Genomic DNA, 230,686 nt, shown 5'->3' with positions numbered 1-230,686 from the left:
GCACGCGAACTTACCGAACGCGGCCTGCGCCAGGCGCGGCAAATGGCGGACTGGCTGGAGGTGCGCCGCCCCAAGCGCCTGCGCGTGCTCGTCAGTCCCACGGTACGCACGCGCCAGACTGCCGCGGCCTTCACCGACCGATTCGAGATCGTCCCCACGCTGGGCCCCGAAGGCGGCGTCGCCGACCTGCTCGCCGCCACCGGCTGGCCCGACTCGGCCGGCCCCTGCCTGGTCATCGGCCATCAGCCCGCACTCGGCCGCATGGCCGCCCTGCTTCTCGCGGGCGAAGAAGCAGACTGGACGGTCAAAAAAGGCGCATTATGGTGGTTCAGCAACCGCGTGCGCGACGGCGAAACCCAGACCGTGCTGCGCGCCGTCGTCCCGCCCGATCTCGCCTGAAGGCAGCCGGGGCGGGGCCGCGGCGGCGCGTAAATATTTGTACGCGGCGCAGCTTCGCGCCAGCACGCTTGCCGTAAGATTCGCCCTGCGACAACGGCGCAGCCCGCCCGCGCCTTCCGCTCAACTCGTCCGGGCATCCACTGATGAATACTACCGTTACCGCCAACGGCACCAAGCGCGTCATCGACGGCGTGGAACGCGTGTTCTACGACGGCTACTGGATCAAGGCCTACGATCCTCCGGCCGATTCGCTGCGCATGAAGCGGCAGCTGATCGAGGGGCTCACGCGACGCCTCTTCAACCACGTCGAACACGGCATCAACATTCCCGGCAAGCGCCTCGCCGAAGCGCGCGCGTCCTACAACACCGAGCTGGACCCGGAACGCAAGCGCGTCAAGGGTGCGATGCTCGCCGGCGCGCTGTTCAACCGCGCCACCGACATCTTCACCAAGCTGATGGAGATGCAGGAGCTCGGCATCGAGATCCAGACCGACAACGCGCTGATGCGCGAATGCGGGTTCTGCCTGCAGGAGGCGCTCAACCTCGGCAAGCTCGTGCGCCACCGCAGCGGCGAGGAAGGCATCGACGAACTGTGGGGCGAACCCTTCCGCGCATTCTCGATCCCCATCGAAGCCTTCTACGACAGCCGCTACATCAAGATCTCGCAGACGTTGCGCGACATCGACCGCATCGGCGGAGTGATGGTGGAGACCTTCGCCGGCTCGCGCTTCTTCGAAGGCATCGAGGATCCCACGCTGCGCTTCACCGACGCCGCAAAGGTCAAGTGCGAGACCCTGCGTACCGACCCGGCGATCTTCGACGTGTGGTCCGACTTCGCCGTGGCGGCGGAAAGGCTTGCCACTGTCTCGCCGCGCCTGGCCGGCGCGACCGCCCCCGAAGACCTGCAGCTTGCCATCGACGGCGTGGCCCTCATCGTGCAGGGCCGCGACCTGGTCAGCTACATCACCCGCGCGCGCGTGCCCATGCCCAAGAGCACGCTCGAATACGTGGAACGCTGCGAACACTGGCGCCGCGGCCTCTGTCTGCGCCTGCACCCCTCGCTGGTCGCCCCCTGAGCGCGTCGGCCACGACCGCCCTCCACAACGCGCCGCACTGCGGCCGGAATCCGCATCCGATGAAAAAGACCGACCTCGAAAAACTCAACGGCCTCAAGATCCGCAGCCGCATGAAGAATACCGACACTCCCGACCGCTTTGCTAAAGCGTCGGGCGGGGCCAATGCAGGCGCCGGCGTCAATCCCCTCGTCGCAAAGTTGCTCAAGAAAGGCCTCGACGACAAAGGCGACGCGTAAACGGCGACGCCCGGACGGCGATCGGCACCGTCCGGGCGTCCGCGAACTGCCACCGGGCGTCGGCTCAGACGATCACGCCACCGCCCAGGCACACCTTCGATTCATACACGACGACGCTCTGCCCCGGCGTGAGCGCCCACTGGGGCTGGGCGAACACGATCTGCGCACGGCCGTCGCCCAGAGCGTCGATCTCGCACGGCATGTCCGGAGTGCGATAGCGCGGCTTGGCCGTATACACCCAGTGGGTGTGCGGGTCGCCCCCCGAGATCCAGTTGAGCTCCGTCGCCGTCAGGCTGTTCCGCAGCAGCGCCGGATGTTCGTGTCCCTGCACCACGTAGAGCACGTTCGCCTTCACGTCCTTCGCGGCCACGTACCAGGCGTCGTGCTCGCCCGCCTCGTCCTGTTTGCCCTTGATGCCGCCGATGTGCAGTCCCTTCCGCTGGCCGATGGTGTGGTACATCAGCCCCTGGTGCTCGCCGAGCACACGCCCGTCGTCCAGGTTGCGGATCTCGCCCGGCTTCGTCGGCAGATAGCGCATCAGGAACTCGCGGAACGGCCGCTCGCCGATGAAGCAGATGCCCGTCGAGTCCTTCTTCTCGGCGACATGCAGGCCCGCATCGGCCGCGATTCGCCGCACCTCGCGCTTGTACAGGCCACCCAGCGGGAACAGCGTCTTCGCGAGCTGCTCCTGCGTCAGGCGATAGAGGAAATAGCTCTGGTCCTTGGTACCATCCTCGGCCTTCAGGAGCTGGTATTCGGTGCGCCCGTCATTGACCCACTCGCGCACGCCCGCATAGTGCCCCGTCGCGATCTTGTCCGCGCCAAGCTGCATCGCGTGGTCGAGGAAGCAGCGGAACTTGATCTCCGAGTTGCACAGGATGTCCGGATTGGGCGTACGCCCCGCCTCGTATTCGCGCAGGAAATCGGCAAACACGCGGTCCTTGTACTCTGCCGAGAAGTTCACGACCTCGAGGTCGATGCCGATCACGTCGCACACCGACGCGACATCCACGAGATCCTGACGCGTCGAGCAGTACTCGTCGTCGTCATCGTCTTCCCAGTTCTTCATGAACAGGCCGGTCACCTGATAGCCCTGCTGCTTGAGCAGCAGGGCGGTCACCGAGGAATCCACGCCGCCGGACATGCCGACGACCACCCTCATCCCGTTCGGGTCCTTCTTATTGGACATTCGGTCCTTCTCCATTCAGCCATTCCGCCAGCGGCAGCACCACCGCCGGCTCGCCATGATCCACAAACCAGCTGTCGACCGCAAAGCGTGCGCCCGGATTGTGCCCCGGCACGGGTGCCGGCTCCAGCCCCGCGGGGGCGGCGACAGCCGGCGCGATGTCGGCCAGCACTTCCCCGCACTCGCACAGCGCCAGCATCGGCGCGACATAGTCGGGAACGACCGTTCGCTCAGCCGGGACGGCAGCCACCGCCACCGGACCATCTACCTCCTCGATGGCCGCGGAAAAGTGCTGCAGCACCAGCCAGGGCGCACGCCGCTCGATCGGCAGTACGCGATGAAAACGCAGCCAGCCGCGCCCGGCCATCAGCTCGAGAAAATGCGTCGTCGTGGTCGAGTGGTCAATGCAGTCCATGCGCCCCGTGACGCCCTCATCGAGAAAATTGCCCCCGCGGTCCGCTGCGATCGGCGTCTGCCCTGCGGCAAGCTGCTGCATCATGCCGACCGCCCGGGCAATCGCGGCACGTTCCGAGTCCGCATCCAGGGCCTGCGCCAGCACGGCCGCCACCTCGGCGAGCCCGTCCTCCTCCAGCACCACCTCGACCCGCGTCGCGCAACCGTAGTTGAAACACACTTCGAGCGCGGCTGCCCCGCGTGCCGGCGACAGCCAGCCGACGAGGCAGGCGGACAGGCAGGTGAGAAGCGCGGCACGCATCGCGTCGGCGTTCAGCCCGGATAATGCCGGATCAGCTCGAGCGTGTAGCGCCGTCCCGCGATCCAGTCATCCACGCACTGCAGCACCAGCGGATTGCGGTGTCGCGCACGGCAGTCGAGCAACTCGTCGCGCGTCATCCACAACGCCCGCACGATGCCGGCATCGAGCGCGCGCCCAGCCTCCTCCTCGCCTACCGTGCCGCCAAACGCAAAACGCAGGTAGGTGATGCCGCCCTGCGGCACCGGCCACTGATAGATCCCCACCACATACTCGGGAACGAAGCGATGCGCCGTTTCCTCCAGCGTCTCACGCGCCGCGGCCGCCACCAGCGACTCTCCCGCCTCGAGGTGGCCGGCAGGTTGATTGAAGCGCAGCCCGTCCGCGGTTTCCTCCTCGACCACCAGGAAACGCCCCTCGCGCTCGATCACCGATGCCACGGTGACATTCGGCTTCCACACTCTTTCCATTGCAGCCATCGCAGGCAAAAAGACGATATTAACGCGCCCGGCGGGCACGACGCTCGAAAGTGCAAGCGGAAGCATCCCGTGGAACGTGCACACAAGAGGCTGGGAAGCATTATTATTCAGGGCTCTCCGCATCAAACCAAGAAGAAGATCGTGCGAAGGAGACAGCTCGTCCGAACAAGACCAACTCAAACGATCATGACACCCACACTCGCTGGCATTCCCGTCGATTTCATCCTGTTCGCGCTCACCCTGCTCGGCGTGGCGCTGTTCCACCACTACACCCTGTACGTCGCGCTGACCGGCTTCGCCGTCATCAGCCTCTACAAGATCGTCTTCACCGGTTTCGCAACGGGCGCCGGCGTGGCCGGCTGGCTGGGTCACCTCGGCCATGAATGGGTCACCTTCGCCAACCTGTTCTGCCTGCTGATGGGTTTCGCGATCCTCGCGCGGCACTTCGAAAAGAGCCACGTGCCGGTGATCCTGCCGAAGTTCCTGCCGCACGACTGGAAGGGCCCCTTCGCCCTGCTGGTAATGATCTTCTTCATTTCCGCGATCCTTGACAACATCGCCGCGGCCCTCATCGGCGGCGCGATGGCACATCAGCTCTTCCGTGCCAAGGTGCACATCGGCTACCTTGCGGCCATCGTCGCGGCCTCCAACGCGGGCGGCGCCGGCTCCGTGGTCGGCGACACCACCACGACAATGATGTGGATCGCCGGCATCTCGCCGCTCGCCGTGCTCGAAGCCGCCCTCGGCGCGGGGGTCGCCCTGTGCATCTTCGGCTTCTTCGCCGCGAAGCAGCAGCACGCCTGGTCGCCGATCAACAAGCACGCGCATGACCACACCCGCATCGACTGGGGCCGCATCTTCATCGTCATGACGATGCTGGGCCTCGCGATCGGCACCAACGTCACCATCAACGTCGCCGCCCCGTCCATCGCCAGCAGTTTCCCCTTCATCGGCGTCGCCGTGTGGGTCGCAATCCTGCTGACCGCCGGACTGCGCCGCCACGACTGGGAAATCCTGCCGGAAACGGCCAAGGGTTCGATCTTCCTGCTATCGCTGGTGGGCTGCGCATCGATGATGCCTGTGAACGAGCTGCCGCCCGCCTCGTGGATGAGCGCGCTCGCGCTGGGCTTCGTTTCGGCCGTGTTCGACAATATCCCGCTCACCGCGCTGGCAATCCGCCAGGGCGCCTACGACTGGGGCTTCCTCGCCTATGCGGTCGGCTTCGGCGGCTCAATGATGTGGTTCGGCTCGTCGGCCGGCGTCGCCCTCTCGAACATGTACCCCGAGGCCCGCTCGGCCGTCCTGTGGCTGCGCAAGGGCTGGCACGTGCCGGTCGCCTACGTCGCCGGTTTCGTCGCGATGATGGTCTTCGTCGGCTGGCATCCGCAGTAAGCCGCCGCACCCGCGCATCCCGGCATTCCCGCCGGGATTGCGCTAAAATCGCGAATTCGTTCCGCCCTCCGGGGCGGATCCCCCCTGAATACAATTCCGCTGGAGAATCCCACCATGTCCATGGCTGACCGCGACGGTTTCATCTGGCAGGACGGAAAACTCGTGCCGTGGCGCGAGGCGACCACGCACGTCCTGACCCACTCCCTGCATTACGGCCTGTCCGTATTCGAGGGTGTTCGCGCGTACAACACGGCCAAGGGCACCGCGATCTTCCGCCTCCCCGAGCACACCCAGCGCCTGATCAACTCCGCCAAGATCTACATGATGGACATTCCTTTTTCCAAGGAAGAACTCATGGAAGCCCAGCTGGAAGTCGTGCGCGTCAACAAGCTCGAATCCTGCTACCTGCGCCCGATCGCCTTCTACGGCTCGGAGAAGATGGGCATCTCGACGCGCGGCGCGCGCGTGCACGTCGCCATCGCCGCCTGGCCGTGGGGCGCCTACCTCGGCGAGGAAGGCCTCGAGAAGGGCATCCGCGTGAAGACCTCATCCTTCGCGCGCCAGCACGTCAACGTCACCATGGCGCGCGCCAAGCTCGCCAGCACCTACGCCAACTCCATCCTCGCCAACCTCGAAGTCACGCAGGACGGCTATGACGAAGCGCTGCTGCTCGACACCCAGGGCTTCGTCGCCGAAGGCGCGGGCGAGAACCTCTTCGTCATCAAGGACGGCGTGGTCTATGAACCGGAGATCGCATCGGCGCTGACCGGCATCACGCGCGACTCGGTGATCAACATCGTCCGCGAACTGGGCCTGCGCTTCGAATCCCGCCGCATGACGCGCGACGACATCTACATCGCCGACGAAGCCTTCTTCACTGGCACCGCGGCCGAAGTCACCCCGATCCGCGAGCTCGACAACCGCACGATCGGCGCCGGCAAACGCGGCCCGATCACCGAGAAGATCCAGGCGCGCTTCTTCGACATCGTGAACGGTCGCGCCCCCGAATACGAGCGCTGGCTCTCTTTCATCTGAGGACGCATCCGCCATGGCCGACAACCAGGACAAGACCCAAACCATCGCCGTCACCGCACACGACCTGCCGCTGCACTGTCCGCGCCCCGACGCGCCGCTGTGGGCCCGCCACCCGCGCGTCTTCCTCGACGTGCTGGCCGAAGGCGAAGCGGTCTGCCCGTACTGCAGCACGAAGTACGTGTTCACCGGCGAGCGCCCGAAGGGTCATCACTGATCCTGCGGCACGCATCAAACGAAAATGGGGGCAGCGATGCCCCCATCGCTTTTCCGAACCCGCCCACCGTCAGAGCCGGCAGAACGTGAGCAAACCCGTCTACACCACCGCCCTGGAGGCCGAAGCCGCCTTCTACGACGCACTTGCGCGCTCGGACCTGGACGCGATGATGCAGGTGTGGTCCGAAGACGATGAAGTCGTATGCATCCACCCGGACGGCGCCCGCCTCGTCGGCCTGCGCGCCGTGCACGAGTCATGGCGCCAGCTGTTCGCCGGCGGCACGCGTCTCGCAGTCAGCGTCTCGCAGCGTATCGTCGCCGGCAACTCCCTGCTCGCGACGCACAACGTCATCGAACACGTTGCCCTGCCGGGCGACGAGCGCATGCCCCCGCCGATGATCGCAACCAACATCTACGCGAGCGGCCCGCGCGGGTGGAAGATGATCATGCACCACGCCTCGCCGGCCCTCGAAATGCAGCACGCCGTCACCCATGACGGACCGCGCATCGTGCATTGACGCAATCGATGCGGCGCCGCAACATGCGCTTATGTTTTTTCGGCCGCACCGAAACACCTGATTCACCCATCTGCGCTATCCTGCGCACCTCGGCGGCCCCGACGCACGCAAGCGTCCGACCGCGCCTCGAACCCAATCTCTGCACACGAACAGGGCGAACATGACCTCGACCTCCTACACCGTCCCGGCAGCTGAAATCTTCAAGGCCTACGACATCCGCGGCATCGTCGATCGCACTCTCACTGCCGACGCCGTGCGCGCCATCGGCCACGCCCTCGGCTCCGAAGCCGTGGCCCGCCGCCAGCGCGCGATCGCCGTCGGCCGTGACGGCCGCCTCTCCGGCCCCGAACTGGCCGGCGCACTCTCCGACGGCATCCGCGCCGCGGGCGTCGACGTCGTCGACATCGGCTGCGTGCCCACCCCGCTCACCTACTTCGCCGCCTACCAACTCGGCACCGACTCCTGCGTCAGCGTCACCGGCAGCCACAACCCGCCCGACTACAACGGCCTGAAGATGGTACTCGGCGGCCAGACCCTCTACGGCCCCCTGATCCAGGACCTGCGCCGCCGCATCGCCGACAACGACCTCGTCCACGGCGCCGGCCAGCTGCGCCAGGAAAACGTCATCGGCGCCTACCTGGAGCGCATCGTCTCCGACGTCAAGCTCGCCCGCCCGATGAAGATCGTCGTCGACTGCGGCAACGGCGTCGCCGGCGCGGTCGCGCCCGAACTCTTCCGCCGCCTCGGCTGCGAAATCGTCGAACTCTTCTGCGAAGTCGACGGCACCTTCCCGAACCACCACCCCGATCCGTCCAAGCCGGAAAACCTTCAGGACGTGATCCGCGCCCTGAAGGAAACCGACGCCGAACTCGGCCTCGCCTTCGACGGCGACGGCGACCGCCTCGGCGTCGTCACCAAGGACGGCGAGATTATCTTCCCCGACCGCCAGCTCATGCTGTTCGCGGCCGACGTGCTGTCGCGCGTGCCGGGCGGCGAGATCATCTACGACGTCAAATGCACGCGCAACCTCGCCGGCTGGGTGCGCCAGAACGGCGGCAAGCCGACGATGTGGCAGACGGGCCATGCCCTCGTGAAAGCCAAGCTCAAGGAAACCGGCGCCCCGCTCGCCGGCGAGATGAGCGGCCACGTGTTCTTCAAGGAACGCTGGTTCGGCTTCGACGACGGCCTATACGCCGGCGCCCGCCTGCTCGAGATCCTGTCTCGCCACGCCGACCCCAGCGCCGTGCTGAAAGGCCTGCCCGACGCGGTCAGCACGCCCGAACTCAACATTAAGATGGCCGAGGGCGAGCCCTTCGAACTCGTGCGCCGCCTCAAGGATACGGCCCGCTTCGACGGCGCCACCGAGGTCATCACCCTCGACGGCGTGCGTGTCGAATACGCCGACGGCTTCGGGCTCGCACGTCCGTCGAACACGACGCCCGTCGTCGTGCTACGATTCGAGGCCGACAACGAGGCTGCCATCGCGCGCATCCAGGGCGCCTTCCGCAGCTCGATCGACCAGGTCTGGCCCGGCCTCAAGCTGCCGTTCTAAGAACACTCGATAACAAGAACAACAACAAACACAGGCCCCGATCCGCGAGGATCGGGGCCTTTTCCTTTCCGCAGAGCCGAAACACAAGGCCCGCATCACCGGCACCGCGCCAGGCGTCGTCGCCTTCCCCCGCAGGGCTGTCGAGAGCGCCGCCGGCCGGGTCGTCGCGGGGGAAAAACGGCGGCGCATGTCTGAGGGCGCGCAGCGCCCGAGTTTGCGCCGACGCCCCCGCGACGGCACGGCCGGCGGGAAGCCGAAGGCCGCGAACGCCTGCCCGGAGGGGGAAGGCGACGGCGCCGGCCACGGAGTCCCGCCCACCATCAAACCGCGCCCATGAAAGCACAAGAGCCCCGTCAGCCAAAGACCGACGGGGCTCCCGATTTCAACACCGCGAGAAAACCGGACGCTTACAACTTCCCGGCCACCCAGTCCGAAACCCCCGCCAGCGCCGCCGGCAGCTTAGACGGTTCGGTACCGCCCGCCTGCGCCATGTCCGGCCGGCCACCGCCCTTGCCGCCGACCTGCTGGGCGACGAAGTTCACCAGCTCGCCCGCCTTCACCTTCGCGGTCTGGTCCGCCGTCACGCCCGCGATCAGGCTCACCTTGCCGTCGGCCGTCGACGCCAGCACGATCGCCGCCGACTTCAGCTTGTCCTTCAGCTTGTCCATCGTCTCGCGCAGCGTCGGCACGTCCGCGCCGTCCAGCATCGCCGCCAGCACCTTGATGCCCTTCACATCGGTCGCCTGCGCCACCAGATCGTCGCCCTGGCTCGCCGCCAGCTTCGACTTCAGGCGCGCCAGCTCCTTCTCCAGCGCGCGCACGTTGTCGAGCACCGCCGCGACACGCTCGGCCACCTCGTCGGGCTGCGTCTTCAGCAACGCGGCCACGCCCTGCACACGACGCTCCTGCTCCTGCACGTAGCGTAGCGCGAGTTCGCCCGTCACCGCCTCGACGCGACGCACGCCGGCGGCCACACCGCCTTCCGACACGATCTTGAACAGGCCGATGTCGCCCGTGCGCGCCACGTGCGTACCGCCGCACAGCTCCCGCGTCGAACCGATCGTCATCACGCGCACCTCGTCGCCGTACTTCTCGCCGAAGAGCATCATCGCGCCGGTCTTCTGCGCCGCCTCAATCGGCATCAGCGATGCATCGGTCGCCGCGTTGGCAAGAATCTCTGCATTGACGATCTCCTCGACCTCACGGATTTCCTCAGCCGTCATCGGCGCGGTGTGCGCAAAGTCGAAGCGCGTCTTGTCCGGATCGACCTGCGAACCCTTCTGCAGCACATGCGTGCCCAGCACGTCGCGCAGCGCCTTGTGCATCAGGTGAGTGACCGAATGGTTGCGCTGCGTGCGCGCGCGCGCCGCCGCATCGACCTTCGCCGTTACCCCCTGCCCGACCGACAGCCGCCCCGTCTTCAACACGCCGTGATGGCCGAACACCGTCGCCTGGATCTTCTGCGTGTCCTCGACCGCGAAGATGCCCGCGGCACCGCGCAACTCGCCACGGTCGCCGACCTGGCCGCCCGACTCGGCATAGAAAGGCGTGTTGTCCAACACCACGACACCCATCTCGCCCTCGACCAGCTCGTTGACCGGCGCACCGTCCTTGTAAAGCGCGAGCACGTTGCCGCGCTCCTCGAGCCGCTCGTAGCCGTGGAAAGCCGTCGCCGGACCGTCGTACTCGAGGTTCGCCGTCATCTTGAACTTGCCGGCCGCGCGCGCCTGCTCCTTCTGGCGCGCCATCGCCGTGTCGAAAGCCGCCGCATCGACCGTCACGTCGCGCTCGCGGCACACGTCCGCGGTCAGGTCCAGCGGGAAGCCATAGGTGTCGTGCAGCTTGAACGCCGTCTCGCCGTTGAACACCTTCACGCCGGCCTCGGTCATCGCCGCCAGCTCGGCTTCCAGAATGGCCATGCCATTCTCGATGGTCGCGAAGAAGCGGTCCTCTTCCTGCTTCAGCACCTCCACCACACGCCCCTGGACGGCCTTCAGGTCGGGATAGGCCTCGCCCATCTCGGCGACGAGATCCGCGACCAAGCGGTGGAAGAAGGCCGCCCGTGCACCCAGCTTGTAGCCGTGGCGGATCGCGCGGCGAATGATCCGGCGCAGGACGTAGCCGCGGCCCTCGTTGCCGGGAATCACGCCGTCGGCAATCAGGAAGGAACAGGCACGAATGTGGTCGGCCAGAACCTTCAGGCTCGGGCTGTCGAGGTCCGCGGTCTTCGTCTCGCGCGCCGCCGCCTTGATCAGGCTCTGGAACAGGTCGATCTCGTAGTTGCTATGCACATGCTGCAGCACTGCCGAGATGCGCTCCAGGCCCATCCCGGTGTCCACGCTCGGCTTCGGCAGCGGATGCATCACGCCGGCCTCGTCGCGGTTGAACTGCATGAACACGTTGTTCCAAATCTCGATGTAGCGGTCGCCGTCCTCCTCGGGCGATCCCGGAGGGCCGCCCCAGATTTCGGGGCCGTGGTCGTAGAAGATCTCGGTGCACGGACCGCAGGGACCGGTGTCGCCCATCATCCAGAAATTGTCGGAGGCGTAGCGCGCGCCCTTGTTGTCGCCGATGCGAATCACGCGCTCGGCCGGCACACCCACATCCTTGGTCCAGATGTCGTAGGCCTCGTCGTCCTCGGCGTACACGGTGACCCACAGCTTGTCCTTGGGCAGCTTGAACTCCCCAGTCAGCAGCTCCCACGCATAGGCGATCGCGTCGCGCTTGAAGTAGTCGCCAAAGCTGAAGTTGCCCAGCATCTCGAAGAAGGTGTGATGCCGGGCCGTGTAGCCGACGTTCTCGAGGTCGTTGTGCTTGCCGCCGGCGCGCACGCATTTCTGCGAGGTCGTCGCGCGGGAGTAGGGGCGCTTGTCAAAACCGAGGAACACATCCTTGAACTGGTTCATCCCCGCGTTCGTGAACAGCAGGGTGGGATCCTCGTGTGGCACCAGCGAACTGGATGCGACGATCTGGTGGCCTTTCGACTCGAAGAACTTCAGGAACTTCTCGCGGATTTCAGCGCTTTTCATGGATGGGGTTCGCCTCGGCTGCGTCACTACAGCGGAATTCGTAAAAGACGAATTCTAACTCCAACTGCCGCCCCGCCGCCGTCATGCGCAGCGCGGCTGCACGCGTCGCCAGCCGGACTCCCCCCGACCCGGTACATCAGGTCAGATGCACAGGCAAAGCCGCTGCCGCCACCGCACCCGGCGGCACCGAAAGCGTTGCCGGAATCGCAACAAAGGCACAAGTCATCACGAGCAGCAGGCTGCCTGCAACGACACTTACGAACTGGCCGAAAAATTCCGTTTCCCGTAGCTTCATCATCATCGCCCCCTTGGCTGTGGACGGTTCACAGCATACGGACCACGAATGAACACGGGCTGAACACCGGAGGCAACTCCCGAGGCATCCCTTATAATCGGCCAACCCACGATTACACAGGACCACGAGCACATGGGACACCGGCTTTCCAAGATTTACACCCGCACCGGCGACGCCGGCACCACCGGCCTGGGCGACGGCAAGCGCGTCTCGAAGAACAGCCTGCGAATCCACGCACTCGGGGAAGTCGATGAGCTCAACGCCGCCATCGGCGTTCTGCTGTGCGAGGAGCTGCCCGAAGATGTTCGCGCCCTGCTGACCGACGCACAACACGACCTCTTCGACCTCGGCGGCGAGGTGTGCATCCCCGGCATGAGCATGATCACCGCGAAACAGGTGGAGAAGCTCGAACAGGAACTGGACCGCCACAACGAACCGCTGGAGCCGCTGAAGGACTTCATCCTGCCCGGCGGCACCCGCCCGGCCGCGCTCGCGCACCACGCACGCACCGTATGCAGGCGGGCGGAACGGGCGCTGGTCGCGCTGGCGCTCGAGGAGGCCGTCAACGACGGTCCGCGCCAATATCTGAACCGCCTCTCGGACCTGCTGTTCGTGCTCGGCCGCGTGCTCAACCGTGCCGGCGGCCGCGGCGACGTGCTGTGGCAGAAGCGCAAGAACGCCTGATCGGGCACAGACCGCAGCGGTAACGGTCCCCGCGCCGCAATGCCCCGGCGCGGGGCAACCGACTCACTCCAGATCGGCGCCCTTGCTGACACGCCGCTGGCGCACCGCCTCGGCAAGAATTTCGAGCACGGTCACACTGTCCTCCCAGCCGATGCACGCATCGGTGATGCTCTTGCCGTACTCCAGTTCCTTGCCGGGAACCAGATCCTGACGCCCTTCCTTCAGGTGCGACTCGACCATCACGCCGATGATGCGATCCTCGCCCGCGGCCATCTGCACCCCGACGTCGCGCGCGACGTCGATCTGCAGGCGGTGCTGCTTGCGGCTGTTGGCATGCGAGGCATCGATCATGACCTTGCCCGGAACACCCGAGGCCGCCAACTCCTTGCATGCCGCGTCGACGCTCGCCGCATCGTAGTTAGGCGCCTTGCCACCGCGCAGGATCACGTGGCAATCCTCGTTGCCCATCGTCGACACGATCGCCGAATGACCGGCCTTGGTCACCGACAGGAAATGGTGCGGCGACTGCGCAGCCTTGATCGCATCGACGGCAATCTTGACGTTCCCGTCGGTGCCGTTCTTGAAGCCGACCGGGCACGACAAACCGGATGCGAGCTCGCGGTGCACCTGGCTCTCGGTCGTGCGCGCACCGATCGCCCCCCACGAGATCAGGTCGCCGATGTACTGCGGCGTGATCATGTCGAGGAATTCGGTGCCGGCCGGCAGGCCCATCTCGTTGATTTCCCACAGCAGCTTGCGCGCGAGACGCACGCCCTCGTTGATGCGGAAGCTGTTGTCGAGGAAAGGATCGTTGATCAGTCCCTTCCAGCCGACGGTCGTGCGCGGCTTCTCGAAATACACGCGCATGACGACGAGCAGTTCGTCCTTGAAGCGCGCCGCCTCGGCCTTCAGCTTGCGCGCATATTCGAGCGCCGCATCGATGTCGTGGATCGAACAGGGCCCGATCACGACCAGCAGGCGGTCGTCGGCGCCGAACAGGATGCGATGGGTCGCCTGCCGTGCCTCGAACGCCACTTCCGCCGACTTCGGGGTCGCCGGATACTCGCGCAGCACGTGCGCCGGCGGCACCAGCTCCTTGATTTCCTTGATGCGGACGTCGTCGATGTGGATCTTGACTGAAGCGGACATGGCGAAAACTCTGCAGGATGGCTTTGGCAAGCCTTCGATTCTAGCCCAAGATGAGCATCCGACGCTGAGCCGCAGCGCCACGACAGCCGTGATGCTCATCGGCGCCGGCTTGACGCTTCGCTGCAGATCGACCGGAATAAAGTGCGCACACCGATTGTTTATGGCGTAACGAACCCCTGATGCGAGCAAGCATGAACACCCGGCACCGCGCGAATCGACCCTGCCAAATCCCCGCCGGACGCACGGATCCGAGCTGACACGGTTAGCCGCCCCGCATGTTCTCCGACGACGCCCTCCTCGCCGAAATCCCGCGCCTGCGCCGCTACGCGCGCGGGCTCACGGGCGACGCCGCACGGGCCGACGACCTCGTGCAGGACACGCTGGAACGCGCGCTAGTGAAGGGGCGCCTTTGGCGCCCGGGCAATCTGCGAGCCTGGCTGTTGACAATGATGCACAACGTATTCGTGAACCAGTACCGCGCCTCGGGCGCGATGGACTTCCGGGCCCCCGAAGACCTGCCCGAGGTTGCAGTACGCCCCCAACAACTGGATGGCATCGAGCTGCGCGAACTGGAACGCGCACTGCAACAGCTATCCCCCGAGCAGCGCGAAGTGCTGCTGCTGGTCACCCTGGAAGACATGAGCTACGAGGACACCGCCCGCATCCTCGGCACGCCCATCGGCACCGTCATGTCGCGCCTGTCGCGTGCACGCGAGCGCCTGCGCCAGGTGCTCGCCGGGCAATCCGCCGTGCCCGACTACCTGAAGGTTGTGAAATAGCCATGCCACGCCCGATCTGCGAAGACGATCTGCATGCCTGGGTCGATCGGCGACTCGACGCCCCCCGCCGCGCCGAGGTCGACGCATGGCTGGCCGAGGACCCGGCTCGCGCGGCACGCGTCGAGGGCTGGCGCACGGACAACGAAACACTGCACCGCGCCTATCAACCTCTCCTCGAAGAGCCTGTCCCGGCACGCCTGCGCGCCACGCTCGAACGGCGCCGGCCCGCGCGGACCCTCCGCATCGCCGCCGTTGCCGCCTGGATGACCATCGGCGCGCTTGCGGGCGCGGGTGTCGGCTACCACGTGGGTCAGACCTCCGCCCCGGATGGCGATACCCTTGCATCCCTGCCCCATCGCGCCGCGGTCGCCCATGCGGTGTATTCGCCCGAAGTCCGCCACCCGGTCGAAGTCGGCGCGGATCAGGAACAGCACCTCGTCGCCTGGCTCACGAAACGCCTCGGCGCCCCGGTGAAGCTTCCGGACCTGCGCGAACAAGGATTCGCGCTGCTGGGCGGACGTCTGCTGCCGGCGGCCGACGGCCCCAGCGCCCAGTTCATGTACGAGAACGACGGCGGCCGCCGCCTCACGCTCTATCTCAGCGTTCGCGACGACGACGCCGGCACGACGGCATTCCGCTACGCGCAACAGGGCGACGTGGGCGTGTTCTACTGGGTGGATGGCCGCTTCGCCTACGCCCTGTCCGGCCAGTTCGGCCGCGACGCGCTGCTGCCGCTCGCGAACAGCGTCTATCACCAGATCGCGCCCTGACCGGAGCTCCACGCCGAGCGGGTCAAATTCCCCAATCAGGCGGAACTTCGGCATCATGCGGATGCCGAACGAGCAAGCTTTCACCCCACGACGTCACGCGATGCGAATCCTCAGGCCCAGCGACATCCTTCCATCCGAAATCACTCCGCGAGCCCTGTTCGAGGACCGGCGGCGCTTCCTTCACGGCGCCGGAGCGACCCTCGCCGCCGGGGCCGCGATGTGGGCCGGCCTGCCGACCGACGCGCGCGCCGCAACCGCCAAGCTGGGCCCGCTGGCACGCTCGCCGTTCAGCAGCGACGAGACTCAGACGCCATACAAGTCGGTCACGACCTACAACAACTACTACGAATTCGGCACCGACAAGGAAGATCCGGCCGCGAACGCCGGCAAGCTGCAGGTGCGCCCGTGGACCGTGCGCATCGAGGGCCTCGCCGGCAAGCCCCGCAGCTTCGATATCGACGACCTGCTGCGGCTCGCACCGCTCGAGGAACGCATCTACCGCCTGCGCTGCGTCGAGGCGTGGTCGATGGTGATCCCCTGGGTCGGCTTTCCGCTGTCGGCGCTGCTCAAACAGGTCGACCCGCTGGGCAGCGCGAAGTACGTCGAGTTCGTCACCCACTACGACGCGAACATCATGCTGCGCCGCCCGGTGCTCGACTGGCCCTACACCGAGGGCCTGCGCATGGACGAGGCGATGCATCCCCTGACCTTGCTCACGCTCGGCCTGTACGGGGAGGTCCTGCCGAACCAGAACGGCGCGCCGGTGCGCATCGTGGTGCCGTGGAAGTACGGTTTCAAGAGCGCGAAATCCATCGTCGCGATCCGCCTCGTCGAGAAGGAGCCCCGCACCGCGTGGAACAAGGCCGCACCGAGCGAGTACGGCTTCTATTCGAACGTGAACCCGAACGTCGACCATCCACGCTGGAGCCAGGCCACCGAACGGCGCATCGGCGAATTCCGCAAGCGCCCGACGCTGATGTTCAACGGCTATGCGGAGCAGGTCGCGAGCCTGTACCAGGGCATGGACCTGCGCAAGTCTTTCTGACCCGTCCGATGACCAAGACCCCGTCCGCTGCCCAGCTCGCCGCGATCAAGTCGGCCTTGTTTGCCTTGTGCCTCATCCCGCTCGCGTACTACGCGCAGCGCTGGTTCGACGACGCCCTCGGCGCAAACCCGATCGAGGCGATCACGCGCGCAAGCGGCGAGTGGACGCTGCGCTTCCTGCTCATCACGCTGGCCGTCACGCCGCTGCGCAAGCTCACCGGCCTCAACTGGCTGATTCGCCTGCGCCGCACGCTGGGCCTGTTTGCCTTCTTCTACGCCAGCCTGCACTTCACCACGTATGTCTGGCTCGACCAGTTCTTCGACCTGCAGGCAATGGCGCGCGACATCATGAAGCGCCCCTTCATCACCGTGGGCTTCGCCGCCTTTGTGCTGCTTGTCCCGCTCGCCCTCACGTCGAACAACTACGCGATCCGGCGCCTCGGCGGACGCCGCTGGCAGTCGCTGCACTGCTCAGTGTACGCGATCGGCATCCTCGCGATCGTGCATTACTGGTGGCTGGTGAAGGCCGACATCCTCGAACCGATGATCTACGGCCTGATTCTCGCCGCGCTGCTCGGCGTGCGCGGCTGGTGGCGCGAGCAGGAACGCCGCCGCCAGGTCACCACGAGCATGCCGCCGCCCCGGATGCCGGGCGCGAAGGTCATTCCGCTCGTCGCGAAGTCGCGCTAGGAGCCTGTCTGACTTGAAGAATCGAAGCGAAAATTCGGCTGGGCGAGGACAGATTTTGTCGATTTTGCAGGTCAATAGTTATTCTATTGACCAAAAAAGCGGCGAAATATGGACCGCCCAGGCGGATTTGCAGCCGATTCCCTTTAAGTCCGGCAGGCTCCTATGACTGCGAATCAGCCCTGCTTCGGCCGGATCGCGTGTTTCGGCCGGAAGGCCTTGATCACCGCCTCGTCGGTCTCGACGTAGGGGCCGCCGATGAGGTCGATGCAGTAGGGAATCGCCGCGAAGATGCCGACGTGCGCAACCGAGCCGTCGACCGCACGGAGGCCTTCCAGCGTCTCGCGGATCGACTTCGGCTGCCCCGGCAGGTTCACGATCAGCGACTTGCCGCGGATCACCGCGACCTGGCGCGACAGGATCGCCGTCGGCACGAAATTCAGGCTGATGCGGCGCATCTCCTCGCCGAAGCCGGGCATCTCCTTCTCGCCCACCGCCAGCGTCGCTTCCGGCGTCACGTCGCGCACGGCCGGCCCGGTGCCACCGGTCGTCAGGATCAGCGAGCAGCCCACGGTGTCGACGAGATCGACCAGCGTGCGTTCGATCATCGGGCGTTCGTCCGGAATCAACCGCGTCTCGGCGCGCCACGGCGAGGTCAGCGCCTTCGCGAGCCAGTCCTTCAGCGCAGGAATGCCCTGATCCTCGTAGGTGCCGTCGGAAGCCCGGTCGCTGATCGAGACCAGGCCGATGGTGATTTCGTCGCTCATTGTGTCTCCCTCATTGCATCCCGGTCGTTCATTCGTCGGCGTCGTCGTCGCCCGCAACATCCTCGCCGGCCCCCTCGCCCGCCCCGGCATCGAGGTCGCGCAGGATGCGGAAAATCTCGCGAAAGGCGCGCGGCGGCTTGTTCTGCTCGCGCTCCTTGATTGCGTTGCGGCGCAGCGTGCGCAGCTGCTGGAAATCGGCCTCGGGCCAGTGCTCGCCGATCGCCTGCAGTGTCTTCTCGTCCTCGATCAGATCGGCACGCAGGCGCTCCAGACGATGCTGGCGCGCGATTTCTGCCTTCGAGATGCCATTGAAAACATCCAACTGCGCCTGGATCGGCGCCGGGTCGACGTTGCGCATCAGCTTGCCGACATACTGCATCTGGCGCCGGCGCCCTTCGTGGCTGGTGATGCGCTTGGCCTCGCGCACCGCCTCGGCGAGCGAGTCGGGCATCGGCACCTTCTTCAGCTGGTCCAGCGACAAGGCCACCAGCTGCTCACCCAGATCCTGCAGCGCATGCATGTCGCGTTTGCGCTGGCTCTTGCTCGGCCGCTCCGGAAACCCCGAATCGTCGTCCGGAAGCATTTCGTCGTCGTGGGCGTGGCTCATGAAAAGTACAGTCGGTTGGAACGGGGTAAGATTATAGCCTTTGCTCAACGGTCTCCCGCCCATGTCCGATCAAGGCTTCTCCTTCCCCTCCGACCGCCTGCAGGAAATCGCCAGCGACGTCCTCAAGTTCGCGAAAAAGCGCGGCGCGTCGGCCTGCGAAACCGACGTCTCGGAAGGCTTCGGCCAGTCCGCGACGGTGCGCAAGGGCGAAGTCGATACGATCGAGTACAACCGCGACAAAGGCATCGGCGTCACGGTGTACCTCGGCCAGCAGCGCGGACACGCCAGCACCTCCGATTTCTCCAAAGCAGCCCTCAAGGCGACCGTCGACGCGGCGATCTCGATCGCGCGCTTCACGGCCCCGGATCCCTGCGCCGGGCTCGCCGACGCCGCACTGATGGCGAAGGACTGCCCCGACCTCGATCTCCACCACCCCTGGCGTCCAGGCGTGGAGGACGCGATCGCCGCCGCGCGCCGCTGCGAGGACACCGCCTTCGCGACCAGCCCGAAGATCACGAACTCCGAAGGCGCCACCGTCTCGACCCAGGAATCGCACTTCATCTCTGCCAACAGCAACGGCTTCATGGGCGGCTACGCCAGCTCGCGCCACAGCGTGTCGTGCTCGGTCATCGCCGGCGAGGGCGACGCCATGCAGCGCGAATACTGGTACGACACGCGCCGCGACGCCGCCGAGCTAATGTCGCCCGAATCGGTGGGCCAGCGCGCCGCCGAGCGCGCGCTCGCCCGCCTCGGTGCGAAGAAGATCAAGACCTGCGAAGTCCCCGTGCTGTTCGACGCCACCCTCGCCGTGTCGCTGATCGGCAACTTCGTGTATGCGGTGAGTGGCGGCTCGCTGTACCGCAAATCCTCCTTCCTGCTCGACAGCCTCGGCCAGCCCGTATTCTCGCCGCTCGTGAGCATCTCCGAACGCCCGCACCTGCCCAAGGCCTTCGGCTCCAGCCCCTTCGACAGCGACGGCGTGGCCACGCACGACCGCGAAGTCGTCACCGACGGCGTGCTGCAAGGCTATTTCCTGTCGACCTACTCGGCGCGCAAGCTCGGCCTGCAGACCACCGCCAACGCCGGCGGATCGCACAACCTCATCGTCAAGCCGGGCGACATGGACTTCGCCGCGCTGGTCAAGCACATGGACCGCGGCCTCGTCGTCACCGAACTCCTCGGCCAGGGCGTCAATTACGTCACTGGCGACTACTCGCGCGGCGCCGCCGGTTTCTGGGTCGAGAAGGGCAAGATCAAGCATGCCGTGGAAGAAATCACCATCGCCGGCAACCTGCGCGACATGTTCCGCAGCATCGTCGCGGTCGGCAACGACGCCCTGCCGCGCGGCGCGAAAATCTGCGGCTCGATCCTCATCGAACGCATGAAGATCGCCGGGCGCTGAGCACCCCGGCACATCTGCCCCACCGCGGCGCAGTGGCATTCCCGCCGCGCTGGGCTATGATCTCGGGCACGATCCGGTGCGACGGCGTCGCACCGGATCATCTCATCGTCATTGTCTCGGTTCCAGAACGGATAACAAGGAGAGATCGTGGAACGTCGCAAGTTTCTCAAAGGGGCCGGCCTTGCCGGCGTGCTCGCCAGCGGCACCGCGCCAGCCATCGTCCATGCCCAAGAAAACATCCGCTGGCGCCTCGCGTCGAGCTTCCCGAAGTCGCTCGACACCCTGATCGGCGCCGCTGAAGTCTTCTCGAACCGCGTCTCCGAGCTCACGGGCGGCAAATTCCAGGTCACCGTGCACGCAGCGGGCGAACTGGTCCCCGCCTTCGGCGTGGTCGACGCGATCCAGCAGGGCACGATCGAATGCGCCAACACCGCCCCGTACTATTTCTTCGGCAAGGATGAAGCCTTCGCCTTCGACTGTGCCATCCCCTTCGGCATGAACGAGCGCCAGCTCAATGCCTGGATGTTCGACGGCAACGGCGGGAAGCTGCTGCGCGAGTTCTATGCGCCGTACAACATCATCAGCTTCCCGATGGGTAACACCGGCGCACAGATGGGCGGCTGGTTCCGCAAGGAGATCAAGTCGGTCGCCGACTTCAACGGCCTGAAATTCCGTGTCGGCGGCTTCGGCGGCCGCGTGCTCGCCAAGCTCGGCGTGGTCTCGCAGAACATTCCCGCCGGCGAAATCTATTCGGCGCTGGAAAAGGGCGCGCTCGACGCGACCGAATTCGTCGGCCCGCACGACGACCTCAAGCTCGGCCTGTACCGTGTCGCGCCCTACTACTACTACCCCGCATGGTGGGAAGGCAGCGCGCAGACCACGCTGTACGTCAGCGCCAAGGCCTTCAACGGGCTGTCGAAGGAATATCAGGCAGCCGTGCGCGCCGCCGCCGCCGAGTCGCACGTCATCACCCAGGCGCGCTACGACGCACGCAATCCGCCCGCGCTCAAGCAACTGATCTCCGAAGGCGCCAAGCTCCGCCGCCTGCCCAAGGACGTGATGGACGCCGCGTTCAAGGCCTCGCGCGAGGTCTACACGGAACTCAACGACAAGAACCCGAACTGGAAGAAAATCTACGACGACTACTCCCGCTTCATGAAGGAGCAGTACCAGTGGACGGCGATCGCCGAAAGCAGCTACGACCAGTACATGGCGGCACAGAAGCTCTGATCCGCCCGCTGCACGGGGGCCGAACCGCAGCAGCGGCGCCGCCCCCCGTTTCGCTCGCCGTGAAGGCGCGCAGGCACGCTGCGACACTCCCCCAGAGCGCAGCAGCGCCCGTCATTAGGGTTTTCCGCGGCTTTTTCGACCTAGTCCGAACGGGGTACTCTCCGCGCCATTACAACCAGCAACACCTCTGAGAGGAGACTTCTTGTGGAACGTCGCAAATTCCTGAAGAACGCCGGTCTTGCCGGAATCATTGCTGCAGGTACGGCTCCGGCGATCGTCGGCGCACAACAGGCCATCCGCTGGCGTCTGGCGTCGAGCTTCCCCAAATCGCTCGAGACCCTCTTCGGCGGCGCCGAAACCTTCGCCAAGAACGTCACCGAAGCGACGGGCGGCAAATTCACCGTCAGCGTGCATGCGGCAGGCGAACTCGTCCCCGCCTTCGGCGTCGTCGACGCGCTGCAGCAGGACACCATCGAGTGTGCGCACACCGCGCCCTACTACTTCTTCGGCAAGGACGAGACCTTCGCGCTCGACTGCGCCATCCCCTTCGGCATGAACGCACGCCAGATGGCCGGGTGGATGAACGAAGGCAACGGCATGAAGCTGCTGCGCGAATTCTATGCCCAGTTCAACATCGTGAATTTCATGATGGGCAACTCCGGCGCGCAGATGGGCGGCTGGTACCGCAAGGAGATCAAGTCGGTCGCCGACATCAACGGCCTCAAGATCCGCATCGGCGGCTTCGCCGGTCGCGTGATCTCGAAGCTGGGCGCCGTGCCGCAGAACATCCCCGCCGGCGAAATCTACCAGGCGCTGGAAAAGGGCACCGTGGATGCCGCCGAATGGATCGGCCCCTACGACGACCTGCGCCTCGGCCTGCACAAGGTCGCGAAGAACTACTACTACCCGGCATGGTGGGAAGGCAGCACGCAGTTCTCGCTGCTCGTCAATGCCAAGGCGTTCAACGGCCTGTCGAAGGAATACCAGTCCATCGTGCGCCAAGCCGCCGCCGACGCCCACATCGAGGTGCTGGCGCGCTACGACGCCCACAACCCGACCGCGCTCAAGCAGCTCATCGCGGAAGGCGCCAAGCTGCAGCGCCTGCCCAAGGACGTCATGGACGCAGCCTTCAAGGCCTCGCGTGAAGTCTATGCCGAGCTGAACAGCAAGAACCCGGCGTGGAAGAAGGTCTACGCCGACTACTCGCGCTTCCTCGCCGATGCCTACCAGTGGCAGGGCATTGCCGAAGGCAGCTACGACCAGTACATGGCAGCACAGAAGCTCTAAGCAACGCCCCGGACGGCCCGCTTCGGCGGGCCGTTTCCAATTCCGCCGCCGCCCGCTGCGATGCAGCACGGCGACGGGCAGGGCCTCTCGGGCGCTGCACTTGTGTTTCCCCACGTCTCAGGCACAACCTCCATGGGAACTCTCCTCAAGCTGTCACAAACCATCGATGCCGTCAGCCGTCTGATCGGCCGGACCATCATCTGGTTCATCTTCGCCACAGCGGTGATCAGCGCGTTGAACGCGGTGGCGCGCAAGGCATTCAACGTCGGCTCGAACGCCTTCCTGGAGATCCAGTGGTACCTGTTCGCCGCCGTGTTCATGCTCGGCGCCGGCTATGCCTTCCTGCAGAACGCCCACGTGCGCATCGACGTCATCGCGAATAAGCTCAGCCCGCGTTTGCGCAACATCATCGACGTCATCGGCATCATCGTGTTCCTGCTGCCGCTGTGCTACTTCATGATCACCTTCTCGTGGCCGGTCGTGCACGGCGCCTGGGTGTCCGGCGAAATGTCCTCCAACGCGGGCGGCCTCATCCGCTGGCCGGTCTATGCGCTGGTTCCTGCCGGTTTCGGCCTCCTCGGCCTGCAGGCGATCTCCGAATTCATCAAGCGCATTGCCTTCCTCACCGGCAATGGCCCCGACTGCCTCGCCCGCGATACCCATAACGACGTCGAGGAACACATCCACGCCGCCGTCGGCGACACCACCCCGAACAACGCAGCCGGCGAGTCCCAAAAATGATCGAATTCGTCACCGCCAACATCGCCCCGATCATGTTCGGGGTCATCATCTTCTTCCTGCTGTCCGGCTTTCCCGTCGCCTTCTCCCTATCGGCCTGCGGCCTGTTCTTTGGCTTCGTCGGCCTGGAACTGGGCATCATCCCGTCCACGCTGTTCCAGGCCCTGCCTCTGCGCGTGTTCGGCATCATGCAGAACGACACGCTGCTGGCGATACCCTTCTTCACACTGATGGGACTGGTGCTCGAACGAAGCGGCATGGCCGAAGATCTGCTCGAAACCGTGGGCCAGGTCTTCGGACCGGTGCGTGGTGGCCTCGCCCTCGCGGTCATCTTCGTCGGCGCGCTGCTCGCAGCCACCACCGGCGTCGTTGCCGCCTCGGTGATCTCGATGGGCCTGATCTCGCTGCCCATCATGCTGCGCTACGGCTACAGCCGCCCGATCGCTGCCGGCGTCATCACCGCCTCCGGCACGCTCGCCCAGGCGCTCCCGCCGTCGCTGGTACTGATCGTCATGGCCGACCAGCTCGGCCGCAGCGTCGGCGACATGTACAAGGGCGCAATGATCCCCGCGCTCGCGCTGGTCGGCCTGTACGCACTGTTCATCATCGGGCTTGCGATCTTCAAGCCCAAGATGGTTCCCGCCCTGCCGCCCGAGGCGCTCGCCTACCGCGAGCCCGACGGCAGCGCCGGGCTGCGCTCGCTCGGCATCCTCGCGCTCGTCGTCACCGCCGCATCCGTCATCCTCGGCAAGAACTACGGCGCCGTGCTGACCTGGATGAAGGGCACCGACGTCATCGCTCCGGCACTCGACGAAGTGATCGTCGTCGCGCTGACCTTCGGCACGATCTTCGCGCTCGTGCTCGCCCTCATAAACAAGGGTCTCAAGCTCGGTCTACTCTCGCGCATCGCCGAGCGCGTCACCTTCGTCCTGATCCCGCCGCTGATCCTGATCTTCCTCGTCCTCGGCACGATCTTCCTCGGCGTCGCGACGCCCACGGAAGGCGGCGCGATGGGCGCGGTCGGCGCAATGATCATGGCCGCATCGCGCAAACGCCTCGACTTCAAGACCTTGGTGCAGGCCCTCGAATCGACCTCGCGGCTGTCGATCTTCGTGCTCTTCATCCTCGTGGGCTCGACGATCTTCAGCTTCGTGTTCACCGCGGTAGACGGCCAGATCTGGGTCGAGCACCTGTTCGACAAGCTGCCCGGCGGCCAGATCGGCTTCCTGCTGTTCGTGAACACGGTGATCTTCTTCCTCGGCTGCTTCATCGACTTCTTCGAGATTGCCTTCATCCTGCTGCCGCTGCTCGGGCCGGTCGCCGACAAGATGGGCATCGACCTGATCTGGTTCGGTATCATCATCGCGATGAACCTGCAGACCTCCTTCCTGACCCCGCCGTTCGGCTTCGCGCTGTTCTATCTGCGCAGCGTTGCGCCCGCGAATGCCTACCTCGACCGCGTCACCAACAAGCGCATCGAGGGATTCAAGACCGGCGACATCTACCGCGGCTCGGTGGCCTTCGTGATCATCCAGATCGTCATGGTCGGCCTGATCATCGCCTTCCCCGGACTCGTGACGGGTGGACTGGACGAGAAGACCAAGGTCGACCTCGACACCATCCAGATCCAGCAACCGACTGGCGGCGACGGCGGATGGGGCGAGAGCGGCGGAGGCGCGTGGAAGTGAAGTCCACTCGCCTGTGCCTGGTGCGGCACGGCGAAACCGCCTGGAATGCGGAAATGCGGCTGCAGGGGCACCTCGACGTGCCCCTCAACCGCACCGGCGAAGCCCAGGCGGCGGCCACCGCGGCCGGCCTCGCCACCGTGCATTTCGCCGCCGTCTACTGCAGCGACCTGCAACGCGCGCGGCAGACGGCCGCCGCCATCACCCGCGATCGCGCAGCCGCGGTCGAGTTCCACGACCGCCTGCGCGAGCGCAACTACGGCGCCTTCCAGGGGCTCACCTACGCCGAGGCCGCGGCCCGCTTTCCCGAAGATTATCTCCGCTTCAAGCAGCGCGACCCGCACTTCACCTTTCCGGGCGGCGGCGAAAGCCTGGCCGAATTCGCGGGCCGCATCGAGAGACTGCTCACCGACTTCGCCGCGAGCCATCAAGGCGAGCAGATCCTCGTCGTCACCCACGGCGGCGTGCTCGACATCGTCCATCGGCTCGCCGCCGGCAAGGCGCTCGAAGCTCCGCGCGACTTCGCCATCCCGAACGCCGCGCTCAACTGGATCGAATACGACGGCACGCGCTGGCATCTGGTGAGCTGGGCCGACAAACGCCATCTCGAGAGCGCTCGCGACGAGTTGCCCAATGCCTGAAGCCGGGCATCCCCGCACCCCCGCCGGCGCGCCGCGCTGCCGGGGGATGCGATTCATGCGCACCCTCCGCGCGTGCTAATATCCGCCTTTAATCACCCCTTCGAGACCGTTTCATGTTCTCTGCGCAAGACACCCTCGCCAAGGTCGACCCGGAACTGTGGACTGCCATCCAGGCCGAAAACCGTCGTCAGGAAGACCACATTGAACTCATCGCCTCGGAAAACTACGTTTCCAACGCAGTGATGGAAGCGCAGGGTTCCCAGCTGACCAACAAGTACGCCGAAGGCTATCCGGGCAAGCGCTACTACGGTGGTTGCGAGCACGTGGACGTCGTCGAGCAGGTCGCAATCGACCGCCTCAAGAAGCTCTTCGGCGCTGACGCCGCGAACGTGCAAGCGAACTCCGGCTCGCAGGCCAACCAGGCCGTGCTGATGGCTTTCGCCAAGCCTGGCGACACCATCATGGGCATGAGCCTCGCCGAAGGCGGCCACCTCACCCACGGCATGCCGCTGAACATGTCGGGCAAGTGGTTCAACGTCGTCGCCTACGGCCTGAACGAGAAGGAAGAGATCGACTACGACCAGATGGAGCGCCTCGCCCGCGAGCACAAGCCGCGCATCATCGTCGCCGGCGCCTCCGCCTACTCGCTGCGCATCGACTTCGAGCGCTTCGCCAAGGTCGCCAAGGAAATCGGCGCGATCTTCTGGGTGGACATGGCGCACTACGCCGGCCTCATCGCCGCGGGCTACTACCCGAACCCGGTACCGCACGCCGACGTCGTCACCTCCACCACGCACAAGACGCTGCGCGGCCCGCGCGGCGGCATCATCCTGATGAAGGCCGAGCACGAGAAGGCCATCAACTCCGCGATCTTCCCCGGCCTGCAGGGCGGCCCGCTGATGCACGTCATCGCCGGCAAGGCCGTTGCCTTCAAGGAAGCGCTGACGCCGCAGTTCCGCAACTACCAGGAACAGGTCATCGCCAACGCCCGCGTGATGGCGCGCGTCCTCGGCGAGGAGCGCGGCCTGCGCATCGTCTCCGGCCGCACCGAAAGCCACGTGTTCCTCGTCGACCTGCGCGCGAAGAACATCACCGGCAAGGCTGCCGAGGCCGCACTGGGCGCCGCGCACATCACCGTGAACAAGAACGCGATCCCCAAGGATCCCGAGAAGCCCTTCGTCACTTCCGGCATCCGCATCGGGTCGCCGGCCATGACCACGCGCGGCTTCACCGAGATCGAAGCCGAACAGATCGCACACCTGATCGCCGACGTACTCGACGCCCCCGAGGATGAAGCCGTCCTCACGCGCGTGCGGGACAAGGTCGCCGAGCTGTGCGCCAAGCACCCGGTATATGGAAAGTAATCCGCAGACGACCAGTCCTGCGTGAACAAGCGGGGTGTGCCGTCCTTGCACGGCGCACCCCGTTTTCTTGTGCGAGTTGAGAAAGGCCGACACACACCATGAAGTGTCCGTTCTGCGGCGACCCCAACACCCAGGTTACCGACACGCGCGAGAACGAGGACGGCGAGGTCGTCCGTCGCCGGCGCCGCTGCGCCCATTGCGACAAGCGCTTCACGACCTACGAGCGCATCGACCTCAAGATGCCGCACATCATCAAGCGCAATGGCATGCGCACCGAATTCGACCACGACAAGCTCACGAGCAGCCTGAAGCTCGCGCTGCGCAAGCGCCCCGTAACCCTGGAAGCCCTGGAAGCCTCGGTCGACCGCATCGAGGCAAAGCTCCTGTCCATGGGCGAAACGGAAGTCCCGAGCGAGAAGATCGGCGAACTCGTGATGAAGGAGCTCAAGAAGCTCGACAAGGTCGCCTACATCCGCTTCGCGTCGGTGTATCGGAATTTCGCCGACGTCGACGAATTCTCCGAAGTGATTCGAGAGGTGCAGACGCGGCCGAAGCGCGCGCGCAAGGAAAGCCCCGACCCCGCCGGTACCGAGAATGACCTTTTCGGCAACTGACCACCGCGCGATGGCCCGTGCGCTGCAACTCGCTGCGCGCGGCCTGGAGACCACGACGCCGAACCCGCGGGTCGGCTGCGTGCTGATGCGCGACGGCGAGATCGTCGGCGAGGGCTGGCACCGGCGCGCCGGCGAGGCGCATGCCGAGATCGAGGCCCTCAAACTCGCCGGCGTCGCGGCACGCGGCGCGACCGCCTATGTGACCCTCGAACCCTGCGCCCACCACGGCCGCACGCCACCCTGCGCCGAAGCGCTGATTCGCGCCGGGATCGTGCGCGTCGTCGCGGCGATGGAGGATCCCAACCCCCTCGTCGCCGGCCGCGGCATCGCAATGCTGCACGAAGCCGGCATCGCGGCGAGCAGTGGCCTGATGGCCGACCAGGCGCATGAACTGAACATCGGTTTCATTTCGCGCATGACGCGCGGACGCCCCTGGTTGCGCCTCAAGGCCGCGAGCACCCTGGACGGCAAGACTGCGCTCAACAACGGCACCAGCCAATGGATCACCGGCGAGGCAGCCCGGCGCGACGGCCATCGCTGGCGCGCGCGCGCGTGCGCGGTACTCACGGGTATCGGCACGGTGCGCGGGGACGACCCGCAGCTCAACGTGCGCGCGGTACCCTGCGAACGCCAACCGCAGCGCGTGCTCGTCGACGCGCGGCTGGAGGTGCCGCTCTCGGCCAGGATCCTGCAGGGCGGACAGTGCCTCGTCGCGGCCGCCTTCGCGGACGAAGAGAAGGTCGCCGCGCTCGCCGAGCGCGGCGTCGAGGTCGTCGTGCTGCCGGACGCCACCGGGAAGGTGGATCTGCCGGCCCTGATGCAGGAACTCGGGCGTCGCGGCTGCAACGAAGTCCACGCCGAAGCGGGTTTCAAGCTCAACGGATCCTTGCTGCGCGAAGGCTGCGTCGACGAGATGCTGCTTTACATGGCGCCCATGCTTGTCGGCGACGCGGCACAGGGGCTGTTCAACCTCCCCGAACTTACCGCCCTGGACGAGGCGGTGCGGCTCGATCTTCGCGACGTACGCAGCATCGGCAACGATCTGCGGATCATCGCCCGCCCGCGCGCGGACTGACCGAGGCGGCGTTCAGGCGTCGCCGCGGCCGGCGCACACGGCGCAGCCGGGATCCCGTCCGAGCGTCACGCTGCGCCATTCCATGCCGAGGCCGTCGAGCAGCAGCAGTCGGCCATCCAGCGTCGTACCGCAGCCGACCAGCAGTTTCAGCGCCTCTGCCGCCTGGGTCGCGCCGATGATGCCGGTCAGCGGTGCGAACACCCCCATCACCGCACAGCGGATCTCCTCCACCTCCTGCCCCTCGGGGAACAGGCAGTGGTAGCACGGGCTCTCGCCCTGGCGCAGATCGAAGACCGAGACCTGACCGTCGAAACGGATCGCCGCACCCGACACCAGCGGCTTGCGATGCCGCACGCATGCGCGGTTGATCGCATGACGCGTAGCGAAATTGTCGGAGCAGTCGAGCACCACGTCGGCGGCCGCCACCTGCGCATCGAGGGCATCCCCCTCCAGGCGCGCCGCCACCGTTTCGACGCGGGCAAACGGATTCAGGCGCAGCAGCGTGTCGCGCCCCGATTCGACTTTCAGGCGTCCGACACCCTCCGCGCTGTGCAGGATCTGGCGCTGCAGGTTGGTGAGATCCACGGTGTCGCCGTCGCACAGGACCAGCGTACCGACACCCGCGGCGGCCAGATACATCGCAGCCGGCGAGCCGAGCCCGCCCGCCCCCACCACGAGCACGCGCGCGGCGAGGATCGCCTCCTGGCCCTCGACACCGATTTCCGGCAGCAGGATGTGGCGGCTGTAGCGGAGAAGCTGATCGTCATTCATCGGCACAAATTTCCACACGGTGCCGGACCCAACGCCGGCACATCAACGCCCTGAGTGATCGGGCTTACTTGTATTCGCGGAATTCCGGCGGCGTGTCGTCGTGGTCGCCGTGGAGGTGGTGTTCGTACACCTTCACGTAGACCTCGTTCGACTTCTTGATCAGCCGCTCGGGAGACTCGACATTGTGCCGCTGCGTTTCCTCGCAGAAATACACGACGGCGCGCGTCAGTTTCACATACAGGGAATTGTCGAGGTGGAATCCTGCATCGCTCAGCGCGTCCTCCAGCGCCTCGAGCGAGAACTCGAGCACCGAATAGGAAACGACGATCGAATGCACGCGGTCCCCGTGGGGCGCGGCATGCAGCCCCTTGAGCAGGCGCAGCGAGCGCAGCGCCTGCTCCGCCTGGCGGGGAGGGTACTCGGAGAAGCGGATTTCCCGCTCCTTGAACAGCCCTGCCGCGGCCACGGGATGCTCATGATGGCGGCCGGCCAGTTTGTAGGCGGTTTCTCTGCGCATCCCTGCCCCCGTTCAATCGCCCTTATCGGGTCATTGTTTTTTATTCTGGACGATCTGCAGGCCTTTGAGAAGATTCACCGCCTGCCCGAGCTGATAGTCGTCCTTGCCGGCGAATTCGAAACGGTGCGGCGACGCCGCCTCGTCGTCTCCGCCCGGCGCCTTGCCGCCCTCGCCAGCCGGCTGCTGCGCCTCCTTGAGCTTGCGTTCGGCATCCGGATCCTTGTCGTTGCCGAGGTGCCCGTCGAGGTCGGCCTCGCGCAAACGGCGCGAGGACCCGTTGGCGCTTTCCTCCACGACGATGTCCGGCTCGATGCCCTTGGCCTGGATCGAACGGCCGCTCGGCGTGTAATAGCGCGCGGTGGTCAGCTTGATCGCGGTGCTGGCATTGAGCGGCAGGATGGTCTGCACGGACCCCTTGCCGAAGGTCTGGGTGCCCATCACCACCGCGCGCTTGTGATCCTGCAGCGCACCGGCGACGATCTCCGACGCCGACGCAGAACCGGCATTCACGAGCACCACCATCGGCAGCGTGCGCGCGCCCTGGGGCAAGGACTTGAGGAAATCCTCGCGCGTGCCGCGCAGGTAGTCCTCGGGGCTCGCGCGATATTCGCGCTTCGCGTCCTCGGTACGCCCGTCGGTGGACACCACCAGCGTATTGCTCGGCAGGAAGGCCGCCGCGACGCCAACCGCGCCGTGCAGCAGGCCGCCCGGGTCGTTACGCAGGTCGAGGACCAAGCCCTTCAGCTCCGTGCCCTTCGACAGCTTGCCGAGATGCTCGACCACGGACTGCGCAGTGTTCTCCTGGAACTGCGCGACGCGCAGGTAACCGTAGCCCGGCTCGACGACCTTGGACTTGACGCTCTGCACCTTGATCACCTCGCGGGTGATCTTCAGCACGAGGGGTTTCGGCTCGCCCTTGCGTGCGATCGTCAGCGTGATGTCGGTCTTGGGCTTGCCGCGCATACGCTTGACCGCATCGTTCAGGTTCATGCCCTTGACCGGCGTGTCATCGAGCTTGACGATGAGGTCGCCCGCCTTCACTCCGGCACGATAGGCCGGCGTGTCCTCGATCGGCGAGATGACCTTGACGAAGCCATCTTCCATGCCGACCTCGATGCCCAGGCCGCCGAACTCGCCGTGCGTGCCGACCTGCAGTTCCTTGTAGGCTTCGGCGTCGAGATAGGCGGAATGGGGGTCGAGCCCGCTCAGCATGCCGCTGATGGCGTGATTGATGAGCTTCTTGTCCTCGACCGGCTCGACGTAGCCCTGCTTGATGGCATTGAAGACGTCGGCAAATGCGCGCAACTCCTCCACCGGCAGCGGTGCCTGCGTGGCCTTGTCGGCACTGGCGGAAAAATTGAGGCTGATCAGCACGCCGGCCACCACGCCGGTCATCACCAGTCCCGCTTTTTGAAGCTTGTTGCGCATGAGCACTCCATCGAGGAAACATCGCCCGGCCCACGCCGGAATATCTAATTGACCTGCACCCACTTCAGGGGGTCGAGCGGCTGCCCCCGATGGCGGATTTCAAAGTATAAACCTGATTCGCTGCCGCCTCCGCTGGCGCCCACGCTCGCAATTGCGTCGCCGCCGGCGATGTTGTCGCCCAGTTCCTTGAGCAGCGCATCGTTGTTGCCGTAGATGGTCAGGTAGTCGCCGCCGTGGTCGACGATGATGAGGTTGCCATACCCTCGCAGCCAATCCGAAAAGACCACCTCCCCAGCCGCCACCGCGCGCACCTGCGAGCCCCCCGCCGCACGGATGAACACCCCGCGCCACGTCGTTCCGCCTTCCGCCCTTGGAGCACCGAAGCGCCCCACGAGTTCTCCGCGCACGGGAAATCTCATCTTGCCGCGCAATTGCGCAAAGCTCACGCCGGTGGGGGTCGGCCCGGCCGACTGGCGGATCTCGCCGACAACGGGCTCGGAGCGCGCCGGCGGCGGCCGCGTCTGCCGCTGTTCCAGGGAGGCGTCCCGAGCAGCTCCATTGCCGGCAAGGGCGGGGCCGGCAGACGGTGCAGCCCCGTCGCGGGCGGAGTCGTTCCTCGCGGCCTGCTCCCGGGCGGCCCTTTCGCGCGCAGCGAGCTCACGCGCTGCCTGCTCGCGGGCAGCCTTCGCCGCCGCGGCAGCGCGCGCCGCTTCGCGCTCGGCTGCACGCCGGGCCAGCACTGCGACCAGTCGCCCGAGGCGCTCCTGATCCTGGCGCAGCGTCCGTTCCTCCTTGCGCTGGGTGCGCAACTGCTCGGCAAGGCCGACCACGGCTTCCTTCCGGCGCGCCTGCACGGCCTCGAGTTCCTTGCGCCGCGCCTGCTGCTCGGCCTCGAGCGCGACCAGCCGGTCCCGTCGCGCGACGATTGCCTCGCCCAGCCGGTTCTTTTCCCTCAGGTCATTGCGCAGAGTCTCGATCAGTTCGAGGCGCGCCTTGCCGAGGTGTTCAAGATAGTAGGCATCGCGCGCGAGCTGGTTCGGGTCGCGCGTCGACAGGAAGGGGGCGACACCGCCGGCCGCGCCATGCACGTAATGCCGGCGCAACCAGTCAGCGAGTTCGGACTGTCGCGAGACGATGCGCGCCTCGACCGCCTGCCGCTCCGCCTCCAGCACCGCGAGATTCCGCTCCGCCGCGGCACGGTTCGACGCGACTTGCTGCAGCTCGCGCTGCACCCGCGAGACCGCCCGCTCGGCCTCGGCGAGTTCCTCCGACGCGCTGGAGCGGGATTCCTCGGTATCGGCGATCTCCTTCTGCAGCTCGCGGATGCGCTGGCGCACCTCTTCGAGGTCGGAGCGCTTCTGCGCCACGTCCGGCGCGTCGGCAGCGTGCACGACGGCACCCGCCAGCAGCACGCCCGTGGCCAGCACGAGACGCAGGCCACGCTGCCACAAGAGTCCGTTCATCGGCAATTGCGCTCTCAGCTTCCGATCCTGCCCGGGGCAGCCGCGCCAGCCTGCCCGGCATGCACGAGATCGTCGTCGGCCAGGGCGTAGCTCTTGATCGGACGCAGATTGGCATCCAGCTCATAGACCAGCGGCTGCGCCATCGGGATCTCGAGGCCGGCGACGTCTTCGTCGGCGCGCCTGTCGAGGTGCTTCACGAGGGCGCGCAAGCTGTTGCCGTGCGCGACGATCATGACGCGACGGCCGGCCAGTATCTGCGGAACGATGACGGTCTCCCAGTACGGCACCAACCGAACCACCGTATCCTTCAGCGATTCGGCGCGGGGAAACTGTGCGCGCGGCAAGGACGCGTAGCGCGGATCGTTCATCGTCAGGCGCTCGTCGCCTTCGGCCAGTGCGGGCGGGGTGGCATCGTACGAGCGGCGCCATGCGTGCACCTGCTCCTCGCCAAAGCGGGCGGCGGTTTCGGCCTTGCTCTGGCCCTGCAAGGCGCCGTAACTGCGTTCGTTCAGGCGCCACGAGTGCTCCACCGGCAACCACAAAGCATCGAGCTCCTCGAGCACCAGGTTGAGCGTCTTGTTGGCACGCTTGAGCACCGAGGTGAAGGCGAGGTCGAAGGCGCACCCCGCGCGCCTGAGCAGCCGGCCGGCAGCGCGAGCCTCGTCGACGCCCTTCGCGGTGAGCTCGATATCGGCCCAGCCGGTGAAACGGTTTTCCGTGTTCCAGGTCGATTCGCCGTGACGGAGCAGAACGATTCTGTACATGAGCGCTCAGAGGATGTGTTGGGAGCGAAAAGGACCGACGCCCCCGGCAGTTGCCGCGCGGATGCCCGAGACGGGCAGACTGCGCACCAAGGCACCGATGGCGCGCTTTTACGGGCCGCGGTATTTTATACTAGTCGCCTGATCTGCACTTCCCGCCATCGTGGACACCAAGACCATCATCGACCTCATCGACAAGCACGAGCACATCGAAACCGCTGCGCGCGCGCTCAAGGCCATCGCGCACCCGCTGCGCCTGAAGATCCTGTGCGTGCTGGGCGGAAACGAGGTGTGCGTCCAGGACATCGTCGAGGCGGTCGGCACCTCGCAGAGCAACATCTCCCAGCATCTCGCGATCCTGCGCGACAAGGCCGTGCTGCAGACCCGCAAGGATGCCAACCGCGTCTATTACCGCATCTGCGACCAACGCACGCTTCAGCTCATCGCCCTGATGCGCGAAGTGTTTTGCAACGACCAGCCCGGCCGCAACTGACCGCCGGGCCGGCGGCGCCCCCTGCCACACACGAGCCGCCAGAGCACAAGAAAAGCAAACGGAGTAAATCTACGTGGAATTCCTGCAGCAAAACTGGTACTGGGCCGCACTCGCGGCCGCAAGCGGCGCATGGCTGCTGTTCGACCTCGCGCGCAGCCAGGGCGACAAGTCGCAGCTTTCGCCCGTCGAGGCGACCCTTCTGATCAACCGCGAGGACGCCCAGCTCATCGACGTCCGCGACCAGGGCGAATTCGCCGGCGGACACATCCCCAACGCACGCCATATCCCGCTCGCCGAACTCGAGCGCCGCAGCAGCGAACTGGAAAAGTTCAAGGACCGCCCCATCATCCTGTGCTGCGCCACGGGCAACCGCTCCGCGGCCGCCCTCGCCACCCTGAAGAAGGCCGGTTTCGAGAAGCTGTTCAACCTGCGCGGTGGCGTCGCCGAATGGGAGAAGGCGGGCCAGCCGCTCAGCCGCAAGAGGAAATGACGATGCACGCTAAGATCCGCATGTACGCCACGGCGGTGTGCCCCTACTGCGTACGCGCCGAACAACTGCTGCGGCGCAAGGGGGTGCAGGACATCGAGAAGATCCGGGTCGACCAGGATCCCGTGCGCCGTGACGAAATGATCGAGCTCACCGGTCGCCGCACCGTTCCGCAGATCTTCATCGGCGACACGCACGTCGGCGGCTGCGACGATCTCTACGAACTCGAACACCAGGGCAAGCTCGACGCGCTGCTGCAGGCCTGAGCCCCCTTCCCCTTTCACCCTTTTCAAACCATTCTTCAGGCACCGACATGTCCGAAAACGCTCAAGCCCCCGTCTTCTCCATCGAAAAGCTGTATGTGAAGGATCTCTCGCTGGAAGTGCCCAACGCCCCGCGCATCTTCCTCGAGCGCGAGAATCCCCAGATCAACGTGCAGTTGCGCACCGAGGCGAGCGGCGTCGACGAGGGCGTCTACGAAATCACGCTGACGGTCACCGTCTCGGCCAAGCTCGCCGACGAACGCACGGTGTTCCTCATCGAGGTTGCCCAGGCCGGCATCTTCCAGATCCGCAACATTCCCGAGGGCGACCTCGAACCGGTTACGATGATCGGCTGCCCGAACATCCTCTTCCCGTATGCGCGCGAGGCGATCTCGGACGCGGTCACGCGTGCCGGCTTCCAGCCCGTGGTGCTCGCCCCGGTCAATTTCGAGGCGCTGTACCAGGCGCAGCAGCAGCAATCCGAAGCCCGCGAACCGGGCGAACTGCCGATCCAGTAAACGCCATGCGCACCCTGCTCCACCGCATCGCTCTCGCGGCCGCGCTGGCAGTCCCGGCAGCGGCAGTGCACGCGATCGAATACCGCTCGGTCGCCGAGCCTGCGATCATGTACGACTCACCGTCGGACAAGGGCAAGCGGCTGTTCATCATCGCAGCGGGAACGCCGCTCGAAGTGGTCGTCAGTCTCGACAAGTGGGCCAAGGTGCGCGACGCAGGCGGCTCGATCAACTGGATCGAGCGCCGCGCGCTGTCAGAAAAGCGCACGGTGATGGTCACGAGTGCCCGCGCAGTCGTGCGCCAGCGCCCCGCAGCCGATGCCCCGGTCGCTTTCGAGAGTGCCAAGGACGTGGTACTCGAAGTCACAGGCAGCGCCAACGAAGGCTGGCTCCCCGTCCGCCACAAGGACGGCGCGAACGGTTTCGTCCGGGTGACCGAGGTCTGGGGGCTTTGAGCCCGACCCGCATTGCCGTGTTCGGCTCCGGCGCATGGGGCACCGCGCTGGCGCTGGCCTTCTCGGCACAACACCGGGTGATCCTGTGGGGGCGCGATGCCGACCACATCTCGGCGCTCGCCGCCGAGCGAGTGAACGCCCGCTACCTTCCCGACGTGCCGTTGCCGCAGGCACTCGAACTGAGTTCCGACTTCGACGCCGCGGCCCGCGGCGCAGACCTTCATCTGGTCGTCACTCCGCTCGCGGGTTTGCGCCAGACTGCGCGCCGCCTGCGTGACGTCGCGCCGTGCACACCGCTGCTCTGGGCATGCAAGGGACTGGAGGCCGGCAGCGGACGTCTGCCACACGAGATCGTCGCGGCAGAACTGGGCGAAGGCGCCGCCTGCGGCGTTCTGACCGGCCCCAGCTTCGCGGCGGAAGTCGCCCGCGGCATGCCGACGGCGATCACGCTGGCGGCAGCCGACATCGCGTTTGCCCGCGAGTGGGTGCAGAAGCTCCACCAGCCACGGCTGCGCATCTACGCCAACAGCGACGTCGTCGGCGCCGAAATCGGTGGCGCGATCAAGAACGTGCTCGCGATCGCTGCCGGCGTTTCCGACGGGATGGGCTTCGGCCTCAACGCGCGCGCAGCCCTAATCACGCGCGGGCTCGCGGAGATCGCACGCCTGGCCACGGCGCTGGGTGGCAGAGCCGACACGCTGATGGGTTTGGCTGGCATGGGCGACCTCATCCTGACCTGCACGGGCGATCTGTCGCGCAACCGCCGCGTCGGACTGGCGCTCGCGCAGGGAAAGACCCTCCCCGAAATCCTGCACGAACTGGGCCACGTCGCGGAAGGCGTGTCCACCGCACGCGAAGTAGCGAGCCTCGCCGCCCGTCATGGCATCGACATGCCGCTGTGCGCTGCCGTCGACGAGCTGCTCCACGGCAACCGCCTGGGGCCGCGCGAAGTCGTCGAACAGCTGCTGTCGCGGGAACCGCGCCAGGAATAGCCAGAAACCCGAGGACAAGAATCCATTCGGGCCGAGCCGTCGAAGTTCGGCGCATGCCCTTCGACAGGCTCAGCGCGAACGGTCGTGGCCGCACATAAGGCCCGCCTGCCTACAACATCGCGCCCGCGAATCCCAGCTGCCGCCACGCCTCGAACACGACCACGGCCACCGCGTTCGACAGGTTCACGCTGCGATTCGACGGGCACATCGGAATGCGCAAGGTGCTTCCCTGCGGCAGCTTCGCCATTACGTCCGCAGGCAGCCCGCTGGTTTCCCGCCCGAACAGGAGGACATCCCCTTCACGGTACTCGACCTTGTCGTAACGCTGCTCCCCCTTCGTGCTCAGCGCGAACATGCGCCGCCCCGCGAGGACGCGGCAGCACGCATCGAAGTCGTCGTGCACGCTGACGCTCGCGAGATCGTGGTAATCCAGCCCGGCACGCGCGAGTTGCCGGTCCGAGAGATCGAAACCGAGCGGACGCACCAGGTGCAGATGGGCGCCCGTATTGGCTGCGAGCCGTATGGAGTTGCCCGTGTTGGGCGGAATTTCGGGTTGATAGAGAACGATGTGGAGCATGTCAGGCCGGAGATGGGGTTCGCGCGACGACCCGGTTCACCACACAGGCGGCGCCATGCGATTTTAACGTGCGCGCGAGCTCGTCGAGCGTCGAGCCGGTGGTCATCACGTCATCGACGATCACGACGGTCTTTCCTGCGAAGGAACCGTGGCAACGGAAAGCGCCCCGCATGTTGCGCCGCCGCTCGATCCACGGCAGCGTTGCCTGCGGCACGGTGTCGCGAACACGCTCGACCGCATCGGCTTTGAACGGCAATCCCCACGCGCGGGCGAGCGGGCGAGCGATCTCCGCCGCCTGATTGAAGCCTCGCTCGCGCAGCCGCGCGGGATGCAGCGGCATCGGCACCACCACGACCGACCCCTGCGGCGGCGCAAACGGCTCGAGCAGGCCGGAAAGGAAGCGCGTCAACGCCAGCCGCCGTCCGTATTTCAAGGCCTGGACGAGGCGATCGACCGGGAACGCATAGGGCAAGGCTGCCACCGTCGCATCGAACGCGGGCTGCGCACGCTGGCAACTACCGCAGACCAGATCCTCTCCGGACGGGATCGCGCACACCGGACAGACCGCCGCCAAGCTCGGCAAGTCGGCCCGACACGCCTCGCAAACCAGCGCGGATCCAGCCTCCTGGCCACATACGAAACATTGGTTCGGCATGAGCCGGTCCGCCACAGTCCGTGCGACCCTCTCCATACGGTAAAGTACGTTTGACAAGTTTTCGCCGAATGAACGAATATGGGAAACTTTGCATTACATCCCGGAACAGCTTTCATGACAATGACTTCCGCGTGCCGCGACATCGAAACCCAGCCCGCCGCCAACGCCGCTCCCCGCAGGAAATGGAGCATCGCCGAGGCCGAAGCATTGTTCGAGATACCGTTCATGGATCTCGTCTTCCGCGCCCAGCAGGTGCATCGCGAGACCTTCGACGCCAATGCCGTGCAGCGCTCGACGCTGCTGTCGATCAAGACCGGCGGCTGCTCGGAGGATTGCAGCTACTGCTCCCAGTCGGCCCGCTACAAGACCGGCCTCGACCGCCAGCAACTGATGGCGGTCGCCGACGTCGTCGAGAAGGCAAAGGCCGCGAAGGCCAAGGGTTCCAGCCGCTTTTGCATGGGCGCCGCGTGGAAGGGTCCCAAGGAGCGCGAGATGGAAACCGTCCTCGCGATGGTGCGCGAGGTGAAGGCGCTGGGCATGGAAACCTGCGTCACGCTCGGCATGCTCAAGGGCGACCAGGCGCAGCAACTCAAGGAAGCCGGTCTCGACTATTACAACCATAACGTCGACACCGCCCCCGAGTACTACGACAAGGTGATCACCACGCACACCCTCGCGGATCGCCTCGACACCCTCGACCAGGTGCGCACTGCCGGCATCAACGTGTGCTCGGGCGGCATCATCGGCATGGGCGAGGGGCGCAGCGGCCGCGCCGGCCTGCTCGTGCAGCTCGCGAACATGGATCGTCCGCCGGAGTCGGTGCCGATCAACAACCTCGTTGCGATCCCCGGCACCCCGCTTGCCGATGCGGAGAAGCTCGACCCGTTCGAATTCGTGCGCACCATCGCCGCTGCCCGCATCATGATGCCGTCCAGCTTCGTCCGCCTGTCCGCGGGCCGCGAGCAGATGAGCGATGAGATGCAGGCCCTGTGCTTCATGGCCGGCGCGAACTCGATCTTCTACGGCGAGCGCCTGCTCACCACGGACAACCCCGAAGCCGACCGCGACGAGAAGCTGTTCGCCCGCCTCGGCCTGCACGCGATCTGAGCGGCCCGCAAGGGATGGCCGGCGACGCAGATTTCGCGCTCGACCGCAAACTCCTGATCCGGCGCTTCGGCCGCGCGGCGGCGACCTGCGAAGAGGTTGCCGTGCTCGCGCGCGAGGTCGCGCGGCGCATGGACGAGCGGCTCGACTACATCCGCATCGAACCCCGGCGCATCCTCGACCTCGGCTGCGGCACAGGGGCCGACTTCGACACGCTGGGGCGACGCTTCCCTGCCGCACAACGCGTCGGCGCCGATTTCGCGTTGCCCATGCTCGCCCGTGCGCGCGGCTCGCGCGGCCTGCTCGACCGCCTGCGTGCGCTGGGACGGCCCCAGGGGCCTTCGCTCGCCTGTGCCGATGCGGCGGCCCTGCCCTTCGGCCGCGCCAGCATGTCGCTGGTGTGGTCCAACCTGATGCTCAACTGGCTCGCCGACCCGCTGCCCGCGCTGCGCGAAATGCATCGCGTGCTGGAAGTGGACGGCATGCTGATGTTCTCGACGCTGGGCCCGGACACCTTGCGCGAGTTGCGCGCCGCCCTGCCGTCCACCCACGGCGAGCGGGTGCACCGCTTCATCGACATGCACGACCTGGGCGACGCCCTGGTGCAGGCGGGCTTTTCCGACCCCGTCATGGACATGGAAGTGCTGACGCTGACCTACGCGGACCTCGACGAACTGCTGCGCGACCTGCGGCTGTCGGGCTGTGCCAACGCGAGCGTCGCGCGCCCGCGCGGCCTGTCGGGAAAGGGGGGCTGGGATGTCGCCCGGAGCACCCTCGAGGCGCTGCGCCGGGATGGCCGCCTGCCCGCCACCTTCGAGGTGGTGCAGGGCCACGCATGGAAGGCCCAATCGAAGACGACCGAGGACGGCCGCGCCATCGTCCGCTTCCAGCCGCGCCCGGGCAGGGCCTGAGGCCGACGTGAGCAAGCCCTGCGCGGGGCCGGTGTGGCTCTTCGACCTGGATAACACGCTGCACAACGCCAGCGCCCACATCTTCCCGCACATCAACGTCAGCATGACGGCCTATCTCGCGCGCCATCTCGCCCTCGACGACGAGGAGGCCAACGCCCTGCGGGTGCGCTACTGGCGCCGCTATGGCGCGACACTGACCGGCCTCATGCGCCACCACGGCGTCAATCCGCACCACTTCCTCGCGGAAACCCACCGCTTCGAACGCCTGCACGCGATGATGGTGTTCGACCGCGCCCTCGGCGCACTGCTGCGCCGCCTGCCCGGGCGCAAGATCGTGTTTTCCAACGGACCGCAGCGCTATGCCGGCGCCGTTCTCGAGGCAATGGGGATCCGCCGCCACTTTGCGGCGGTGTATGGCATCGAGCAGATGCGCTTCCATCCGAAACCGCAGATGCACGCCTTCCGCCACCTGCTGCACGACCTGCGGCTGCCGCCGCAATGCTGCATCATGGTCGAGGACACGGCCGAGAACCTGCGCACCGCCCGCCGTCTGGGGATGAAGACGGTGCTGGTCGGCCGAGGCGTGAAAAAGCCGGCCTACGTCGATGTCAGGATCGCATCCATCCTCGACCTGCGCCGCGCGGCCGGCCGCCTTCTGCCGCGGTAGCGCTACCGCGGCAGCACAGCGCTCAGCCCGCGGCCTTCAGCCAGCGCGCCGCATCGAGTGCGAAGTAGGTCAGGATGCCGTCGGCACCGGCGCGCTTGAAGGACAGCAGCGCCTCCATCACGCACGCCTCTTCCGCCAGCCAGCCATTGGCGATCGCCGCCTTGAGCATCGCGTACTCGCCGCTCACCTGATACGCGTAGGTGGGAACCTGCAGTTCGCTCTTCACGCGGCGCACGATGTCGAGATAGGGCATGCCCGGCTTGACCATGAACATGTCGGCGCCCTCGGCGATGTCGAGCGCGACCTCGCGGATGGCCTCGTCGGTGTTCGCCGGGTCCATCTGGTAGGTGTACTTGTTGCCCTTGCCGAGGTTGCCGGCCGAGCCCACCGCATCGCGGAAGGGGCCGTAGAAGCTGGAGGCGTATTTCGCCGAATAGGCGAGGATGCGCGTGTAGATGCGATTGTCGCCGTCGAGTTCGGCGCGGATGCGCGCGATGCGGCCATCCATCATGTCGGACGGAGCGACCACGTCGGCGCCCGCCTGTGCATGGCACAGCGCCTGTTTCGCGAGCGCCTCGAGCGTCTCGTCGTTGAGCACGTAGCCGCGCGGGTCGTCGGGGTCGATCAGTCCGTCCTGGCCGTGGCTGGTGTAGGGGTCGAGCGCGACGTCGGTGATCACGCCGAGTTCCGGGAAGCGCGCCTTGAGCGCCTGCACGACGCGCGGCACGAGGCCGTCCGGATTCCACGCCTCCTCGGCACCTTCCGTCTTTCCGGCTGCATCGATCACGGGGAAGAGCGCCAGCGCGGGCACGCCCAGCGACACCGCCTCCTCGGCAACGTGCAGCAGCTTGTCCAGCGACACGCGCGTGACCCCCGGCATCGACGGCACGGTCTGCGTGACATTGTTGCCTTCGAGGACGAAGACCGGATAGATGAGATCGTCGGCCGACAGACGCGACTCGCGCATCAGGCGACGCGAGAATTCGTCGCGGCGCATCCGCCGCATGCGGGTCGCAGGAAAGGTTCCGGTAGGACGCATGTTCGATCCAGCTCCAGTTCAGTTATTCGACACGAAACATAAGGTAACGAATTCGGATGGGAACTTATTCAAAGTCCATTTACTCTGAAAGTTCGGATGGTGACGAGCCGTCCCCCGCTTCACCTCCCTGAGCGGGTGCCTTAATCCCGTTAAGGCGTTTGACCCCGGGCTTTATCCCCTTTAGCCCGGGGTCTTTTATTTTCCGGCACCACCCAGCCGCGCCGCAGCCGGAATCGGGCGCAACTCTTCCGTCGGAAGATTCAGCCAGCCCGCCACGGTGTGCTCCACCTCTTCGGCCCCGACCTTCTTCAGGCTCGAAAACAGTTGCACCGTGACCTGTGCCCCCATCGGCGCCACTTCGCGACGCACCGCGGCCAGCGTTGCAGCGGCCTCGTTGCGTGTGAGCTTGTCCGCCTTCGTCAGCAGCACGTGAATCGGCCGCCCGCTGGGCAGGAACCAGTCGATCATCTGACGATCGAGCGGCGTCAGCGGATGACGGGAATCCATGATCAGCACCAGCCCGACGAGATTCTCGCGCCGGCGCAGGTAGTTCTCGAGGAGGCTCACCCACTGCCGGCGGATCGCTTCGGGCACTTTCGCGTAGCCGTAGCCTGGCAGGTCGACCAGCACCGCCCCGCAATCGAGACGGAAGAAGTTGATCAGCTGCGTACGTCCGGGCGTCTTCGATACATATGCCAAACGAGTATGATCGGCAAGCGTATTGATGGCACTCGACTTGCCGGCGTTCGAACGGCCGGCGAAGGCAATCTCCGCCCCGTCGGGAACCGGCAGATCGCCCGGTTTTGCAATGGAAATCTCGAATTTTGCGTTGCGGAAGAGCGACATCGGAAAGGAGAGGAAAACGCGGATGGTTATGCCGGTCGGCGTACATTGCATCGCGCAAATCCCGCCAGCTGTTATAGAATACCGCGTTTGCGATAACCACTCACGGCTTTCTGAGGACACCATGATCAAGCGTTCCCTGCTGCTCTCGCTGCTGCTGGTTACGGGCGGCCTTCATGCCCAGGACCAGGCTCCCGACCTCGCCAAGGCGAAACAGACTGCAGAAACCCTCTGCGTCGGGTGCCACGGCGCCGACGGCAACAGCCCGATTCCGGTCAACCCGAAACTGGCTGGCCAGCATGCCGACTACCTGTTCAAGCAACTGAAAAACTTCAAGGGCTGGAACGGCAAAGCTGCCGAACGCGAGAACCCGATCATGGGCGGCATGGTCGCCGCGCTCGAGGAAGCCGACATGAAGGCGCTTGCGATCCATTTCTCGTCGCAGACGCTGCAGCCGGACTCGGCCAAGAACCCTGAGCTCGCAAAGCTCGGCCAGAACATCTGGCGCGCCGGCATCCCGGCCAAGGGCGTCCCTGCCTGTGCCGGCTGCCACGGTCCCGCCGGCGCCGGTCTGCCTGCGCAGTTCCCGCGCCTTGCGGGCCAGTACGCGGACTACACCGAAGCCCAGCTGAAGGCTTTCCGCGACGGCGTGCGCAAGAACGACCCTGCACAGATGATGCAGACCATCGCCCTGAAGATGACCGATCCGGAGATGAAGGCAGTCGCCGACTACGCCGCCGGCCTGCGCTGATCGTCCGGTTCCGCCGGAGTCTCGAAAGGGGTGGCCTGGCGCCACCCCTTTTCCTTTTCCGGCACCTCATCGTCCTGCCCGACCTTCGCACGACGCGCAAGATCGGACGATAATGCTCCCTTTGCATGATCGAGCGAACGCAGCATCCAGGAACGATAGCCATGGCACAGAACCCCGGTAGTCCGAACTCCGCCCGCTCGCCCAACTACACTGCCGCCGAGGCGAGGCAGGCAATCCTCGGACGGCTTTCCCCGACCGGCGGGTGGGAACGCATCAACGTCCGCAGCGCCCTTGGGCGCGTGCTCGCCGAGGATGTCATCGCGCCGTGCAACGTGCCGGCGCACGACAACTCGGCAATGGACGGCTACGCGGTACGCCATGCCGATCTTGCGACGCAGGGCGAGAGCGTCCTGACGGTGGTCGGCACCGCATTCGCCGGCAAACCCTTCTCCGGCATCGTCGGATCCGGCCAGGCCGTCCGCATCATGACCGGAGCGCCAATTCCGGAAGGCGCCGACACCATCGTCGTGCAGGAAGTCGCGCGCGCAGCCGAAGGGAAGGTGCACGTTCCCCCGGGGCAGCGCGCAGGACAGAACCTCCGCCGCGCCGGCGAGGACCTGGCACTCGGCGGCGTCGCCCTGCCCGCCGGCAAACGCTGCGGCCCTGCCGAATTGGGCCTCGTCGCCTCGCTCGGCATCGCCGAAGTGGTCGTGCGCCGCCGTCTGCGCGTGGCTTTTTTCTCCACTGGCGACGAACTCGCATCGATCGGCAAGCCGCTTGCACCGGGCGAGGTGTACGACAGCAACCGCTACACCTTATTCGGCGCACTGTCGCGCCTGGGCTGCGACCTCATCGACATGGGGGTGGTGCGCGACGACCCGCAGACTCTGGAAACGGCCTTCCGCGACGCGTCGGCCAATGCCGATGTAATCTTGACCAGCGGCGGCGTATCAGTCGGCGAGGCGGATTTCATCCGCGAGCTCGTGAATCGCCTGGGCGAGGTTGCCTTCTGGAAGATTGACATCAAGCCCGGACGACCAATGGCCTTCGGCCGCGTCGGCGATGCGTGGCTGTTCGGCCTGCCAGGCAATCCCGTCGCGGTGCTGGTGACCTTCTACCAGTTCGTGCAGGACGCCCTGCAAACCCTGTCCGGCGTATCACCGCTGCCCGAGCCGGTCTTGTTCGAAGTGGCATGCGGGGAGAGTATCCGAAAGCAGCCCGGAAGACGCGAGTTCTTGCGCGGGCGCCTTGCCGTCGTGAATGGCCGCCAGACGGTACGGCTCGCCGGCGCCCAGGGCTCCGGCGTGCTGCGCTCGATGTCGGAAGCGAACTGCTTCATCGTGCTGCCCGAAGAGCGCGGCGATATCGAGGCAGGCGACACCGTGCAGGTACAGATCTTCGACGGTCTCGTGTGAGACATACCAACAGGACGACGCAATGAATCAGGACGAACTTAAGAAGGCCGCAGCGCGAGCGGCGCTGGATTACGTCGAGGACGGCATGATCGTCGGTGTCGGCACCGGCTCGACGGTCAACCATTTCATCGATGGGCTGGCCGACATGCGCGACCGCATCGCCGGAGCCGTCTCCAGCTCGGAGGCGAGCGCACGCCGGCTCGAGTCCTATGGCATCCCCCTGGTCGACCTCAACGACGTAACCGAACTACAGCTCTATGTGGACGGCGCCGACGAGATCGACGGCGGGTTTGCCATGATCAAGGGCGGCGGCGGCGCACTCACGCGCGAAAAGATCGTCGCTGCGGTCGCCGATCGCTTCGTCTGCATCTGCGACCAGTCCAAGCTCGTGAACTGCCTCGGCGCATTCCCCCTGCCGGTGGAAGTGATCCCGATGGCCCGTGCCTATGTCGAGCGCCGCCTCACGCGCATTGGCGGACGCCCCGTGCTGCGCGAAGGCTTCGTGACCGACAATGGCAACCTGATCCTGGACGTACATGGGTTGCGCATTCGGGATCCGAGGAGCCTGGAAACGGAAATCAACCAGATCACCGGCGTGGTGACCAACGGCTTGTTCGCGCTACGCGGCGCCGACCTGCTGCTGATGGCCACCCCCGCCGGGGTCGAGCGGCGCGTGGCGGTGACTTCCTGAATCGAAGACATCGGTGCAATATTCCCGTCACATTAGGCTGCTAGCCTCGCGGACTCTCGGGACCGGAACATGAAGATGAACAAGCACACCTACACGCAGTTCGACAAAGAGCTGGAAGCCATACGCAAGCGCCTGCTGGAAATGGGTGGACTGGTGGCGCAGCAGCTGACGCGTGCGATCGAAGGCCTCGGGACGGGCAACCAGGATCTGCTCGAACAGGTCATCGCCGATGACCGCAAGGTCAATGAAGAGGAAGTCGCGCTCGACGATGCCTGCATCCATGTCATCGCGCGCCACGCCCCGGCAGCGGGCGACCTGCGCATGGTCATGACGATGATCCAGATGATCACAGACCTCGAGCGCATCGGCGACGAGGCCAAGAAGATTGCCAAGGCGGGGCGCCAGATCATCGACTCGGACGCCGCCTTCGTTCCCAAGGTGGAGCTGCGGCACGTGTCGACGATGGTCGTCGAGATGCTGCAGGGCGCGCTCGACGCCTTCGCGCGCATGGACCCGACGGCGTCGCCCGACATCGTGCGGCGTGACAAGGAGGTCGATGCAATCTTCAAGGGCATCATGCGCCAGCTCATCACGTACATGATGGAAGATCCGCGCGTGATCACGCGTTCGCTGGACGTGCTGTTCATCGCCAAGTCGATCGAGCGCATCGGCGACCATGCGAAGAACCTGTCCGAATACGTGGTGTACATGGTCAAGGGCCGCGACGTGCGCCACGAGGGTGTCGAGGCGCTGGAGCGCGCATCCGGCGCCAACTGACGGCAATCGCGCCGCCCTGTCGTGGCGGCCAATGCAAAAAGGGATGGCCGCGGCCATCCCTTTTTCATTGGCGCGCGCCGATCTCCGGCGCTCAAGCTCACTGCGCCGGGGGGACGTAGCCGCCGACCTGGTCGGCGCCACCGCCGAAGAAATGCTTTTCCATCTGCTCCGACAGGTACTTGCGCGCACGCGCATCCATCAGATTGAGACGGTTTTCGTTGATCAGCATGGTCTGGTACTTGACCCACTGCTGCCAGGCTTCCTTCGAGACGTTGTCGAAGATGCGCTTGCCGAGCGCACCGGGAACCGGGGGCAGGTCCAGCCCCTCGGCCTCGCGACCAAGCTTGATGCAATTGACCATACGGGCCATCGTTCAGTCCTCTCTTCTGCAATCGGGTTCATCGGATTCGGTGGGGCTCATTCTAGCGGATTCCCCGGCACAGCTCTCAGCCATGGTCCATTGATCGCGCCCGCCGCTCTTCGAGCGGTACATCGCCTGGTCGGCTGCCGCGATCAGCTGCTCGGAGGTCGATGCGTGGCGCGGGTAAATCGCGATCCCGAGGCTCGCGGTGATGCCGACGGTACGCCCGCCAAAGTCGAAGCGCAGCCCCTCGATCACCTCGATGATGCGGTGCGCAAGCTCGCACAACTCGGTCTCGCCGGCATCGGGCACCACGACGCCGAACTCGTCGCCACCGAGGCGGCAGAACATCTCGTTGCGGCGGATAACGTCGCCGACTCTGTCCGCCAGCGACACCAGCACCTCGTCCCCGGCCTGGTGGCCGAACTCGTCGTTGATCGGCTTGAAACCGTCAAGGTCGATCGCGAGGAGGCCGACCTCGTCGCCGCGGCGCGAGGCGTCGGCGAGTTGCCGGTCGAGCTCCTCGTGGAAGCGACGACGATTGTAGAGCCCGGTCAGCGGATCGTGCTCGGCCAGCTCGACCAGCCGCTGCGCGGTGCGGCGCTGTTCGGTGACGTCCTCGTAGATCCACAGACGCCCGATGCCACGACGCCCTTGCGCAGCCTCGACGAGCGCGGCGATGTCGGTGACGATGCGGCCGTCCTTGAAATGCACTTCATGAGGCTCACTGACGACGTAGGTGCGCAACACCGCGTCGATGTGCTCAAAGTAGGCTTCGGGCTGCTCGATGAGCTCGGCGACGCGGCTTTGCAGCACCACGTCGCGCATGCCGATGAGGTTCTCGTCGGGCGGAAAGCCCCAGATGTCCAGCATCGCGCGGTTGTAATAGAGCACACGGTGGTCGCGGTCCATGAACAGGATGCCCAACCGGATGACATTGAGCAGCGCCGACAGGCGCTGGCGCTCGTCGTTCGAACGCGCGAGGTAGCGCTCGCGCAGCGCCTGCGCGCGCCGCAGTTCGGTGACGGTTTCGAGGAGCTTGTACTCGGCTTCCTTGCGCGCCTGAATGTCCTCGGCCGACATCCTCAGGCCGGCGGGCTGCGTGACGTCCCTGCCCAGCGGCCGCCAATGGCAGGCGACCCAGCAGATGTGGCCGTCCTCGCGTAACAGCCGCATCTCGAAATCCTCACCGAGACTCCCCTCCGCCACGCGCTGCGCCATGCGCTGGCAGTAGCGGCGATCGGATTCATGCACCAGCAGCGCGAGCGCATCGGGTGCCTCGAGGCACGCCGCGGGACTCCAGCCTGTCAGCCGCTGTATTGACGGGCTGATCCAGGTCAGACGTCCGCGCATGTCGAACAGGGCTTCCACGCCATGCACGCCTTCTGCAATCTCGCGCAGGCGGGACACGCCAATGGCAAGCTTATCCAGCCGCTTCGCGTGATCTGCTGCGGACCCGCGAGCTCCCGCGTCGAGGGAAAGATGCGCGACGGTTTCCAATGCATCGAGACGCGACGCGATCGCGGCGTCATCGCCGGTCTGCCGGCGGACCGCCGCGTTGCCATAGAGGAGCGCCACACCGCCCCCCAGCCCCCCCGCCGCAAGGAGCACCGGACCCAGCACGCCCCAGTCGCCAACCACGCCGAAGTGCGCGCCGGCCAGGGCGCCAAGGCCCGCGAGCAGCGCTCCCGCCACGCCGGCCAGCGCCGGCGCAGCCCGCCACGGGACTTGCTTGCCGCTCACGAGGCCTCCGCACGCATGCTGCACGCGCACCATCGGCCGGACAATGCGCGCGCGTCCGTCATAGCTTCTTCACGAACACTTTCGAGCGGCGCTGGTAGTTGTACAGCTCGCGCTTCTTCTGCGGCAGGGCCTCGGGACCGATTTCGCTGAAACCGCGTTCGCGGAACCAGTGCGCGGTGCGCGTCGTGAGCACGAACAGGCGCTCGAGGCGCTGGTTGCGCGCGCGCTGCTCGATTCGGCGCAGCAACTGGTCGCCAAGCCCCGCGCGGCGGTATTCGGGAGTAACCGCAAGGCAGGCGAGCTCCGCCGCACGATCGTCGGAAAAAGGGTACAGCGCCGCGCAGCCGACCAGCACGCCGTCGTGCTCGACGACCGAGAAGCGGTCGATCTCCTGTTCCAGCAGTTCGCGCCCGCGCCGCACCAGCGTGCCGTCCGCCTCCATCGGCGAGATCAGCGCGACCAGCGCGGCGACATCCTCGAAGCTCGCGTCGCGCAGACGGAACAAGGGGTCGCGAGACACGACGGTACCGACGCCGGCGTGGGTGAAGAATTCCAGCAGCAGGCCGCCGTCCTTGTCGTGATCGATGAGGTGCACGCGCGACACGCCGCGCCGCACCGCGCGGATCGCGCACGGCAGGTAGAGGTCGAGGTCCTCGGTGAGCCCCTCCCCCGCATTGAACATGCGCTCGGCCTCGTCGGCGGTGACCGAATCGATCAGGCGCTGGTCCGCATCCAGCAGCCCCGGCGCGTCACACAGGTAGATCAGCTTCTCGGCCTTCACCGCAACGGCGACCGCCTCGGCAACCTCCTCCATGCTGAGGTTGAAGATCTCGCCTGCCGGCGACACTCCCATTGGCGAGATCAGCACGACGTTCTGCTGGTCGAGGTCGGCGTTGATCTCCTCGGCGATGATCTTGCGCACGGCGCCCGTGTATTGGTAGTCGACGCCATCGACGACCCCTACCGGACGGGCCGTGATGAAGTTGCCTCCGGTCACGCGCATGTAGCTGCCCGCCATGGGCGTGTTCGGCAAGCCCTGCGACAGCAGCGCCTCCACCTCGAGGCGGGTGACCGCCATCGCGGCCTTCACGCATTCGAGTGCATCGGCATCGGTGACGCGCAAGCCGTTGTGGTAGCGCGGCTCCAGCCCGCGGCGCGCGAGCTCGGCCTCAATCTGTGGACGTGCGCCATGCACCAGCACGAGGCGGATGCCCAGCGCGGCGAGCAGGTTGCAGTCGTAGGCCAGGCTCTGGGCGCGCGCGCCGGCGGCGACCTCCCCGCCGAAGGCGATGACGAAGGTGCGTCCACGGAAGGCGTGAATGTAAGGCGCAGCCCCGCGCACCCAGGCCACGAACTGCTCGGTCGACGCCGCGATGTCGGATGCCGCGGGATTGGAGGAGGGATTGGAGTGGCCGCTCAATTCTTCACCATCAGGAAATCATAAACCTCGCCGGGTGCGGCTAAGGGCACGCGTGCCCGGTCCATTCTAGCGGAATGCGCGGCGCATGGCGGCGCGAGCTCCTCACGGCGGGGTGACGCGGCTGCCGACCCGGTCCGTCAGCGATCCAGGACGGACTCGAGCCGTTCACAGAGCGTGCGCAGCACCTTGATGCGCGCAAACAGCTTGTTGTCCGCCTCCACCAGCGTCCAGGGCGAAGTCTCGGTGCTGGTGCGATCGACCATATCGCACACGGCATGGGCATAGCTGTCCCAGCGTTCGCGGTTGCGCCAGTCCTCGGCGGTGATCTTGAAGCGCTTGTGCGCCTCGGCTTCGCGCGCGCGGAAGCGCTCCAGCTGCTCGTCCTTGCCGATCTGCAGCCAGAACTTGAGCACCACCGCACCGGCGTCGGCGAGCTGGTCCTCGAAGTCGTTGATCTCCGAATAGGCGCGCATCCAGTCTGCTTCCGAGCAGAAGCCCTCGACTCGCTCGACGAGGACGCGGCCGTACCACGAGCGGTCGAAGATGGCGACCCGACCTTGCCGCGGCAGATGGCGCCAGAAGCGCCACAGGTAGGGCTGGGCGCGCTCCTCCTCGGTCGGCGCGGCCACCGGCACGACGTGATACTGGCGCGCGTCGAGCGCGGCCGTGACGCGGCGTATGGTGCCGCCCTTGCCCGCGGCATCGGCCCCCTCAAACACCAGCACGAGCGAACGCCCGCGGAAAGCCTCGTCGCGCGTGAGCAGCGCGAGTCGCCCCTGGTAGCGTTCGAGCAGCGTCTGGTACTCCTTCTTGTCCAGCGGCTGACGCAGCACGAGGCTGTTGAGCAGGGTGCGAGCGTCCGGCGCGGGCGGCAGCGGCGGCGCGGTCTGGCGCGTCACGAAGTGGCGCGCGCTGGCATCCAGGCGCTTGCGCAAGGCGTCGAGGAGCGTGCGCGCGACGAAGAGTTCGCGGTAACACGGATCGGAGCCGTCGACGATCAGCCACGGTGCCTCGCCCGTGCTGGTATGGCGCAGCGTGTGTTCGGCCACCTCACGGTGGCGGTCGTAGCGTTCGCACGCATGCCAGTCCTGCTCGGTGACCCGCCAGCGCGTGCGCGGATCCTTCTCCAGTGCCTTGAGGCGCTTGCGCTGCCCGTCCTTCGAGAGGTGGAACCACAGCTTGATCAGCAACACCCCTTCGCGCACCAGCATCGCCTCGAAGCGGTTGATCTCGTCCAGACGCTGATCGAGGTCGGCCTTTTTTGACACCTTGTCGACACGCTCGCGCATCGGGTCGGTGTACCAGTTGCCGAACAGGATGCCGATGCGCCCGCGCGGCGGCAGCGCGCGCCAGAAGCGCCACATGAAGGGACGCTCAGCCTCCTCGGTGGTGGGCGAGTCGAAGGCCAGCGTCTGGATGTGGCGCGGATCCATCCACTCATTGAGGAGGTTCACCGTCTCGCCCTTGCCGGCGCCATCGATGCCGTTGATCAGTACGACGACGGCAAAGGATTTCGCCTCGAGCAGATCGAACTGCGCGTCGAGCAGCTGCGCACGCAGCGCCGGCTCGGCGGCATCGTACTCGTCCTTGTCGACCTTGTGGCCCAGTTCTGCCGATTCGAACATCGTCCAGCCTCCTAGAAATCGCCCCACGCGGTCTGCAGTGCGGCGATCGCGGCGAGTCCGGCGGTTTCGGTCCGCAACACGCGCGGTCCCAGCCTCATCCCGACGCAGCCGGCGCTGCGGCACGCCGCGAGTTCGTCGTCGGACCACCCGCCTTCGGGGCCGATCAGCAGTTGCGCCTCCCCGGCCGGGCGGACGGCATCGAGCAGACGCTGCGTCGCCATCGGATCGAGGATCAGCCGCAAGCACTCACGGTGGCGTGCGAGATAGTCGCGCAAGCCGCAGATCGGTGCGACGAGCGGGACACGGTTGCGTCCGCTCTGCTCGCAGCCCGACACCGCGACCTGCTGCCAATGCTCGACCCGTTTGGCCGCGCGCTCGCCGGCGAGGCGCAGGACCGAACGCTCCGCCTGCACCGGGACGATCGCTGCCACGCCCAGTTCGACCGCCTTCTGCACGATCCAGTCCATCTTGTCGCCGCTCGCGAGGGCCTGCACCAGCACCAAGCGCAGCGGCGACTCGCGCTCGACCTCGCGCCGATCCTGCAGCGCAGCGAAGCATTGCTTGCCGCGCACGGACAGCAAGGCAGGCACCTCGCCGCCGCTGCCGTCGAACAGGATGACGGGATCGCCGTCGCGCAGGCGCAGCACGCGCGCAGCATGGTGGGCCAGCGCCTCGGGCAGCTGGATCTCGCCGGAAGCCGGCAGCGGGAAGGGGCAAAAGAAGCGGGAAATCATCGTGGTGTATTATAAGGACACTGCATTCCCGCGAGGCCCGCGCCCGGCACGGCCATGATTTCCAGTGTTCCCGAACGCCCCTCACGCGGCCTCTCAAGCGGCCCATTACGCGCCCGCCCGGCGCCAGTCTGCATGGCGTGCCGGAACGCGTCGGCCGGCAGTCCCCTGCCCATCGGCGGGCTGATGAGCGCGGGGCAACGCTGATGCCCACGGCCAGCCAAAGGCTTGCGCAGGCGCGGGCGCTCGAATCGCTGGTGCGCGACATCGCGCGCGAGGTGATCCTGCCGCGTTACCTGAAGACCGCACGCAACCGCAAGGCGGACGGCACGCTGTTTACCGAGGCCGATCTCGAATCTCAACGCCGCTTTTCCGAGGAACTGCCCAAGCTGGTGCCCGGGGCCGTGCTTGGCGAGGAGATGAGCGCCGCGGAGCAGGCGCACCTGTGGAGCGACGGGCGAAGCGGCTTGTGGTGCATCGATCCCATCGACGGCACCACGAATTTCGCCAATGGCATTCCCTTCTTCGCCGTCTCGATCGCCTATCTGATCAATCACGAGCCGCGCTTCGGCGTCGTCTACAATCCGGTCACCGACGAATCCTTCTACGCGGCCAAGGGCGCCGGCGCCTTTCTCAACGGCGTCGAACTGCCGCTGCGCGTGGCTGCGGCGCATCTGCCGGATGCGGTGGCCGGCATCGACTTCAAGCGCATCAGCCACCACCTCGGCGACGAACTGGCCGTGCGCCCGCCGTATTTCTCGCAACGCAATTTCGGCTCCAGCGCACTCGAATGGTGCTTCGTCGCCGCGGGACGGCTGGACGTGTATGTACACGGCGGGCAGATGCTTTGGGACTACGCGGCGGGCAAGCTGATCCTCGATGAAGCGGGCGGCAAGGCAACCGGACTGGACGGCGGGACGGTGATCGCGGGCCCGTCGATCAAGCGCGGCGTGATCGCCGCGGCCAGCCCCAGCCTGTTCACCGAGTGGCGCAACTGGGTCAGCGCCCACTCCTGATCGCCCGGCACCAGGCCTGAGGCGAACGCACACGAACCCTGCCATGATCCCCCGTCGCAGCACCCCTAGAAGCGATTCATGACTCTATCCGCCGCCACACCCTCAGGTTTGCAGGAACGCCGCTCCCATCCCCGCGTGCGCGAGATCTTCATCGAGGCGTGCGAACTGATCATGCCCTTCTTTGCCCGGGAAAACCGCTGGGGCAACTCGACGCTCGACCACCTCGCCTACCGCGTGCTGCGCGACCATTACCCCGAGCTCTCCTTCGAGGAAGTGCACGTGCTGGTCGTCGCCGCGCATCGCGTCCACGCCACCCGCGGCCAGCAAACCCGCTTCAACGACGCGTGAGCGCAGCGCGCCACACCCCGTGACCCCACCGCAACGGCAACCATCATGTCGACCAAACATCCCATCATCGCCGTCACCGGTTCGTCGGGTGCCGGCACCACGACCGTCAAGCACACCTTCGAGGCAATCTTCCATCGCGAGAACGTGAATGCGGCCATCGTCGAAGGCGACAGCTTCCACCGCTACACGCGCGAGGAAATGACGAAGCTGATCGAGGAAGCCGAGCGGGCGGGCCAGCGGGGTATCAGCCATTTCGGTCCCGAAGCAAACCTCGTGGAGGAACTCGAGGCCCTGTTCCGCGCCTACGGCAAGTCGGCAACCGGACGGCACCGCAGCTACATCCATGATGCCGAACGCGCCGCGCGCACCGGCCTGCCGATGGGGAGCTTTTCCGGCTGGGAGGATCTTCCGGTCGGCACCGACTGCCTGTTCTACGAGGGACTGCACGGCGCCCTCGTTACGGACAAGGTCGACGTCGCCCGTCACGTCGACCTGCTGATTGGCGTCGCGCCGACGATCAACCTCGAATGGATCCAGAAGCTGCACCGCGACACGCGCGAGCGCGGCTACTCGCCCGAGGCGGTGCAGGACACGATCCTGCGGCGCATGTACGACTACGTGCATTACATCGTCCCGCAGTTCTCGCGCACGCACATCAACTTCCAGCGCGTTCCGGTCGTCGACACCTCCAATCCCTTCATCGCGCGCGAAGTACCCACGCTCGACGAATCGATGGTGGTGATCCGCTTCAAGGACCCGCGCGGCGTCGACTTCCCCTACCTGCTGCGCATGATCCACGACGCCTTCATGTCGCGCGCGAACAGCATCGTGATCCCCGGCGGCAAGCTCGATCTGGCGATGCAGCTCATCCTCACGCCGCTGATCTGGAAGCTCATGGAGCGCCGGCGCGAAGCGATCTGACGCCCCGCGAGACGCGCCCCGGGGCGACATTTGACTCGAATGCACAGGGGTTTGTGTGCATTTTGCAGTGCAGCAGGCGCTACCCAAGCGCCCCCTTTTTCGGCGATAATCCGCGCTTTTCCCAGCCAGCCACCAGGCCCGAGAGATCCATGCAGGCAGCCCGCAACGAGAACCCGCGCAACGTGCGGCCCCCGGTCTTCAACCCTGTCACCGGTGCGATTCGTGCCTTGGCGATGGATGCCGTCCAGCAGGCCAATTCGGGCCATCCGGGCGCGCCTCTGGGCATGGCCGAGATCGCCGAAGTGCTGTGGCGCCACCATCTGCGCCACAATCCCGCGAATCCGAAGTGGGCCGACCGCGACCGCTTCGTGCTGTCGAACGGCCACGGCTCGATGCTGATCTACGCGCTGCTGCATCTCACGGGCTACGACCTGCCGATCGAGGAGCTCAAGCGCTTCCGCCAGTTGCACAGCAAGACTCCGGGCCACCCCGAATACGGCTACACCCCCGGCATCGAGACGACCACCGGTCCGCTGGGCCAGGGCATCACCAACGCCGCGGGCATGGCGCTCGCCGAGAAGATGCTCGCCGCCGAGTTCAACCGCCCCGGCCACGCGATCGTCGACCACCACACCTACGTCTTCCTCGGCGACGGCTGCCTGATGGAAGGCATCTCGCACGAAGCCTGTTCGCTCGCCGGCACGCTGGGCCTGGGCAAGCTGATCGCCTTCTACGACGATAACAACATCTCGATCGACGGTCACGTCGAGGGCTGGTTCACCGACGACACGCCCAAGCGCTTCGAAGCCTACGGCTGGCAGGTGATCCCCAACGTGCAGGGCCACGATGCAGCCGAGATCGACGCCGCGATCCGCGCCGCCCAGGCCAACACCGCGCAACCGACGCTGATCTGCTGCAAGACCGTGATCGGCGCGGGCGCCCCGAACAAGCAGGGCAGCCACGACGTGCACGGCGCGCCGCTGGGCGCTGCAGAGATCGCCGCGACGCGCGAGCACATCGGCTGGACCCACGCGCCGTTCGAGATTCCGGCCGACGTCTACGCCGCGTGGAACGCGCGCGACAAGGGCGCGGCCCTCGAAGCAGGCTGGGACCAGCGCTTCGCCGCCTATGCCCAGGCCTTCCCGGCCGAAGCCGCCGAATTCAAGCGCCGCATGGCAGGCGAGCTGCCCGCCGACTGGTCGGCGCACGTCGACGCGGTCATCGCCAAGATCGTCGACAAGGCCGAAACCATCGCCACGCGCAAGGCGAGCCAGAACAGCATCGAGGCCTTCGCGCCCAAGCTGCCCGAACTCGTCGGCGGCTCCGCAGACCTCGCCGGCTCCAATCTCACGCTGTGGTCGGGCGCCAAGGGCGTCACGAAGGATGCCGGCGGCAACTACATCTACTACGGCGTGCGCGAGTTCGGCATGGCCGCGATCGCCAACGGCATCTCGCTGCATGGCGGCCTGATCCCCTACACCGCCACCTTCCTGATGTTCAGCGAGTACGCGCGCAACGCGCTGCGCATGGCCGCGCTGATGAAGGTGCGCCAGCTGTTCGTATTCACGCACGATTCGATCGGCCTCGGCGAGGACGGCCCGACGCACCAGCCGGTCGAGCAGACCGCGACGCTGCGCCTGATCCCGAACATGGACGTGTGGCGCCCCTGCGACACGACCGAATCGGCCGTGGCCTGGGCGCACGCGATCGAGCGCAAGGACGGCCCCTCGTCGCTGCTGTTCTCGCGCCAGAACCTGCCCTTCCAGGCTCGCACGCCGGAGCAGATCGCGGCGATCCGCCGCGGCGGTTACGTCTTGTCGGACGCTGCCGGGGGCAAGCCGCAGGCGGTGATCATCGCCACCGGATCGGAAGTCGCGCTCGCCGTCGCGGCGCAGAAATCGCTGTTCGAGGCCGGCATTGCCGTGCGTGTGGTGTCCATGCCCTCGACCAACGTCTTCGACCGCCAGGACCGCGCCTATCAGGGCGAAGTCCTTCCCGCCGGCCTGCCGCGCGTCGCCGTCGAAGCGGGCGTCACTGACGGCTGGCGCAAGTACGTCGGCCTCGAAGGCGCGGTGATCGGCCTCGACCGTTTCGGCGAGTCCGCCCCCGCCGGCGAGCTGTTCAAGTATTTCGGCATCACTGCCGACGCGGTCGCAGAAGCCGTGAAGCAGATCGTGAAGTAAGCGTCGTCGCCGCGCTCCCGGCGCAGTCGGCGCCGGCAGTCCGCGGCGCCGGCTTTCGGATTGTGCTGTTCGTATCATTGCTCCGGGAGAATCCTCGATGACCATCAAACTCGCCATCAACGGCTACGGCCGCATCGGTCGCTGCACGCTGCGCGCCCTGTACGAACTGGGCCTGCGCGACCAGTTCGAGATCGTTGCGATCAACGCCTCCGGCGATCTGGCGACCAACGCCCACCTGACGAAGTACGACACGACCCACGGTCGTTTCGCCTTCCCGGTCGAGACTGAAGGCGACAATGTCTTGATCGTCAATGGCGACCGCATCCCCTTCTTCTCGACCAAGGATCCGCTGGGCGTGAACTGGGGCGACCTGGGCGTCGACGTGCTGCTCGAGTGCACCGGTGCCTACACCGCCAAGGCCAAGGCCGAAGTGCTGCTCAAGCAGGGCGCGAAGAAGGTGCTGATCTCCGCTCCCGGCGGCGACGACGTCGATGCGACCATCGTCTACGGCGTGAACCACGAGGTGCTGACCTCAGCGATGACCGTGGTGTCGAACGCCTCGTGCACGACCAACTGCCTCGCCCCGGTCGCCAAGGTGCTGCAGGACAACATCGGCATCGAGAAGGGCCTGATGACGACCGTGCACGCCTACACCAACGACCAGGTGCTGGTCGACGTGCGCCACAAGGACCTGCGCCGCGCCCGCGCCGCCGCGCAGAACATCATCCCGACCAAGACCGGTGCCGCCAAGGCCGTGGGCCTGGTGCTGCCCGCGCTGAAGGGTAAGTTCGACGGCTTCGCGCTGCGCGTGCCGACGATGAACGTCTCGCTGGTCGACCTCACCTTCACCGCCAGCCGTGCGACCTCCAAGGAAGAGATCAACGCGCTGATGAAGGAAGCCGCCAAGGGGCCGCTGAAGGGGGTGCTGGCCGTCAATGAGGATCCGCTGGTGTCGATGGACTTCAACCACGACTCGCACTCCTCGATCTTCGATGCGACGCAGACGCGCGTGATGGACGGCAACCTCGTCAAGGTGCTGGCCTGGTACGACAACGAGTGGGGCTACTCCTGCCGCATGCTCGACGCCGCCCGCGTGTTCCACAACGCGAAGTAATACACCCGCGCCAAAGCAATCCAACGCCCTGCCCTGCGGGGCGTTTTCACATCGGGAAGGAATCCATGCAAGTCAAGAAACTCGTCGACCTCAATGTCGCCGGCAAGCGCGTCTTCATCCGCGCCGACCTCAACGTGCCGCAGGACGAGGCCGGCAACATCGTCGAGGACACCCGCATTCGCGCCTCGCTGCCGTCGATCAAGTACTGCCTCGACAACGGCGCCGCCGTGATGGTCACCTCGCACCTGGGCCGTCCGACCGAAGGCGAAGTGCGCGCCGAGGACACCCTCGCGCCGATCGCCGTGCGCCTGGGCGAACTGCTGCACAAGCCCGTGCGCCTGATCCGCGACTGGGTCGATGGCGGCTTCGAAGTGAAGCCGGGCGAAGTCGTCCTGCTCGAGAACTGTCGCTGCAACAAGGGTGAGAAGAAGGACAACGAGGAACTGGCGAAGAAGATGGCCGCACTCTGCGACATCTACGTCAATGACGCCTTCGGCACCGCCCACCGCGCCGAGGCGACGACCCACGGCATCGCCCGCTTCGCCCCCGTCGCGTGCGCCGGCATGCTGATGGGCGCCGAGATCGACGCGCTCACCAAGGCCACCGAGACACCCGCACGCCCGCTCGTCGCGATCGTCGGCGGCGCCAAGGTGTCGAGCAAGCTGACCATCCTGAAGACCCTCGCGCAGAAGGTGGACCAGCTGATCGTCGGCGGCGGCATCGCCAACACCTTCCTGCTCGCCTCCGGCCATCGCATCGGCGACTCGCTGGCCGAGCCCGAGCTGGTCAAGGAAGCGCAGGCCGTCATGGACATCATGAAGGCACGCGGGGCCGAAGTGCCGCTGCCGGTCGACGTCGTCGTCGCCGACGAAGTCTCGGCCCTTGCGCGTGCGAACCGCATCCCGGTCGAGGAAGTCGGCCCGCACGACCGCATCCTCGACGTCGGCCCGAAGACCTCGGCAAAACTCGCCGACATCATCGCCCACGCCGGCACCATCGTGTGGAACGGCCCGGTGGGCGTGTTCGAGCACAACCAGTTCGCCGGCGGCACGAAGATGATGGCCTCCGCCATCGCCCACTCCGACGCCTTCTGCATCGCCGGCGGCGGCGACACGCTGGCGGCGATCGCGAAGTTCCACATCGCCCAGGACGTCGGCTACATCTCGACGGGTGGCGGCGCCTTCCTCGAGTTCCTCGAAGGCAAGACCCTGCCCGCGATCGCGGCGCTCGAGGCGCGCTTCAACGACTGACGCAGTCGCCACCCGCGCGGGCCGCCAATACTGCGGCCGGGCATGAAAACGGCCACCCGTAGGTGGCCGTTTTCACTGGTATCGCAGAGCCGATCCTGCTGTCAGCCGCAGCTGCAGCTTCCGCAGCCGCCGCACTTCTGCTTGCGCGTGACGAGGTAGTCGGCAATCTGGTCGCGGTCGAACTCGAAATCGTCACTGCTCTCGTAACCGATCCCCGGCTGAAAACTCTGGCCGTCGATCACGATGGTGAGCGCGTGCATGTTGCTCGCGGGATCGTGAGCGACCGAAAGGTCGTAGCTGCCGCCGCGCGGCAGGCTGTCGAGCAGGGAACGGGTAACGTCGTCGATCATGGGCGCTTCATCCTTCACGAGTGATCATTCGCCGGGCGGCATCGTATCCGGCGGCGGCGCATTTTCGCGGATTGCCCCCTGCCGGATATTGTCCGAAGTCAACCGGATGCGTCAGCGCGTGTAGTAGCCGACACCGACGAGCATGTCGTCGACGCGCCGGATGAACGAGTGCTTCGTCTCCAGCTTGTCGGTGACCGGATTGCGCCATGCGTAGTCGAGTTCCCCGTCGCCCTTGCGGCTGACGATGTTGACCATGTCGGCGACGATGGCCTTGCCCTTGGGGTCGCGCAGCGCCCGCCCGTCGCTGCCGACCAGCTTGGGCATCGCGCCATGCGCGAGGAAACGCTGCGACTTCAACTCGATCGCGAACACGTAGAGATCGTCCTGCACGAAGCCCCCGTCGAGCGCGTTGAACGCCGCGACGGCCGCCGGGGCGCCCTTGTCCTTGACGGTGGCAACGGCACGCTCAAGCAACTCCTTGGCTTGCGCCGGGGTCGCGCGCGGCACGTAGTAGCCGACGGCGATGATGCGCTCACCGACCTTGCGGAACAGCGTCACCTTCGGCTCCTCGCGATTGTCGATGCGGTTGAGCCAGCGGTACTCGACCCGACCTGCCTCATTCGCCGCCGCCATGGCGAGCATTTCGCGGAAAAAGGGTTTCCCGGCGGCATCCTGCATCGTCGCGACATTGCGTCCGACCAGCGCCACCGACGACCCGCCGCTGGCGAGCATGGTGCCGTCCGTGGCCAGGGCGTACACGTAGAGCTCGCGGTCCTTGAATTCCGCGGCGCGGTTGAACTCATCGAACGCCGCGTCCCCCACTTCGCGATAACGCGCGACTGCCTTGTCGAGCAAGCGCATGCTGCGGTTCTCGTCGGCACGCTGCACGAGCGCGCCCACCCCCCCCTCCACAGACGCAGATTCGGCGGCAAGCATGGGCGGCGCCATCACAACAAGCGCAAACAGGGAGGCGATGGAAGCGAGTTTCATGGCGTCTGGAAGTTCCGGCAAATAAATTGATGAAGGCAAAATTATAGGAACCATCAGCATCTGTCGAGAGACAGACATCATCCAGGCACAGACAAACGGGGCACCAAGCATCCTGCCTCCCGGCCGCGCAGGGGCCGTACGAGGGCCGCGCGCAGGTAGAATCGTGTTCTCGGATGCATATCGACACGGAGACAACATGCCGCGCCACACGAAGATCGTCGCCACCCTGGGCCCTGCCTCCTCCGACCCGCAAGTATTGGAACGCATGGTGCATGCGGGGATCGACGTCGTGCGCATGAATTTTTCGCACGGCAAGGCGGATGACCACATCGCCCGCGCCACGGCGATCCGCGAGGCCTCCGCGCGTGCGGGCCGGCCGGTGGGCATCCTCGCCGACCTGCAGGGCCCCAAGATCCGCGTCGGCAAGTTCGCCGGCGACCGGGTGCTCCTGCACAAGGATGCCGAGTTTATCCTCGATGCCCACTGCGAACTGGGCGACACCTCGCGCGTCGGCCTCGACTACAAGAACCTGCCCAGGGACGTGAAGACGGGCGACGTCCTGCTGCTCGACGACGGACGCATCAAGCTGGTGGTCAATCGCGTCATCGGTGCCGAGATTCACACCACGGTGAGGGTCGGCGGCGAACTGTCCAACAACAAGGGCATCAACCGCCAGGGCGGTGGCCTCACCGCACCCGCGCTGACCGCGAAGGACATGGACGACATCAAGACCGCCGCCCTGATCGGCGTGGACTTCGTGGCCGTTTCCTTCCCCAAGAGCGCCGCCGACATGTACATGGCGCAGCAACTCCTGCGCGCCGCCGGCAGCGAAGCCCTGCTGATCGCAAAGATCGAGCGCACCGAGGCGGTCGCCAACCTCGACGAGATCCTCGACGCCTCCGACGGCATCATGGTCGCCCGTGGCGACCTCGCGGTCGAGGTGGGCGACGCGGCGGTCCCGGCGCTGCAGAAGAAGATGATCCGCGCCGCACGCGACCGCAACAAGCTGACCATCACCGCCACGCAGATGATGGAATCGATGATCGGCAGCCCCGTGCCGACGCGCGCGGAAGTGTCGGACGTCGCCAATGCGGTGCTGGACGGCACCGACGCCGTGATGCTGTCGGCGGAAACCGCGTCGGGCAAGTATCCGGTCGATGTCGTCGAGGCAATGAGCCGCGTGTGCCTCGAGGCAGAGAAGTCCGCCGAGGTCACGCTCGACCGTGAGGTGCTCGACCGCGTGTTCACGCGTATCGACCAGTCGATCGCGATGGCGGCGATCTGGACCGCCTGGCACCTGAAGGTCAAGGCGATCGCCTCGCTCACGCAGACCGGCTCGACCGCACTGTGGATGAGCCGCCTAAACAGCGGCGTGCCGATCTACGCGTTGACGCCCGAACTGCCCGCGCGCAACCAGATGACGCTGTACCGAGAGGTGTTCCCGCTGCTGATGTCGCAGACGCACCAGGATCGCGACCTGCTGCTGTGGGAAGCCGAACAGATCCTGCTCGACCAGGGGGTCGTCGAGCACGGCGACCTGATCGTGCTGACGATCGGTGAACCGATCGGCGCCTCCGGCGGCACGAACACGCTGAAGATCGTGCGCGTCGGCGAGCACCCCGCCCCGCACCTGAACGAACAATGAGCGTGCAGCGCTCGCGCCGCGACTGCTAGACTGATAGGTTTTCGATGACGCCTCCCGGTGCCCGCGATCCGCGGGAGAATCGGGAATGCGGTGAAGCGGTGCTGCCTGCAGCGCCGCGATTCCGCGACGTGCCCAACGCTGTGAGGGGGACCGCCGCCGCACGATGCCACTGACCCGCGGGTCGGGAAGGCGCGGCGCGGGACGAACCCGAGTCAGAAGACCGGCCGGGAGGCAGAACAGCGGCGGACTGGTCCGTTCGCCGCCCACTGCGCTTCAGAAGGGGAATCGATGAAGACCGCCACGCCCGGCCACCAGGCCCACCACCAGTTCGACGACGCCGAGCGCGCCGCCGTGTATCGCAACATCCTCGCGCGGCGCGACGTGCGCGGACAGTTCCTGCCCGAGCCGGTCGCCGACGACATGCTTGCCCGCATCCTCACCGCCGCACACTTCGCCCCGTCGGTCGGCTTCATGCAGCCGTGGAGCTTCGTCCTTGTCCGCGACCAGGCCGTGAAGCAGCGCGTGCACGACGCCTTCACGCTTGCCAACGCCGAGGCGGCGCAGATGTTCGAGGGCCAGCAGCGCGAAGTGTATTCCGGCCTGCGCCTGCAGGGCATCCTCGAAGCGCCGATCAACCTCTGCATCACCTGCGACCGCGACCGCGCCGGCCCCGTCGTGATCGGCCGCACGCACATCAAGGCGATGGATATCTACAGCTCGGTGTGCGCAGTGCAGAACCTGTGGCTCGCCGCCCGCGCAGAAGGACTGGGCGTCGGCTGGGTGAGCATCTTCCGTCAGTCGGCGATCCGCGAGATCCTGTCGCTGCCCGAGCGCGTCATGCCGGTCGCCTACCTGTGCATCGGCCACGTCAGTCACTTTTTCGATCAGCCTGAACTGCAGACGGCCGGCTGGCGTCAGCGCCTGCCGCTCGACGAGCTGGTGCATTTCGACGGCTGGGGCGGCGAGCACGCGGACGCCGAGTCGCTGCGCGAAGAGCTGCGCGCAGCCCAGGCGCTCGCGGCCCGGGGGCTGCCACCGCTCTGACGTGGCGGCGCGGCGGCGGGTAGTTGCATGCCGTTTCCTTCGCCGGACCCACCGCCGCCCAACAAACGCTAGAATGCGAGCCAATTCGCAACCCCGCACGTTTTGCGTGCCCGCACTTGATACCGGAGAAGGACAATGCCCCTCGTTTCCATGCGCCAGCTGCTCGATCATGCCGCCGAAAACGGCTACGGTTTACCGGCGTTCAACGTCAACAACCTCGAGCAGGTCCAGGCGATCATGGAAGCCGCGGCCGAAGCGGACAGCCCCGTGATCATGCAGGCGTCGGCCGGCGCACGCAAATACGCCGGCGAAGCCTTTCTGCGCCACCTGATCGACGCCGCCGTCGAGGCCTATCCGCAGATCCCGGTCGTGATGCACCAGGACCACGGCCAGTCGCCGGCGATCTGCATGGGCGCGATCCGCTCGGGCTTCTCCAGCGTAATGATGGATGGCTCGCTGATGGAAGACGGCAAGACGCCGTCCTCCTATGACTACAACGTTGCGGTGAGCCGCGAGGTGGTGAAGTTCTCGCACGCCATCGGCGTGACCGTGGAAGCCGAACTGGGCTGCCTCGGCTCGCTCGAGACCGGCCAGGCCGGTGAAGAGGATGGCGTTGGCGCGGAAGGCACGTTGGACCACTCGATGCTGCTGACCGACCCCGACCAGGCCGCCGACTTCGTCAAGCAGACCGACTGCGACGCGCTGGCGATCGCGATCGGCACGAGCCACGGCGCCTACAAGTTCACGCGCAAGCCCACCGGCGACATCCTCGCGATCGACCGCATCAAGGCGATCCACGCGCGCCTGCCGAACACCCACCTGGTGATGCACGGCTCCTCCAGCGTGCCGCAGGAGCTGCTCGAGGTCATCCGCCAGTACGGCGGCGACATGAAGGAAACCTACGGCGTGCCGGTCGAGGAGATCCAGACCGCGATCAAGTTCGGCGTGCGCAAGATCAACATCGACACCGACATCCGCCTCGCAATGACCGGTGCAGTGCGCAAGTTCCTGTTCGAGAACCCGTCGAAGTTCGATCCGCGCGAGTTCCTGAAGCCCGCCCGCGAAGCCGCCAAACTGGTGTGCAAGGCGCGTTTCGAGGCCTTCGGCTGCGCCGGCCAGGCGAGCCGCATCAAGCCCATGTCGCTGGAAAAGATCGCCGCGCGCTACAAGTCCGGCGAGCTCACCCAAATCGTCCGCTGAGCCCTGAGCGGGCCCGCGCCTGCAGGCGCGGTGCCCGCCAGCGCAGCCCATGTCCAAGCCCAACCTCAAGCTCAGCGTCAGCTTCGAGTTCGAACTCGAGGCCCCCGCCGCTTTCGTTGAGGCCAGTCACGAAAAACTGTGCAAGGCCGTGCAGGAGCTGTTGGGCGCGATGGTGCTGCAGGGGATGCCGACGGTGACGGCAAAGCAGCTCGCGAAGGCGGGGGTCGCGGTAGTTTCGCACCACCATCACCTCGACGTGCTGAACACCGCAGCCGCGTCGGTTCCGCGCGCGGAGCTCGTCGCCGCCGGCCCGCATCTCACCGACGACGAACTCGATCAGCTCGCGCGTCGCTCGGCCGGGCGCGTGCCCCTCGCCGACGCCGAGCGCGGACGCTTCCTGCGCCGCCATGCCCTCGCGCTCGCGGGCGAATTCCGCATGGTGCCCTGCGTGGTCGGGGGGCGCCTGAGTTCGGGCAAGGACGCTGCCCTCGCGGCACGGCTGAACCTCACCAACGGCAGCGTGCTGGTCAGCGAGCAGGACCGCCAGAGCCGCTTGCAGGCCAACCAGGACGGGCTGGTGGTGGCAATCCAGGGCTCGGAAGTCCGCCTGCGCGGCGCCTGTGCCGGACACACGCTGAGCGGCCCGGTGATCGAGGTGGCGCTGGGTGAGCTCGCGGCGCACCGCGACGCCCTGGTCGCCATCTGGCAAAAGGGCGGCTGATCACGCCCTGCCGGCAGGCGCCCGGCCGCATCGCGGCACGCCTCCTGCGAAACTTGCACAGGCCGCCGCTCAGTACGAGTCGGCGTGACCTTCCCACATCTCGGGCCTGAAGCGCACGACGCGGTTACGCCCTTCCTCCTTCGCGCGATAGAGGGCCACGTCGGCGAATTTCACGGACTGCCAGAAGGTTTCACTGTCTTCGGGGAACATCGCGAGGCCGATCGAGATCGTCTTCTTCAGAATCGCTCCGCCGACCTGGATCTTCAGTTCCTCGACCGTGGCGCGAATATTTTCGGCGACACGCAGCGCATTGTCGGCCTCGGTTTCCTGCAGGACGATCAGGAACTCCTCGCCGCCGAAGCGGATGACCATGTCGGATGCCCGCACCGATGTCCTCAACACGGCGGCCATCGACTTGAGCACGGCGTCGCCGGCGTCGTGGCCGTAGGTGTCGTTGACCATCTTGAAGTAGTCGATGTCCAGCACCAGAATGGCCAGTTCGGTCTTGCGCCGGCGTGCCGTGGCGACCAGGGTGTCGACGTATTCCTCGAGGAAGCGGCGATTGTTCAGGCCGGTCATCGCGTCGCGCAGCGACGACTCGCGCAGCGTCTCCGTCAGGCGCTTGGCCTCCAGCACGGGCGCCATCTCGCGCACGTAGACGTTCACGTACGGCACCTGGGCGTGGAAACGCGCGGCCTCGGATTCGCGCACCACGATCTGGACGATGCTGCCCACCGAGCCGGACTGCATGATGGGTACGCAATAGTGGCGCCGCATCTCGCCCGCTTCCTCGGGCTGCTTGAACGCGTAGCAGATGCCCGGCTGGGTGAGCCCGTCGACGGCGTGGCCGGAGCGCTTGGCGCGGCACATGTCGCTGCGCACGAGGATCTGCGGATCGCACCAGCGGCACGGACTGCCCTGCACGCCATCGACCATGAAGGGTTCCAGCTGCTTCGGCCCGGACGTCTCGTAGATGGAGAATTCGCGCACGCCGAACTGGTCGGTCAGCACGCGCCCGAAGCGGTCGAAAATTTCGGACTTGGTCTCGTCCTCCTCGATCGCCTGCTTGAAGCTGGAGGCGTCGGCCAGGCCATTGACCATGTCGATCGCGACCTCGAGCTGGTTGTCGTCCTGCCTCAGGGTGCGCCCGGTGAGCTGCACCACGCGCTGGCTGATGCGCGCCAGGCCGTCATCGAGGAAGGTGAGCAGGTTGTTGGTTTCGCTTGCGATCTGGCCGATCTCGTCATCGGTGCGCTTCTCCACGCGCCCCTTGAAGTCGCCCTTCAAGGCGCGCTGCACCGCGCGCTCAACGGCCTGCGCGGTCGAGCCCACGGGAAGGATCAGGCGCCGCGCAAGCACGATGGAGAGGGCCGCGAAAACGGCCATCGTGATGCTGATCCAGGTCACGGTCGTGAGCGCCTTCGCCTTGAGTTCGGAGAGCGACAGCTCCATGGTCACCGCGCCGAGCACGGTGCCCTCGCTGACCTTGTGGCACTGCAGGCAGTTGGGCGTACCTCTCGAAGAGGCGGCGAACGGAATGGTGCCGCGGAATACCGAGTCGCCTGCTTCGTCGCGAATCTCGTAACGGGGCTGACCGTCCGCAAGCACGAGCTTTTCGATTTCGTCGGCATTCATTTCGCGGTTCATGCCGGCGCCGAACTGCTCATTCACATGCAAGGAGCGCACGACCCGCGCGGTGCGCAGACCCTGGACCTCGACCAGACGGTTGAGGAACTGCTCGCGCTTGTCGATGACGCCCTGGATCATCGCCTCGGTCAGATGGACGCGGACGACTTCCGCGGCCGTGCGCACGTGCGCGGTCGACGAGGCGATGGAATAGCTGCGGAAGGCATACAGGCTGATCAGGATCAGCATCACCAGCGTGCCAACCGCGATGCCGCCGAACAGCAGGGTCATCTTACGATTCAGATTCATTCGGATTTCGGGGGTACGCGGCTCCCCCGCTTGGTTATTTCGCCGGGGTGCAATTATGCCCGGAAACGTCTTGTAACACTCGACGAAAGGGGTAGTCGGGCTTGCAGGTGGCATCTTCTGCGCCGGCCCCCGACGAACTCGAACCGGACGTCGTGGTCACACGCACACCCCAGCCCCAGACAGCGAGAAAAACGATGATCCGCGCATTCCTCCCGGTGGCGTGTGCCGCCCTGTTCCTTCCCCTCGGCGCGACCGCAGCCGGCCAGGCCGACGGGCTTGCCTACCTAGATCACTCCCTGCGCTTGCTGCATTCCGAAGAAGTCGTCAACCTGCGCCAGCGTTATGGCGGGAAGCCGCTGCTGCTCGTCAACACCGCCAGCCACTGCGGCTACACGGGACAGTTCAAGGCGCTCGAAGCCCTGCACAAGACATACAAGGACCGCGGCCTGAAGGTCGTCGGCTTCGCCTCGAACGACTTTCGCCAGGAGGCCGCCAACGAGGCGGAGGCCGCGCAGGTGTGTTTCGTGAATTACGGGGTGAGCTTCGACATGTTCGCGCCGATCGGGGTCAGCGGCGACGGCGCTCACCCTGTGTTCCGCGAACTGGCGCGACAATCCGGCGCTCCGCGCTGGAATTTCCACAAGTACGTGGTGGACCGCAATGGCAAGGTGATCGCCGCGTTCCCGAGCCGGGTCGAGCCGGATTCGCGCGAAGTGCGCGAGGCGATCGAGCGCGCGCTCTAGGCAGAAAGGGCCCCGCTGCGCCCTGCTCGGCGGCCCATGACCGGAGCGGGCAGTCGTGACATCATCCCGGTCGCCGCGGGATCCGCCCGCATGAGACACCGCCGGGGTCGCCCATGTCACCTTCCGCCGCACAGCTCGCCACCCTCGTCGCAGCATGGGCGCTGTACGGATCGATTCATTCGCTGCTCGCCTCGTTCACGGCGAAGGAATTCGTCGCACGGCGCTGGCCTGCCGCAGCGCACGCCTACCGGCTGACCTTCAACGCGGTCGCGGCCCTGCTGCTCGTGCCGCCCGCGTGGCTCACCTTCGCACTGCGCGGCCCGCTGCTGTGGGAATGGTCGGGCATCGGCGCCTGGCTTGCGAACGCCGTCGCGCTGGGCGCCCTGGCGGGCTTCCTGTGGACCACGCGCCATTACGACATGGACAGCTTTTCCGGCCTCGCGCAGTGGCGCACCCGAACGCATTCGCCAGCAGACCAGGAAGGCCGCCTGCATCTGTCGCCGCTCCACCGCATCGTGCGTCATCCCTGGTACTTCCTCGGCCTGCTGATCCTCTGGACACGCGACATGGATGCCGCCCGGCTCACGTCCTCGCTGTGCATCACCGCCTACCTGTGGATTGGCTCGCTGTTGGAAGAGCGCAAGCTCCTCGCCCTGCACGGCGCGCGCTACGCCCGCTACCGCGCCGCCGTCGCGGGGCTGATCCCCTTACCAGGGCGCATCCTCACGCGCGCCCAGGCCCGGGCGCTCCTCGCCGAAGGTGATTCCCCTGCAGGCAACAAGGCTTTGCGTAACGGGGGCGGCGGAGTATAGTCCGCGGAAATTTCCGTTTTGTTACGCGTTCTTACACTTCGCCTCAGGCGTCGGATCGGCCCCCTGCGGGAGCCGCGTGCGACGCCCGCGCAGGTCCGGGATCGCCCCACGCAATGACTCCGATCAAGACCATACGCGGACTCCTGCTGACTGCTGCCGTCGTGTTCTCGACTGCGCTCGCGGTCGCCACCCAGTACGTCGTCTCCGGCCTCCACGAGCGCTCGATCCGCGAGGAAGCGATGCGCGACGCGAGCACCTTCGCGGAAATGACCTTCCAGTCGATGTTCCAGCTGATGCGCACCGGCTGGACGCGCACACAGCTCGAGGAGTTCATCCGCGCGATCGAGCACTCCGTCGACAAGACCTCGCACCAGATCGCGATCTACCGCGCACCGCGCGTCACCGAACTGTTCGGCGAGATCCGTCAGCGCGAGATGGATGCCGCGATCCTCGAGGTGATCGCGACGGGCGAGAGCCGCCGCGTGGACGACGGCCCCGAGGTGCGCTTCATCAATCCCCTGCGCGCCGAGGCGGAATGCCGCCAATGCCACACCAACTCCAAGCCCGGCGAAGTGCTGGGCGTGATCGACGTGCGCCAGGACATCCGGCCGCTCCTCGACGCCGGCAACCGCCAGTTCATGTTTGCCTTCGCCCCGGTGGTGCCGGTGGCGATCGTGGCAACACTGCTGATGGTGGTCTATATCCGCCGCCGGCTGAACAAGGCGATTGCGGGCTTTGCGACGAACATTCGCTCCATCAGCCGGCTTTCCGACCTCAAGCTGCTTGAAAAGGCTTCGCTCGATTTCGGCTTCAGCGAATTCAGCCCGGTCGCCACGGAAGTGAAGCAGCTCATCGAACGCGTGCGCAGCGTGGCCGTCGATAAGGAGATGCTCGAGTTCGAGATCCGTCTGCTGGAGAAATTCATCCTCACCTCCGACGTCGTCAAGGACTGGCGCGAGTACGTGAACCGCCTGCTCATCGACATCGACGGCGTGATGCCGGCCTATGCGCTGTTCTCGATCTTCAAGACCGGCGACGACATCTTCGATCTCGAGGTGTTCTGGCGCTACACACCGTCGACGGAGAGCCGGCAGCTGTTCGAGGAGACGGTGCGCGAATCGCTCCGCCGCAATCCCTACTTCGCCGACGGCTACGCGGTGCGCATCGAGCACAACATTGCCGACAGCTCGCGCAGTTCGCCCGAACTGGTGCGCAACGACATCGAGGTGCAGACGAAGTCGCTGCTGGTCGAGGCCCCCAAGATCGGCGGCATCGTCGGCATCGGCATGCAGGCCCAGGCCGGCGCGGACACGACACGCTGGCTGGTGGTCGAGAGCATCCTGTCGACGCTGCTGAACGTGGTCGGCTCGGTCAAGGCGATCGACAAGTACACCAAGGATCTCGAGTACTACGCGACGCGCGATCCGCTCACCAACCTCTACAACCAGCGCGTGTTCTGGGAGCTGCTCGACAGCGAGGCCACGCGCTCGGGCCGTCACGGCTACAAGTTCGGCCTGCTGATGATCGACGCCGACAACTTCAAGTCGGTGAACGACACCTACGGCCACGGCTTCGGCGACGTGTTCCTCCAGGAGGTCGCGACGGCCATCCGGCGTGCGATCCGCGAGGACGACCTGCTGGCGCGCTACGGTGGCGACGAGTTCGTTGCGATCCTCCCCGAGACCGACCTCGCGGGCACCATCGAGGTCGCCCAGCGCATCATCGATGCCGTCACCTCACTATCCATCGAGACCCCGGACAGCACCCGCGTAAGCGGCTCGCTGTCGATCGGCATGGCGGTCTATCCGGATCACGCCATCGAGACCAAGGACCTCTTCCTGTTCGCCGACAGCATGATGTATCGCGCCAAGGCCGACGGCAAAGGCCGCGTGGCGATCCCGACCGAACAGGACGTGGTCGAGGTGTTCCGCTCGCTGTCCGAGAAGAGCATGCTGATCCTCGCGGCAGTCGAGGCGCGCGGAGTGATCCCCTACTACCAGCCCATCATCGACCCGAGAACGGGCAGAGTGGAGGCGCTCGAGGTGCTCTCGCGCATCCGCCTCGAGGACGGCTCCATCCTCGTCGCCGACGCCTTCGTCGCGATCGCCGAGAAGATGGGCCTGATGCACAAGCTCGACTACATCCTGATGGAGCGCGCCCTCGAGGCCGCGGTCGCCGCGGACTACCAGGGTCTGCTGTTCCTCAACATGTCGCCGCGCGCGCTGGTGCTCACCGATTTCGTGCAGGAGACGCGGCGCATCGCCGGCGCATCGGGTTTCGACCCGGCGCGCATCGTGTTCGAGATCACCGAGCGCGAAACGATCAAGAACATGGCCCTGCTCGAACGCTTCATCAACACCCTGCGCGGCGAAGGCTTCCGCCTCGCGATCGACGACTTCGGCTCGGGCTTTTCGTCCTTCCACTACGTGAAGCGCTTCCCGATCGACTTCCTCAAGATCGAAGGCGACTTCATCCTCGGCATGAAGCACAACGACAAGGACCGCGCCCTGGTGCGCAGCATCGTCGCGCTCGCGCGTGACCTGGGCATCCGCACGGTGGCCGAATACGTCGAGGATGCCGAAGTGCTGGGCAAGGTGATCGACCAATCGATCGACCTCGCCCAGGGCTATCACATCCAGCGTCCGACGCCATCCATCGAGCAGGCCATCGGCATCGGAAGCTGAACCGGGCGCTTACAATTCGTTATGCTTCCCGGAACTCCCGATCGGCGGACACGCTCAAAATACGTGCGTTTCCCCATTCATCCCAGGAGGCAATAATGAAAAGAACATTGATTGTCGCGGCCCTGTCGGTCCTGACGATCGCCGGCTGCGCACAGAACCCTTTCTACGGCGAAAATGCCCAGACGGCGCGCGGAGCCGCCATTGGCGCCGGCGCGGGGGCGATCCTCGGCAACGTCGTCGCCGGTTCGGGCAACCGCACGACGGGTGGCCTCGTGGGCGCGGCGATCGGCGCGACCGTCGGCGGGCTGGTCGGGCGCCAGATGGACAAGCAGGAAGCCGAACTGCGCCAGCAGATGGCCGGCACCGGCGTGCAGGTGCAACGCCAGGGTGACACGATCCGCCTGCAAGCGCCCGAGAACATCACCTTCGATACCGGCCGCGCCGACGTGAAACCGCAGTTCCAGCCGGTGCTGTCGCGCCTTTCCCAAAGCATTCAGCAGTACCCCGACACCGTCGTGCAGATCGAGGGGCATACCGACTCGACCGGCTCGGCGAGCTTCAACCAGACGCTGTCCGAGAACCGCGCCGAGTCCGTACGCAGCTACATGGCCCAGCGCGGCGTGGAATCGAACCGGCTGGTCGCCGTCGGCTACGGCGCATCGCGCCCCGTCGCCGACAACAGCACGCCCCAAGGCCGCGCGCAGAACCGTCGCGTGGAAGTGCTGATCGTGCCTGCACAGGCCCAGCAGCAGCCCGGCATGATGCAGCCGGCCCCTGCTCCGCGCTACTGAGTACTTTCCCTCCCGACAGCCCCGCCCAGCCCAGCCCGCGGCAGCACGCGCGGCGCGGCGGGGCTTCCGCAATCGCCCCGGGGCCGTTAACCTAGCGCGCTCGACCCCGTTGCCGCGCCATGCCCCTTTTCGACGAATATCCGCTACGCCAGAAACTGAACGACGAAGTCCACGCGCGCCCCCCGGTCACGCTGGAGACACCGGAGTTCGTCACCTACCTTGCCTTCCTGCACGTCGACGGCAGCGCCGAACGTGAGGCGGATCATCTGCGCCTGCTCGCCGAGCAGTTCGAACTGCCGCCGCCGGACACGTCCTCGGGCCACGTCTTCCTCGATGCCGGCGGGTTCCGCCTGAAGTGGGAGCGCCACAACGAATTCACCAGCTACACCTTCGTGCGTCGCATCGACGACGGCGGCGCGAGCGACGACAACCCCTTGCTCGACGTGCCTGCGGCATGGCGGCGCGAGATTCCCGGACAGCTGCTGGTCGCCACGCACGTCGAGCTGCGCGGCGTGGACGAGGTCGCCCCCGAGACGGTGCTCGCGCAGCTCTCGCCGACGGGCACGACCTCGGTGGCATCGCAGGTCGCGGACGGCGCGGGCTGGGTCTTCACCGATTTCCACATCGCCGACGGCTTTTCCCGCTTCCTCGTCCTCGACACCTCGCTGACCCCACGCCAGGCCGGTCGCACGGTGCAACGCCTGCTCGAGATCGAGACCTACCGCGTGATGGCCCTGCTCGCCTTTCCGGTCGCGAAGGACGTGGGGCGCCTGCTCGCGCTCGCCGAGGACGAGCTCGCCGACCTGATGGACGCGATGGGCACGGCGACCTCGCCGGAGGACGAGCGCCAGGTGCTCGGCCGCCTGACGCGGCTCGCCGCGCACGTCGAACGCTCGGTTGCGCGCACGACCTTCCGCTTCGGCGCGGCGGCCGCGTATTACCGGCTGGTGCGCCAGCGCATCGACGACCTGCGCGAGGTGCGCGTCAAGGGCTACCCGCCGGTGCGCGAGTTCATGGAGCGGCGCCTGACCCCGGCGATCGACACCTGTGCGACGGTGGCACGGCGGCAGGAAGACCTGTCGAGCCGCATCGCGCGCAACTCGCAGCTGCTGCGCACGCGCGTGGAGATCGAGCTGGAGCGCCAGAACCAGGAGCTGCTCGGCCAGATGAACCGCCGCGCCAAGCTGCAACTGCGCCTGCAGGAGACGGTGGAGGGGCTGTCGGTGGTCGCGATCACGTATTACGGTTCGCAGCTGGTGCAGTACCTCGCCAAGGGGGTGAAGGACTATATTCATCCGGCCACGCCCGAGGTCGTCACCGCGGCATCGATCCCCGTCATCGCGGGACTCGTCGCGCTGGGGCTGCGCCGCATGCGCCGTCAGCTCGCCGCCGAGGAAGGCGGTCATTGAGGGATGGTCCGTGCCCAAGCTGTCCTATAATCGCGCTTTGCCCTGAAAGAGTTTCCATCGTGGCCACTCCCCTGTTCGAATCCTCCATCAAGAGCCTGCAGCTGCTCGGGCGCGGCAAGGTGCGCGACATCTACGCCGTCGACGCCGACAAGCTGCTGATCGTCACCAGCGACCGCCTGTCCGCCTTCGACGTGATCCTGCCGGACCCGATCCCGGACAAGGGCCGCGTGCTGACCGCGATGGCGAACTTCTGGTTCTCGCGCCTCGGCCACATCGTGCCGAACCAGCTCACGGGCATCGATCCGGAGTCGGTTGTTGCCGCCGACGAGCGCGAACAGGTGCGCGGCCGCGCGCTGGTCGTCAAGCGCCTGAAGCCGCTGCCGATCGAGGCCGTGGTGCGCGGCTACGTGATCGGCTCGGGCTGGAAGGACTACCAGGACACGGGCGCGATCTGCGGCATCAAGCTGCCGGCGGGCCTCAAGCAGGCGGCGAAGCTGCCCGCGCCGATCTTCACGCCGGCCTCGAAGGCCGAAGTCGGCGACCACGACGAGAACATCTCATTCGAGCAGGCGCAGACGCGCTGCGCCGCCGCGCTCGTCAACGAACTCGCGGGCACGGGCAAGAACGGCGCCCAGCTCGCCGCGCAGGCGCGCGATGCGGCGATCGCGCTGTACACGGAAGCGTCCAACTATGCCGCCGGGCGCGGCATCATCATCGCCGACACGAAGTTCGAGTTCGGCATCGACGCGGCCGGTACGCTGCACCTCATCGACGAAGCCCTGACGCCCGACTCGTCGCGCTTCTGGCCCGCCGACAGCTACCGCGAGGGCATCAGCCCGCCGAGCTACGACAAACAGTACGTGCGCGACTATCTCGAGACGCTGACCTGGAACAAGACGGCGCCGGGCCCGTCACTGCCGGCCGAAGTGATTGCGCGCACCGCCGCGAAGTACCGCGAGGCCTACGAGCGCCTGACCGGCCAGCCCCTGGCCTGAGCGCACCGCGCCCTGCGAAGGCCCGCCCTGCCCGGCATCACGCCGGGGACGGCGGGCCTTTCCACGTCCGCCGCCCGCCGATCACGGAAGCAAGGTCGCACGCCCTGCGCAAAATGGGTGAAATTACCCGAACTTGCCCAACCACGGCCGCTCTAAGACTCCATCTGGGGGCTATCCCCTTCGCGGCCATGCCGGACGGACCCGCCCTCGGGTACTTCGAACCCCAAGGAGGCTGCCATGGACAAGTCGTTCAATACACTCGACCGTCACTTCACCCTGCCCCATGTCAGGCAGGTCGAAGTATCGCGACCGCTGCAGTGGCTGCGCATGGGCTGGGACGACATGTGCGCGAACATGGGCGCCAGCCTGAGCTACGGCGTGATCTTCGCGGTGATCGGCTACGTGATCCTCGCCTACGCGACGGACATGCCCTACCTGTTCACGGCAGCAATCTCGGGCTTCTTCCTCGTCGGACCGCTGGCCGCGGCCGGCTTGTATGAAATTTCGCGTCGCCAAGAACGCGGTGAAGGTGCGAGCTTCGTCGAATCGATCAAGGGATTGCGCGAGCACGGCGACCATCTGCTCTACTACGGCGCCTTTCTCGCCTTCATGTTGATCGGCTGGGAGCGCCTGTCGGCGATCCTGTTCGCGCTGTTCTATCACGGCGTGACGCCGGACATGTCGAACTTCTTCCGGGATGTGTTCCTCTCCGGCGAGTACGTGCACTTCGTCGTCTCCTACCTCGTCGTGGGCGGCGCGCTCGCCGGCCTCGTGTTCGCCCTGTCGGTCGTTTCGGTGCCGATGCTCATGGACCGCAACAGCGACATGGTCACCGCCATGATGACCAGCGCACGTGCGGTCGGTTTCAACCTCGGCGCGATGGCGATGTGGGCGGCACTGATCGTCGTGCTGATCGGACTCGGGTTCGCGACGATGATGATCGGCATGGTGGTGCTGCTGCCGCTCGTCGGCCATGCCACGTGGCATGCCTACAAGGATCTCGTCGAGTAAGCCTGCAACAGGCTTCCGGTGTGCGGCGGCGCCATCCGGCCGCGCGCACGCCCCCGGACGTGGCGCTGCCCCTGCGGTTAGAATGACCAGCCGGGGCAGCGCTCGTGGGCGGCTCGCAACAGCCGCGCGCCGGCTTCGCCTGCCCATTCCAAAATGAACATTGCGCCAGCCGAGAACCGCATGCCCAATCCCCTGCTCGACTTCACCAGCCTGCCGCGCTTCGACGAGATCCGGCCGGAACACGTTGCTCCCGCGATCCGCCAGCTCATCGACGAGAACCGCGCGCTGATCGCCGACCTCATCGCCGACCCGGCGCCTCCCACCTGGGCCAACTTCGTCACCCCGCTCACCGAGGAAGGCGAACGCCTCGGGCGCGCCTGGGGCGTGGTCGGCCATCTGCACAGCGTGATGGACGTGCCCGAATGGCGCGAGGCGTACAACGCGCTGCTGCCCGAGGTATCGAGCTTCTACGCCGAGGTCGGGCAGAATCTGGAACTGTTCGAGAAGTACCGCCAGCTTTTCAACAGCGCCGAGTACGATCAGCTGCCGCCGGTGCGCCGGCGCATCATCGACCACGAGCTGCGCGACTTCCGCCTGTCCGGCGCGGAGCTGGCGGACGCCGACAAGCCGCGCTTCAAGGCAATCCAGGAGGAGATGTCGGCACTCGCGGCGAAGTTTTCCGAGAACCTGCTCGACGCGACGAACGCGCACGCCGAGTGGATCACGGACGAGGCCGAACTCGCCGGCTTGCCCGCGGACGCGATCGACGCCGCGCGCGCCGCAGCCGAGCGCGACGGCAAGCCGGGCTGGAAATTCACGCTGCACATGCCTTCCTACCTGCCGGTGCTGCAGTACGCGGACAGCCAGGCGCTGCGCGCACGCATGTATCGCGCCTATGCGACGCGCGCGTCCGAGCAGGGCAAGCCGGATCTGGACAACGGCCCGCTGATCGGCCGCATCCTCGCGCTGCGTGCCGAAGAGGCGAAGATGCTGGGCTACGCGAACTACGCGGAGGTCTCGCTGGTCGCGAAGATGGCCGAGTCGCCCGCGCAGGTGCTCGGCTTCCTGCGCGAGCTCGCTGCCAAGGCGAGGCCCTTCGCCGAACAGGATCTCGCCGCGCTGCAGGACTTCGCGCGCGCCGGCCTGGGCCTGGAACCGCTGCAGCCGTGGGACATTGCCTACGCATCGGAGAAGCTGCGTCAGGCGCGCTACGCGTTCTCCGAACAGGAGGTGAAGCAGTACTTCCCCGAACCCAAGGTGCTGGAAGGCCTGTTCGGCGTGATCCGCAGCCTGTACGGCGTCGATATCGTCGCCGAGGAGGCGCCGAAGTGGGATCCGGCCGCGCATTTCTTCCGCATCGAGAAGGCGGGCGAGACGGTGGGCCACTTCTACCTCGACCTGCATGCGCGCGAGACCAAGCGCGGCGGCGCGTGGATGGATTCGGCGCGCAGCCGCTACTCGAACATGCGCGGCGTGCAGACGCCGGTGGCCTACCTGGTGTGCAACTTCCCCGGCCCGGTGGGCGGCAAGCCGGCGACCTTCACCCACGACGACGTGCTGACGCTGTTCCACGAATGCGGCCACGGCCTGCACCACCTGCTGACGCGTGTCGATGAACTCGCGGTGTCGGGCATCCACGGCGTGGAATGGGACGCGGTCGAGCTGCCGAGCCAGTTCATGGAGAACTTCTGCTGGGAGTGGGACGTGCTCTCGGGCATGACCGCGCATGTCGACACCGGAGCGCCGCTGCCGCGTGAGCTGTTCGACAAGATGATCGCGGCGAAGTACTTCCAGAGCGGCATGCAGATGGTGCGCCAGCTCGAGTTCTCGATGTTCGACCTGCGCCTGCATAGCGAGCTCGACGCCTCGGCCGGCCCCGTGCCGGTCGGGCAGGTGCTGGCGCTGCTCGACGAGGTGCGGCGCGAAGTCGCGGTGATGTTCCCGCCCGCCTGGCACCGCTTCCCGCACAGCTTCTCGCACATCTTCGCGGGCGGCTATGCGGCGGGCTACTACAGCTACAAGTGGGCGGAGGTGCTGTCGGCGGACGCGTTCGCGGCTTTCGAGGAGGCCGGCGCGGGCAAGGGAACACTGCTCGACCGCGACACCGGCGAGCGCTTCTGGCGCGAGATCCTCGCGGTGGGGGGCAGCCGTCCGGCGCTGGACTCGTTCAAGGCCTTCCGCGGGCGCGAGCCGAGCGTCGATGCGCTGCTGCGCCACAACGGCATGGTGGAGGCCTAAGGCTGTCGCGGGGGCTCCCGGTTCAGGAGCCCTCGCGGCCTGCTGCCTGTGTCACTGCAGCACGGCGTGGCCTTCGAAAACCCGCTCCTGCACTTGCAGCGGGACGCCGCGTTCGGTCATGTTGGTTCGTGCGCTCGCCCGGTCGCCGCCCCGGGCGAGGTATTGGATGATCGTTTCCACGTACTGACGCATCACCCAATCCACGCGCATCTCGGTTCCTTGGTATGTCACGATCGCGATCTCCGCCGGAACTGTTCGAGGACCGAGGATCAGTCCCCCTGCAAATCGCAAAGCATGATCCGCGCCACGAACGCGAACCTGCCATATATACAAAGACATACCGTACAGAGCGGTAGTTCCCGCCACAAGAGTGAAGCAGTTTGTAAAGGCGGGCGACACGGCAGCGGTCGAGCGCCGCAGGTCGCCCCCCGTCCGCTGCGCCTGCGGTGACTCAGGCCCGGGCGTCGCCCCAGCGCAGCTCGGTGCGATCGTCGCCGACGTAGAGCGTTTCGCCGGAGCGGTCCACGCAGTACTGCGGCGAGAGGATCTTTTCGCTGAAGCGCTGCCCCTCGCCGACCCGCGTGTATTCGAACAGGATGCTGCGCTCGACCCGCGAGCCGGCGCGCAGGTGGCTGCCGTGGCCGATCCAGGTGGGCCCGATGACCGAGACGCCCGGGTCGATGCGTACGCCCGAGCCGATATAGACGGGGCCGACGACCTGAACGCTGTCCCACTCGATGGAGGTGTTGAGGCCCACCCACACGCCGGGGCGGATCTCGGTGCCGGGCATGTCCATCTGCGCGACCTCGCCGCGCAGCACGCGCTGAAGGACGGCCCAGTAGTCGGTGAGGCGGCCGATGTCGATCCAGTTGAAGAAGCGGGTCTGGGCGTAGAAGGGACGCTCCTCCGCGACGAGCAGCGGGAAGAGCTCGCTGCCGATGTCGAACTCGCGTCCCGGCGGGATGAGGTCGATGACTTCCGGCTCGAAGATGTAGATGCCGGTGCTCGCGAGCGTGGATTTCGCGGCGGCAGGTGCGGGTTTTTCCTGGAAGGACTTCACGCGGCCGTTCGCGTCGGTGACGACGACGCCGTAGTTCCGGACCTGCTCGCGCGGGACCTCTAGCGTGACGACGCTCGCGAGCGCCTTCTTGTGGCGGTGCTCATCCAGCGCAGCGCGGATGTCGAGGTCGATCAGCGCGTCGCCGCAGATCACCAGCGTGGTTTCGTCGAAGAAGCCGCCGAAGTCCTGGATGCGGCGCATGCCGCCGGCCGAGCCGAGCGCCTTCGGCACGATCTCGCCGTGGTCGCGCACGCCTTCGTAGGAGTAGCCGATCTCGACGCCCCAGCGGTGGCCGTCGCGGAAGTAGTCCTCGATCTTGTGGTGGTTGAAGGCGACGTTGATCATGATCTCGTTCACGCCGAAGCGCGCGAGATGCTCGATCAGGTATTCCAGCACCGGCTTGCCGAGGATCGGCACCATCGGCTTGGGCACGTTCTTCGTCAGCGGGCGCACCCGCGTGCCCTGCCCCGCGGCCAGAATCATTGCTTTTGCCATAGCGACACCTCTCTCATGAATGAAAAGGGAGCCCCGCCGCGCGGCGCACGGCCGCACGCTTGCGGGGGTTGATGTGGGAAGGGCTCAGGCGCGCCCGATGCCGAAGTACTCGATGCCTTCGTCGCGCATGCGCCCGGGTTCGTACATGTTGCGGCCGTCGAAGATCACCGGCTGGCGCAGGCGGCTGCGGATCGCTTCGAAGTCGGGGCTGCGGAATTCCTTCCACTCGGTGACGATCACGAGCGCGTCGGCCCCTTCGAGTGCGCTCTTCGGCCGGCCGGCGTAGGCGAGGCGCGGCTCGTCGCCGAAGATGCGTTCCGCTTCGCCCATCGCCACGGGGTCGTAGGCGGTGATGCGCGCGCCGCGGCGGAAGAGCTCGTCGATCAGTACGCGGCTGGGGGCGTCGCGCATGTCGTCGGTGTCGGGCTTGAAGGCGAGGCCCCACAGCGCGAAGCGGCGGCCGGAGAGGTCCTCGCCGAAGCGGCGCACGATCTTGTCGACCAGCACGTGCTTCTGCGCGCCGTTCGCGGCCTCGACCGCGGTGAGCACCTTGAGCTCGCGGCCGTGCTCGGAGGCGCTGCGGATCAGCGCCTTGACGTCCTTGGGGAAGCACGAGCCGCCGTAGCCGCAGCCGGCGTAGAGGAAGTGCCAACCGATGCGCGGGTCGGAGCCGATGCCCTGGCGCACGAGCTCGATGTCGGCGCCGAGCGCCTCGGCGAGGTTCGCGAGTTCGTTCATGAAGCTGATGCGCGTCGCGAGCATCGCGTTGGCGGCGTACTTCGTCAGTTCGGCCGAGCGCACGTCCATGAACACGAGCTTGTCGTGCTTGCGCTGGAAGGGGGCGTAGAGCCGGCGCATCAGCGCGATAGCGCGCTCGTCGTCGGCACCGACGACGATGCGGTCGGGACGCATGAAATCGTCCACCGCGGCGCCTTCCTTGAGGAACTCGGGGTTGGAGACGACCGAGAAGGGCAGATCGACGCCACGCGCGGCGAGTTCGCCGGCGATCGCGGCGCGCACCTTGTCGCCGGTGCCGACGGGGACCGTGGATTTGTCGACGATCACGCGGTAGCCGTCCATGTGGCGGCCGATGGCGCGTGCGGCGGCGAGCACGTACTGCAGGTCGGCGGAGCCGTCTTCGTCGGGCGGGGTGCCGACGGCGATGAACTGGATCTCGCCGTGGCGTGCGGCGCGCTCGGCGTCGGTCGTGAAGGCGAGGCGCCCGGCCTCGACGTTGCGTCGCACGATCTCGAGCAGGCCGGGCTCGTGGATCGGGATGCCGCCCTCCTCGAGGATGCGGATCTTGGCGGCGTCGACGTCCAGGCACAGCACGTCGTTGCCCACGTCGGCGAGGCAGGCGCCGGAGACGAGGCCGACGTAGCCGGTGCCGATGACGGTGAGTTTCATGGGGTTTCTCCCTGTTGTCCGGAATTCATTTCTTTATCCGCCCTGCGGGGGCCGGCTCAGCGCCACAGGTCCCACGGGAACGCATCGAGGAGCGGCCGCGGGTCGAAGTCGAAGGCGGGCATGCCGCCCATCTCCAGCGCCTGGGGGATGGAGCGCGCGTATTCGAAGTCGGTGCGCCCGGTGCCGTAGTAGTAGTCGCGATACTTGAACAGGTTCTCGGTCTCGCTGAGGCGCACGTAGCGCGCCGGGATGCCGAAGGCCTCGGCGATGACGAGGCCGTGCAACGAGCTGGCGAGCACCAGGCGCGCCTTGAGGATCTCGGCGATCACTGTGTTCCAGCCCGCGAGCGGCGACACCACGTCGGGCCGGCCGGCAACGAGCCTGAGGTCGTGCAGGTTGGGGACGAAGACCTGCGCCTTCTCCGCGCTCGGGCGGAAGCGACCGCCGAAGAGATGGGGCACCAGCAGGGCCGGGTCGCCATACACCATCGGCACGCGGTGACCGCGGCTGCGCAGGAATTCCTCGCTGAGCGGGCCGCGCACCGCACGGATGTCGAGGCGCCGCGCGGTGAAGGCGGATTCGGGCACTTTGCCGTTGACGCCCGACCCCCACACGACGTCGTCGTCCTGCGCGAAGTGCAGCACGGAGCCGATCGCGAGCAGGCGGCCGGAGTGCTCGACCTGGTCGTCGAGCGTGAGGCCGCGCTGGCCCAGCACGCGCGAGACGACGACGTGCGACAGGTGGTCGCCGAAGTTCACGCTGCCGTCCGCAGGCCGCCAGTGGAACAGTTCGACGTGACGGTAGGGCAGCGGCGCGGCGACGGGCGTCTGCGGCTTGGGCGCGGGTTCGAGCAGGGATCGGATTCGTGTGAGCATCGTTTCGGTCGGGGGGTTTCGAGTCGGGTGGAGAGCGGCGCGCGTCGGCAGCGTTCAGCCCGCACGCAGCAGGCTGCGGCTGCGCAGGATGTCCATGAGGCTGCGGCGGAAGGCCGGCCACAGCGCGACGAGCAGCAGGAAGGCGGCGAGCATCGCGGCGGTGCCGAGCGCGAGGCGCCCGACGAGCGAGCCCCCCCACTGCAGCGCGGTCGCAGCGGACACCAGGCCACACAGGCCGTAGGCGAACATCACGCGCAGGCCGTTGCGCCCCATCGCGCCGACCGGCGCACCCGAGGCGCGCAGCCACACGAGGCCGCCGAGCCAGCCCAGAGCGACGCCGACCGCAAAGGCCGCCGCGACGCCCTGCGCGCCCCATTGCGCGCCGAAGACGATGGCGGCGATCAGCAACAGGCGGGAGACGAGCGTGAAGCGCAGGTTCGAGGCGGTGAGCCCCTTCGACAGGAAGACCCAGTAGCTCGCCTGCGAGGCGGCCTGGAATACGCCGCCGATCGCGAGGATCTGGAAGATCGGCACGGCGGGCGCCCACTGGGGGCCGAGCACGAGCAGGATCAGCGGTTCGGCCTGCGCGCCGGCGAAGGCGAAGACTGCGACCGTGACGTGCAGCATCACGGACTGCCCATGCAGCAGGAAGCGGTCGTAGCGCGCGGGATCGTCGCGCAGCCGGGACAGCACCGGCAGCGCGATCGAGGTCGCCGGCGCGTTCAGCTGGTTGAGCGGCAGCGCCAGGAGCTGGGCGGCGCGGTTGTACAGGCCCAGCAGCTCGGCGCCGAAGCGCTGACCGATGATCAACGCGTCGATGTTGCGGCTGAGATAGACGACGAGCTGCGTGCTCATCAGGTTGCCGCCGTAGCGCAGGAATTCGCCCATGGCGGCGTCGCGACGCGGCAGCCCCGGCCGCCAGCCGGTCGTCGCGACGAGTAGGAGAAGCGTCGCGCAAGCCTGGACGAGCTGTTGGGCGACGAGCGCCCAGTGGCCGTGGCCGCGCAAGGCGAGCGTGACGCCGGCGGCCAGCCCGAACGCCTGCCCGCCCACGTCGGCGACGGCGAGCCGGCCGAAGCGCATGTCGCGGTTGAGCTGGGCGCGGTATTGCGTCGCCAGCCCGTTGATGAGGAAGGTCGGCGCGAGCGCCTGCGCGATCGGCTGCAGGGCCGGCTGCGCGTAGAACGCGGCAATGGCCGGTGCGGCGGCGGCCACGGCAAGCGCGAGCAGCAGGCCGATGCCGGCGTTGATCCAGAAGAGGTTGCTGCGCTGCCGGACCGAGACGCTGCGCGCCTGCACCGCGGCCGAAGACAGGCCGAAGTCGCGCAGCACCTCGCCGACCCCGACGATCGCGGCGACCATCGCGAGCAGGCCGTAGTCGCCCGGCGAAAGTAGGCGGGCGAGCACGACGATGCCGCCGAACTGCAGCAGGATCTTGCACGCTTGGCCGCCCATCGTGCGGAGCGCGCCGCGCGCGGCGAGCTGACCCAGGCGCGGGACTGCCGGGGCCACAGCGGGCGCCGCCACGGAACCGTTGTCGCCGCTCATTCAGGCCTCGACCGCCTCGCCGCGGAGGGCGGCAAGGTAGGCGCGGTAGTGGCGATCGCCGGCGTCGGCCCATTCGCGGCGCGAGAAGTCGGGCATCGGCGTGCGCGGGACGTTCCTGACCTGCCACAGCGCGCCGAGCAGCACATCGCCGTCGAGCTCGCCGTCGTACAGGTACACCCAGCCGGGACCGACCTCCTCGGCCAACGCCTCGTTCGCCTCGTTGCGCGGCACCAGGACCGGGCGGTTGAGCGACAGCGCGAGCAGCAGCGAACCCGAGTTGAGCATGCGGCGGAAGGGCAGCACGACGAGCTCGGCCTGGCCGATCTCGGTCGCGAGCGTACCGTCGTCCACGTAGCTCAGCAGCGCACCGACGCGCGCGTCGGCATTGCAGGCATCGACGATGCGGTCGCGCAGCGCTGCGGACGAGGCATGCCCGACGATGCGCAGCTCGGCTTCCGGAACGAGGTCGGGGTCGAGACCGAGGAAGGCGTCGAGCAGGGTTTCGACGCCCTTGTAGGGCCGAATCAGGCCGAAGTACAGCAGGCGGCCCGGCACGCTGTCGGGGACGTCGAAGCGCGCGAACCAGTCGCGGTAATGGCCGTGCAGGATGGTCGCGGTCTGCGGCGCGCGCTCGGCGGTGACGGGGTTGAGGCGGATCCACATGCGCGTGTGGCGGTCGAGGAGTTCCAGCAGGAAGCGCTCGACACGGTTGGCGCCTTCGTGCGGCTCGAGGTTGTGCAGCGTGCGCACGATCGGGCGGCGCGACAGTGCGGTACGCGCGATCAGCGCGAGGAAGAGCGCGTATTGCAACCCCCGGCTGCGTTCGGGCGCGCGCAGCAGGAATTCCGGCCAATGCACGTGCAGCACGTCGTAGCGGCCGAACAGCGCGGTCCGCCACGAGAACCACGCGACCTCCGCGTGGGCCGACACCGCCGCGACGACCTGCTTCACGTACGGGTTGTCGTCGGCCTGCTGCCGCAGCGACTGCAGCACGCGGATCGGGGTCTGCATGTCGTCGATCACAAAACTGGCTCCCATCGAGGCGAATCTCCGGAGGTGTTCGGCTGGGCCCGGTTGCGGGCTCAGAACTGGAAGTAGATGAAGGAGGCCCCGCCCGAGGAGAAGGCCAGCAGGACGAGCGCGAGGCCGGCGAGCGCCCCGCCCTGCAGCACGACCGGCGCGCGCAGGTAGCCGCGGGCGGCGTGCTCGAAAAGACGCGGCGGCAGGGTGTGCAGCAGCGCCGCTAGGAGCAGCGTCGCGATACCGACGGCGGTGAAGGGGGCCGCCGGCACGGCACTGACGGGCTGCAGCATCGCCGCAACATAGGCGGCGGCGCCGTCGAGGTCGGGCGCGCGGAACAGGATCCGCGACAGCGCGACGATGTGGAAGGTCACGAACATCGCGACGAGGCGCGCCGCAAGGCCCTGCGGTTCGGCCGGCAGCCCGCGCGCGGCGCGCCGGCCGCGGCGCCAGCGATCGAAGCACACGCAGCTGCCGTGGATGACGCCGTAGAGCACGAAGTTCCAGCCCGCGCCGTGCCAGCACCCGATCGCGATGAAGGTGACGTAGAGATTCACATACACGTTGCCGCGTTGCGAGCCGCCGATGCCGAAGTACAGGTAGTCGCGGAAGAAGCCCGACATCGAGGTGTGCCAGCGCTGCCAGAAGTTCGACACGCTGGTCGCCCGGTAGGGGCGGTCGAAGTTGGTCGGCAGCTCGAAGCCGAGGAGCTTGGCGACGCCGCGCGCGATGTCGGTGTAGCCGGAGAGGTCCATATAGAGCTGGAAGCTGAAGGCATACACGGCGACGAGGAGGAAGAGCGGCGAGTAGTCCGCCGGCGATGCGAAGGCGGGGTTCACCAGATGCACGGCGAGCACGTCGGCGAAGGCCATCTTCTTCACGAAGCCGCGCAGGATGAGCACCAGCCCCTCCTCGGCACGCTCGCGGCTGTCGGGCAGCGGCTGTTCGAGCTGCGGCAGGAACTGGCGCGCACGCGTGATCGGGCCGGACAGCACGGTCGGGAAGAAGGCGACGAAGAGCGCGAAGTCGCGGAAGCTGTCGGTCGGGCGCTCGCGGCCGCGGAAGATGTCGAGCGTGTAGGAGAGGCTCTGGAAGGTGAAGAAGGAGATGCCGACCGGCAGCAGCAGTTGCAGCACGGGTAGATCCGCCTCGAAGCCGAAGGAGGCGGCGAGGCGCGCGGCGCTGTCGATGAAGAAGTTCGCGTACTTGAAGCAGGCCAGCACGCCGAGCGAGACGCCGAGCGCGAAGGCGAGCCACAGCTTGCGGGCGCGCGCGTCGGCGCTGTCGTGGATCCTGCGGCCGGCGACGAAGTTCACCGCGCTCATCAGCAGCAGCAGGCCGGCATAGCGCCAGTCCCAGCACATGTAGAAGTAGTAGCTGGCGGCGAGCAGCACGTTCTTGCGCGCGTCGGGGCGACGCAGGAAATGCCGGTTCAGCGCAAACGCGGCACACAGGAACAACAGGAAATGCAGGGACTGGAAGGACATCGCGGGTCAGGCGCCGGGCAGGCCGCGGCGCACGAGGTAGGCGAAGATCGCGTCCGCCGCGAGCCGCTCGCCCGCCGAGGTGAAGTGGCTGGCGTCGGCGAAGTACTCGCGTCCGCCGGGGATGCGCTCATGCAGCGGCAGCACCGGCACGCCGAGGCGGCGGCCGGCGTCGAGGATCTCGGCGTTGTGGCGGTCGTAGAGCGCGTTGAGGCCGGCGAGGTCGAAACATGGGTTGAAGTAGCGCGCCTGCTCGGACAGGCGCATCTGCTCCTCCACCGGCTGCTCGGGGCGATAGGCGCGCGCGTTGGTCGCGAGCAGCAGCGGGACCGCGGCGTCGCGCGCCACGGCGACCAGGCGTTCGAGCCGCGCACGGTAGGGGGCGAGGTCGACCGCCTGCGGGTCACGCAGGGTCTTGCGCCCCGGCAGGCCCGCGCGCAGGAACACGGTGTGGCGCCGCACGGTGTCGACGGTGAGCAGCCAGCCCGGCAGGCTCACGAGCGGCAGGCCCTGGCGCAGGGCGGCGGGCGCGGGCGCCCCGTCGCGGCAATAGTCGGCGAAGTCGTTGAAGCCGGGATAGACGATGACGAGATCGGGCTTCAGCGGCAGCACGATCTCCGCCAGCATGCGCAGCTGGTCGGCGAGGCGGTAACCCGAGATGCCGGCATTCACGACCTCGACCTTGCGCTGCGGATAGCGCGCCCGCAGGCGCTCGCCGAGCAGCGCGGGAAAGGTCCCGTCGTTGTGCCGCGCGAGCTCGCCCATGACCGTCGAGGCGCCGACCACGGCGACGCGCAGGCTGCCCGGTTCGCGCCGGGGCAAGACCTCGGGGCTGCGCAGGCCCAGGCTGTTGGTCCGGATCTCGACCTCCCGGCCGGGGAACACGCGGTTGGGGCGCAACAGCTTGAGCCCGGTGCGCTCGTCCTCGACGTAGCGCGTCTCGCCCCGCAGGGCGTTGAACACGCTCTGCCCGAAGCGCAGCTGCGAGCGCACCTGCAGTGCTGTTTCGAGGGCGATGAAGGCCAGCGCGGCGCACAGGACGGCCGCCCCGATACGCCGGCCGGTTCCGGCTGCGCGACTCATCGTGCCCAGGCCGCACGGCAGCGCCATGCCCTCAGCATGAACAGCGGATTGCCGATGACGTAGCGATGAAACAGGCGGCGCGGTTCGAGCAGCAGGCGATACGCCCATTCGATCCCCACGCGACGCACCCAGCGCGGGGCGCGCCGGACCTTGCCGCCGAGGAAATCGATGATCGCGCCGCCGCACACGATCAGCGGCGCGCCCTGCGCGGTGGCACGCACGAGGCGGGCGACGCGCTCCTGCTTGGGCATGCCCATGCCGAGCACGATCAGCTCGGGCCGGGTGCGTCGCACCTCGTCGCAGTAGTGCGCCGGCGGGTGGAAGCCGTTCTCGCACGACACCAGCTCGACGCCGAACTCGCTGCGGCAGCGCTCGGCCGCGGCCGCGAGCCAGGGCTCGCGCGTGCCCCACAGCGCGACGCGCCGGCCGCGATAGGTTTCGAGCAGGCGCGGGATGAAATCGGTGCCGTTCATGTCGAGGCCGGGCTCGCCGCCCAGCATGCGGAACAGCATCGCCATGCCGGAGCCGTCGCGCAGCAGCACGTCGGCATCGCACAGCGCCTTGTAGAAGTCGAAATCTCCGACGGCGGAGTTCATCGCGTGGGCATTGACGAAGGCGAGCATGCGCGGCTGACGGCCCGCGACCAGCTCATCTGCGAGCCGTGCCGCGTCGTCTTGCGAGGGAATGGTGCGGAGATGGCGCAGGACCTGGGTCCAGCGCGCCTGCACGACGGTGGGCGGATTCATGATGCGTCCCTGCGAGAGCGCACCCAGTCGACCTGGCGGCGGACGAGGAAGCGCAGGTAGAGCGGGATCTTCGACAGCGCATACAGCGGCGCGCGGACAAGATCCGCGAAGGAAACGATACGGCGGCCGCAGCCGAGCCAGCCGAGCAGCACGACCACGCCGAGCAGCGCGCCGGCCGCCGCGGCCAACGCGAAGGGCAGCACGCCCCCGCCCGCCACGGCCAGCACGCCGGCGGCCACCCACACCGCGAACACGGCGAGCGTCAGCAGGGCCAGCGGCGGCACGCACAGGTCGAGCACCAGAGCCGTGAGGCGCAGCTCGCGGCGGGCGAGCGCCGCCAGCAACAGGCGCGGGGCCTCGCCGACGATCATCGCGAGGTGACCGTGCTCCCAGCGCGTGCGCTGCGAGCGCACCCCTTCGGCGGAGCGCGGGAACACGCTGGACACCCGCGCGTCGGGACAGAACAGCGGCGGATGCCCTGCCCGCGTGAGATCCAGCCCCAGCTTGAGGTCCTCGACGATATGGCCGCTCGCGAGATCGGCGGCGCGCAGCGTCGCCCACGGGAAGACCATGCCGGAGCCCATCAGCTGGCACGGCAGCCCCAGTCGCGCATAGCCGAGCGGACGCAGGTAATTCTTGATCGCCCAGGCGAACTCGGCGATACGCGTCTTGAGCCCGGCGCCGGCGGGCGCATGCATCAGGTACAAGCCCTGCACGGGGCGCCCGGTCGCGGCACAGGTGCGTGCGAGGCAGTCGAGCGCGGCTTCGCCGAGACGGCAGTCGGCGTCGACGATCGCGACGGCCTGCGGCGGCGCGGCCGCGAGGTGGCGCATGCCGAAATCGAGCGCGTAGCCCTTGCCGCGGCGCAGCGGCTCGTCGCGCACGATCACTTCGGCACCCGCTGCGCCCGCGCGCGCCGCGGTGTCGTCGCTGCAGTTGTCGGCGACGACGACGACCCGGTCCCCCTCGCGCAGCTGCGCGCGGATGCCGCCGACGGTCGCGGCGATGCCGAGCGCCTCGTCGTGCGCCGGGACCAGCACGGCCAGGCGCGGACGCGGCGTACTCCTGGCTGGCGGGGTCCGGCGTGGCGGCAGCGCGACAAGGATCTGCAGCAGCAACAGGCCGACGGGCACGAGCAGTAGCGCGGCGACGGCCGCCAGTAACATGGCCGCGGCGCTCACGCGCAGGCCTCCTCGAAGTAGCGGGCCAGCTTCGCCGCCTCGCGGTCCGAGTCGTGGCGTTCGAGCACGCGCCTGCGGCCGGCCTCGCCCATGCGTTGGAGTTCCGCGGGCGGAGTGGCGAGCACCGTTTCGAGCACGGCCGCGAGCGTATCGACCGAGCCGGCGGGAAACAGCCAGCCGTTCTCCTGCGGGCGCACGAGTTCCGGGATGCCCGCGACGTAGGTGGTCGCAACCGGCCGGCGCAAGGCCAGCGCCTCCATGATCACGACCGGCAAGCCTTCCGCGAAACTCGGCAGCACCAGCGCGCGCGCCGCCAGGATCTCCTCGCGGACCCGGCCACCGTCGATCCAGCCCGTGATGCGCACCTGCTCCCGCAGGCCGCTGCGGGCGATGAGGGCTTCGATCTCGCCGCGCAACTCGCCGTCGCCGGCCAGCACCATCTCGAAGGCGATGCCCTTGGCCGCCAACTGCGCCAGCGCCTCGACCAGCAGCAGCTGGCCCTTCTGCTCGCACAGGCGCCCGACGCACACCAGGCGCGGCGCGGCCGGCGCGGGGGCCGGCGGCACGTCGTGGAACGCCGGCTCCAGTCCGCAATGCACGACCTTGACGCGACGCCAGTCGCGATGCGCGGCCCAGCGGAACAGCTGGCTGCGGCCGAAGGAACTGATCGCGACGACGAAGGCCGAGCGCCGGATCTTCTCCCCGGTGCCGAGGAAGCCCGGCTTGTCGAACTCTTCCGGGCCATGCACGGTGAAGCTGTACGGCACGCCCGCGAGCACCTCGATCAGCATCGCGACCTCGGCCGGATTGGTGCCGAAATGCGCATGCACGTGGCGCGCGCCGAACTCGCGCAAGGCGGGCAGTGCCCGGCAAGCCTCGGCAAGATAGATCAGGTGATACGGCCACGCGCGGTCGGCGCGCCGCCCCATGCGCAGCGCCAGGCGCAAGGCGGCAAGGAAGCGGCCCGGCGAACGCGTGGCCACCTGCACGACGGCCTTCGCCAGCGCCCCCATCCCGTCCTTGAGCAGATAGGTCGTGCGCGCCTGCTCGCGGCGGTCCTCCGCATCCGCGAGTTCGGCATCCCAGCCGCGCACCGCGATGCGCAGCACGTCGAAGCCCTGCCGTTCGAGCGCGAGGATCTCGCGCCGGATGAAGCTGTGGCTGACCTTGGGGTACTGGTTGATCAGGTAGGCGATCCTCAACGTCCGCCCTCCGCGACAAGCTCCGCATCTGCCACGGACTCCACCTCCTGTTGCGTGGCCGGGCGCGGCGCCGCCCGTGTCGCCACGATGCGCGCCGGCGCGCCGACTGCGGTCGCGCCGTCGGGCAGGTCGCACAGCACCACCGACAGCGCGCCGATGCGGCATCCATTGCCGATGCGCACGCCGCCCAGCACCTGCGCGTAGGCGCCGAACTCGACCTCGTCGCCGATCACCGGCGCGGGGCCGCCCTCACGGCGATTGCCGATCGTCACGCCCTGGCGCAGCGTGCAGTTGCGCCCGATGACCGCGCCCGGATGCACGAAGACGCCGCCGAAATGCCAGATCCGCAGGCCGCCGCCGATGCGCGCACCCTTGGGCAGGCTCACGCCGACCACGGTCTCGACCAGCCGGAATGCCAGCCAGTAACCCGCGCTCAGCAGCCGCTTCGCGACACCCTCGCGCCGCGCGTCGACCCGCCGGCCGAAGCGATACACGGCGACCGCCCAGATCGACTGTTCCTTCAGGAAGGGGCGGCTCACCCCGTAACGGCGCAGGTCCGCGGCCCACTCTGGATCACGCCGCATGCGCACCTCCTGCGCCACGAATGACATTCACCGGCGCGCTCATTCGCCGGTCCTCAGCAGTTCGCCGCGCACCGTCGAAGCGCCGCCGGCGCCGGCGATCGCCGTCACCACGGGCGTCACGGCACCCCCGGGCCAGACGAAATCGGCCACCTCGTCGTTGTTCAACTCCTTGCTGTCGAACAGCGTCGCGCCGCTCGCCTTGTCGCGCAGTTGCAGGCGCAGGCGCGCTCCGCCGGTTGCGATCGCACGCAGGCGATAGGCCTGGCCCGCAGCCGGGATTGCCCATGCAACCGGATGCAGGCTGCGCCCGCTGCTGTTCACCATCACCGTGGACGCTGCTGCGGGCGCGAACACCAGCGCCTGCGCCCAGGTCTCGAAATTGCCGGACACCGTGCCGCTCTGGCGGGACCACGGACCGCGCATCGACAGCAGGTTGAGGTTGCGTTCCGGCTCGATCGGCCGGTCGTCGCCATCGACCCAACCATCGACCGCGACGACCTGCCGCAGCCCCTGGCGGATGCGGTCCAGATCGGATGCCGCCACGGCGTTCCAGCCGCCGCGGTGCAGGTTGAAGCCCGAACCGTTCTCGACGTAGATCACGTAGGGCGTGCCGCGATTGCGGTCCACGACATAGGCGCCATAGGTCTTCAGCGTCTCGGCGACCTTGCGTACGGCCGGCGTGCGGATGGTTGCGACATCGAACTCGGGCGGCAGCATCACGAGCGCGCCCTCGGGGATCTGCCCGGTGTTGGTGCTCGCCGCGTCACGGTCGGCCGAAGTCGCCGGGAAGACGTAGGTCGGATTCGCCGACAGCGCGTTGTAGGTGAGCGACATCGCCAGCGCGTGGCGATACAGCGGCCGGCCGTCGTCGATCTCGTGCTTGCGCATCAGACCGCCGGAGGTCGGCACCGCCGCGGCCCGCGCCCCCTGGAAGTAATGCGCGGGATCGCCCCAGCCGCGCCCGTCGAGGCGCGTCCACGCATACTGCGCGGCCATCCACTGGCCTTCGGACTGGCGCAGCTTGTAGAAGGAATGGACGATGCCGGCGAGCGGGTCGACGATGTCCGCGTGGCCATCCGCGGCGCTCGCCGGGATCACCCCTTCGGGCCAGCGCGGAATGTCGACCGTGCGATAGACGCCCGCATCCGGATCCCACACACCCTTGCTGTTGGGCAGCCCGACCACGGTCACCGGCGCGTCGCCGCTGCCCGCGGGGAACACGCCGGTGGACCACGCGCCTTCGGCGATCGACGGGTAATAGTCCGACTTCGGGATCACGAATTCGCCGAAGGTCGGGTTCACGGGCCGGCTGTTCCATGGCGAGCTCGCCGCGAACGGGGTCTCGTAGCTGCCCCACACCGTGCCGTTCTGGGCCGCCGCCCCGGCGCCGGCGAGTGCCAGAGCGGCCCCGCAGGCGATCAGCCATGCTGGGCGAAGGCCGCGTGCGGCCGCCTGCTTGTGGATGTTGTCGGTCATGCGGTGCCTCCATGGGTGCGCGTCGCCCCCTCGTCCGGCGCGGCGCGACTCATCACCACCGCGCAGGCGGCCCCGAGCACGAACCACACGTACCAGTTGAAGGCGAGGTAGGCGAGGACGTTGTCCGACGCGGAAATGATCAGGTACTCGACGACCAGCGCGAGCGCGACGAATGCGCCCAGCCGGTCGGCGGCGGCCATACGCCGCAGCGTCGCGAACAGGCGCGCGAACAGCCAGGCGAAGGCCGCGAGGCCGAGCGCGCCCAGTTCGAACAGGATCTGCACGTAGATGTTGTGCGCGCCGAAGTTCACGCCGCCTGAATAAGGGAAGAAGGTCGGGGCGAAGTACTTGAAGGCCCCCAGGCCATAGCCCAGCGGCAGGTTCTCCGGGCGGATCCAGCGCAGGCCGTACTCCCAGATCTGCAGTCGCCACGCGAAGGAATTGAGCTTGGCGTACTGCACCATCTCGTTGCCGCTGCCCAGGTCGAGCACGCGTTCGCGCACCCCCGGCACCAGCAGCGCGAGCGCCGGCGCGAGCAGCAGGTAGACCAGATAGCGGCGCTCGAACATCAGCGCGTACAGCGCGAAGATCGCGAAGCACGCCACCCAGGCGCTGCGCGTCTGCGTCAGCAGCAACAGCCCCAGCAGGAGCGGCACGTACGCCGTCAGCAGCGCCCGCCGCAGCGGCGACAGCGCGACCATCGGGCTCTTCAGCGCGTACAGCGACAGCGACAGCACCAGCGTGAGGTAGAAGGCGAAGATGTTCGGATGGCTGAAGGTGCTCTTCAGGCGGAATGCCTCCAGCCCGCCGCCGAGCCCGTGCGCGGCCAGTTCCGCCAGCCCGTAGGCAGCCGGCAGCAGCGACGACAGCAGCACCAGCTTCACGCACACCTTGAAATCGCGCTCGTCCTTCACGAAATGGAAAGCGCTGACGAACACCGCGAAGTAGGACAACAGCCCGAGATAGCCACGCAGCGCATCGGCGCGGTCCGGCGCCATGCCCACGCCGACCGCCGCCACCGCCAGGAAAGCCGCCCAGGCGGAGGCGATGCGGCGGGGAAAGCGCGCCGGCCGCGCCGCCACCAGCAATACCGCGATCAGGATCACGAAGGCGTTCACCAGCCCGCCGAAGCCGATCGCAATCCCCCCCAGGGACACGCGCGTGCTCTCGAACACCAGGTCGCCCGCGGCGCGGAACAGCAGCACCAGCGCGAGCAGCATGAGCCGGTCGTACAGGAAGAGAATCGCGAGCATCAGCAGCGCCGGCAAGGCCAGCAGGCGCACATAGCTCTCCGCCATCGCATCCGCATAGAGCGGCAGCGCGAGTCCGACCGCCAGCGCCAGGATCAGCGCAGCGCCGGTCAGCGCGACAGGATGGGGTGATTGCAGCACGTCGCCCACGTCAATACCCGAACTGCCCCGTCATGCGGCGCTTGGCGGCGCGCGCCATGGCGATGGCGCAGAGCACCGCCCCGCCCGGGCGGCGCGTGGTCGCGACAAGGCGCTGCCCGAGCCGCAGGACGTCGGCAAACGAACCGGCCCCGGCGAACACGTCGAGAAAGCCCTTCAGTGCCTGCGCCGCCTTGTCGCGCGGCAGGCGTGCGACGTCGTCGCCAAACTTTTCCAGCATGCGCCGGTGCCCCTGGATCAGCGAGGCCGGGTTCGACGAGATGCGATGCCTGTCGGCACCATTGTGGAAATACGCGACGAGGTAGTCCTCGACGCAGCAGATCTTCGTCACGCGGCTCAAGCGGATCGACAGGTCCCAGTCCTGGCAGCTCCTGAGGCTCTCGTCCAGGCCGCCCACGCGCTCGAACACGTCGCGCCGCACGACGATGCTGGAGAAGGTGCCGACGTAGTTCGCCACCAGCAGTGCATCTGCGACGCTGCCGTCGAGGCTGTGGTCCGAGCGCGACACCTCGCGACCGTCCTTGTCGCGGCCGATGAACCAGGTGTAGGCGACGCCGTAGTCCGGCCCGCGCTCGCCGAGCAGGGCGATCTGCCGCTCGAGCTTGCGCGGCGACCAGCTGTCGTCGCTGTCGAGAAAGGCGATCAAGTCCCCCCGCGCCGCCCGCGCGCCGGTGTTGCGCGCCGCCGCGCCGCCGCGGTTGGCCGCATGCGCGACATAGCGCACACGCGGATCGGCGATCGCCGCGACGCGCGCGCGCGTGTCGTCGGTCGAGGCATCGTCCACCACCACGATCTCGAAATCCTCCAGCGTCTGCGCGAGAACGCTGTCGATGCACGCCCCGATCGCGTGCCCGCGGTTGTAGGACGGAATCACCACGCTCACCAGCGGCGCGGGCTGCCGGCGCAGCACCTGTGGGGCCGCGGCAATTTCAGGGTCGTCGATCAGTCTGCTCATGCCTCAATCCCCGTTCATCACGGACCCGGCCAGGCCTACGCCCGACTCGCTCAGGCGCTGCGCGTAGCGACGCACCGCCGTCATGCGGCTGGCGTTGCGTCGGGCCACCATCAGGGCCGCGCCCGCGCGCGCCGCGACCATCACACCATCGGCGCAACGCTCGCCCGCCGCGGTGTCGAGGATCACGACGTCGAAAGCCGCCGCGTACTGCTGCAGCAAGCGGTTCAGGGTCGGGCGCGACAGCAGCTCCTGCGGATTCGGCGGGATCACCCCGGCGGGCAGGATCGCGAGCGAGCGCAGCTCCGGCACGCGCCGGATCGCGTCCGGCTGCGCGCGGCCGAGCAGCAGGGCGGACAGGCCGCTGCCGTTCTCCAGCCCGAACAAGGTGTGCAGCGAAGGCCGGCGCAGGTCGGCGTCGATCACCAGCGTGCGCAGGGCCAGCTGCGAGAAGGCGACCGCGAGGTTCGCCGCCATCCACGAGCGCCCCTCGCCGCGTGCGGCGCTGACGATCGCCAGCGTCTTGCGTCCGGCCGCCGGATCGAACCAGCGCAGCATCAGCTGGCTGCGCAGCGCCCGCAGCGCCTCCGTCTGGGCCGAGAACGGATCAAACGCCGCGACGACGCGGGCGGACACCGCGCTCTCGCCCGGCTGCAGGCAGGAGTACTCGAACTGCCGCGCCATCGCGAAGCGGATGTCGCGCTCGCTCGCGAGGCCCAACTCGACGGCCGCATCGCCGAAGCGCAGCCCCCGGTCGCGCTGCAGGCGCAGGATGCGTTCGTTCTCGTCGGCACGCAGGCGCCCAGCCGCCATCAGGATCGCGCCGATCGGCGCTTCAGCCGCGGGGTCGAGCGCAGGGGTCATGGGTGCATTCATGGGATCAGTAAGCTCCTGCGGTTCTACTCATCACGCGCGCCCGGGAAGCCCGGCCGCGGTGATCGCTGCCCGGCACGCTGCCGAGCACCGGCATGCCCGGCAGCCCCGCGAGGTCGTCCTCGCCGCGGACGCGCCGGTCGATCAGTTCGATCAGCACCGCGCTGCCCACCCCCAGCACGACACCGACCATCAACGCCAGCGCCAGCTTGACCAGCAGGCGCGGGCCCGACGGCCACATCGGCGCCGCGGCCGGCGTCAGCACCGCCACGTTGGTCTGTTGACTCTGGCTTTCCAGGCTCGTCGCCGTCAGGCGTGCCGCCACCTGCTCGTAGGCCTTCTGCGCGCCCTCGACGTCGCGCTGCAGCACCGCGATCTGGTCGCGATGCGCCTTGAGCTGCAGCACGCGCGCCTTCTGCGCCTCGACCGCCGCCGCCACCTCCGCCTCGCGCGCCGCGCTGATGCGGCTCGACGTACCCAGCGAAGCGGCGATGCGCTGCGTCTCGGCGCCCACGCGCTGGCGCAGCGAATCGATCACCGCCGCAAGCTTGCCCACCTCCGGGTGGTTCGGCCCCAGCCGGCCGCGGAGCTGCTCGCGCTCCGCCTCGCGGCGCGCCAGGTCGGCCTTCAGGCTCGCGATCAAGGGGTTCTGCGTCACCTCGGGCAGCGAATCGGCCGACCCCGCCTGGCTGTAGCGCGAGCGGCTGTCGGCCCGCTGTCCCTGCACCTGCACGAGCTGGGTCGACAGCTCGGCCAGCCGCGCCGTCTCGACGTCCAGGCGCCCGTCGGCCGAGACGACGCCGTGCTTCTGCTGGTAATCCGACAGCCGCTTCTGCGCCGCCTCCAGTTCGTCGCGCAGGCCCTGCGTGCGCTCGTCGAACCACTGCGCGTACTGGCGCGCGGGCTCGACCTTCAGCTCGAGCGCCGTCTCCATGTAAGCCTGGGCGAAGGTATTCGCCACCATCGCCGCGAACTCGGGCTGAGACGCCGTATAGCGGATACGGATCACGTTGCTCTCGCGCGCCGGCTTCACCTCCAGGCCCGACCGCAGCACCGCAGCGATCCACACCCGGATGTCGCCCGTTTGCGCGGGCGCAGCGTCCCGCTGCGCCTCGGACTGCGGCGCGGATTCGACCCCGCCGAGCCCGGCCGCGCGCAGCGCCGAATCGATCCAGCCGCCGATGTCGCTCCCCTCCCCGATCGCCGCCTGCCACTGCGCCTGGAACTGCGGCATGCGGTCGAGCCCGGCCAGTTCGACGACGCGCAGCGCGACGCGCTCCGAGCCGATGATGTCGACCTGGGTCGCGATATGGCTCGCCATCAATTGCGACGGTATCGTGCCGCCCGCAATCGGGTCCGAGGATTTCGCGTCGACGACCAGCGCCGTCTCGGCCGAATACTTCTGCGGCAGCATCAGGCTCGCCGCAAACGCCGCCGCGACGACGACGAACGCCACCGCCGCCGCCAGCCGGGAGCGGGCGCGCAGGACACGCAGGAATTGCCCGGGATTCATGGTCGCCCCCCGCCTCAGAAGAGGCTTTCCTTCACGTAGATGATGTCGTCGGGCCGCAGGCGGTCCTCCAGCGACGGCTCGATCACCGCGAGACTGCCCTGCGGGTCGCGGCGATGGATGCGCAGGCCGCGCACCGTCCCGCGGAGCGTCGGTCCACCGCCGGTCGCTAGCGCCTGCATCACCGTCATGTTGCGTTCGAGACGGAAGGCGCCGGGCTTCTGCACCTCGCCGTAGATGTAAAACACGTCCGCGCGCCGCGCATAGATCACGTCGCCGGGCGACAACAGCACGTCCGCATCCGCATCGCCGCGCTGGAACAGCGCCGGCAGGTCCAGCTCGCGCCGGATGCGCTGGCCGTCGCGCGTACCGACCAGCACGATCACGTCGTCACCACCAGTGGCGATCCCGCCCGCGTTCGCGAGCATGTCGGTCACGCGCACGTTGAAGGTATCGAGCGGATACCGGCCCGGCTTGTTCACATGCCCCAGCACCGCGACCTGGTTGCCGCGGATCTGCACCGGCAGCACCGTCACCTGCGGCTGCAGCACGAAGCCCCCCTCCCGCAGGCGCGCGGCGATCAGGGCCTCGGCGGCCGAAACCGTGCGCCCCCCCAGGGGCACGCTGCCGATCAGCGGAAAAGTCAGCGCGCCGGTCTCCGACACCCGCCCCTCGGTCGTCAGGTCGGGGTTCTGGAACACGCTGATGCGCACGATGTCCCCCGCCCCCAGCACGTACTCGCGCGAGGCCTCCGCTGCCGGCGCCGGCACCGCCGCTGGCACGGGCGCGGGCGCCTGGGCCGCGGCCCACGCATGCACGCACAACAGGCAGATCAGGAAGGGAATTCGGAACACTTTCGACGGCAACATGAGCGGATTTCCTTGTTCATTGGGATGGCGATGCGGCCTGCTGCACGGCAGGCGCCGCCGGCGCGTACTCGATGCGCGCGCCATCACGCAGGCGTTCCACCTCGGCCTTCGCCAGCGCGGACTTGCGCGCGTTGAGCAGGTAGCGCTCGATCATCGGCCGCGCCGCAGCTTCATCCAGCGGCTGCTCGCGCGAGGTCACCAAATGGACCAGCAGCGCGCCGGCGCCGGTGCGGCTCAGCACCATCTGCCCGTCCTTCATGCGTGCGAAGCCCTTCAGGCTCTCCAGCGGCAACTGCTCGGCCGGCTTCACCGCCGTCGCGTGCCGGAACTCGATCTGCTCGCGGGCGAGCCATTCCTTCACCTCGTGCAGGCCCTCCGCGCGCGCACTCAGGCGCTCCAGCTCCCCGAAACGCTCCTCCGGGATGCGGATCTCCAGTTCCTGCAGGCTGTAGATCCGGCGCCGTGCGAACAGCTCCGGATTCGCCGCGTAGAAGGCCGCGATCTCCGCGTCGCCCGGCGGCGCGATCTGCTCCGTCACCTGTTCCAGGTAGGCGCGAGCGAGGATCTCGCGCTGCGCCGCCTCGAACGACTGCAGCACCCGCGGATCGCGATCGAGCCTGCGCTCGCGCGCCCGCTGCACCATCAACTCCTGATCGATCAGGCGCTCAAGCGCCGCCCCTTCCGGCACCCCCTGCGCTGCGCTGCGTGCAAGCGCGGAACTCAGTTCATTCGCCTGGATTTCCTGCTCATTCACTTTCGCAATGACCTCGAACGCGGGCTTGCCTTCCGCCTCGCCCTTGCTGCAGGCATTGAGAAGGAAAGCCGAAACAAAGACGACCGGAAATACGAAACGTGCAGTCGAAGACATCGACCTTACCGATTATTGGTACGAATCAAGAACCCGGCATTCACCGCGGCAATTCGGGGCGCAATGCGCCCGCCAAATGCGCAATCGAATTACTGGAATATCGGCGAATGGCTGGCGCGCGACAGAGCGATAATCCGCTGGCGTGCGATCAGGGCAAAAAGCGCCAGCCCGGCCAGCAGCAGCACATCGAAGCCGCCCTCGCCCTGAGCGGCATCGCCCAGCGAGAAGTTCAAGGCCGCGCCTTCGGCAAAGGACTGCGGTGACGCCACGCGGCCGACGCCCACACCTCCCGCTGAAGCCGCGCCGGGCAAGGCCTGCAGCCCCGTGCCGCGCTCCCCTGCGGCGAAGCGGACGCCGGCGACGCTCGCGGGCGAGGTCATCAATCCGGTCGCAATGAGCGACGGCGCACCGGTCAGCTCGGCGGCCCTGTCCTCGTAGCGGACCGTCACGCCCTCACCCGACAGCGTCACGGTGCCGGCATTGGCCGCGTTAATGGCGCCTATCAGAAACGCCGAAAGAAATACCATTTTTCCATCAAGAATGGACATGGGGATTACCTCTCCATCGGTATGCAGACAATTCACGACCGCCCGCACCATTCGGCCACTCATCCGATCGATTAACCAGTTCTTCACCGAATCGTGCCGAATGCCTTATTTATATTGCCATGCACCATAACCACCACGGCATGCGTAGTCAATGCATGAAAATCTCGCTTTCAATTCATAAAACAATTGCAACGCTCATGAAATAATTACTTTCACGTTCGCACCATTGTCGTGCGCTCTGGCACCCGTCGGGTGCGCGCATTCACTCTTCGCACCCCTGGACGCGTCATCGAAATGCATGCTTCATGCATTCGCACATTAAAAGCGGAAACGCACGGAAACGTCGGCCGTATTCGCCGAGTAACCACTCAGGGAACGCGAACCTTCGCGCACCTGGTGCTGCAAGCCGAAGGCGAAACTCAGCGCACGCTGCGGGCGGTACTCCGCATTCAGGCCATAGCGGTAGCTGTTGTCCGCCGGTCGCTCGCGCACCAAGCCGCCACCAACCAGCTCCGGGTCGCCGCGGTAGTCGCGCCGGCGCCATTCGAGGCCCGCCCCAAGCGTCACCTTGTCGGTGACCGCCCACTTCGGCGCCAGGCGCACCGCCTCGGTCACGGCGTAGTTCGCCGCGAGATCCTGCCGGGCACCGATCTCGCGCCTCACGCTCAGCTCCACCGACGTCTTGACCGTCGCGTCCCAGACGACCCCGATGCGCCCTATCGTTCCCGTAAAGTCCCGCTCCGGCGCCAGCCGGTAGCTCAAACGGGTCCGCCCGATGAAGCCCGAAAGCCTTGTTGCTCCTGACAGTCGCCACTCCCCTCCGAGACGCAGCTCCTGCTGCCGGTAGTCGCGGATCGAGCCCGCCACCTCCGGACGATTCAAGTACTCACCCTGCGTGTCGCGCAGCGTCAGCACCACGCGATTTCCCGTCGGTGGCCGGTAGGTGAGATTCAGATCCACCGTGTCCGCGTCGAACTCGGCCACATCGGCATCGCTGCGCTCGAAACGGCTTCTCGTGTGGGCGAAGCCCATCCCCACGGCCCAGCGGGGATGCCACCAGTAGTCGGCACTCGCATGCGTCCGCGCGTAGGCATTCATGTTGCGCCGCGTGCCGCCGGTCTCGTCGAAGCCGGTCAGGGTCTCGCGGTAGGCGTGGCTCAACTCCCCGCTCCAGCGGTCGCCCAGCCCCCACTCCCAGGCCAGTTTCGCGTCCGGCCGGTCGTGGTCCAGGTCGCCATGTATCGCATAGCGAGCACTCACCAAATCCAGATCGGCAAGCAGGCGCTGCCGACCATAGCGGCGATCGAATTTCAGCCCGACTCCGGTTTCGCTCACCGTATCGTGTGCCTTGTTTTCGGGCGCGCGCTCATCGTCCGCGAGCCGAAAGAGATTGCTCTCATATCGGATCGACTGACTGACATCGAAATTCAGCGCATCTCCTTCATCGGCGCACGCAGCGTCATGCAGGAATATCGATGTCAGAGTGATTGCACACATGATCGACCTCGAAGATCGCAATCCCGCCTCCCTCTTTAATCAGGGGTCAGGATAGTCGAAACGGATCATCGAAAATAAAAGCTTGTAAGCACATTAAAACGCCGCGCATGAACACGACAGGTGCAATTCCGGGGCAACCAATATCCATTAAATGAAAATGGTTTACTACTTTAATATTCTGTTTTTACTCATTTTTCTATTCGACAATTGAATTTATGTCGACGCCGCACCGGCGCCCCCTGTTTCCGCGCCATGCGAGCCACAAACATTTCCACAGAGAGTTTTTTCTTACAAAACCGAACCTAATCGAAAGCGTGCTACGTAAGATGTCTGCCGGATTCTCCGACATGCCATTTCCGGGTCATCCGGGCACTGCTCCGGTACCCGCGGGTGGCATTCTGCATCGCACAAACATCAATTACCGGAATCATGCTCGTAGCCCTGGATAGACAAGGCAGCCTGTTGCGCGGCAACTTCACGCTGAGCGGCGCAATCGAGGCATTCATCGATCCGCTGATCGTCGTCGCGGTTCTGTATGCCTGCGCGGCATGGCACGGCGAACGCCTGCTGAGTCCGGCCTACATGATCCTGGGCGCGCTTTCCTTTGCGCTGACGTTTCCCGGCAATATCGGATTGCATGAAAGCACGCGCAAGATGGTGCGCAAGGTCGCAACCAACTGGCTGCTGTTCGCCGGCGCCACGGGGGCCTTCGGCTACGCCAGCGGCTACCTGCACTACTTTCCGCAGTCGATGCTCGTGGCCTGGCTCTCCGCCACCCCGATCGCGCTCGTCGCCGCCCATGCAGCCGCACGACAAGCGCTTCCGGCATGGCTGGCGATCGGCGACAACCAGCGCATCGCCGTCGTCGTTGGCGTGAACGACATCGGACTGAAACTCGCGCGCGAGTTCCGCGCACATCCCTACCTCGGCACCCGCGTCGTCGGCTTCTTCGACGACCGCCCGCGCGCGCGCCTGCCCGACACCGGCGACGCACCACTGCTCGGCCCACTCGCCGGGCTCGCCGAGTTCGTCAAGCGGCGCCGGGTCGAGGCGATCTACCTCGCGCTGCCGATGGCCCCGCAACCGCGCATCCTCGCCCTGCTCGACGAACTCAAGGACACCACCGCATCGATCTACTTCGTGCCCGACATCTTCGTCACCGACCTGATCCAGGGGCGAGTCGACAACGTCGGCGGCATGGCGGTCGTCGCCGTGTGCGAGACGCCCTTCACCGGCCTCAACCACATCGTCAAGCGCGGCTCCGACTTCGTGCTCGCGCTGCTGATTCTGCTGCTGCTGAGCCCCGTACTGCTGGCCGTCGCCATCGGCGTGAAGCTCTCCTCCCCCGGACCCGTTGTCTTCAAGCAGCGCCGCTACGGCCTCGACGGCCTCGAGATCCTCGTCTACAAGTTCCGCTCGATGACCGTCTGCGACGACGGAGCCAGGGTGCAACAGGCCACCCGCAATGACAGCCGCATCACCCCGTTCGGCGCCTTCATCCGCCGCACCTCACTCGACGAGCTGCCGCAATTCATCAACGTAGTGCAGGGACGCATGAGCATCGTCGGCCCGCGGCCGCACGCCGTCGCGCACAACGAAGCCTACCGCAAGCTCATCAAGGGCTACATGATCCGCCACAAGGTCAAGCCGGGCATCACCGGATGGGCACAGGTCAACGGCTACCGCGGCGAAACCGAGACACTGGACAAGATGGAGAAGCGCATCGAGTACGACCTCGACTACCTGCGCAACTGGTCGCTCGGCCTCGACCTCTGGATCATCGTCAGGACGGCGCTGATGGTCGTGCGCGACCCCAATGCATACTGAGGCAGGGCGCGGATACGGCCGGCGAGGACGCCACGGGCGCACAATGCGGCAACCACGCACGAAACTCGCCACGCCGCACACCGTCAAACCGCTGTTTCAAGAATCACGACCATGATCCCTGCGCGCTACCGCCCCCTCCTCCCTCTCCTCCTCATCGCCGGCCTGGCCGCGACCGGCATCGTCGGCGCCGCACAGCCGACCGACATCCGCCCCGGCCTGTGGGAATTCCGCTCGACGCGGCTGAACATTGCCGGTTTGCCCGACATGTCCGCGCAAATGGCCCAGGCCCAGCAGTACCTCCGCAGCCTGCCGCCCGACATGCGGCGCATGGTGGAGCAGCAGATGGCAGCTCGCGGCGTCAGCCTCGGCAATGACGGCACGGTACGCAGCTGCATCACGCCCGAACAGGCAAAATCCGACACCATCTTCTCGGGCAAGACCGAAGGCAACTGCACGCTCGACAAGGTCGTCAAATCCGGCCGCACCGTGCGCGGCCACCTCATCTGCACGCAGCCCGCCGCCACGGGCGACTTCGAGGCGAACGTCCAGACGCCGGAGCGCTTCACGACCCGGGTGCACATGAACTCCCAGCGCGGGGACATGCAGATGGACACGGACGCGCGCTGGATCGGCGCCGACTGCGGCGCGCCACAGGCAGGCTAACGCCCCGCTTCGCAAGCGCGAGGGCGGGGTGCTGCCACCGCGCGGCGGCGCACATCGCCACAGGAACGGCCAGCTCGTGCAGAATGCCGACTCTGTCGGCGCCACACGCTCGTGGCCACCGGCTCGCGGAAACCCGCCCTCCGACTGCCAACACACCCATGAAAATCGCCACCTGGAACGTCAACTCCCTCAAGGTCCGCCTGCCCCACGTCCTCGACTGGCTCGCGGCCAACCGGCCCGACGCCCTGTGCCTGCAGGAGCTCAAGATGGAGGACAAGGCCTTCCCCGCCGCCGAGCTCGAAGCCGCCGGCTACCACGCGGTGTTCAACGGCCAGAAGACCTACAACGGCGTCGCGATCCTCAGCCCGCACGTACCGGATGAAACCGCGCGCGACATTCCCGGCTTCGCCGACGAGCAGAAGCGCATCATCGCCGCCACCATCGGCGGCGTGCGCGTCATCAGCGCCTACTTCCCCAACGGCCAGGCCGTCGGTTCGGACAAGTTCGAATACAAGCTGCGCTGGCTCGCCGCCCTCACCGACTGGCTGCGCGAGGAACTGAAGACCCACGAACGCGTCGTGCTGGCCGGCGACTTCAACATCGCCCCCGAGGACCGCGACGCCCACCCGGACTGGAAGGACGAGATCCACGTCTCGCCGCCCGAACGCGCCGCCTTCGCCGCGCTGACGGAGCTGGGCCTCGCCGACGCCTTCCGCCTCTTCGAGCAGCCCGAGAAGAGCTTTTCGTGGTGGGATTACCGCATGGGCGCGTTCCGCCGCAACTTCGGCCTGCGCATCGACCACATCCTCGTCTCGCAGGCGCTGCGCACAAACTGCCGCGGCTGCACGATAGACAAGACGCCGCGCAAGCTCGAGCGCCCCTCCGATCACGCTCCCGTGATCGTCGACTTGGACCTCTGAGTGCCACCTGCCATGAACACGCCGCCCCCGGATCCCGCCCTCGCCGCTGCCCACTACCCGATGATTGCCGCGCTACCCGAAGCAGCACGCCTGCGCCTGCTCGCCGCCGGCCGCTGGGCGCGCGTGCCGGCCGGCACCCTGTTGTTCGACGACCATCAGGCCTGCGAAGGCTTCCCCTTCGTCGTCGAAGGCTCGGTACGCGTCGTCAAATGCGCGCCGAATGGCCGCGAGCTGCCGCTCTACCGCGTCACGCCGGGCGAGACCTGCATCATCTCCTCGTCCTGCCTGCTCGGGCAGGAGGACTACAACGCGCGCGGCATCGCCGAGACTGACACCGTGTTGCTGATGCTGCCCAAGCCCGAGTTCGACGCCCTCCTCGCCGAACCCGCCTTCCGCAGCTTCGTGTTCCACCTTTTCGCCGAGCGCATCGCCGACCTGATGCAGCTCATCGAGGAAGTCGCCTTCCACCGCCTCGACCAGCGCCTCGCAGGCCTGTTGCTCGGCAAGGGGCGCGTGCTGCACATCACCCACCAGCAGCTCGCCGACGAGCTCGGCAGCGTGCGCGAGTTCGTCAGCCGCCTGCTGAAAGGCTTCGCCGCACAGGGGTTGGTGAAGCTGTCGCGCGAACAGGTCGAGATCCTCGACCCCGCAGGCCTGCGGCGCATCGCCAGCGACGGCCGGCAGACATGAGCATCGCGAGGGGGGCTGTGTAACCGAGGTTACAGACCGGCGGGAGCGCGAGTGTTGAAATACGCTCGCAAACCTGAACAACCCCCGGAGAAAATCATGAATGCAAACGTCGGCGGCATCGACAAGATCCTTCGCATCGTCGCGGGCCTCGTCCTGATCGTCCTCGCGATCATGGGCGTCGGCGCCCCCTGGACCTGGATCGGCGTCGTGCCGCTCGCCACCGGCCTGATGGGCTGGTGCCCGGCCTACTCGATCTTCGGTCTCAACACCTGCCCGATGAAGAAGGCCTGAGCGTCCTTCGCGACCTCACAAAAAAGCCGGGGCGACCCGGCTTTTCTTCGTTTACGGTCCCCGTTTCGCCCGAGCTACGCCGGAGCGCCCTTGCGCGCGACGTGGTTCGCGATATTGACGTAGTCCGTCACGCTCAACCGCTCGCCCCGCAGGCCCGGATCCACTCCCAAGGCCGCGAAATCCTGCTCGTCGACGATGTCGCGCAGCGTGTTGCGCAGCGTCTTGCGCCGCTGGCCGAAGGCCGCTGCGACGATGCGGCCGAGCAGCTCCTCGTCCAGCGCGCCGAGCTGGTCGGGTGGCAAGGGCACCATGCGCACGATGCTGGACGTCACTTTCGGCGCCGGCCGGAACGCCCCCGGCGGCACGTCGAACAGGCGCGCCATGCGGAAACGGTACTGCAGCATCACCGACAGCCGCCCGTACTCCTCGGTGCCCGGCTCGGCCACCATGCGCATCACGACCTCCTTCTGCAGCATGAAGGTCATGTCCGAAACGCTGTCGGCGAAGGACGCGAGGTGGAACAACAGCGGCGTCGAGATGTTGTACGGCAGGTTGCCCACCACGCGCAGCGGCGCCCCCAGGCTGCCGAAATCGAACTTCAGCGCGTCGCCCTCGTGGATCGTCAGGCGCTCGGGCGTGTAGCGTTCCTTCAGCCGCGCGATCAGGTCGCGGTCGATCTCGACCACGTGCATGTGACCGAGGCGCTCGACCAGAGGATCGGTCATCGCCGCAAGGCCCGGCCCGATCTCGACGATCGTGTCGCCCACGGCGGGGCGGATCGCATCGACGATCTTGCGGATGATGTTGGGATCGGACAGGAAGTTCTGCCCGAAACGCTTGCGGGCGTGATGCTCGGTCATTCGATATCTCTACAGGTTGTCGGCAACGCCGAAGCGGCGGCGCTGCGGTGATGCGGCCCGCGCGATGGCGGTTTTCGGGCCGAGGCGTCGGCCACGCGCCACCGAGGACCGGAAGCCGCCGTCGCGCGGGCGGGGCGACCGGCACTCAGGTTCAAGGAATTCGGCTTTCAGGCGCGAGCGCCCGCCATGGCAATCGCCAGTTCGACCGCCGCGAACAGGCTGCCCGGATCGGCCTTTCCCGTTCCGGCGAGGTCCAGCGCGGTGCCGTGATCCACCGAAGTCCGGATGATCGGCAGGCCCAGCGTCACGTTCACCCCGCCACCGAAGCTCGCGTGCTTCAGCACCGGCAGCCCCTGGTCGTGGTACATCGCCAGCACCGCGTCGCCCTGCCCCAGCGTGTGCGGCACGAACAGCGTATCGGCCGGCAGCGGGCCGGCGAGCTGCATGCCCTCGCCGCGCAGCTTTTCCAGCACTGGCGTGATCACCTCGATCTCCTCGCGCCCCATGTGGCCGCCCTCGCCCGCGTGCGGATTCAGGCCGGCGACGAGGATGCGCGGCGCGGCAAGGCCGAAATGCCGCACCAGGTCGCCGTGCAGGATGCGCAGCGTCGCCTCCAGCAGCTCGCGCGTGATGGCCGCCGGCACGGCCGCCAGCGGCAGGTGCGTCGTCGCCAGCGCGACGCGCATGCCGCCGCCGACCAGCATCATCACCACCAGCGGCGTGCCGGTGTGCTCGGCGAGATATTCGGTGTGCCCGCTGAAAGCCACGCCGGCGTCATTGATGACGCCCTTGTGCACCGGCGCCGTCACCATCCCGGCGAACTCGCCGCTGCGGCAGCCCGCGAGCGCGCGGTCGAGCAAGGCGAGCACATAGGGGGCATTCGCCGCGTCGAGCACACCGGCGCGCGCCGGGACGGCCAGCGGAACGTGCAGCACCTCGAGTGCGTCTTCTGGCGCCGCATCGCGTGCGGGATCGAAAGGCAGGACCGCAGCGCGACCACCGGCACGCTCGCGGATCAGCGTAATGTCGCCGAGGACGACGGTACGCACCGGCCAGTGGCGACCGGCCAGGTGCGCGCACAGCTCGGGGCCGACCCCGGCCGGCTCCCCGCTCGTGACGGCGAGAACTGGCAAGCGCGTGGGCAGCCCCGGCACGCCGGCTTACTCCTTGTCCAGTCGGTACTCGACGTAGGTGCGGTCGCGCAGCTGGCGCAGCCATTCCTCGTAGGCCTCTTCGGCCTTGCGCTCGCGCAACGCGTTGCGCGCAGCGGCGCGCTTGCGCTCGTCCGTGACGTCCTGCATGCGGCGTTCCTCGACCATGATCAGGTGCCAGCCGAAGGGCGACTTGATCGGCGGGCTGACTTCACCCGGCTTCAGCGCATCCATGGCACGCTCGAACTCGGGCACCGTATCGCCCGGATTGACCCAGCCGAGGTCGCCACCCTTCGCAGCCGACAGGTCGGCCGAATTCGCCTTCGCCAGCTCCGCAAAGTTCCCGCCGTTGATGACGCGCTCGCGCAGGCCGTTGAGGCGGCTCTCGGCGTCGGCATCATTCACGATCTCGGAGGTGCGGATCAGGATGTGGCGCGCGCGCGTCTGCTGCATCTGCTGCACACCCGCAGCCTCGCCGCCGCGACGCTCGACGAGCTTGACGATGTGGAAGCCCGCCTGGCTGCGAATGACCTTCGACACTTCGCCCGGTTTCATCTGGCGCACCGCCTCCGCGAACACCACCGGCAGGCGGTCGCGTCCACGCCAGCCCAGATCACCGCCGCTCAGGCCGTCCGGTGCGTCCGAATACGAAGCTGCGAGGCGACCGAAGTCCTCGCCCGCGCGCAGGCGCTCGACGACGTTCTCGGCACGCGCGAGGCGCTCGGACTGCTGCTGCATCGTCGCACTTTCGGGTACGCGCACGAGAATGTGGGCGACGTGGAACTCCTCGCCCGACAGCGCATCGGCGTTGTTCGCGAGAAAATTCTCGATCTCCGCGTCGGTGACGACGATGCGGCTGTCGACCTCGCGCTCGCGCAGGCGGGTGAGCAGGATCTCGGAGCGGATCTGGTCGCGGAAGCGGTTCCAGGTGATGCCGTCCTTCTCCAGCGCGAGGCGCAGGTCGGTCATGCTCATGCGGTTGTTGTCGGCGATGCGGCCAATCGCCCGCTCCAGCATCGCGTCGTCGACCTTGAGCGAAGTCTCCGCCGCCAACTGGTGCTGCGCGCGCTCGAGAACCAGACGCTCGAGCACCTGACGCTCGAAGGCGTCGGCCGGTGGCAGCGCCGTGCCCTGGCGTGCGAGCTGGCGCTGCGCCTGCTGCACGCGCTCGCGCAGCTCCAGCGTGGTGATGACCTCGTTATTTACGACGGCAATGATGCGGTCGACCGCGACCGGGCGCGCGGAGGCGGCGTGCGCGGGCAGCAGCGCGGGGGCGCCGGCGAGGCCGAGTACCAGGGCGATGCACAGGCGCGAGGGAATTCGGATCATGTTCTGTCGTGGAGTGGATGTTGAGGCGCTCATTCGGCGCCGAAAACGCGATCGGAAACGGGATCGTTGATCTTCCCATAACCGGCGACGCTGCGTTTGAGCAGACTGACCGGGCTGGTGCCCACGCTCGCGAGGTCGTTGAGCTCGAGCTGCACGAACACCGCCTGGGTCACGTCATTGGGGTCGGTCGCGAAGCGGTGCAGCGCGGTGCGCACGACCCAGCAACCGCCATCGTACTCGATGCCCGCGATCGCCTCGGTGATGCGGTCTTCCGTCAGCGAACGCGTCACGCGCCCGACTCCGTACCATCCGCCACCCAGCGGCCACTGGCCGGACAAGGCGAGATCCTGGATCTTGTCGCTCTCGTCGGCAAGCCGGCCACGCGAATAGCGGTAGGAGAGGTTCAGCGCCTTGGCGAAGTCCGGCTGGTAGCGCACGCCGGCGTTGAAGCGTTCGGTCCAGTTGTCGCGCGGATTGTACTGGATGTTCGAATCGAGCCAGGTCTTCGACATGACGTAGCCGCTGAAGAGCCCAAGGACATCGGCGCGGCGGCCGGTGCGCGGCTCCTCGCCGGGCAGCGTCACGCGCTGGTCGTCAAAGTAGAAGCGCTGGCCGACGGTCGCGCGCAGGCGTTCGCCGCCGGTTTCCGGATCGATCAGGCGCGTAGTCACCGCCGCCGTCACCTGGTTGGCATCGGCGATGCGGTCGCCCCCCGAATACTGGTTCTCCGAGAAGATCTGCGCGAGGCCGAAGTCGTAGCGCGAGGAGTCGAACACCGGGATGTCGGTCTGGTCGCGGAAAGGCGTCTTGACGTAGAACACGCGCGGCTCGAGCGTCTGCAGGAAGTCCCGGCCGAGCAGGCTCGTGTCGCGCTCGAAGAACAGTCCGCTGTCGACCGAGAAGATCGGCACCGAGCGCGTGATCGATTGGCTGTTGCCGGTGAGGTCGCGATCGAGGTCGTACTGCGTGTAATGCACGCCGACCTTGGGCGTGACGTAATAGCCGGCGCGCTCGAACGGCAGCGAGACTTGCGGATAGAGCGTGAAGCGGCTGCCTTCCGGCATGTTCGTTTCGGGGTGGTCGAACTGCACGTATTCGCCGCGGAACGCGAAGGCCGAGCCGCCGATCAATTCGCCGCGATTGGCATTCAGCAGCAGCTGCGGCAGCTTGCGGTAGGGCTCGCCGCCCGACAGCGTCTGGTAGCTCTGCACCAGCGCGGAGGCATTCCACCACTCGCTGCCGGCATAGGTCAGCGTGCCCTTGCGCACGAGGTTCGCGCGCGACGCGACCGACACGCGCGAGCTCAGGTCCTCGAAATACTCCTTGTCGGTGACGCCGTTCCAGTCGATCGCCGCGAACAGGCTGGGCGTGATGACCTGCGTATGCTGGAAGGATCCCAGCGCCCGCTCCTCGCCGGTCACGTTGTCGCGCGGCAGGTATTCGACGCGCGCCTCGCCGGCCTGCGTCGGCGTCAGGTAGCGGAACTCGGTCGCCAGCTGCACGCCGCGGCGCCCCATGACGCGCGGCGCAATCGTCGCGTCGTAGTTCGGCGCGATGTTCCAGTAGTACGGCACCGAGATGTCGAGGCCGACCTTGTTCGACATGCCGAAGGTCGGCGCAAGGAAACCCGACTGGCGCTGACCGACGAGCGGGAACTCCGCCCACGGCCACCACAGCATCGGCACGTCCTGGAACACCAGGGTCGCGCCCTTCGCGGTGCCGAGCTCGCGGTCGTAGTCGAGGTGCAGGTCGCTCGCCTTCAGGTACCAGTCCGGGTCGCTCGCCTCGCAGGTCGACCACGTCGCGTTCTTCAGGCGGTACTGGTTCTCGCCCTCGAAGTACAGCACGTCGGCCGAACCGCCCCCGGCGACCTCGCGCGGCGTCTCACCCGGCTGCACCGGCGCGGTCGACTGACGCTTGATGCGATAGGTCGGCTCGTCGAACGAACCCAGGCGCTCCTCCAGCTTCAGCCGCGCCTCCGGCCCGCTCATGCTGTCCTCGCCACGCCTGAGCCGCACATTGCCTTCTGCATGCGCCTCGTCGTCGAGCTCGCGATACGTCAGTTTGTCCGCCGAAAGCAGCAGGTCGTCGCGCTGCAACTCGGCATCGCCTTCCGCCAGGAGCTCGACTGAACGCGTGCCGCGGATACGTCGCGCACGTACCTCGGTCGCGCCCGGCGGCAAGGCACTGGTCGCCTGAGCGGGCTTCGTCCCGGTTGCGGCCGCAGCCGGCGTCGCCGCGGCGGGCGCGGGAGCAGGCGTCTTCGCCGCAGGACGCCCCCCGGCGGGCGCGGACTCCGTCGGCGCAACCGCGGGCGCAGGTTTCGCCGGCGTGCGGGCGCTGCCGCCGCCCATCAGGTCCGGCGAGACGACCAGCGGCGGCAGTCCGGCTGCCAGCGCCGGGCCAGAGAAACAGCACAGCAGCAGCGGGATCGCCCGCAACTGCGTTCTCAATCGCATTTCGCGCAAAGCGCTTTCCCCAATCCTGGTTTCATCGCCGGCGGCCCGTGCCCGGCACGACCGCGGCCTTTTGATAAACTCGCGGATTTTACACGAAGCGTCGCGGAGAACCCGGTGCACAGACTTGCCCAACTGAACGACTGGCTGACCACGCAACTGTCCGGAGGGGCCTTCGAGCTGACGGCCGCATCGGCGGATGCCAGTTTCCGCCGCTATTTCCGCGTGAACTTCGCCGACGGCAGCCCCAGCCTGGTGGTCATGGACGCCCCGCCCGAGCGCGAGGACTGCCGCCCCTGGCTGAAGGTCGAGGAGCTGTTCCGCGCCGCCGGCGCACACGTGCCGGAAGTGCTCGCGCAGGATCTCGATCAGGGCTTCCTGCTGCTCTCCGACCTCGGCAGCACGACCTACCTCGCTGCGCTGAACAAGGACAATGCCCCCCACCTCTACGCCGACGCCCTCGGCTCGCTGATTGCGATCCAGCGCGCGAGCCGGCCCGGCGTGCTGCCGGAGTACTCGCGCGAGCTGCTGCTGCGCGAGCTGATGCTCTTCCCCGAGTGGTACATCGAGCGCCACAAGGGCGTCACCCTCGACGACCGCCAGCGCGTCACGCTGATGGACAGCTTCGACCGCATCCTCGAAGTGAACCTGGCCGAACCGCAAGTGTTCGTGCACCGCGACTACCATTCGCGCAACCTGATGTACCTGCCCGACCAGGCCAACCCGGGCATCATCGACTTCCAGGATGCCGTGTACGGCCCGCTCACCTACGACCTCGCCTCGCTGTTCAAGGACGCCTACATCCACTGGGAAGAGGATTTCACCCTCGACATGCTCGCCCGCTACTGGGAAGCGGCGCGCAAGCTTGGCCTGCCGGTGCGCGCGGACTTCTCCGACTTCCACCGCGACTACGAATGGATGGGCGTTCAGCGCCACATCAAGGTGCTGGGCATCTTCGCGCGCCTCTACCATCGCGACGGCAAGGACGGCTACCTCGCCGACATGCCGCTGGTGATGGACTACCTGCGCCGCGCCTGCAAGCGCTACCGCGACCTCGGGCCACTGCTGAAGCTGCTCGACCGCCTCGATCCCGAACCGGTCGAAGTCGGCTACACCTTCTGATGCGTGCAATGATCCTCGCCGCCGGACGCGGCGAACGCATGCGTCCGCTGACGGACGCGTGCCCGAAACCGCTGCTGCGGGCGGGCGGCAAGCCCCTGATCGTGTGGCACATCGAACGCCTGCGCGACGCCGGTTTCACCGACATCGCGATCAACCACGCTCACCTCGGCGCGATGATCGAGGCCGCGCTGGGCGACGGCCGCAGCTTCGGCGTGCGCCTGCACTATTCGGCCGAGGCCGAGGCGCTGGAGACTGCCGGCGGCATCCGCCAGGCCCTGCCGCTGCTGGGCAACGCGCCCTTCCTCGTCGTCAATGGCGACGTGTTCTGCGACGCCGACCTCGCGACGCTGCGCGAGCGCGGCACCACGCTCTCGGCCGAGGGCGACCTCGCCCACCTGCTGATGGTGCCTAACCCGGAACACCACCCCGGCGGGGATTTCCGTCTCGCGGACGGGCGACTGCATCGCGACGGCGAACCGCGACTCACCTTCTCCGGCATCGGCGTGTACCACCCGAACCTGTTCGCCGGCATCGCCCCCGGCACACGCGCCGCGCTGGGACCGCTGCTGCGCGAAGCGATGGACGCCGGGTGCGTCGGCGGCACGGCGCACGCCGGCTACTGGCTCGACGTCGGCACCCCGGCGCGGCTCGCCGAGCTCGACGCCCGGCTGCGACAACCCGGCGCCTGAACGCCCCCCGGCGGGTCGGGTCGAATCCGACACCACATGCCATAATCTGCCGATGAATATGCCCCTCGCCCCGAAGCTCGCCCCCCTCGCGCTCGACATCGCCCCTTTCCGCGCCCGCCGCGAGCGCCTGCTCGCCCGCATGAACGCCCAGGGCGGCGGTATCGCGGTGTTGCCGACCGCCCCGGAACGCGCACGCAACCGCGACACGCATTACCCGTTCCGTTACGACAGCTATTTCCACTACCTGACCGGCTTCGGCGAACCGGAGGCGGTGGTCGTGCTGGTTGGCGGCGACACGCCGAAATCGATCCTGTTCTGCCGCGAGAAGAACGAGGAGCGCGAAATCTGGGACGGCTACCGCCACGGCCCCGACGCAGCACGCGAGCATTTCGGCTTCGACGAGGCCTGGACCGTCGGCGAACTCGACCAGCGTCTGCCCGACCTCATGTCCGGCCAGCCCGCGCTGTGGTGCAGCCTCGGCCACGAGGCCGACTGGGACGCCCGCGTACTGCGCGCACTCAACACCGTGCGCGCGAATGCCCGCGCCGGCGCGATCCCGCCCCACGCAATCCGCGACGTGCGCGCCGAACTCGACGAGATGCGCATCATCAAGGATGCCGCCGAAATCGCGATCATGCGCCGCGCCGGCGACATTTCCGGCGAAGCGCACCGCCGCGCGATGGCCGCGACCCGCCCCGGCCGCTTCGAGTACGAGATCGAAGCCGAACTGCTCCATGCCTTCCGCCGCGCCGGCAGCCAGGCCCCCGCCTACCCGTCCATCGTCGCCAGCGGCGCCAACGCCTGCGTGCTGCACTACATCGAGAACGACCGCCAGATGGCCGACGGCGACCTGCTGCTGATCGACGCCGGCTGCGAGCTCGACGGCTACGCCTCCGACATCACCCGCAGCTTCCCCGTGAACGGCCGCTTCAGCGGCCCGCAACGCGACATCTACGAACTCGTGCTCGCCGCCCAGACGGCCGCGAAGGCGGTCATCCGTCCCGGCGCACACTGGAACATGCCGCACGACGCCGCCGTCGAGGTGCTCGCGCAGGGCATGCTGGATCTCAAGCTCCTTTCCGGCAGCCTCGCCGAAGTCCTCGAACAGGGCCACTACCGCCGCTTCTACATGCACCGCACCGGCCACTGGCTCGGTCGCGACGTGCACGACGCGGGCGAATACAAACTCGATGGCGACTGGCGGCTGCTGGCACCGGGCATGGTGCTGACGGTGGAGCCGGGCTGCTACATCCGGCCCGCCGAAGGCGTGCCGGAAGCCTTCTGGAACATCGGCGTGCGCATCGAGGACGACGCCCTGGTCACCGAGGACGGCTGCGAATACATCACCGAAGCGGCACCCCGCACGGTTGCCGACATCGAGGACCTCATGCGCGAGGCCGCCGATGGTGCAGCATGACCTGCTGATCGTCGGCGCCGGCCCGGTCGGCCTTTCGCTCGCCCTCGCGCTCAAGGACAGCGGCCTCGCGATCGCGCTGGCTGATGCACGCCCACGCGATGCTGTCGCCGCGGACCCGCGCGCGCTCGCGCTCGCCCACGGCACACGCCTCACGCTCGAACGCCTGGGCGTGTGGCATGACCTGCCGGCGACGCCCATCCGCCACATCCACATATCGCAGCAGGGCGGCTTAGGCCGCACCCGCCTCGAAGCGGACGAGTACGGCCTGCCCGCGCTCGGCTACGTCGTCCGGGCAGGCGCTCTCGCCGACGTCCTGCGCGAAGCCTTGGAACGCACCGGCATCACGGTCATGGACGAGACCGAAGTCGCCGGACTTGCAACCGGCTCAGACGCAGTTACGGCCAGCCTCGCAGGCAGCGGCAGCACCCTCCACGGCGCCGCCGCCAACGCCCGCCTCGTCGCCTGCGCCGAAGGCGGGCTGCAGGCCGGCACGCCCGACATCGTCGAACGCGACTACGGCCAGCACGCGATCATCGCCGATGTGGGCATCGCGGGTGGCCACGACGAAACCGCCTTCGAGCGCTTCACCAGCGAGGGTCCGATCGCGTTGCTACCCCACGGCCACCAATACGCACTGGTGCATGTCGCCTCGCCCCGGCGCGCCACCGAACTCCTGGCTCTGTCCGACGCCGCCTACCTCGAGCACCTCCAGCACCGCTTCGGCAGCCGTGTGCACCTTGCACACGTCGCCGGGCGGCAACGCTACCCGCTGGTGCTGCGCTACCGCCGCGACCCCGTCGGCCAGCGCACCGTCTGGTTGGGCAATGCTGCCCAGACCCTGCACCCCGTCGCGGGCCAGGGCTTCAACCTCGCGCTGCGCGATGTGTGGGCGCTCGCCAGCACCCTCCTCGATTTCCGCGGCGACCCCGGCCTGGCCGGCACGCTCGCGGCGTGGCGCGACGCCCGGCGCCTGGACCGCTTCGGCGCGATCAACTTCACCGACAGCCTCGTACGCATCTTCAGCAACGACTTCGCCCCCCTGCACCACGCGCGCGGCGCGGCCCTGTTCGCCCTCGACATGCTGCCGCCGCTGCGTCACTTCATCGCCCGCCGCATGATGTTCGGCGCCCGCGCCTGGCCGTAATTCCTGCGATGCCGGCCTCGCCGGCACGCCATCGTTATATGATTGCGTCCGAACAATCCCGGACCTGACGTTTGATCACATGAACAACAACATGCGGATTCGCTACAAGATCACCCTTGCGGTCGGCATTGCAGTCACGGTGGTCCTCGTGGCGATGGCGCTCTTCTACACGCACTTCCAGGAACAGACGGTCCTGAGCCAGAACGAGCGCACGATGGAAAAGCTCACCGAAAGCGTGGCCCAGGGCCTGCAGGCGGTGATGCTGGCAGGCTCAGCGGACATCGCCGAGTCCTATGCCGACCGCCTCAAGAAAGTCACCGACATCATCGACTTCCGCATCCTGCGCACCAACGGCGACGAAGCCTTCCGCGACAACAAGACGATCGAAGACGTGAATCGCCGCCGCGGCGAGGAAACCTTCACGCCGCGCGATCACGAACAGCAGATCCCGGTCCTCCCGGCGGACGATCCCAACCTGCTCGCAACGGTGAGAGAAGGCCGCACGCTTGCGGTGTACGAACCCGGCCTCGACGGCCACCGCACCCTCACCTTCCTCGCCCCGATCAAGTACGTCGATGCCTGCAGCAAGTGCCACGGCACGGCCAACAAAGTGCGCGGTGTGATCAAGCTGACGACCTCGCTCGCGGCCGTCGAGCGCGACATCTACGAGGTACGCCAGTACGCCATCGGCGGCCTCGCCCTGGCGCTGATGGCGACCATGCTGCTCACCGGCTACATGCTCGGCCGCACCATCGTCGAACCGCTCGAGAAGGTCACGCATGCGATGAGCCGCGTCTCCGACGGCGACCTCGACCACCAGGTGCCGATCCACAGCCGCGACGAAATCGGCACGATGGCCAACAGCTTCAATCGCATGACCTCCGAGCTCAAGACCACCTACGACGGCTTGCGCCGCGAGCAGGACAAGCTCACGACCATCATCCACGGCGCCGGCGAAGGCATCGTTGTCACCGACAGCACCGGCGAGATCGTGCTCGTGAACCCCGCAGCCGAACGTCTGCTGGAAAAGCCCGCGAGCCAGATCGCCCGGGAAGGTTTCTATGCCCTCCTCGACGACGAGGAGCAGATGCGCCTGTGGCTGTCCGATCCCGAGCAGAACGGCGCGATCACGACCTCCTACAAGGAACGCGTCCTGCAGATCTTCGCCTCCACGATCTTCGGCAACGATCACAATATCGTCGGCTCGGCCGCGCTGCTGCGCGACATCACGGAAGAGAAGCGCCTCGAGGACGAATTGCGCCGCCTGTCCACCACCGACGGCCTCACCGGCCTGTTCAACCGCCGCCACCTGGACGCCACGCTGGACACCGAATACAACCGCGCCCAGCGAACCGGCACCTCGCTCGCGGTGCTGATGTTCGATATCGACCACTTCAAGAAATTCAACGACACTTACGGTCACGATCAGGGCGACCGCGTGCTGCAGTCGGTCGCGAATAACTTCCACGACGCGCTGCGCAAGTACGATCTCGCATGCCGGTACGGCGGCGAGGAGTTCGTCGGCATCCTGCCCAACACCACGCTCGAAGGCGCGTTCTGCGTCGCGGAGCGCCTGCGAGCCGAAATCGAGGCCGCGGAGGTCGACGGCCTCAAGGTCACGATCAGTGTCGGCGTCGCCGCCTTCCCCGAGATTCCCGTCTCCAGCCCGGACGGCCTCGTCGAGGCCGCCGATGCGGCGCTTTACCGCTCGAAGGAAGGCGGGCGCAACCGCAGCACGCGCGCGCTGCCGCCCGAGCCGCACGCACCCGCGGCAACGGGCGCGGATACCACACAGGTGTGACGCAGTCGCTGCCCGGGGCGAGCATTCGGCTGCTCGCCCGGCGCGGCATGGGGTAAAATCCCGACCTTTCCCCCGCAACACGCCCCGCCCATGCAGTACGCCGGCTTCACCCTGCGCAACAATCTTTTCGTCGCCCCGATGGCCGGCGTCACCGACCGTCCCTTCCGCCAGCTGTGCAAGAAGCTCGGCGCGGGCGTCGCCGTGAGCGAGATGGTCACGTCCAATTCGCTGCTCTATGGCAGCGCGAAGACGCTCAGGCGCGCCAACCACGAAGGCGAGGTCGATCCGATCTCGGTGCAGATCGCCGGCGCCGACCCGCAGATGATGGCCGAGGCCGCCCGCCACAACGCGGACAACGGCGCCCAGATCATCGACATCAACATGGGCTGCCCGGCGAAGAAGGTGTGCAACGTGATGGCGGGCTCCGCGCTGATGCAGGACGAGCCCCTCGTCGCGCGCATCCTCGAGGCCGTCGTCGCCGCGGTGCCGAACACCCCGGTCACGCTCAAGTTCCGCACCGGCTGGAACCGCCAGCATCGCAACGCCCCGACCATCGCGCGCATCGCCGAGGAATCCGGCATCCGCGCCATCGCGATCCACGGCCGCACGCGCGCCGACCAGTACATGGGCGAGGCGGAGTACGACACCATCGCGCACGTGAAGACCCTGGTGAAGATCCCGGTCATCGCCAACGGCGACATCACCTCGCCCGAGAAGGCGAAATACGTGCTCGACTACACCGGCGCCGACGGCGTCATGATCGGCCGCGCCGCCCAGGGCCGGCCGTGGATCTTCCGCGAGACCGAACATTACCTCGCGACCGGCGAACTGATGCCGCCGCCGCTCGTCAGCGAGATCCTCCAGGTGTGCCGCGAACACCTCGCCGACCTGTACGCCTTCTACGGCGAAGATACCGGCGTGAAGGTCGCCCGCAAGCACATCTCCTGGTACACGAAGGGCCTGGTCGGGTCGGCCGCCTTCCGTCGCACCATGAACCAGCTCCCCGACGTCCGCTCGCAAATGACGGCCGTCGACGACTTTTTCGGCCAACTGGCCCAGCAGGACGCCCGCCTGCGCTACGAAGAAGACCTCCCGCAGGAACTTGCCGCATGAGCCGCCCCAACGAAATCGCTGCTTCGATCCAGCGCACCCTCGACCAGTATTTCCGTGACCTCGACGGTGAAAAGCCGGCCGCGATCTACGAAATGGTGATCCGTAACGTCGAACGCCCGATGCTCGAATTCGTCCTCCGCCAGGCCAACGGCAACCAGACCGTCGCCGCGGAGATGCTCGGCATCAACCGCAACACCCTGCGACGCAAGCTCACCGAATACGAACTCCTGTAAGCCCGAATGCTGCCGTGCGCCGTAACGGGCGCACGGCTCCCCGCCTTCCGACTCCTTCCTGCGATACGAACGATGAAAGTCTCCCAAGCCCTGATCAGCGTCTCCGACAAGCACGGCGTCCTCGAATTCGCCGAGGCCCTGCATGGCCTCGGCGTGAAGATCCTGTCGACCGGCGGTACCGCCTCGATGCTGCGCGACGCCGGCCTGCCGGTCACCGACGTGTCCGAGCACACCGGCTTCCCCGAAATGCTGGACGGTCGCGTCAAGACGCTGCATCCGAAGGTGCACGGCGGCATCCTCGCGCGCCGCGACCTGCCCGAACACATGGAGACCATCGCCGCGCACGGTATCTCGCGCATCGACCTCGTGGTCGTGAACCTCTACCCCTTCGCGCAGACCGTCGCCAAGCCCGACTGCACGCTCGAGGACGCGATCGAGAACATCGACATCGGCGGCCCGACCATGGTGCGCGCCGCGGCGAAGAACCACGGCGACGAGAAGGGCGGCGTGGGCATCGTCACCGATCCCGAAGACTACGGCTGCATCATCGACGAACTGAAAGCGAACGGTGGCGAGCTGAGCTACAAGACCCGTTTCGCCCTCGCGGTCAAGGCCTTCACCCACACCGCCCGCTACGACAGCGCGATCTCCAACCACCTCACCGCGCTCACCTTCGGCGAAAAGGGTGAAGTCGCGAAGCAGGCCTACCCCGAGCGCTACCAGGTCGCCTTCGACAAGGTGCAGGACCTGCGCTACGGCGAAAACCCGCACCAGTCCGCCGCCTTCTATCGCGAGCCGAACACCCCCGAAGGTTCGATCGCATCCTACAAGCAGCTGCAGGGCAAGGAACTGTCGTACAACAACATCGCCGACGCCGACGCGGCATGGGAATGCGTCAAGGCCTTCGAGGCGACGACCCCGGCCTGCGTCATCGTCAAGCACGCCAACCCCTGCGGCGTCGCGATCGCCGAATCCCCCGTTGCCGCCTACCGCAAGGCCTTCTCGACCGACCCGACCTCGGCCTTCGGCGGCATCATTGCGTTCAACTGCGAAGTCGACCGCGCCGCGGCCGAAGCCGTCTCGGCGCAGTTCCTCGAACTGCTGATCGCCCCTTCCTACACGGCGGATGCGCTCGCGCTGCTCGCCGCGAAGCAGAACGTGCGTGTGCTCACCTGCCCGCTCGGCAAGCCGGCAGGCGCGCTGGACTACAAGCGCGTCGGCGGGGGCCTTTTGGTGCAGAGCGCCGACGAGGCCCGCATTGCGGTTGCCGACCTCAAGGTCGTCACCAAGCGCGCGCCGACCGAACAGGAACTGGGCGATCTCCTCTTCGCCTGGCGCGTCGCCAAGTACGTCAAGTCGAACGCCATCGTCTACTGCCGCGACGGCATGACCGTCGGCGTCGGCGCCGGCCAGATGAGCCGCGTCGACTCCGCCCGCATCGCCGCTATCAAGGCCGAGAACGCCGGCCTCACGGTCAAGGGCACGGTGGTCGCCTCGGATGCCTTCTTCCCGTTCCGCGACGGCCTCGACGTTCTCGCCCAGGCCGGCGCCACCGCCGTCATCCAGCCGGGCGGCTCAATGCGCGACGCCGAAGTGATCGCCGCCGCCGACGAGCAGGGCGTTGCGATGGTGTTCACCGGCTTCCGCCACTTCCGCCACTGATCCGGAGCGCAGCAAACAGCATGAAAGTCCTCGTCATCGGCTCCGGCGGCCGCGAACACGCGCTGGCCTGGAAACTTGCGCAGTCGCCCAAGGTCACGCGCGTCCTGGTTGCGCCCGGCAACCCGGGCACGGCCCGCGAGCCGCTGCTCGAGAACGTCGCCGTCACCGCGATTCCCGAGCTTGTCGAACTCGCAAAGAGTGAGCAGGTGCAGTTCACCGTCGTCGGCCCCGAAGCGCCGCTCGCGGCCGGCGTCGTCGACGCCTTCCGTGCCGCCGGCCTGCCGATCTTCGGACCGACCAAGGCCGCCGCACAGCTCGAGAGCTCCAAGGACTTCGCCAAGCGTTTCCTCATCCGACACAACATTCCGACTGCGAAGTATCAGACCTTCTCGGACGCTGCGGCTGCGCACGACTACGTCGCGGAGCAAGGTGCGCCCATCGTGATCAAGGCCGACGGACTCGCCGCCGGCAAGGGCGTCGTCGTCGCGATGAGCGCCGACGAGGCGCACGCCGCGATCGACATGATGCTCACCGACAACCGCATGGGCGATGCCGGCGCACGCGTCGTGATCGAGGAGTTCATGTCCGGGGAGGAGGCGAGCTTCATCGTCATGGCCGACGGCAAGCACGCGCTCGCGCTCGCCACCAGCCAGGACCACAAGCGCCTCAAGGACGGCGACGAAGGCCCCAACACCGGCGGCATGGGCGCCTACTCGCCCGCGCCGGTCGTCACCCCCGAGGTGCATGCGCGCGTGATGCGCGAGATCATCATCCCCACGCTCGCCGGCATGGCGGCGGACGGCCAGCCCTACACCGGTTTCCTCTACGCCGGCCTGATGATCGACGATGCGGGCCAGCCGCGCGTCGTGGAGTTCAACTGCCGCATGGGCGATCCGGAAACGCAGCCGATCATGATGCGGCTGAAGACCGATTTCTCCGACCTCATAGAAGCGGCGATCGGCGGCCGGCTCGACCAGATCGAAGCCGAATGGGACCGCCGCGTCGCACTCGGTGTCGTACTCGCAGCCGCGGGCTATCCCGAGTCGCCACGCAAGGGCGACGCCATTGGCGGCCTGCCGACCACCGAGGTCGAGGACGTGCACGTCTTCCACGCAGGCACTGCCGAGCAGGACGGCAAGGTCGTGACGGCCGGCGGGCGCGTCCTGTGCGTCACCGCACTGGGCGACAACGTGCGCAGCGCGCAGAAGCGCGCGTACGAGATCGCCGACGCGATCGTATTCGAAGGCCGCCAGTTCCGCCGCGACATCGGCCACCGCGCGGTCGCGCGCAAGCCCTGAGGACGCTGCCAGGATGAGCGCGCCCGACCGTTCAGCCGTCAAGGATTACCTCCTCGGCCTGCAGCAGCGTATCGTCGCGGCGCTGGAAGCCTTCGACGGTGACGCGTTCCGCACCGACGCCTGGGACCGGCCGGGCGGCGGCGGGGGCATCACCCGCGTGATCGAGGAAGGCCGTTTCTTCGAGCGCGGCGGCGTGAACTTCTCGCACGTGATGGGCGCCGGCATGCCGGCCTCCGCAACGGCGCACCGCCCCGAGCTCGCCGGCCGCTCCTTCGAGGCGATGGGTGTGTCGCTCGTGCTGCACCCGCGCAGTCCCTACTGCCCCACCGCGCACATGAACGTGCGCTTCTTCATCGCGCTGCCGCCAGCGAACGAGCCCGAGGCAGCACCGATCTGGTGGTTCGGCGGCGGGATGGACCTGACGCCCTACTATCCGTTCGAAGAGGACGTCCGCCACTTCCACCGTACCTGCAAGGCTGCGGTGCTGCCCTTCGGCGGCGAAGCGGAGTATCGCCGACTGAAGGAATGGTGCGACAGCTACTTTTTCCTGAAACACCGCAACGAACCGCGCGGCGTCGGCGGCCTGTTCTTCGACGACCTCGGTGCCGACGGCAAGATCAATTTCGATGCCGGCTTCGGGCTCGTGAAGAGCGTCGGCAACGCCTTCGTGCCGGCCTACCTGCCCCTCCTCGAGCGCAGAAAGGATGTGGCCTACGGCGAGCGCGAACGTGACTTCCAGGCCTACCGTCGCGGCCGCTACGTCGAGTTCAATCTCGTGTTCGACCGCGGCACGCTGTTCGGTCTGCAGTCGGGCGGGCGCACCGAATCCATCCTGATGTCGCTTCCGCCCATCGTGAAGTGGCGCTACGACTGGCACCCCGAGGCAGGCAGTGCGGAAGCGAAACTCTACGACGAGTTCCTCAAGCCCCGCGACTGGTGCTGAGAGTTCCGGCGACTGCCGGCAGGGACGAACGACGGCCGCTCCGCCCGGGGCGGCCGTTTCGTTTTCAGGCCGCGGAACGCTGCGCCGCAGCGCGGTAGTGTGCCTGTGCCTCGTCCGCGCGCTCCAGGCGCTCGAGCAGGCCTGCCAGCGCCAGATGTGTCTCGACCGACGGCGCGAGGTTGAGCGAGGCCTCCAGGTAGCTCTGCGCCTTGCCCCATAGCTGCGCGTTCAGGCACAGACGCCCGAGCGCGAACAGCAGGCCCGCATCCTTGGGATACATGCGCAGCCATTTCTCCCCACGGGCGAGGCAATCGACCGCGTCGCCTTCGCAGCAGTAGCCGTACAGGCGCGCGAGGCCGCTATCCCATTCCGCGTCGAGCAGCCGCTCCAGCGTGCGGCGCGCCAGTGCTCCCTGACCCGCCTCGGCGAGATAAGGCACGGCACGCTCGACCAGGCGACGGTCGTTCAATTCGTCCGCCGGGATTTCGCGCCAGTACGCCGCCAGCCCGTCCGCGTCGCCCGCCAGTTCGCGCAAGCGCTCGAGATGCGCGCGCCGCAACACGGAACGCACCTGGTCTTCCGACAAGGCCTTGTGCTTGTGCAACTGGCGCGCGGTGCGCAGGACCTCTTCCCAACGCGCCAGCGCCGAAGCGACGCGCAAGGACAGGCGCAGCGCGGCAATATGGCGATGCCCCGCGAGGCGCAGATTCTCCAAGCGCTCGGCAGCCTCCTCGAAGCGCCGCCCCTCCACCGCCAGTTCAGCCTCGGTCATCAGGCGAGCGACGCGCGACTCGTCCTCCTGTTCGGCCGATTTCCCCAGCCAGATGCGATAACGCGTGTCGTCGCGCATCGCATGCGCGGCTCGCGCCGCAACGAGGGCCGCCATCGAGCGGTTGTCGCTGTCCCCGAACGCCGCCGCGGCGAACTTCACCGATTGTGCGAACCGTCCCTCGAACAATGCCCGCAGCGCGTCGCGCAGGGCGCGACCGGCCTTTTCCTTGCGACGTCGCTCGCGATACTGGACGACCCGCCCGGGCAGCGCCATCGTGCGGCGAACGATCCGCAGCACCGCGTAGGCACTGACGAACGCGACAATCAAGCCGACGATGAGCAGGTTGAGCGAGAGCTGGATTCGCCACGGCGGAACGACGACCAGCACGTAGCCGTCGTTCACGCTCGCCAGCATTGCAACGCCGGCCGCGAGCGCGAAGATTCCGATGAGCCAGATCAATGCACGCATGATCGGCTCCTCAGCGCGCGGCGCCGGCAGGCTGGCGCGCAGCGTTCCCCTTCGCCGGCTCCTCGGCGGGCGGCGCGGCCGGCGGCACAACGACGGCCGGAGCATTCCGGCTCGCCTCGCCCGCGCGCGCCTGCAGGAGCCGCAGCGCGGCGATGCTCTCCACCGGCGCGGGCTGCTCCACCTTGACCGGCATCGCCCCGAGGACCGCCAGCTCGGACAGCGTCTCCTGCACCTTTGCATCGCGCTTGTCGAAGTAACGTTCGATCCAGCCCTGCGCCTGCACCAGGTCCGCCGAGAAGGTGCGCCCGTCACGCGCCAGCAGCGCGAGGCGGGCAGTCAGCAGCCGGATCTTCAGATTCTCGCGCAGGTAGGTGCTCTGGGCGGGAGCGAGCAGCACGGGCTCGGGTTGGTCGAGCCGCTCGATACGCACCAGCGCAAGGATCTCGTGCCACACCTCGTGTGCCACGCCCTTGATGAAATCCATCGGTGAGGGCTCGGCCGCGGCGGGCGCAGCGGCCGTGTCGGCATCGACGGAGGGCTGCACGGCGAGCTCGCCAGCGAACGCCAAGGGCAGGCGATCGACCCGCTCGAGCAGGGCCTGGAGCCGCAGCGCGATGCCCGGGACATCCACCTGTGGCGCCGCCTTCAGCGCTTCGATATCGCGCGCCAGTGCGCGCCGCAACGGCAGCAACTGACCGGCGTCATGCGCGGCAACACGCGCCTCGGCACCCTGCAAGGCGACCAGCGCAGCCTCGGCATTGCCGGCGAGCTGGAGCTGCTGCGCCGCCATCCCGACGGCGTATTCGGCCTCGGCGATGACGCGATCCTCGCGGGTGCGCGAAAACTGCTGATAGAGCGTCTCGAGCGCTGCGGCCTGGCCTTCCGTGGCCGCCACCTGCGCCTCAAGGGCGCCGAGCTTGCCCTGCAGCGCGGCGATGGCCTCTTGCTGCTGCCGGGCAAGCGCGCGGTATTCGGTTGCGGCCGAGTCACCGGCAGCGAGGCGCTGGGCGACCTCCTCGCGCACGACGGTAACGCTGCCGCGCATGTCGTGCACGTACCAGCCGAGCACTCCGGTGGCGACGAGCGCAACCACGGAGATCGCAGCGGCCAGGCCGCCTCGGACGCTGCCACCTGCGGCCGTGGAGGCTGACGGCCGCGCGGCCGATTCACGATTCGGAGCGGGAGCGGCTTCGGTCGAGCCGGACTGGGTAAGTGCGGGTTGTTCTTGGTTCATGGCTTGAGTGTAACCGAGGCGTGCCGAAAATGAGATTCGAGGGCACCGAGCAGCCCCTCGTCGCCCGGCGGCGTCTCGAGGACGAGTTCGAAGCCCGCCGCACGTGCGTGCGCGACGATGCGGGGATGCGGCGCGAAGACGGCGACCGCACGCAACAGCGGCCAACCCTCGTCGCCAACCATGGCGCGCATGTTGCCGACGCCTTCGCTGCTGGTGAGCGTGATCGCATCGAGGCGCCCGTCGGCCGCCAGACGCAGCAAGGGTGCGGAGTCCATGCGGGGGCAGTAGCGCCGGTAACAGGTGACATACTCGACTGTCGCGCCGCGCTCGCGCAGGGTCTCGCCGAGCAGGTCGCGCCCGCCGTCGCCGCGGAAGATCACGACGCGCCGTCCCGCCACCGCGTCGGCGCGAAACTCCGGCAAGGCCAGCACGGACTCGCTGTCGAAGCCGCTCTGCGGCGCGATGACCTCGCTGAACCCATGGTTCGCCAACGCCCGCTCGCTGCCCTTGCCGACGGTGGCGACACGCAGGCCGGGTGGCCAGGCACGGCGCGCCAGGACGGGCCCGAGGGCGTGGCTCACGGCGTTCGGACTGACGAAGAAGGCGACATCGAAGTCATCGAGCCGCGCAATGACCTCATCGAGGGCGCGGCCGTCCTCCGGCTCGCCGATCGCGAGCACGGGGAAACGCAGCGCGATGCCGCCGCGCGCTTCGATCGCCGCGCACAGGCCGTCCGCCTGCTCGGATGGCCGGGTCACCACGATATGGCGCCCGGACAGCGTTCCCGCGGTCATGATCACCACCGTCGCGGCCGGCCTCAGCCGATCTGGGCGAGGATGTCCTCGGCTCCCTGCTCACGCAGATCGGCCGCCAGCGCAAGACCCAGCGTCTCGCAGTCCGCCGGATTGCCCTCGAGCTCGGCGCGCACGATGCGGCTGCCGTCGGGCAGCGCGACAAAGCCGCGGAGCCACAGCTTGCCGGCGCGGATTTCAGCATACGCCCCCAGCGGCACCTCGCAGCTGCCGGCGAGCGCGCGCGACACGGCGCGCTCCGCGCGCACGCATGCGGAGGTGTCGGCGTCGTTGAGCGGCGCAAGCCAGGCGGCGACATCCTTGCGGCTGGCGAGGCATTCGATGCCCAGCGCGCCCTGCCCGGCGGCCGGCAGCGACACTGTGGACGGCAGCTCGCAGCGGATGCGATCGGCCAGGCCCAGACGCTTGAGGCCGGCCGCGGCGAGGATGATCGCATCGTACTGACCCTCGTCGAGCTTGCGCAGGCGGGTGTCGAGATTGCCGCGCAGGCTGGTCACGGCAAGCATGGGATACATCGCGTGCAGCTGCGATTCGCGCCGCAGCGAGGACGTGCCGACGACCGCCCCCGGCGGGAGCTCGTCGAGGCTCGCGTAGCGCGGCGACACGAAGGCGTCGAGGGGAACCTCGCGCTCCGAAATGCAGGGCAGCGCGAAGGGCTCGGCGAGCTGCATCGGCACATCCTTCATCGAATGCACGGCGATGTCCGCGCGACCTTCGAGCAACGCCGCCTCGAGTTCCTTCACGAACAAGCCCTTTCCGCCGACCTTTGCCAGCGGGCGATCGAGGATCTGGTCGCCGCGGGTCGTCATGCCCAGCAGCTCGACCCGGCAACCGGGGTACAGCGCCTCGAGGCGGGCCTTCACGTGCTCGGCCTGCCACAGTGCGAGCCGGCTTTCGCGGGTGGCGATTACGATGCGTTCGGGCGGGTTGAATTCGGCGGAAATTGCGCTCACGGTAAACGGACTCGTCGGCAGATGATTTAGGATCCTGACGGGCGCAGCACATACCGCACCGCAACATCAGGGTTCGCGCCAATGGCGCCGTAGCAAATCGGCATTCTAGCATGGACGTCCGAGCACACCTCTCGCCCCCGAACCCCAACACTGCCACGGAAACATCATGACCCAGGACAAGGACGCACCACTGCGCGAAGACATCCGACTGCTCGGCCGCATGCTCGGCGACACCGTGCGCGACCAGCAGGGCGAGGCCGTGTTCGGCCTCATCGAACGCATCCGCCAGACTTCGGTGCGCTTCCGCCGCGACGACGACCGCGCCGCACGCCAGGAGCTCGAAGGCATCCTGGATGCGCTGTCGCGCGAACAGACGATCCAGGTCGCGCGCGCGTTCAGCTATTTCTCGCACCTCGCGAACATCGCCGAGGACCAGCACCACATCCGCCGCAGCCGTGCCCACCTCATCGCCGGCTCCGCGCCGCGCGAAGGCAGCCTCGCGCACGCACTCGCCCGTGCCTTCGCGAGCGACCACGAGGCCTCCGAACTCGCCGCGTTCTTCGACACCGCATCGATCTCGCCGGTGCTCACGGCCCACCCGACCGAAGTGCAGCGGAAGAGCATCCTCAACTGCGAGACCGACATCGCCCGCCTGCTCGACCGGCGCGACCGCATGGTGCTCACGCCCGAGGAGCGCGAACACAGCGACGAAGCCATGCGCCGCGCCGTGCTCATCCTGTGGCAGACGCGCATGCTGCGCCCGGCCAAGCTGTCGGTGGTCGATGAGGTGGCCAACGGCCTGTCGTATTTCGACGCGACCTTCCTGCGCGAGGTGCCGCGCCTCTACGCCAGTCTCGAGGACCAGCTCGCGAAGCGCGACCCGGCGCTGGGCGCGCTCGAACTGCCCGCCTTTCTGCGCGTCGGCAGCTGGATCGGCGGCGACCGTGACGGCAATCCCTTCGTCACCGCCGAGGTCCTCGAACGCGCGCTCGCGATGCAGGCCGGCGCCGTGCTCGGCTTCTACCTCGACGAGTTGCACACGCTCGGCGCGCGCCTGTCACTCGCCGCCGGACTCGTGAGCGCCTCGGACGCGCTCCTCGGGCTCGCTGACCGCTCGCCCGACCAGTCCCCGCATCGCAAGGACGAGCCCTATCGGCGCGCGATCTCCGGCATCTACGCACGCCTTGCCGCGACCCATCGCGCCCTGCTCGGCAGCGAACCGCCGCGCCACGCCGTCGCAGACGCCGAGCCCTACCTGAACGCGTACGAACTGTCCGAGGACCTCGATATCCTCCACCGCTCGCTCGTCGCCAACGGCTCGGCCGCGCTGGCGCGCGGCCGCCTGCGCCTGTTGCGCCGCGCGCTGCGGGTGTTCGGCTTCCACCTCGCACCGATTGACCTGCGCCAGAACTCGGACGTACACGAGCGCGTCGTCGCCGAACTGCTGGCGACCGCCCAGCCCGACGTCGATTATCGCGCTCTAGACGAGACCGATCGCTGCGAGGTGCTGCTCACCGAACTCGCCACACCGCGGCCGCTCGCCTCGCCTCACGTGCACTACTCCGACGAGACCGAGGGCGAGCTGGCGATCTTCCGCGCCGCCCGCCGCGCACACCTGCGCTTCGGCAAGGAAGCGATCACCAACTGCATCATTTCGAAGACCGACGACGTCTCGGACATGCTCGAACTCGCCCTGCTGCTGAAGGAGGCGGGCCTGCTGCGCCCGCACGAGCAGGCGCTCGACGTGAACATCATCCCGCTGTTCGAGACCATCGAAGACCTCGCCAACGCCCCGACCGTCATGGATCGCCTGTTCGCGCTGCCGGCCTACATGAGCCTGCTGGAATCACGCGACCGCATGCAGGAGATCATGCTGGGCTACTCCGACAGCAACAAGGACGGCGGCTTCCTCACCTCCGGCTGGTCGCTGTACAAGGCCGAGATCGGGCTCGTCGAGGTATTCGCCAAGCACGACGTGCACCTGCGCCTCTTCCACGGCCGCGGCGGCTCGGTCGGTCGCGGCGGCGGCCCGAGCTACCAGGCCATCCTCGCGCAGCCGGGCGGCGCCGTGCAGGGCCGCATCCGCCTCACCGAGCAGGGCGAGGTCATCGCCGCCAAGTACAACAACCCCGAGGTGGGCCGGCGCAACCTCGAAGTGCTGGTCGCCGCGACGCTGGAGGCGAGCCTGCTCACGGATCGCGCGCCGGCGCCGCGCGCCGAATTCCTCGACACCATGCAGGCGCTCTCGGACACGGCCTTCGCCTCCTATCGCGGCCTCGTCTATGAAACCGAGGGATTCGAGCGCTATTTCTGGGAGTCGACGGTGATCTCCGAGATCGCCGAGCTCAACATCGGCTCGCGCCCCGCCTCGCGCAAGAAGGGCACGCGTATCGAAGATCTGCGCGCGATCCCGTGGGTGTTCAGCTGGTCGCAATGCCGGCTGATGCTGCCCGGCTGGTTCGGCTTCGGCGCGGCGGTGAAGGCATGGCGCGCCGCCCATCCGGACGACGGCCTCGCACGGCTGCAGGCGATGTACAAGGAGTGGTCGTTCTTCGCAACGCTGCTGTCGAACATGGACATGGTGCTCGCCAAGTCCGACCTCGCGATCGCCTCGCGCTATGCCGGACTCGTGAAGGATCCGGCGCTGCGCGACGCGATCTTCGGTCGCATCCGCGCCGAATGGCAGGACACCGTCGACGCGCTGCTCGCCATCACCGGCCAGAAAGAACTCCTGGACGACAACCCGCTGCTCAAGCGCTCGATCCGCAACCGCTTCCCCTACCTCGACCCGCTCAACCACGTGCAGGTCGAGCTGCTGCGCCGCCACCGCGACGGCCACGACGACGCGCGCGTGCGGCTGGGCATCCACATCTCGATCAACGGCGTCGCGGCCGGCCTCAGGAACAGCGGCTGACGCGGAAAACGGCATTCAGATCCCCAGCGCCTGCTTCACCGCCGGCCACTGCCGGCGGCTGACCGGCAGGCCTGCGGGCAGCCCGGCGAGCAGGATGTCCCAGTGCGGTTCGCCGTCCTGCTCGCCCGCCCGCTCGACGCCGACCACGGCAGCGCGTGCGACGAGGCAGTTGCGGTGGATGCGCAGGAAGCGGCCGGGGAACTCCTGCTCGAGTTGCACCAGCGATTCGTCGAGCAGGTATTCGCGCTCGGCCGTCCGCGCGGTCACGTATTTGAGCTCGGCCCGCAGGAACAGCACGTCCGCGACCGGCACCAGCAGGATGCGACCACGCTCGTTCACGCTGAAATGCTGCCGCGCGCCGGGCGCCAGCGCCGCAAGCGCGGCATCCGGCAGCGGCGGGCGGCGCCGCACCTTCGCCAGCGCGTCGGCGAGACGCTGCGCCCGCACCGGCTTCAGCAGGTAGTCGACCGCCGAAAGCTCGAAGGCCTGCACCGCATATTCGTCGTAGGCTGTTGTGAAGATCACCGCGGGGGGCTTCTCCAGCCGGCCGAGATGGCGCGCCAGCTCGACGCCATCCATCACCGGCATGCGGATGTCGGCCAGCACGACGTCGGCGGGCTCGCTCTCCAGCAGGCGCAGGGCCCCGACGCCGTTGGCCGCGACGCCGACGACGGCGGTCGGCTGCTCCGACGCAATGTCGCCGAGCAGGTCGCGCAGGCGCGCGCGCGCGGGCGCCTCGTCATCGACGATCACCACCCGCAGCAGCTGTGCCGACTCCATCGAACACCTCCCCCTGCGATGCACGCCGGGCCGGCCCGCCGGCCCCCAAGGCACGCAGGCCTTTTGCTTTATAATTTCGGCCTGTTTGCGCGGCGCCTGCAACAACCGGCACCCCGCCCCGCGACGGCCGCCACCGGCCGCGCCATACCAATGACGGACATTATGACAGACACCACTTCCTCGCAGCCGGCCAAGGCCTGGTCGGGCCGCTTCACCGAACCCGTCTCGGATCTCGTGAAACGCTACACCGCCTCGGTGTTCTTCGACCAGCGCATGGCGCGCCAGGACATCCGCGGCTCGCTCGCGCACGCGAAGATGCTCGCGCGCCAGGGCATCATCGGCGCGCAGGATCTCGCCGACATCGAGCGCGGCATGACGCAGATCCTCGGCGAGATCGAGCGTGGCGAGTTCGGCTGGAACCTCGACGACGAGGACGTGCATCTCAACATCGAAAAGCGCCTCACCGCGCTCGTCGGCGACGCCGGCAAGCGCCTGCACACCGGCCGCAGCCGCAACGACCAGGTCGCGACCGACATCCGCCTGTGGCTGCGCGACGCGATCGACCAGATCCTCGCGCTGATCGGCGACTTCCAGAAGAACCTGCTCGACGTCGCCGAAGCCAACGCGGCGACGCCGATGCCCGGCTTCACGCACCTGCAGGTCGCCCAGCCGGTGACCTTCGGCCACCACCTGATGGCCTACTACGAGATGAGCCGCCGCGACGCCGAGCGCTTCGCCGACTGCCGCAAGCGCGTGAACCGCCTGCCGCTGGGCAGCGCCGCGCTCGCCGGCACCAGCTACCCCATAGACCGCGAGTTCGTCGCGCAGGAGCTCGGCTTCGACGAGGTCTGCTACAACTCGCTCGACGCCGTCAGCGACCGCGACTTCGCGATCGAGTTCTGCGCCGCCTCGGCGCTGCTGATGACCCACCTGTCGCGCTTCTCCGAGGAACTGATCCTGTGGATGAGCCCGCGCGTGGGCTTCATCGACCTCGCCGACCGCTTCTGCACCGGCAGCTCCATCATGCCGCAGAAGAAGAACCCGGACGTCCCCGAGCTCGTGCGCGGCAAGACCGGGCGCGTCAACGGCAGCCTGATCGCGCTGCTGACCCTGATGAAGGGCCAGCCGCTCGCGTACAACAAGGACAACCAGGAAGACAAGGAGCCGCTGTTCGACACCGCCGACACGGTGATCGACACGCTGCGCATCTACGCCGACATGATCACCGGCATCCGCGTGAAGACCGACGCGATGCGCGATGCACTCAAGCAGGGCTACGCGACCGCGACCGATCTGGCGGACTACCTGGTCAAGAACGGCCTGCCCTTCCGCGACGCGCACGAAGCGGTCGCGCTCGCCGTGCGGGCGGCCGACGTGAAGGGCTGCGACCTGCCGCAATTCTCGCTCGACGAGCTGCGCGCGGCAATGGCGCACGTGCCGGGTGCGGCCGAACGGGTCAACGACGACGTCTTCGCCGTGCTCACCGTCGAAGGCTCGCTCGCCTCGCGCAAGCACATCGGCGGCACGGCCCCCGAGCAGGTCCGCGCTGCCATTGCGCGGGCGCGTAGCGCACTGGATTGACGGCCGGCGGAACAGCACCAGATGTGGCGCCTGACCGGTGCGGGCGCCACAACCTCCGTTCAACGCGCGTGAATCCGAATCCCTGACCAAGCGCGAGTCCACGCTTGCTGGGGCACCCACCGCCATGCACATCCGGCCCACACCTCGACGCCGAGGATGCATGGATCGCGATGGCTTACCACCTTTCTCACGACCTTCCTGCTTCCTCATCAGCCCCCTCGGCGTCCAAGCCGGGCGCCGCGACCTCGAAGCGGCGTAACTCAGCCATCGCCCATGTGCGAGGCCGGCATGACGAAGGTCACGACGTCTTAGCCCTTGTGCTTGAAGCATGCAAGGCGCTCGGCTAGCTTCACAAGGGTGGATGTCATTGCATCCGGCCCGCGAAGCAAACGTCGGATTTTTTTACACTCGACTGGAATCCGGCATTCACGCGCTCCATAAGCCTTTATATTTCAGCACGATGGAGCAGATGCCAATTCGGCACGAATCGTGCTCGAATGAACGTGAGAAGACACGAGCGTAGAAATCGCCATCAGGAACCAAGAAAATGGGGATACCCCCGGACCCGTGCGATACCGGATGTAACGAGCTGCCCGAAGGAACGTCGGCGTCCCGGTCTGCCGGTTCTCGTCGGCGCTTCATCGGGGCGACAGCTGGCGGCGTCGGTGTCCTGCTAACCGTTCAGGCCAGGTCCGCGCTCGGCCAGATCAGCTGCCTGAGCCCCTCGGCGATGGTCAGCGGCAATCTGAGCCACCACGCAGGCGAGACGGTGTGTTCCGCGGGGCTGTCGCCTACCGACTGGAAGCTGCAGATCAATGTATCGAACTGGGGCCAGGTCAGCGCTCCGACATTCAAGCGGAGTGTGACGCTGCTCGACGTCGACGCGAGTGCGTACACGACCGGCCAGGACATCTCGAAGAACCCGAAAAGTGTCATGGACAGCGTGGGAACCCTTGTTTCCGCCGTTCTACCGGATTCGGACGTTCCCAATTCCACGGGGATCTGGGAGTTTCTCGCATTCCCGCAGAATTACGCGACCCTGTCCGACTGCGAGCTGATGCGCCACCTGATCGCTGCTTGGATCAACACGAATCTGCTCCCGGACTACCCGATCAAAACTTGGCACATCCAGGAAATGTGGCAAAGCCTGCGCCGCGGCGGCACCTATTGCCCGTCCAGCCTGGCATGCACGGGCACCATGGGACTCACCGCCGCGGAGGTGATCAGCTACATCAAGACCACCTACTCGGGGACCGAGTCGCCGCTGCTGTATGTCTGCAAGAAGAAGGCCTGATTGACGAACCGCCTCGAAATCAGCCAGCAGGATGACATGACGTTGAACATTCTTAGCGGGCGGTCGTTGGTGTTCTCGCCTCAGTGGAATGACGAAGGCGCAAGCGTGCTGTTCGACAGCACGTCAGGCGACTACTGGGTGCTCACACCGCTCGCGCGGGAAATCGTCAGACACACGACCGACGCGGGGCCCACCGAGGCATCCACGCTCGTCCGCCACGTCGGCTCACGGGCGTCCGCGTTCGAAGGCGGTGAAATAGCCGAAGCGACGATCCGGCGCGTGATCGATGAACTGGTGGAGCTCTCGATTCTCGCGCACACTTGAGCACAACTCGTTCCGCGCTGCGAGCTGGCTACCGGATTGATCGACGTCACCCTTCATCTTGCCCCGGTCACGGTGCGTGTGCGCTCGCCGTTCGCCACGGTGCGCCGCCATCTCGAGACCTTCTACCCGGACGCACTACACGGCTCAGGGAAGGCGAGGCATTTCATCGACTTCGACATCCACATCACCCACGGTACGGGATGGCGCCGCTGGCTCCGGCCGCAGGCACGCTTCTTCCTTGACCACGCCGAACCCTTCCTCCCCCTCCCGGCCACGCAGGCCGCCCCGCTGTTCGAGTGGGGGCTGAACTGGTGCCTCGCATCCCGCCCGCTCGGCTATCTCGTCATGCATGCCGCAGTCGTCGCCCGCGACGATGACGCACTCGTCATGCCCGGGGCGCCCGGAGCAGGGAAGAGTACGCTCTGCGCAGCGCTGACCTTCATCGACCAGTGGCGGCTCCTTTCAGACGAACTGGCGATCCTTGCCCCCGAATGCGGCACCCTGCAACCCAACCCCCGCCCGATCAGCCTCAAGAACGAATCGATCGACATCGTTTCGCGCTTTCCGGGCACCAGGCTCGGACGTCGCTACACGGACACCCGCAAGGGCACGATCAGCCATGCGGCGCCACCTGCCACATCGCACAGCGCGGCCGCACGACAGGCGCGATGCCGCTGGGTGATCTTCCCCCGCTTCGTGCCCGGATCCGCCCCCCGCAGCGAGGAAATCGGCCGCGCAGAGGCCTTCGCGCGCATTGCGGAGCAATCCTTCAATCGCGATCGCATGGGCGAGACTGGCTTTCACGCGCTGTGCGAGATGCTGGACAAGGCGCGGTGCTTCGACATTGCCTACGATTCGACCGACACCGCCCTGGCGATGGTGCGTAGCATCACCGGACGTTAACGCGATGCAATCGTCCGCCTGCAAACGTCTGGTTGCGACCCTCAAGACGCCGACGCAGGCTGCCGCGCTGGATCTGGCCGCTTGGTCCGAACTCGTCGCGAATGCGCGCGCAGCGAACCTTGCGGGCCTGCTCGCCGAGCGCCTCGCCGCGGCGGACGTCGCCATCCCGCCCGAAGCCGCACGACATCTCGACGCAGTCCGCCAGCTCAGCCGGCGACAGGCACTGTCGGTGCGCTGGGAAGTGCACGGGCTGCAGCGTGCCCTGTGCCGCCTGGGCATCCCGCTGGTGCTGCTGAAAGGGGCCGCCTACGCGGTGTCCGACCATCCCGTCGGGCGCGGCCGCCTATTCGGCGACATCGACATCCTGGTGCCGCACGACGCGCTCGGCGATGTCGAGTTGCGCCTGATGGTGGCGGGCTGGGCGTCGGCCAAGACCTCACCCTACGACCAACGCTACTACCGAACCTGGATGCACGAGTTGCCGCCGATGGTGAACGTGCGGCGCGGCACCGTGCTCGACGTCCATCACACCATCCTGCCGCTCACCTCGCGGCACAGCCCCGATGCGGGCACGATCATCCGCGAGGCGTCCACGCTACCCGGCCTGCCTGCGGTGCGCATCCCCCGCCCCGAGCATCTGCTCATCCACAGCATCGTTCACCTCCTGCACGAAGGCGAACTTCACAACGGCCTGCGCGATCTCTTCGATATCGATGGGTTGCTGCGCGCGGGAGCCAGCGAAGCGGATTTCTGGCCGCGGGTGGTCGAGGCCTCACGGACGCTCGATGTCGTCGCGCCGGTCGCATTCGGCCTCCACCTTGCCAGGCATCTGCTCGACAGCCCGATTCCGCCGCCGGTACTCGAGGATTTGCTCAACGCCGCGGGCGGGCCGGCCTCGCGGCTGCTGACGATGCTGTACACAACCGCCATGCGCCCCGAGAACGAGGCTGCCGAAAGCGCGGCGGCGGCGCTTGCCCGCTTCGCGATCTACGTGCGCGCCCATTGGCTGCGGATGCCGCCGTATCTCCTGCTGCGGCACCTCGCGCACAAATCGATCGTGCGCCTCAAAAAAGACGAGCCCGCCGCTGACGGGCGGGCCTGATCGCCATCCCGGCACGGACGGGTGCCGTGCCAGCCGAAGCGAATTACTTGACGCCGGCTTCGGCGAGCATCGTCTTCAACTCGCCGTTCTCGTACATCTCGCGCATGATGTCGCAGCCGCCGACGAACTCGCCCTTGATGTAGAGCTGCGGAATCGTCGGCCAATTGGCGAATTCCTTGATGCCACTGCGAATATCCTCGTTCTCCAGCACGTTCACCGAGAACACGCTGGTAACGCCCAGGTTCTTGAGGATCTGCACGGCGGTCGCCGAGAAGCCGCACATCGGGAACTGGGGTGTGCCCTTCATATAGAGCACGACCGGGTTGCTGGTGACCTGCTCGCGGATGACGTTCTGGATGTCCATGTTGCCGTTCCAAAAGTTGAGTAATTAACTCGGGAAATTCTAGGGATTGCCATCGCAGCCGTCAATAGGCACTGCAACGACAATGCCTTCAGCGTGACTCCTCACGCCCCAGCCACTGGCCGCCCGACACGCGCTCGATGCCGCCGAGGTCCTTCCACGACGTGATCGACGAGAACCCCGCATCCGTGAGCAAACCGCGCACCGCCGCCGCCTGGTCGTAACCATGCTCCATGAAGAGCCAGCCCCCCGGCTCCAGGTGGCGCGGCGCCTCCGCCGTAATCGCCGCGAGGTCGTCCAGCCCCTGGGGCCCTGCAGCCAGCGCCGTTCCCGGCTCGAAGCGCACGTCGCCCTCGCGCAGATGCGGGTCGCCCGCAGCGACGTAAGGGGGATTGGCGACGATCAGCTGATAGCGATCACCCCCCAGTTGCGAAAACCAGTCGCCGAGGACGAAGGACACGCTCGCCTTTAGGCGGGCGGCGTTGGCCATCGCGACCAGCAAGGCCTCGCGCGAACGATCCACCGCGGTCACGTCGGCGTCAGGCAGTTCAAGCGCAAGGGTCACGGCCAGCGCGCCGCTGCCCGTACCCAGGTCGAGAACCCGGGTGCGCGGCCTGTCGCCGAAGTGCGCCAGGGCCAGCTCGATGAGCAGCTCGGTGTCCGGTCGCGGAATCAGGACCGCCGGGCCGACCATGAAGGAGCGCCCGTAGAACTCGCGCTCGCCGATCAAGTAGGCCACCGGCTCTCCCGCCTCGCGCCGCTCCACCAGGCTGCGAAATTCCGCCCACTCGCCCTCGTCAAGCCGAGCCTCCGGATATGCGGCAAGGCGTGCCGCCGAACATTGCAGGACATGGCGGAGCAGCACCCGCGCATCGACGACGGCAATGCGGGCACGCGCCCAGTTCAATGCGGCGGCGATATCGGGCACCGTGTCGGGCGTATCCATCAGCGCCTCCACCCGTGCGGACTAGATGATCGCGAGGTCACGCTCATATCACTCACCGGCGAGCGCCGCGAGCTGTGCGGCCTGATGTTCCGCCGTGAGCGCACCAACCAACTCGTCGAGTTCCCCCTCCATCACCGCGTCCAGCTTGTACAGCGTGAGGTTGATGCGGTGGTCGGTGACACGGCCCTGGGGAAAATTGTAGGTGCGGATGCGCTCCGAACGGTCGCCGCTGCCCACGAGACTCTTGCGCGTCGCAGCCTCCCTCGCCTGCTGCTCGCGGAGCTGTATGTCGTGAATGCGCGCAGCCAGCACCGACATCGCCTGCGCCTTGTTGCGGTGCTGCGAGCGGTCGTCCTGGCATTCGACAACGATACCCGTGGGCAGGTGGGTGATGCGCACCGCCGAATCGGTCTTGTTGATGTGCTGACCGCCCGCGCCGCTTGCACGGAAGGTATCGATGCGTAAGTCCGCCGGATTGATGTTTACGGCCTCGAGCTCGTCGGCCTCGGGCATCACCGCAACGGTGCAGGCGGACGTGTGGATGCGCCCCTGCGTCTCCGTCGCCGGCACCCGCTGGACGCGGTGCCCGCCCGACTCGAACTTCAATTTCGAATACGCGCCGGCGCCGATCACGCGCGCGATGACTTCCTTGTAACCGCCGAGGTCCGATTCGCTCGCCGACACGATCTCGACCTTCCAGCGCTGGCGTTCGGCGTAGCGCGTGTACATGCGCAGCAGGTCGCCGGCGAACAGCGCCGCCTCGTCGCCACCGGTCCCGGCACGGACTTCCAGAAACAGATTGCGCTCGTCATCGGGGTCGCGCGGCAACAGCGCGCGCTGCAACTCGTCCTCCAGCGCCGCGATCCGCTCCGCGCAAGTCGCCAGCTCCATTTCCACGAGCTCGCGCATCTCCGCATCGGCGAGCATTTCGCGCGCACTTGCAGCGTCACTCTCGGTCCTGCGCCACGCCTCGTACAAGGCCACCACCGGCTCGATCTCGGCGCGCTCGCGGCCGAGCGTGCGGAAGGCGTCCATGTCGCGCGCGGCATCCTCGGAGGAGAGCTCGCGATCCAGTTCGGCCAGTCGACTGCTCAGGAAATCGAGCTTTTCGCGGATGCTCTGCTTCATCGGAAACCGGAAAGGGGGCACGGAGGCCGGCAGCACGCCCACAGCGGGCGCGCGCCCGGCTAGTCGTGCGAATTGAGATTGAAGAGCTGTTGCACCAGCCGCGAGGCGTCGGCCTGCTGCTCGCCCTCGGACTGGTTGAGGAATCGGGTCGGCCCGTGCATCAGCTTGTTGATCAGGCCGTGGCTGAGCGCATCGAGTACCTTCTGCGGGTCCTCGCCCTTCGCCAGCAACTTGCTCGCACGCTCGAGCTCCACGGTACGCAGCATCTCGGCATGCTGGCGCAGCGCCTTGATTGTCGGCACCGCGTCGCGCGCCTGCATCCAGTGCAGGAAACCATCGACGCGCGTATTGATGATCTCCTCGGCCTCGATCACCGCCTGCTGGCGCGACTCGAGGCCGGCATCGACGACTTGCGCAAGGTCATCGACGGTATACAGGAAGATGTCGTCCAGCGCGCCGACCTCTGCTTCGATGTCACGCGGCACGGCGAGGTCGACCATCACCATCGGCTTGTGACGGCGCGCCTTGATCGCACGCTCGACCATGCCCAGACCGACAATCGGCAGCGGGCTGGCCGTACAGGAGATGACGATATCGAACTGCGCCAGCACATCGCCGATCGCATCCAGCCGCATCACCTGCGCCCCGAAGCGGCTCGCGACCACTTGCGCACGCGCCTCGGTGCGGTTGGCAACGACCATTTCCCTAGGGCTCGCCCCCGCGAAATGCGCGGCGCACAGCTCGATCATCTCGCCGGCGCCGATGAACAGCACGCGCTGGTCCGCGATGCGCTCGAAAATGCGTTCGGACAGGTGCACCGCCGCCGCCGCCATCGAGACGATGTTCGCGCCGATTGCTGTCGTCGAGCGCACCTCCTTGGCGACCGCGAAGGTGTTCTGGAACAGCTTGTGCAGCAGGGTCCCCATGGTCCCCGCCTCTTCCGCCCGCCGGGCCGCGTCCTTGACCTGACCGAGGATCTGCGGCTCGCCCAGCACCATGGAATCGAGCCCGCTGGCCACACGGAACACGTGGCGAATCGCGTCGCGCTGCGGATAGGTGTAGAGATAGGGCGAGACTTCCTTCAGCGACAGCTGGTGGAAGTTCGCCAGCCAGTCGGCCGCGTGCTGCGGCTGCTCGGTGGCGAAGTACAGCTCGGTGCGGTTGCAGGTCGACAGGATCGCGGCCTCACGCACCGTGCGCGCATGCGTCAGGTTGTGCAGGGCATCGTCCAGCCGCTCGGGCTGAAACGCCACCCGCTCCCGTATGCTGAGCGGAGCGGTGTGATGATTCAATCCAAGAGCATAAAGTTGCATGCGCGATCGCAAAAAGGAAGCTTAATTCTGCGGATTATAGCACCGCGAAAAACGCCGCAAGATTGCGCAAAATCAGACCTTTCTGTTGCCGATACTGCAACGTAAACGAAAACGGGCCGGCAAAAGCCGGCCCGTTTTCTTGAACTGGTGGCCAGGGACGGAATCGAACCGCCGACACGCGGATTTTCAACGGGTAAATATCCCCAATGAGCCGCGCAGACTAACGCAGACACCCAAAAAAACAAGCACTTAGCCGCACTCGACCGCAGTCGAGCGCAACCGATTCCTGTCAGCCCCGCCAGAAAAACGACAGACCTGAACAGCGGGGCGGAGTATGACACGGTGCACGGTCGCGAACAACACGTCGCCCGCATCACCCCCTCCGCCCGCCCTACCGCATCGCCTGCCCGGCGAGTATGGAACGCACATTTTTTTCGTTTGGTTGCGTTCCAGTGCGCGCATGCCCCCTCGGCTCGCCTATACGGGGGCATGCCCACTCCACTCAGGACGCTTCCATGAGCAGAACCACCACCGTTCCCTCCAACGTCACCACCATCCCCGTCGCTCCCGGCCAACTCGCCGAACTTCTCGACAAGGCGAGCCTGTGCGCGCGCCTGAGCATTTCGGCACGAACACTCGAGAACATGGTCAAGGCCGGCACCTTCCCGCCCCCGGTGAGGGTCGGCAAGTACGTCTACTGGAGCGAGGTCGCCGTCAGGAGCTGGCAGCGACGCCTCTTCGCCGCTCAGGAAGCGTGGACAGTACATTGACGTCCGACGCCCACAGACGCTCACCGGGTCTCAAGCAAGCCGAGAAAACTCGGCGACTAGCCCATCAGGCGCCGAGGAGGATGCTGCAGCCCTTGCACCGCTCCCACCGTCGGCCGCCGCGGTTCTTTTGTTTGGTCCGCGATGAGTCTGCCCTCAACTTGTGCCCGACGAGGCCGCTGGGTAGCAGGAGCGGTGACTAGGACAAAGCCGCGGCGCCCTACAACGCCTTCACAATCCGGTGCGTCCCATCGGGTCTCGGGTCCCGATATCCGGGAGCCAACGCCGCACTGCTTGCGCCGTACAGCGCAAGTGGGTCAGCAAGCCACAATGCGTACTCTGGTCCGACGAGGCTATGGTCGGGCGAACAGTCTACGTTCCACCGCCGCAACATGTACCCTGCGGTTGCCGCTCGGACCTTAACCGTCAAGACCCCACCGGGCATGTCGTAGTCCAGTTTCACGACCTCGGGCCTAGGGTGCTTGGGATGTGGCACCAACTCAAGTTCGATTATTCGACTCCACTGAACGTCGTGCTCGACCGTCTCCTCCCGCGCCACAGGACTATCCTCCAGCAGCGTCGGGCTTTCCATTCGCGTGAACACGAAATCCCGGAATTGCTGACTCTTGCGGTCGAAGGCGCGAACGTGCCACCGAATACCAGTATCAACCAACGCCAAGGGGACAAGTTCACGCTCCGTCTTTCCGCTTTCAATCGACGTGTAGCCCAAGCGGACAGCTTTGCCGCGATGAATGGCACGCGTAATCGGCGCCAGAACCGACATTCTTGGCAGGCTGAGGGCGTTCGGGAACTCACACCGCACCATCGGCTGCAGTTGGTCTCCGATTCCCTCCCCAAACCCCTTTGAAAGCGCAGTCAGGACACGTTGCGGCTGGTGCTCGAAGAGCGGGGTGAAATCGGCCGCGGGCCTATAGGTCTTCGTCCCCGGGTCGAGTTCCAGGTTCTCCGGCGCGATATCCCTGTACAGGGCGATGTCGCGAGTGGCGCCCGCTGGCCCTGTCTCAAACCGCTCCACCACATCAGCCCGCCGCAGTTCCCCCAGAAAGTAAAGCTTAAAGTCAATGTGAGAGAGCCGCTCTCGCTGGACCCGGGGGAGTCGTTCCAGGCCGCGGCGGCGTTCGAGTTGTAGTGAGTTCATAAATACATGATAACCGATTCGTCCCCCAGGTTAAATCACAACAAACTTGTGACATCATCAAAATGATTATGTAAGATACTCTCATTCATCCAAAGGAGGCATCATGGCAAAGAACCATCCGACCGGAGACGGACACCGCGCAGGCGCTGTCAAGCAGCGCAGCCAGACGCTCACCCCCTCTGGCCACTACGTTAAGCGCGACACCTCCACCGGCCGCTTCCTTGACGTGAAAACCTCAGACAAGACGCCATTCAAAGGCGTCCGCCGCGAGAAAAATTGAGACAGGAGTGAATCATGCTCGAACGATGCATCACGTACGTTCTAACCGAACCGCTCAGACTCGTGCACTTCGGCCGTGCCCTGCTGCGAGTCAGTGGGATTCTGTTCCTGGCAGGCGTCATGGGGGCTATGGCGACGACAACAATTTCCGTCGTTACGGGAATGGCCAAGACGAGCAGACCAACGGTCGAGCTCATCGACCTAGTGGCTGACTTGCCGACTTGGTGGATTCCAGAATCCGTTATCGGCTACGGCTTCGCGTTGTTTTGCGGAGCTGCGGGTGCCTGGGCCGTCCGCACCGGCCGTAAGTTTCAACGCTTAGTGCGGTACTGACCTCGGCCTGCGGGAGATGACCGCGCCCGACGGTGAACCCGCGGTGGACCAACGCTACTTGCCTACCGACAACCAACCCGAACCTTCGCCATGACCGAGAGCATCCTGCCCCCAATCGCACTGACCTCGACCGCGTCGGCCTATCTTGAGAGACTGGCCGCGGAGCTCGACGTACCGCCGTCGCGCTACGAAGAGGCCACGCGCCGCTACAAATCGGTCGGTGAATGGCTCGACCGAGAGGAATCCAACCTGAAAGACCTGGACCCAGAGGTCTACGTGCAGGGCTCTTTCCGGCTCGGCGTCCCCATTCGACCTGTGAATGAAGACGAGCATTACGACGTCGACCTCGTTTGTGAACTGAAGTCGGCCGGCAAGCACCTAACTCAGCGGCAGTTGAAGGCACTCCTCGGTTACGAGATGAAGCTGTATGCCAAGGCGCACGGCATGAAGGAGGTCGGTGAGAGTCGGCGCTGCTGGACGCTCGAGTATGCCGACGGCGCACAGTTCCATCTCGATGCGCTTCCCGCCATCCCGGACGGAGAAGGACAACGACGCATTCTGGCGGCGCGCGGATTGAGCAATAGCTGGACGGAAACGGCCATCGCTATCACCGACAACGAGCACCCCCAGTACGACGCGGTTTGTGAAGGATGGCCGCACAGCAACCCGAAGGGATACACCAATTGGTTTCGCAGCCGCATGCGGGTCGCTTTTGAAGCCCGCCGCGGAGCGATGGCACTGGAGTCGAAGGCCTCCGTCGAGGACATTCCTTCCTACCGGGTAAAAACGCCACTGCAGCAGTCAGTTCAGATTCTCAAGCGGCACCGAGACCTGATGTTCGCGAACGACCCGGCCAACAAACCCATTTCGGTTATCCTGACCACGCTTGCCGGCTTGGCGTATCAAAACGAGCCCACCGTGGGCCAGGCACTCGATACCATCCTGCGGCAGATGGACTCCCTCATCGGGCGGGACGGGCAAGGCTTCCCGGTAATCCTCAATCCGACCGACCCTGCAGAGAACTTCGCCGACCGCTGGCGACAGTATCCGAACCGTCGAGAGAACTTCTTCATGTGGCTGCGGAAGGCCCGTGCAGACTTTGTCGGATTGGCCCAACAGTGGCATGGCCAGGGGCTTGTCGAGGTAGCGGAACGCTTCGCGGGTCCGCGCATCGCGACACGGGCAAGCACCTCAAGCCCTTCGCCGGTGCGCTCACTGCTCGCGCTGCTGCCAAACCGAGCCAGTCTCATCAGTGCGCCGCACAAACAGCTGGCGCCTTGGCCTGTCGTACGACAGGGCCAGGTTCGCATCGCCAAGGCCACATGGCGCGCCAACGGTTTCTCGCGGCCAACCCGTTTCTACAGTGACTCGCACCCCCTGAAGAAGGGCGCGAACTTGAAGTTCGAAGCCACAACTGATGTACCGGGCCCCTTCGATGTGCATTGGCAGGTGGTCAATTCGGGAGCCGAAGCAGTTCGCGCGAACCAACTTAGGGGCGGATTTGACCGTGGAGCGGTCGAGCGCGGGTCGGTAGTACGGCACGAATCGGCGGCGTACGCTGGCTCGCACACCATCGAGTGCTTCATCGTCAAGCAAGGACACCTAGTCGCCCGAAGTGGCGCCTTTGTTGTAAACATCAACTGAATGACACATTCACTGACAGCAATGGCGGCAACATTGGACACGGAAGGCATCGTCCCGTTGAGCGACGGGGGGCTAGCACAACTCATTGGCGACCAAGCGGAAGCCGGAGCAACTGTGTTGATTATGGAAAATGGCTTCACTGCACGCGTAGCCACAATGATGGAGAGCGGCGCGTGGGCTGAGGTCGGACGCGGGGACTTCGGGCTCAAAAGCGGCAACGCTGCAAAGCACATCGCCGCAGCGGGAAAACTCACGTGGTGGCAGGTGGCGTCCTCACCCTCTACCTGCGACCTTTCCGTAGCGATGGGTGCGCCGGCCACGTCGGGCTCCATCGACACGTGGCTCGCAGAGGCGGAGGCATTAACGGGAACCTCTGGACGCGGCGATTCACCGAAGAAGGACGACCAGCAGTATCTGGGCTACCTCGCGGGCTGGCGCTGCCAGTTCGCAGGATGCGGCAAAGACCTTCAGCGTGAAAGCTTGAGTGGCACGCCCGGCAACTTCTCGTACTTTGCTCACATCATCGCGTCCTCGCCGAAGGGGCCTCGCGGCGACAAGCTGCTGTCTGGGCAACGAGCGGAAGCCATCGACAACATCATGCTGATGTGCGACGAGTGTCATCGTCGCATCGACCGTGTCGACCCCGACCGTTTCACGGTCGATGTTCTACGCACGATGCGCCAGGACAACATCAATGAGGTCCGAAGACTGCTCAATACGCTGAGGTACGAAGAGGCAGTGCCTATCGTAGTGATGGGAAACATTACCGCCCAATCCCCACGTTTTCTGCAGCGAGACGCCGAAGAGGCGATGTGGACCCGCCGGCTTCGGATGGCGCCGACCGGCCCCGAGCGCTATTTTTATAACGGCGGTCATCTGCATAACCCTCATGCACCGCACTATTGGGGTTCTCTGTTCGACGCCTTGAGGGACGATATTCCGCTGCTACGCAAGCGCTTGAACGGCACACTGCGTGCCGACGGCTCAACGATGCCGCTCGCTGTGTTCCCTCTCCACGGCATATCGATATTGGTGCTGGCTGGACGCTTGCTGGGAGAAGGCAGCCGTATCACCGTATTCCAGTACAGTCGCGACCGCCCCCCCGACCTTCCTGGTGGGAAGTGGGCATTCGACGAAGGGGTTCAAACTCCACCAGCAGACAAGTATTGCGCGAAGGAACTCGCGCCATACAACGGCGCTGATGAAGCATGCCTGGTTATCTCCCTGACCTACAAGGTGGAGCCGAGCAGATTACCGACGACGCTATATGCCGACGGCGCCTTCAAGGTCGGAGCTATGGAAGTGACCGCGTCGGACTCCGCTGCGCTCCGGCATGACATATTCTCCCACTCATTGGACCTTGACCGCTTTGCCACCGCCGCTGAGCAAGCCATCCAGAAACTGCAGGACCAGTGGCACGTCAAGAAGGTTCACCTATTCATCGGCGCGCCGGCCAGCGCGTGCTTTAAAGTTGGGCAGAAATTACAGGCGCGACACCATGCAGTCTTTGTCTGCTATGAAGCTTCCCTAGGTAGCGGCGCTCCGTTTCTGCCGACCATCGAAATCTCGAACAGCAGGGTCGAAGAGCTTCAATCCAATCAAACCATCTTGTTGGCGTAATGGGCATCAGCGCGTCCCCACTTGCCGGACAAACGACACAGCATCCTCACACGAAGTACACCAAAAATAAGGGATTCAGCATTCCGCTTGTCATATTAGTCGAGGTATTTGGCGGTTTCGTGCAGCAAATTATTGATAGAGCACTTGGGCGAGTCAGTTCAGCGTAGCTTGATTCCGGCACGCATCAGCTGCCCGAGCAAGTCCCGGTACGCAGGGTCCTGCCGCACTGCAATACGAGTACCGGGCATTTCGCGCACCGGTACACGTGCCTGCACGCGGTCGAAAAGTGCGATGGAGATGCCCTTTGGGTAGTTGCGCGGAATGTAGTAGAGCCCGTCCGGCTTACTAGGATGCTCGTAGAGCGCGCGCGCCCAGTCCTGTGCGATGGCGTAGTCGGGAGTGCAGGATATCTGCCCATCCAGCCCGAGCGGAAGCCCGTCGGTAAGGTCGACCAGCGTCACCGTCGCCGGGAACAGGCTGGCGATGACCCGAACGTCGATATCCGCCTTGTAGAGCGGTCGCATACCGAGCCTGATTTCGTCCCTCAGCAGGCTCTCAGAAATGCAGGTCATATAGTCGCTACCGGCGTACATCACGCCGAAGCCCTGCATGGGGTCGTCGAAGCGGTACACTGCCCCCTTCCCGAAATAGACGACCGACTGGTGGTCCCGATGACTGACCCGCCGGAAATTACCGAGGTCTACTGTGAGGGTCGGTAGTTCAACCTTCCACACCTTCGCCCGGTCGGGTCGCATTATCGGGACAGGCGGCATTAAAGGGCGCCCTGCGTGAGCCCCGCCGCCGCAGGCAGAATGCGCAGCACAGCTTCACGATGCCCCAATCGCAACTCCTCCAGGGGCACCTTATCCGCAAGGAGCGGTTCCCTGTGAGTGAGGAAATCGTAGGCCTGCCAGGCCCGGTCGGGACCAAACGCCTCGATGACGTCCGCAATTACGTCCAGCACCGCCGCATCAAATTGCCAAGCAGGAAGACGAAAGCCCTTTTGGGCGCCGCTGCGACTCAACGCCAGTAGCCGACCATTCTGTCGCATGTGCGTAAGCGTGCGCAGCGGTATCCCGCTGCGAGCGGACGCCTGCGGGAGCGTGAGCATCTCGGGGAGCTGAAGCACCTCCTTCTGCTCCTGCAGACCGCCCGCGAGCAGGGCCCGTTCAAGTGCCTCCGTTGCCGGGTCGAGCTGGACCGAGGGCGAATTCGTCGGACAGTCTTCCGCGCCCGATTTTGCACTATGGAAAACAACCTGATAGCGACTGGCGGGGAAAACACGACTCCCAATGGCGGCCTGCTGCTCTACGGCGCTCCGTCGTAAGCGCCCCCTCTTCAGCGGCTGGACCGATACCACTACTCCACCGCCCAGTTCCGGCAGCCTCACTTGGCCGCCTTTGCCCGCTAACGCCTCAATCAGGTAGGCAAGCGGCATCCGCTCCTTCAGCTCGCATTTGAGTGAATGCACGAGCGCATTTCCGCCCTCCTGACCGGCCACCAGAAACTCCAGAGCCTCGATGACCTCCTGCAGCCGCTGCGCGTTGTCGTCGCGCGGCAGCTCGAGCGCAGCGGGCAGCAGCGCGGGATGGCGCCGCCATCGGGCCAGGCGCCCCTTCGTTAGCATTGGAACCTCCCGTCTTTGCATGTGTTAAATTTAGGCGAAACAGGCAAAATAGGCAACAAAGGCAAGGACATCTATAAGTGGTGAGTGACTGGTAACTTCACGTTGCTAGAACGACCCGCGTTTCGGGACGATAAGCATCGGGTCGCAATTAGGTGCTATGCACTCGTACCTGGAACGACGAGGTTTTGTCGCTTATAAGGGCCGAATGTTCTGACCACAAATGTACGAGTCACTGCAGGTCGGTATGACCGGGGAGCGCCGCCGGGCCAATGGACTCGCCATTGAGGTCATCGGCGAGCGGTTCAGAACGAATCCCGAGTCAGGTCGAGCCCGAAAGCGCTGCTTCGAGCCCAACCCTTCTCGTCACCCTGACACGACGATGCGTAGATGTTGCTTGCGTCCCACCGACAAGCGCCACTCCCTCCCATGAACGGGCAGCAAAACTTCCGCATGCTCGACCTGCTTACCGTTCAAGCGCAGACCGCCTCCAGTGGCCAACCGGCGCGCGAAATTCCTGGAGGGCGCTAGCCCACCCTCCACGGCAAGCTCCGCCAAAGTCAGACCGGCGCTCACGCGCTCGGGGGCGACGACCAGCGTCGCCAAGCCTTCGTCGCTTTCGCCGTCACAGAACAAACACGCCGCCGTCTTTGCCGCCGCCCTGGCGACCTCCTCACCATGCGCGAGCCCGGTTGCCTCGGTGGCGAGGAGGATTTTCGCCTCGTTGAGTTCCGCGCCCTCGAGCGCACCCAGGCGTCGAACTTCGACCATGGGCAGTTCCGTGAAGAGCGCGAGGAAGCGGCCAACGTCGCGGTCATCCACATTGCGCCAGAACTGCCAGAAATCGAACGGAGCCAATCTGTCCGAGTTGAGCCACACCGCCCCCTGAGCCGACTTGCCCATCTTGCGACCGTCGGCGGTGACCAGCAGCGGCATAGTCAGCCCGAAGAGCTCAGGTCCGCCCTGCCGTCGTGACAGCTCCACGCCGTTCACGATGTTCGCCCACTGGTCGGCGCCGCCGACCTGAACCGTGCAACCGCAGCGCTGGGCCAGTTCCGTGAAATCGAACGCCTGGAGCAGCGTGTAGCCGAACTCTTGAAAACTGAGTGAGTATTCAAGGCGCGTTCGGATTGCGTCGAAGCTGAGCAGACGGTTGATGGTGAAATGCCGACCTACTCGACTGAGGAAGTCGAGATAGCCGAGCCCATCCAGCCAGTCGGCGTTATTGACCACCAGCGCACCGCTCGGGCCATCGTCCATCCTGAGGTAGCGGGCGAAGGTGCCCGTGATGCCGTCGATGTTTGCGGCGATTGTCGCCTCATCGAGCAGGGGGCGGCTCGTATCCCGAAAACTCGGGTCACCGATACGGGTCGTGGCACCACCGACAAGCATTATCGGCCGGTGCCCTGCACGCTGCAGCCAGCGCATTAGCATCAGGCCCTGGAGGTGGCCGACATGGAGGCTATCGGCGGTAGCATCGAACCCGAGGTAGGCGCGCCGCGAACCGGTCGCGAGCATCCTGCGAAGGCCCTCGGCATCCGTGCACTGGTGAATGAAGCCGCGTTCTTCCAGAATGTGGAAGATGTCGGAAAACTGGTGGGGCATTGCGGTCTCCTGAGGAGCAAGGGGCAAAAAGCCCGAGGAGACCGCCAATCAGCTCAACCAGTCCGCCTCGAGCGGACTGGGCGCGCGCGCCACTACCGCTGTGATGAGCGGTATGCGTAATAACGAGCGCGGAGAAGGGTGTTCGTGCTGCACATAAAGTTATCGTATCAAGGAACGGCGTTCCTGGGGAGCCGTGACGAACCGGCGGCGAGTGCCGTCGAAGCCCATACCACCTATCCGTCCTCTGCCGCCCGCTACACCTCGTGTGTATGCTTTAGGCTTTACCCCTCCCATGCTGCTCGGCGGCGAGCACCACAACACGACTGTGACCTTCGACCTCGAACCGCCCCGCTCCGAGCAATTTGTCGCGCTCCAGCACGTCGTTCAACGCAAGCTGGGTAGATGCCTCATCAGACTCCAGCAGTACGAGCAACTCCTGAAAGCGCTGGTCGCGGAGCACGACATTGGTGGCCCTGCGAGCGGGCTAATGGACGTTCGGGCTGCACGTGTGAACGCCCTATCGAAGAAGACCCTGGGGCATGTGGTGGGAGAACTGACCGAGAACGTCCTTACATCGGATTCAGCCGCTTCCGACCGAGTCGAAGGGGACGACACCCCTGACGATATTAAGGAGATTCATATCCGAACTCGGTTCAATATCGCGTTGCCCCTTGAGCGGCATACGGAAACGCTGGCCGGCCTGCGAACCTTGGTCGACCTGCGCAATGAACTCGTTCATCACTTTCTCGAGAGGCAGGATATCTGGACGGAGAGCGGCTGCGTAGCAGCCCACGCCTATCTGGACGCCTGCTATGAGCAGGTGGACGAGCGTTACATGGAACTTCACGCGTGGGCGAAGAGCAGCGTGAAAGCCCGGGAGCTAATGGCGAGCTTCATACAGACGAGCGAGTTCCAGGATTTTCTGCATCACGGCATCTTGCCGGGCGGAGCAGGAGTCGGATGGGCATGGAGCACTATCGTCGAATTGCTCCGTGAGGCCGAAACAAACCTGGGCCGCGACGGATGGACGTCGCTGCGCGATGCCATCGAGTTCATCCAGACAGGACATCCTGAACACACGCCACGGCGCTACGGCTGCAGTAGCTGGCGACAGGTTCTACACGAATCGCAGCAGTTTCGTGTGCGCAAGGAGCGGTCGGGGCCGAGCGTCCCGACGAGCATCTGGTACCGTTCAAAAGAGACATAGCTGCGAACGGTAGGCGACATGCGCCCCATTCAATTCCCCGTTCGAAGATTCCTGTAAAGCGTCGCTCGCGAGACGCCCAAGGTCCTCGCCACCTCATTCACTGCGGTCCCTGCAGTCAGGAGCTTGCGAGCGATATCTGCCTTCGTGGCATCCATTTTCGGTTTGCGCCCGCCCATACGACCCCGGGCACGCGCAGCTACCAATCCGGCATGGGTCCGCTCCCGAATGAGGTCACGTTCCATTTCCGCAAGGGCCGCCATCATGTGGAAGAAGAAACGTCCTGCTGCGGTTGCGGTGTCAATTCCGTCCGTCAATGAGTGGAATTGCACCCCTCTCTCCCGCAGTGCCCCAACCAGGTCGATGAGGCCCTTCACTGTTCGGCCGAGGCGGTCGAGCTTCCAGACCACCAACGTGTCACCCTCGCGGACGTAGGCCACAGCCTCGTCGAGACCCGGGCGAGCTTTCACCGAGCTGACCTTGTCGGTGAACACCTTCTCGACCCCGGCCTTTCGAAGTGCGTCGAGCTGAAGTTCAAGGTTCTGGTCTCCGGTGGAGACCCTAGCGTAGCCGACCAACATGAATTGCCCCATCTGTCGCAAAACTCACTTCAGTATAGCGAAGTGAGACATAGAAAATGAGATGCGATTTCGATACTCGATTCATCGGGGTTTTCGGGTCGTCGCATCGACGGCGGACGGATGTGTCAAAAACGGTCGTTTGCGAGACAGAAGCGATGAGCAACCAACGGCGGAACGGACGCGTGGTTGCGTTTCGCGGCTTGTGCAGCGGGCTTCCTCGCGGACACATCTGAAGTCCGGCCAGGAATGGCGGGCGGCTGCGCGGTGCTACCTCTGCCCAAGTAATGCCGCGCACCCTGCAGCCACACGCGTACTCCGGCCATCGGTATCAGTCGGTTCCCGGTCTCCCGCTCGAAACACCCGCCCATCCAAGCGCGTGGAACGCGCCTCGGTCATCAAGGAAACGCTGCGCCCGATAACGGGAGTGATGCCTTGCACGGCAGGTCGCCGGTGGACCATTGCTCTACGTTCCGCAGCGAGGACGCCTCCGCCCGGCGTCAGCCGGCCTGGCAGGACAAAACCGCTCGGCTCCGCGATTCTCCCTATACGCAAAGAGCCAGCCCCGGCCTGCCAGCGGTGTCATCACCTCAACGCAACGGAGGGCGAGCGCCGATGCTGTGGAGTACAAGCTGACGGCTCGAACACGGGTGGCGCTCTCGCCCGGCGTCAGCCGGCCTGGCAGGAGGAAAGTACCTTGCCGATAACGCGAGAGCTTTCCCGAGCGAGCAGCGTCCGCCCTCATCTCCGACCGCAAGTCGATGCAACTGGCCACGACACCACGCCCGCGGGAGGGGGTTACACAGGCTACAAGGCTACAAAGGGCTAGCAGGTGCTCAAGGTCCCCGGTTTCCGCGGCGCACAGCGTGATGCGTGCTGCGGACTACAAGTTCCAGCGCTGTGGAGTGCATCCTCGGATGCTGTGGGGTACACGTCCACGTGCTGCGAAGTACAAGGTGGGCTCCTCGGCACAGCGGTGGAATTGCTCGAGAAGTGCGCTCGCGCCGCGACGGACATGCTCATCCGGCGTCAGGCGGCCTGTCAGGACGACTTCACGAGTCACGCCCCCGAGCGCCCCCCGTCCGCGCCGACCGGGCGTTGTCGCATTTGACGAGGAATACCACGCCTGCGGGATGGGGTACACAGGCTACAGGGATACGAAGGGCTAGGACGTGCTCGAGCCCCCCGGTTTCCGCGGTGCGCGGCGTGATGCCTACTGTGGAGTACAAGTTCCAGCGCTGCAGAGTGCTCAGCTGGATACCGTAGAGTACAACCCCATGCGCTGCGGAGTACAAGTCGGGGCGGACGCGGCACTGCGACAGCAGCTGTCCGACAGTCAAGAGGACCATTTCCTCCCTTACCTTACCGGTCATTTCAGGCGTGACTCGCATGGGGTCATGCGGCGCTATACAACCGCATGTTCATTCATTGCGAGCCCTCCATGGCAGAAGACACCTTCCAGCGTCGTCCGGGCACTATCCGGCTAAGCTCAGGAACCGCGTGCACTCGGCGGGACGGCTTCACGAGCGTTTGCGTCGGCCCTCGAAACTACGGGCGCCGAAGCACTTCGCACACGCGAGTTCGAGGGGCCGGGGAATGAATAGGCACTACCCGACTGCTCTAGGTGCGCACGACCTGCTCGAGTTGGCGAATCGAACCGCGACCACATTCTTTAACGCCAGCCCGGAATTCCGGGAAGCAGGTATGGCGGCCGCCGAAGCGCTGAGCAGCATTGCGGCCGGGATGGCCCGCAGGTTGAAGGCTCGGGATGAGAAGCCAGCGGTTTGCGTCCTGCCGGACAATGCGACCGTTTCGGAACTCCAGTTCGTACGTACGCGCCAGGCGGCCCGGCGAGGTGCTGACGTCTATCTACCGAGCTGGGCATCTGTCGCACGCGCGCTGCCGGACGCGTTTCTTCGTTCAGCCCTGTTTTCCGCGAGCCGGAGCGTTCAGGCGACAAACGACGCGGTGCTCGCGGGGGACCGCACGCTGGTGGTCTCGGGCAAAGAGGTAATTACGTTCAATAACATCACGCTCATGTACTCAGGCTACGCCTTGTGCCAGTTCGACCGGCAGGTCTACGCGACGTGCCTGAACTACTATCGCGAGCGCCCATTGTCGCCGGAGGATGGAACACACCACGTCAGCACCTCCTTCTATGAATTTGCGCGTCACATGGGCAGCGCGTACAGCGTGAAAGCGCACAAGGCGATACGCGCAAGCTTGCTGCGGCTCAGCCTCGCCCAACTCCGGCTCCGGGTAAAGCGCATGAACATCGAAGTCCCAAAGCTTCTGTCGGTCAGCTTCGAAGACGGAGAAGCCGGCGACCTCCGAGGAAGCGACGTCCTGCTCCTTCGCATAACCGAGTCGGTTGCTGAGCTGTTTGGGCAGGGAGCCTGGAAGGCGGTCGACGTCGACGTTGCGGATTACGACGGACTGAAGGGCTGGATTGCGAACTTCTACGCGAGTCACGACAGGGCGCGTTGGCTGCCGGTCGACACCCTCTACATGATGTCAGGATACGAATCGAGGAAGAGCAACTTCAGGGCTGGCCTCCTCCAGGCCCTAGAAAAGCTCAAGGAAGAACGGACCCCACTGTGCAGTCGCGTGGCCGACTACCACTTCTCGAAGGACGGCACCCGCCTTCTGGTGGTTCGGACCGAATGGAGGGCCGCGGGCAAGCGATATGCGCAAGTGGAGGAAGGCGACGGCTAATCAGGCCGACAGACTCGGAAGGTCGCGAGGTGGCGGTCCTCTCACGTCAGGACGGCTGCCTTTTTCACATACGCCTCATCGCCGGAACTTCATGCGGCCGCTGCATTCATTCCCCCTGGCGCCCCAGTTCGCATGACCGAGTTTTGCGAATGACATCGTCGACCGTATCATCGACAAAGTTTTGCCAAATGTTTTTCAGGTGACGTCGCCGCATGAGGCACAGGCCCCAGCAAGGGGCCCGGATGCAAGCAGAGGCAAGGGGCACCGGTCTGCAGCTGGCTCTGTTCCGAGCGGCTGCTGACCACTCCGATGCATCTTGTGCGAGCCCCCCTGCACAGACCTGGCAATGCGCCCCGCTCGTTCCACCGGTTTATTGTAGGCATTTCGCATGCTCCCTTTCGCCCCCGGCGCCCGCGTCGTTATCCGCGACGAAGAATGGCTTGTTCGACGTATCGACCCCGCCACCGATGGCGGTTGGCTTGTCACCTGTGACGGCATTTCGGAACTGGTCCGGAGCCAGTCCGCGCTGTTCCTGACCGAACTGGAAGACAAGATTTCCGTCCTCAACCCTGAGAAAACGGAACTCGTGCCGGACACGACTCCGGCCTACAACGCAAGCATCCTCTATCTGGAGAGCCTGCGTCGCCGCAACGTCCCTAACGACGACAAGGTCCATCTCGGCCATCGGGGGGTGATGAATCTGGTCCCCTACCAGCTCGACCCGGCCCTACAGGCCTTGCGCCAGCCGCGTTCGCGCATCCTGATTGCGGACGCCGTCGGCTTGGGCAAGACGCTCGAAGCGGGCGTTCTCGCCACCGAGCTGATTCAGCGCGGCCGCGGCAAGCGCATCCTGGTGGTCACTCAGAAGGCCATGCTGACCCAGTTTCAGAAGGAGTGGTGGAGCCGCTTCTCCATCCCGCTCGTGCGGCTGGATTCGGTCGGCCTTGCCCGGGTGCGCAATCGCATTCCGGCGAACCACAACCCCTTCAACTACTTCGACCGCAGCATCATTTCCATCGACACATTGAAGAGCAACCTCGAGTACCGCAACTACCTCGAGAACGCCTGGTGGGACATCATCGTCATCGACGAATGCCACAACGTTGCCGCGCGCGCTGGCGAGACCGGTCTTTCCCGCCGTGCCCGCCTGGCCAAGCTGCTGGCCACACGTTCCGACACGCTCATGCTGCTTTCTGCCACTCCGCACGACGGTTCGGCGCGCAGCTTTGCGTCACTGATGAGCCTGCTCGACCCGACGGCCATTTCCGACCCCGACGACTACACACCGGACGATTTCCGCAGTAAGGGACTAGTCATCCGGCGCTTCAAGAAGGACATCCGCGAGCAGGTCAGCGCGGACTTCCAGGAACGGGTGACGGCCTGCCTTCGCACTCCCGCGACGGCTCAGGAAGAGGCGGCCTATCGAACCTTGCTCGAGATTCCCTTTACGCAGGGAGGCCAGCACAAGGCCGGTAAGCAACAGGAACTGCAGCGCGTCGCAATGCAGAAGGCCTTGTTCTCGAGCCCGGCTGCGGCACTGGAATCCACTCGCAAACGGATTACGTTGCTTCAGGGCAAGAGCAGCCCTACCCCAGAGGAAGCGACCGAAGTCGACTGCCTGCGGCACTTCGAGGACACCTTGACGCCGCTCGCCACCGACCCGACAGCGGAGCATTTCAGCAAGTATCAACGCCTTAAGCAGCACCTGAAGTCATCAGAGTTCGGCTGGCAGCTCAACGATGCCGCCGACCGCTTGGTCATCTTCTCGGAGCGCATCGAAACCCTGCGTTGGCTGCGCGCGCACCTCACCGATGACCTCAAGCTCAAGGCGAACCAAATCGAGGTGCTGCACGGGCAGATGGCCGACACCGAGCAACAGGAACTGGTCGAGCGATTTGGTCGCCTCGATGACCCCCTGCGCATCCTGCTCTGCTCCGATGTGGCGAGCGAGGGCCTTAACCTCCACTTCTTCTGCCACCGCCTCGTGCACTTCGACCTCCCGTGGTCGCTGATGGTGTTCCAGCAGCGCAACGGCCGCGTGGACCGCTACGGGCAGAAGCATCAGCCTCAAATCGTCTATCTCTTCACCGAGGCCGTAACCAACAAAATCAAGGGCGACCTACGCATCCTGGAAATCCTCGAGCGCAAGGACGACCAGGCCAACTTGAACTTGGGCGACCCCTCGGCTTTCCTCAATGTGTACGACCCGGACAAGGAGGCCGAGAAGGTCGCCGACTACATGGCCGAAGGCTTGACCGCGGAACAGGTCGAAGCCGCCATGGACGAGGCGGCTACGTCCGGCACCGACAACGGCGGTGACTGGCTCATGGAGCTGTTCGGCACCGACACCGCCACCGACGAGACGAACTGCGGGCCGGAAGCACGCAACAGCCTCGCCCACATCGCGGAGCCTGCATCGCTGTTCGACAGCGACTTCCATTACGCGAAGACTGCCCTCACCCATCTCAACCAAGGCCACACCCTGTGCCAGTGGGTGGCCGAGGATGCAGAGAACGTTATCGCGCTGACCGCACCGCTGGACCTCCAGGAGCGCCTGCGACAGCTCCCGCGCGAGGCCCAAGCCGACAACGACCATTACGCCCTGTGTGCCAGCCCCGAGCGCATGGCTCACGCCATCGAATCCGCACGGCAAGCTCGTGCCGAACAGGACACCTGGCCGAAGCTGCACTACCTCTGGCCGCAGCACCCCATCATGGAATGGCTGGGCGACCGCGTGCTGACCCATTTCGGCCGGCATCGGGCTCCGCTCCTCCAAAGCCCGAAGCTGCAGTCGGGCGAGCAGGCCTTCGTCCTGATGAGCCTCATCCCGAACCGCAAGGGCCAGCCCCTGCTGGTCGAATGGCAGGTCGCCTGCCGCGTGGGCCAAGGCGCATTCACCCTGGAATCTTTCGACGCCTTCGTCGCGCGTGCGGGCCTCAAGGCCGGCGGGCTGCCGAACCGCGGGCAAACCCCTGAACTGGCGGCGACGACAGAAATGATGCAAAGCGCTCTGCCCGACGCCGTGCGCACGATGCACTCCCACATGCTCACACAGCAGTCTGCCTTTTCTGCCCAGCTGGAAGAGCGCCTCGCCAACACCCTGGCCGACCTGAAACGCCTCCAAGGGCGGCAAATCGAGCAGCTAAGCCTCGACCTCGACAAACAGCTCGAAACGGTGAAACGTGGCCGCTTCGAGCAGCGCAGCCAGCACATACACCGCGTATTCGACGACTACCGCCGCTGGGTGGAAGACACGCTGACTACCGAGCCGCAGCCCTGGATTCAGGTTCTCGCCGGCGTCTGTCACCCCAACGTCGCCGCTGCCGCCGGAGCCTGACCATGCCTGTTCTTGACGCCGTTCAAACGTTCGCCGGCATCGCCAACGAAAACGAGTTCTACAGTCATCACTACCTGGCGGAGGTGTTCAAGGGCGACATCAAGGCCCGCCTCGATGCTTGGGAAGCGGCTGAGGCCGCCCACCCGGGTGACGATAACCATCGCGCACCCTACAAGCGGCTGCAGGCCTGGGCGCAGAAGTGGTTCAGCCTGCGCAGCCAGCTGCAGCGAGCGGGCGACGCCGCAGAACGGTGGCAAGTCTTTACGCAAATCCAGGCGGGCCTACTGCAGGCACTGAGTTACGCCGCGCCCGACAAGCGCCCCAGCAGCCACGAACTGGTGCCCGGACTGCCCATTCCCTTCTGGCAGCTGCAACTTCCTCGGCTCGCCATCATCCCCGCGTACCAGCCGGGAGCCGAGACCGAGGACCTGCTCGACCACAAGCTGCTCAGCCTGCACCTCAACGGCGAAGCCATCCCGCCGGCACTCCAGAACGAAATCTGGGCCGACCTTCTCTCCGATGCCGTCTTCGGTGCCGAGACACCTCCGCGCTACGTCCTGCTCGCCGGCCTGGACGAGTGGCTGCTACTCGACCGCTACAAGTGGCCCAACAATCGGGCGCTGCGCTTCGACTGGGCGGACATCCTGGACCGCAAGGACGCCGACACGCTGAAGGCCTGTGCCGCCCTGCTGCACAAGGACTGTCTCGCCCCGGGCGAGGGCAACAGCCTGCTCGAAAGCCTCGACGAGAACGCCCACAAGCACGCCTTCGGCGTCAGCGAAGACCTCAAGTACGCGCTGCGCGAAGCCATCGAGTTGCTGGGCAACGAAGCCGCGAGGCAGCTCCGCGAGCAGGCTTCCGAGGCAAAGAAAGGCATATTCAGCGGCAAGGACCAGCTCGACGCTGCAGACCTCAGCCTCGAGTGCTTGCGCCTCGTCTACCGGCTGCTCTTCATGTTCTATATCGAGGCGCGGCCCGAGCTGGGTTACGTGCCCATCGACAAGAGCGAGGTCTACCTCAAGGGCTACAGCCTGGAGAGCCTGCGCGACCTCGAGATTCAGCCGCTGAGCACCCCGCACTCACGCAACGGCTTCTACTTTGACGCCACCCTTCGCCGCCTCTTCAAGCTCGTCGCCAATGGAACCGGCCTCGACAGCGCAACCCAGCACCAGTTGGGCGACACTATCGCCGGAGCCAAGGAGACCTTTGCCCTCGCCCCACTAGATAGCCGCCTTTTCGACGACAGCACACTACCGCTGCTCGGTAAGGTCCGCTTCCCGAATCACGTCTGGCAGACCGTCATCCGCCTGATGTCCCTCACTCGCGGACAGGGCCGCGGCCGGCGTAGCGGTCGGGTCAGCTACCAGCTGCTGTCCATCAACCAGTTGGGCGCGGTGTACGAGGCGCTGCTGAGCTACCGCGGATTCTTTGCCTCGGACGACCTTTATGAGGTCAAGCCGGCGCCCAAGAAAGGCCATGCCGCCGCCGAAGACAGCGGGGACGACGAGGAAAGCGGCGAGGACGGCGACGACGCTGGCGAGGACTCGTCGGCCAACGGACGGCGTCAGCGCGCCGGTAACGCATCCGATGCCGACAAGCTCGACACAGCGTGGTTCGTCCCTGCCAGCCGTCTGAGCGAGTACACCGAGGACGAGCGCGTCTACGACGTCACCGAGTCGGGGCACACCAAGCTGCGCGTCTATCCCAAGGGCAGCTTTATCTACCGCTTGGCCGGGCGCGACAGGCAGAAGAGCGCCAGCTATTACACGCCGCAGGTGCTCACGCAGTGCCTCGTGAAGTACGCGCTGAAGGAGCTCCTGGATAGCGACCGGGTAAAGAAGGCAGACGACATCCTCACCCTCACCGTCTGCGAGCCCGCCATGGGCAGCGCCGCGTTCCTGAACGAGGCGGTCAACCAGCTCGCCGAAGCCTATCTTGAGCGCAAGCAGCAGGAGCTGGGCCGCCGCATCGCGCACAAACCCTACCCACAGGAACTGCAGAAGGTGCGCATGTATCTCGCCGACCGCAACGTGTTCGGCGTAGACCTCAACCCGGTAGCGGTAGAACTGGCGGAGGTTTCCCTGTGGCTCAACGCCATCTACGGCGAACTCGACGAAGACGGCGAGCCGGTCACCGATGCTCTGGGTCGTCCGTTACCCGCCCGTGTGCCTTGGTTCGGTTATCAGCTCTTCGCCGGCAACAGCCTCATCGGCGCCCGCCATCAGGTCTACAACGCCGCATCGCTGAAGAAAGGCGCCAAACCAACGTGGCATGAAGAACCGCCGCGCCGCGTCACCAAGAGCGAACCGCGGAAGGCGGACGAAATTTGGCACTTCCTGCTGCCTGACCCGGGCATGGCTAACTACACGGACAAGACGGCCAAGACGCTTTACCCGAACGACTTCGAGCGCCTCAAGACCTGGCGCAAGTCATTCACAGCGCCACTCGCCCCCCACGAAATAGCGCGCCTGCAGCAGCTCAGCCAAAGCGCAGAGGACCTTTGGAAGGAGCATACGGAAGCGCTGGCGCGCGACCGCGAGCGCACCGAGGACGTTCTCGCCGTCTGGCCCAACAAGCCCGCCAAGGACGAGAACGGCGGAGCCATCAGCCGGGCGCAAAAGGAGGCCATCCGCCGCCAAGGACTCCTCAACGAGGACGGCGACCTCGCCACACCATTCCGTCGCCTGAAGCTGGTGATGGATTACTGGTGCGCCCTGTGGTTCTGGCCCATAACTGCCAGTAGCCATCTCCCAAGCCGGGAGGAATGGTGGATGGAAGTCGGCGCCATTCTGGAAGGCAACATCGTCGACCTCGCCCCACAAACGAGCTTGGACCTGCAGCCCACCGCGCCCGAAGCCCCGCAGGTCCTTGTTCCCGAAGTGCAGGGCAGCTTGGTGGGCTTCGAGAGGCAGATGACACTTGCGAAATCGCCGGAACAGAAGAAGCTGCACGATAAGTTCGGACAATTGCGCATCAGCAAGCTACGGCAGCAATTTCCACGCATCGAGCAGGTAGACGCGGTCGCGGTCGCACAGCGCTTCCTGCACTGGGAGCTGTGTTTTTCGGATGTGCTGCTCGCCCGCGGCGGCTTCGACCTGATTCTGGGGAACCCGCCCTGGCTCAAGGTGGAGTGGAACGAGGCCGGCATTCTGGGTGAGAAGAACCCGGTGTTTGCGATTCGCAAAGTTAGTGCAAGCAACTTGGCTAACCTGCGGACACAGGCGTTTTCAGACTTCCCCGGCCTACAGGCGGCGTGGTCTGGCGAGTTCCAGGAAGCGGAGGGCACGCAGAACTTCCTCAATGCGGTGCAAAACTATCCGCTCTTGAAGGGCGTGCAGACCAATCTGTACAAGTGCTTCATGCCGCTCGCCTGGAATCTGAACAGCGCACAAGGGGTGACCGGCCTGCTACATCCCGAAGGGCCGTATGACGACCCGAAAGGCGGAACGCTGCGAGAGGCCGTGTATGCGCGGTTGCGGCGGCATTTCGGATTTGTGAATGAACTGCAGTTGTTTGCCGAGGTGGACCACCACACCAAATACAGTGTGAACATCTACGGCCCCCACCGCACCGCCCCTGCCTTCGACCATCTTTCAAATCTGTTTTCCCCAAGCACGGTCGATGCCTGCTATCAGCATGACGGAACGGGCGTGGTCGGCGGCTACAAGGACGAAGCCGGAAAATGGAACGCCGCCGGCCACCGCGACCGCATCGTGCGCGTCGAAACCGCGCTACTGAGTACCTTCGCACGACTCTACGACGAGTCCGGAACGACACCAATACGAGCTCGCCTTCCCGCCCTGCACGCCGGCGCATTGGGCAGCGTAATGCGGAAACTCGCTGCCTGGCCCCGGCGTCTAGGCGATTTCGCCGAGCATCACATGTGCAGTGAAATGTGGCATGAGTCACGGCAGCAGCGGGACGGCACAATTAATCGACGAATTCCGAACGATTCCCGCTTTCCTTTAGACACTACAGAGATAGTGTTTTCCGGGCCTCATTTCCACGTTGCGAATCCCTTCTATAAATCCCCGAGAAGGGTATGCACTGCAAATGGTCATTATGATGTAATCGACCTTGTCACTTTACCTGACGATTATCTCCCGCGGACAAACTACTGGCCATCCAAGAACACAACAGAATATTTTTCGCGAGTTCGCACGGTCTACTGGGAAGATGAAGGGAAGCAGCTCAAAAAGCGGAGCACGGACTATTTCAGACTAATCACGAGAAAGATGATTGGCCCTGCCTCTGAGCGCACTCTATCGCCCGCCATTATTCCGCCTGGGGCTGCACACATTGACGGTGCACTATCCGTCGCTTTCGCGGACAGGCGCAATTTGCTCTTGACAATTGGGACGTGGACTTCGCTCGTCGCAGATTTTTTTGTCAAGACAACGGGTAAGGTCAACTTTTGGGGTGAGACCGCAGATTCAGTCCTCGTAATACGCGACGACCATGGTTCAGAGAGAGTGATTTGCCGAGCGTTGGTGCTCTCCTGCCTAACGGTGCACTACGCTCCTCTATGGGAAGAGCTTTTCGACCTCGACTTCGCCGACCAGCATTGGAGCCAGCCCGCCAACCTGCGCTTGCACCAGGAATTCTGGCAAAACCTCACCAGCACCTGGAGCCGCAATTGTGCGCTGCGCAGCGACTACGCACGTCGCATGGTGCTGGTGGAAATCGACGTGCTGGTGGCCCAAGCCCTCGGCCTGACGCTGGAAGAGTTGCTGCTCATCTACCGCGTGCAGTTCCCGGTGATGCAAGGCTACGAGCGCGACACCTGGTACGACATCAAGGGCCGCATCGTCTTCACCAACAGCAAAGGCCTAGTCGGCGTCGGCCTACCGCGCAAGGGCAGCCGCAGCACACCGAAAACTCGCATCGTCACCCCGGACGGCAAGGCGCGCGAAGGCAACTTCGGCTGGGACGACCTGTGGTCCTACCCCGCCGAAGGCGAGGACGAATCCATCTTGACGCGAGGCGGCACCCCCAAGGTCCCTGACGGCACCGCCATCACCCAATGGGTCACCGACGACACCCTCCCCGGCGGCCCCCGCACCGTCGAACGCACTTACACAGCCCCCTTCGCCCGCGCCAACCGTGAAGAGGACTACCGCATCGCGTGGGCATTCTTCGAGAAGAACGCATGAGAACAATCGAGAAAAGCAAACGCTCCCTGTCCGACCTCGGCTACCCCGTAGCCTCCGGTGTCATGAAAACCATTCGGTTGCTCGACGAGCAATACGGAGCCACCGATTACCACGACTCGGGTCACACCAGTACGGCTCCGACGTGGATATTCAAATTGCCACGATATGGCAATGCAGAAATCGGGGCCCGGATGAACAAAGAGAACACCACGCTCTACATTCGCGACCAGACCTGCGACGGGAAGCGCCTGCGAGACCTCATCCCGGCGGACAAGGTCACCAAGGTCTATCCGCGGGATGGTCAACCGGCAAACAGCGTTCTGCATTCGCCTTATCTGGGACCATCTTCGATGAACGAAGTCCTGATGCTGTCGCTTGAACCCGATGATGTGGAGTTTGTGCTAGCCGCATTTTTTGGCGAAGGCGGAAGACGTGAGTCCATGCAGACCGCTGCGGGCGCGAATTCGAACAGGCCTCAAAATGAAACCGCCGGCGCCAACAAGCGCGAAATTTCCGAAGAAGACTTTGCAGCATTGCTCTCCCGCCAGAGTGAAACCGGCCGAGCGGGTGAGATGCTGGTCATTCTCGACGAATTGGAACGACTTCGCGGTTGCGGGTGCGCCAGACCTGACGACTACGTCAGGCGCGTTGCCGAGACCGACGTGGCCCGGGGATATGACGTTGAATCGACTTGGCCCGGCGAGGAGCGTTCCATTGAAGTGAAGACCTCGACACTTGCAGGGAGCGACTTCTTCCTGACCGCGAACGAGCGTGCCGTTCTCGGCGGTCTAGGCCCGCGGGCATGGCTTTATCGGGTCACGATAGACGGCAAGGGCGATGGAAATATCGTCGCCAGACTCAATGACCCTGTGAATCACATCAAGGAAGAGGACCTGACGCCGGTGGTCTGGCGGGTTTCCAACCGGGTTTTCGATAACCAGGACTAGCCAGGGAATGACCGACAACTTTTTCGCCCCCTTATCGGAAGAGGAACAGGACAACAGCTGGTACCCACTGGATGACTTGCGTCGGGGCGTGCAAGCCGAGGGGGAGCGGCAATTATTGAATGACGCCTGGCGCAGGTCGAGCACTTGCTCGGCTGGCGTCCAAGAACGGTATCCAAGCGCGCGCGCAGGTGATGGTTCCACTCAATTGAACGACCAGATGCAATAAGGAAAACAACGTCCGTGAGCCCCGAGACCATCCAGATTTTCTTCACTGGCAGAACCTTCGTCATTCCCAGCTACCAGCGCGACTATGCCTGGCGTGAAATGAACGTGGATGACCTCTTTAACGACATTGAGGAGGCCCTCGAGGGCAACAGCAGTCACTATCTGGGCACCTTTATCTTATCCCAGGTAGACAAGAACGACCCGGTGCACGTGGTCGACGGCCAGCAGCGATTGACCACACTGACGATGCTGCTCGATTCACTGATTGATGTGGTCGAGGACACTGAGCTACAGAATCACTACCGCAACCTCTTCATTCAAAATCCCGTTGATGGGGCGAAATTCCGCGTTCTGGGCGAAAACGAGGTGTTTTTTCGCGATTTGCTCAGTGAAAAGAACCCGGCCCCTGTATCCGACGGGCAGTACAGATTGCGGAAGGCATATTCCTGGATACGGCAGCGCGTTGCCGCCCTTGTCACAAACGGCGGACAGCAGTTGGTGAAAAACTGGCTGCAGTGCATCAGCAAAATGGAAGTACTGAAGTTCATCGAGCAGGACGAAGGCAAGGCAATCCGCATGTTCCAGTCGGTCAACGACCGGGGGGTGCCTCTCGCCAAGATGGACATCGTGAAAAGTCTGCTGGTCTATTATTCGAACCGCTATCTTGGCGGCATACTCGACACGTTCATTTCTGAAGAGTTCGGGAAAGCTTTCCGGAGTTTCAGTCGTATTAAGCGAATGGGCGGAGAATCGGGATACAAAATCCGGCAAATCGACCGTGACACGTTCCGCGAGGACGATGTCCTGCGCTATCACTACCTCGCGTTCAACGCAGCCCCCTTCGGGGTTTCCGGCGGTGGCGACTACTGGGCGACGTCCGAAACCGTGCTGGAGACCTTCCTGAAGCCAGCGCTGAAGAACCTGCGCAGCGACAGCAACAAGTTGAGCACCTTCATCACCGCATACACAACTGACCTCACGCAGTTCTTTGCAAGCCTGGAAGCACTCGTACAGACGACAAGAACGGATATGGCGTCGTACCTGCTGTGGGTGATACAGGACCTTTCGGCCACACTCTATCCACTCTTGATACGGCTCCATCGCAATGGCTGGCTGAACCAATGCGGCACCGCCGACCAGCGTTCACTGATGGAAATCATCGAGCTTACAGACCTGCGCGTATTCAAGCTCCGCGGCACCAATCCCCAGGCGGACATCTACCGGATTACCCGAGACCTGCATCAGCACTCCATCGACTGGATTATTCAGGAACTGCAGAATTTCTGCGTCTGGGGCATGCCAGACGCGATGATGGCGTCTCGCCTGATGGACGAGGGTATGTATCGCAATCCGGCTCTGCAACGAATGCTGCTGCAAGAAGAAGCACAGGCACGCGTCGTTGTCGGCACTTCCGAGTTGGGTCTGGCGGAGTTGGCCGCGCTCAATCAGAACGGCCTCACGGTGGAGCACATTCTCCCGCAGGATGCAGATAACAGTTTCAGCATCGCCGGCTACGGATTCAACGACGAGGCAGACTACCTGCAGCACAACCACCGTCTGGGAAACCTCATGTTGCTTGAAGGCAGCATCAATAGCGCCTGCAAGAACAACACGGTCGAAAGCAAGATGGCCCAGTACATGAGGTCCAGCCTGAGCGCAGTGAAGGCGGTCGCCGCCAGCTGCGCAGGCAATCAGAAATTCAACAAGGCAAAAGTCAACGACCGGTCGCAGCGTTTGGCGAATGCCATGGTAACGCGCTGGCCCCTGAAGAAGCCGTAATCAGTCTTTGCCCTTTCAAATCACAGTCATCTGAACCATGCTTCCGTCACTGCTCGCGAGAGACATCCAAACCGCCCTGGAGCAGTTCCTGGTCGCGGCCTATGAGCCGGCCGACCCCTTCATGCACGGGCTGATGAGCCGCTTCGTCGCGGACCCCGGTGCGTGGCTCAAAGGCCCGTACGTGCAAATCGGCCTGCCCTTCGTGCCGGGGGCGGCGAGCCGGGATTTCTTCGCGGGTTTTCAGACGGAGTTTCCGGGATACAGCCACCAGGAGCAGGCATGGAACCGTCTCTCAAGCCTACACCTCGCCGCGAGTACCTTGGTCGCCACAGGCACGGGCAGCGGCAAAACCGAGTGCTTCCTTTATCCGGTACTCGACCATTGCGCACGGGCCCGAAAGGCAGGTGCAGCGGGTATCAAGGCACTGGTCATCTATCCGATGAACGCGCTGGCGACCGACCAGGCGCGACGGATTGCACAGCTGGTCGCAGGCGTGCCCGCCTTTGCCGGGCTACGCGTGGGCTTATATGTCGGCGGTAACGGCAGTGCGCCGGGCGACGGCATGGTGATGACGCCGACCAGTGTCATCACCGACCGGGAGACGATGCGCAAGCATCCGCCCGACATCCTGCTGACGAACTACAAGATGCTGGATTACCTGATGCTGCGACCCAAGGACCGCGAGCTATGGGCATCCAACGCTCCGACCACGCTCCGCTACGTAGTGGTCGACGAGCTCCATACCTTCGATGGCGCACAGGGGACCGACCTCGCTTTGCTGCTGCGTCGTCTGCGAGCTCGCCTGAAGATTGATTCGGAGCATCTGATTTGTGCCGGCACTTCGGCGACGCTCGGCGGTAGCTCCGACTCGACCCCATTGCGAGAGTATGCGCGCCAGGTTTTCGGGGTGCCCTTCGAACCTGCGTCGGTTATCACCGAAAATCGCCAGGCGGTAGATGTCTTCCTGGGGGACGCGACGGTCGATTACATGTTCGCGTTCCGGCCTGAGTGGGCCGCATGCCTGGAGCCCTCGCAGTACGCCTCACCCGCGGAAGCGGTCACCGCGTGGTTCGAGCTCTTCTTCCCTGACGAACCTGCGCCCGCGGACCCGAACGCTAGCGAATGGCGCCACGAACTGGGCGAACTACTCAAGCGGCACCAGCTCTTCGTCAATCTCCTGAAACTCCTAAAGGGGAGCGTCGCGAGCTACCGAAATCTCGCGGATGCCTTCTCGCGCTACATGCCCTCGGGCACGGGCGAGCAGGTGCGCCAAGTTCTCGATGCCCTGCTCGTACTGGTCGCTTGGGCCCTGCGCGACGGCAAGCAGCCGCTGGTGACCTTGCGAGTCCAGCTGTGGGTGCGCGAGCTACGGCGCATGGTCGGCAAGCTCAACACCGACCCGACCGAGGTTCGCCTGCGCAGCGAACGGGACCTGCCGGGGGAGCGCGACGGCGTCTATCTACCGATGGTCCAATGCAGCCAGTGTCGTACCACAGGCTGGATTTCGAGGCTTGTGCCGGGCAGCAGCAAGCTGTCCACCCAGCTCGAGGAAATCTACAACACCTGGTTCTCGCGCCGCCCTGAAGCGGCCCGCTTCTACGCAGCCACCAGCTTCAAGCGCTCTCAAGTCGCCGGAATGCGCGAGCATGTCTGTGTCGCCTGCGGCAACACACAGCAAGGCACAGGCCCCTGCATCGCTTGCGGACACCAGGAGCTGCTGGACGCCTTCCGCGTGACGGCGCAGCAATCGCACGTAGTCGGCCAGGCGCACTTCACCCTACACGACCAGACGTGTCCGGCCTGCGGCGAGCGCGGAGAACTGCTTCTGCTCGGTGCACGGAATGCCACCCTCGGCTCCCAGGTGGTCGAGACCAGCTGGGCCAGCGTCTTCAACGACGACAAGAAGCTCATCGCGTTTTCGGACTCCGTGCAGGATGCCGCGCATCGGGCCGGATTCTTCGGTGCACGCACCTACGCGAATAATGCGCGCACCGCGTGGGCGCACGTGATTGACGAGCTTGGATACACCCAGCTCCCCTGGTCCCGGTTCCTCGAAGAAGTCGAGAAGCGCTTCGATACTCCCGGTTCCATTCTGCACATGCCTCCGGAGCAACTCGTGTCCGAGTTCCTGGGGCCGAACATGGCCTGGCAGCACGACTGGGCTATCGAACTGTTGCAGAAGCAGCACCTCCCCTCTGCGAGCAAGCTTCCGACACGGGTCAAGAAACGGCTGATGTGGCAGGCCTTCAGTGACCTGACCTACCTGAGCCAGCGGGGCCGCACTCTGGAGCGTATCGGCAAGGCGGTCCTGGCGGTGCCCTGGGGCCGCGTCAGCGAACTCGCTGCCGAACTCCTGCCGACCCTGCGCGAGCAGTTCGGTGCGCAAGGGCTGGAACACGTAACGGTCAGCCAGTGGCTATGGGGAATACTCACGCACATGCGTCAGCGGGGTGGCGTTATGCACCCCGAACTCGGCAACTATGCCGCCGACGGCAACATCTACGCGCTAGCGAAGACAGGCGGCCGGGGCGAGTGGCTCCCCCCGATGGGCGAGAACACACCGAGGCCGGTCTTTGTCACGCTGGGCGCACACCGCGATTTCGACAAGTTGCAGGGGGCCACGCGGCCCAGCTGGTACGAGCGCTGGACGACCGCGGTACTTGGACAGCAGGCCCTGCTCGCCAAAGGCATGACCACGGAATTGGCGGCCACGGCCACCGCGCTCCTCGTGGCGAGGGGCGTGCTGCTGAAGACGAGTCACCACCACGGAGACACGCTCGCCCTCAATCCCGACGAACTGATGCTCTTCACGCAAGTCGCCTTCGTCGCGACCGAAGGCAACAAACGACGTTTGGCGGTACCGCGCGAGGACGCTGAGCAGCTGCTCAGGATGCCCTGCCTGGACGCGCTCGATGTGCACTATGAAGCGCTGATACCAGAGGCGGCGGAATGGTGGGCGCGCCGGTTCAGTCGCGGGGACCTGCGGCGCGTCATCGCTGCTGAGCATACAGGACTACTTGAACGCTCGGTCCGCGAGGCGCTCGAGGTTCGGTTCAAGAACAAGAACCCGAAGCCGTGGTTCGAGAACCTGCTGTCCGCGACCCCGACTCTGGAGATGGGCGTGGACATCGGCGACCTGTCGTCGGTCCTCCTGTGCTCCGTCCCGCCCAACCAGGCGAGCTTTCTGCAGCGGGTTGGCCGGGCGGGACGTCGGGACGGCAATGCGATGACTACGACACTCGCCGACGGCAACAGTCCGCACGACCTCTATTTCTTTGCCGAGACGGAGGAGATGATTGCGGGCGATGTCGCGCCACCCGGCGTCTTTCTCCGTGCCACGGAAGTGCTTCGCCGCCAACTGTTCGCGTTCTGCATGGACGACTGGGTCGCCAGCCTGAGCAATCCGTCCGCCCTTCCGGAAAAGACGTCACAGGCGCTCGATTCGCTGGATGCCAACAAGAAGGACCGGTTCCCATACATCTTCAGCGATTACGTGTTGGTCAATGAGGAGCGCCTTTACAGCGCCTTCATGCAGCTTCTGGACGGCGACGTGGACGACGTGGTCCGTAGCCGCCTGCTCGATTACATGCAGGGTCAGGGCGACGCCGATGGGCTGCGCACGCGACTGATGAAGGCGTTGGAGGAGTTGCTTGAGGAGCGGCGCGCCTACAAGAAGCGCAAGGACGAACTCGAGAAGGCCATCAAGCAGCTTAAAACGAAGCCCAAGGACGGCGCCACCGAGGCAGAAATCGACAGCCTGCAGCGTGAGCGCGACAAGTTCATCGAGCTCATCAAGGAAATCAACGCACGCGACCTTCTGGGCATGCTGACCGATTCCGGCCTCATCCCGAACTATGCATTTCCGGAAGCGGGCGTGCAGCTCAAGTCGGTGCTGTGGCGCAAGCGCGGCACCGACGAGCCCGGCCAGGGCGCGTATGTCACGCTCAACGCGCTGAAGTACGAACGTCCTGCGCAATCGGCGCTGTCCGAGTTCGCGCCTGAAAACCGCTTCTACGCCAATCAGCGCCGGGTCGAGGTCGACCAAATCAACATGAACCTGGCGAAGACCGAGGACTGGCGCTTCTGCCCCGGTTGCCACCACATGCAGAACCTCACCATCGAGGCGGACGTCCATCCAACGTGCCCGCGCTGCGGGGATGCCATGTGGGCGGATGCGGCGCAGAAACGCAGTTTGCTCCGCTTCCGACAGGCGATTGCAAACAGCGACGACACCAAAGTCCGCATCGACGACAGCACCGAGGACAGAGAGCCGAAGTATTACGTCCGACAACTCATGGCCGACTTCGAACCGAAGAACGTGCGCGAGGCCTGGCAGATTGGGTCGGGTGGCCTGCCTTTCGGCTTCGAGTTCATCTCGCGAGTGACGTTCAGGGACGTGAATTTCGGCGAGCTGGCCAAGCCCGGTGAATCGTTCAAGGTCGCCGACAAGGAAGCCTCACGACCGGGCTTTCGTCTGTGCCGGCACTGCGGGAAGGTGCAGAAACCACCCAAGCGCAGCGCAGAAGCGCCCGAGCAGAGCCATAGCTTCGACTGTCCGAAGCACGGGGACAACGACCCGTCGAACCTGCTGGAGTGCCTCTATCTCTACCGGGAGTTCGAGTCCGAGGCGCTGCGTATCCTCGTTCCCTACACGAAGAATGGGGTCGATGAACGCGTCGTTCAGTCCTTTATGGCTGCCCTGCAGCTGGGCCTGAAACGACGCTTCGGCGGCAAGGTCGACCACCTGCGGATGGTGTTGCAGGACCAGCCTGGCACCAACGGCGGCCCGCGCAAGCATTACGTCATGCTTTACGACTCGGTGCCCGGCGGGACAGGCTACCTGCATCAGCTGCTGGCGCACGATGCGGGCACCCTCGCCGATGTGCTCCGCATGGCGCTCGAGGCTATCAACACGTGCTCGTGCAATGCCGACCCCGAAAAGGATGGCTGCTATCGCTGCCTCTATCAGTACCGGCTCGGCCGCAGCATGGAACTGGTCTCGCGGGACAACGCCAGAGCGGTTCTCGGCGACCTGGTCGGGTCGCTCGACCACCTCGAAAAGGTCGAGACGATTGCGGACATCTACATCAACCCGAACTTCGACTCAGTGCTGGAGGCACGTTTCATCGAGAGCCTTCCGAAGCTCGGAGGCGTCGGCGGGCTTCCGCCGGTCAAGCTCATTCAGGACGTGGTGAATGGCAAGTCCGGTTGGGTAATGGAAGTCGGAACTCAGCGGTATCGCATCGAGGTGCAATGCGAAATCGGCAAACTTTTTGACCTCAGCGTCTGGAGCAAACCCGATTTCGTGATATGGCCGTGGTCCGTCACGTCGAAGCGCAAGCCGATTGCCGTCTTCTGCGACGGATGGGCCGACCATCAGAACTGCGTTCGGGCCGATGCGTTGAAGCGAAGCGCTATCGTGGCGGGCGGAAACCTGTGGGTCTGGTCGGTGACGCACCATGACGTGAAGGCGGCACTCGAGGGTAGTCTGGAGTGTGACCTCGAATCCCCCCTCGCGGCCTTGGGACGTCACGACGGAACGAAGGCTCCACCCCACGTGCATCGTGCTCAGGAGAAGGCGTTCACGCAACACGCCGTTGCGCGCCTTCTGCACTGGCTCGCACTCGGCAGTGACTCCTCGGGGAATGATGCAGGGCTCCCCGTGTTGCAGCGAAATGCGCTGTGGCTGGGTTTCTTGATGATTCCTTCGACCGAACAGGACAGGACGGCGTGCGCGAGCGCGCTGGCAACTTGGCAGCCACGTCTGCCGGAAGCCCTTCGTGCCGCACCGGCCGGTGCCGCGCCAATGCTCGCCCGCGGAGAGAACCCGTGCACGATGCTGGGCTGGTGGCCATTGGCGTGGGCAAAGCCTCAACCTCCCTCCGCCGCCTGGTCGGCGCCGGGCATCGTAGTGCTCGACGAAGGGCTTGCGCAGGACGCGGAAACCCTGCACCGCGCGTGGCGGCGCTGGTTACACCTCTACAACGCCGCGCAGTTCTTGCCAGGGATGCTGATGGTGACGGGGGCCGGTCTCGACGCCAGGGACTATGAGGCACTGGCGGTCGGTGAGGAGGACAAGGCGACCTCCGCGACACCGCCTGGCCAGGACGCAACGCTCGCCATATGGCAGACCGTGCTCGAACAGACGCTGACGGGACTGCGCGAAGGCCTGAAGCTGCTCGCGACCGCAGGAGCCGAAGTGCCGGAGGTCGGCCTGGAGTTGCCTGACGAGAAAGGCCAAGTCATCGCCGATGCGGAACTCGCTTGGCCAACGGAAAAACTTGTGGTCCTGCGCGACGACCAGGCAGACCTGGCCGCCGTGTGGGGTGCCGCTGGATGGCAGGTGCTTGTCCTGACCGAGGACCTCGCGCTCATCGACGACGAGCAATGGGCTGCAGTGGTCGGGAAGAAACTCGGCTTGCCCGTGGAAGATAAGGAAACCGTATGCAACTGAAACCCAAGGTCGCACTGGCACAGGATTTCTTGCTCCAGCTGTCGAAGCTGCCCGCCGCCGTGCACTCGAAGGTAATGAAGTGGGCCATCCAGTTCCAGGCTGACCCACGCAGCCCCGGCATCAACTACGAGAACATCAACGGCGCACGCGACGCCAACCTGAAATCGGTCCGGCTCGACCGTGATTGGCGTGGGATTGTGTTCAAGCCCGAAGCCGGCGACGTCTACGTCCTGCTCTATGTCGCACACCATGACGACGCGTATCGCTGGGCGGAAAACCGGAAGCTCAGCATCAACCCGGTCACCGGCGCGATGCAGCTCGTGACATTCGAACAGGTTGTCGAGCCTGTGGCGCCGTCTGCCTCGTCCGACGAAACGAGGGCCGCGGACATCCAAGCAGGTGCCGCAACGCCGGGCGGCGGGGAGGTCACGCCGCTCTATGGCAACCTCACGGACACCGAGCTCATGAGCCTCGGCGTACCACAGGAGCTCATCCCCAACGTCAGGGGCGTGCGCACGGAGGAAGGACTCGACGCAATTCAACCGCTCCTTCCCACCGAAGCCTACGAAGGTCTTTTCCTGGTGGCGGCCGGCGACACCGTTGGTCAGGTGCTCCAGAGCCGCGAAACGCGTGTCGACCAGACCATCGACACCAGTGATTTCGCGACCGCCCTCACCACGGCCGAATCTCAGTCGCGCTTCGTCGTCGTCGATGACGATGACGCCATGCTGGCCATCATGAATGCGCCGCTCGCGCAGTGGCGCGTCTTCCTGCACCCAACGCAGAAGAAGCTCGCGGTCGGCGACCGCAGTGGTCCGGTACGCGTACTGGGCGGAGCGGGCACGGGCAAAACGGTGCTCGCGATGCACCGTGCGAAGTGGCTGGCCGAAAACCGGACCGCAGAAGACCAGAAGGTCCTCTTCACGACCTTCACCAAAAACCTTGCTCTGGACATCGAAGAAAACCTCCGCACTCTGTGCAGCGCAGAGACGATGGGGCGAATCGAGGTCAGGAACCTCGATGCTTGGGTGAGCGCCTTCATCCGCGGCCGCAAGTTCGAGCATCGAATCGTCTATGACCGGAAGCAGGATGCTCCGCTGCAGGCTTGGCTGTCGGCGCTGACCATGAAGGACACTTCGCTCGACCTGCCAGACTCCTTCTATGAACAAGAACTGGAACAGGTCATCCTCGCGCAGGGCATCACGACGCTCGACCAGTACCGGACGGCACGTCGGACGGGCCGCGGGGTGCTCCTCAGCCGCGCAAAACGCGATGCGGTGTGGCCGGTGTTCGAGGAATACCGAGGGCAGCTCGCCTCGCGCAAGCTCAAGGAAGTCGATGACGCCTACCGCGAGGTCGCCGAGATTATCGCGACCGAGGGCCGCGCCGGCCTTCCCTACGTATCCATTATTGCTGACGAAACCCAGGACTTCGGCCCGCAGGCGCTGAGGCTCCTCCGCGCAATGGTCGCGCCCGGACAGAACGACCTCTTCTTCGTGGGCGACGGTCACCAGCGTATCTACAGCCGGAACCGGGCGGCAATGAGCCGATGCGGCATCGACATTCGCGGTCGCTCGCGCAAGCTGTACCTCAACTACCGAACAACCGACGAAATCCGGCGCCAGGCCGTTGCGCTACTCGAGGGATGCGAGATTGATGACCTCGACGACGGTCATGACGAGACACGCCGCTACAAGTCCCTCTCGCACGGCCCCGCCCCGCAAGTGAAGCAGGTGGCAGGCATCGAAGAGGCTGCAACGGACGCCGTCGCCTTCATTCGCGACTGGCGCTCCAGCCAGGGGGATGGAGCGTTGTCCTTCTGTGTGGTCGGGCACAGCGAGAAGAGTCGCGACACCCTCGCCCGACAACTGCAGGCTGCCGGTTTGGCCTGCGTGACGATAAGCGCGCAAAGCAACCACACCGATGCTCGCGAGGTCATTCACCTCGCCACCATGCATCGCGCGAAGGGGCTGGAATTCGACTGCGTTATTGTCGTCACGCCGAGCAGCTACCTCGGCGCGGTCGAGGAGAGCGAGGCGAAGCGCAAGCTGCTTTACGTGGCGCTGACGCGGGCGAAGCGAGGAGCGCTGCTGCTGCAGACGGGTTGAACGCCTGGGCTGCCGCGGTTTCACGGACACACTGCCAAGGCACGAAATGAAACCGGAAGCAGCCCGCGTTCGGTGTCTCAGCATCATGACCAGGGCCGGATTTTCCAGTGCTGCCCGCAGGCGGGAAAAGCAATGTGGCGACTTCATCGGCGGCGAGCCGCCCTGCGCGCTCCTCGCCGCCGCGCGCCCGCGGACGACATCAAAACATCCGCCTTACCGCGGGCGATTTTCGCTGCAGCGCAAAAAGTCCCTCCTCCACTGCGAATCCGACGCTATACGGGAGTACCACCGAGCCCCCGATAACGGAACAGAGTGCTCCAGCCTGTTAATCAGGAGCACAAATCATGAAAGGACATTACTTATCATTCAACGAGTTACGAGAAGAACGTTATTCCCACGTTACAGGCCATAACGTCGCGCAGGTCACCCTGTGCTCCTTCGTTTTCGCGGGCTCCTCACTCCTGGAGCACGCAATGGCCTATCCCTACTCCGAACTCATTCAGCAACTTCAACAGCACTTCGGCATATCCCCAGCCGAGCCGCCTGACACGCCCTCGGCAATTCAGCAGTATCGCAATCACTTGAGCGCCCTCAATGGATTCCTCGCCGTGTGCGGCAAGACCGTTGAAGGTAACGTCGGAGCAGAACTGGGAAGCCACTTCGACACGCGCTTGCGCGAATATGTCGAGACGGCGCAACTCGCGCCGCGTACGAAGCGCGACAGAATTACCCAGCTCAAGGCAATTCAGCGTATCTACCAGAAACGTACTGCGAGAACCTCTGCCCCAAGGACGACGCGCTCGACCAGCCTAAGCATAGCCTTGCGGGAGGCGATTGCCCTTACAGGTCATGCCCCCAAGACTCTCGCTAGGGAAATCGGAATTAGCCCTGCAACCGTGCGCCGGTGGCTTAACGGCGCGGGCATCAATCGACGCGGTGTTCCCTCGCTTCACCGCCTCGAAAAGGCTCTCGGCCTCGCGCGCGACACACTCGTCAGCCTTGCAGAACGGGAGGCGGAACTAGCCGATGGAATCGGCGCCGACCTACAAGCACTATCCAAAGGACACCTGCCTGTTGTCGTTCCCTCCTTCCGTCGCCGGCTTGCCGACCGCGAACCGCACGGCCTCACGCTTGCCGAGTCAGACCTGAATGATGACTTCCTTCGTGAGTGGCACGACCTGTTCCAGTACAAGACCGGCGGCACCCTCAACATCCAGCGGACGATGAAAGGGACTTGGCGACTCATTCCGGCGAATACGGCGACAAGGACCACTCACCTCGCGCGGAGGAGAAACATGGTTTGTCCGTCTGCCGAAATGTTCATGGACCGGTTGCGCACCTTCTTTGGCGTCCTGTTTCGTCTGCCGGCTCGTGAGGGCGGGTTTCACTGGAGCGAGCCACCATCCCAAACACTTGCGTGGCTCGCCCATCCTGATGCGCTGACCCTTTATTTGGATTGGCTGACGGACCGCTCGGACGGCATTCGGCATAGCGGACAGCGTGTGTTCTCGCAATTCGTGGCAAGTCTGCTGCGCCCTGAGACCGGATACCTGTGGCAACAAGCCGCTCGATTTCGAGAGCAGCTACCGAGGGAGATGCGGCCCGCCGACGACGACGCTTGGCGTGCGATGTGCGAGCGGAGCCACACCTATCTCAGGCAGTTCATCCGCGGTGCGAAAGGGGTAAGCCGCGCCCCCGACGAGCCCATCGCGAATCTCCTTGCACTCCCCAACCCGCTCAAGCCCGTGTTAAATGCGATTGAACTCATCGATGCGACCGCAGCAGCCTGCCCGCCCGGCAGCATCTCGGAAGCACGACACAAACGGAACGCGCTTCTTTTAGCCATGTTGCTGTCAAACCCGTTGCGGCGGCGAAGCATCGCTTCGCTGACGTGGGAACCGAACGGCCACGGGTCACTGCGCGGTTCGGCGGCATCCGGTTGGCGCATCGTTCTCGCCCCCCATCAACTGAAGAATGGCGACAGCAACCGCGGCAGAAACTACGACGTCAAGGTCGCAGATTGGCTCAACTCGAGGCTTTCCGAGTACCTTGAGGAGTATCGAGACACGCTGTTAAACGGCGGTCGCAGCCGCTATCTCTTTATTGGAGATGAGACAGAGAAGTTGTGGGAGGGACTAGGGACCACGGTCCGTAACATCACCCGCCGGTACATTCCGGGCTCGCCAGGGTTCGGACCTCACGCCCTGCGACATTTGGTCGCGACAGACTGGTTGCGGCGCTTCCCTGGCGATTTCCTTACCGTGGCAGAACTACTCAACGACCGACTGGAAACGGTCCTCGCCAGCTACGCTCACCTGAAGCGCGACGACTCGTTCTCACGCTACGAGGCCCACATCGCCACTATGATTTAGGAGCAGGACGATGGCGGAGCGAATTACGCTCCGCCTCTTCGTTTGTATAGTCTTTGCACGCTGCAGATTCGGGGAGCAACCACAGCACCTACACAGCGCAAAAATCCCCCCGCATGCGGGGGGACCGAGGCAACGCAACTGCCCTGTAACTTAACTGACCGCCGCAGGCTGACCCGAGCCCGTCCAGCTCCAGCGCGTGACGCGCAAGACCGGGCTCCCTGTCGCGTATTCGTACAACGCCACAAGCAGCCGTTTGGCCGGCTCGGGGAGACCTTTTAGGTCCTCGGCCGTCACCACCGCTTCCAGGCCTTGCGGGGACGCTGCTAGCACTTCCATGGCCTTGTTCAGCTCCACCGTCCATGACGTCGGGGGCGCAACGAAGTCAGCGTGACGCAACTTTTCCGCCATCAAGAAGCACACTACCGGCGGCACCTCGAGATACGCCGCAATTTCCCGTATGACCTCATCCCTGAGGCCCTGCATAGGCCTATCCCCGCGCAGCAGCTCCGAGAGGTAGCTCTGGCTCACGTGCAACCGCTGGGCGAGTGACGTAACCCCTTCCCTGCTCGCATGCATTTTTTCGCGCAGCCTGGCCGCAAGCGCGGTTCCTGCAGTGCCCTGTCCACTCATCGCTATTTCTCCGAAACCGGACACATGTCCTGCTTCGTATAGCGAAACGCGCGCGGGGAGCATCAGCTCATCGCATCGGTCGATGCTTCATCGCTCACTGCGATGCTTTTTGCCTCCAAGGTCAGCGCCGATACAGTGGCGCCGAGGCAGCCCGACATCCCGAAGGCTGCGATTTCCACCCGACGGAGGGCAGATTGGCGCTGAAATCGAATCGACACGAAAACCTGGTCTATCACGGGGACTGGCACACCGCGCTTCTGAGTGCTTTAGCGCTCGCCGAGGAAGGAACTTCGACGCCGTCGTTCCTTGCGGCCTTCGCGGAATTGCGGGCACTGCTCATCGAGCACGACGAATGCGCACATACCGTCACCGTTCGCCGGCCGTTTCCGAACGGGTTCGATGCGCAGTTCGTTGCTGACTGTGTTCGGGGCTACCTCGAAGATGACGGCGCTACCCTCGACGTTTCAGAGGAAGGCCACATCACGGTCACGATGACCAAGCGCGGGTCCCCCGAATACGCGCAGTTCTGGGTCACGACGGAAGTTGAACGGGGCATTGCCTGCGCAAAATTCATACTGGACGCCCCCTACCCTGCGCCACGCCTGCCGGCTCCGGTCTTGGCGCCGGTTGACGCCCGGCCCTACGCCAGCAGCCCAAGGCGTCGCAGACCTTGACGCGGGGTTGGCGGCGGGACCGCATGCTGCCCCGCCGCCGAACGGCCCAAATTCGCGTCACAGCCGCCGTTAAGCCGCCCGTCGCCCAAAAGCGACAAGAATGAGGTTGCCGGCGACCGTTTGGGGCGTACCTCGCACCGTTTGCGCCACCTCAGCCGGTTTCGATGCACCCTCGGTTCCCGACGCATTTTCGCCTGCGCGCACCGCCTCCCGTTCTCTCACAGCCGTCGAGAGGCCCTCGGCTAAATTCACGCGGTAGCCAGCGGGCAAGGTGCCCTTATCAGTGTCGTCGCCATGCATCATCCGCACGACATCGTCTGCCTTCAGGTTGATGTAGCGCATCGCCATCTGCGTGGTCTTGTGTCCGGTGATGAGCATGATGACGGGCAGGTTGCCTTTGTACTCAAGCGCGTAGCGGGTGGCCGACGTATGGCGCAAGTCGTGCAGTCGCACTCCTTCGACTTCGGCCGCCTTGCACGCCTGCGACCACGCTTTCTTTACCGCTTCGTACGTGGTCGGAAAGACCCGGGCGTCGGGGCCGTACGGCTCCCCCGGCTTCACTGGCTTCCTCTGCCTCTTCTGCTTCTTCTGCCGGGCCTCTTCGGCTTCCTTCGCCCGCTGCGCGAGCTCGCCGAGAATCACGATTGCGCCGGGGCTCAGCGGGACCAGACGTCGTCCAGTCTTCGCGTCAGGAAGTTCCAACACACGCCGCGTCCAATTGATGTCGCGCCAGCGAAGGCTCGTGAGTGGCTCACATGAGCGCATGGCCGTCTCCAGCATGAGGCAGGCGAGCGGGGCGACGTGGGGATTGCGGTATTCGAGCAGGGCCTGGGATATCCGTTCCCACTCCTCGTTGGTGAGGACGCGGTCGCGCCCCGCGTCCAGTTCTGGCATGTCCAGGTCGGCCCCTGCCGGATTGCCGCCGGCGTGCCGCCACTTCCACACCGCACTCGCATGGCGAAACAGCCGCCGCAACTCGGAGCGCTCGAGATGGACCGTCGCCGACTTCTTCCCCTCAGCGCGCAGCGCATCGAGGTAGGCCTGGATGTGATGGGTCGTTACGTCGGCCATGTTCATGCGCGCGAGACCGGCCCGGCGCTTGTCGCTCTCCGCGCTCGCTGCGGCCTGGGTAACCCGGTGGGCCAGGAGCGAGTTGCGCACGGTACGACCGCACTCTTCCACGAAGGCCACCTCCCAGTACACCCTCTTGCCCTCTTTCTCCATTTCTACAGGGCTCAACGCAACGACGGGTAGCTGCAAGGCGCGCAGGAAGCGGTTGATGCGCCGGGAGTCCTGGTCGGCGCCCTTCAGGTACGGCAGGCGTTGTCGCGCGTAGTCCATGAACGCGACGCCGAGGCTGGTGCGGTACGGACCAAGCCCGGACTGTGCAGGCCCCTGCGTGAGTTCCTGGCGCACGCGCTCCATGTCTTCCTTCGCGCGCGCGGCGGTTTTGAATCCGCTCCGGTAGACGTCCCGGCCCGCCACGCGCAGCCGATAGGCCCAGCCGGCCCCGTCCTTGTAGGGCTTAGCCATGGCGACGTCCCTCCGCGACGAAGATGAAGGGCAACGTTTCCCGGGGGAATGATGTGTGACGCATCTGCAACTCCTCAAGTCGATGGAGCATGCGTATAGGTCAACACGACGGTCGCCAACATGCACAAACGCGCTTCGAACGAAAAAAATTCCGTTCAACCGCAGTCGTGCGCACCCGGTCACCGATGGCAGTGTCAGAAAAACGTCAGAACACACGCCAAAAAGCACTTAGCCCAGCTTTTTGGGCTGGGCTAAGTGCTTGAAATCCTTTGGTGGCCAGGGACGGAATCGAACCGCCGACACGCGGATTTTCAATCCGCTGCTCTACCAACTGAGCTACCTGGCCGGTGAAGACGCGCATTATAGCGGGTCCCGACGAAGTGTCAAACATATTTTCGTCACGACATCGAAATATCCGCTACGAAAAAAATGGGGCAGCAATCGCCGCCCCGAATCATTCACCCAACCACCGGCCCGAGGGCCGGCGGCGTCACAGCCCTCAGTGGCCGGAAGCACCTTCCGCGCCGATACCGGTCTCCGAACGCACCTTCTGCGCGAGGTAACCCGCACGGTCTTCCTGGGCACGCGCGCTGTTGTCGAGAATCGAGAACAGCCAGATGCCGATGAAGCCCGCCGCCATCGAGAAGAGCGCCGGCGAGGTGTAGGGGAACAGCGCCGAACCCTTCGGGTTGCCCAGCGTGGCTTCCCACACGGACGGCGACACCACGGTCAGCACCACGGCAGTGATCAGGCCAATGAAGCCGCCGATGCACGCACCGCGGGTGGTGCAATCCTTCCACAGCACCGACATGAAGAGCACCGGGAAGTTTGCCGAAGCGGCGATCGCGAAGGCCAAGGACACCATGAAAGCGATGTTCTGCTTCTCGAACGCGATACCCAGCACAACTGCGATGATCCCCAGGGCGACCGTCGTGATGCGCGAGACGCGCAGTTCCGAAGCGGAGTCGGCGTTGCCGTGCTTGAACACCGTGGCATAGAGGTCGTGCGACACCGCCGAGGCACCCGACAACGTCAGGCCGGCAACCACCGCCAGAATCGTTGCAAACGCGACCGCGGAGATGAAGCCGAGGAACACGTTGCCGCCGACGGCGTTGGCGAGGTGGATAGCGGCCATGTTGCCACCGCCGATCAGGCCCTTCGCATCGAGGAACTGCGGGTTGGTCGACACCATCACGATCGCGCCGAAGCCGATGATGAAGGTAAGGATGTAGAAGTAGCCGATCCAGGTGGTCGCCCAGAACACCGACTTGCGCGCTTCCTTGGCATCCGGAACGGTGAAGAAGCGCATCAGGATGTGCGGCAGTCCGGCGGTACCGAACATCAGCGCCATGCCGAACGATATCGCGGAGATCGGATCCTTGATGAAGGAGCCCGGTCCCATGATCGCCTGACCGATGATGCCGGCCTCCTCCGCGGTCTTGCCACCCGCGAGGGCGACGCCCGCCTTGACCTTGACCGAAGCGGCGAACAACTGCTCCGGCGAGAAGCCGTAGTTCAGCATGACCATGAAGGCCATGAAGGACGCGCCGGCGAGCAACAGGCAGGCTTTGATGATCTGCACCCAAGTCGTCGCGGTCATGCCACCGAAGAGCACGTACACCATCATCAGCGCGCCGACGATGACAACCGCAATCCAGTACTCGAGGCCGAACAGCAGCTTGATCAGCTGACCTGCGCCAACCATCTGCGCGATCAGGTAGAAGGCCACCACGACCAGCGTGCCCGAGGCCGCGAAGGTGCGGATTGGGGTCTGCTTGAAGCGGTAAGCTGCGACGTCGGCAAAGGTGAATTTACCCAGGTTGCGCAGCTTTTCCGCCATCAGAAAGGTGATCACGGGCCAGCCGACCAGGAAGCCGATCGAATAGATCAGACCGTCGTAGCCGTTGGCCATGACCGCCGCGGAGATACCGAGGAAGGACGCTGCCGACATGTAATCGCCGGCGATCGCCAGGCCGTTCTGGAAGCCGGTGATGCCGCCGCCTGCGGTGTAGAAATCCGCCGCCGACTTGGTCTTGGCGGCCGCCCACTTGGTGATGAACAGGGTGCCGACGACGAAGACGGCGAACATGACGATCGCCGTCCAGTTGGTCGCCTGCTTCTCCGCCTGACCGAGGTCAGCGCCGGCCGCCAGTGCGGCGCCCGCCGCCAGGGCGAGCGCGAGTCCGCCGCCGAGTTTGATGAAGCGACCGCTCATTTGCTGGCCTCCTTGACGATGTCCTGGGTCAGAGCGTCGAACTCGGAGTTCGCGCGGCGCACGTAGATGCCGGTGATGATGATCGTGAACACAATCACACCGAACCCCACGGGAATGCCAACGGTCATGACACCGTCGCCCAGCTTCTGGGCGAACAGAGCCTTATCGAACGCGATGACCGCGATGTAGCCGTAATACACGACCATCATAATCGCCGTCAGAATCCAGCCATACGATGAGCGGGTGCTCACGAGCTGCTGGTACTTCGGGTTGGCGACGATTTTTGTCACCATATCGTTTTGCATGTCTCCCTCCTTGAAACGGTGGTCGGCCGGGGTTTTTCTCCGGTTCCCACCACAATAATGCGGGAGACTTACGATGCCCTTACGAGCGCTTGCAGTTTCGCAATCGAGAGCAAGGCCGCCGTTTTCCGCCTAACCGAGCGGAAAATCGCCGTATACCTGGATCGGCGGCGGGACATGGCCACGCGGGAAGACGACCTGGACGATCGTGCCTTGGCCTGCCGGATTGGGATTGAGCGTGACCGTCGCGCGATGCAGCTCGGCAATCTCGCGCACGATCGGCAAGCCCAAGCCGGAACCATCCTCGCCGCTGCCAAGGACGCGGTAGAAGCGCTCAAACACGCGCTCGCGGTCGGCCTCGGGGATGCCTACACCGGTGTCCTCGACTTCCAGGATCGGCGCACCGGAATAGCGCGTATTGGCGGTGACACTCCCGCCCACTGGGGTGTATTTGATCGCGTTATCGACGAGATTCTTGATCATCTCGCGCAGCAGCACCGGATTGCCCTCCACCGTCAGCGCCTCGGAGCCGCCCTCCACGCCGAGATCGATGTTCTTCGCCTGGGCCCGCGGGAAGAGATCCAGCGCGACATCACGCACGAGCGCCCGCAGGTCGATCGTCTCCACCGCATAGAGCTTCTCGAAGCTCGCCTCGGCACGTGCGAGCGACAGCAGCTGGTTGATCAGGTGGCTCGCGCGCTCGGTGCTCTGGGCGATGCGCGACAGCGACTCGCGCAGCGCGATGGGGTCGGTTTCCTGCAGCGCGAGTTCGGTCTGCATGCGCAGACCGGTGAGCGGGGTGCGCATCTGGTGCGCGGCGTCGGCGATGAAACGTTGCTGGGCCTGAAGATTCTCTTCCAGCCGCGCCATCATGTCGTTGAAGGCGACGATCAGCGGGCGCACCTCCTCGGGCACGCTGGCGGCCGCGATCGGCGAAAGATCGGTGGGGCGGCGGCGGCGGATCAGGCTCTGCAGGCGATTGAGCGGGGCAATGCCGCGCGTCAGGCCGACCCATACCAGCACGACCGCAAGCGGGATGATGGCGAACTGCGGCAACAGCACGCCGGTGACGACGCGCGAGGCGAGATCGCTGCGCTTGTTGCGGGTCTCCGCGACCTGCACGAGCACGAGGGGACTGGCAGGTTCCGGCCACGGACGCAGGAACTGATAGGCGATGCGCACCTCTTCGCCCTGAATTACGTCGTCGCGGTAGAGCACGTCTTCGGGGATCAGGATGGGAGGGGCTGGCGTCCAGCCGATTTCGCGGTCGCCGGTGACCAGATCGCCACTCTCGTGCGCGACCTGGTAGTAGACGACGTCGTCCTGATCGGCGCGGAACAGCGCCCGCGGCGGCGCGGGAAAGTGCACCGCAACCTTGCCCCCCTCCACCGTGACCAGGCGCGCCAACGCGCGCACGCTGTCGGCGAGCGCGCGGTCGTAGGGCTGGTTGGCGATATTGTCCGCGACGTTGTGCGTGACGATGATGGAGATCGGCCACAGGAACAGCAGGGGCGCGAGCATCCAGTCGAGGATCTCGCCGAACAGCGAGTTCGGCTGCGTCGGCGAGCGTCCGCCCGCGGCGGTCTTGTCAGGCTTTCGCCGCCTGGCCAGCATCCACCGTTTCCAGGCAGTAACCCAGCCCGCGCACCGTCACGATGCGCACACCGCTGTCCTCGAGCTTCTTGCGCAGGCGATGGACGTACACCTCGATCGCGTTGCTCGACACCTCCTCGCCCCATCCGCACAGGTGGTCCACGAGCTGATCCTTGCTGACGAGGCGCCCCACCCGCAGGATGAACACTTCCAGCAGCCCGATCTCGCGGGCGGAGAACTCGACAACCTGACCGCTGATCTTCACGACGTGGTCGGCCTGGTCGTAGGACAGGCTGCCGACCTCGATGCAGCATGCCTGACCGGTGCCGCGGCGGGTGAGCGCGCGCACGCGCGCCTCCAGCTCGGGCAGCGCAAAGGGTTTCGTGAGGTAGTCGTCGGCGCCGGCATCGAGGCCGCGCACACGATCCTCGACGCCGTCCTGGGCCGTGAGGATCAACACCGGGATGGTCGACTTCCGCGCTCGCAGACGTTTCAGGACCTCAATCCCCGGCAAGCGCGGCAAGCCCAGGTCGAGAATCACCAGATCATACGGTTGCGATGCCAATGCCGTATCCGCCTCGACACCGGAAGGCACGTGATCGACTGCAAAGCCGCCGCGACGAAGGGCGCGACACAAACCGTCGGCAATGACGGCATCATCTTCCGCAAGCAGAATCCGCATGGAATCAGGATGTAAGTTATATGTAAGCGGGCGCGCCTAGATTTACACCCGCTGTTCTCCTTTACCCGGTCAGAGGAATGGCCGCGCCGCCAGCGCGCCCGCTCCCGGGAGCTTCCAGCCGATTTCGCCGGAAACTCCCGACCGCCTTTTTTCCGCTCCCCCGATTATCACACGCTTCGAGCGCGACCGCGCACCGAGGCCCCTTCTTGCGTGCACAGCATCCGCCAAAAAGCACAACGGCCCCGCCGAAGCGGGGCCGTTGTGCGCCGGACCCGAAGGTCCGGAAGGTGAGCTGGCGCTCAGACTGGCATTACATGCCCATGTCCATGCCGCCCATGCCACCCATGCCACCCATGCCGCCCATGCCGCCGCCCATCGCGGGCTTGTCTTCGACCAGCTCGCCGACCATGCAGTCGGTGGTGAGCATCAGGCCGGCAACGGAAGCGGCGTTCTGCAGCGCGGTGCGCTCGACCTTGGTCGGGTCCAGCACGCCCATCTCGACCATGTCGCCGTACTCGCCGGTGGCGGCGTTGTAGCCGAAGTTGCCGCTGCCTTCCACGACACGATTGACCACCACCGACGGCTCGTCGCCGGCGTTGGCGACGATCTCGCGCAGGGGCTGCTCCATCGCGCGCAGGACGATCTTGATGCCGGCGTCCTGGTCGTGGTTGTCGCCCTTGAGGTTGGTCAGGTTGGAACGGGCACGCAGCAGCGCGACGCCGCCGCCGGGGACGATGCCTTCTTCAACGGCAGCACGGGTGGCGTGCAGCGCGTCTTCGACACGTGCCTTCTTTTCCTTCATTTCGACTTCGGTCGCGGCACCGACCTTGATCACGGCAACACCGCCAGCCAGCTTGGCCACGCGCTCCTGCAGCTTCTCGCGGTCGTAGTCGGAGGTGGCTTCCTCGATCTGCACGCGGATCTGCTTGACGCGGGCTTCGATGCGCTCGGCCTGGCCGGCGCCGTCGATGAGGATGGTGTTTTCCTTGCCGATCTCGATGCGCTTGGCCTGGCCGAGGTCGGTCAGGGCAGCCTTCTCGAGGGTCAGGCCGACTTCCTCGGCGATGACCTGGCCGCCGGTCAGGACGGCGATGTCTTCCAGCATCGCCTTGCGACGGTCGCCGAAGCCCGGAGCCTTGACGGCGCAGGTCTTGAGGATGCCGCGGATGTTGTTGACCACCAGGGTCGCCAGCGCTTCGCCTTCGACGTCTTCGGCGATGATCAGCAGCGGACGGCCAGCCTTGGCGACTTGCTCGAGCACCGGCAGCAGGTCACGGATGTTGGAGATCTTCTTGTCGAAGAGCAGGATGAACGGGTTCTCGAGAATCGCGACCTGCTTGTCCGGGTTGTTGATGAAGTACGGCGACAGGTAGCCGCGGTCGAACTGCATGCCTTCGACGACGTCGAGTTCGTTGTTCAGCGACTTGCCGTCCTCGACGGTGATGACGCCTTCCTTGCCGACCTTGTCCATCGCGCGGGCGATGATCTCGCCGATGTCGGCGTCGGAGTTCGCGGAGATCGAGCCGACCTGGGCGATTTCCTTGTTGGTCGAGCAGGGCTTCGACAGCTTCTTCAGCTCTTCGATGGTGGCGATGACGGCCTTGTCGATGCCGCGCTTCAGGTCCATCGGGTTCATGCCGGCGGCAACGTACTTCATGCCTTCGCGCACGATCGACTGGGCCAGCACGGTTGCGGTGGTGGTGCCGTCACCGGCGATGTCGGAGGTCTTGGAAGCGACTTCCTTGACCATTTGCGCGCCCATGTTGGCGAACTTGTCCTTCAGTTCGATTTCCTTGGCGACCGAGACGCCGTCCTTGGTCACCGTCGGGGCGCCGAACGAGCGCTCGAGCACGACGTTGCGGCCCTTCGGGCCCAGGGTCACCTTGACCGCGTCGGCCAGGATGTTGACGCCTTCGACCATGCGGGCACGGGCGGAATCACCGAACTTGACTTCTTTAGCTGCCATTGTTGATTGCTCCTAGGATTCGAGTGGGGAAACGGGGGAGGCTCAGGCCTCGACCACGCCCATGATGTCTTCTTCGCGCATGACGAGCAGCTCGTCGCCTTCGACCTTGACGGTCTGGCCGGCGTACTTGCCGAACAGGACCTTGTCGCCGACCTTGACGGCCATCGGGCGGACCTTGCCGTCGTCGAGGATCTTGCCGTTGCCCACGGCCAGCACTTCACCCTGGTCCGGCTTCTCGCCGGCGGAGTCGGGGATCACGATGCCGCTGGCGGTCTTGCGTTCGGCTTCGAGGCGCTTGACGATCACGCGATCATGCAAGGGACGGATTTTCATTGACTCACTCCTTGTTATCACATCGAGCACGGGCATGGCCCGTCTGGAAAATTCGCGGTGGCCTCGGGCACTGCCCGGGCCGTTAGCACTCACTGCCAACGAGTGCTAATAATAGGGACGCACTTTTGGGATTTCAAGTGCAGGATGGACATTTCGTTCGCGCCCTCGCCAAGCCGAGGGATTCCGCCCGGAGTGGCGCAGCCACAAACATCAGTGGCATGATATTTTGCAGACATTTACTTGCTTTGCTCCCGTTTCCAGCATCGGGGTTAGCCCCGCAGGGCCATGACAGAGACCGTCCAGACCCCCCCCAGCGTGCTCCTAGTCGACGACGAGCCAAGTATCTTGTCGTCGCTCCGACGGCTATTGCGCCCGGCTGGCTACCGGATCCACACGGCGGAGGGCGGCAAGGCCGGCCTTGAGATCCTGGAGCGCGAACACGTCGACCTGGTGGTGTCCGACATGCGCATGCCGGAGATGGACGGCGCCACCTTCCTGGAGCAGGTGCGAACGCGCTGGCCCGACGTGATCCGCCTGCTGCTGACCGGCTATGCGGACATGAGCTCGACGATCGATGCGATCAACCGGGGCGAGATCTATCGCTATATCGCCAAGCCCTGGGACGACAGCGAACTCGCCCTGACGGTCCGGGATGCCCTCGAGCGGCGCCGGCTGCAGGCCGAAAACGCGCGCCTGCTGGCACTCACGCAGCAGCAGAACGAGGCGCTGCGCGAGCTCAATGCCAGCCTCGAGGACAAGGTGCGCGAGCGGACCGAGGCGCTGGAGCAGGCCAATGGTTCGCTGAAGCACGCCAACGAACGCTTGAAGCAGAATTTCCTCGTATCCATCAAGACCTTCTCGGGGCTGATGGAACTGCGGGGCGGCGGCGTGGCCGGCCATGCCCGCCGCGTGGCAGACCTCGCACGCAGGCTGGCCGCGCGACTCGATGTCGATGCCAAGGACCAGCAGGATATTTTCGTTGCAGGCCTGCTGCACGATATCGGCAAGATCGGCTTTTCCGACGCCATGCTCGCGAAGCCGGTGTCGCGGATGAACGGCGAGGAGCTCGCGCATTACCGCAAGCATGCAATTGCCGGCGAATCGGCGCTGATGCCGCTCAACGAGCTCAAGGACGCCGCGCATCTGATCCGCTCCCATCATGAACGCTTCGACGGTCAGGGCTTTCCCGACGGGCTGCAGGGGCTGACGATTCCCTTCGGTGCGCGCATCCTGAGTGTGGTGAACGACTACGACGGCTTGCAGATCGGTACGCTGTCGGACAAACGCATGACGCGCGATGAAGCGTTGGCGATGATCGTTCAGGCGCGCGGCAAGCGTTACGATCCGCAGGTTGTCGATGCCTTCGTCGAGATGCAGGGCGGGGTCGCGCCCGAACCGCCGTCGCGCGATCTGGCGGTGGCGGCAGGCGACTTGCGGCCGGGCATGGTGCTCGCGCGCGATCTGGTCGGACGTGACGGCGCCCTGCTCCTGGCGGCAGATTACCTGCTCGACGAATCCCTGATTCGCCAGATCCAGAACTACGCGCGACGGGAAGGCATCGCACTGACTCTATACGTGCGCAACGACAAATGACGCGACATGCCGGCACCCGTCGTGCCGGCTTGCCGCTTAGGAGGTCCCATGAGCCGCATCCTGATCGTCGATGACGAGGAGTCGATCCTGAAGTCGCTGCGGCGGCTGCTGTCGCTGACGCCCTGCATGGGGGGAGGAAAAGTCTATACTCTCCAGATCGATACGTTCAGCAGTCCGGCCGACGCTCTCGACAAGTCGCGCCACACCGCCTACGACCTGGTGCTGTCCGACTATCGCATGCCCGGGATGGATGGCGTTCAGTTCCTCAAGGCTTTCCGGGAGATCCAGCCCGATGCGGCGCGCCTGATCCTGTCCGGCTACGCCGACCTCAACGGCCTGATCGGCGCCATCAACGAGGCCGGCATCAGCCGGTTCCTGTCCAAGCCCTGGAACGACTACGAACTGGTCGCCGCAATCGGTCAGGCGCTGGCGGTGCGCGAGCTGACGCTCGAGAACCAGCGTCTGGCGGATCAGGTGCGCGTCACAGCAGGGGCGATGTCGGCCGAGGAGCTCGAACGCAAGCGGCTGGAAGCCGAAGAGCCGGGGATCACCAAGGTGCTCTGGGGCGAGGACGGTTCGGTGCTGCTCGACGAGTCGCTGCTCGACGACCCGGACGCGGGACGGCCTTGAGATGCCGGAGCTGGAGCGTGACGCCGGCCGGCTGACCTTCAAACTGGTGTATTACGGCCCTGCCCAGGGCGGCAAGACGACCAACCTGATGCAGTTGCACGATCTGGTGGGCGCCGAGATGAAGGGCGAGTTGATGACCCTCGAGACGCAGCACGACCGCACGCTCTTCTTCGACCTGCTGCCGCTGGGCTTTCGTGCGCCTTCGGGGCTGATGATCCGTTTCCGGCTGTTTACCGTGCCCGGCCAAGTCGCTCACGACGGCACGCGCAAAGCCGTGCTGTCGCGTGCCGACGGCGTCGTCTTCGTTGCCGACTCGCAGCGCACCGAGGCGACGAACAACGGCGAGTCTTTCCAGAACCTGGCCGAGAACCTCGGCCGCGTCGGCCTCGATCTCGAGCGCCTGCCGATCGTCGTTCAGTTCAACAAGCGCGACCTGCCCTCCATCCTCAGCGAGGAAGAGGTGCGCGAACGCTATGAAGGGGCGCCTTGGCCGCTGATGTTCGCCAGCGCGATCAACGGCAGCGGCGTCGTGCCCACCTTCCGGCTCCTGTTGCAGGGGGTGTGGCGGCAGTTTGCGTCGGAATTCGAGCTCGACACGGCTCACGGGCTCGATGAGGCGACCTTCCTCAAGGCGGCGCTGGGAGAGGCGCAATGAGCGGCGAGGCCGGGTTTGACCGGGAATTTGTGCTCGGCGAACTGATCGCTGCACGCGATGCCGATGAACTCTGCACCCAATTGACCCCTGTCCTGGGCGCTCCGGTCGCGCTGCTCGACGCCGCGGGAGCGCCGTTCGGCGCGGCGGCGGAACCGCCCGGCGCGATCCGCGCGCCGCTGGTGCTCGAACTCGAGCCCCTCGCTTATCTCGCCTGCGCCTGCGACGCAGCCGCGCTCAAGGCGGCGGCGCGTGTCGTGCGCTGGGGGCTGCTGTCGCGCGCACGCTTCCGCATGGTGTCGGATCTGCACCTCGAGGCGGTGCGCGCGGACTACGCCAAGCTGCAGCAGCAGAACGAGGCGCTCAGGGCGTCCGAAGCGAAATACCGCGAGCTCGCCGAGGCGCTCGACGCGAAGGTCAAGGAACAGGTCCGGATCATCGACGAGCGCCAGCGCCAGCTCTACCAGGCCGAGCGCCTTGCGTCGATCGGCCAGCTTGCGGCGGGCGTGGCACACGAGATCAACAACCCCCTTGGTTTCGTCACCAGCAACCTTTCTTCGGCCGAACGCTACGTGGCACAGCTGGCCGCCTTACGCGACTACGTGCCGGCCGAGCGATGGAAGGCGGTCGACATGGACTTCGTGCTCGCGGATTTTTCCGAACTGATCGCCGACTCTCAGCAGGGGGTCACCCGCATCGCGCGCATTGTCCGCGACCTGAAGGGTTTTTCCAGCGTGGACAAGCCCGACGTGCAGCTCGCGAATCTGAACGAGCACCTCGAGTCGCTGTTTGCGGTCATCGCCGGCCAGAAACCCGCAGGCGTCACCCTCCATAGCGAGCTGGGGCCGCTTCCGCCGCTGACCTGCCTGCCCGGGCATCTCAACCAGGCCTTTCTCAACATGTTGCAGAACGCCCTGCAGGCCGTCGATCAGCACGGCAGCGTGACTTTGCGCTCCTCCGCCACCGACACCCATATCGTCGTGCAGATCGATGACGACGGCCCCGGCATCGCCGCGGAGGTCTTGCCTCACATCTTCGACCCCTTCTACACGACACGCGGCGTGGGCGGCGGCACCGGCCTGGGGCTGACGGTGGCGCGCGACATCGTTCTCACGCACGGCGGCACGATTACTGCCGAAAACCGCCCCGATGGCGGCGCACGCTTCACCGTGGAGTTGCCGCTGTAGGCCCGCCATGAGCAATTACGCCGCCTTCTTCACCGGCCAGAAAGACGCCGCCGACCCCGCCGCGGTTGCCGAGAAGCCCCGCTACCGCATCCTTTTCGTCGACGACGAACCGGCGATCCTCAAGGCGCTGACGCGCATCTTCCGCAGCCAGTCCTACGAGGTGCTCACGGCCGGCAACAGCACCGAGGCCCTTGCACGGCTGAAGGAGGCGCCGGTCCAGGTCATCATCAGTGACTACATGATGCCCGGCATGAACGGCGCCGAGTTGCTCAAGCACGTCAAGAAGCTGTATCCGGACACCATCCGCATCATGCTCACGGGCCACGCCGACACCGGCGCGGTGATGGGCGCGATCAACGAAGGGGCGGTGTACAAGTTCATCCTCAAGCCGTGGAACGACGATGACCTGCGCGTTACGGTGTCGCTGGCACTGGAGCAGTTCGACCTGGTCCAGAAGAACCGCGCGCTGACGGCCGAAAACGCCAAGAAATCGAAGGAGATTTCGGCGCTGTCGCGCATGGCGGTGTCCAACCGCAGCCAGCTTGGCACGATGCTGCACAAGAAGGGGCTGATCACTAGCGCGCAATGGCAGGAACTCACTCGCTTGCAGGGCATCCACAAGGAACCCCTGATCAAGTTGCTGCTCGAGCGCGGCTGGGTGGCCGAGAAGGCGCTGCGCAAGATCCTGCGCGAGGATCTGCTGGTCGAGGAGGTCTCGCTCGGGGAATTCCGCGTCGACTCCGCGATTGCGGAGCTCATCCCGCGCTCGTTCTGCCGCAAGCAATGGGTGGTGCCGCTCAAGCTCGAGGGACGGCGCCTGATGCTTGCGTTGGCCGATCCGATGGATGCCGGCCTGATCGACGACATCCGCTTCACGGCCGGGCTGGACCTGAAGGTCGTGATGGCCGACTCCGAGGCGATCCAGAGCAAGATCGCCGAGGTGTATGGCAGCGACGACGGCAGCGACATCCGTGAACTGGAGACTCTGGTCGGCAACATCGACCCCTACGAGGGCATCGAGATCGTCATCGACGACGACGAGGCGGTGCCGCTCGACGAGTTGATGGCCGCGACCAACGAACCGCCGGCAATCCGCCTCGTCAATGCCATCATCCTGGAAGCGATCCGCCTCGGCGCCTCCGACATCCACATCCAGCCGAAGACCAAGAACGTCGTCGTGCGCTTGCGCATCGACGGGGTGCTGCAGGACAAGATACAGATCCCGCACGCCCTGCACAGCCCGCTGGTGTCACGGCTGAAGATCATGGCCGAGCTGGACATCTCGGAGCGCCGCCGCCCCCAGGACGGGCGCATCACCGTGAAGTCGCCGCTGCGCATCGTCGATCTGCGCATCTCCACCCTGCCGACGATCAATGGCGAAAAGGTCGTGATGCGCATCCTCGACCGCAACTCGCAGGTGCTGAGCCTCGCCGGGCTGGGCTTCGGCGAGGCGGGGCTGGCAAAGGTGCGGGTGATGGTCGACAAGCCGCAGGGCCTCGTGCTCGCGACCGGGCCGACCGGTAGCGGCAAGACCACCACGCTTTATTCGCTGCTGCAGGCAAACGCCTCGCCGGCGAAGAACTACATCACGATCGAGGATCCGGTCGAGTATTACCTCGACAGCGCGGGTCAGGTACTGGTCAAGGAAAAGATCGGGCTCACCTTTCCGGCCGTGCTGCGCGCAATCCTGCGCCAGGATCCGGATGTGGTGCTGATCGGCGAGATCCGCGACTACGAAACCGCCGAGGTCGCCTTCCACACCGCGCTGACGGGCCATCAGGTGCTCTCCACCCTGCACACCAACTCCGCGCTGGCAACCATCGCGCGCCTGCTAGATCTCGGCCTCAAGCCCTTCATCGTCGCGAGCGCGCTGGAAGGTGTCATTGCACAACGCCTGGTGCGTCGCATCTGCCGTCACTGCCGCCGCGAAGCCGTTCCCGATTCCGCCCTCGCCGCCCGCCTCGGCAGCCGCTTTGCCGAACTCGACCGGGTCTTCGCCGGCGAAGGCTGTGCGCAATGCGACGGCACCGGCTACCACGGACGACTGGGGCTGTACGAGATCCTGCTGCCGGACGAGCATCTGCGCGATCTGATCACGCGCGGCGCGAGCATCCGCGAGATCACCGCACATGCGCGGGCAAGCGGACACGAGACGCTGTGGGATGATGCATTGATGAAAATTGCACGGGGCGACACGACGCTCGAGGAAATCCTGCGCGTGCTGGGCCCGGAACCCGAATGACCGATCAATCCGATGAATTGCTCAGTGAGTGACTGACATGACCAATGAGGCGTGGGGCGAGGAATTCAGGACCGGCAACCCGAAGCTCGATGAGCGCATCCGGCAGACGATGGCGGATCTCGTGGCGCGGGTCGAGCGGACGCAGGGGCAGTTGCTGCAATCGGAAAAAATGGCGGCGGTGGGCCAGCTGGCCGCGGGGGTCGCCCACGAAATCAATAACCCGGTCGGTTTCGTGAGCTCGAACCTGGGTTCGCTGGAACTCTACGTCAATCGCCTGTTTGACCTCCTCACGGCTTATGAGGCGCTCGAGCAAACACTCCCGGCCGACCATCCGGCACGTCTTGCCGTCACCTGCGCGCGCGAAACGGCCGAGATCGATTACCTGCGGCAGGATATCCCCGATCTCTTGCGCGAATCCGGCGAGGGACTCGCCCGGGTGAAGCGCATCGTCAACGACTTGAAGAATTTTTCGCGCAACGACGAGGGCGAATGGCAGCACACCGACCTCAATGGCGGACTCGAGAGCACGCTCAATGTCGTGTGGAACGAGCTGAAGTACAAGGCCCACGTGGTTCGGGAGCTCGGCGAGCTTCCGCCGGTGCGCTGCATCCCGGCGCAGATCAACCAGGTGTTCATGAACCTGTTGGTGAACGCCGCACAGGCAATCGAAGGCAGCGGCACGATCACCCTGCGCAGCGGCACCGACGATGCCAATGCGTGGGTGGAGGTCGCGGATACCGGCAAGGGAATGACTCCGGAGGTGATGGAGCGCATCTTCGAGCCTTTCTACACGACCAAGCCGATCGGCAAGGGTACCGGCCTCGGATTGTCGATCTCCGCCGACATCATGAAACGCCACCGCGGATCGCTCACCGTGCGCAGCCAGATCGGCGAAGGCAGCTGCTTCAGGCTCGAACTTCCCCTCGTGGAACCCCAGCCCCATGAAGACAAGGAGTCCACGCCATGAGCGGCAGCGCGCCCATACCGGCGGCCTGGGACGCGCTCCCGTGCCTAGTCCTGAGCCTCGATCGCGACGGACGGATATGCGCGGTCAACCGCCACGCCCGGCAACGCCTCGGCCACGCCGCGCTGCCGGGCATGACCCTGAAGGAGCTTCTGGCTCCGGACGACCCGGCCGGGGCGCGACTTTGGGCGCAATTGGAGGACCTCGGCCCCGACAGCGACACCCTGCACGGCGAATGCATGCTCCTGTGTGCCGACGGCAGCAGCCTGGCGCTGACATGGAGCCTGGGATGGCAGGGGACGCCCGACGCGCCGGCCCCGCTTCAGTTGGTCGGCATCGAATGCGACCTTGCGGCCCGACAGGACGATAGCCAACTGTTCCGTGCGCTCGCCATGCAGTCGCGGCGCGGCATCCTCGTCACCGACCCCGACAACGTCATCCTGTTCGCCAATCCCGCGATGGCGCGGATGTGCGGCTACCCGCTGTCGGAGCTGATCGGCCGCACGCCGGCCATGCTGAAGTCCGGCCAGACCCCGCGCGAGGTCTATCAGGATCTCCAGCGCGCGCTCGACGACGACAAGGTGTGGCAGGGCGAGTTCGTCAATCGGCGCAAGAGCGGCGAACGCTACCTCGAAGCGCGCACGATCTGGGCCATTCGCGACAATCAGGGCGAGGTCCGCTACTACGTATCGATCAGCGAAGACCTGGCGGAGCGAGAGCGGTACGAGCAGCACATTTCGCACCTCTCGAACACCGACCAGCTCACTGGCCTCCAGAACCGTCCGTCCTTCATGCGCGGGCTGTCGGCGGAACTGGAGATGGCGCACCGCGACGGTCACCAGCTGCTGTTGCTGCATCTGGACCTGGATGATTTCGCGGAGATCAACCGGCGACTCGGCGCGGAACTGGCCGACCGGCTGCTCGCCGAGTTCGGCCAGCGCGTACGCGAAGTGTTGCGCCAGTCGGACCGCATTGCCCGTCTCTCGGGGGACAACTTCGCAATATTGCTTCGTCCGCGCGCCGATGACGGGGCGTCCGAGGGACGCGACATTGCGGATCGACTGCTGGCGGCCATTCGGCGCCCCTTCGCGATCGCGGCCAGTGGAAAGAGCATCTTGCGCGCCTCCATCGGGATCGCCTGCTATCCGAACGACGCCGCATCGGCGGACGAACTCCTCGATTGCGCACTCACCGCAACGCAGTCGGCCAAACATGGCGGCGGCGACCGTTCGTGCCGTTTTGAATCGACCATGGCGCAGCACAGCGACGAAATGCGGCGGCTGCGCGCGGCGCTCCCCGGCGTCGCCCTGCGCGGGGAGCTGGTGCTGCACTACCAACCCCAGTTGAGTCTCCACTCAGGCCACATCGTCGGCGTCGAGGCCTTGGTACGCTGGCAGCATCCCGAACTGGGGCTGCTGAACCCCGCCGCATTCGTCCCGCTTGCCGAGGAATCCGGCTGCATCGCCGAGATCGACGATTGGGTGCTCGAAGCTTCCTGTTGCCAGATGCGCGAATGGCGCGACGCCGGCCTGCCGCCGGTTCGCATGGCCGTGAATTTCTCCGCGCGCCAGTTTCGCCGTGAAGGGCTGCAGGAAACGGTCGCCCAGGCACTCGCGAAGCACGGCGCAGACGCGCGAATGCTCGAGATCGAGATCACCGAGAGCACGGTGATGCAGGACATGGGTGCTGCGATGCGCGCCATTGCCCAGCTCAAGTCCCTCGGGGTGCGCCTGTCGCTCGACGACTTCGGCACCGGGTACTCCTCGCTCGCCCATCTGTCGCGCTTCCCGATCGATGTCCTGAAGATCGATCAGAGCTTCGTGCGCGACATCGTGACCAACCCGGCCAATGCGGCAATCGTGCAAGCCACCATCGCGATGGCACAAAAGCTCGGCAAGCTCGTGATCGCCGAAGGGGTCGAAACCGAAGAGCAACTGCATTACCTGCGCCGCAGCGAATGCGACGAGCTGCAAGGCTACGTCTTCTCCCACCCGGTCCCGGCCGACACCCTCGCGCTCATGCTGCGCGAGGGCCGCGCACTCAGCTTCACGACGACAACGGAGCAGTCCGTCCGCGACATCGTCCTGCTCGTCGACGACGAGGCCAGCATCCTGTCCGCCCTGCGCCGCACCCTGCGCCGGGAGGGTTACGAGATCCTTGCCGCGAACAGCGCAGAGGAAGGCTTCTCCCTACTGGCAAAGCACAATGTGAAGGTCATCGTTTCCGATCAGCGCATGCCCGGCATGAGCGGGACGGAATTCCTCGCGCGGGTGAAGACCCTGTACCCGCGCACGGTACGCATGGTCCTGTCGGGCTATTCGGAGATTTCCGCGGTCACCGATGCGATCAATCGCGGCGCGATCTACCGCTTCCTCGCCAAGCCCTGGGATGACGAACAACTGAAGGAGGAGATCCGCGCGGCCCTGCGCGAATGGCGCTCGCTGTTCGAGCGCCAGCGCGACTAGACGCCGCCGCGCCCGCCTGCAGGCAGCCACAGGCGGACAACCGTGCCGACGCCGGGAGTGCTGTCGACCTCGAAACGGCCCTCGTGGCTGCGCACGATGCTGTAGCTCACCGACAGACCGAGCCCGGTGCCCTCGCCGACCGGCTTGGTGGTGAAGAACGGGTCGAACATGCGCGAACGCTCGGTCGCGTCCATCCCGCGCCCGTCGTCGGCAATCTCGACACAGACCTCGTTGCCGACATGCCGGGTACGCAAGGTGATCGTGCCTCGCTCGCGGATCGCATGCGCGGCATTGAGCAGCAGATTGACGAAAACCTGGTTGATCTGGCCCAGGTTGCAGCGCACGAGGGGGATCGACTCGTAGTCGCGCACAATCTCGGCCTTCTCGGCGAGCGTCGCGTGCATCACGCGAACCGTGTTGTCGAGCGCTTTCTGCAGGTCCGCATCGGCTGTCTCCAAGGCCGCGTCGAGGCGCGCAAAATCCTTCAGATCGGTGACGATGCGCGCAATGCGCCGAACGCCTTCGCGCGTTTCCGACAGCAGCGTGGAGGCATCGTCGCGGATGAAATCGATCTCCGAGCGAGCCTGGAGCTGCATGAATCCCTCATGCAAACCGCTGTCGCCGCGTTGTCGAACGAGCATTTCGAAATCCACGATCAGATCGAAGAGATCCTTCAAGTAGCTCTCCAGCGCATTGAGGTCGGACTGGATGAAGCCGAGCGGATTGTTGATCTCGTGTGCCATACCCGCGGCCAGCTGCCCGAGGCCGGCCAGTTTCTCGGCCTGCAGAAGCTGGCTCTGGGTTTCGCGCAGGCGCGCGTTGGTCTGTTCCAGTTGGGCGATGCTCTCACGCAACAGGCGATCCTTCTCCAGCCGTTCGCTGATGTCGTGGAAGACCACCACGCAGCCCCCCTGACCGTCGCCCGAGCGCAAGGGGGCGCTGGTCAGCTCGACCGGAAAGTGCGTGCCGTCCTTGCGGAAGAACACATCGCCGACATGCGTCACGACCTTTCCCGAACCGCGCGACGCATACACCGGGCACTCTGAAAGCGGATAGGGGCGCCCGTCGGCGCGATGATGATGCATCAGCGTGTGCGAGTGCTGGCCCAGCGCCTCGTGCTCGTCGTAGCCCAGCATCGCCAGGGCTGCCGGATTGACGAAATTGACGCGACCGCTGTCGTCGATGCCGTAGATCCCTTCCGCCACCGCGTCGAGGACGGTGCGCTGGCGCTGCATCAGGCGCGAGATGGCATCCTGCTTTTCACGCAGGCGGGTCACCGTGCGGTTGATCGCATCGGCGATGCGCGACATCTCGTCCTCGCCCCGGCCGTATGGCACCGGCTTGACCTCCCCGCCGGCGGCGACCTGCTCCAGCGCCGTCTCGATATTCGCGATACGGCGTGTCATGTAGCGCATCAAGCCGACCGCGAAGCCGCTCAACAACAGCACGCCGAGTCCGAGCAGCGAGCCGACGAGGAGCTCGGCACGCCTGCGCGAATCCGCAAGACTCTGGCGGGCATGCTCGACGTGGTGGTCCTGCGCCTCAGCCAGTTCGCGCAAGGGCTCGAAGACCGTCTGGCGCAGCGAGTACCAATCAAAGCGCAGCAGGCGGTCGAGCTCCTTTGCATCCTGGTTGCGGCTTGCCGCGCTCGCACGCTCCAGGAAGAGCCACAGTTCGGGCAGTGCCTTCTCCATGTCGGCAATACGCCCCCCCTCGGCGAGATCCGTCGGCCAGACCCAGTGAGCCTGCAGGAAGGCCTGCCAGTTCTCCCTGATGAGCTCCCCTTCCCGCGCGATCAGCTCGGGTATGCCGGCCGGCGTCGCGATCCCCAGCAGGACGTCCTGCAGGTGCCCATGGATGGACAGCAGCCGCAATTCGACACGGTGAAGCTGTTTCGCCGGGGCGAGCTCATGCTCGAAAATGCGACGCTCGACCTCGTCCGACGCGCGCTGCGAGAGCACGAACACGATCGACAAGGCCAGCATCACAAATCCGGTCAGAACGACGTGCAGCGCAAGACGCCGTCGGATGCTCAACCGCTTGAACATGAGGAGCGAGCTTACCCTATCGTGAAGAATGGCATGATATTCTAATATCCCGGATCTCGGGGACCGGAACTCTGTCGACGAAATCGTACGACGAAAGTGGTAATAGTTGTGCGCGTCGATAGCATTACCCGCCTGCGTTTGGTGTCATCGCGCCCTGCCTTGTTTATCATGACGCCGGTGCGGCTGGCGCATGACCGCCGCAATCCCGGGATCGCAACTGCTGCGCGCAACGCTTGCCGATGCGACTCCCCCCGAAAGCAGCGTGATGCGCGATCGGCACGGCACGCAAGCCGGGCGGAAAGACGAATGACAGCGAACGATTGCAGGCAGTCCGATCATGGAATCGACGCCGGGCTCTATTCCGGCCTGCAGGAGCTCGCCGCGAGCGCCTTCCCAAAACGCTGTCCGGCCTGCGGACGGAGTTATCGCGACGCCGCCGACTATGTCGCGCAGACCCTTCACGTTGGCAACGGCAGCAGCGGGCTCAAGCAGGCCATCGACGACGACGGGCAGGTCATCGTCGAATTGTTCCGCAATTGCGTATGCGGCTCCACGCTGATGGACAGCTTTCGCAACCGGCGCGACTGCAGCGAGGCAGGCCAGCGACGGCGCGCACGCTTCGCCGAAGTTCTCGCGACCCTCGTCGCACAAGGCATCGAGCGCAATCAGGCACGCACGGAGCTGTTGAAAGTGTTGCGCGGCGAACCGAGTCCCATCCTCAAGGCCCACCCACCCACGCCTTGATCGTCTCGCGGCAGGGGATTTGCCGCAATCGGGGCACAGCAGGGCCCGAACCGGAATGTAACTGGCAGCGCGCATGGTCAAGTCGCGGCGGCCGCCACCTAGGCCGCATCCCGGAACAGATGGACCCGATTGCGGCCACCGCGCTTTGCCTCGTACAGAGCGTTATCAGCAGCCGCATGAAGATCGGCCGAACACGCTCCGTCGTGCGGGTAGTGGGCAAGCCCGATCGACACCGTTACGCGCCCGACGAAGCCGCGTGGCCCCTTCGGCTCCAAGCCTGCGACCGCGGCGCGGAGACTCTCGGCCCTCTCGCGCGCCAGTTCGGGCGCAATGTCGGTCAGTACGACGGAAAACTCCTCGCCGCCGTAGCGCGCGACGATGTCGGTGGCGCGCGTACCGGCCTGGATCGTCCTGGCGACCTCGCACAGGACGAGATCACCAATGTCATGGCCGTACTCGTCGTTGAATTTCTTGAAGTGGTCGACATCGATCATCAGCACTGCAAAGCCGGGGTGATCACCGTCGGCACGTTTGCGTGCCGCGACGATGATCTCCCGCTCGACAAACTCTTCCAGGAAGCGGCGGTTGTGGAGCCCGGTCAGGGGGTCGCGTATCGACTGTTCGCGCAGCGATTCGCGCAGCCTGAGGTTGCCGAGCGACAAGGCCACGTGCTCGACTGCGCGCTCGCGGATGTCGTGCGCACGTGCACGCTCGGCTTCGTCGCACTCTGCACTGGGGACACCTTCCTCCAAGACGAGCAAGCCGATGATTTCACCGTGGGCCATCATCGGCAGGCACTCGATGCCCTCGACCCGCGGATCGCCGACCTCATGATGAAAGTGTTTGCAGGCGAGCACACCGCCTCCCGCCGGTTGCGTGAAGGGCTGCCCCCTGCGCAGCCCCCAGCATTCGTCGGCACGAATGACGGGCAGGTGTCCGCGCTCACCCCAGGCGACCGTAAGCTGCATCAGGCCATCGGTGGACACCCACTCGTAAAGGGCGCCCCCCACGCCGGGAAAGAGTGCAGGAAGGCGATCCTTCAGGACCTGAAGCGCCTCCTGGGTTGTATTGCACGCGTGCAGGTAGCCCATCAGTGCGGAGAGCTCATGCATATGTCTGCTTGCAGCGTCATTCGCAGCCAGCAAGCGGCCGAGCTCGACATTTCGCGCAGCGAGTTCCACGCGCGCCTCGTACGCCCATGCCGATGCACGATAGATCCGGAAGACGAGCACGCCGAGGAGCACGAGACTGACGAGCATCGCGCCGATCACGAGGATATAGGCGCCGTCGACCATGCGTTGATAGCGGCCCTGACCATTATTGAGGCGCGTCTCTTGTGCAAGATCGATCCGGTCCAGACGCTCGATCACGGACATCAGGGATGCTCGCGCGCTGCCGTCGCGGACACGTCGCGTGGAATCTTGGAGATGCCCCCGCAGTCCGTCGCGAATACCCCGGGCAAACTCGGCCTGCTTCACATCGAGATCGATGCCCAGTTGCTTGAATTCGGCAAGTTCCGCCGCATCGAGGGACGCGTTCGACGCCAGCCGCTGCATGCGCGTGTCGAGGTCCTGCACTGCCGCGTTGTAGGGCTCGAGATACTGCTCATCGCCAGCAATTGCAAAAGCGCGATAGGCGGCCTCCGCACGGAAGATGCTCGCGCGCACTCGAACGATATCGCCATGCACGGCGTGAAGTCGCTCGATCTCGGCCTGTCGCACGACCAGGCGATCGAAGGCACCCAGGGTCAAGGCGCCCGTGGTCGCAATCGCCACGGCAATCACCAGGGTCGATCGAACAAGCAACTTCTGCGTTCGACTTTTCCGCACGGCGCTACTCCCTCTTCAACAGCGGTTGCCCGTCTACGATCCGTACGCTGCCGTGTGTCGGACACAGACTGAGCGACGCCTGGTTATTCGCAGCGGGTCCGATTGCCGGGCGACATTCGACTCGGAATCGGAGTACACAGGCCCCCGGCCGATAGAACTGGTAAATTGTCGTATTCGAGCAGGAGCGCCCGCCAAGCCTTGGGGAAAACCCGAAACGGGTGCCTTGCTCCAGACAACGGACATGCCGTCGAACGCCACAGTGCTTCCCGCCTCTCGGACATGATGAACACAGACGACACCCCCGCGGTTCCGCACGTCGCCATCGTCGACGACGATGCGTTCTTCCGACGCGCGCTCGAGCGCGTCTTTTCTTCGGCCGGGTTCCGCGTCGAGAGTTTCGGCGATGCGGAAGGTTTCCTCTCCGGCTACATCCCGAAGCCGGACGCCTGCATCATCCTCGACCTGCGCATGCCCTTCATCGGCGGCCTCGAGATCCAGCAACGGCTCAAGGATCGGCACATCGACGTTCCGGTGATCATCTACACGGGAAACGCCGACGTCCCGGTGACGGTCGCCGCGATGCAGGCAGGCGCGTTCGCGGTGCTCGAGAAACCCTTGAGCAGCGAATTGCTCATCATGCAGACCCGCTCGGCCATCGCCAGCTCGAAAGAGCGGCGTGCCAAACGGGAGCAGGCCATGCACGCCAGAGCACGGCTCGGACTCCTCACCGAAAGGGAGCGCGAAGCCGCGAAGCATCTCGCCGACGGCCTCTCCGCCCCGCGGATCGGCGAAGTGCTCGGGATCAGTCCCCGCACGGTCGAAGCCCACCGCGTAAATGTGTTTCGCAAACTGGAGGTCAAGTCGGCCGCCGAGCTGGCGCGGTTGATCGTTCTCGCCGAATTGGGCGAAACCTGAGGGTCCCGGGCGCCAGCCCATCGCGCGGCGCAATGGCCCGGGCATCCGAAGATCGGCCACGGCGGCGATCGTCCACGCCCGGCTCAGGCCACCGCATGCAGCAGTTGGCCGGGAACGAGCCTGCCGACAACCTCGTCGAAGACGTGCGATCGTCCCACCTCATACTCCCGGATCACCGCGCCGGACTCCCGGTCGATGAGCCTCACCGCAAGCTTTCGCGGATCCGGCGAGACAGCGAATTCGAGCGAATTCGCCTGCGCACGAAGAACATCATTCGCCAAACGTACGAAGTCGCTGGCGACGGCCGGCGAAGGTTGTTGCAGCGAGGCTTCGGCGGCTTCCCGCAGGGGTCCGTTCTGCCCGCCCCCGACCGGACGATCGCCGGCCCCGACTTGCCCGCGGGGCAGCCCGCCTGACGGCAGGCGACCACCCGCATGACCCATCATGTCGGTGGCTGCCACGCGGGGCGCCACGTAGATCGATCGCATTTCCATTTTCCGCCCCCTCACGACCGCGATCAGACGATCGGGCACAATCCGGCGCGAGTGGAGCGGCAGTGCAAAACCGCGCCTTTTCGCCCATGGAGGAAGTCTAAGAAACGATCCGGTGCGTGTGAATTCGCAAAGTTTCCCGGCGGACTAGGGGAATCTACGCATCAGGGGCGAAATGGCGCGGAAGGGCGGCGCCCGGATACGGCCCGACACGCGTGGCTTGGCGCGAACCCAGCGGCCGGACCATGCTCAGGCCGGGCTTTCGGTCTCGATCTCAGTCTCGGCCGCGGGATGCCTGGGCAGAACGACCCGGAACACCGCCCCCTTGCCGAGTTCGCTCGTGACCTCGATGTGCCCTTGGTGGCGCTTGACGATGCCGTAAGACAGCGACAGGCCGAGGCCGGTGCCCTTGCCGACTTCCTTGGTGGTGAAGAAGGGATCGAAGATGCGGCTCAGATGCTCGGGCCGGATTCCCTTGCCCGTGTCTTCCACTTCGACCCACACGAAGTCGTCGTCGAAGCCAGTACGCAGGGTGATGCGCCCGTGCGTTTCTATGGCATGCGCCGCATTCACCAGCAGGTTCATGAACACCTGGTTGAGCTGCGACGGAATGCATTCGAGTTCGGGAAGCTTGCCGTACTCCTTGACGACATCGGCCTTGTACTTGAGCTCGTGCCACACGACATTGAGCGTGCTCTCCAGGCCTGCTTCGAGATTCGCCAGCTCGCGCTCACCCTTGCCGACGTGAGAGAAATCCTTGAGGTCCTGCACGATGCGCCTGACGCGCTGCAAGCCATCGAGCGACTCCCTCAGCAGGTCGCCAATGTCGTCGCGAAGGTAGGCGGCATCGATGTCCTCCTTCACGCGCGCGATGTCGGCCTGCTGTGCGGCGTTGAGTGAGCCTTCGGCGCCTTCGTACGCGGCGAGCAGACGCAACAGGTCTTCCGAATAGCGCTGCAGCGTTCCCAGGTTGGAATTGACGAAACCGACGGGGTTGTTGATCTCGTGGGCGACGCCCGCGGCGAGCTGGCCGATGGATGCCATTTTTTCCGACTGCAGCAGCTGGTTCTGGGCCGTCTCCAGCTTGCGGATCAATGTCTCCTGGTGCCGCTTTTCCGCCTGCAGCGTTGCATTGGCGCGTTCGAGCTCGGCCGTGCGCTCGCGCACCCGGTCTTCGAGGCGGTCGCGCGACTCGCGCAGCGCTTCCTCGGCGAGCGTTCGCTCGGTGATGTCGCTGTACGCGAAAACCCGTCCGACGATCCGCTCGCCCATGTACTGGGGGTGCGAACGGCACTCGAACACGCGGCCATCGGCGAGGCGATACAGATCTTCGGTGTCCGCACTATCGACGGTGGCTCGCAGCCGCGCGCGACACAGGTCGCTGTCCGTCACACGGCTGGCGATGAACTCGAGGATCGCCGCGTCGTCGCGCTCGCGCAGCAGTTCGTCCGGGATTCCCCACATGTTGCTGGCGAGCCGGTTCATGTTGGTAATACTGCCTTGCCAGTCGACGACGAGGATGCCGTTGCCCGTCGACTCGAGCGTTGCACGCAGCTGCGAGAGCGTCTGCTCGAGCGCATCCTCCATCTGCAGCTCGTACCGGGTGTCCCGCGCGGATACGAGGATGAGCGGCGCGCCTTCGTGCGTGATCACGCGCACCGATTTCATCACCGACAGCATCGTCTCGTCGGCGCAGCGGTAGAGCCCCTCCTGCTCGTCGATCTCCTGGTACTGGCCGTTGTGCACGTCCTCCCAGTAGAAGACATCCTGCAACGAGCTCTCGATGTCGGTGATGCTCATCTCCGCCAACTGCTCGCGCGAGTAGCCGAGCGTCAGGGTCACGGGCCGATTGATCAGCAGGATGCGCAGGGTCGCCGGGTCGACCGCCAGCATCATCTGCGAGCTGTGGTCCAGCATCAGTTCGGCGAGGCTACTCATTGGGGCACCGTGTCCTGTCCGGCTTTTCCGGGGTCGAAATAATAGCTGACGCGCTTGCGCGGACTCAGGTAGTTGTAGATCTCGATCGGCACTTGCGCCGGCCGCAGCGCCTTGACGATATTCAGGTCCTGCTCCCTCGCCAGGTCGACGAGTATCGCGTCGTCCCTGGGAATGCTTGCGTCGTAGATGACGATCACCGGCTTCATCGGCTTGGCGGTATTGACCGTGGCCACCATCGCAATCAGGCCGTTCGAGAGTTGCACGATGGTCCCTGGCGGAAAGACACCAAGGCAGCGGATAAACGCCTGCAACATGCGCTGATCGAATTTCGGACGCAGTTTCGCGTACATCCGTGAAAGGGCCTCGTGCGGCGTCAGGGCGCTCGCGATATCCACCGGGTTGCACAGTTCGTCGTAGTAGTTGGCGACGGCGACGATGCGCGGCAGCAGCCCGATGGCATCGCCTTTGAGACCGGCCGGGTAGCCCGTTCCGTCATAGAGCTCGTGATGGTCGCGGATGACCTCCAGGGCAGGCTTGGACAGCTGCAGACGGCGGCCGATGTCCACCCCGAACTGGCAATGCATCTGATAAAGATTGCGCTCTGCCTGCGTGAGCGGCTCGACCTTGTGCAAAATCCTATCCGGAATCTCCTTGCGCCCGATGTCGTGGAGCAGCGCACCCATTCCGAGCGCCGAAAAGACTTCCTGCGGTGCCCGGACCTCGCGGGCGATCATGAGCGACAGCATCGCGACGTTCAGCGAGTGGAAGTACAGCTCCTCGCCACCGGTGCGATCGCCCATGACGTGGATTGCCAGGTCGGGGGACGACAGGATCGAGTCTGCGATCTGATCCACCAGCAGCCCCGCCTGCTGCACCGACTGCGCGGGATTCGAATACAGGCTCTTCTCGATTTCCCGGATCGCTTTGGCCGCATGCACAAAGGCCGCCTCCACCCTCACGGCGGCCTCGCGCTGCGCCCGGATTCGTTCGACCAGTGCGTGCTTCGCGGCCAGCGCGGGCAAGATCGCCGCGCCTGGGCCGACCGGGGCGTCCAGGCTCGCGACCGGCGCGCCCGCTTCAGCCGCGTCCCCCGCCAGGGGAGAAGGGATGGACGAAGAGTCGGGTGCTGCGGCGGCTTCGGCGGCGGGCGGCGCCTGGCGCGCCGTCATGTCGCTCAGGGCCGGGTTGTAGCGCACCGTCTTGAGCCCGAGGCTCCGGATCTCGCGGATCTGGTCCTCGGACTTGATCTTGAACTGGCCGAAGGGAAAGGGATGCTGGAACCAGCTCAGATCGAGCATGACGTATAGCCCGACCCGTAGTTCATCCATCGTAACGGTGTTCGTATCCGACATCACTGACTCCGCTTCAGGACTCCTGCATCGTTGGCATCCCGGGGCCACACGCCGACCCGGATCCCGTCCGCGGCGACCGTCACCGGCACGCCCGCCAGGGATTCTCCTTGACAGTCCCCGCGCACGCACACGCCATCGGCCCAGCGGAATACCGCGTAATGCACGTTGCATTCAATCGACACCCCGGGCTCGAGGTAGAGATGCCTGTCCTGGCGCGCGAGTTCCGAGCCGAGATGGGGGCAGCGATTGAGGAAGCACCGGACTGTCTCGTGCTGCCGCAGCACGACGAGCGAGACTTCGATGCCGCCCGACGACAATCGGACGACATGCCCCCCCACAGCCGGAACCTCGTCGAGGCGACAGATGAAACTGCCTTCGGGCAATGCGCTTGAGAGGCTTGCGCGGAGGGCGTCGCGATCAAGGTTCATGCGCCCTGCCCCGCTTCGGCGATGGCCGCTTCGAGTCGATCGCGAGCGACCGCAAAGTCGAAGGACCGGGCCGCCAGGAGCACCGCATCGAAGCTATCGCCGAGCGCCGCGCGCAGGTCCACGGCATTGTTCTCGAGCAGCGCCACACTGGCAAAATCGTCGGCCGCCAGGCGTTCGAGGACGGCCAGGCAGAGTTCCCGTGCGGCCTCGCCGAGCGCTGCCGTCTGCGCGAGGCCCTGCGTCGCCGGGGGCGCGGGGTGCGACGACGATGCGAACGCGCGCGCCGTCGCCCGCGGCGCGATCCAGCGCTGCAGGGCTTCCTGAAGTCGGGCCGGGTCGATCGGCTTGGTGAGGTAATCGTTCATCCCGGCAGCGAGGCAGCGCTCGCGGTCTCCGGGCATGGCACTGGCCGTCAGCGCAACGATGGGCAAACGCCGCAAACCGGGCCGCGTGCGGATCTCGAGCGTTGCCGTGATGCCATCCATGACGGGCATCTGCACGTCCATCAGAACGAGGTGGTAGGCCTGTTCCTGCAATCGGCAAAGCGCCTCCGCACCGTTTTCCGCGAAGTCGACCTCGACGCCCGCGTCGTGCAGCAGCGCCGCGTTGACCTCGCGGTTGAGCTCATTATCCTCCACCAGCAGCACCCGGGCGCCCGCCACGGCCGCTCCCGTTGCCGGCAAGGCGAGGACCGGCGCAGGCGGGGAAGAATCGCGCCGGGAAATGCCGACCCTGCAGGTAAACCAGAAGGTCGAGCCTCCGCCCGGCATGCTGTCGGCACCGACCGCTCCGCCCATGAGTTCGGCCAGACGCTTGCTGATCGCCAGCCCGAGGCCCGTGCCGCCGTACTTGCGCGTGATCGAACTGTCGGCCTGCTCGAAGCTGTGGAACAGACGCGAGAGCTGCTCTTCCGCAATGCCGATGCCCGTGTCGCTGACCTCGAAACGCAGTTCAAGCTCATCGTGCACCACGCGCTGGACGCGGGCGCGTATCGCGATCCGGCCGCGCTCGGTGAATTTGACCGCGTTGTTCGCGTAGTTGAGCAACACCTGCGAAATGCGCAGCGGATCGCCAATCACGAAGGTCGGCACGTCGGGCGCAATATCGATGACCAGCTCGAGTCCATTGCCCTTTACCCGTTCGGCGATCTGCGCCCCCACCTCGCCAACCAGCCCTCGCAGGTCGACATCGACGTGCTCGGGCGTCAGCTTGCCGGCCTCCATCTTGGACAGGTCCAGCACGTCGTTGATGATGCCGAGCAGGTGCTTGCTCGAGGTCTGCACCTTCTCCAGCAGCCCGCGCTGCTGCGCGGCGAGATCGCCCTTGAGCACCAGATGGGTGATGCCGATGATGGCATTGAGCGGGGTGCGCATCTCGTGGCTCATGTTGGCGAGGAAGGCCGATTTGGCGTTCGCCGCCTCCTCGGCCAGCGCTCGCGCGCGCTCCATGTTCTCGAGCACGGCATGCTCCGCGCTGATGTCGTCGATGACCCACACCGTGCCCTTGCTGCGGTCATCGACATCCACCGCGATGCCGGTCAGACGGGCCCAGAACAGGGACCCGTCGCGGCGCACCAGCTGCTGTTCGCGCCGATGCGGCCTGCCCTGCCAGATCGTATCGTAGACCTCTCCTCCGCCCGCCGCGTAACCCGCGGCGTCCGGGTACCAGATCGCAGTCGACTTGCCCGCCATTTCCCCTGGCGGCCAGCCCATCATCTCATGCAGGCGTCGATTGCAGCGGATCAGTGCGCGATCCTTGATCAGGGCGATGCCCGATGAAGTCGTGTCGAGGATGGCCTGCTGCTCGTCGCTTGCCGCCTTGAGAGATTCCGTGGCCGCCGCCAGCTCGGCCGTGCGCTCGGCCACCAGCGTTTCCATCCGCTCGCGATAACGCTCCACCTCCCGCTCGGCGGCCTTCTGCGCGCTGATGTCGGTCCACGCCGCGTGCAGCAGCGTGCGTTTGCCCTCGGGGATGGCCGTGAGCAGCACCTCGGCGGGGAACGGCTCGCCGTTGGCCCTGAGGTGCAGCCACTCGAATCGACTGCTGCCCTCGGCGAGCGTGCGTGCAATGATCGCGGCTGCCTTGGCCGACGAGGGCTGGCCGTCGGGCTGCAGCACGGGGGAGATGTCGGCCGGGGAGCGACCGACGATCTGGTCGAGGCGATCCATTCGCAGCATCTTCAGCGTCGCCTTGTTGGCAGCGACGATGCGCCCGTCCTCGACCAGCGACACGCCCTGTTGCGTTTCCTCGAACAACCGCCGGAAGCGCGCCTCGCTCGCCTGCAGCTCGGCCGTGCGCCGGGCTACCGCTCGCCGCAAGGTGCGCAGCCAAGCAATCAGGCCGAGCGCGGCGAGCGCGAGGACGACGAGCGCCGCGGCGAGGTAGCGCAGATATCGACTGTAGTCGACCACGGGGGGAGGCATCCACCTTGCGCGCAGGGCCGCGTCCTCCTCGGCGCTGATCGAGGCGATGCCGCGCTCGACAAGCCGCAGCACTTCGATATTCCCCTTCTTCACCGCCCGGTGAAACTGTCCCTCGTAGAGCGTGAAGACCTTCTGGAACATCTGCTGCGCTTCGTTGCGGTAGAGGTAGTAGTTCGCCGGGTATTCATCCAGGCAGAACAGGCGTACTTCGCCCGCCATGGCACCGACGATCAGGCGGGCGTAATCGGGGTACTCACGGAGCTTGTCGACGCCCTGCCGGCCCAACTCTTCGATACAGGCATCTCCGGCCATGACGCCGACCATGAAGCCGCGCAGCCCGGCCACGTAGCGGATTCCCCGGATCGACTCGTCCGCATAGACACCTATCGGCACCTTCGCGTAGGCGGGAGAAAAGTCGTACAAAGGTTCGCGTGCGGGCGTGCGGAAAATCATGTCGATGACGTCCGCCTCGCCCTCCTGCAGCCTGCGTTGCGCCTCGGACCACCGGGTGGCCTGCAGCTCGACCTTGACGCCGGTTTTTTGCTCCCACAGGCGCCAGTAGTCCACCAGATAGCCGGTCGGTGCGCCCGCCGGGTCGAGGAACAGGAAGGGCGGATAGTTGTAGTCGCTGACCACTCTCAGCACCCGCGGCTCACTGCCGGCCTGGGCGTGGCTCGCGCCGGCCGACAGCAGAACGGCGAGGAAGGCCGCACCGAGCAGGACAAGCCGCCGCAGCGAGAGGCATACCCTCATGAGGCGACCTCCAGTTGGTCGCGCGCCTCGCGGAGCAAGGCACGTGCTTCGGCGAAGGCGAACTCGTCGATATCGCTCTCGAGGCGGCGCGCCAGGGGTCCGAAGGCCGCCTCGAAGGCCGCACGGTGCTCACGATAGACGCGACATGCCGACACGTCATCGCACGCCAGCAGGGCTTCCAGCAAGTCCGCGACTTCGCGCAGCGCGGCGAGATCGACCTCGCAGGCCGCCAGCGACGCTTCGCGCTGCACCGGGAAGGTCCCACGCAACTCGCCGACGAGGCATGCGAGCGAGCGCAGCACCTCCTGACCCGCATTGACCTCGCGTGGCTCGCCGCTTCGCAACGCCGCCTCGAGTGCGGCTGCACGATCGCGCACGGCTGTGGCGCCCAAGGTCGCGGCCACGCCCTTGAGGGCGTGGGCAGCCCGCTCGGCATCCGCCCAGCGCCCCTCGCCCAGTGCAAGCTGCAGCGGAGCGGCGTAGTCGGTGGCGACGAAACGCCGCAGCAGGGAGCAATAAAAACCGAAATCGCCGCCGCTGTTGCGCAGGCCCGCTGCAAGATCCAACCCGGGGATATTCCCGAGCTGCGCACACAGCCCGTCCGCGTCACTGACGGGCGCCGGAGCGCGCGGTTCATCGCGCGCGGGCCCCTTCTGCTGGCTGCCCCCGCCCACCGGCAGCCAGCGGCGCAGTGCGGCGTAGAGTCTCTCGGGATCGACCGGCTTGGAGATGTGATCGTTCATGCCCGCTTCGATGCAGGCGGCACGATCCTCGTCGAAGGCGTTGGCCGTCATCGCGAGGATGGGCGTGCCTGCGTGGCCCGGCAGCGCACGTATCGCGCGAGCGGCTTCGAGCCCGCCCATGACCGGCATCTGGATGTCCATGAGAATGAGGTCGTAGGCTTCGCTCCCGGCCTTGTCGAGCGCGATGCGGCCGTGCTCCGCCACATCGGGGACGATGCCTGCACGCGCGAGCAGTGCCAGCGCAACTTCGCGATTGACTTCATTGTCTTCGACCAGCAGCACCCGCGCACCGGCCACCGAGGCGGGCGGCGCGCCCTGATCGCTTGCCGGCACGCTCCCGGGCGCCCTCGCCCCGCATTCCTCGGCGTGGGGACATCCCATCGGCACCTCGAGCCAGAAGGTCGAACCTTCGCCCGGCTGACTCGTGACGCCGATGCGCCCGCCCATCAGTTCGACCAGACGGCGACAGATGGCGAGCCCGAGCCCGGTGCCACCGAAGCGCCGCGTCGTGGAGCTGTCGGCCTGCTCGAAGGCATTGAAGATGCGTTCCTGCTCGTCCGACGCGATGCCGATGCCGGTATCCCGCACCTCGAGGCGCAGCCACAGCTGCTCGACTTCGAACCCCACGACCTCGCCGCTCACGCGCACCGAGCCCCGCTCGGTAAACTTGATGGCGTTGCCGACGAGGTTGAGCAGCACCTGCTCCAGACGCAGCGCATCGCCATGCAGCCCGCGTGGCAGGGCGCCGAGGTCCGCCTCCAGCGCCAGGCCTTTGTGCTCGGCACGGTCCCGCAGCAGGCTAAAGACGTTGGCGACGACGTGACCGGGCTCGAAATACACGGCCTCCAGCTGCACCTTGCCTGCCTCGATCTTGGAGAGGTCGAGGATGTCGTTGATGATCCGCAACAGATGCCGCGCCGCGGACGAGATCTTGCGCAGCCGGTCGAGCTGTTCGGGCTCGCCGATGTCGCGCTCGAGGAGATGAGTGAGGCCGATGATCGCATTCATCGGCGTGCGGATCTCGTGACTCATGTTGGCGAGGAATTCGCTCTTGCTGCGGCTGGACGCCTCGGCCGCGAGCTTCGCCGCATTCAGTTCCGCAGTTCGCGCCACCACCAGCTGCTCGAGGTTTTCGCGATGGGCCGCGAGTTCCTCCAGGAGCCGCTTGCGCTCGGTGATGTCCTCCTTGATCGCGACATAATGGGTCACGCTGCCACCACGCTCGCGCAGCGGAATGATCGTCGCACTCTCGATCACCTCGCGCCCGTCCCGCGTCAGGTTCACCAGTTCGCCGCACCACGCCGCGCCACGTGTGAGCGTGGCCCACAGATCGCTGTAGGTCGAAGCTGGAGTCTTGCCGGATTTGAGGAAACGCGGATTGCGACCGATGGCCTCCGCGCGCGAATAGCCAGTCACCTGCTCGAACGCGTCATTGACGTATTCGATCCGCGCGTCCAGGTCGGCCACGATGACGGCGATCGGTGCCTGTTCCACGACCAGCGAGAGCTTGCGCACCTCCGCCTGCGTCGCAGCCTCCAGTGCCGCGGCCCGCCTGCGCTCCAGCGCGGAGCCCAAGTGCGCGGCGGCGGACTCGACCAGGCGGCGCTTCTCGTCGAGGAACTGCATGGCGTCCTCGGCGCCGGACGGCGCAACCGGGTCGACGCAGATGCGCCAACGCTTGTCCTCCATGTCGGCGAACTCAGCCATCAGCAGCGGCCGTCCGTCCGCGGTTCTGGCGCGGTCGGCCGCCTCGACCCTCGCCACGGCCAGGTCCGGGAAACGCATCGCGGCGCGGAGCCGCTCGACGACCGCGTCCACCAAGTGAGCCGGCGCCAGGTCCGCGGGGTCGCACATGCGCGCCACGTCATAGACGCAGCTCATCTCCTTGAGGCGCTCGCGCAACCTGCGCTCGGCATCCTCGCGCGAAATGAGCGAGTCGCGGAAAGCCAGCGCGGCACTCGCGATATCGCCGAGCAGGCTGCCCGGCCGCTTCGCGATCTCCCGCACCAGCGGCAGGGACTCGGGATCCTGTTCGTCGCGGGAGAATGCGCGCAAGGCGCTGCTGAGGGCGAACAGCCGTTCGCTGAGCCAGGAGCTGAGAACGAACCACCCCAACACCAGCGTGGTGATGAGCGCTCCCCCGACGATCAGGGTATTGCGGATATAGGCGTCGAAATCGCTCTCGTCGGCTTCCGCACGAGCCCGCTCGTCTTCGATTGTCCGCAGGATGAGGGTTCGGGTAAACGTCGTGAATTCCACGAAGTGCCGCGACGCATTGAAGCCGCCGCTCATCGCCGCGCGCGGATCGGACAGCAGCACACCCATCGTGCCGATGATGCGGGCACGATAATCGTCGAAATGGAATCGCGCCTCGCGTGCTTCGTGGCGCGAAACGTCCAGCTCCGAAAGTTCCGTCACCCGACCATCCAGTTCGGCCAGCCGACGCTTCACGTCGTCACCGAGGCGCCCGACGGCTGCGTCATCGAGACGCCCCGCCACTGCCCCTTCGATCGCCAGGTTGACCAGGTGCTGGACGTCGCCGAGATCCTTGTTGATGCGTGCGAGGCGGTCGATGAGCTCCAGATGCCTGGATTCGGCCGCCCTCGCCGCCTGATGCGCGTCGCGCAGGTCGGTGAAGGACGCGATCACCAGCACGCCAACCAGCAGCGCCAGCAGGGCGATCGGCAGGAACACGGCCAACAGGAAGGGCGGAATGCGCGCCCGCTTCGGGCTCACGGCCTCCCCCCGCACCAGACTCCGGTGTTTGCGACCACGATCGCGACCTTCAGGCCTGCGCCTCCTGTTCGCTCTGGTGTTCGTGCTCGGGCTCGGCGTAGCGCGTGGCGATGTCCACGAACTCGTCCCTGCACGCGAGGAAGGCATCGACGACATCCGGATCGAAATGGCGGCCACGGCCGGCCAGAATGATCTCGGTGGCCTTCTCCATCGGCATCGGCGGCTTGTACACCCGGCGGCTGATGAGCGCATCGAAGACGTCGGCGAGCGCCATCAGGCGCGCCGACACGGGGATGGCGTCGCCTTCGAGCCCCTGCGGATAGCCGCTGCCATCCCATTTCTCGTGGTGCCCGCCCGCAATCTCGTTCGCCACCTTGAGGAATGCAAACGCTCCCGCGGCATGCTCGGCAACATCGTCGCTGGCATCCGCGAGCGCCTCCTCCATCGCCTTGCTGATCGCGGCCGTACCGATCGAGGGGTGAGTCTTCATGATCTCCCATTCGCGGGCGTCCAGCGGGCCGGGCTTGAGCAGGATGGCGTCGGGGATCCCGACCTTGCCGATGTCGTGGAGGGGCGCCGCCTTGACGATGAGTTCGAGCCGCGCTCCGGCCAGCGCCTCGGCAAAGCGCGGATGGTTCCCGAGGTGGCGACCCAGGGTTTCGACGTAGTACTGCGTGCGGATGATGTGCAAGCCGGTCTCGTTGTCGCGCGCCTCTGCGAGGCAGGCCAGCGCCCGGATGCCGAGATCCTGGATGAGGAGGTTCTCGGCCATTCGCCGCGAGATCTCGCGCTCCAGCCAATTGTTCTGAGCCGACAGGCGGTCACGTGCGCGCTTGAGTTCGAGGTGGGTTGCCACCCGTGCCAGGACGATGGCGGGGCTAAAAGGTTTGACGATGTAGTCGACGGCGCCAAGCTTGAGCCCTCGCTCCTCGCTCTCCGCCGCGTCCATCGCGGTGACGAAGATCACCGGAATGTCGCGCGTTGCGGCGTCTTCGCGCAAACGACCGAGGACCTCGTATCCGTCCAGCCCCGGCATCATCACGTCGAGCAGGATCAGGTCCGGCTTGGGCTCGGTGGCGGCCACACGCAATGCCCGCTCGCCCGAGTTTGCGGCACGCACGCGGTACAGCGGCTGCAACAGCTCGCCGAGCACGGTGAGATTCTGCGGCGTGTCATCAACGATCAGGACCGTCGGCCCATCCATCGCGCTCAAGTTTTCCTGTCTTTTCATCTGCTTGATTCCATGACTGCGGCAACCGTGCCCCGCCGCGGAGCGATGTGCAGCCACCCTCCGGTCCGTCATAACGCCGAAGGGGCAGACTGGCAAAACCCATTATGTACATATCTTGAGATTCGCTGCAGCATTGAATACCCGCAGATGCGCATCGAATCTCACGACCGCGAGGCTGGAATCATGCGTCGGAAGGGGGGGCGATAGGCGTCAAACGCCGCACCAAGCGGCGTCCCCGTCTGCCCTACTCAACCAGCAGGGCTACGGCCGCCGAGAAGCTCAGGAAGGCGCACGCGGTCGTCGCGAGCACCACGCGCGCGACACGTCCCGTGTCGGCACCGAAGCGCTCGGTAAGCATCGGCACGTTACTCGCGCTCGGCAAGGCCGCAACGAGCACGAGAACCGTCAGGGTGAAGGGATCCAGCGGCAGGCCCAGCCAGATCGCGAGCGTGCCGACGCCGAAGACCAGCGCCGGATGGACGATCAGCTTGTACAGCACCACGAGCGGCACGTCGCCCAGGCTGCGGTGCTCCGGATGCTGCGCCTTCACCGCCATCTGGGAACGGGCGAGCACCGCGCCGATCGTGAACAGGGCGGTCGGCGAGCCAGCGTCCGCCAGCATCTCGACGACGCGCATCAGCGGTTTATAGGGCAGTACCCCGGTCGCCGACGACAGCCCGCCCAGCATGATGGCCCAGGGCAGCGGATTCACCATCACGCTCTTGAGCGCATTCACCGCCGCCCGGCGCGCCCCACCCCCGTTCGCGGCGCTCAGGCGCGACAGCGCGATGCACAGCGAGGAGGTGATCACCATGTCGACGGCCAGCGGCACCATGGCCGGCGCGGCGGCGCGGGCGCCGAGCAGCGACACCAGCAGCGGCATGCCCATGAAGCCGGAGTTCGGGAAGGCGGCGACCAGCGCGCCGAAGGAAGCGTCGTTCCATCCGATCGCGCCCTTCTTGGTCGTCACGATCGTCAGCGCCACCATCGCGAGCGCGCAGACCATCCAGAGCGCGAAGGCCCCCGCGTCGAGCAGTTTCGCGATCGGCGTGCCGGCGGCAAAGCGGTACAGCATGCAGGGCAGCGCAAAGTACAGCACGAAAGTGTTAAGGCCGGGGATCGCTTCCAGCGGCAACATGCGGCGCCTCCCCGCAAGGTAGCCGCACAGCACGAGCGCGAAGAAGGGGAAGGTCACGAGCAGGATCTGTTGCATACTGAATTCTATCGTGTGCATGCCGGCCCGAAAACGGCGAGGCCGGAAATCCAGTCGCCTTCGAACACTCAAGAGGTGCGCGAGAAGGGCCCGCCTTCACCTACCTCGACGCGGGCTCGCTCGGCTGCATCGGCATCGCGCCCTTCGGCGGTGCGGTGAGCCTCGCCTGCCCCGATCGCATGGTGGTGGTGTCGACCGACGGCGGGGCCAGATAGGTCAAACCCTGGCTTGATCTCCCATTCACGCTATAAAGTTATGCTCCATGAAAATCCTTGACCCCCAACCCAAGCTCGTCGAGCAAGTTCATAAGGCGATTCTCGAGGAAATTTCGGGCGGCAGGCTGCGCCCAGGCTCGCGCATCATTCAGGAGCAGGTCGCGAAGGAACTGGGAGTATCGCGCCAGCCGGTGCAGCAGGCGCTGGCGCTGCTGCGCAATCAGGGCGTGCTACGCGATGCGCCCGGCCGCGGCCTCCTGGTTGCGCCGCTCGACGTAAAGTACGTGCGCGACATGTACGACATGCGTGCGGTCATCGAAGGACTCGCCTGCCGACGCGCCGCGGAACTGAACGCCAGGCAAGCCAAGGCCAAGGGGCCCGCGCTGATCCGCGCCGGGCGCAAGGCCGTCGCTGCAGGGGACTGCAACAACATGATCTCCGCGGACATGGCCTTCCACCACTTCATCTACACGCTGTCCGAAAATCCGTTCGTTGCCACTGCAATGGACGCGCACTGGACCAACACTCAGCGCGTGATGGGCGAAGTGCTGACCAACGAAGAACAACCGCGCAACGTGTGGGGTCAGCATGAGGCGATGCTGGACGCGATCGCGGCCGGGGATGCGCAAAAGGCCGAGGAGCTCGGACGACAGCACATCTTGCAGGCTGCGAATTTCATGATCCAGCGTCTTGAGGAAAACGGCACGGCCGACGACGAGGATCAGGGCGGGGACTGATTCGCCGTTACGCCGGTCGGGGGCAGGCCGTGGCAACGGCCTGGCCTTATTTCCACACGCGCGCATTGGCCCTGAACCAGAAGCCGTCCCACGAGTAGTTCGTCAGCGAGCAGTACTCCTGCACCTCGGAGAGCTTCGCCGAATCGATCAGCGCGAGCAGATTCTCCTGGCCGTCGGCGACCTTGGTCTGCAGCGCCTGGTAGGCCTCGCTCAGCGACAGGCTGATCGGCGCGGTGTCGATCGATTTGAACATCGACACCCACAGCGGCACGACCGGCACGCGGATCCTGCATTCGCTCACGCAGGTTTTCTGGAATTCTGCCTTCAAACAATGTCAACAAACGAAATGGCAGCGCAAGATGCACACATGGCCCACGCGCAGCCGCTCGAAGTGACAAAGACGCACGAATCCCTTCGTAGATGTCGTTTGCTAGCGCTCGCGGCGTTGCATAGCATTGACTCGGGGAAAAACCCCGACGCAAGGCACCACAGGGCCAACGACAGTGATTTCCAGGGTGCCGGCATGCGACCGGATCACCGCCCTTTTACGGCTGCCGTTCAGAATATTCACAACACATCTCCCGGCCACCCTGTGCCCAGGGAGCTTTCCGCAGATCGGGACCACCCATGGCACGCGCTCTTTCGCACATCCGCGTACTGGACCTTTCGCGAATACTCGCAGGCCCGTGGTGCAGCCAGATGCTCGCCGACCTCGGCGCCGACGTGATCAAGGTCGAGCGCCCCGGCGCAGGCGACGACACCCGCGGGTGGGGGCCGCCGTGGCTGAAGGACGAACACGGCTCCGACACCGACGTCGCGGCCTACTACCTGTGCGCCAACCGCAACAAGCGTTCGGTGACGATCGACATCACGCACCCCGAGGGCCAGGCGCTGGTGAAACAGCTCGCCGCCCACTCCGACGTCGTGATCGAGAACTTCAAGGTCGGCGGCCTCGAGCAGTACGGGCTCGATTACGACGCGCTCAAGGCAATCAATCCGCGCCTCGTATATTGCTCGGTGACCGGCTTCGGCCAGGATGGCCCCTATGCGCCACGCGCCGGTTACGACTTCCTGATCCAGGGTCTGGGCGGGCTGATGAGCATCACCGGTCGCCCCGACGGCGAGGACGGCGGCGGGCCGATGAAGGCCGGTGTGGCGCTGACCGACATCCTCACCGGACTGTACGCCTCGAACGCGATCCTCGCCGCGCTGGCCTGGCGCGAGCGCAGCGGCGAAGGCCAATACATCGACCTCGCCCTGCTCGACGTGCAGGTCGCCTGCCTCGCCAACCAGGCGGCCAACTACCTCGCCACCGGCCGCGCGCCCGCGAGGCTGGGCAATGCACATCCGAACATCGTCCCGTATCAGGACTTTCCCACCGCCGACGGCTACATGATCCTGGCGATCGGCAACGACGGGCAGTTCGCGCGCTTCTGCACCAAAGCCGGCCGTGCGGAACTTGCAGCGGACCCTCGTTTTGCGACCAACGCCGAACGGGTGCGGAACCGCGCCACGCTCATTCCGCAGCTCAAGCAGCTCACGGTGCTGCGCAGCACGGCGGAGTGGATCGCGGCGCTCGAGCCCCTCGCCGTGCCTTGCGGCCCGATCAATACGCTGGCCGACGTGTTCGCCGACCCGCAGGTGCAGGCGCGCGGACTGAAGGTGACGATTCCGCACCCGCTCGCCGGCACGGTGCCGCTCGTGGCGAATCCGATGAAGCTGTCAGAGACGCCGCCGGACTACCGCCTGCCGCCGCCGGCGCTCGGCGAACATACCGACGAGATCCTGAGTGGAACGCTGGGCCTGACGGACGCGGAGATCGGGCGTCTTCGCACCGCCGGCGTGCTCTGATTGCCCGCCCCGTTGTCGGAGCGGACCGTGCCGGGGCGCTCCCCCGGCGCACCGGGGGAGCGTGCTCGACCTCAGACCTTGAGGACTGCGGCCATCGCCTCGGCGACGTATTCGACGTTACGGGTGTTGAGGCCGGCGACGCACATGCGCCCCGAGCGCACGAGGTACACGGCGAACTCCTCGCGCAGGCGGTCGACCTGCGCGGGGCTGAGGCCGGTGTAGCTGAACATGCCGCGCTGCTTGATGAAGTAGCTGAAGTCGCGCCCGGGAACGCGCGCGCTGATCACTTCATGCAGCTTCTGGCGCATCGCACGGATGCGGGTGCGCATCTCCTCCACCTCGCCGGTCCATTCGCCATACAGCGCGGGGTCGTCCATCACCATCGCGGTGACGCGCCCGCCGTGGAAGGGCGGGCTGGAGTAGTTGCGGCGCACGGTGAACTTCATCTGGCCGAGCACGCGCGAGGCTTCCTCGGCATCCTTGCACACGATGGACAGGCCGCCGCAGCGCTCGCCGTAGAACGAGAGGTTCTTGGAAAAGGAGTTGCTGACGAGGAAGCTCACGCCCGCGTCCGCCAGCGCACGGATCGCGAAGGCGTCGTCGTCGAGGCTGTCGCCGAAGCCCTGGTAGGCGATGTCGAGGAAGGGAATGAGATTGCGTTCCTTCGCGACGGCAATGACCTCGCGCCACTGCTCCTGCGACAGGTCCACGCCGGTCGGGTTGTGGCAGCACGGGTGCAGCAGGACGATGCTGCGCGCCGTCAGGGTCTTGAGCGTCGCGAGCATGTCGGCGAAGCGCACGCCGCCGGTCGCCGCGTCGTAGTAGGGGTAGTCATTCACAGCGATGCCGGCGCCCTCGAAGATCGAGCGGTGGTTGTCCCAGGTCGGATCGCTGACCCACACCTCGCTCGAGGGGAAATAGCGCTTGAGCAGGTCGGCGCCGACCTTGAGCGCGCCCGAGCCGCCGATGGTCTGGATCGTGGCGATGCGCCCCGCCTTGAGCGCGGCGTGCTCCGGGCCGAACAGCAGGCGCTGCACGGCGGCGCGGTAGTCGGCGGCGCCTTCCATGGGCAGGTAGGAGCGCGGCAGCGGCGTCGCGGCGAGCGCGACCTCGGCCTTGCGCACGGAGCCGAGCAGCGGGATGCGACCCTCCTCGTCGTAGTACAGGCCGATGCCGAGATTGACCTTCTGCGCACGCGGGTCCTGCATGAAGGTTTCGACGAGGGTGAGGATGGGGTCGCCGGGGTAGGCGTCGACGTGTTCGAACATGGGCAGGCAGCTCCGCGGTGATCGGTCGGGTTGAAAGGTCGCTGACGGCGCCGGAGAAATGACACGGCGCGCGCGAACAGCAGTTACGGGAGTGTATCCGATCGGCTCGGCGCGTCGGCGCCCGGTCGGTGTCGGACGGCGGGCGCGGGCGGTCGAAAAGATTTTTCGCGGGCGGTGTAAGAAGCGGGCGGGTTCGCGCGACTATGGAAGCAACACGACGATCAAACGATCCGCGTGTTTCCCCCACCGAAACAAGGAGACGAAGATGTCCGCCACCACCCTCCACAAGGTTTCCGCCGCCGCCCTCGCTCTTGCGCTGGGTAGCGCGCTGTCGATGTCGTCCGCGCTCGCCGCCGATCCGCCGGCCGACAAGGAAAAGTGCTTCGGCGTCGCGACGAAGGGCAAGAACGACTGCGCTGCCGGCCCCGGCACGAGCTGCGCAGGCACGTCGAAGATGGATCACCAGGGCAATGCGTGGTCGCTGGTGCCGAAGGGCACGTGCGAGAAGACCATGTCTCAGACCTCGCCGACCGGCTTCGGCCAGCTGATGGCCTTCAAGGAGAAGAAGGCCTGAGCGCCGCATGACAGGGGAGCGCCCGGCATGACAACCATGACAGCACGGCCTTCGCCCGCACAGGCCGCTGCCCTGCCCGCCCGCGCGGGCCTGGGCCTGAAGCCCGCGCACTTCGGGGAGATCCTCGCGACACTGCCCGAACTCGGGTTCTTCGAGGTGCATGCGGAGAACTACATGGTGCCGGGCGGTCCCTTCCACCATGCGCTGACGCGCATCCGCGAGCACTACCCGCTGTCGCTGCACGGCGTGGGTCTGTCGATCGGCGGCACCGGTCCGCTCGACGGCGCACATCTGGAACGCCTCGCGGCGCTGCTGCTACGCTACGAACCGCAGTCGTTTTCGGAGCACCTGGCGTGGTCGAGCCACGGCGGCGTGTTCCTGAACGACCTGCTGCCCCTGCCCTACACGGGCGAGACGCTGCGGCGCGTATGCGAACACGTCGACGCGGTGCAGGAGCACCTCAGCCGCCGCATGTTGCTGGAGAACCCGGCGACCTACTTGGAGTTCGCGGCCTCGACCTGGGCGGAGGGTGACTTCATCGCCGAGGTGGTGCGGCGCACGGGCTGCGGGCTGCTGCTCGACGTGAACAACCTCCATGTGAGCTGCGTGAACCACGGCCGCGACGCGCTCGCCTGTCTCGACGCGCTTCCGCTCGACGCAGTGGGCGAGATTCACCTCGCCGGCTTCGCGCAGCAGCAGGACGCAGCCAGCGCGCCGCTGCTGATCGACAACCACGGCTCCCCGGTGGCGCAGGCGGTGTGGGCCCTGTACGACGCCGCGTTGCAGCGTGTCGGTGCGCAACCGACGCTGATCGAGCGCGACCACGACATCCCGCCCTTCGCGGTGTTGCTCGCCGAGGCGAAGCTGGCCGAACGCCGGCTGAGCGCCTTGCGCACCGCGCTGCCCCCGGAGCTGGTGGCATGAACGGGCATGCAGACTTCGCCGCGGCGCTGCTCGACCCGGCGCACCCTTGCCCCGCCGGCCTCGTCGCCTGGAACGGGTCCGACCCCGCCTCACGTTTCGCCGTGTATCGCAATAACGTCGTCGTATCGCTGGTCGATGCGCTTGCAGACAGCTTTCCGGTGACGCTCGCCACGGTGGGCGATGCATTCTTCCGCGCGCTGGCGCGCGAATTCGTCTTCGCGAATCCGCCGCGCTCGCCGCTGCTGAGCCTCCATGGCCGCGGTTTCGCCGATTTCGTCGCGACTTTCGCGCCCGCCGCGAGCGTGCCCTGGCTAGCCGACCTCGCGCGGCTGGAGATGTTGCGCATCGAGGCCTACCACGCAGCCGATGCCGAGCCCCTGCCGGCAGCCGCCATCGCGGCCCTGCTTGCCGAACCCGAACGCCTGCCGGGACTGCACCTGCGCTGCCACCCGTCGGCCGCGATCCTGTGCTCGCCGTGGGCGGTGCATTCGCTGTGGGTGGCCCATCAGGGCGATCGCGACCCGTCAGCGGTGGATCCGTGCCGGCCGGAATCCGTGCTGATCGTGCGCAGCGGCGGCGAGGTCGCGACGGATGAGTTGCCGCAAGCGGTCGTCGCCTTCGTCGCTGCGCTGATGCGGGGCGAGAACCTGGCCGCTGCCGCACAGGCCGGGCAGTCCGTCGATGGCGGCTTCGACCTCGCCCTGGCCTTCGCGACGCTGCTGCACCGGCAAATCATCGTCACCGTCGATTCCGGATCAGGAGGACAAGATCATGAACGCCATGCCTGAAACCTTTCCGCATCGGAACGGGCCAACCGCCCCGCACGCCCTCCCGCATCGCGCGCTCGCGCTGCTGTCGCGCATTCCCGATTCGCTGATCGCCTTCGTCGCCCGTTTCTCGATCGCCGCGGTGTTCTGGAAATCCGGCCAGACGAAGATCGAGGGACTGGCGATCGACCTCGTCAGCGGCGAATTCCGGCTCGGCCTGCCGAGCCTGTCCGACAACGCCCTGTTCCTCTTCCGCGAGGAGTACCGCCTGCCGCTGATCCCGCCCGAGATCGCGGCACCGCTGGCCGCCACGGCGGAGCACGTCTTTCCGCTGCTGCTTCTCGTCGGCCTGGCGACGCGCCTGAGCGCCGCGGCGCTGCTCATGATGACACTGACGATCCAGCTCTTCGTCTATCCGGACGCCTACCCGACCCACGGCACGTGGGCGGCGGTATTGCTGTACCTGATGGCACACGGCCCGGGCCGGGTCTCGCTGGATCACTGGATCGCACGGCGCTGCGGCGGGCACTGAAGGGCGCGTGCCCAACGGCTACTTGTCCTTCTCGCTGCGCCCTTTCGCGTAGGCGCGCATCGCGCTGCGCAGGAAGGCCATCTGGTCGCCGAAATTGCGGCAGCCCGAGCACATCGCGACGTGCATGCGCAGCAGCGCCCGCTCCTTGAAGGTCAGTTCGCGCTCCTGGGCCTCGGAATACAGGCGCGTCGCTTCGCGGCAGTTCAGCATGCTCGCTCTCCGTCGAGGAACCAGCGGTTTTCGAGGCATTCGCGCAGGCGCACGCGGGCCCGGTACAGCATCACGTTGAGATTGCTCACGCTCACTCCGACCGCCGCGCAGATCTCGCCCGATTCGAGTTCGACGAACTCGCGCATCATGAATACCCGGGCCTGATTGGCCGGCAGATGTTCCAGACAGGCCTCGAACACCCGCCAGAACTCGCGTTCGCGCAGGGATTCCTGCGGATTGCCCCAGGCTACGGGACGTTCATCGACCTGCCAGTGACCGCTGCGGTCGAACAGCATGGAAAAGTCCTCCTCATCCTCCTCCTCGCGCAGCAGGCTGGAAGCGTCCACGAGCCGCATGCGCTGGCGCAGGATGTCCGCGATCTTGTGCCTGAGAATCGCGAACACCCAGGTCTTCAGCGCGGCCTGACCGGAAAACGCTGACGCATTGCGCAGCGCGCCGAGCAGGGCCTCCTGCACCGCATCCTCGGCGAGTTGCGCGTCCGACAGCTGCAAGGAAGCGAAGCGCAGCATCTGGCCGCGCAGAGCGGCGAGGAAGGACTCGTCGCGCAATGCCCCGGCCGGCGACGGACCTGCGACGTGGTCTCCGCTCAATGTCATTCCGCTCATGCATGCCCCTCCCCAGTCGCGCTCCGCGATCCCCGCCAGGCGGGCGTCCCACTCACGATAGCGCACGCCGCAGGACGTCGCCACGGCGCCTGCAAACATCCCTACGACATTAAACCCGTAACTTTGTGTGACAATAGCGCGGATACGCCTTAGGTCATAGCCAAACGAACGGATGCAACCAGCGATGCCTTCGAGAAAAATCCTTGTCCCGCTGTTTGCTGCCGCCCTGTGCACAAGCGCAGCGCTCGTCGCACCCGCAGCATCGGCCGGCGAGCAGGCTTACAAGGCCGTCGCCGCGGTGCGCAAGATGATCGCGTCGGGCGAGGTTCCTGCGGGTTCGCGGCTCACCCTGGGATTCAAGCAGGGCAACATGAACGCCTTCCTCGGCACTGATCTGGCCCTGCAGAAGGAATGGGAGAGCCTGACCGGCATCGTGCTCGATGTGCACACCGTGCCGCAGCAACCGATCCGCGAGACGCTGCGCGCCATACCCGACCTCGACATCGCCGTGGCGCGCAACCACGAGTACCCCGACCTGCTGGCCGACGGGCTGATCACGGACATCGGACCGCTCATGGTCGAATACGGCTATCGCCTCGACGACAACGCCACCGACGGCTACATCCGCCCCGAACTGCAGTCGCGGGTAGGCGAGCACACCGTCGCCATTCCGGCGGACGGCGACGTGGTACTGCTCTACCTGCGGCGCGACCTGATGGAAGACGAGCAGGAACAGGCGGCCTTCCGCAAGCTCCATGGACGCGCGCTTGCGGCGCCAAAGACCTGGGCGGAATACGAGGATCTCGTGCGATTTTTCCATCGCCCGGCGCAGGGCCTTTACGGAGCGGCGGAGGAGCGCGACGAGGAAGGCGCCTGGATGGGATGGATGCCGCGTTTCCTCTCCTCGGCCGCACCGCACGCGGAACTGTTCGACGAGCACATGCGCCCGCGCCTGACCACCCCCGGCGCCATCGCCGCCACCGAAAGCTACCTCGCCCTCGTGAAATACTCGCCGCCGGGGGCGACCGACCCGGGCCGGACCTACAACTTCACCCTGCCGCTGTTTGCCCAGGGCAAGGCGTTCGCGACGATGAACACCGTCGCCGCCGCACGCATGTTCAATTCCGAAGGTTCAGCGGTGCGCGGCAAGTTCCTCGCAGCCCCCCTGCCGGGCACGCGCGTGGACGGCCGCATCGTGCGCCACAACACGCTGATCTACGGCAACAATCTCGTAATCCCGAAGTCGGCCCGCAATGCCCGCCTCGCTCTCCTGTACGCGATGTGGCTGACTGATCCCGACGTCTCGACGCGGTCGATCGGCGTGGCGGGCGGCTTTGCCGACCCGTATCGCTGGAACCATCTGCGCGACGTACGCATCCGCAAGATCTACACGCCGGAAGCCCTCGAGACCTTCAGCGCGGAATGGGCCGTGACGCAACCGGCCGGCACCGGGCTGCGCGGCGATGCCCTGTATCTTGCCGTGCTCGACCGCAACCTCACGACTGCCGCCCGTGGCGAGATCGGCGCGCAGGAGGCGATGAGCCGCACCAGCGCGGAGTGGGAACAGATCACGGAGAAGCTCGGCCGCGCGGAGCAGATCCGGCAGTGGGCGGAGTTCCGCCGCCAGTTCGGTAAGCGCCAATGAATCTGCCGCACTCGCCCTCCGCTGCTGTCGCCGGACCGGTCCGCAGAAGTCCCTTCCGCCAGTCCCTGCTGGTGCGCCTTTCCATCATGTTCGCGCTGGGCGGGCTACTCGTGGCGGCCATCCTGGTCATCGGCAACCGCGTGCTCGAGGATGCCAAGCAGCGGCTCGAAAACACCGTCATCCGCCAGGTGCAGCCGCTCGCCGCGACTCATCGCCTGCAGACGCGCAGCAACGAGTTGCGCACGCTGGAGCTCGAATTGCCCACGGTGCGCGACGTGTTCGCGCTGCCGCAGTACGCCGAACGCATGCAGGTGGAAATCGAGGCGATGACGGCAGAGCTGGCACCCTTCCTCGCCGCGCTCGCGTCCACCCGTCCGGACGACGCGCGCCGGCTGGAAATGCACTGGTCCAACTACCGCGGCGACCTGCAGGAAGTCATCCATCTCGCGGGCAAGATGGATCTCGCGGCAGCCGAAGCGATCACCAGCACGCGCACGCGCACCGCGCACGCGGCGATCTCTTCGATCCTGCGCGAACTCGTGAGCACAACCGAGCAGGCCGCAACCGAGGCCTACCGTCAGGCGCGCGAAGAACAGCAGCGGCAGCAACGCTTCTTCCTCATGCTGTCGCTGGGCGGTTTCCTGTTCCTCGCGGCCGGGCTGGTCGTGTTTGCACGCTCGCTCTCGCGCCGGCTGCGCACGGTACGCGATGCCGCGACCCGACTTGCCGCGGGCGAACACCGCACGCCGATCGCGATCTCCGGCGACGACGAGATCAGCGATCTGGGCCAGGCGTTCAACGCGATGCAGGAGATCGTCGTGTCGCGAGAACGGAGCCTGCGCGCCGCCCAGGAGGAGCTCGAGGATCGCGTGGCGCAACGCACGCAGGCGCTCGCGACGGCCAATGCGCGGCTGTGGATGCTGTCGCAGGCCGTCGAGCAGAACCCCATCGGGGTGCTGATCGCGAGCGCGGACCGGCGTGTGGAGTACGCCAATGCGGCCTATGTGCGGGTGACCGGCCGTCCGGCAGACGCGCAGCTGGCAAGTTCGCTGCCCGAGGCAGCCGACCCGGAACGCAGCCGGCAAGTCGACGCCGAATTCCGCGCCGCCCTGCTGGCCGCCCGGGACTGGGACGGCGAACGACGCAGCCGCCGCCCCGACGGCAGCGAATACTGGGAGCATCTGCGCCTGGTCACGATGCGCACCGAGCAGGGTCGTCCCGAACACCTCCTGCTGATGCGCGAGGACATCACCGAACGGCGCACGCAGGAAGAGAAGGTCGCCTACCAGGCGTACTACGACAGCCTCACCGCGCTGCCGAACCGCACGCTGGCGCTCGACCGCCTGCAGCAGGCAACTGGCCGCGCGGCGCGCGAAGGCACGATGTGCGCCGTGATGTTCATCGACCTCGACAACTTCAAGCAGATCAACGACACGCTCGGCCACGTCGCCGGCGACGAGTTGCTGTGCCAGGCGTCGGTGCGCCTGCGCTCGGTGATCCGCGCCGAGGACACCGTCGCGCGTCTGGGCGGCGACGAATTCCTGATCATCCTCGGCATCGCGCAGGCGAGCGACGCGGATGCGGTCGCCACCAAGATCATCCAGGCCTTCGCGCCGCCCTTCGAGATCGAGGGACGCGAGTTCGCGGCCTCGCCCAGCATCGGCGTCTCGCTCTTCCCCGACGACGGCAACGAACCGTCCGTGCTGCTGCGCAATGCCGACCTGGCGATGTACGAAGCCAAGGACGCGGGCCGCAACACCTTCCGCTTCTTCAACCAGAAGATCCACGACGATTCGGTCGCGCGCATGGAGATGGAGCGCGAACTGCGCGGCGCGCTGGAGCGCGGGGAACTGCAGGTGCATTTCCAGCCGCTCGTGGCCGCGCGCGACTGCCGGCTGGTCGGCGCGGAGGCGCTGCTGCGCTGGACTCACCCGGTGCTCGGGCGCGTGCCGCCGGATCACTTCATCCCCATCGCCGAACAAAGCGGCCTGATCGTCGCCATCGGCAACTGGGTGCTGGATGAGGCCTGCGCCCACGCGGCACGCTGGCGCGAGTCCTGCGACGGCGAGTTCGTGATCGCCGTGAACGTCTCGCCGCGCCAGTTCGCCGCCCCCGGCCTCGTGGACACCATCCGGGCCTGCGTCGAACGCCATGCCATTCCGCGCAACCAACTCGAAATCGAGGTCACCGAGGGCCTGCTGATCCGCAACCCGGCCGAGGTGCGCGAGGCGATGCTTGCACTCGAGGAAATCGGCGTCACCGTCGCCCTCGACGACTTCGGCACCGGCTACTCGTCGCTGAGCTACCTGCGCGCCTTCCCCTTCCATACGATCAAGATCGACCGCAGCTTCATCCGCGACCTCTCCGAAGACGCCGAGGACTGCGCACTGGTGGTCGCAGCAATCCGCATGGCGCGCGCGCTGGGCCTGCGCGTGGTCGCCGAGGGGGTCGAAACCGAGGTGCAATCCCGTTTCCTCGCACATCAGGAATCGGACGTGCTGCAGGGCTATCTTTTCGGCCCGCCGATTCCGCCTGAAGATTTTGTCGCCGATTGGGTGCACAATCCTATCCGTCGAGCATCGAAATCATGAGAGGACATGGGCAAGGACGGTGCAACGGGATCGGGCAGACCGGAAGCTGACGGCAAGCCGGGCGGGCGGAGGGAGCTGATCGCAGCGACCGATGCGCGCCTGGGCATGTTCGTCGTCGAGCTCGACCGACCGTGGATCGGTACGCCCTTCCTGATGCAGGGCTTCCTGATCGAAGACGCAAGGACGCTCGAGCAACTCGGCGAATGCTGCCGCTTCATCTACATCGACCGCAGCCGCTCGGTCGGCGAGCACTATGCCCCACCGCAGGAAGATGCCGCCCTGCCGCACGCCCGCCATGCAGCTGCGCGCCAGGCGGTGAGCGACGCCGGCACCGGCGGAAGCCCGCTGAACTTCATGGACGCGCTTGCGATCGTGCGCAAGGGCGGCCTCGACGCGGCCGCTGCACGCCGGCTGGCCGGCGAGGCGATCGCCGACCGGCCCGAAACCCAGGCCGTCGAACGCGAGCTGGTCCGCGCCTCTCCCCTGGTGGCCGAGGCCGAAGCGGTGTTCGAGCAAGTCATCGCGGACGTGCGCGAGAACCGCAGGCCGGACATCGTCCAGGTGACCGAGAGCGTCGACGACATGCTGCAGAGCGTCAAGCGCAACCCCGACGCCCTGCTCTGGCTGATCCGGCTCAAGCAATACGACCGCTACAGCTACCACCACGCGCTCGACGTGACCGTGCACCTGCTGGTATTCGCGCACTGCATGGGATTTTCGGAAGACGGCGCGACCGTGCTGGGCGTGGCCGGCATGATGCAGGACGTCGGCAAGATCCGCCTGCCCGAACGCGTGCTGCAGAAGGCCGGACGCTTGAGCCGGCTCGAAATGGAGATCGCCAAGTCGCACGTCGAGTTCTCGGTCGAGATCATCCGCCAGGATCCGAACCCCCTGCCCGGCCTGATCGAGATCGTCAGCCGCCACCACGAACGTATCGACGGCTCCGGCTATCCCGGCGGGCTGCGCGGCGGCGCCATCGGCCTGCGCGCCGAAATGGCCGGCCTCGTCGATACCTTCTGCGCGATGACCAGCAAGCGCGCCTACGACGAACCGCTGAGCACCCAACGCGCGCTCGAAGCGTTGGTGCGCCAGCGCGAGACGCGCTTTTCGGGTAATGTCGTCGATGGCTTCATCCAGTGCATCGGACTCTATCCGGCCGGCACGCTGGTCGAACTCAACTCCGGCGAGGTGGCCGTCGTCATCGCACAGAACCGCGTGCGGCGCATGCAACCACGCGTGCTGGTGCTGCTGTGCGCCGACAAGACGCCCAACCGCCATCCGCCCACATTGGACCTGCTCTATTCACCGCTGACTCCGGCCGGCGAACGCTACCGCATCCTGCGCGCACTACCCAGCGGCGCCTACGGCATCAATCCGTCGGAGTTCTACCTATCCTGAACGCGAACCCGTCCGCCCCCCCGAGCCGAGCCGCCGACGCACTCGCTGCGGTGGCGTTTTCCACGGCCGACGCAGCGGCCTTGCGGGCGTTCGCGCTGACCGTCCCGGCCGGCGCGCTCGACACCGCGTTTGCCGCGAGCGTCGCGCACAACAACGCCTATCCGCCTGCACCCGTCGATACCGTGCTGTATGCGCGGCTACTCGACCGGCCGCAGTGGGGTACGGACGAATGGTTCGACTCGCTCGCCGCGACATGGCTCGACTGTCAGCAGCACGGCAGCCCCCCGACCCTGCCGGCCACAGCGTGCGCCTGCCTGATCGAGGCGGTACGCTCGGCGCTGCGGGCCGACGGCAACCCGCCGGGGAATGCGGATTGCGACATCGTCGTCGCGGCCGCGAAGCTCGCACAGGCCGTACAGGCGACACTGGCAACCGCCGCGCTCGCACGCGTGGACCAGCGCCTGGCGGCAGGCGAGGGAGTCGACCTGCTCACCGGCCTGCCCACGCGCACGCAGTTCGTACACACGCTCGAACGCTGGATGAATCAGGTGGAGCGAAAACCGGTCGGGCTGCTGCTCCTGCACGTCACCTGGGGAGCGGGAAGTCCGCAACAGCTCAGCGCCCAGCGCGACCGGCTGCGCAGGCAACTCAGCGATGTCATGAGCAGCGCGATACGCCCGGTCGACATGCTGTGCTCGATCGCCGATCAGGAATGGGCGCTGATCATGCCCGAGCTGCGCAGCACCGGACAGGTGCAACTGGCCGCGCGCAAGCTGATCGAGATCTGCGAACGCTCGCCCGAACACGGCATCCCGCACCTGCGCGGCGCGATCCATGCGGGCACCGCGTGCGCCCCCGACGACGGCGACACGGCCCACGATCTTGAGCACGCTGCCCGCGCCGCGCTGCTTCGCGCGATCCGCGCCGACATGCCGGTGGTGTGCTTCCACGCCGACATGATCGCGCGCATGGAGCACGAACTCGACCTCGAGCGCGACATCGCGCGCACCATCGCGCATCCACCGTTCGAGGTCTGGCTGCAACCGCAGATCCACCTCCCCACCGGCCGCTGCGCTGGCGCCGAGGCGCTGCTGCGCTGGCAGCGCGACGACGGCGAATGGGTATCCCCGCCGAAGATCATCGACATCGCCTGCCGCCTCGGGCTGATGCCCGACCTGTCGCGCTGGATCCTCGGCCAGACGGTGCGGACATTGTCCGAGCTCGCTGCCCTGGGCATCGACATCCCCGTATCGCTCAACCTCGTCGCCGAAGACCTGCACGACGAGGACCTCCCTCACCTGGTCTCCCAGGCCCTCGCGACCTGGCGAGTGCCGGCGCCCAGCCTCGTACTCGAGGTGACCGAAGGCGCACTCATTTCCGACCGCGATCGCGCCGGGCGCGTGATCCAGGCCCTGCGTGCGCTTGGCTGCGGCGTCTCGCTGGACGACTTCGGCACGGGCTTTTCCTCGTTCGCCTACATGCGCGACCTGCCGGTCAGCGAGCTCAAGATCGACCAGCTCTTCGTGCGCGACATGCTGAGCTCGACCCGCGACCATGCGATCGTCGCCACGGTGCAGGCACTCGCGCACGGCTTCGGCATGCGCGTGGTGGCCGAAGGGGTCGAGGACCAATCCACGGCAGACGAGCTCCAGCGCATGGGCTGCGACCTCGCGCAGGGCTTCCTTTACGCCCGGGCGATGCCCGCGCCCCATTTCGTGAACTGGGTAATGGCACGCAACGGGGAGTGAGGCGGCTCCTCCGAAAGGAATCCCGTTCGAGCTTGGGTCAGAACGCGATCGCGATGCCGAAGTGCAAGCGCAGGCGCCGCTCCGCCTGCCCCCACGCGAGATCGAGGGCGAGCGGGCCGGCCGGACTCTTCCAGCGCGCCCCCACGCCATAACCCTTCTTCAGCTCAAAGATGTCGCGGTCGTCCGCCGCATCGCCCGCATCGACGAAGGCCGCTGCCCCCCATTGCGGCCCGAACCAATGCACGTACTCCGCGCTCGCCGCAGCGAGGTAGCGCCCGCCGACGATCGCGTCCGCCTCCCGCACACCGAGGCTCTGGTAGGCATAGCCGCGCACGGTCTGCGTACCGCCGGTACGGAAGAGGAAGTCCTGCGGCACGCCGTCGCGGCCCTTCGCCAGCGTCGCGCCGCCTTCCGCGCGCAGGATCAGCACGTCGCGCGTGGCCACCGGCACGTAGCGCACGTATCGGCCATACAGGCGCACGAAGTTCTGGTCCGACAGCAACGCCCGCGAACCGCCGCCGATCTCGACCTGCAGCACGTCGCCGCGGCGCGGATCGAGCGCGTCATCGACCATGCGCCGCGTCCACGACCAATTCAGCGTCAGCGCCTTGTGCCGGGTCGTGTCGCCGCCGTCGAGCTTGCGCTCCTCCTGCTGCAGGCGCAGCGCGAGCCGCGTGTCTATCGTGCCGCCCGCCATCGCGCGCGTGTTCGTACGCGCCACCCCCACCGCCTGGGTCGTCAGTGTCAGCCCCTCGACGGTACTGCGTTCGGCCGCCGCGCCGACGCTGTCGCGATGGCCTTCCGACGCCGGCGGCAGGAACACGTCGGCAAACAACGACTGACGCAACTGCTCCACCCGCAGCGCGCTCGCGAGCTCCCAGCCGCGACCGAAGAGGTTCACGTCGCGCCAGCTGATCTCGCCGCGGAAGCCGGTATTGCTCGAATAGCCGGCGCCGAAACCGAGCTGGCGCGAACGCGCCTCGGAGACCTGCACCCGCACCGGCACGGCCGCGGCGAGCGCAGGGTCCCGCTCGATGTCGACCACCACGGATGCGAACTGCGGGACGTTCTGCAGCGTGCCCTGCAGCGCCAGCAATTCGTCCTGGTTGAACGGGCGGCCTGGCTGCAGCCGGTTGAAGCGCGCCACCAGATCGGGCGGGAGATGCTTCAGACCCGACACCTCGATGGGGCCGAGGAAGAAGGGCGGCCCCGAATCGACGGTGACGGCCAGGCGCACGGTCGCTGCATCCGGATCGACCTCCGCGCGGCTTTCGGCGATCCGCGCGGCCGCGTAATCGCGCGAGGAGACGTCGTCGAGCAGGCGCCGCTTGGCGTCGTCCCAGGCTGACTGGCGGAACACCTGCCCGGCGGCGAGCGCCCAGGCATTCCTGAGCTGCACGCGCCGCGCCGCGAGCGCCTCGCCCTCGCCGGCCAGCGCGCCCTCGAACCGGACGTCGACGGCGACGACTTTCGCTGCGGTGCCGGGCACGACGGTGAGCTTCCAGTCGTCCTCGTCCTCGCGCTCCAGCTTCACCTCGGGTGAGAAATAGCCCTCGGTCGCAAGCAGCTCAGTTGCTTCGCGCCGCGCCCGGCGGGCGAGCGCCACGCGGTCGGCACGCTCGGCGGGCAGGGTCTGGTCGCTGCGATTAAGGATGCGCAGGTGCCGCTCGAGCAGCGGACGCACCCCTTCGGGGGCCTCGAGCTGCACGCGCAGCGGCTGCTGCGCCGCCGCGAGGGGCTGCAGCACGGCAAGGCACAGCGCGGCAAGCACGCGCGCACCGGACACTCGGACGCGACGGACGGTCATGCCCGGATTGTACCGGCCACGGCCGCACCCCGTGCGTCCCGGACCGACGCTGCGGCGCTCCGTCACCTCATAAATCGGGCGACGAATACCGTTCGGGTTGAGGCTGTCGAAAGCGTGCGAGATGCCTTCGACAGGCTCGGTCCGAACGGATATATTGAGACTACCCGTCCTCAGTTGCCCATCGCCATCAGGCTCGCATTGCCGCCAGCGGCCGCGGTGTTGATGCTGAGCGTGCGCTCGGCCACCAGCCGACCGAGGTCGTACTCGGGCAGCGGACGTACCAGCGGCAGGATCGGCCCGTCGCGCCGCGCAAGGCGCACGCGCCACTCGTCCGCTGCACCCTCGTCACCGTCGAACAGCAGCGCCCCGAATTCGCCGTCGAACCACTTCGCGTCGACACGCACGCAGCGCGCGATCTCAGCCGGGAGTGCGTCCACGAACCGGCGCGCGAGCGCATCGTCGCCCAGCACGAGGCCGTTGCCGGTCGCGAGCGCCGCCATCAACTGGTGGAAGTAGCCGGCCATCGAACCCGCCACCGCCGCCACCGTGCCGCGCGGCCGGAAACTCAGGCTGTTGTCCTCGCCGGTCGGCCCGGGGAGTGCGAGCCGCAGGTTGGCGAGATGATGGCTGCGGTAGGCTTCCGCACGCAGGCGCAGCGCCATCGTGTCGTCGCCCTCCACGAGCGCCCGCCCGGCCTCGTCGAC

At 66.0% G+C, this 230,686-nt stretch carries 196 protein-coding genes, 1 tRNA gene and 1 riboswitch (2 of these 198 cut by a window edge); of the genes, 108 read left to right on the top strand and 89 right to left on the bottom strand.

The features are described from left to right. From ToN1_RS17360 to ToN1_RS17350, 3 genes are all read left to right on the top strand, one after another. Window positions 1-399: the 3' portion of a SixA phosphatase family protein gene (locus tag ToN1_RS17360; RefSeq protein ID WP_169207527.1), read on the top strand. It extends 54 nt beyond the left edge of the window; the window shows 399 of its 453 coding nt (coding positions 55-453); its start codon lies off the left edge, out of view; it ends in the stop codon at window positions 397-399. A 143-nt stretch (window positions 400-542) separates the two neighbouring features. Next, complete coding sequence (locus tag ToN1_RS17355; protein WP_169207526.1) at window positions 543-1,475, top strand: hypothetical protein; 933 nt, start codon at window positions 543-545, stop codon at window positions 1,473-1,475. A 59-nt stretch (window positions 1,476-1,534) separates the two neighbouring features. Beyond that, window positions 1,535-1,711: a hypothetical protein gene (locus ToN1_RS17350; protein ID WP_169207525.1), complete on the top strand. Its 177-nt coding sequence runs from the start codon at window positions 1,535-1,537 to the stop codon at window positions 1,709-1,711. A 64-nt stretch (window positions 1,712-1,775) separates the two neighbouring features. Here the strand turns inward: ToN1_RS17350 and mnmA are convergent, their stop codons facing one another. The 3 genes from mnmA to ToN1_RS17335 are packed head-to-tail and all read right to left on the bottom strand — an operon-like array spanning window position 1,776 to window position 4,079. Then, complete coding sequence (gene mnmA / locus ToN1_RS17345; RefSeq protein ID WP_169207534.1) at window positions 1,776-2,873, bottom strand: tRNA 2-thiouridine(34) synthase MnmA; 1,098 nt, start codon at window positions 2,871-2,873, stop codon at window positions 1,776-1,778. 16 nt (window positions 2,874-2,889) lie between these two features. Continuing rightward, complete coding sequence (locus ToN1_RS17340) at window positions 2,890-3,612, bottom strand: hypothetical protein (RefSeq protein WP_210147849.1); 723 nt, start codon at window positions 3,610-3,612, stop codon at window positions 2,890-2,892. Between the two features lie 11 nt (window positions 3,613-3,623). After that, window positions 3,624-4,079 carry an NUDIX hydrolase gene (locus ToN1_RS17335; RefSeq protein ID WP_169207524.1) on the bottom strand — a complete coding sequence of 152 codons (456 nt, stop codon included), beginning with the start codon at window positions 4,077-4,079 and terminating at the stop codon, window positions 3,624-3,626. A 195-nt stretch (window positions 4,080-4,274) separates the two neighbouring features. Between ToN1_RS17335 and ToN1_RS17330 the strand changes: the two genes are divergently transcribed. The 5 genes from ToN1_RS17330 to ToN1_RS17310 all read left to right on the top strand — a co-directional run bounded on the left by ToN1_RS17330 (window position 4,275) and on the right by ToN1_RS17310 (window position 8,798). After that, window positions 4,275-5,480, top strand: coding sequence for a citrate transporter (locus tag ToN1_RS17330; protein WP_169207523.1), 1,206 nt, complete (start codon window positions 4,275-4,277; stop codon window positions 5,478-5,480). A 114-nt stretch (window positions 5,481-5,594) separates the two neighbouring features. Beyond that, entirely contained in the window at window positions 5,595-6,515 is a 921-nt protein-coding gene (locus ToN1_RS17325) for a branched-chain amino acid transaminase (RefSeq protein WP_169207522.1), read from the top strand. Window positions 6,516-6,528: 13 nt separating this feature from the next. Next, the gene (locus tag ToN1_RS17320) at window positions 6,529-6,729 is read left to right on the top strand and encodes a zinc-finger domain-containing protein (protein ID WP_169207521.1); all 201 of its coding nucleotides are present in this window, start codon (window positions 6,529-6,531) and stop codon (window positions 6,727-6,729) included. 85 nt (window positions 6,730-6,814) lie between these two features. Beyond that, entirely contained in the window at window positions 6,815-7,246 is a 432-nt protein-coding gene (locus ToN1_RS17315; RefSeq protein ID WP_169207520.1) for a YybH family protein, read from the top strand. Window positions 7,247-7,406: 160 nt separating this feature from the next. Beyond that, window positions 7,407-8,798, top strand: a complete 1,392-nt coding sequence (locus ToN1_RS17310) for a phosphomannomutase/phosphoglucomutase (protein WP_169207519.1) — start codon at window positions 7,407-7,409, stop codon at window positions 8,796-8,798. Window positions 8,799-9,205: 407 nt separating this feature from the next. On the opposite strand, the gene alaS is transcribed toward ToN1_RS17310, so the two are convergent. Together alaS and ToN1_RS17300 are read right to left on the bottom strand one after the other, a co-directional pair. Continuing rightward, on the bottom strand, window positions 9,206-11,827 hold the full coding sequence (gene alaS / locus ToN1_RS17305; protein WP_169207518.1) for an alanine--tRNA ligase: 2,622 nt from the start codon (window positions 11,825-11,827) through the stop codon (window positions 9,206-9,208). 136 nt (window positions 11,828-11,963) lie between these two features. After that, window positions 11,964-12,128, bottom strand: coding sequence for a hypothetical protein (locus ToN1_RS17300; protein WP_169207517.1), 165 nt, complete (start codon window positions 12,126-12,128; stop codon window positions 11,964-11,966). A 126-nt stretch (window positions 12,129-12,254) separates the two neighbouring features. Between ToN1_RS17300 and ToN1_RS17295 the strand changes: the two genes are divergently transcribed. Next, window positions 12,255-12,806 carry a cob(I)yrinic acid a,c-diamide adenosyltransferase gene (locus tag ToN1_RS17295; protein ID WP_169207516.1) on the top strand — a complete coding sequence of 184 codons (552 nt, stop codon included), beginning with the start codon at window positions 12,255-12,257 and terminating at the stop codon, window positions 12,804-12,806. Between the two features lie 63 nt (window positions 12,807-12,869). Here ToN1_RS17295 and aroG read toward each other — a convergent pair whose 3' ends face one another. Continuing rightward, complete coding sequence (aroG, locus tag ToN1_RS17290) at window positions 12,870-13,955, bottom strand: 3-deoxy-7-phosphoheptulonate synthase AroG (RefSeq protein ID WP_169207515.1); 1,086 nt, start codon at window positions 13,953-13,955, stop codon at window positions 12,870-12,872. A gap of 275 nt (window positions 13,956-14,230) precedes the next feature. On the opposite strand from aroG, the gene ToN1_RS17285 reads away from it, so the two are divergent. The 4 genes from ToN1_RS17285 to ToN1_RS17270 all read left to right on the top strand — a co-directional run bounded on the left by ToN1_RS17285 (window position 14,231) and on the right by ToN1_RS17270 (window position 17,238). After that, window positions 14,231-14,734 carry a sigma-70 family RNA polymerase sigma factor gene (locus ToN1_RS17285; RefSeq protein WP_169207514.1) on the top strand — a complete coding sequence of 168 codons (504 nt, stop codon included), beginning with the start codon at window positions 14,231-14,233 and terminating at the stop codon, window positions 14,732-14,734. Window positions 14,735-14,736: 2 nt separating this feature from the next. Next, entirely contained in the window at window positions 14,737-15,504 is a 768-nt protein-coding gene (locus tag ToN1_RS17280; protein ID WP_169207513.1) for an anti-sigma factor family protein, read from the top strand. Window positions 15,505-15,604: 100 nt separating this feature from the next. Beyond that, window positions 15,605-16,549 carry a protein-methionine-sulfoxide reductase catalytic subunit MsrP gene (gene msrP / locus ToN1_RS17275; RefSeq protein ID WP_169207512.1) on the top strand — a complete coding sequence of 315 codons (945 nt, stop codon included), beginning with the start codon at window positions 15,605-15,607 and terminating at the stop codon, window positions 16,547-16,549. Between the two features lie 8 nt (window positions 16,550-16,557). Continuing rightward, the gene (locus ToN1_RS17270) at window positions 16,558-17,238 is read left to right on the top strand and encodes a protein-methionine-sulfoxide reductase heme-binding subunit MsrQ (RefSeq protein WP_169207511.1); all 681 of its coding nucleotides are present in this window, start codon (window positions 16,558-16,560) and stop codon (window positions 17,236-17,238) included. A 173-nt stretch (window positions 17,239-17,411) separates the two neighbouring features. Here ToN1_RS17270 and mog read toward each other — a convergent pair whose 3' ends face one another. Both mog and yjgA read right to left on the bottom strand, forming a co-directional pair. Then, a complete protein-coding gene (gene mog / locus ToN1_RS17265; protein WP_169207510.1) occupies window positions 17,412-18,002 on the bottom strand; it encodes a molybdopterin adenylyltransferase in 591 nt (196 codons plus the stop codon). Between the two features lie 28 nt (window positions 18,003-18,030). Next, window positions 18,031-18,609 carry a ribosome biogenesis factor YjgA gene (gene yjgA / locus ToN1_RS17260; RefSeq protein ID WP_169207509.1) on the bottom strand — a complete coding sequence of 193 codons (579 nt, stop codon included), beginning with the start codon at window positions 18,607-18,609 and terminating at the stop codon, window positions 18,031-18,033. A gap of 61 nt (window positions 18,610-18,670) precedes the next feature. Here yjgA and pmbA point away from each other — a divergent pair, with 61 nt between their 5' ends. The 9 genes from pmbA to ribD all read left to right on the top strand — a co-directional run bounded on the left by pmbA (window position 18,671) and on the right by ribD (window position 28,645). Then, window positions 18,671-20,011, top strand: coding sequence for a metalloprotease PmbA (pmbA, locus tag ToN1_RS17255; RefSeq protein WP_169207508.1), 1,341 nt, complete (start codon window positions 18,671-18,673; stop codon window positions 20,009-20,011). A gap of 147 nt (window positions 20,012-20,158) precedes the next feature. Further along, a complete protein-coding gene (locus tag ToN1_RS17250) occupies window positions 20,159-21,241 on the top strand; it encodes a TRAP transporter substrate-binding protein (RefSeq protein WP_169207507.1) in 1,083 nt (360 codons plus the stop codon). Between the two features lie 204 nt (window positions 21,242-21,445). Next, window positions 21,446-22,528 carry a TRAP transporter substrate-binding protein gene (locus ToN1_RS17245; protein ID WP_169207506.1) on the top strand — a complete coding sequence of 361 codons (1,083 nt, stop codon included), beginning with the start codon at window positions 21,446-21,448 and terminating at the stop codon, window positions 22,526-22,528. A gap of 132 nt (window positions 22,529-22,660) precedes the next feature. Next, complete coding sequence (locus ToN1_RS17240) at window positions 22,661-23,269, top strand: TRAP transporter small permease subunit (protein WP_169207505.1); 609 nt, start codon at window positions 22,661-22,663, stop codon at window positions 23,267-23,269. Next, entirely contained in the window at window positions 23,266-24,954 is a 1,689-nt protein-coding gene (locus ToN1_RS17235; RefSeq protein WP_169207504.1) for a TRAP transporter large permease, read from the top strand. The genes ToN1_RS17240 and ToN1_RS17235 overlap by 4 nt, the downstream gene beginning before the upstream one ends. Further along, the gene (locus ToN1_RS17230; RefSeq protein WP_169207503.1) at window positions 24,921-25,592 is read left to right on the top strand and encodes a histidine phosphatase family protein; all 672 of its coding nucleotides are present in this window, start codon (window positions 24,921-24,923) and stop codon (window positions 25,590-25,592) included. The genes ToN1_RS17235 and ToN1_RS17230 overlap by 34 nt, the downstream gene beginning before the upstream one ends. Window positions 25,593-25,705: 113 nt before the next feature. After that, window positions 25,706-26,956 carry a serine hydroxymethyltransferase gene (gene glyA, locus ToN1_RS17225; RefSeq protein WP_169207502.1) on the top strand — a complete coding sequence of 417 codons (1,251 nt, stop codon included), beginning with the start codon at window positions 25,706-25,708 and terminating at the stop codon, window positions 26,954-26,956. 98 nt (window positions 26,957-27,054) lie between these two features. Next, window positions 27,055-27,570 carry a transcriptional regulator NrdR gene (gene nrdR / locus ToN1_RS17220; protein ID WP_169207501.1) on the top strand — a complete coding sequence of 172 codons (516 nt, stop codon included), beginning with the start codon at window positions 27,055-27,057 and terminating at the stop codon, window positions 27,568-27,570. Beyond that, window positions 27,551-28,645: a bifunctional diaminohydroxyphosphoribosylaminopyrimidine deaminase/5-amino-6-(5-phosphoribosylamino)uracil reductase RibD gene (gene ribD, locus ToN1_RS17215; RefSeq protein ID WP_169207500.1), complete on the top strand. Its 1,095-nt coding sequence runs from the start codon at window positions 27,551-27,553 to the stop codon at window positions 28,643-28,645. Before nrdR ends, ribD begins: the two co-directional genes overlap by 20 nt. A gap of 12 nt (window positions 28,646-28,657) precedes the next feature. Here ribD and ToN1_RS17210 read toward each other — a convergent pair whose 3' ends face one another. From ToN1_RS17210 to gpmA, 5 genes are all read right to left on the bottom strand, one after another. Next, window positions 28,658-29,416, bottom strand: a complete 759-nt coding sequence (locus ToN1_RS17210) for a HesA/MoeB/ThiF family protein (protein ID WP_169207499.1) — start codon at window positions 29,414-29,416, stop codon at window positions 28,658-28,660. Between the two features lie 64 nt (window positions 29,417-29,480). Beyond that, on the bottom strand, window positions 29,481-29,933 hold the full coding sequence (locus tag ToN1_RS17205; RefSeq protein WP_169207498.1) for a hypothetical protein: 453 nt from the start codon (window positions 29,931-29,933) through the stop codon (window positions 29,481-29,483). Between the two features lie 30 nt (window positions 29,934-29,963). Further along, window positions 29,964-31,361, bottom strand: a complete 1,398-nt coding sequence (locus ToN1_RS17200; protein WP_169207497.1) for a S41 family peptidase — start codon at window positions 31,359-31,361, stop codon at window positions 29,964-29,966. A 44-nt stretch (window positions 31,362-31,405) separates the two neighbouring features. Next, window positions 31,406-32,824, bottom strand: a complete 1,419-nt coding sequence (locus ToN1_RS17195; protein WP_169207496.1) for a murein hydrolase activator EnvC family protein — start codon at window positions 32,822-32,824, stop codon at window positions 31,406-31,408. A gap of 14 nt (window positions 32,825-32,838) precedes the next feature. After that, the gene (gpmA, locus tag ToN1_RS17190; protein ID WP_169207495.1) at window positions 32,839-33,588 is read right to left on the bottom strand and encodes a 2,3-diphosphoglycerate-dependent phosphoglycerate mutase; all 750 of its coding nucleotides are present in this window, start codon (window positions 33,586-33,588) and stop codon (window positions 32,839-32,841) included. Window positions 33,589-33,748: 160 nt separating this feature from the next. Here gpmA and ToN1_RS17185 point away from each other — a divergent pair, with 160 nt between their 5' ends. The 6 genes from ToN1_RS17185 to ToN1_RS17160 all read left to right on the top strand — a co-directional run bounded on the left by ToN1_RS17185 (window position 33,749) and on the right by ToN1_RS17160 (window position 36,790). After that, on the top strand, window positions 33,749-34,078 hold the full coding sequence (locus ToN1_RS17185; RefSeq protein WP_169207494.1) for an ArsR/SmtB family transcription factor: 330 nt from the start codon (window positions 33,749-33,751) through the stop codon (window positions 34,076-34,078). A gap of 73 nt (window positions 34,079-34,151) precedes the next feature. Beyond that, on the top strand, window positions 34,152-34,568 hold the full coding sequence (locus tag ToN1_RS17180) for a rhodanese-like domain-containing protein (protein ID WP_169207493.1): 417 nt from the start codon (window positions 34,152-34,154) through the stop codon (window positions 34,566-34,568). 2 nt (window positions 34,569-34,570) lie between these two features. Then, on the top strand, window positions 34,571-34,831 hold the full coding sequence (gene grxC / locus ToN1_RS17175; protein ID WP_210147848.1) for a glutaredoxin 3: 261 nt from the start codon (window positions 34,571-34,573) through the stop codon (window positions 34,829-34,831). A 47-nt stretch (window positions 34,832-34,878) separates the two neighbouring features. Next, window positions 34,879-35,346 carry a protein-export chaperone SecB gene (gene secB / locus ToN1_RS17170; RefSeq protein WP_169207492.1) on the top strand — a complete coding sequence of 156 codons (468 nt, stop codon included), beginning with the start codon at window positions 34,879-34,881 and terminating at the stop codon, window positions 35,344-35,346. A 5-nt stretch (window positions 35,347-35,351) separates the two neighbouring features. After that, window positions 35,352-35,798: an SH3 domain-containing protein gene (locus ToN1_RS17165; protein WP_169207491.1), complete on the top strand. Its 447-nt coding sequence runs from the start codon at window positions 35,352-35,354 to the stop codon at window positions 35,796-35,798. After that, window positions 35,795-36,790 carry an NAD(P)H-dependent glycerol-3-phosphate dehydrogenase gene (locus tag ToN1_RS17160; protein WP_169207490.1) on the top strand — a complete coding sequence of 332 codons (996 nt, stop codon included), beginning with the start codon at window positions 35,795-35,797 and terminating at the stop codon, window positions 36,788-36,790. The genes ToN1_RS17165 and ToN1_RS17160 overlap by 4 nt, the downstream gene beginning before the upstream one ends. A 109-nt stretch (window positions 36,791-36,899) precedes the next feature. On the opposite strand, the gene ToN1_RS17155 is transcribed toward ToN1_RS17160, so the two are convergent. Further along, a complete protein-coding gene (locus tag ToN1_RS17155) occupies window positions 36,900-37,367 on the bottom strand; it encodes a tRNA (cytidine(34)-2'-O)-methyltransferase (RefSeq protein WP_169207489.1) in 468 nt (155 codons plus the stop codon). Between the two features lies 1 nt (window position 37,368). Next, on the bottom strand, window positions 37,369-38,022 hold the full coding sequence (locus ToN1_RS17150; protein ID WP_280516670.1) for a ComFC family protein: 654 nt from the start codon (window positions 38,020-38,022) through the stop codon (window positions 37,369-37,371). 120 nt (window positions 38,023-38,142) lie between these two features. Here ToN1_RS17150 and bioB point away from each other — a divergent pair, with 120 nt between their 5' ends. The 3 genes from bioB to ToN1_RS17135 are packed head-to-tail and all read left to right on the top strand — an operon-like array spanning window position 38,143 to window position 40,704. After that, on the top strand, window positions 38,143-39,129 hold the full coding sequence (bioB, locus tag ToN1_RS17145; protein WP_425305837.1) for a biotin synthase BioB: 987 nt from the start codon (window positions 38,143-38,145) through the stop codon (window positions 39,127-39,129). Window positions 39,130-39,143: 14 nt separating this feature from the next. Beyond that, the gene (locus ToN1_RS17140) at window positions 39,144-40,037 is read left to right on the top strand and encodes a methyltransferase domain-containing protein (protein ID WP_169207486.1); all 894 of its coding nucleotides are present in this window, start codon (window positions 39,144-39,146) and stop codon (window positions 40,035-40,037) included. Window positions 40,038-40,044: 7 nt separating this feature from the next. After that, window positions 40,045-40,704, top strand: coding sequence for a pyrimidine 5'-nucleotidase (locus ToN1_RS17135; protein ID WP_169207485.1), 660 nt, complete (start codon window positions 40,045-40,047; stop codon window positions 40,702-40,704). Window positions 40,705-40,726: 22 nt separating this feature from the next. On the opposite strand, the gene hemB is transcribed toward ToN1_RS17135, so the two are convergent. Both hemB and yihA read right to left on the bottom strand, forming a co-directional pair. Beyond that, complete coding sequence (gene hemB / locus ToN1_RS17130) at window positions 40,727-41,743, bottom strand: porphobilinogen synthase (protein WP_169207484.1); 1,017 nt, start codon at window positions 41,741-41,743, stop codon at window positions 40,727-40,729. Window positions 41,744-41,938: 195 nt separating this feature from the next. After that, entirely contained in the window at window positions 41,939-42,589 is a 651-nt protein-coding gene (gene yihA, locus ToN1_RS17125; protein ID WP_169207532.1) for a ribosome biogenesis GTP-binding protein YihA/YsxC, read from the bottom strand. A gap of 121 nt (window positions 42,590-42,710) precedes the next feature. On the opposite strand from yihA, the gene ToN1_RS17120 reads away from it, so the two are divergent. The 4 genes from ToN1_RS17120 (at window position 42,711) to phoU (ending at window position 46,220) form a co-directional block, all read left to right on the top strand. Continuing rightward, window positions 42,711-43,337 carry a c-type cytochrome gene (locus ToN1_RS17120; RefSeq protein WP_169207483.1) on the top strand — a complete coding sequence of 209 codons (627 nt, stop codon included), beginning with the start codon at window positions 42,711-42,713 and terminating at the stop codon, window positions 43,335-43,337. A gap of 161 nt (window positions 43,338-43,498) precedes the next feature. Then, a complete protein-coding gene (gene moeA, locus ToN1_RS17115; RefSeq protein ID WP_169207482.1) occupies window positions 43,499-44,752 on the top strand; it encodes a molybdopterin molybdotransferase MoeA in 1,254 nt (417 codons plus the stop codon). Between the two features lie 22 nt (window positions 44,753-44,774). After that, a complete protein-coding gene (gene rpiA, locus ToN1_RS17110) occupies window positions 44,775-45,443 on the top strand; it encodes a ribose-5-phosphate isomerase RpiA (RefSeq protein ID WP_169207481.1) in 669 nt (222 codons plus the stop codon). Window positions 45,444-45,518: 75 nt separating this feature from the next. Continuing rightward, window positions 45,519-46,220 (top strand): phosphate signaling complex protein PhoU, encoded by a 702-nt coding sequence (phoU, locus tag ToN1_RS17105; protein ID WP_169207531.1) that lies wholly within the window; start codon window positions 45,519-45,521, stop codon window positions 46,218-46,220. Window positions 46,221-46,317: 97 nt separating this feature from the next. Here the strand turns inward: phoU and ToN1_RS17100 are convergent, their stop codons facing one another. The 5 genes from ToN1_RS17100 to ToN1_RS17080 all read right to left on the bottom strand — a co-directional run bounded on the left by ToN1_RS17100 (window position 46,318) and on the right by ToN1_RS17080 (window position 52,103). Next, complete coding sequence (locus tag ToN1_RS17100) at window positions 46,318-46,590, bottom strand: oxidative damage protection protein (protein ID WP_169128567.1); 273 nt, start codon at window positions 46,588-46,590, stop codon at window positions 46,318-46,320. Between the two features lie 3 nt (window positions 46,591-46,593). Continuing rightward, window positions 46,594-48,324: a sensor domain-containing diguanylate cyclase gene (locus ToN1_RS17095; protein WP_210147847.1), complete on the bottom strand. Its 1,731-nt coding sequence runs from the start codon at window positions 48,322-48,324 to the stop codon at window positions 46,594-46,596. A gap of 58 nt (window positions 48,325-48,382) precedes the next feature. Continuing rightward, window positions 48,383-49,744 carry an amino-acid N-acetyltransferase gene (gene argA, locus ToN1_RS17090; protein ID WP_211162267.1) on the bottom strand — a complete coding sequence of 454 codons (1,362 nt, stop codon included), beginning with the start codon at window positions 49,742-49,744 and terminating at the stop codon, window positions 48,383-48,385. A 137-nt stretch (window positions 49,745-49,881) separates the two neighbouring features. Then, a complete protein-coding gene (gene pap, locus ToN1_RS17085) occupies window positions 49,882-51,369 on the bottom strand; it encodes a polyphosphate:AMP phosphotransferase (protein WP_169208462.1) in 1,488 nt (495 codons plus the stop codon). 11 nt (window positions 51,370-51,380) lie between these two features. Continuing rightward, on the bottom strand, window positions 51,381-52,103 hold the full coding sequence (locus ToN1_RS17080; protein WP_169208463.1) for a 16S rRNA (uracil(1498)-N(3))-methyltransferase: 723 nt from the start codon (window positions 52,101-52,103) through the stop codon (window positions 51,381-51,383). 203 nt (window positions 52,104-52,306) lie between these two features. Here ToN1_RS17080 and ToN1_RS17075 point away from each other — a divergent pair, with 203 nt between their 5' ends. The 6 genes from ToN1_RS17075 to ToN1_RS17050 all read left to right on the top strand — a co-directional run bounded on the left by ToN1_RS17075 (window position 52,307) and on the right by ToN1_RS17050 (window position 58,932). Further along, window positions 52,307-53,116, top strand: a complete 810-nt coding sequence (locus ToN1_RS17075) for an inositol monophosphatase family protein (protein ID WP_169208464.1) — start codon at window positions 52,307-52,309, stop codon at window positions 53,114-53,116. Between the two features lie 78 nt (window positions 53,117-53,194). Next, window positions 53,195-53,464, top strand: a complete 270-nt coding sequence (locus ToN1_RS17070; protein WP_169208465.1) for a hypothetical protein — start codon at window positions 53,195-53,197, stop codon at window positions 53,462-53,464. Between the two features lie 45 nt (window positions 53,465-53,509). After that, window positions 53,510-54,385, top strand: coding sequence for a phosphoribulokinase (locus tag ToN1_RS17065; protein WP_169208466.1), 876 nt, complete (start codon window positions 53,510-53,512; stop codon window positions 54,383-54,385). A 149-nt stretch (window positions 54,386-54,534) separates the two neighbouring features. Continuing rightward, entirely contained in the window at window positions 54,535-56,568 is a 2,034-nt protein-coding gene (gene tkt, locus ToN1_RS17060; RefSeq protein WP_169208467.1) for a transketolase, read from the top strand. Window positions 56,569-56,665: 97 nt separating this feature from the next. Beyond that, the gene (gene gap, locus ToN1_RS17055) at window positions 56,666-57,682 is read left to right on the top strand and encodes a type I glyceraldehyde-3-phosphate dehydrogenase (RefSeq protein ID WP_169208468.1); all 1,017 of its coding nucleotides are present in this window, start codon (window positions 56,666-56,668) and stop codon (window positions 57,680-57,682) included. Between the two features lie 65 nt (window positions 57,683-57,747). Further along, window positions 57,748-58,932 (top strand): phosphoglycerate kinase, encoded by a 1,185-nt coding sequence (locus tag ToN1_RS17050; protein WP_169208469.1) that lies wholly within the window; start codon window positions 57,748-57,750, stop codon window positions 58,930-58,932. Between the two features lie 101 nt (window positions 58,933-59,033). Here the strand turns inward: ToN1_RS17050 and ToN1_RS17045 are convergent, their stop codons facing one another. Beyond that, on the bottom strand, window positions 59,034-59,282 hold the full coding sequence (locus tag ToN1_RS17045; protein ID WP_169208470.1) for a hypothetical protein: 249 nt from the start codon (window positions 59,280-59,282) through the stop codon (window positions 59,034-59,036). Window positions 59,283-59,393: 111 nt separating this feature from the next. Further along, window positions 59,394-60,272: a cache domain-containing protein gene (locus ToN1_RS17040; protein ID WP_169208471.1), complete on the bottom strand. Its 879-nt coding sequence runs from the start codon at window positions 60,270-60,272 to the stop codon at window positions 59,394-59,396. Window positions 60,273-60,468: 196 nt separating this feature from the next. Here ToN1_RS17040 and pyk point away from each other — a divergent pair, with 196 nt between their 5' ends. From pyk to ToN1_RS17020, 4 genes are all read left to right on the top strand, one after another. Further along, a complete protein-coding gene (gene pyk / locus ToN1_RS17035; protein ID WP_169208472.1) occupies window positions 60,469-61,917 on the top strand; it encodes a pyruvate kinase in 1,449 nt (482 codons plus the stop codon). A gap of 38 nt (window positions 61,918-61,955) precedes the next feature. Next, window positions 61,956-62,160, top strand: a riboswitch (cobalamin riboswitch). 45 nt (window positions 62,161-62,205) lie between these two features. Then, the gene (gene bluB, locus ToN1_RS17030) at window positions 62,206-62,961 is read left to right on the top strand and encodes a 5,6-dimethylbenzimidazole synthase (protein ID WP_169208473.1); all 756 of its coding nucleotides are present in this window, start codon (window positions 62,206-62,208) and stop codon (window positions 62,959-62,961) included. Between the two features lie 135 nt (window positions 62,962-63,096). Further along, window positions 63,097-64,161 (top strand): class II fructose-bisphosphate aldolase, encoded by a 1,065-nt coding sequence (gene fba, locus ToN1_RS17025; protein ID WP_169208474.1) that lies wholly within the window; start codon window positions 63,097-63,099, stop codon window positions 64,159-64,161. Between the two features lie 49 nt (window positions 64,162-64,210). Continuing rightward, window positions 64,211-64,882, top strand: coding sequence for a hypothetical protein (locus tag ToN1_RS17020; protein ID WP_169208475.1), 672 nt, complete (start codon window positions 64,211-64,213; stop codon window positions 64,880-64,882). Window positions 64,883-64,951: 69 nt separating this feature from the next. On the opposite strand, the gene ToN1_RS17015 is transcribed toward ToN1_RS17020, so the two are convergent. Beyond that, window positions 64,952-66,817, bottom strand: a complete 1,866-nt coding sequence (locus ToN1_RS17015) for a diguanylate cyclase (protein ID WP_169208476.1) — start codon at window positions 66,815-66,817, stop codon at window positions 64,952-64,954. 194 nt (window positions 66,818-67,011) lie between these two features. On the opposite strand from ToN1_RS17015, the gene ToN1_RS17010 reads away from it, so the two are divergent. The 8 genes from ToN1_RS17010 to ToN1_RS16975 all read left to right on the top strand — a co-directional run bounded on the left by ToN1_RS17010 (window position 67,012) and on the right by ToN1_RS16975 (window position 77,500). Next, window positions 67,012-67,560, top strand: coding sequence for a glutathione peroxidase (locus ToN1_RS17010; RefSeq protein WP_169208477.1), 549 nt, complete (start codon window positions 67,012-67,014; stop codon window positions 67,558-67,560). Between the two features lie 113 nt (window positions 67,561-67,673). Further along, a complete protein-coding gene (locus ToN1_RS17005; protein ID WP_169208478.1) occupies window positions 67,674-68,372 on the top strand; it encodes a methyltransferase family protein in 699 nt (232 codons plus the stop codon). A 113-nt stretch (window positions 68,373-68,485) separates the two neighbouring features. Continuing rightward, complete coding sequence (locus ToN1_RS17000) at window positions 68,486-71,056, top strand: putative bifunctional diguanylate cyclase/phosphodiesterase (RefSeq protein ID WP_169208479.1); 2,571 nt, start codon at window positions 68,486-68,488, stop codon at window positions 71,054-71,056. A gap of 95 nt (window positions 71,057-71,151) precedes the next feature. Continuing rightward, a complete protein-coding gene (locus tag ToN1_RS16995; RefSeq protein WP_169208480.1) occupies window positions 71,152-71,847 on the top strand; it encodes a YiaD family glycine zipper/OmpA-like lipoprotein in 696 nt (231 codons plus the stop codon). Between the two features lie 119 nt (window positions 71,848-71,966). After that, on the top strand, window positions 71,967-73,256 hold the full coding sequence (locus ToN1_RS16990) for a DUF3422 family protein (RefSeq protein WP_169204493.1): 1,290 nt from the start codon (window positions 71,967-71,969) through the stop codon (window positions 73,254-73,256). Window positions 73,257-73,315: 59 nt separating this feature from the next. Further along, window positions 73,316-74,251 carry a phosphoribosylaminoimidazolesuccinocarboxamide synthase gene (locus ToN1_RS16985; RefSeq protein WP_169204492.1) on the top strand — a complete coding sequence of 312 codons (936 nt, stop codon included), beginning with the start codon at window positions 73,316-73,318 and terminating at the stop codon, window positions 74,249-74,251. A 237-nt stretch (window positions 74,252-74,488) separates the two neighbouring features. Continuing rightward, window positions 74,489-75,262 carry a DUF2189 domain-containing protein gene (locus ToN1_RS16980; RefSeq protein ID WP_169204491.1) on the top strand — a complete coding sequence of 258 codons (774 nt, stop codon included), beginning with the start codon at window positions 74,489-74,491 and terminating at the stop codon, window positions 75,260-75,262. 180 nt (window positions 75,263-75,442) lie between these two features. Further along, window positions 75,443-77,500, top strand: a complete 2,058-nt coding sequence (locus tag ToN1_RS16975) for a M3 family metallopeptidase (RefSeq protein ID WP_169204490.1) — start codon at window positions 75,443-75,445, stop codon at window positions 77,498-77,500. Window positions 77,501-77,551: 51 nt separating this feature from the next. Here ToN1_RS16975 and ToN1_RS16970 read toward each other — a convergent pair whose 3' ends face one another. The 21 genes from ToN1_RS16970 to epsL form a co-directional block, all read right to left on the bottom strand. Further along, window positions 77,552-77,731, bottom strand: coding sequence for a hypothetical protein (locus ToN1_RS16970; RefSeq protein WP_169204489.1), 180 nt, complete (start codon window positions 77,729-77,731; stop codon window positions 77,552-77,554). A gap of 220 nt (window positions 77,732-77,951) precedes the next feature. After that, window positions 77,952-79,055, bottom strand: coding sequence for a nucleotidyltransferase family protein (locus tag ToN1_RS16965; protein WP_169204488.1), 1,104 nt, complete (start codon window positions 79,053-79,055; stop codon window positions 77,952-77,954). Between the two features lie 84 nt (window positions 79,056-79,139). Then, on the bottom strand, window positions 79,140-80,462 hold the full coding sequence (locus ToN1_RS16960; protein WP_169204487.1) for a UDP-glucose dehydrogenase family protein: 1,323 nt from the start codon (window positions 80,460-80,462) through the stop codon (window positions 79,140-79,142). Window positions 80,463-80,518: 56 nt separating this feature from the next. Then, on the bottom strand, window positions 80,519-81,337 hold the full coding sequence (locus ToN1_RS16955) for a polysaccharide pyruvyl transferase family protein (protein ID WP_169204486.1): 819 nt from the start codon (window positions 81,335-81,337) through the stop codon (window positions 80,519-80,521). Between the two features lie 54 nt (window positions 81,338-81,391). Beyond that, a complete protein-coding gene (locus ToN1_RS16950) occupies window positions 81,392-82,885 on the bottom strand; it encodes a lipopolysaccharide biosynthesis protein (protein WP_169204485.1) in 1,494 nt (497 codons plus the stop codon). After that, window positions 82,886-83,923: a glycosyltransferase gene (locus ToN1_RS16945; RefSeq protein ID WP_210147846.1), complete on the bottom strand. Its 1,038-nt coding sequence runs from the start codon at window positions 83,921-83,923 to the stop codon at window positions 82,886-82,888. 44 nt (window positions 83,924-83,967) lie between these two features. Next, window positions 83,968-85,392: an MBOAT family O-acyltransferase gene (locus ToN1_RS16940; protein ID WP_169204484.1), complete on the bottom strand. Its 1,425-nt coding sequence runs from the start codon at window positions 85,390-85,392 to the stop codon at window positions 83,968-83,970. Between the two features lie 6 nt (window positions 85,393-85,398). Beyond that, window positions 85,399-86,472: an SGNH/GDSL hydrolase family protein gene (locus ToN1_RS16935; RefSeq protein ID WP_169204483.1), complete on the bottom strand. Its 1,074-nt coding sequence runs from the start codon at window positions 86,470-86,472 to the stop codon at window positions 85,399-85,401. Continuing rightward, window positions 86,469-87,218, bottom strand: a complete 750-nt coding sequence (locus tag ToN1_RS16930) for a WecB/TagA/CpsF family glycosyltransferase (RefSeq protein WP_169204482.1) — start codon at window positions 87,216-87,218, stop codon at window positions 86,469-86,471. Before ToN1_RS16930 ends, ToN1_RS16935 begins: the two co-directional genes overlap by 4 nt. Then, window positions 87,215-88,399, bottom strand: a complete 1,185-nt coding sequence (locus ToN1_RS16925) for a glycosyltransferase family 2 protein (protein WP_244860811.1) — start codon at window positions 88,397-88,399, stop codon at window positions 87,215-87,217. Before ToN1_RS16925 ends, ToN1_RS16930 begins: the two co-directional genes overlap by 4 nt. Continuing rightward, window positions 88,396-89,601: a glycosyltransferase gene (locus ToN1_RS16920; protein ID WP_169204481.1), complete on the bottom strand. Its 1,206-nt coding sequence runs from the start codon at window positions 89,599-89,601 to the stop codon at window positions 88,396-88,398. The genes ToN1_RS16925 and ToN1_RS16920 overlap by 4 nt, the downstream gene beginning before the upstream one ends. Continuing rightward, window positions 89,598-90,185 (bottom strand): serine acetyltransferase, encoded by a 588-nt coding sequence (locus ToN1_RS16915; protein WP_169204480.1) that lies wholly within the window; start codon window positions 90,183-90,185, stop codon window positions 89,598-89,600. The genes ToN1_RS16920 and ToN1_RS16915 overlap by 4 nt, the downstream gene beginning before the upstream one ends. Window positions 90,186-90,224: 39 nt before the next feature. Further along, the gene (locus tag ToN1_RS16910) at window positions 90,225-91,661 is read right to left on the bottom strand and encodes an Atrophin-1 multi-domain protein (RefSeq protein WP_210147845.1); all 1,437 of its coding nucleotides are present in this window, start codon (window positions 91,659-91,661) and stop codon (window positions 90,225-90,227) included. After that, window positions 91,658-93,052 (bottom strand): O-antigen ligase family protein, encoded by a 1,395-nt coding sequence (locus ToN1_RS16905; protein WP_244860810.1) that lies wholly within the window; start codon window positions 93,050-93,052, stop codon window positions 91,658-91,660. Before ToN1_RS16905 ends, ToN1_RS16910 begins: the two co-directional genes overlap by 4 nt. 10 nt (window positions 93,053-93,062) lie before the next feature. Then, complete coding sequence (locus ToN1_RS16900) at window positions 93,063-94,025, bottom strand: glycosyltransferase family 2 protein (RefSeq protein WP_169204478.1); 963 nt, start codon at window positions 94,023-94,025, stop codon at window positions 93,063-93,065. Between the two features lie 3 nt (window positions 94,026-94,028). Then, the gene (epsG, locus tag ToN1_RS16895; protein ID WP_169204477.1) at window positions 94,029-94,898 is read right to left on the bottom strand and encodes a chain length determinant protein tyrosine kinase EpsG; all 870 of its coding nucleotides are present in this window, start codon (window positions 94,896-94,898) and stop codon (window positions 94,029-94,031) included. A 4-nt stretch (window positions 94,899-94,902) separates the two neighbouring features. After that, window positions 94,903-96,408: a chain length determinant protein EpsF gene (gene epsF / locus ToN1_RS16890; protein ID WP_169204476.1), complete on the bottom strand. Its 1,506-nt coding sequence runs from the start codon at window positions 96,406-96,408 to the stop codon at window positions 94,903-94,905. A gap of 14 nt (window positions 96,409-96,422) precedes the next feature. After that, window positions 96,423-97,274, bottom strand: coding sequence for a polysaccharide export protein EpsE (gene epsE / locus ToN1_RS16885; protein ID WP_210147844.1), 852 nt, complete (start codon window positions 97,272-97,274; stop codon window positions 96,423-96,425). A 16-nt stretch (window positions 97,275-97,290) separates the two neighbouring features. After that, window positions 97,291-98,142, bottom strand: a complete 852-nt coding sequence (locus tag ToN1_RS16880; protein ID WP_169204475.1) for an EpsD family peptidyl-prolyl cis-trans isomerase — start codon at window positions 98,140-98,142, stop codon at window positions 97,291-97,293. Between the two features lie 89 nt (window positions 98,143-98,231). After that, a complete protein-coding gene (locus tag ToN1_RS16875; protein WP_169204474.1) occupies window positions 98,232-98,690 on the bottom strand; it encodes a hypothetical protein in 459 nt (152 codons plus the stop codon). 318 nt (window positions 98,691-99,008) lie between these two features. Beyond that, the gene (gene epsL / locus ToN1_RS16870) at window positions 99,009-100,187 is read right to left on the bottom strand and encodes an XrtB/PEP-CTERM-associated polysaccharide biosynthesis outer membrane protein EpsL (RefSeq protein ID WP_169204473.1); all 1,179 of its coding nucleotides are present in this window, start codon (window positions 100,185-100,187) and stop codon (window positions 99,009-99,011) included. A 429-nt stretch (window positions 100,188-100,616) separates the two neighbouring features. Here epsL and ToN1_RS16865 point away from each other — a divergent pair, with 429 nt between their 5' ends. The 5 genes from ToN1_RS16865 (at window position 100,617) to ToN1_RS16845 (ending at window position 104,578) form a co-directional block, all read left to right on the top strand. After that, window positions 100,617-102,014, top strand: coding sequence for an undecaprenyl-phosphate glucose phosphotransferase (locus tag ToN1_RS16865; RefSeq protein ID WP_210147843.1), 1,398 nt, complete (start codon window positions 100,617-100,619; stop codon window positions 102,012-102,014). 111 nt (window positions 102,015-102,125) lie between these two features. Next, window positions 102,126-102,677 (top strand): DUF3617 domain-containing protein, encoded by a 552-nt coding sequence (locus ToN1_RS16860; protein ID WP_169204472.1) that lies wholly within the window; start codon window positions 102,126-102,128, stop codon window positions 102,675-102,677. A 158-nt stretch (window positions 102,678-102,835) separates the two neighbouring features. Next, window positions 102,836-103,597 (top strand): exodeoxyribonuclease III, encoded by a 762-nt coding sequence (xth, locus tag ToN1_RS16855; protein ID WP_169204471.1) that lies wholly within the window; start codon window positions 102,836-102,838, stop codon window positions 103,595-103,597. Between the two features lie 12 nt (window positions 103,598-103,609). Continuing rightward, window positions 103,610-104,287, top strand: coding sequence for a Crp/Fnr family transcriptional regulator (locus ToN1_RS16850; RefSeq protein WP_169204470.1), 678 nt, complete (start codon window positions 103,610-103,612; stop codon window positions 104,285-104,287). A gap of 96 nt (window positions 104,288-104,383) precedes the next feature. Further along, window positions 104,384-104,578: a YgaP family membrane protein gene (locus tag ToN1_RS16845; protein WP_169204469.1), complete on the top strand. Its 195-nt coding sequence runs from the start codon at window positions 104,384-104,386 to the stop codon at window positions 104,576-104,578. Window positions 104,579-104,652: 74 nt separating this feature from the next. Here ToN1_RS16845 and rsmA read toward each other — a convergent pair whose 3' ends face one another. The 4 genes from rsmA to ToN1_RS16825 all read right to left on the bottom strand — a co-directional run bounded on the left by rsmA (window position 104,653) and on the right by ToN1_RS16825 (window position 110,377). After that, complete coding sequence (rsmA, locus tag ToN1_RS16840; RefSeq protein WP_169204468.1) at window positions 104,653-105,438, bottom strand: 16S rRNA (adenine(1518)-N(6)/adenine(1519)-N(6))-dimethyltransferase RsmA; 786 nt, start codon at window positions 105,436-105,438, stop codon at window positions 104,653-104,655. Between the two features lie 167 nt (window positions 105,439-105,605). Then, window positions 105,606-106,592, bottom strand: coding sequence for a 4-hydroxythreonine-4-phosphate dehydrogenase PdxA (gene pdxA / locus ToN1_RS16835; protein WP_244860808.1), 987 nt, complete (start codon window positions 106,590-106,592; stop codon window positions 105,606-105,608). 6 nt (window positions 106,593-106,598) lie between these two features. Then, a complete protein-coding gene (locus ToN1_RS16830) occupies window positions 106,599-107,918 on the bottom strand; it encodes a peptidylprolyl isomerase (RefSeq protein WP_169204467.1) in 1,320 nt (439 codons plus the stop codon). Between the two features lie 29 nt (window positions 107,919-107,947). Beyond that, window positions 107,948-110,377, bottom strand: coding sequence for an LPS-assembly protein LptD (locus ToN1_RS16825; RefSeq protein WP_210147842.1), 2,430 nt, complete (start codon window positions 110,375-110,377; stop codon window positions 107,948-107,950). A 114-nt stretch (window positions 110,378-110,491) separates the two neighbouring features. Between ToN1_RS16825 and ToN1_RS16820 the strand changes: the two genes are divergently transcribed. From ToN1_RS16820 to hemF, 10 genes are all read left to right on the top strand, one after another. Beyond that, window positions 110,492-111,496: an aminoglycoside phosphotransferase family protein gene (locus ToN1_RS16820; protein WP_169204466.1), complete on the top strand. Its 1,005-nt coding sequence runs from the start codon at window positions 110,492-110,494 to the stop codon at window positions 111,494-111,496. 8 nt (window positions 111,497-111,504) lie between these two features. Next, on the top strand, window positions 111,505-112,185 hold the full coding sequence (gene murU / locus ToN1_RS16815; RefSeq protein ID WP_169204503.1) for an N-acetylmuramate alpha-1-phosphate uridylyltransferase MurU: 681 nt from the start codon (window positions 111,505-111,507) through the stop codon (window positions 112,183-112,185). A 52-nt stretch (window positions 112,186-112,237) separates the two neighbouring features. Further along, complete coding sequence (locus ToN1_RS16810) at window positions 112,238-113,602, top strand: aminopeptidase P N-terminal domain-containing protein (RefSeq protein ID WP_169204465.1); 1,365 nt, start codon at window positions 112,238-112,240, stop codon at window positions 113,600-113,602. Next, window positions 113,589-114,746: an FAD-dependent monooxygenase gene (locus ToN1_RS16805; protein WP_169204464.1), complete on the top strand. Its 1,158-nt coding sequence runs from the start codon at window positions 113,589-113,591 to the stop codon at window positions 114,744-114,746. Before ToN1_RS16810 ends, ToN1_RS16805 begins: the two co-directional genes overlap by 14 nt. Before the next feature lie 79 nt (window positions 114,747-114,825). Next, window positions 114,826-116,547, top strand: a complete 1,722-nt coding sequence (locus ToN1_RS16800) for a diguanylate cyclase (RefSeq protein WP_169204463.1) — start codon at window positions 114,826-114,828, stop codon at window positions 116,545-116,547. A gap of 90 nt (window positions 116,548-116,637) precedes the next feature. Next, window positions 116,638-117,660 carry a tRNA dihydrouridine synthase DusB gene (gene dusB, locus ToN1_RS16795; protein ID WP_169204462.1) on the top strand — a complete coding sequence of 341 codons (1,023 nt, stop codon included), beginning with the start codon at window positions 116,638-116,640 and terminating at the stop codon, window positions 117,658-117,660. After that, a complete protein-coding gene (locus tag ToN1_RS16790; protein ID WP_169204461.1) occupies window positions 117,657-117,893 on the top strand; it encodes a helix-turn-helix domain-containing protein in 237 nt (78 codons plus the stop codon). The genes dusB and ToN1_RS16790 overlap by 4 nt, the downstream gene beginning before the upstream one ends. A 72-nt stretch (window positions 117,894-117,965) precedes the next feature. Next, window positions 117,966-119,555, top strand: a complete 1,590-nt coding sequence (gene purH, locus ToN1_RS16785) for a bifunctional phosphoribosylaminoimidazolecarboxamide formyltransferase/IMP cyclohydrolase (protein WP_169204460.1) — start codon at window positions 117,966-117,968, stop codon at window positions 119,553-119,555. Window positions 119,556-119,575: 20 nt separating this feature from the next. Beyond that, window positions 119,576-120,853 (top strand): phosphoribosylamine--glycine ligase, encoded by a 1,278-nt coding sequence (purD, locus tag ToN1_RS16780; RefSeq protein WP_169204459.1) that lies wholly within the window; start codon window positions 119,576-119,578, stop codon window positions 120,851-120,853. Between the two features lie 13 nt (window positions 120,854-120,866). Next, complete coding sequence (gene hemF / locus ToN1_RS16775; RefSeq protein WP_169204458.1) at window positions 120,867-121,796, top strand: oxygen-dependent coproporphyrinogen oxidase; 930 nt, start codon at window positions 120,867-120,869, stop codon at window positions 121,794-121,796. 64 nt (window positions 121,797-121,860) lie between these two features. On the opposite strand, the gene ToN1_RS16770 is transcribed toward hemF, so the two are convergent. Genes ToN1_RS16770 through hemC form a run of 4 tightly spaced genes read right to left on the bottom strand, consistent with a single transcriptional unit; the run spans window position 121,861 to window position 126,035 of the window. Then, a complete protein-coding gene (locus ToN1_RS16770; protein ID WP_169204457.1) occupies window positions 121,861-123,036 on the bottom strand; it encodes a heme biosynthesis HemY N-terminal domain-containing protein in 1,176 nt (391 codons plus the stop codon). 10 nt (window positions 123,037-123,046) lie between these two features. Next, a complete protein-coding gene (locus ToN1_RS16765) occupies window positions 123,047-124,270 on the bottom strand; it encodes a uroporphyrinogen-III C-methyltransferase (protein ID WP_169204456.1) in 1,224 nt (407 codons plus the stop codon). Then, window positions 124,267-125,064 (bottom strand): uroporphyrinogen-III synthase, encoded by a 798-nt coding sequence (locus ToN1_RS16760; protein ID WP_169204455.1) that lies wholly within the window; start codon window positions 125,062-125,064, stop codon window positions 124,267-124,269. Before ToN1_RS16760 ends, ToN1_RS16765 begins: the two co-directional genes overlap by 4 nt. Before the next feature lie 23 nt (window positions 125,065-125,087). Then, window positions 125,088-126,035 (bottom strand): hydroxymethylbilane synthase, encoded by a 948-nt coding sequence (hemC, locus tag ToN1_RS16755; protein ID WP_210147841.1) that lies wholly within the window; start codon window positions 126,033-126,035, stop codon window positions 125,088-125,090. A gap of 166 nt (window positions 126,036-126,201) precedes the next feature. Here hemC and ppc point away from each other — a divergent pair, with 166 nt between their 5' ends. Further along, window positions 126,202-128,949, top strand: coding sequence for a phosphoenolpyruvate carboxylase (gene ppc, locus ToN1_RS16750; RefSeq protein WP_169204454.1), 2,748 nt, complete (start codon window positions 126,202-126,204; stop codon window positions 128,947-128,949). 15 nt (window positions 128,950-128,964) lie between these two features. Here the strand turns inward: ppc and ToN1_RS16745 are convergent, their stop codons facing one another. After that, window positions 128,965-129,729, bottom strand: coding sequence for a LytR/AlgR family response regulator transcription factor (locus tag ToN1_RS16745; RefSeq protein WP_169204453.1), 765 nt, complete (start codon window positions 129,727-129,729; stop codon window positions 128,965-128,967). A gap of 162 nt (window positions 129,730-129,891) precedes the next feature. Here ToN1_RS16745 and argH point away from each other — a divergent pair, with 162 nt between their 5' ends. The 5 genes from argH to ToN1_RS16720 all read left to right on the top strand — a co-directional run bounded on the left by argH (window position 129,892) and on the right by ToN1_RS16720 (window position 134,933). Then, window positions 129,892-131,310 (top strand): argininosuccinate lyase, encoded by a 1,419-nt coding sequence (gene argH, locus ToN1_RS16740; protein WP_169204452.1) that lies wholly within the window; start codon window positions 129,892-129,894, stop codon window positions 131,308-131,310. A gap of 730 nt (window positions 131,311-132,040) precedes the next feature. Continuing rightward, entirely contained in the window at window positions 132,041-132,604 is a 564-nt protein-coding gene (locus ToN1_RS16735) for a hypothetical protein (RefSeq protein ID WP_169204451.1), read from the top strand. After that, entirely contained in the window at window positions 132,605-132,928 is a 324-nt protein-coding gene (locus ToN1_RS16730) for an HPr-rel-A system PqqD family peptide chaperone (protein ID WP_169204450.1), read from the top strand. It abuts the gene before it with no gap. 36 nt (window positions 132,929-132,964) lie between these two features. Then, the gene (locus ToN1_RS16725) at window positions 132,965-133,831 is read left to right on the top strand and encodes an HprK-related kinase A (RefSeq protein ID WP_169204449.1); all 867 of its coding nucleotides are present in this window, start codon (window positions 132,965-132,967) and stop codon (window positions 133,829-133,831) included. A gap of 4 nt (window positions 133,832-133,835) precedes the next feature. Continuing rightward, window positions 133,836-134,933 carry a nucleotidyltransferase domain-containing protein gene (locus ToN1_RS16720; protein ID WP_169204448.1) on the top strand — a complete coding sequence of 366 codons (1,098 nt, stop codon included), beginning with the start codon at window positions 133,836-133,838 and terminating at the stop codon, window positions 134,931-134,933. 43 nt (window positions 134,934-134,976) lie between these two features. On the opposite strand, the gene grxD is transcribed toward ToN1_RS16720, so the two are convergent. The 4 genes from grxD to hemA all read right to left on the bottom strand — a co-directional run bounded on the left by grxD (window position 134,977) and on the right by hemA (window position 138,681). Beyond that, complete coding sequence (grxD, locus tag ToN1_RS16715) at window positions 134,977-135,297, bottom strand: Grx4 family monothiol glutaredoxin (RefSeq protein WP_169204447.1); 321 nt, start codon at window positions 135,295-135,297, stop codon at window positions 134,977-134,979. Window positions 135,298-135,385: 88 nt separating this feature from the next. Continuing rightward, the gene (gene prmC / locus ToN1_RS16710; protein WP_169204446.1) at window positions 135,386-136,240 is read right to left on the bottom strand and encodes a peptide chain release factor N(5)-glutamine methyltransferase; all 855 of its coding nucleotides are present in this window, start codon (window positions 136,238-136,240) and stop codon (window positions 135,386-135,388) included. Window positions 136,241-136,288: 48 nt separating this feature from the next. Next, window positions 136,289-137,368 (bottom strand): peptide chain release factor 1, encoded by a 1,080-nt coding sequence (gene prfA / locus ToN1_RS16705; RefSeq protein WP_169204445.1) that lies wholly within the window; start codon window positions 137,366-137,368, stop codon window positions 136,289-136,291. A gap of 59 nt (window positions 137,369-137,427) precedes the next feature. Next, entirely contained in the window at window positions 137,428-138,681 is a 1,254-nt protein-coding gene (hemA, locus tag ToN1_RS16700; RefSeq protein ID WP_169204444.1) for a glutamyl-tRNA reductase, read from the bottom strand. A gap of 515 nt (window positions 138,682-139,196) precedes the next feature. Here hemA and ToN1_RS16695 point away from each other — a divergent pair. Beyond that, window positions 139,197-139,451 carry a helix-turn-helix transcriptional regulator gene (locus tag ToN1_RS16695; protein ID WP_169204443.1) on the top strand — a complete coding sequence of 85 codons (255 nt, stop codon included), beginning with the start codon at window positions 139,197-139,199 and terminating at the stop codon, window positions 139,449-139,451. Between the two features lie 217 nt (window positions 139,452-139,668). On the opposite strand, the gene ToN1_RS16690 is transcribed toward ToN1_RS16695, so the two are convergent. Continuing rightward, on the bottom strand, window positions 139,669-140,607 hold the full coding sequence (locus tag ToN1_RS16690; RefSeq protein ID WP_169204442.1) for a WYL domain-containing protein: 939 nt from the start codon (window positions 140,605-140,607) through the stop codon (window positions 139,669-139,671). A 103-nt stretch (window positions 140,608-140,710) separates the two neighbouring features. Between ToN1_RS16690 and ToN1_RS16685 the strand changes: the two genes are divergently transcribed. The 4 genes from ToN1_RS16685 (at window position 140,711) to ToN1_RS16670 (ending at window position 144,483) form a co-directional block, all read left to right on the top strand. Continuing rightward, window positions 140,711-140,887 carry a hypothetical protein gene (locus tag ToN1_RS16685; protein ID WP_169204441.1) on the top strand — a complete coding sequence of 59 codons (177 nt, stop codon included), beginning with the start codon at window positions 140,711-140,713 and terminating at the stop codon, window positions 140,885-140,887. Between the two features lie 14 nt (window positions 140,888-140,901). Beyond that, complete coding sequence (locus ToN1_RS16680) at window positions 140,902-141,219, top strand: hypothetical protein (RefSeq protein ID WP_169204440.1); 318 nt, start codon at window positions 140,902-140,904, stop codon at window positions 141,217-141,219. A 90-nt stretch (window positions 141,220-141,309) separates the two neighbouring features. After that, window positions 141,310-142,863: a nucleotidyltransferase gene (locus ToN1_RS16675; protein ID WP_169204439.1), complete on the top strand. Its 1,554-nt coding sequence runs from the start codon at window positions 141,310-141,312 to the stop codon at window positions 142,861-142,863. Then, window positions 142,864-144,483, top strand: a complete 1,620-nt coding sequence (locus ToN1_RS16670) for an SAVED domain-containing protein (RefSeq protein WP_169204438.1) — start codon at window positions 142,864-142,866, stop codon at window positions 144,481-144,483. A 158-nt stretch (window positions 144,484-144,641) separates the two neighbouring features. Here the strand turns inward: ToN1_RS16670 and ToN1_RS16665 are convergent, their stop codons facing one another. The 3 genes from ToN1_RS16665 to tyrS form a co-directional block, all read right to left on the bottom strand. Beyond that, entirely contained in the window at window positions 144,642-145,115 is a 474-nt protein-coding gene (locus ToN1_RS16665) for an RES family NAD+ phosphorylase (RefSeq protein ID WP_169204437.1), read from the bottom strand. 140 nt (window positions 145,116-145,255) lie between these two features. Further along, window positions 145,256-146,110, bottom strand: coding sequence for a hypothetical protein (locus tag ToN1_RS16660; protein ID WP_169204436.1), 855 nt, complete (start codon window positions 146,108-146,110; stop codon window positions 145,256-145,258). Window positions 146,111-146,473: 363 nt separating this feature from the next. After that, a complete protein-coding gene (gene tyrS, locus ToN1_RS16655; protein WP_169204435.1) occupies window positions 146,474-147,712 on the bottom strand; it encodes a tyrosine--tRNA ligase in 1,239 nt (412 codons plus the stop codon). Window positions 147,713-148,004: 292 nt separating this feature from the next. Between tyrS and ToN1_RS16650 the strand changes: the two genes are divergently transcribed. After that, entirely contained in the window at window positions 148,005-148,919 is a 915-nt protein-coding gene (locus tag ToN1_RS16650) for an OST-HTH/LOTUS domain-containing protein (RefSeq protein ID WP_211162005.1), read from the top strand. A 29-nt stretch (window positions 148,920-148,948) separates the two neighbouring features. Here ToN1_RS16650 and ToN1_RS16645 read toward each other — a convergent pair whose 3' ends face one another. Next, window positions 148,949-149,497 carry a recombinase family protein gene (locus ToN1_RS16645; RefSeq protein ID WP_169204434.1) on the bottom strand — a complete coding sequence of 183 codons (549 nt, stop codon included), beginning with the start codon at window positions 149,495-149,497 and terminating at the stop codon, window positions 148,949-148,951. 1,593 nt (window positions 149,498-151,090) lie between these two features. Here ToN1_RS16645 and ToN1_RS16640 point away from each other — a divergent pair. From ToN1_RS16640 to ToN1_RS16605, 8 genes are all read left to right on the top strand, one after another. After that, window positions 151,091-152,209 (top strand): plasmid replication initiator TrfA, encoded by a 1,119-nt coding sequence (locus ToN1_RS16640; RefSeq protein WP_169204433.1) that lies wholly within the window; start codon window positions 151,091-151,093, stop codon window positions 152,207-152,209. A gap of 388 nt (window positions 152,210-152,597) precedes the next feature. Further along, complete coding sequence (locus ToN1_RS16635) at window positions 152,598-155,546, top strand: DEAD/DEAH box helicase (RefSeq protein ID WP_169204432.1); 2,949 nt, start codon at window positions 152,598-152,600, stop codon at window positions 155,544-155,546. Window positions 155,547-155,548: 2 nt separating this feature from the next. Continuing rightward, window positions 155,549-160,699 (top strand): class I SAM-dependent DNA methyltransferase, encoded by a 5,151-nt coding sequence (locus tag ToN1_RS16630; protein ID WP_169204431.1) that lies wholly within the window; start codon window positions 155,549-155,551, stop codon window positions 160,697-160,699. After that, entirely contained in the window at window positions 160,696-161,646 is a 951-nt protein-coding gene (locus ToN1_RS16625) for a protein NO VEIN domain-containing protein (protein ID WP_169204430.1), read from the top strand. The genes ToN1_RS16630 and ToN1_RS16625 overlap by 4 nt, the downstream gene beginning before the upstream one ends. Window positions 161,647-161,886: 240 nt before the next feature. Then, entirely contained in the window at window positions 161,887-163,650 is a 1,764-nt protein-coding gene (locus tag ToN1_RS16620; RefSeq protein WP_169204429.1) for a DUF262 domain-containing protein, read from the top strand. Window positions 163,651-163,783: 133 nt separating this feature from the next. Next, the gene (locus tag ToN1_RS16615; protein WP_210147840.1) at window positions 163,784-170,104 is read left to right on the top strand and encodes a DEAD/DEAH box helicase; all 6,321 of its coding nucleotides are present in this window, start codon (window positions 163,784-163,786) and stop codon (window positions 170,102-170,104) included. Beyond that, window positions 170,095-172,212, top strand: coding sequence for a UvrD-helicase domain-containing protein (locus ToN1_RS16610; RefSeq protein WP_169204427.1), 2,118 nt, complete (start codon window positions 170,095-170,097; stop codon window positions 172,210-172,212). The genes ToN1_RS16615 and ToN1_RS16610 overlap by 10 nt, the downstream gene beginning before the upstream one ends. Before the next feature lie 344 nt (window positions 172,213-172,556). Next, window positions 172,557-174,584 (top strand): hypothetical protein, encoded by a 2,028-nt coding sequence (locus ToN1_RS16605; protein WP_169204426.1) that lies wholly within the window; start codon window positions 172,557-172,559, stop codon window positions 174,582-174,584. A gap of 150 nt (window positions 174,585-174,734) precedes the next feature. Here the strand turns inward: ToN1_RS16605 and ToN1_RS16600 are convergent, their stop codons facing one another. After that, a complete protein-coding gene (locus tag ToN1_RS16600; protein WP_169204425.1) occupies window positions 174,735-175,214 on the bottom strand; it encodes a helix-turn-helix domain-containing protein in 480 nt (159 codons plus the stop codon). A gap of 194 nt (window positions 175,215-175,408) precedes the next feature. Here ToN1_RS16600 and ToN1_RS16595 point away from each other — a divergent pair, with 194 nt between their 5' ends. Continuing rightward, on the top strand, window positions 175,409-175,888 hold the full coding sequence (locus tag ToN1_RS16595; protein WP_169204424.1) for a hypothetical protein: 480 nt from the start codon (window positions 175,409-175,411) through the stop codon (window positions 175,886-175,888). A gap of 69 nt (window positions 175,889-175,957) precedes the next feature. Here ToN1_RS16595 and ToN1_RS16590 read toward each other — a convergent pair whose 3' ends face one another. From ToN1_RS16590 to groES, 8 genes are all read right to left on the bottom strand, one after another. After that, window positions 175,958-177,421, bottom strand: coding sequence for a tyrosine-type recombinase/integrase (locus tag ToN1_RS16590; protein WP_169204423.1), 1,464 nt, complete (start codon window positions 177,419-177,421; stop codon window positions 175,958-175,960). A 270-nt stretch (window positions 177,422-177,691) separates the two neighbouring features. After that, window positions 177,692-177,767, bottom strand: a tRNA-Phe gene (locus ToN1_RS16585). Window positions 177,768-177,920: 153 nt separating this feature from the next. Then, the gene (locus tag ToN1_RS16580; protein WP_169204422.1) at window positions 177,921-179,636 is read right to left on the bottom strand and encodes a cation acetate symporter; all 1,716 of its coding nucleotides are present in this window, start codon (window positions 179,634-179,636) and stop codon (window positions 177,921-177,923) included. Next, window positions 179,633-179,941 (bottom strand): DUF485 domain-containing protein, encoded by a 309-nt coding sequence (locus ToN1_RS16575; RefSeq protein ID WP_169204421.1) that lies wholly within the window; start codon window positions 179,939-179,941, stop codon window positions 179,633-179,635. The genes ToN1_RS16580 and ToN1_RS16575 overlap by 4 nt, the downstream gene beginning before the upstream one ends. A 129-nt stretch (window positions 179,942-180,070) precedes the next feature. Further along, window positions 180,071-181,552, bottom strand: a complete 1,482-nt coding sequence (locus ToN1_RS16570) for a sensor histidine kinase (RefSeq protein WP_169204420.1) — start codon at window positions 181,550-181,552, stop codon at window positions 180,071-180,073. Continuing rightward, a complete protein-coding gene (locus ToN1_RS16565) occupies window positions 181,527-182,213 on the bottom strand; it encodes a response regulator transcription factor (protein WP_169204419.1) in 687 nt (228 codons plus the stop codon). The genes ToN1_RS16570 and ToN1_RS16565 overlap by 26 nt, the downstream gene beginning before the upstream one ends. Window positions 182,214-182,523: 310 nt before the next feature. Next, window positions 182,524-184,179 carry a chaperonin GroEL gene (groL, locus tag ToN1_RS16560; protein WP_169204418.1) on the bottom strand — a complete coding sequence of 552 codons (1,656 nt, stop codon included), beginning with the start codon at window positions 184,177-184,179 and terminating at the stop codon, window positions 182,524-182,526. 42 nt (window positions 184,180-184,221) lie between these two features. Continuing rightward, window positions 184,222-184,512: a co-chaperone GroES gene (gene groES, locus ToN1_RS16555; RefSeq protein ID WP_004311482.1), complete on the bottom strand. Its 291-nt coding sequence runs from the start codon at window positions 184,510-184,512 to the stop codon at window positions 184,222-184,224. Between the two features lie 345 nt (window positions 184,513-184,857). On the opposite strand from groES, the gene nosR reads away from it, so the two are divergent. From nosR to ToN1_RS16520, 7 genes are read left to right on the top strand one after another with little or no spacing between them, the layout of a single operon-like run. Further along, window positions 184,858-186,105, top strand: coding sequence for a response regulator c-di-GMP phosphodiesterase, NosR family (nosR, locus tag ToN1_RS16550; RefSeq protein ID WP_244860806.1), 1,248 nt, complete (start codon window positions 184,858-184,860; stop codon window positions 186,103-186,105). A 48-nt stretch (window positions 186,106-186,153) separates the two neighbouring features. Beyond that, window positions 186,154-186,735 (top strand): response regulator, encoded by a 582-nt coding sequence (locus ToN1_RS16545; RefSeq protein ID WP_169204416.1) that lies wholly within the window; start codon window positions 186,154-186,156, stop codon window positions 186,733-186,735. 1 nt (window position 186,736) lies between these two features. Continuing rightward, complete coding sequence (locus tag ToN1_RS16540) at window positions 186,737-187,390, top strand: GTP-binding protein (RefSeq protein ID WP_169204415.1); 654 nt, start codon at window positions 186,737-186,739, stop codon at window positions 187,388-187,390. Further along, a complete protein-coding gene (locus ToN1_RS16535) occupies window positions 187,387-188,574 on the top strand; it encodes a sensor histidine kinase (RefSeq protein ID WP_169204414.1) in 1,188 nt (395 codons plus the stop codon). Before ToN1_RS16540 ends, ToN1_RS16535 begins: the two co-directional genes overlap by 4 nt. A gap of 7 nt (window positions 188,575-188,581) precedes the next feature. Next, window positions 188,582-190,816: an ATPase, T2SS/T4P/T4SS family gene (locus tag ToN1_RS16530; RefSeq protein WP_169204413.1), complete on the top strand. Its 2,235-nt coding sequence runs from the start codon at window positions 188,582-188,584 to the stop codon at window positions 190,814-190,816. Between the two features lie 37 nt (window positions 190,817-190,853). Further along, window positions 190,854-191,783 carry an ATP-binding protein gene (locus tag ToN1_RS16525; RefSeq protein ID WP_169204412.1) on the top strand — a complete coding sequence of 310 codons (930 nt, stop codon included), beginning with the start codon at window positions 190,854-190,856 and terminating at the stop codon, window positions 191,781-191,783. Then, on the top strand, window positions 191,780-194,245 hold the full coding sequence (locus tag ToN1_RS16520; RefSeq protein ID WP_169204411.1) for an EAL domain-containing protein: 2,466 nt from the start codon (window positions 191,780-191,782) through the stop codon (window positions 194,243-194,245). Before ToN1_RS16525 ends, ToN1_RS16520 begins: the two co-directional genes overlap by 4 nt. Here ToN1_RS16520 and ToN1_RS16515 read toward each other — a convergent pair. Continuing rightward, complete coding sequence (locus tag ToN1_RS16515; protein ID WP_169204410.1) at window positions 194,242-196,293, bottom strand: ATP-binding protein; 2,052 nt, start codon at window positions 196,291-196,293, stop codon at window positions 194,242-194,244. The genes ToN1_RS16520 and ToN1_RS16515 overlap by 4 nt on opposite strands. A 306-nt stretch (window positions 196,294-196,599) precedes the next feature. Here ToN1_RS16515 and ToN1_RS16510 point away from each other — a divergent pair, with 306 nt between their 5' ends. After that, window positions 196,600-197,037 carry an oxidoreductase gene (locus ToN1_RS16510; protein ID WP_169204409.1) on the top strand — a complete coding sequence of 146 codons (438 nt, stop codon included), beginning with the start codon at window positions 196,600-196,602 and terminating at the stop codon, window positions 197,035-197,037. A gap of 98 nt (window positions 197,038-197,135) precedes the next feature. On the opposite strand, the gene ToN1_RS16505 is transcribed toward ToN1_RS16510, so the two are convergent. After that, a complete protein-coding gene (locus ToN1_RS16505; RefSeq protein WP_169204408.1) occupies window positions 197,136-198,812 on the bottom strand; it encodes a diguanylate cyclase in 1,677 nt (558 codons plus the stop codon). Between the two features lie 336 nt (window positions 198,813-199,148). Between ToN1_RS16505 and ToN1_RS16500 the strand changes: the two genes are divergently transcribed. Further along, window positions 199,149-199,781, top strand: coding sequence for a response regulator transcription factor (locus tag ToN1_RS16500; RefSeq protein ID WP_169204500.1), 633 nt, complete (start codon window positions 199,149-199,151; stop codon window positions 199,779-199,781). An 83-nt stretch (window positions 199,782-199,864) separates the two neighbouring features. Here ToN1_RS16500 and ToN1_RS16495 read toward each other — a convergent pair whose 3' ends face one another. The 8 genes from ToN1_RS16495 to ToN1_RS16460 form a co-directional block, all read right to left on the bottom strand. Further along, window positions 199,865-200,269: a hypothetical protein gene (locus tag ToN1_RS16495; RefSeq protein WP_169204407.1), complete on the bottom strand. Its 405-nt coding sequence runs from the start codon at window positions 200,267-200,269 to the stop codon at window positions 199,865-199,867. A gap of 252 nt (window positions 200,270-200,521) precedes the next feature. Further along, window positions 200,522-202,210, bottom strand: a complete 1,689-nt coding sequence (locus tag ToN1_RS16490) for an ATP-binding protein (RefSeq protein WP_169204406.1) — start codon at window positions 202,208-202,210, stop codon at window positions 200,522-200,524. Next, window positions 202,207-203,562, bottom strand: a complete 1,356-nt coding sequence (locus ToN1_RS16485) for a cyclic di-GMP phosphodiesterase (RefSeq protein ID WP_169204405.1) — start codon at window positions 203,560-203,562, stop codon at window positions 202,207-202,209. The genes ToN1_RS16490 and ToN1_RS16485 overlap by 4 nt, the downstream gene beginning before the upstream one ends. Next, window positions 203,562-203,990, bottom strand: a complete 429-nt coding sequence (locus tag ToN1_RS16480; RefSeq protein ID WP_169204404.1) for a Rieske (2Fe-2S) protein — start codon at window positions 203,988-203,990, stop codon at window positions 203,562-203,564. The genes ToN1_RS16485 and ToN1_RS16480 overlap by 1 nt, the downstream gene beginning before the upstream one ends. Then, window positions 203,987-207,166, bottom strand: a complete 3,180-nt coding sequence (locus ToN1_RS16475) for a response regulator (protein WP_169204403.1) — start codon at window positions 207,164-207,166, stop codon at window positions 203,987-203,989. Before ToN1_RS16475 ends, ToN1_RS16480 begins: the two co-directional genes overlap by 4 nt. Beyond that, a complete protein-coding gene (locus tag ToN1_RS16470) occupies window positions 207,163-210,645 on the bottom strand; it encodes a PAS domain-containing hybrid sensor histidine kinase/response regulator (protein WP_169204402.1) in 3,483 nt (1,160 codons plus the stop codon). Before ToN1_RS16470 ends, ToN1_RS16475 begins: the two co-directional genes overlap by 4 nt. Before the next feature lie 49 nt (window positions 210,646-210,694). Further along, window positions 210,695-211,876 carry a response regulator gene (locus ToN1_RS16465; RefSeq protein ID WP_244860805.1) on the bottom strand — a complete coding sequence of 394 codons (1,182 nt, stop codon included), beginning with the start codon at window positions 211,874-211,876 and terminating at the stop codon, window positions 210,695-210,697. Between the two features lie 244 nt (window positions 211,877-212,120). Beyond that, window positions 212,121-213,089: an AEC family transporter gene (locus ToN1_RS16460; RefSeq protein ID WP_169204401.1), complete on the bottom strand. Its 969-nt coding sequence runs from the start codon at window positions 213,087-213,089 to the stop codon at window positions 212,121-212,123. 262 nt (window positions 213,090-213,351) lie between these two features. On the opposite strand from ToN1_RS16460, the gene ToN1_RS16455 reads away from it, so the two are divergent. Next, window positions 213,352-214,041, top strand: coding sequence for a GntR family transcriptional regulator (locus ToN1_RS16455; protein WP_169204400.1), 690 nt, complete (start codon window positions 213,352-213,354; stop codon window positions 214,039-214,041). Between the two features lie 46 nt (window positions 214,042-214,087). On the opposite strand, the gene ToN1_RS16450 is transcribed toward ToN1_RS16455, so the two are convergent. Beyond that, window positions 214,088-214,342, bottom strand: coding sequence for a type 2 periplasmic-binding domain-containing protein (locus ToN1_RS16450; protein WP_244860804.1), 255 nt, complete (start codon window positions 214,340-214,342; stop codon window positions 214,088-214,090). Window positions 214,343-214,668: 326 nt separating this feature from the next. On the opposite strand from ToN1_RS16450, the gene ToN1_RS16445 reads away from it, so the two are divergent. Then, window positions 214,669-215,892, top strand: a complete 1,224-nt coding sequence (locus tag ToN1_RS16445; RefSeq protein ID WP_169204399.1) for a CaiB/BaiF CoA transferase family protein — start codon at window positions 214,669-214,671, stop codon at window positions 215,890-215,892. A gap of 71 nt (window positions 215,893-215,963) precedes the next feature. Here ToN1_RS16445 and ToN1_RS16440 read toward each other — a convergent pair whose 3' ends face one another. Continuing rightward, on the bottom strand, window positions 215,964-217,160 hold the full coding sequence (locus ToN1_RS16440) for an amino acid aminotransferase (RefSeq protein ID WP_169204398.1): 1,197 nt from the start codon (window positions 217,158-217,160) through the stop codon (window positions 215,964-215,966). 265 nt (window positions 217,161-217,425) lie between these two features. Here ToN1_RS16440 and ToN1_RS16435 point away from each other — a divergent pair, with 265 nt between their 5' ends. From ToN1_RS16435 to ToN1_RS16420, 4 genes are read left to right on the top strand one after another with little or no spacing between them, the layout of a single operon-like run. Then, a complete protein-coding gene (locus ToN1_RS16435; protein WP_169204397.1) occupies window positions 217,426-217,734 on the top strand; it encodes a BufA1 family periplasmic bufferin-type metallophore in 309 nt (102 codons plus the stop codon). A gap of 27 nt (window positions 217,735-217,761) precedes the next feature. After that, window positions 217,762-218,658 (top strand): MNIO family bufferin maturase, encoded by an 897-nt coding sequence (gene bufB / locus ToN1_RS16430; protein WP_169204396.1) that lies wholly within the window; start codon window positions 217,762-217,764, stop codon window positions 218,656-218,658. After that, window positions 218,655-219,446: an HvfC/BufC N-terminal domain-containing protein gene (locus tag ToN1_RS16425; protein WP_169204395.1), complete on the top strand. Its 792-nt coding sequence runs from the start codon at window positions 218,655-218,657 to the stop codon at window positions 219,444-219,446. The genes bufB and ToN1_RS16425 overlap by 4 nt, the downstream gene beginning before the upstream one ends. Next, a complete protein-coding gene (locus ToN1_RS16420) occupies window positions 219,430-219,957 on the top strand; it encodes a DoxX family protein (protein WP_244860803.1) in 528 nt (175 codons plus the stop codon). Before ToN1_RS16425 ends, ToN1_RS16420 begins: the two co-directional genes overlap by 17 nt. Window positions 219,958-219,975: 18 nt before the next feature. Here the strand turns inward: ToN1_RS16420 and ToN1_RS16415 are convergent, their stop codons facing one another. Beyond that, window positions 219,976-220,167, bottom strand: coding sequence for a zf-HC2 domain-containing protein (locus ToN1_RS16415; protein ID WP_169204394.1), 192 nt, complete (start codon window positions 220,165-220,167; stop codon window positions 219,976-219,978). Then, the gene (locus ToN1_RS16410) at window positions 220,161-220,793 is read right to left on the bottom strand and encodes an RNA polymerase factor sigma-70 (protein WP_342344154.1); all 633 of its coding nucleotides are present in this window, start codon (window positions 220,791-220,793) and stop codon (window positions 220,161-220,163) included. Before ToN1_RS16410 ends, ToN1_RS16415 begins: the two co-directional genes overlap by 7 nt. A 184-nt stretch (window positions 220,794-220,977) precedes the next feature. Between ToN1_RS16410 and ToN1_RS16405 the strand changes: the two genes are divergently transcribed. From ToN1_RS16405 to ToN1_RS16390, 4 genes are read left to right on the top strand one after another with little or no spacing between them, the layout of a single operon-like run. Beyond that, window positions 220,978-222,438 (top strand): ABC transporter substrate-binding protein, encoded by a 1,461-nt coding sequence (locus ToN1_RS16405; protein ID WP_169204393.1) that lies wholly within the window; start codon window positions 220,978-220,980, stop codon window positions 222,436-222,438. Next, a complete protein-coding gene (locus tag ToN1_RS16400) occupies window positions 222,435-225,029 on the top strand; it encodes an EAL domain-containing protein (RefSeq protein WP_169204392.1) in 2,595 nt (864 codons plus the stop codon). Before ToN1_RS16405 ends, ToN1_RS16400 begins: the two co-directional genes overlap by 4 nt. Window positions 225,030-225,035: 6 nt before the next feature. Next, complete coding sequence (locus ToN1_RS16395) at window positions 225,036-226,427, top strand: cyclic di-GMP phosphodiesterase (RefSeq protein WP_169204391.1); 1,392 nt, start codon at window positions 225,036-225,038, stop codon at window positions 226,425-226,427. 50 nt (window positions 226,428-226,477) lie between these two features. Then, the gene (locus ToN1_RS16390) at window positions 226,478-228,175 is read left to right on the top strand and encodes a putative bifunctional diguanylate cyclase/phosphodiesterase (RefSeq protein WP_169204390.1); all 1,698 of its coding nucleotides are present in this window, start codon (window positions 226,478-226,480) and stop codon (window positions 228,173-228,175) included. A 37-nt stretch (window positions 228,176-228,212) separates the two neighbouring features. Here the strand turns inward: ToN1_RS16390 and ToN1_RS16385 are convergent, their stop codons facing one another. After that, entirely contained in the window at window positions 228,213-229,982 is a 1,770-nt protein-coding gene (locus tag ToN1_RS16385; protein ID WP_169204389.1) for an autotransporter assembly complex protein TamA, read from the bottom strand. Window positions 229,983-230,152: 170 nt separating this feature from the next. Beyond that, window positions 230,153-230,686, bottom strand: partial view of a trifunctional transcriptional regulator/proline dehydrogenase/L-glutamate gamma-semialdehyde dehydrogenase gene (gene putA, locus ToN1_RS16380; protein WP_169204388.1) — the end only. It continues 3,126 nt past the right edge of the window; only the last 534 of its 3,660 coding nucleotides appear in the window; its start codon lies beyond the right edge, outside the window; the stop codon is at window positions 230,153-230,155.

Source organism: Aromatoleum petrolei, assembly GCF_017894385.1.
GTDB lineage: Bacteria > Pseudomonadota > Gammaproteobacteria > Burkholderiales > Rhodocyclaceae > Aromatoleum > Aromatoleum petrolei.
This window is presented reverse-complemented; position numbering and strand designations above follow the sequence as displayed.

Bases quoted from the DNA above. Each gene is read 5' to 3' on its own strand.
- ToN1_RS17235 (WP_169207504.1), top strand. From the start codon at position 23,266: ATGATCGAATTCGTCACCGCCAACATCGCCCCGATCATGTTCGGGGTC.
- nrdR (WP_169207501.1), top strand. From the start codon at position 27,055: ATGAAGTGTCCGTTCTGCGGCGACCCCAACACCCAGGTTACCGACACG.
- pmbA (WP_169207508.1), top strand. From the start codon at position 18,671: ATGTCCGATCAAGGCTTCTCCTTCCCCTCCGACCGCCTGCAGGAAATC.
- purH (WP_169204460.1), top strand. From the start codon at position 117,966: ATGAAAGTCTCCCAAGCCCTGATCAGCGTCTCCGACAAGCACGGCGTC.
- ToN1_RS16945 (WP_210147846.1), bottom strand. From the start codon at position 83,923: ATGGGAGCCAGTTTTGTGATCGACGACATGCAGACCCCGATCCGCGTG.
- ToN1_RS16565 (WP_169204419.1), bottom strand. From the start codon at position 182,213: ATGCGGATTCTGCTTGCGGAAGATGATGCCGTCATTGCCGACGGTTTG.
- yjgA (WP_169207509.1), bottom strand. From the start codon at position 18,609: ATGAGCCACGCCCACGACGACGAAATGCTTCCGGACGACGATTCGGGG.
- ToN1_RS17075 (WP_169208464.1), top strand. From the start codon at position 52,307: ATGCCCACGGCCAGCCAAAGGCTTGCGCAGGCGCGGGCGCTCGAATCG.
- aroG (WP_169207515.1), bottom strand. From the start codon at position 13,955: ATGTCCGCTTCAGTCAAGATCCACATCGACGACGTCCGCATCAAGGAA.
- ToN1_RS17295 (WP_169207516.1), top strand. From the start codon at position 12,255: ATGGGACACCGGCTTTCCAAGATTTACACCCGCACCGGCGACGCCGGC.
- groL (WP_169204418.1), bottom strand. From the start codon at position 184,179: ATGGCAGCTAAAGAAGTCAAGTTCGGTGATTCCGCCCGTGCCCGCATG.
- pap (WP_169208462.1), bottom strand. From the start codon at position 51,369: ATGTTCGAATCGGCAGAACTGGGCCACAAGGTCGACAAGGACGAGTAC.
- ToN1_RS17325 (WP_169207522.1), top strand. From the start codon at position 5,595: ATGTCCATGGCTGACCGCGACGGTTTCATCTGGCAGGACGGAAAACTC.
- ToN1_RS16975 (WP_169204490.1), top strand. From the start codon at position 75,443: ATGCCCAATCCCCTGCTCGACTTCACCAGCCTGCCGCGCTTCGACGAG.
- bioB (WP_425305837.1), top strand. From the start codon at position 38,143: ATGACTTCCGCGTGCCGCGACATCGAAACCCAGCCCGCCGCCAACGCC.
- ToN1_RS16660 (WP_169204436.1), bottom strand. From the start codon at position 146,110: ATGCTAACGAAGGGGCGCCTGGCCCGATGGCGGCGCCATCCCGCGCTG.
- pyk (WP_169208472.1), top strand. From the start codon at position 60,469: ATGCCGCGCCACACGAAGATCGTCGCCACCCTGGGCCCTGCCTCCTCC.
- ToN1_RS17340 (WP_210147849.1), bottom strand. From the start codon at position 3,612: ATGCGTGCCGCGCTTCTCACCTGCCTGTCCGCCTGCCTCGTCGGCTGG.
- ToN1_RS16570 (WP_169204420.1), bottom strand. From the start codon at position 181,552: ATGCTGGCCAGGCGGCGAAAGCCTGACAAGACCGCCGCGGGCGGACGC.
- ToN1_RS16980 (WP_169204491.1), top strand. From the start codon at position 74,489: ATGGACAAGTCGTTCAATACACTCGACCGTCACTTCACCCTGCCCCAT.
- ToN1_RS17155 (WP_169207489.1), bottom strand. From the start codon at position 37,367: ATGCTCCACATCGTTCTCTATCAACCCGAAATTCCGCCCAACACGGGC.
- ToN1_RS16875 (WP_169204474.1), bottom strand. From the start codon at position 98,690: ATGTCCATTCTTGATGGAAAAATGGTATTTCTTTCGGCGTTTCTGATA.
- mnmA (WP_169207534.1), bottom strand. From the start codon at position 2,873: ATGAGGGTGGTCGTCGGCATGTCCGGCGGCGTGGATTCCTCGGTGACC.
- ToN1_RS16930 (WP_169204482.1), bottom strand. From the start codon at position 87,218: ATGAATCCGCCCACCGTCGTGCAGGCGCGCTGGACCCAGGTCCTGCGC.
- ToN1_RS17020 (WP_169208475.1), top strand. From the start codon at position 64,211: ATGTCCAAGCCCAACCTCAAGCTCAGCGTCAGCTTCGAGTTCGAACTC.
- moeA (WP_169207482.1), top strand. From the start codon at position 43,499: ATGGCACAGAACCCCGGTAGTCCGAACTCCGCCCGCTCGCCCAACTAC.
- glyA (WP_169207502.1), top strand. From the start codon at position 25,706: ATGTTCTCTGCGCAAGACACCCTCGCCAAGGTCGACCCGGAACTGTGG.
- ToN1_RS16810 (WP_169204465.1), top strand. From the start codon at position 112,238: ATGAATATGCCCCTCGCCCCGAAGCTCGCCCCCCTCGCGCTCGACATC.
- ToN1_RS16615 (WP_210147840.1), top strand. From the start codon at position 163,784: ATGAGCCGCTTCGTCGCGGACCCCGGTGCGTGGCTCAAAGGCCCGTAC.
- ToN1_RS17330 (WP_169207523.1), top strand. From the start codon at position 4,275: ATGACACCCACACTCGCTGGCATTCCCGTCGATTTCATCCTGTTCGCG.
- ToN1_RS16790 (WP_169204461.1), top strand. From the start codon at position 117,657: ATGAGCCGCCCCAACGAAATCGCTGCTTCGATCCAGCGCACCCTCGAC.
- dusB (WP_169204462.1), top strand. From the start codon at position 116,638: ATGCAGTACGCCGGCTTCACCCTGCGCAACAATCTTTTCGTCGCCCCG.
- gpmA (WP_169207495.1), bottom strand. From the start codon at position 33,588: ATGTACAGAATCGTTCTGCTCCGTCACGGCGAATCGACCTGGAACACG.
- ToN1_RS16605 (WP_169204426.1), top strand. From the start codon at position 172,557: ATGAAAGGACATTACTTATCATTCAACGAGTTACGAGAAGAACGTTAT.
- ToN1_RS16455 (WP_169204400.1), top strand. From the start codon at position 213,352: ATGAAAATCCTTGACCCCCAACCCAAGCTCGTCGAGCAAGTTCATAAG.
- ToN1_RS16480 (WP_169204404.1), bottom strand. From the start codon at position 203,990: ATGAACCTTGATCGCGACGCCCTCCGCGCAAGCCTCTCAAGCGCATTG.
- ToN1_RS16525 (WP_169204412.1), top strand. From the start codon at position 190,854: ATGACCAATGAGGCGTGGGGCGAGGAATTCAGGACCGGCAACCCGAAG.
- ToN1_RS16590 (WP_169204423.1), bottom strand. From the start codon at position 177,421: ATGGCTAAGCCCTACAAGGACGGGGCCGGCTGGGCCTATCGGCTGCGC.
- bluB (WP_169208473.1), top strand. From the start codon at position 62,206: ATGAAGACCGCCACGCCCGGCCACCAGGCCCACCACCAGTTCGACGAC.
- ToN1_RS16410 (WP_342344154.1), bottom strand. From the start codon at position 220,793: ATGAGCGGAATGACATTGAGCGGAGACCACGTCGCAGGTCCGTCGCCG.
- ToN1_RS16465 (WP_244860805.1), bottom strand. From the start codon at position 211,876: ATGAAAAGACAGGAAAACTTGAGCGCGATGGATGGGCCGACGGTCCTG.
- ToN1_RS16900 (WP_169204478.1), bottom strand. From the start codon at position 94,025: ATGAGCAGACTGATCGACGACCCTGAAATTGCCGCGGCCCCACAGGTG.
- murU (WP_169204503.1), top strand. From the start codon at position 111,505: ATGATCCTCGCCGCCGGACGCGGCGAACGCATGCGTCCGCTGACGGAC.
- ToN1_RS17005 (WP_169208478.1), top strand. From the start codon at position 67,674: ATGTCACCTTCCGCCGCACAGCTCGCCACCCTCGTCGCAGCATGGGCG.
- ToN1_RS16445 (WP_169204399.1), top strand. From the start codon at position 214,669: ATGGCACGCGCTCTTTCGCACATCCGCGTACTGGACCTTTCGCGAATA.
- ToN1_RS16535 (WP_169204414.1), top strand. From the start codon at position 187,387: ATGAGCGGCGAGGCCGGGTTTGACCGGGAATTTGTGCTCGGCGAACTG.
- ToN1_RS17310 (WP_169207519.1), top strand. From the start codon at position 7,407: ATGACCTCGACCTCCTACACCGTCCCGGCAGCTGAAATCTTCAAGGCC.
- ToN1_RS16685 (WP_169204441.1), top strand. From the start codon at position 140,711: ATGGCAAAGAACCATCCGACCGGAGACGGACACCGCGCAGGCGCTGTC.
- ToN1_RS16995 (WP_169208480.1), top strand. From the start codon at position 71,152: ATGAAAAGAACATTGATTGTCGCGGCCCTGTCGGTCCTGACGATCGCC.
- ToN1_RS17285 (WP_169207514.1), top strand. From the start codon at position 14,231: ATGTTCTCCGACGACGCCCTCCTCGCCGAAATCCCGCGCCTGCGCCGC.
- ToN1_RS17040 (WP_169208471.1), bottom strand. From the start codon at position 60,272: ATGAAACTCGCTTCCATCGCCTCCCTGTTTGCGCTTGTTGTGATGGCG.
- ToN1_RS16600 (WP_169204425.1), bottom strand. From the start codon at position 175,214: ATGAGTGGACAGGGCACTGCAGGAACCGCGCTTGCGGCCAGGCTGCGC.
- ToN1_RS16495 (WP_169204407.1), bottom strand. From the start codon at position 200,269: ATGCGATCGATCTACGTGGCGCCCCGCGTGGCAGCCACCGACATGATG.
- ToN1_RS16675 (WP_169204439.1), top strand. From the start codon at position 141,310: ATGACCGAGAGCATCCTGCCCCCAATCGCACTGACCTCGACCGCGTCG.
- ToN1_RS16765 (WP_169204456.1), bottom strand. From the start codon at position 124,270: ATGAACCAAGAACAACCCGCACTTACCCAGTCCGGCTCGACCGAAGCC.
- ToN1_RS16965 (WP_169204488.1), bottom strand. From the start codon at position 79,055: ATGGCAAAAGCAATGATTCTGGCCGCGGGGCAGGGCACGCGGGTGCGC.
- epsE (WP_210147844.1), bottom strand. From the start codon at position 97,274: ATGTTGCCGTCGAAAGTGTTCCGAATTCCCTTCCTGATCTGCCTGTTG.
- ToN1_RS17050 (WP_169208469.1), top strand. From the start codon at position 57,748: ATGCAAGTCAAGAAACTCGTCGACCTCAATGTCGCCGGCAAGCGCGTC.
- ToN1_RS16640 (WP_169204433.1), top strand. From the start codon at position 151,091: ATGAATAGGCACTACCCGACTGCTCTAGGTGCGCACGACCTGCTCGAG.
- ToN1_RS17210 (WP_169207499.1), bottom strand. From the start codon at position 29,416: ATGAATGACGATCAGCTTCTCCGCTACAGCCGCCACATCCTGCTGCCG.
- yihA (WP_169207532.1), bottom strand. From the start codon at position 42,589: ATGTCGCTCTTCCGCAACGCAAAATTCGAGATTTCCATTGCAAAACCG.
- ToN1_RS16650 (WP_211162005.1), top strand. From the start codon at position 148,005: ATGCTGCTCGGCGGCGAGCACCACAACACGACTGTGACCTTCGACCTC.
- tkt (WP_169208467.1), top strand. From the start codon at position 54,535: ATGCAGGCAGCCCGCAACGAGAACCCGCGCAACGTGCGGCCCCCGGTC.
- ToN1_RS16485 (WP_169204405.1), bottom strand. From the start codon at position 203,562: ATGTCGGATACGAACACCGTTACGATGGATGAACTACGGGTCGGGCTA.
- ToN1_RS17000 (WP_169208479.1), top strand. From the start codon at position 68,486: ATGACTCCGATCAAGACCATACGCGGACTCCTGCTGACTGCTGCCGTC.
- ToN1_RS16395 (WP_169204391.1), top strand. From the start codon at position 225,036: ATGGGCAAGGACGGTGCAACGGGATCGGGCAGACCGGAAGCTGACGGC.
- ToN1_RS17205 (WP_169207498.1), bottom strand. From the start codon at position 29,933: ATGCGCAGAGAAACCGCCTACAAACTGGCCGGCCGCCATCATGAGCAT.
- ToN1_RS16720 (WP_169204448.1), top strand. From the start codon at position 133,836: ATGCAATCGTCCGCCTGCAAACGTCTGGTTGCGACCCTCAAGACGCCG.
- ToN1_RS16475 (WP_169204403.1), bottom strand. From the start codon at position 207,166: ATGAGGGTATGCCTCTCGCTGCGGCGGCTTGTCCTGCTCGGTGCGGCC.
- ToN1_RS16545 (WP_169204416.1), top strand. From the start codon at position 186,154: ATGAGCCGCATCCTGATCGTCGATGACGAGGAGTCGATCCTGAAGTCG.
- ToN1_RS16610 (WP_169204427.1), top strand. From the start codon at position 170,095: ATGCAACTGAAACCCAAGGTCGCACTGGCACAGGATTTCTTGCTCCAG.
- ToN1_RS16440 (WP_169204398.1), bottom strand. From the start codon at position 217,160: ATGTTCGAACACGTCGACGCCTACCCCGGCGACCCCATCCTCACCCTC.
- ToN1_RS17100 (WP_169128567.1), bottom strand. From the start codon at position 46,590: ATGGCCCGTATGGTCAATTGCATCAAGCTTGGTCGCGAGGCCGAGGGG.
- ToN1_RS17195 (WP_169207496.1), bottom strand. From the start codon at position 32,824: ATGAACGGACTCTTGTGGCAGCGTGGCCTGCGTCTCGTGCTGGCCACG.
- ToN1_RS16800 (WP_169204463.1), top strand. From the start codon at position 114,826: ATGAACAACAACATGCGGATTCGCTACAAGATCACCCTTGCGGTCGGC.
- ToN1_RS16635 (WP_169204432.1), top strand. From the start codon at position 152,598: ATGCTCCCTTTCGCCCCCGGCGCCCGCGTCGTTATCCGCGACGAAGAA.
- alaS (WP_169207518.1), bottom strand. From the start codon at position 11,827: ATGAAAAGCGCTGAAATCCGCGAGAAGTTCCTGAAGTTCTTCGAGTCG.
- hemF (WP_169204458.1), top strand. From the start codon at position 120,867: ATGAGCGCGCCCGACCGTTCAGCCGTCAAGGATTACCTCCTCGGCCTG.
- ToN1_RS17270 (WP_169207511.1), top strand. From the start codon at position 16,558: ATGACCAAGACCCCGTCCGCTGCCCAGCTCGCCGCGATCAAGTCGGCC.
- ToN1_RS17150 (WP_280516670.1), bottom strand. From the start codon at position 38,022: ATGCCGAACCAATGTTTCGTATGTGGCCAGGAGGCTGGATCCGCGCTG.
- ToN1_RS16830 (WP_169204467.1), bottom strand. From the start codon at position 107,918: ATGATCCGAATTCCCTCGCGCCTGTGCATCGCCCTGGTACTCGGCCTC.
- ToN1_RS16695 (WP_169204443.1), top strand. From the start codon at position 139,197: ATGAGCAGAACCACCACCGTTCCCTCCAACGTCACCACCATCCCCGTC.
- gap (WP_169208468.1), top strand. From the start codon at position 56,666: ATGACCATCAAACTCGCCATCAACGGCTACGGCCGCATCGGTCGCTGC.
- ToN1_RS17045 (WP_169208470.1), bottom strand. From the start codon at position 59,282: ATGATCGACGACGTTACCCGTTCCCTGCTCGACAGCCTGCCGCGCGGC.
- epsG (WP_169204477.1), bottom strand. From the start codon at position 94,898: ATGAATGCACCCATGACCCCTGCGCTCGACCCCGCGGCTGAAGCGCCG.
- ToN1_RS17200 (WP_169207497.1), bottom strand. From the start codon at position 31,361: ATGCGCAACAAGCTTCAAAAAGCGGGACTGGTGATGACCGGCGTGGTG.
- ToN1_RS16540 (WP_169204415.1), top strand. From the start codon at position 186,737: ATGCCGGAGCTGGAGCGTGACGCCGGCCGGCTGACCTTCAAACTGGTG.
- ToN1_RS17120 (WP_169207483.1), top strand. From the start codon at position 42,711: ATGATCAAGCGTTCCCTGCTGCTCTCGCTGCTGCTGGTTACGGGCGGC.
- ToN1_RS16425 (WP_169204395.1), top strand. From the start codon at position 218,655: ATGAACGGGCATGCAGACTTCGCCGCGGCGCTGCTCGACCCGGCGCAC.
- rpiA (WP_169207481.1), top strand. From the start codon at position 44,775: ATGAATCAGGACGAACTTAAGAAGGCCGCAGCGCGAGCGGCGCTGGAT.
- grxD (WP_169204447.1), bottom strand. From the start codon at position 135,297: ATGGACATCCAGAACGTCATCCGCGAGCAGGTCACCAGCAACCCGGTC.
- ToN1_RS16580 (WP_169204422.1), bottom strand. From the start codon at position 179,636: ATGAGCGGTCGCTTCATCAAACTCGGCGGCGGACTCGCGCTCGCCCTG.
- purD (WP_169204459.1), top strand. From the start codon at position 119,576: ATGAAAGTCCTCGTCATCGGCTCCGGCGGCCGCGAACACGCGCTGGCC.
- ToN1_RS16950 (WP_169204485.1), bottom strand. From the start codon at position 82,885: ATGAGCGGCGACAACGGTTCCGTGGCGGCGCCCGCTGTGGCCCCGGCA.
- ToN1_RS16805 (WP_169204464.1), top strand. From the start codon at position 113,589: ATGGTGCAGCATGACCTGCTGATCGTCGGCGCCGGCCCGGTCGGCCTT.
- ToN1_RS17010 (WP_169208477.1), top strand. From the start codon at position 67,012: ATGATCCGCGCATTCCTCCCGGTGGCGTGTGCCGCCCTGTTCCTTCCC.
- ToN1_RS16845 (WP_169204469.1), top strand. From the start codon at position 104,384: ATGAATGCAAACGTCGGCGGCATCGACAAGATCCTTCGCATCGTCGCG.
- ToN1_RS16745 (WP_169204453.1), bottom strand. From the start codon at position 129,729: ATGGAGTCGGCACAGCTGCTGCGGGTGGTGATCGTCGATGACGAGGCG.
- groES (WP_004311482.1), bottom strand. From the start codon at position 184,512: ATGAAAATCCGTCCCTTGCATGATCGCGTGATCGTCAAGCGCCTCGAA.
- ToN1_RS16770 (WP_169204457.1), bottom strand. From the start codon at position 123,036: ATGCGTGCATTGATCTGGCTCATCGGAATCTTCGCGCTCGCGGCCGGC.
- ToN1_RS17320 (WP_169207521.1), top strand. From the start codon at position 6,529: ATGGCCGACAACCAGGACAAGACCCAAACCATCGCCGTCACCGCACAC.
- ToN1_RS16760 (WP_169204455.1), bottom strand. From the start codon at position 125,064: ATGACCGCGGGAACGCTGTCCGGGCGCCATATCGTGGTGACCCGGCCA.
- bufB (WP_169204396.1), top strand. From the start codon at position 217,762: ATGACAACCATGACAGCACGGCCTTCGCCCGCACAGGCCGCTGCCCTG.
- ToN1_RS17070 (WP_169208465.1), top strand. From the start codon at position 53,195: ATGACTCTATCCGCCGCCACACCCTCAGGTTTGCAGGAACGCCGCTCC.
- ToN1_RS16935 (WP_169204483.1), bottom strand. From the start codon at position 86,472: ATGAGTCGCGCAGCCGGAACCGGCCGGCGTATCGGGGCGGCCGTCCTG.
- ppc (WP_169204454.1), top strand. From the start codon at position 126,202: ATGACCCAGGACAAGGACGCACCACTGCGCGAAGACATCCGACTGCTC.
- ToN1_RS16510 (WP_169204409.1), top strand. From the start codon at position 196,600: ATGACAGCGAACGATTGCAGGCAGTCCGATCATGGAATCGACGCCGGG.
- ToN1_RS16515 (WP_169204410.1), bottom strand. From the start codon at position 196,293: ATGTTCAAGCGGTTGAGCATCCGACGGCGTCTTGCGCTGCACGTCGTT.
- fba (WP_169208474.1), top strand. From the start codon at position 63,097: ATGCCCCTCGTTTCCATGCGCCAGCTGCTCGATCATGCCGCCGAAAAC.
- grxC (WP_210147848.1), top strand. From the start codon at position 34,571: ATGCACGCTAAGATCCGCATGTACGCCACGGCGGTGTGCCCCTACTGC.
- ToN1_RS16400 (WP_169204392.1), top strand. From the start codon at position 222,435: ATGAATCTGCCGCACTCGCCCTCCGCTGCTGTCGCCGGACCGGTCCGC.
- ToN1_RS17065 (WP_169208466.1), top strand. From the start codon at position 53,510: ATGTCGACCAAACATCCCATCATCGCCGTCACCGGTTCGTCGGGTGCC.
- prfA (WP_169204445.1), bottom strand. From the start codon at position 137,368: ATGAAGCAGAGCATCCGCGAAAAGCTCGATTTCCTGAGCAGTCGACTG.
- ToN1_RS16405 (WP_169204393.1), top strand. From the start codon at position 220,978: ATGCCTTCGAGAAAAATCCTTGTCCCGCTGTTTGCTGCCGCCCTGTGC.
- ToN1_RS16500 (WP_169204500.1), top strand. From the start codon at position 199,149: ATGAACACAGACGACACCCCCGCGGTTCCGCACGTCGCCATCGTCGAC.
- rsmA (WP_169204468.1), bottom strand. From the start codon at position 105,438: ATGACCGAGCATCACGCCCGCAAGCGTTTCGGGCAGAACTTCCTGTCC.
- ToN1_RS17300 (WP_169207517.1), bottom strand. From the start codon at position 12,128: ATGATGATGAAGCTACGGGAAACGGAATTTTTCGGCCAGTTCGTAAGT.
- tyrS (WP_169204435.1), bottom strand. From the start codon at position 147,712: ATGCCCCACCAGTTTTCCGACATCTTCCACATTCTGGAAGAACGCGGC.
- ToN1_RS16415 (WP_169204394.1), bottom strand. From the start codon at position 220,167: ATGCTGAACTGCCGCGAAGCGACGCGCCTGTATTCCGAGGCCCAGGAG.
- ToN1_RS16630 (WP_169204431.1), top strand. From the start codon at position 155,549: ATGCCTGTTCTTGACGCCGTTCAAACGTTCGCCGGCATCGCCAACGAA.
- ToN1_RS16490 (WP_169204406.1), bottom strand. From the start codon at position 202,210: ATGAGTAGCCTCGCCGAACTGATGCTGGACCACAGCTCGCAGATGATG.
- ToN1_RS17230 (WP_169207503.1), top strand. From the start codon at position 24,921: ATGGGGCGAGAGCGGCGGAGGCGCGTGGAAGTGAAGTCCACTCGCCTG.
- ToN1_RS17350 (WP_169207525.1), top strand. From the start codon at position 1,535: ATGAAAAAGACCGACCTCGAAAAACTCAACGGCCTCAAGATCCGCAGC.
- ToN1_RS17080 (WP_169208463.1), bottom strand. From the start codon at position 52,103: ATGATTTCCCGCTTCTTTTGCCCCTTCCCGCTGCCGGCTTCCGGCGAG.
- ToN1_RS16645 (WP_169204434.1), bottom strand. From the start codon at position 149,497: ATGTTGGTCGGCTACGCTAGGGTCTCCACCGGAGACCAGAACCTTGAA.
- ToN1_RS16825 (WP_210147842.1), bottom strand. From the start codon at position 110,377: ATGCGATTGAGAACGCAGTTGCGGGCGATCCCGCTGCTGCTGTGCTGT.
- ToN1_RS16910 (WP_210147845.1), bottom strand. From the start codon at position 91,661: ATGACCGACAACATCCACAAGCAGGCGGCCGCACGCGGCCTTCGCCCA.
- ToN1_RS17240 (WP_169207505.1), top strand. From the start codon at position 22,661: ATGGGAACTCTCCTCAAGCTGTCACAAACCATCGATGCCGTCAGCCGT.
- ToN1_RS16860 (WP_169204472.1), top strand. From the start codon at position 102,126: ATGATCCCTGCGCGCTACCGCCCCCTCCTCCCTCTCCTCCTCATCGCC.
- ribD (WP_169207500.1), top strand. From the start codon at position 27,551: ATGACCTTTTCGGCAACTGACCACCGCGCGATGGCCCGTGCGCTGCAA.
- ToN1_RS16880 (WP_169204475.1), bottom strand. From the start codon at position 98,142: ATGTCTTCGACTGCACGTTTCGTATTTCCGGTCGTCTTTGTTTCGGCT.
- ToN1_RS16385 (WP_169204389.1), bottom strand. From the start codon at position 229,982: ATGACCGTCCGTCGCGTCCGAGTGTCCGGTGCGCGCGTGCTTGCCGCG.
- ToN1_RS16850 (WP_169204470.1), top strand. From the start codon at position 103,610: ATGAACACGCCGCCCCCGGATCCCGCCCTCGCCGCTGCCCACTACCCG.
- ToN1_RS16670 (WP_169204438.1), top strand. From the start codon at position 142,864: ATGACACATTCACTGACAGCAATGGCGGCAACATTGGACACGGAAGGC.
- ToN1_RS16735 (WP_169204451.1), top strand. From the start codon at position 132,041: ATGGTCAGCGGCAATCTGAGCCACCACGCAGGCGAGACGGTGTGTTCC.
- ToN1_RS16460 (WP_169204401.1), bottom strand. From the start codon at position 213,089: ATGCAACAGATCCTGCTCGTGACCTTCCCCTTCTTCGCGCTCGTGCTG.
- ToN1_RS16990 (WP_169204493.1), top strand. From the start codon at position 71,967: ATGCCCCTTTTCGACGAATATCCGCTACGCCAGAAACTGAACGACGAA.
- ToN1_RS17140 (WP_169207486.1), top strand. From the start codon at position 39,144: ATGGCCGGCGACGCAGATTTCGCGCTCGACCGCAAACTCCTGATCCGG.
- hemB (WP_169207484.1), bottom strand. From the start codon at position 41,743: ATGCGTCCTACCGGAACCTTTCCTGCGACCCGCATGCGGCGGATGCGC.
- ToN1_RS16625 (WP_169204430.1), top strand. From the start codon at position 160,696: ATGAGAACAATCGAGAAAAGCAAACGCTCCCTGTCCGACCTCGGCTAC.
- ToN1_RS16520 (WP_169204411.1), top strand. From the start codon at position 191,780: ATGAGCGGCAGCGCGCCCATACCGGCGGCCTGGGACGCGCTCCCGTGC.
- xth (WP_169204471.1), top strand. From the start codon at position 102,836: ATGAAAATCGCCACCTGGAACGTCAACTCCCTCAAGGTCCGCCTGCCC.
- hemA (WP_169204444.1), bottom strand. From the start codon at position 138,681: ATGCAACTTTATGCTCTTGGATTGAATCATCACACCGCTCCGCTCAGC.
- mog (WP_169207510.1), bottom strand. From the start codon at position 18,002: ATGAGCGACGAAATCACCATCGGCCTGGTCTCGATCAGCGACCGGGCT.
- secB (WP_169207492.1), top strand. From the start codon at position 34,879: ATGTCCGAAAACGCTCAAGCCCCCGTCTTCTCCATCGAAAAGCTGTAT.
- ToN1_RS16575 (WP_169204421.1), bottom strand. From the start codon at position 179,941: ATGCAAAACGATATGGTGACAAAAATCGTCGCCAACCCGAAGTACCAG.
- ToN1_RS17335 (WP_169207524.1), bottom strand. From the start codon at position 4,079: ATGGAAAGAGTGTGGAAGCCGAATGTCACCGTGGCATCGGTGATCGAG.
- ToN1_RS17165 (WP_169207491.1), top strand. From the start codon at position 35,352: ATGCGCACCCTGCTCCACCGCATCGCTCTCGCGGCCGCGCTGGCAGTC.
- ToN1_RS16955 (WP_169204486.1), bottom strand. From the start codon at position 81,337: ATGCTCACACGAATCCGATCCCTGCTCGAACCCGCGCCCAAGCCGCAG.
- ToN1_RS16690 (WP_169204442.1), bottom strand. From the start codon at position 140,607: ATGAACTCACTACAACTCGAACGCCGCCGCGGCCTGGAACGACTCCCC.
- epsL (WP_169204473.1), bottom strand. From the start codon at position 100,187: ATGTGTGCAATCACTCTGACATCGATATTCCTGCATGACGCTGCGTGC.
- ToN1_RS16915 (WP_169204480.1), bottom strand. From the start codon at position 90,185: ATGCGGCGTGATCCAGAGTGGGCCGCGGACCTGCGCCGTTACGGGGTG.
- ToN1_RS16420 (WP_244860803.1), top strand. From the start codon at position 219,430: ATGAACGCCATGCCTGAAACCTTTCCGCATCGGAACGGGCCAACCGCC.
- prmC (WP_169204446.1), bottom strand. From the start codon at position 136,240: ATGGATACGCCCGACACGGTGCCCGATATCGCCGCCGCATTGAACTGG.
- ToN1_RS16435 (WP_169204397.1), top strand. From the start codon at position 217,426: ATGTCCGCCACCACCCTCCACAAGGTTTCCGCCGCCGCCCTCGCTCTT.
- ToN1_RS16530 (WP_169204413.1), top strand. From the start codon at position 188,582: ATGAGCAATTACGCCGCCTTCTTCACCGGCCAGAAAGACGCCGCCGAC.
- ToN1_RS17355 (WP_169207526.1), top strand. From the start codon at position 543: ATGAATACTACCGTTACCGCCAACGGCACCAAGCGCGTCATCGACGGC.
- argH (WP_169204452.1), top strand. From the start codon at position 129,892: ATGACAGACACCACTTCCTCGCAGCCGGCCAAGGCCTGGTCGGGCCGC.
- ToN1_RS16940 (WP_169204484.1), bottom strand. From the start codon at position 85,392: ATGTCCTTCCAGTCCCTGCATTTCCTGTTGTTCCTGTGTGCCGCGTTT.
- phoU (WP_169207531.1), top strand. From the start codon at position 45,519: ATGAACAAGCACACCTACACGCAGTTCGACAAAGAGCTGGAAGCCATA.
- ToN1_RS16960 (WP_169204487.1), bottom strand. From the start codon at position 80,462: ATGAAACTCACCGTCATCGGCACCGGCTACGTCGGCCTCGTCTCCGGC.
- ToN1_RS17015 (WP_169208476.1), bottom strand. From the start codon at position 66,817: ATGAATCTGAATCGTAAGATGACCCTGCTGTTCGGCGGCATCGCGGTT.
- ToN1_RS17280 (WP_169207513.1), top strand. From the start codon at position 14,737: ATGCCACGCCCGATCTGCGAAGACGATCTGCATGCCTGGGTCGATCGG.
- epsF (WP_169204476.1), bottom strand. From the start codon at position 96,408: ATGAATCCCGGGCAATTCCTGCGTGTCCTGCGCGCCCGCTCCCGGCTG.
- ToN1_RS16865 (WP_210147843.1), top strand. From the start codon at position 100,617: ATGCTCGTAGCCCTGGATAGACAAGGCAGCCTGTTGCGCGGCAACTTC.
- ToN1_RS16680 (WP_169204440.1), top strand. From the start codon at position 140,902: ATGCTCGAACGATGCATCACGTACGTTCTAACCGAACCGCTCAGACTC.
- msrP (WP_169207512.1), top strand. From the start codon at position 15,605: ATGCGAATCCTCAGGCCCAGCGACATCCTTCCATCCGAAATCACTCCG.